Source organism: Catalinimonas alkaloidigena (genome assembly GCF_029504655.1).
GTDB classification, from domain to species: Bacteria; Bacteroidota; Bacteroidia; order Cytophagales; family Cyclobacteriaceae; genus Catalinimonas; species Catalinimonas alkaloidigena.
Window position 1 is genome coordinate 812,401 of sequence record NZ_JAQFIL010000001.1, and the last position, 230,686, is coordinate 1,043,086.

Annotated in this window: 202 protein-coding genes and 4 tRNA genes (1 of these 206 cut by a window edge); 123 read left to right on the forward strand and 83 right to left on the reverse strand. The window is 42.1% G+C overall.

Going from position 1 to position 230,686, the window contains the following annotated elements; all coding sequences use genetic code 11:
* From OKW21_RS03395 to OKW21_RS03430, 8 genes are all read left to right on the forward strand, one after another.
* Positions 1-2,633: the 3' portion of a glycoside hydrolase family 2 TIM barrel-domain containing protein gene (locus OKW21_RS03395; protein ID WP_277477294.1), read on the forward strand. Its footprint begins 199 nt before the window's first position; 2,633 of the gene's 2,832 nt are visible here — the last part of the coding sequence; its start codon lies off the left edge, out of view; the stop codon is at positions 2,631-2,633.
* 41 nt (positions 2,634-2,674) lie between these two features.
* Positions 2,675-3,724, forward strand: a complete 1,050-nt coding sequence (locus OKW21_RS03400) for a hypothetical protein (RefSeq protein ID WP_277477296.1) — start codon at positions 2,675-2,677, stop codon at positions 3,722-3,724.
* 20 nt (positions 3,725-3,744) lie between these two features.
* Positions 3,745-5,631, forward strand: coding sequence for an FAD-dependent oxidoreductase (locus OKW21_RS03405; protein ID WP_277477301.1), 1,887 nt, complete (start codon positions 3,745-3,747; stop codon positions 5,629-5,631).
* Positions 5,632-6,080: 449 nt separating this feature from the next.
* Positions 6,081-8,504 (forward strand): family 78 glycoside hydrolase catalytic domain, encoded by a 2,424-nt coding sequence (locus OKW21_RS03410; RefSeq protein ID WP_277477305.1) that lies wholly within the window; start codon positions 6,081-6,083, stop codon positions 8,502-8,504.
* Positions 8,505-8,638: 134 nt separating this feature from the next.
* Entirely contained in the window at positions 8,639-10,135 is a 1,497-nt protein-coding gene (locus OKW21_RS03415; RefSeq protein WP_338130025.1) for a sulfatase family protein, read from the forward strand.
* Positions 10,136-10,142: 7 nt separating this feature from the next.
* Positions 10,143-10,553: a hypothetical protein gene (locus OKW21_RS03420; RefSeq protein ID WP_277477309.1), complete on the forward strand. Its 411-nt coding sequence runs from the start codon at positions 10,143-10,145 to the stop codon at positions 10,551-10,553.
* 16 nt (positions 10,554-10,569) lie between these two features.
* Positions 10,570-11,754, forward strand: coding sequence for a winged helix-turn-helix domain-containing protein (locus tag OKW21_RS03425; protein WP_277477311.1), 1,185 nt, complete (start codon positions 10,570-10,572; stop codon positions 11,752-11,754).
* A gap of 159 nt (positions 11,755-11,913) precedes the next feature.
* Positions 11,914-12,627 carry a YqjF family protein gene (locus tag OKW21_RS03430; RefSeq protein ID WP_277477313.1) on the forward strand — a complete coding sequence of 238 codons (714 nt, stop codon included), beginning with the start codon at positions 11,914-11,916 and terminating at the stop codon, positions 12,625-12,627.
* A gap of 78 nt (positions 12,628-12,705) precedes the next feature.
* On the opposite strand, the gene OKW21_RS03435 is transcribed toward OKW21_RS03430, so the two are convergent.
* The 10 genes from OKW21_RS03435 to OKW21_RS03480 all read right to left on the reverse strand — a co-directional run bounded on the left by OKW21_RS03435 (position 12,706) and on the right by OKW21_RS03480 (position 27,161).
* Positions 12,706-13,608: a metal ABC transporter permease gene (locus OKW21_RS03435; protein ID WP_277477314.1), complete on the reverse strand. Its 903-nt coding sequence runs from the start codon at positions 13,606-13,608 to the stop codon at positions 12,706-12,708.
* Positions 13,601-14,896: a metal ABC transporter permease gene (locus tag OKW21_RS03440; protein ID WP_277477315.1), complete on the reverse strand. Its 1,296-nt coding sequence runs from the start codon at positions 14,894-14,896 to the stop codon at positions 13,601-13,603. The genes OKW21_RS03435 and OKW21_RS03440 overlap by 8 nt, the downstream gene beginning before the upstream one ends.
* A gap of 3 nt (positions 14,897-14,899) precedes the next feature.
* The gene (locus OKW21_RS03445) at positions 14,900-15,679 is read right to left on the reverse strand and encodes a metal ABC transporter ATP-binding protein (RefSeq protein ID WP_277477316.1); all 780 of its coding nucleotides are present in this window, start codon (positions 15,677-15,679) and stop codon (positions 14,900-14,902) included.
* A gap of 6 nt (positions 15,680-15,685) precedes the next feature.
* Positions 15,686-16,591, reverse strand: coding sequence for a metal ABC transporter solute-binding protein, Zn/Mn family (locus tag OKW21_RS03450; RefSeq protein WP_277477317.1), 906 nt, complete (start codon positions 16,589-16,591; stop codon positions 15,686-15,688).
* Between the two features lie 197 nt (positions 16,592-16,788).
* Positions 16,789-17,295 carry a thioredoxin family protein gene (locus OKW21_RS03455; RefSeq protein WP_277477318.1) on the reverse strand — a complete coding sequence of 169 codons (507 nt, stop codon included), beginning with the start codon at positions 17,293-17,295 and terminating at the stop codon, positions 16,789-16,791.
* A gap of 5 nt (positions 17,296-17,300) precedes the next feature.
* Entirely contained in the window at positions 17,301-19,592 is a 2,292-nt protein-coding gene (locus OKW21_RS03460; RefSeq protein WP_277477319.1) for a TonB-dependent receptor, read from the reverse strand.
* A gap of 378 nt (positions 19,593-19,970) precedes the next feature.
* Complete coding sequence (locus OKW21_RS03465; protein ID WP_277477320.1) at positions 19,971-24,197, reverse strand: hybrid sensor histidine kinase/response regulator transcription factor; 4,227 nt, start codon at positions 24,195-24,197, stop codon at positions 19,971-19,973.
* Between the two features lie 325 nt (positions 24,198-24,522).
* The gene (locus OKW21_RS03470) at positions 24,523-24,843 is read right to left on the reverse strand and encodes an EthD family reductase (protein ID WP_277477321.1); all 321 of its coding nucleotides are present in this window, start codon (positions 24,841-24,843) and stop codon (positions 24,523-24,525) included.
* A 165-nt stretch (positions 24,844-25,008) separates the two neighbouring features.
* A complete protein-coding gene (locus OKW21_RS03475; protein WP_277477322.1) occupies positions 25,009-25,548 on the reverse strand; it encodes a hypothetical protein in 540 nt (179 codons plus the stop codon).
* Between the two features lie 164 nt (positions 25,549-25,712).
* Complete coding sequence (locus tag OKW21_RS03480; protein WP_277477323.1) at positions 25,713-27,161, reverse strand: MltF family protein; 1,449 nt, start codon at positions 27,159-27,161, stop codon at positions 25,713-25,715.
* A 351-nt stretch (positions 27,162-27,512) separates the two neighbouring features.
* Here OKW21_RS03480 and OKW21_RS03485 point away from each other — a divergent pair, with 351 nt between their 5' ends.
* A complete protein-coding gene (locus OKW21_RS03485; RefSeq protein WP_277477325.1) occupies positions 27,513-28,892 on the forward strand; it encodes a hypothetical protein in 1,380 nt (459 codons plus the stop codon).
* A 147-nt stretch (positions 28,893-29,039) separates the two neighbouring features.
* Here OKW21_RS03485 and OKW21_RS03490 read toward each other — a convergent pair whose 3' ends face one another.
* From OKW21_RS03490 to OKW21_RS03505, 4 genes are all read right to left on the reverse strand, one after another.
* Positions 29,040-29,249 (reverse strand): hypothetical protein, encoded by a 210-nt coding sequence (locus OKW21_RS03490; protein ID WP_277477327.1) that lies wholly within the window; start codon positions 29,247-29,249, stop codon positions 29,040-29,042.
* Positions 29,250-29,415: 166 nt separating this feature from the next.
* Positions 29,416-29,808 (reverse strand): PepSY-associated TM helix domain-containing protein, encoded by a 393-nt coding sequence (locus tag OKW21_RS03495; RefSeq protein WP_277477329.1) that lies wholly within the window; start codon positions 29,806-29,808, stop codon positions 29,416-29,418.
* A 97-nt stretch (positions 29,809-29,905) separates the two neighbouring features.
* The gene (locus OKW21_RS03500; protein ID WP_277477331.1) at positions 29,906-31,234 is read right to left on the reverse strand and encodes a hypothetical protein; all 1,329 of its coding nucleotides are present in this window, start codon (positions 31,232-31,234) and stop codon (positions 29,906-29,908) included.
* A gap of 18 nt (positions 31,235-31,252) precedes the next feature.
* Positions 31,253-33,673 (reverse strand): TonB-dependent receptor, encoded by a 2,421-nt coding sequence (locus OKW21_RS03505; protein WP_277477332.1) that lies wholly within the window; start codon positions 33,671-33,673, stop codon positions 31,253-31,255.
* 244 nt (positions 33,674-33,917) lie between these two features.
* On the opposite strand from OKW21_RS03505, the gene OKW21_RS03510 reads away from it, so the two are divergent.
* Positions 33,918-34,940 carry an alpha/beta hydrolase gene (locus OKW21_RS03510; protein WP_277477334.1) on the forward strand — a complete coding sequence of 341 codons (1,023 nt, stop codon included), beginning with the start codon at positions 33,918-33,920 and terminating at the stop codon, positions 34,938-34,940.
* 52 nt (positions 34,941-34,992) lie between these two features.
* Here the strand turns inward: OKW21_RS03510 and OKW21_RS03515 are convergent, their stop codons facing one another.
* The 10 genes from OKW21_RS03515 to OKW21_RS03560 form a co-directional block, all read right to left on the reverse strand.
* A complete protein-coding gene (locus OKW21_RS03515) occupies positions 34,993-35,703 on the reverse strand; it encodes a hypothetical protein (protein WP_277477336.1) in 711 nt (236 codons plus the stop codon).
* 393 nt (positions 35,704-36,096) lie between these two features.
* Positions 36,097-36,834 carry a tetratricopeptide repeat protein gene (locus tag OKW21_RS03520; RefSeq protein ID WP_277477338.1) on the reverse strand — a complete coding sequence of 246 codons (738 nt, stop codon included), beginning with the start codon at positions 36,832-36,834 and terminating at the stop codon, positions 36,097-36,099.
* 10 nt (positions 36,835-36,844) lie between these two features.
* A complete protein-coding gene (locus tag OKW21_RS03525) occupies positions 36,845-37,420 on the reverse strand; it encodes an RNA polymerase sigma factor (protein ID WP_277477340.1) in 576 nt (191 codons plus the stop codon).
* A gap of 83 nt (positions 37,421-37,503) precedes the next feature.
* Entirely contained in the window at positions 37,504-37,893 is a 390-nt protein-coding gene (locus tag OKW21_RS03530; RefSeq protein ID WP_277477342.1) for a hypothetical protein, read from the reverse strand.
* Between the two features lie 212 nt (positions 37,894-38,105).
* Positions 38,106-39,335, reverse strand: a complete 1,230-nt coding sequence (locus OKW21_RS03535) for a hypothetical protein (RefSeq protein ID WP_277477345.1) — start codon at positions 39,333-39,335, stop codon at positions 38,106-38,108.
* Between the two features lie 128 nt (positions 39,336-39,463).
* The gene (locus tag OKW21_RS03540) at positions 39,464-40,000 is read right to left on the reverse strand and encodes a papain-like cysteine protease family protein (RefSeq protein WP_277477347.1); all 537 of its coding nucleotides are present in this window, start codon (positions 39,998-40,000) and stop codon (positions 39,464-39,466) included.
* 39 nt (positions 40,001-40,039) lie between these two features.
* A complete protein-coding gene (locus OKW21_RS03545) occupies positions 40,040-40,249 on the reverse strand; it encodes a hypothetical protein (protein WP_277477348.1) in 210 nt (69 codons plus the stop codon).
* 144 nt (positions 40,250-40,393) lie between these two features.
* Entirely contained in the window at positions 40,394-41,266 is an 873-nt protein-coding gene (locus tag OKW21_RS03550; protein ID WP_277477350.1) for a hypothetical protein, read from the reverse strand.
* 149 nt (positions 41,267-41,415) lie between these two features.
* Positions 41,416-42,603, reverse strand: coding sequence for a hypothetical protein (locus OKW21_RS03555; RefSeq protein WP_277477352.1), 1,188 nt, complete (start codon positions 42,601-42,603; stop codon positions 41,416-41,418).
* Between the two features lie 129 nt (positions 42,604-42,732).
* Positions 42,733-45,999: a CHAT domain-containing protein gene (locus OKW21_RS03560; RefSeq protein WP_277477354.1), complete on the reverse strand. Its 3,267-nt coding sequence runs from the start codon at positions 45,997-45,999 to the stop codon at positions 42,733-42,735.
* A gap of 476 nt (positions 46,000-46,475) precedes the next feature.
* Between OKW21_RS03560 and OKW21_RS03565 the strand changes: the two genes are divergently transcribed.
* Positions 46,476-48,665 carry an acylase gene (locus OKW21_RS03565; RefSeq protein ID WP_277477357.1) on the forward strand — a complete coding sequence of 730 codons (2,190 nt, stop codon included), beginning with the start codon at positions 46,476-46,478 and terminating at the stop codon, positions 48,663-48,665.
* 29 nt (positions 48,666-48,694) lie between these two features.
* Here OKW21_RS03565 and OKW21_RS03570 read toward each other — a convergent pair whose 3' ends face one another.
* The 3 genes from OKW21_RS03570 to OKW21_RS03580 form a co-directional block, all read right to left on the reverse strand.
* The gene (locus OKW21_RS03570; protein WP_277477360.1) at positions 48,695-49,744 is read right to left on the reverse strand and encodes a zinc-binding metallopeptidase family protein; all 1,050 of its coding nucleotides are present in this window, start codon (positions 49,742-49,744) and stop codon (positions 48,695-48,697) included.
* Between the two features lie 159 nt (positions 49,745-49,903).
* The gene (locus OKW21_RS03575) at positions 49,904-51,025 is read right to left on the reverse strand and encodes an ISAs1 family transposase (RefSeq protein WP_277477362.1); all 1,122 of its coding nucleotides are present in this window, start codon (positions 51,023-51,025) and stop codon (positions 49,904-49,906) included.
* Positions 51,026-51,256: 231 nt separating this feature from the next.
* Positions 51,257-52,117: an endonuclease/exonuclease/phosphatase family protein gene (locus tag OKW21_RS03580; protein WP_277477364.1), complete on the reverse strand. Its 861-nt coding sequence runs from the start codon at positions 52,115-52,117 to the stop codon at positions 51,257-51,259.
* A 371-nt stretch (positions 52,118-52,488) separates the two neighbouring features.
* Between OKW21_RS03580 and OKW21_RS03585 the strand changes: the two genes are divergently transcribed.
* From OKW21_RS03585 to OKW21_RS03605, 5 genes are all read left to right on the forward strand, one after another.
* Positions 52,489-53,658, forward strand: coding sequence for an enolase C-terminal domain-like protein (locus OKW21_RS03585; protein ID WP_277477366.1), 1,170 nt, complete (start codon positions 52,489-52,491; stop codon positions 53,656-53,658).
* A 48-nt stretch (positions 53,659-53,706) separates the two neighbouring features.
* Positions 53,707-54,768: an AraD1 family protein gene (gene araD1 / locus OKW21_RS03590; RefSeq protein ID WP_277477368.1), complete on the forward strand. Its 1,062-nt coding sequence runs from the start codon at positions 53,707-53,709 to the stop codon at positions 54,766-54,768.
* Between the two features lie 456 nt (positions 54,769-55,224).
* Positions 55,225-56,433, forward strand: a complete 1,209-nt coding sequence (locus tag OKW21_RS03595; protein WP_277477370.1) for a MotA/TolQ/ExbB proton channel family protein — start codon at positions 55,225-55,227, stop codon at positions 56,431-56,433.
* Positions 56,433-57,146, forward strand: a complete 714-nt coding sequence (locus OKW21_RS03600; protein ID WP_277477372.1) for an OmpA/MotB family protein — start codon at positions 56,433-56,435, stop codon at positions 57,144-57,146. The genes OKW21_RS03595 and OKW21_RS03600 overlap by 1 nt, the downstream gene beginning before the upstream one ends.
* The gene (locus OKW21_RS03605) at positions 57,143-57,976 is read left to right on the forward strand and encodes an HNH endonuclease (protein WP_277477374.1); all 834 of its coding nucleotides are present in this window, start codon (positions 57,143-57,145) and stop codon (positions 57,974-57,976) included. Before OKW21_RS03600 ends, OKW21_RS03605 begins: the two co-directional genes overlap by 4 nt.
* Positions 57,977-58,678: 702 nt before the next feature.
* Here OKW21_RS03605 and OKW21_RS03610 read toward each other — a convergent pair.
* From OKW21_RS03610 to OKW21_RS03620, 3 genes are all read right to left on the reverse strand, one after another.
* Positions 58,679-59,317 (reverse strand): OmpH/Skp family outer membrane protein, encoded by a 639-nt coding sequence (locus OKW21_RS03610; RefSeq protein ID WP_277477376.1) that lies wholly within the window; start codon positions 59,315-59,317, stop codon positions 58,679-58,681.
* Between the two features lie 229 nt (positions 59,318-59,546).
* A complete protein-coding gene (locus OKW21_RS03615; RefSeq protein ID WP_277477379.1) occupies positions 59,547-60,809 on the reverse strand; it encodes a nucleoside permease in 1,263 nt (420 codons plus the stop codon).
* Between the two features lie 179 nt (positions 60,810-60,988).
* A complete protein-coding gene (locus OKW21_RS03620; RefSeq protein ID WP_277477381.1) occupies positions 60,989-62,377 on the reverse strand; it encodes an efflux RND transporter periplasmic adaptor subunit in 1,389 nt (462 codons plus the stop codon).
* A 114-nt stretch (positions 62,378-62,491) separates the two neighbouring features.
* Here OKW21_RS03620 and OKW21_RS03625 point away from each other — a divergent pair, with 114 nt between their 5' ends.
* Positions 62,492-63,184 carry an SIR2 family NAD-dependent protein deacylase gene (locus OKW21_RS03625; protein ID WP_277487603.1) on the forward strand — a complete coding sequence of 231 codons (693 nt, stop codon included), beginning with the start codon at positions 62,492-62,494 and terminating at the stop codon, positions 63,182-63,184.
* Between the two features lie 343 nt (positions 63,185-63,527).
* On the opposite strand, the gene OKW21_RS03630 is transcribed toward OKW21_RS03625, so the two are convergent.
* Positions 63,528-64,523, reverse strand: a complete 996-nt coding sequence (locus tag OKW21_RS03630) for a 3-oxoacyl-ACP synthase III family protein (RefSeq protein ID WP_277477383.1) — start codon at positions 64,521-64,523, stop codon at positions 63,528-63,530.
* Between the two features lie 373 nt (positions 64,524-64,896).
* On the opposite strand from OKW21_RS03630, the gene OKW21_RS03635 reads away from it, so the two are divergent.
* Positions 64,897-65,970 (forward strand): T9SS type A sorting domain-containing protein, encoded by a 1,074-nt coding sequence (locus OKW21_RS03635; protein ID WP_277477386.1) that lies wholly within the window; start codon positions 64,897-64,899, stop codon positions 65,968-65,970.
* Between the two features lie 16 nt (positions 65,971-65,986).
* Here the strand turns inward: OKW21_RS03635 and OKW21_RS03640 are convergent, their stop codons facing one another.
* From OKW21_RS03640 to glpK, 3 genes are read right to left on the reverse strand one after another with little or no spacing between them, the layout of a single operon-like run.
* Complete coding sequence (locus OKW21_RS03640) at positions 65,987-66,727, reverse strand: MIP/aquaporin family protein (protein WP_277477387.1); 741 nt, start codon at positions 66,725-66,727, stop codon at positions 65,987-65,989.
* A 40-nt stretch (positions 66,728-66,767) separates the two neighbouring features.
* The gene (locus tag OKW21_RS03645; RefSeq protein ID WP_277477389.1) at positions 66,768-68,327 is read right to left on the reverse strand and encodes a glycerol-3-phosphate dehydrogenase/oxidase; all 1,560 of its coding nucleotides are present in this window, start codon (positions 68,325-68,327) and stop codon (positions 66,768-66,770) included.
* A gap of 54 nt (positions 68,328-68,381) precedes the next feature.
* The gene (glpK, locus tag OKW21_RS03650) at positions 68,382-69,872 is read right to left on the reverse strand and encodes a glycerol kinase GlpK (RefSeq protein ID WP_277477391.1); all 1,491 of its coding nucleotides are present in this window, start codon (positions 69,870-69,872) and stop codon (positions 68,382-68,384) included.
* A gap of 365 nt (positions 69,873-70,237) precedes the next feature.
* Here glpK and OKW21_RS03655 point away from each other — a divergent pair, with 365 nt between their 5' ends.
* Both OKW21_RS03655 and OKW21_RS03660 read left to right on the forward strand, forming a co-directional pair.
* A complete protein-coding gene (locus tag OKW21_RS03655; RefSeq protein WP_277477393.1) occupies positions 70,238-71,077 on the forward strand; it encodes a universal stress protein in 840 nt (279 codons plus the stop codon).
* A gap of 58 nt (positions 71,078-71,135) precedes the next feature.
* Complete coding sequence (locus tag OKW21_RS03660) at positions 71,136-72,425, forward strand: cation:proton antiporter (RefSeq protein ID WP_277477395.1); 1,290 nt, start codon at positions 71,136-71,138, stop codon at positions 72,423-72,425.
* Positions 72,426-72,428: 3 nt separating this feature from the next.
* On the opposite strand, the gene OKW21_RS03665 is transcribed toward OKW21_RS03660, so the two are convergent.
* Entirely contained in the window at positions 72,429-73,676 is a 1,248-nt protein-coding gene (locus OKW21_RS03665; protein WP_277477397.1) for an ABC transporter permease, read from the reverse strand.
* Positions 73,677-73,833: 157 nt separating this feature from the next.
* Between OKW21_RS03665 and queA the strand changes: the two genes are divergently transcribed.
* Together queA and OKW21_RS03675 are read left to right on the forward strand one after the other, a co-directional pair.
* On the forward strand, positions 73,834-74,880 hold the full coding sequence (gene queA, locus OKW21_RS03670) for a tRNA preQ1(34) S-adenosylmethionine ribosyltransferase-isomerase QueA (protein WP_277477399.1): 1,047 nt from the start codon (positions 73,834-73,836) through the stop codon (positions 74,878-74,880).
* Positions 74,881-74,895: 15 nt separating this feature from the next.
* Positions 74,896-75,573: a 2-C-methyl-D-erythritol 4-phosphate cytidylyltransferase gene (locus OKW21_RS03675; RefSeq protein ID WP_277477402.1), complete on the forward strand. Its 678-nt coding sequence runs from the start codon at positions 74,896-74,898 to the stop codon at positions 75,571-75,573.
* Positions 75,574-75,616: 43 nt separating this feature from the next.
* On the opposite strand, the gene OKW21_RS03680 is transcribed toward OKW21_RS03675, so the two are convergent.
* Together OKW21_RS03680 and OKW21_RS03685 are read right to left on the reverse strand one after the other, a co-directional pair.
* On the reverse strand, positions 75,617-75,838 hold the full coding sequence (locus tag OKW21_RS03680; RefSeq protein ID WP_090257868.1) for a DUF2795 domain-containing protein: 222 nt from the start codon (positions 75,836-75,838) through the stop codon (positions 75,617-75,619).
* 202 nt (positions 75,839-76,040) lie between these two features.
* Entirely contained in the window at positions 76,041-77,438 is a 1,398-nt protein-coding gene (locus tag OKW21_RS03685; RefSeq protein WP_277477412.1) for a DUF349 domain-containing protein, read from the reverse strand.
* Between the two features lie 209 nt (positions 77,439-77,647).
* On the opposite strand from OKW21_RS03685, the gene ettA reads away from it, so the two are divergent.
* Together ettA and OKW21_RS03695 are read left to right on the forward strand one after the other, a co-directional pair.
* The gene (gene ettA / locus OKW21_RS03690; protein ID WP_277477414.1) at positions 77,648-79,327 is read left to right on the forward strand and encodes an energy-dependent translational throttle protein EttA; all 1,680 of its coding nucleotides are present in this window, start codon (positions 77,648-77,650) and stop codon (positions 79,325-79,327) included.
* Between the two features lie 112 nt (positions 79,328-79,439).
* The gene (locus tag OKW21_RS03695; RefSeq protein ID WP_277477416.1) at positions 79,440-80,483 is read left to right on the forward strand and encodes a transglutaminase domain-containing protein; all 1,044 of its coding nucleotides are present in this window, start codon (positions 79,440-79,442) and stop codon (positions 80,481-80,483) included.
* A 9-nt stretch (positions 80,484-80,492) separates the two neighbouring features.
* Here the strand turns inward: OKW21_RS03695 and OKW21_RS03700 are convergent, their stop codons facing one another.
* Positions 80,493-81,701 carry an aspartyl protease family protein gene (locus OKW21_RS03700; RefSeq protein WP_277477418.1) on the reverse strand — a complete coding sequence of 403 codons (1,209 nt, stop codon included), beginning with the start codon at positions 81,699-81,701 and terminating at the stop codon, positions 80,493-80,495.
* Between the two features lie 277 nt (positions 81,702-81,978).
* On the opposite strand from OKW21_RS03700, the gene OKW21_RS03705 reads away from it, so the two are divergent.
* From OKW21_RS03705 to OKW21_RS03715, 3 genes are all read left to right on the forward strand, one after another.
* A complete protein-coding gene (locus OKW21_RS03705) occupies positions 81,979-83,493 on the forward strand; it encodes a serine hydrolase (RefSeq protein ID WP_277477419.1) in 1,515 nt (504 codons plus the stop codon).
* Between the two features lie 7 nt (positions 83,494-83,500).
* Complete coding sequence (locus tag OKW21_RS03710; RefSeq protein ID WP_277477421.1) at positions 83,501-84,976, forward strand: sodium/proline symporter; 1,476 nt, start codon at positions 83,501-83,503, stop codon at positions 84,974-84,976.
* Between the two features lie 229 nt (positions 84,977-85,205).
* Entirely contained in the window at positions 85,206-85,469 is a 264-nt protein-coding gene (locus OKW21_RS03715; protein ID WP_277477423.1) for a hypothetical protein, read from the forward strand.
* Positions 85,470-85,476: 7 nt separating this feature from the next.
* Here OKW21_RS03715 and OKW21_RS03720 read toward each other — a convergent pair whose 3' ends face one another.
* The 3 genes from OKW21_RS03720 to OKW21_RS03730 are packed head-to-tail and all read right to left on the reverse strand — an operon-like array spanning position 85,477 to position 90,707.
* On the reverse strand, positions 85,477-87,399 hold the full coding sequence (locus OKW21_RS03720; RefSeq protein WP_277477425.1) for a RecQ family ATP-dependent DNA helicase: 1,923 nt from the start codon (positions 87,397-87,399) through the stop codon (positions 85,477-85,479).
* 57 nt (positions 87,400-87,456) lie between these two features.
* Positions 87,457-88,317, reverse strand: a complete 861-nt coding sequence (locus OKW21_RS03725) for a DUF4249 family protein (protein ID WP_277477427.1) — start codon at positions 88,315-88,317, stop codon at positions 87,457-87,459.
* A 2-nt stretch (positions 88,318-88,319) separates the two neighbouring features.
* On the reverse strand, positions 88,320-90,707 hold the full coding sequence (locus OKW21_RS03730) for a TonB-dependent receptor (protein WP_277477428.1): 2,388 nt from the start codon (positions 90,705-90,707) through the stop codon (positions 88,320-88,322).
* A 344-nt stretch (positions 90,708-91,051) separates the two neighbouring features.
* Between OKW21_RS03730 and OKW21_RS03735 the strand changes: the two genes are divergently transcribed.
* The 4 genes from OKW21_RS03735 to OKW21_RS03750 all read left to right on the forward strand — a co-directional run bounded on the left by OKW21_RS03735 (position 91,052) and on the right by OKW21_RS03750 (position 96,721).
* On the forward strand, positions 91,052-91,483 hold the full coding sequence (locus OKW21_RS03735) for an FKBP-type peptidyl-prolyl cis-trans isomerase (protein WP_277477430.1): 432 nt from the start codon (positions 91,052-91,054) through the stop codon (positions 91,481-91,483).
* A 152-nt stretch (positions 91,484-91,635) separates the two neighbouring features.
* Positions 91,636-93,816 carry a peptidase domain-containing ABC transporter gene (locus OKW21_RS03740; protein ID WP_277477432.1) on the forward strand — a complete coding sequence of 727 codons (2,181 nt, stop codon included), beginning with the start codon at positions 91,636-91,638 and terminating at the stop codon, positions 93,814-93,816.
* A gap of 10 nt (positions 93,817-93,826) precedes the next feature.
* Positions 93,827-95,230: an HlyD family secretion protein gene (locus OKW21_RS03745; RefSeq protein WP_277477434.1), complete on the forward strand. Its 1,404-nt coding sequence runs from the start codon at positions 93,827-93,829 to the stop codon at positions 95,228-95,230.
* Between the two features lie 6 nt (positions 95,231-95,236).
* Entirely contained in the window at positions 95,237-96,721 is a 1,485-nt protein-coding gene (locus tag OKW21_RS03750; RefSeq protein WP_277477436.1) for a TolC family protein, read from the forward strand.
* Here OKW21_RS03750 and OKW21_RS03755 read toward each other — a convergent pair.
* The 5 genes from OKW21_RS03755 to rsfS form a co-directional block, all read right to left on the reverse strand.
* Positions 96,718-97,158, reverse strand: a complete 441-nt coding sequence (locus OKW21_RS03755) for a T9SS type A sorting domain-containing protein (RefSeq protein ID WP_277477439.1) — start codon at positions 97,156-97,158, stop codon at positions 96,718-96,720. The genes OKW21_RS03750 and OKW21_RS03755 overlap by 4 nt on opposite strands.
* A gap of 66 nt (positions 97,159-97,224) precedes the next feature.
* Positions 97,225-97,956, reverse strand: a complete 732-nt coding sequence (locus OKW21_RS03760) for a hypothetical protein (protein ID WP_277477441.1) — start codon at positions 97,954-97,956, stop codon at positions 97,225-97,227.
* Between the two features lie 55 nt (positions 97,957-98,011).
* The gene (locus tag OKW21_RS03765) at positions 98,012-98,800 is read right to left on the reverse strand and encodes a UDP-2,3-diacylglucosamine diphosphatase (RefSeq protein ID WP_277477443.1); all 789 of its coding nucleotides are present in this window, start codon (positions 98,798-98,800) and stop codon (positions 98,012-98,014) included.
* A 115-nt stretch (positions 98,801-98,915) separates the two neighbouring features.
* Positions 98,916-101,039: an ATP-dependent zinc metalloprotease FtsH gene (ftsH, locus tag OKW21_RS03770; protein WP_277477445.1), complete on the reverse strand. Its 2,124-nt coding sequence runs from the start codon at positions 101,037-101,039 to the stop codon at positions 98,916-98,918.
* Positions 101,040-101,097: 58 nt separating this feature from the next.
* Entirely contained in the window at positions 101,098-101,469 is a 372-nt protein-coding gene (gene rsfS, locus OKW21_RS03775) for a ribosome silencing factor (protein WP_277477447.1), read from the reverse strand.
* Between the two features lie 58 nt (positions 101,470-101,527).
* Here rsfS and OKW21_RS03780 point away from each other — a divergent pair, with 58 nt between their 5' ends.
* Positions 101,528-102,319, forward strand: coding sequence for a biotin--[acetyl-CoA-carboxylase] ligase (locus OKW21_RS03780; RefSeq protein ID WP_277477449.1), 792 nt, complete (start codon positions 101,528-101,530; stop codon positions 102,317-102,319).
* Between the two features lie 102 nt (positions 102,320-102,421).
* Positions 102,422-103,732 carry an adenosylhomocysteinase gene (gene ahcY / locus OKW21_RS03785; protein WP_277477451.1) on the forward strand — a complete coding sequence of 437 codons (1,311 nt, stop codon included), beginning with the start codon at positions 102,422-102,424 and terminating at the stop codon, positions 103,730-103,732.
* 55 nt (positions 103,733-103,787) lie between these two features.
* On the opposite strand, the gene OKW21_RS03790 is transcribed toward ahcY, so the two are convergent.
* From OKW21_RS03790 to OKW21_RS03810, 5 genes are all read right to left on the reverse strand, one after another.
* On the reverse strand, positions 103,788-104,468 hold the full coding sequence (locus OKW21_RS03790) for an O-methyltransferase (protein WP_277477452.1): 681 nt from the start codon (positions 104,466-104,468) through the stop codon (positions 103,788-103,790).
* A gap of 79 nt (positions 104,469-104,547) precedes the next feature.
* Positions 104,548-105,168, reverse strand: coding sequence for a sulfotransferase family protein (locus OKW21_RS03795; protein WP_277477454.1), 621 nt, complete (start codon positions 105,166-105,168; stop codon positions 104,548-104,550).
* A gap of 114 nt (positions 105,169-105,282) precedes the next feature.
* A complete protein-coding gene (locus OKW21_RS03800; protein ID WP_277477456.1) occupies positions 105,283-106,050 on the reverse strand; it encodes a glycosyltransferase family 2 protein in 768 nt (255 codons plus the stop codon).
* A 3-nt stretch (positions 106,051-106,053) separates the two neighbouring features.
* Positions 106,054-107,142 (reverse strand): glycosyltransferase family 4 protein, encoded by a 1,089-nt coding sequence (locus OKW21_RS03805; RefSeq protein ID WP_277477458.1) that lies wholly within the window; start codon positions 107,140-107,142, stop codon positions 106,054-106,056.
* A gap of 49 nt (positions 107,143-107,191) precedes the next feature.
* Positions 107,192-108,943, reverse strand: coding sequence for a PorP/SprF family type IX secretion system membrane protein (locus OKW21_RS03810; protein WP_277477459.1), 1,752 nt, complete (start codon positions 108,941-108,943; stop codon positions 107,192-107,194).
* A 184-nt stretch (positions 108,944-109,127) separates the two neighbouring features.
* Between OKW21_RS03810 and OKW21_RS03815 the strand changes: the two genes are divergently transcribed.
* From OKW21_RS03815 to nadD, 6 genes are all read left to right on the forward strand, one after another.
* On the forward strand, positions 109,128-110,390 hold the full coding sequence (locus OKW21_RS03815; protein WP_277477461.1) for a DUF819 family protein: 1,263 nt from the start codon (positions 109,128-109,130) through the stop codon (positions 110,388-110,390).
* Positions 110,391-110,414: 24 nt separating this feature from the next.
* A complete protein-coding gene (locus OKW21_RS03820; protein WP_277477463.1) occupies positions 110,415-110,672 on the forward strand; it encodes a (2Fe-2S) ferredoxin domain-containing protein in 258 nt (85 codons plus the stop codon).
* 89 nt (positions 110,673-110,761) lie between these two features.
* On the forward strand, positions 110,762-111,793 hold the full coding sequence (gene holA, locus OKW21_RS03825; protein WP_277477465.1) for a DNA polymerase III subunit delta: 1,032 nt from the start codon (positions 110,762-110,764) through the stop codon (positions 111,791-111,793).
* Between the two features lie 77 nt (positions 111,794-111,870).
* The gene (locus OKW21_RS03830) at positions 111,871-115,047 is read left to right on the forward strand and encodes a tetratricopeptide repeat protein (RefSeq protein ID WP_277477467.1); all 3,177 of its coding nucleotides are present in this window, start codon (positions 111,871-111,873) and stop codon (positions 115,045-115,047) included.
* Between the two features lie 75 nt (positions 115,048-115,122).
* Positions 115,123-115,683: a fasciclin domain-containing protein gene (locus OKW21_RS03835; RefSeq protein ID WP_277477470.1), complete on the forward strand. Its 561-nt coding sequence runs from the start codon at positions 115,123-115,125 to the stop codon at positions 115,681-115,683.
* A gap of 36 nt (positions 115,684-115,719) precedes the next feature.
* Positions 115,720-116,304 (forward strand): nicotinate (nicotinamide) nucleotide adenylyltransferase, encoded by a 585-nt coding sequence (gene nadD / locus OKW21_RS03840; protein ID WP_277477473.1) that lies wholly within the window; start codon positions 115,720-115,722, stop codon positions 116,302-116,304.
* Positions 116,305-116,310: 6 nt separating this feature from the next.
* On the opposite strand, the gene frr is transcribed toward nadD, so the two are convergent.
* The 3 genes from frr to OKW21_RS03855 all read right to left on the reverse strand — a co-directional run bounded on the left by frr (position 116,311) and on the right by OKW21_RS03855 (position 118,267).
* On the reverse strand, positions 116,311-116,874 hold the full coding sequence (gene frr / locus OKW21_RS03845; RefSeq protein ID WP_277477475.1) for a ribosome recycling factor: 564 nt from the start codon (positions 116,872-116,874) through the stop codon (positions 116,311-116,313).
* A 76-nt stretch (positions 116,875-116,950) separates the two neighbouring features.
* Positions 116,951-117,655, reverse strand: coding sequence for a UMP kinase (gene pyrH / locus OKW21_RS03850; protein WP_277477477.1), 705 nt, complete (start codon positions 117,653-117,655; stop codon positions 116,951-116,953).
* Positions 117,656-117,763: 108 nt separating this feature from the next.
* On the reverse strand, positions 117,764-118,267 hold the full coding sequence (locus tag OKW21_RS03855; protein WP_277477478.1) for an acyl-CoA carboxylase biotin carboxyl carrier protein subunit: 504 nt from the start codon (positions 118,265-118,267) through the stop codon (positions 117,764-117,766).
* A 65-nt stretch (positions 118,268-118,332) separates the two neighbouring features.
* Between OKW21_RS03855 and OKW21_RS03860 the strand changes: the two genes are divergently transcribed.
* The 51 genes from OKW21_RS03860 (at position 118,333) to OKW21_RS04110 (ending at position 155,270) form a co-directional block, all read left to right on the forward strand.
* Positions 118,333-120,894 carry a M1 family metallopeptidase gene (locus tag OKW21_RS03860; RefSeq protein ID WP_277477480.1) on the forward strand — a complete coding sequence of 854 codons (2,562 nt, stop codon included), beginning with the start codon at positions 118,333-118,335 and terminating at the stop codon, positions 120,892-120,894.
* Between the two features lie 136 nt (positions 120,895-121,030).
* Positions 121,031-121,113 (forward strand) — tRNA-Tyr (locus OKW21_RS03865).
* Positions 121,114-121,174: 61 nt separating this feature from the next.
* A tRNA-Gly gene (locus OKW21_RS03870) sits at positions 121,175-121,247 on the forward strand.
* Positions 121,248-121,276: 29 nt separating this feature from the next.
* Positions 121,277-121,348, forward strand: a tRNA-Thr gene (locus tag OKW21_RS03875).
* A gap of 64 nt (positions 121,349-121,412) precedes the next feature.
* Positions 121,413-122,600, forward strand: a complete 1,188-nt coding sequence (gene tuf / locus OKW21_RS03880; RefSeq protein ID WP_277477482.1) for an elongation factor Tu — start codon at positions 121,413-121,415, stop codon at positions 122,598-122,600.
* Positions 122,601-122,670: 70 nt separating this feature from the next.
* Positions 122,671-122,743: transfer RNA gene (locus tag OKW21_RS03885), tRNA-Trp, on the forward strand.
* A gap of 18 nt (positions 122,744-122,761) precedes the next feature.
* On the forward strand, positions 122,762-122,953 hold the full coding sequence (gene secE / locus OKW21_RS03890; RefSeq protein WP_277477484.1) for a preprotein translocase subunit SecE: 192 nt from the start codon (positions 122,762-122,764) through the stop codon (positions 122,951-122,953).
* Between the two features lie 2 nt (positions 122,954-122,955).
* Positions 122,956-123,531: a transcription termination/antitermination protein NusG gene (gene nusG, locus OKW21_RS03895; RefSeq protein ID WP_277477487.1), complete on the forward strand. Its 576-nt coding sequence runs from the start codon at positions 122,956-122,958 to the stop codon at positions 123,529-123,531.
* Complete coding sequence (gene rplK / locus OKW21_RS03900) at positions 123,524-123,967, forward strand: 50S ribosomal protein L11 (protein WP_277477489.1); 444 nt, start codon at positions 123,524-123,526, stop codon at positions 123,965-123,967. Before nusG ends, rplK begins: the two co-directional genes overlap by 8 nt.
* 12 nt (positions 123,968-123,979) lie before the next feature.
* Complete coding sequence (rplA, locus tag OKW21_RS03905; RefSeq protein ID WP_277477491.1) at positions 123,980-124,678, forward strand: 50S ribosomal protein L1; 699 nt, start codon at positions 123,980-123,982, stop codon at positions 124,676-124,678.
* A gap of 2 nt (positions 124,679-124,680) precedes the next feature.
* A complete protein-coding gene (gene rplJ / locus OKW21_RS03910; protein ID WP_277477493.1) occupies positions 124,681-125,214 on the forward strand; it encodes a 50S ribosomal protein L10 in 534 nt (177 codons plus the stop codon).
* A gap of 46 nt (positions 125,215-125,260) precedes the next feature.
* A complete protein-coding gene (rplL, locus tag OKW21_RS03915; RefSeq protein WP_277477495.1) occupies positions 125,261-125,638 on the forward strand; it encodes a 50S ribosomal protein L7/L12 in 378 nt (125 codons plus the stop codon).
* Between the two features lie 175 nt (positions 125,639-125,813).
* Positions 125,814-129,689, forward strand: a complete 3,876-nt coding sequence (rpoB, locus tag OKW21_RS03920; RefSeq protein WP_277477497.1) for a DNA-directed RNA polymerase subunit beta — start codon at positions 125,814-125,816, stop codon at positions 129,687-129,689.
* A gap of 66 nt (positions 129,690-129,755) precedes the next feature.
* Positions 129,756-134,090 carry a DNA-directed RNA polymerase subunit beta' gene (rpoC, locus tag OKW21_RS03925; RefSeq protein WP_277477499.1) on the forward strand — a complete coding sequence of 1,445 codons (4,335 nt, stop codon included), beginning with the start codon at positions 129,756-129,758 and terminating at the stop codon, positions 134,088-134,090.
* A gap of 3 nt (positions 134,091-134,093) precedes the next feature.
* Positions 134,094-134,429 carry a DUF3467 domain-containing protein gene (locus OKW21_RS03930; protein ID WP_277477501.1) on the forward strand — a complete coding sequence of 112 codons (336 nt, stop codon included), beginning with the start codon at positions 134,094-134,096 and terminating at the stop codon, positions 134,427-134,429.
* Between the two features lie 97 nt (positions 134,430-134,526).
* Entirely contained in the window at positions 134,527-134,901 is a 375-nt protein-coding gene (gene rpsL, locus OKW21_RS03935) for a 30S ribosomal protein S12 (protein ID WP_277477503.1), read from the forward strand.
* A 6-nt stretch (positions 134,902-134,907) separates the two neighbouring features.
* Entirely contained in the window at positions 134,908-135,375 is a 468-nt protein-coding gene (gene rpsG, locus OKW21_RS03940; RefSeq protein WP_277477506.1) for a 30S ribosomal protein S7, read from the forward strand.
* A 3-nt stretch (positions 135,376-135,378) separates the two neighbouring features.
* Positions 135,379-137,517 (forward strand): elongation factor G, encoded by a 2,139-nt coding sequence (gene fusA, locus OKW21_RS03945; protein ID WP_277477508.1) that lies wholly within the window; start codon positions 135,379-135,381, stop codon positions 137,515-137,517.
* Positions 137,518-137,542: 25 nt separating this feature from the next.
* Entirely contained in the window at positions 137,543-137,848 is a 306-nt protein-coding gene (gene rpsJ, locus OKW21_RS03950) for a 30S ribosomal protein S10 (RefSeq protein ID WP_277477511.1), read from the forward strand.
* Between the two features lie 202 nt (positions 137,849-138,050).
* Complete coding sequence (gene rplC, locus OKW21_RS03955) at positions 138,051-138,689, forward strand: 50S ribosomal protein L3 (protein ID WP_277477513.1); 639 nt, start codon at positions 138,051-138,053, stop codon at positions 138,687-138,689.
* A gap of 4 nt (positions 138,690-138,693) precedes the next feature.
* The gene (gene rplD / locus OKW21_RS03960) at positions 138,694-139,335 is read left to right on the forward strand and encodes a 50S ribosomal protein L4 (protein ID WP_277477515.1); all 642 of its coding nucleotides are present in this window, start codon (positions 138,694-138,696) and stop codon (positions 139,333-139,335) included.
* A 3-nt stretch (positions 139,336-139,338) separates the two neighbouring features.
* Complete coding sequence (rplW, locus tag OKW21_RS03965) at positions 139,339-139,626, forward strand: 50S ribosomal protein L23 (RefSeq protein ID WP_277477516.1); 288 nt, start codon at positions 139,339-139,341, stop codon at positions 139,624-139,626.
* Between the two features lie 19 nt (positions 139,627-139,645).
* Positions 139,646-140,470: a 50S ribosomal protein L2 gene (rplB, locus tag OKW21_RS03970; RefSeq protein ID WP_277477518.1), complete on the forward strand. Its 825-nt coding sequence runs from the start codon at positions 139,646-139,648 to the stop codon at positions 140,468-140,470.
* Positions 140,470-140,748: a 30S ribosomal protein S19 gene (gene rpsS, locus OKW21_RS03975; RefSeq protein ID WP_277477521.1), complete on the forward strand. Its 279-nt coding sequence runs from the start codon at positions 140,470-140,472 to the stop codon at positions 140,746-140,748. Before rplB ends, rpsS begins: the two co-directional genes overlap by 1 nt.
* Before the next feature lie 2 nt (positions 140,749-140,750).
* Positions 140,751-141,125 carry a 50S ribosomal protein L22 gene (gene rplV / locus OKW21_RS03980; protein ID WP_277477523.1) on the forward strand — a complete coding sequence of 125 codons (375 nt, stop codon included), beginning with the start codon at positions 140,751-140,753 and terminating at the stop codon, positions 141,123-141,125.
* A 28-nt stretch (positions 141,126-141,153) separates the two neighbouring features.
* Positions 141,154-141,879, forward strand: a complete 726-nt coding sequence (gene rpsC, locus OKW21_RS03985; protein ID WP_277477525.1) for a 30S ribosomal protein S3 — start codon at positions 141,154-141,156, stop codon at positions 141,877-141,879.
* Between the two features lie 37 nt (positions 141,880-141,916).
* Positions 141,917-142,339, forward strand: a complete 423-nt coding sequence (gene rplP / locus OKW21_RS03990) for a 50S ribosomal protein L16 (RefSeq protein ID WP_277477527.1) — start codon at positions 141,917-141,919, stop codon at positions 142,337-142,339.
* Positions 142,340-142,341: 2 nt separating this feature from the next.
* A complete protein-coding gene (gene rpmC / locus OKW21_RS03995; RefSeq protein ID WP_277477530.1) occupies positions 142,342-142,536 on the forward strand; it encodes a 50S ribosomal protein L29 in 195 nt (64 codons plus the stop codon).
* Between the two features lie 7 nt (positions 142,537-142,543).
* Positions 142,544-142,804, forward strand: a complete 261-nt coding sequence (rpsQ, locus tag OKW21_RS04000; RefSeq protein ID WP_277477533.1) for a 30S ribosomal protein S17 — start codon at positions 142,544-142,546, stop codon at positions 142,802-142,804.
* A 3-nt stretch (positions 142,805-142,807) separates the two neighbouring features.
* On the forward strand, positions 142,808-143,176 hold the full coding sequence (gene rplN / locus OKW21_RS04005; RefSeq protein ID WP_277477535.1) for a 50S ribosomal protein L14: 369 nt from the start codon (positions 142,808-142,810) through the stop codon (positions 143,174-143,176).
* Positions 143,177-143,178: 2 nt separating this feature from the next.
* A complete protein-coding gene (rplX, locus tag OKW21_RS04010; protein WP_277477537.1) occupies positions 143,179-143,496 on the forward strand; it encodes a 50S ribosomal protein L24 in 318 nt (105 codons plus the stop codon).
* 2 nt (positions 143,497-143,498) lie between these two features.
* A complete protein-coding gene (rplE, locus tag OKW21_RS04015) occupies positions 143,499-144,077 on the forward strand; it encodes a 50S ribosomal protein L5 (protein ID WP_277477539.1) in 579 nt (192 codons plus the stop codon).
* 6 nt (positions 144,078-144,083) lie between these two features.
* On the forward strand, positions 144,084-144,353 hold the full coding sequence (gene rpsN / locus OKW21_RS04020) for a 30S ribosomal protein S14 (RefSeq protein WP_277477540.1): 270 nt from the start codon (positions 144,084-144,086) through the stop codon (positions 144,351-144,353).
* A 72-nt stretch (positions 144,354-144,425) separates the two neighbouring features.
* Positions 144,426-144,827: a 30S ribosomal protein S8 gene (rpsH, locus tag OKW21_RS04025; RefSeq protein WP_277477542.1), complete on the forward strand. Its 402-nt coding sequence runs from the start codon at positions 144,426-144,428 to the stop codon at positions 144,825-144,827.
* Positions 144,828-144,837: 10 nt separating this feature from the next.
* On the forward strand, positions 144,838-145,389 hold the full coding sequence (gene rplF, locus OKW21_RS04030) for a 50S ribosomal protein L6 (protein WP_277477544.1): 552 nt from the start codon (positions 144,838-144,840) through the stop codon (positions 145,387-145,389).
* An 8-nt stretch (positions 145,390-145,397) separates the two neighbouring features.
* On the forward strand, positions 145,398-145,751 hold the full coding sequence (gene rplR, locus OKW21_RS04035; protein ID WP_277477546.1) for a 50S ribosomal protein L18: 354 nt from the start codon (positions 145,398-145,400) through the stop codon (positions 145,749-145,751).
* 4 nt (positions 145,752-145,755) lie between these two features.
* A complete protein-coding gene (gene rpsE / locus OKW21_RS04040) occupies positions 145,756-146,271 on the forward strand; it encodes a 30S ribosomal protein S5 (protein ID WP_277477547.1) in 516 nt (171 codons plus the stop codon).
* Between the two features lie 4 nt (positions 146,272-146,275).
* Positions 146,276-146,455 (forward strand): 50S ribosomal protein L30, encoded by a 180-nt coding sequence (gene rpmD, locus OKW21_RS04045; RefSeq protein ID WP_277477549.1) that lies wholly within the window; start codon positions 146,276-146,278, stop codon positions 146,453-146,455.
* Positions 146,456-146,460: 5 nt separating this feature from the next.
* A complete protein-coding gene (gene rplO / locus OKW21_RS04050; protein ID WP_277477551.1) occupies positions 146,461-146,907 on the forward strand; it encodes a 50S ribosomal protein L15 in 447 nt (148 codons plus the stop codon).
* A 4-nt stretch (positions 146,908-146,911) separates the two neighbouring features.
* Positions 146,912-148,228: a preprotein translocase subunit SecY gene (gene secY, locus OKW21_RS04055; protein WP_277477553.1), complete on the forward strand. Its 1,317-nt coding sequence runs from the start codon at positions 146,912-146,914 to the stop codon at positions 148,226-148,228.
* A 45-nt stretch (positions 148,229-148,273) separates the two neighbouring features.
* Positions 148,274-148,492 carry a translation initiation factor IF-1 gene (gene infA, locus OKW21_RS04060; RefSeq protein ID WP_277477556.1) on the forward strand — a complete coding sequence of 73 codons (219 nt, stop codon included), beginning with the start codon at positions 148,274-148,276 and terminating at the stop codon, positions 148,490-148,492.
* A 2-nt stretch (positions 148,493-148,494) separates the two neighbouring features.
* Positions 148,495-148,611 carry a type B 50S ribosomal protein L36 gene (gene ykgO, locus OKW21_RS04065; RefSeq protein WP_277477557.1) on the forward strand — a complete coding sequence of 39 codons (117 nt, stop codon included), beginning with the start codon at positions 148,495-148,497 and terminating at the stop codon, positions 148,609-148,611.
* A 2-nt stretch (positions 148,612-148,613) separates the two neighbouring features.
* The gene (gene rpsM, locus OKW21_RS04070; RefSeq protein WP_277477559.1) at positions 148,614-148,991 is read left to right on the forward strand and encodes a 30S ribosomal protein S13; all 378 of its coding nucleotides are present in this window, start codon (positions 148,614-148,616) and stop codon (positions 148,989-148,991) included.
* A 12-nt stretch (positions 148,992-149,003) separates the two neighbouring features.
* Positions 149,004-149,396, forward strand: coding sequence for a 30S ribosomal protein S11 (rpsK, locus tag OKW21_RS04075; protein WP_277477560.1), 393 nt, complete (start codon positions 149,004-149,006; stop codon positions 149,394-149,396).
* Between the two features lie 16 nt (positions 149,397-149,412).
* Positions 149,413-150,018 carry a 30S ribosomal protein S4 gene (gene rpsD / locus OKW21_RS04080; protein WP_277477561.1) on the forward strand — a complete coding sequence of 202 codons (606 nt, stop codon included), beginning with the start codon at positions 149,413-149,415 and terminating at the stop codon, positions 150,016-150,018.
* 50 nt (positions 150,019-150,068) lie between these two features.
* Positions 150,069-151,061 carry a DNA-directed RNA polymerase subunit alpha gene (locus OKW21_RS04085; protein ID WP_277477562.1) on the forward strand — a complete coding sequence of 331 codons (993 nt, stop codon included), beginning with the start codon at positions 150,069-150,071 and terminating at the stop codon, positions 151,059-151,061.
* 44 nt (positions 151,062-151,105) lie between these two features.
* Positions 151,106-151,765 carry a 50S ribosomal protein L17 gene (gene rplQ / locus OKW21_RS04090; RefSeq protein WP_277477563.1) on the forward strand — a complete coding sequence of 220 codons (660 nt, stop codon included), beginning with the start codon at positions 151,106-151,108 and terminating at the stop codon, positions 151,763-151,765.
* Between the two features lie 99 nt (positions 151,766-151,864).
* A complete protein-coding gene (carA, locus tag OKW21_RS04095; RefSeq protein ID WP_277477565.1) occupies positions 151,865-152,965 on the forward strand; it encodes a glutamine-hydrolyzing carbamoyl-phosphate synthase small subunit in 1,101 nt (366 codons plus the stop codon).
* Positions 152,966-153,021: 56 nt separating this feature from the next.
* Positions 153,022-154,296, forward strand: a complete 1,275-nt coding sequence (gene eno, locus OKW21_RS04100) for a phosphopyruvate hydratase (RefSeq protein ID WP_277477567.1) — start codon at positions 153,022-153,024, stop codon at positions 154,294-154,296.
* A gap of 124 nt (positions 154,297-154,420) precedes the next feature.
* Positions 154,421-154,717: an FtsB family cell division protein gene (locus OKW21_RS04105; protein WP_277477570.1), complete on the forward strand. Its 297-nt coding sequence runs from the start codon at positions 154,421-154,423 to the stop codon at positions 154,715-154,717.
* Between the two features lie 13 nt (positions 154,718-154,730).
* Complete coding sequence (locus tag OKW21_RS04110) at positions 154,731-155,270, forward strand: hypothetical protein (protein WP_277477572.1); 540 nt, start codon at positions 154,731-154,733, stop codon at positions 155,268-155,270.
* On the opposite strand, the gene OKW21_RS04115 is transcribed toward OKW21_RS04110, so the two are convergent.
* Positions 155,260-156,339, reverse strand: a complete 1,080-nt coding sequence (locus OKW21_RS04115) for an Ldh family oxidoreductase (RefSeq protein ID WP_277477573.1) — start codon at positions 156,337-156,339, stop codon at positions 155,260-155,262. The two genes, OKW21_RS04110 and OKW21_RS04115, sit on opposite strands and share 11 nt — an antisense overlap.
* Positions 156,340-156,349: 10 nt before the next feature.
* A complete protein-coding gene (locus OKW21_RS04120; protein ID WP_277477575.1) occupies positions 156,350-157,297 on the reverse strand; it encodes a Ppx/GppA phosphatase family protein in 948 nt (315 codons plus the stop codon).
* A gap of 235 nt (positions 157,298-157,532) precedes the next feature.
* Here OKW21_RS04120 and OKW21_RS04125 point away from each other — a divergent pair, with 235 nt between their 5' ends.
* The 3 genes from OKW21_RS04125 (at position 157,533) to OKW21_RS04135 (ending at position 160,703) form a co-directional block, all read left to right on the forward strand.
* Positions 157,533-159,038 (forward strand): acyl-CoA carboxylase subunit beta, encoded by a 1,506-nt coding sequence (locus tag OKW21_RS04125; RefSeq protein ID WP_277487606.1) that lies wholly within the window; start codon positions 157,533-157,535, stop codon positions 159,036-159,038.
* Positions 159,039-159,109: 71 nt separating this feature from the next.
* Positions 159,110-160,141 (forward strand): endonuclease/exonuclease/phosphatase family protein, encoded by a 1,032-nt coding sequence (locus tag OKW21_RS04130; RefSeq protein ID WP_277477577.1) that lies wholly within the window; start codon positions 159,110-159,112, stop codon positions 160,139-160,141.
* 4 nt (positions 160,142-160,145) lie between these two features.
* On the forward strand, positions 160,146-160,703 hold the full coding sequence (locus OKW21_RS04135; protein ID WP_277477579.1) for a rhomboid family intramembrane serine protease: 558 nt from the start codon (positions 160,146-160,148) through the stop codon (positions 160,701-160,703).
* Here the strand turns inward: OKW21_RS04135 and recN are convergent.
* The 7 genes from recN to OKW21_RS04170 all read right to left on the reverse strand — a co-directional run bounded on the left by recN (position 160,700) and on the right by OKW21_RS04170 (position 168,390).
* Entirely contained in the window at positions 160,700-162,349 is a 1,650-nt protein-coding gene (recN, locus tag OKW21_RS04140; RefSeq protein WP_277477581.1) for a DNA repair protein RecN, read from the reverse strand. The genes OKW21_RS04135 and recN overlap by 4 nt on opposite strands.
* Positions 162,350-162,586: 237 nt before the next feature.
* Positions 162,587-163,498 (reverse strand): type IX secretion system protein PorD, encoded by a 912-nt coding sequence (porD, locus tag OKW21_RS04145; protein ID WP_277477583.1) that lies wholly within the window; start codon positions 163,496-163,498, stop codon positions 162,587-162,589.
* Positions 163,491-164,699, reverse strand: a complete 1,209-nt coding sequence (gene coaBC, locus OKW21_RS04150; RefSeq protein ID WP_277477585.1) for a bifunctional phosphopantothenoylcysteine decarboxylase/phosphopantothenate--cysteine ligase CoaBC — start codon at positions 164,697-164,699, stop codon at positions 163,491-163,493. Before coaBC ends, porD begins: the two co-directional genes overlap by 8 nt.
* Positions 164,700-164,708: 9 nt before the next feature.
* Positions 164,709-165,032 (reverse strand): DNA-directed RNA polymerase subunit omega, encoded by a 324-nt coding sequence (locus tag OKW21_RS04155; RefSeq protein ID WP_277477588.1) that lies wholly within the window; start codon positions 165,030-165,032, stop codon positions 164,709-164,711.
* Positions 165,029-165,856, reverse strand: a complete 828-nt coding sequence (locus tag OKW21_RS04160; protein WP_277477590.1) for an outer membrane protein assembly factor BamD — start codon at positions 165,854-165,856, stop codon at positions 165,029-165,031. Before OKW21_RS04160 ends, OKW21_RS04155 begins: the two co-directional genes overlap by 4 nt.
* Positions 165,857-165,983: 127 nt before the next feature.
* On the reverse strand, positions 165,984-166,685 hold the full coding sequence (locus OKW21_RS04165; RefSeq protein WP_277477592.1) for a T9SS type A sorting domain-containing protein: 702 nt from the start codon (positions 166,683-166,685) through the stop codon (positions 165,984-165,986).
* Positions 166,686-166,785: 100 nt separating this feature from the next.
* A complete protein-coding gene (locus OKW21_RS04170; protein ID WP_277477594.1) occupies positions 166,786-168,390 on the reverse strand; it encodes an OstA-like protein in 1,605 nt (534 codons plus the stop codon).
* A 65-nt stretch (positions 168,391-168,455) separates the two neighbouring features.
* On the opposite strand from OKW21_RS04170, the gene tilS reads away from it, so the two are divergent.
* The 8 genes from tilS (at position 168,456) to OKW21_RS04210 (ending at position 175,790) form a co-directional block, all read left to right on the forward strand.
* On the forward strand, positions 168,456-169,808 hold the full coding sequence (tilS, locus tag OKW21_RS04175; protein WP_277477596.1) for a tRNA lysidine(34) synthetase TilS: 1,353 nt from the start codon (positions 168,456-168,458) through the stop codon (positions 169,806-169,808).
* 47 nt (positions 169,809-169,855) lie between these two features.
* Complete coding sequence (locus OKW21_RS04180; protein ID WP_277477598.1) at positions 169,856-170,377, forward strand: Crp/Fnr family transcriptional regulator; 522 nt, start codon at positions 169,856-169,858, stop codon at positions 170,375-170,377.
* Between the two features lie 190 nt (positions 170,378-170,567).
* Positions 170,568-171,497, forward strand: coding sequence for a malate dehydrogenase (gene mdh / locus OKW21_RS04185; protein WP_277477600.1), 930 nt, complete (start codon positions 170,568-170,570; stop codon positions 171,495-171,497).
* Positions 171,498-171,552: 55 nt separating this feature from the next.
* The gene (locus tag OKW21_RS04190) at positions 171,553-172,074 is read left to right on the forward strand and encodes a hypothetical protein (RefSeq protein WP_277477603.1); all 522 of its coding nucleotides are present in this window, start codon (positions 171,553-171,555) and stop codon (positions 172,072-172,074) included.
* Between the two features lie 25 nt (positions 172,075-172,099).
* Positions 172,100-173,206, forward strand: a complete 1,107-nt coding sequence (locus tag OKW21_RS04195) for a cytochrome-c peroxidase (protein ID WP_277477605.1) — start codon at positions 172,100-172,102, stop codon at positions 173,204-173,206.
* The gene (locus tag OKW21_RS04200; RefSeq protein WP_277477607.1) at positions 173,203-173,955 is read left to right on the forward strand and encodes an MbnP family protein; all 753 of its coding nucleotides are present in this window, start codon (positions 173,203-173,205) and stop codon (positions 173,953-173,955) included. The genes OKW21_RS04195 and OKW21_RS04200 overlap by 4 nt, the downstream gene beginning before the upstream one ends.
* Positions 173,956-173,958: 3 nt before the next feature.
* Entirely contained in the window at positions 173,959-174,726 is a 768-nt protein-coding gene (locus tag OKW21_RS04205) for a DUF3050 domain-containing protein (RefSeq protein ID WP_277477610.1), read from the forward strand.
* Between the two features lie 17 nt (positions 174,727-174,743).
* Positions 174,744-175,790, forward strand: coding sequence for a cytochrome-c peroxidase (locus OKW21_RS04210; protein ID WP_277477611.1), 1,047 nt, complete (start codon positions 174,744-174,746; stop codon positions 175,788-175,790).
* Between the two features lie 484 nt (positions 175,791-176,274).
* Here the strand turns inward: OKW21_RS04210 and OKW21_RS04215 are convergent, their stop codons facing one another.
* The 7 genes from OKW21_RS04215 to OKW21_RS04245 form a co-directional block, all read right to left on the reverse strand.
* Positions 176,275-176,877, reverse strand: coding sequence for a hypothetical protein (locus OKW21_RS04215; RefSeq protein ID WP_277477613.1), 603 nt, complete (start codon positions 176,875-176,877; stop codon positions 176,275-176,277).
* A 139-nt stretch (positions 176,878-177,016) separates the two neighbouring features.
* Positions 177,017-178,123: an Ldh family oxidoreductase gene (locus OKW21_RS04220; RefSeq protein WP_277477615.1), complete on the reverse strand. Its 1,107-nt coding sequence runs from the start codon at positions 178,121-178,123 to the stop codon at positions 177,017-177,019.
* Between the two features lie 54 nt (positions 178,124-178,177).
* Positions 178,178-178,963 carry an L-fucose dehydrogenase gene (locus OKW21_RS04225; RefSeq protein ID WP_277477617.1) on the reverse strand — a complete coding sequence of 262 codons (786 nt, stop codon included), beginning with the start codon at positions 178,961-178,963 and terminating at the stop codon, positions 178,178-178,180.
* Positions 178,964-178,991: 28 nt separating this feature from the next.
* Complete coding sequence (locus OKW21_RS04230; RefSeq protein WP_277477619.1) at positions 178,992-179,825, reverse strand: amidohydrolase family protein; 834 nt, start codon at positions 179,823-179,825, stop codon at positions 178,992-178,994.
* 323 nt (positions 179,826-180,148) lie between these two features.
* Positions 180,149-180,481: an L-rhamnose mutarotase gene (locus OKW21_RS04235; RefSeq protein ID WP_277477620.1), complete on the reverse strand. Its 333-nt coding sequence runs from the start codon at positions 180,479-180,481 to the stop codon at positions 180,149-180,151.
* A 106-nt stretch (positions 180,482-180,587) separates the two neighbouring features.
* Positions 180,588-181,439 carry a fumarylacetoacetate hydrolase family protein gene (locus OKW21_RS04240; RefSeq protein ID WP_277477621.1) on the reverse strand — a complete coding sequence of 284 codons (852 nt, stop codon included), beginning with the start codon at positions 181,437-181,439 and terminating at the stop codon, positions 180,588-180,590.
* Positions 181,440-181,480: 41 nt separating this feature from the next.
* A complete protein-coding gene (locus tag OKW21_RS04245; protein ID WP_277477623.1) occupies positions 181,481-182,263 on the reverse strand; it encodes an SDR family NAD(P)-dependent oxidoreductase in 783 nt (260 codons plus the stop codon).
* Positions 182,264-182,558: 295 nt separating this feature from the next.
* On the opposite strand from OKW21_RS04245, the gene OKW21_RS04250 reads away from it, so the two are divergent.
* From OKW21_RS04250 to OKW21_RS04265, 4 genes are all read left to right on the forward strand, one after another.
* Positions 182,559-183,899, forward strand: a complete 1,341-nt coding sequence (locus tag OKW21_RS04250) for an MGH1-like glycoside hydrolase domain-containing protein (protein WP_277477625.1) — start codon at positions 182,559-182,561, stop codon at positions 183,897-183,899.
* A 545-nt stretch (positions 183,900-184,444) separates the two neighbouring features.
* Entirely contained in the window at positions 184,445-184,843 is a 399-nt protein-coding gene (locus OKW21_RS04255) for a hypothetical protein (protein ID WP_277477627.1), read from the forward strand.
* 90 nt (positions 184,844-184,933) lie between these two features.
* A complete protein-coding gene (locus tag OKW21_RS04260) occupies positions 184,934-185,977 on the forward strand; it encodes a methyltransferase (protein ID WP_277477629.1) in 1,044 nt (347 codons plus the stop codon).
* A gap of 16 nt (positions 185,978-185,993) precedes the next feature.
* Complete coding sequence (locus OKW21_RS04265; RefSeq protein ID WP_277477632.1) at positions 185,994-187,130, forward strand: monodechloroaminopyrrolnitrin synthase PrnB family protein; 1,137 nt, start codon at positions 185,994-185,996, stop codon at positions 187,128-187,130.
* A gap of 115 nt (positions 187,131-187,245) precedes the next feature.
* Here the strand turns inward: OKW21_RS04265 and OKW21_RS04270 are convergent, their stop codons facing one another.
* On the reverse strand, positions 187,246-188,655 hold the full coding sequence (locus OKW21_RS04270) for an aldehyde dehydrogenase (RefSeq protein ID WP_277477634.1): 1,410 nt from the start codon (positions 188,653-188,655) through the stop codon (positions 187,246-187,248).
* Positions 188,656-188,817: 162 nt separating this feature from the next.
* On the opposite strand from OKW21_RS04270, the gene OKW21_RS04275 reads away from it, so the two are divergent.
* The 7 genes from OKW21_RS04275 (at position 188,818) to OKW21_RS04305 (ending at position 196,134) form a co-directional block, all read left to right on the forward strand.
* Positions 188,818-189,564 carry a VIT1/CCC1 transporter family protein gene (locus tag OKW21_RS04275; protein ID WP_277477637.1) on the forward strand — a complete coding sequence of 249 codons (747 nt, stop codon included), beginning with the start codon at positions 188,818-188,820 and terminating at the stop codon, positions 189,562-189,564.
* Between the two features lie 207 nt (positions 189,565-189,771).
* Positions 189,772-190,749 (forward strand): NAD(P)-dependent alcohol dehydrogenase, encoded by a 978-nt coding sequence (locus tag OKW21_RS04280; RefSeq protein WP_277477639.1) that lies wholly within the window; start codon positions 189,772-189,774, stop codon positions 190,747-190,749.
* Positions 190,750-190,871: 122 nt separating this feature from the next.
* Entirely contained in the window at positions 190,872-192,431 is a 1,560-nt protein-coding gene (locus OKW21_RS04285; RefSeq protein ID WP_277477641.1) for an FG-GAP repeat domain-containing protein, read from the forward strand.
* Between the two features lie 144 nt (positions 192,432-192,575).
* A complete protein-coding gene (gene betB / locus OKW21_RS04290) occupies positions 192,576-194,027 on the forward strand; it encodes a betaine-aldehyde dehydrogenase (RefSeq protein WP_277477643.1) in 1,452 nt (483 codons plus the stop codon).
* 19 nt (positions 194,028-194,046) lie between these two features.
* Positions 194,047-195,537 carry a GMC family oxidoreductase gene (locus OKW21_RS04295; RefSeq protein ID WP_277477645.1) on the forward strand — a complete coding sequence of 497 codons (1,491 nt, stop codon included), beginning with the start codon at positions 194,047-194,049 and terminating at the stop codon, positions 195,535-195,537.
* Positions 195,538-195,676: 139 nt separating this feature from the next.
* Positions 195,677-195,928 (forward strand): hypothetical protein, encoded by a 252-nt coding sequence (locus OKW21_RS04300; protein ID WP_277477647.1) that lies wholly within the window; start codon positions 195,677-195,679, stop codon positions 195,926-195,928.
* On the forward strand, positions 195,925-196,134 hold the full coding sequence (locus OKW21_RS04305; protein WP_277477649.1) for a hypothetical protein: 210 nt from the start codon (positions 195,925-195,927) through the stop codon (positions 196,132-196,134). Before OKW21_RS04300 ends, OKW21_RS04305 begins: the two co-directional genes overlap by 4 nt.
* A 117-nt stretch (positions 196,135-196,251) precedes the next feature.
* Here OKW21_RS04305 and OKW21_RS04310 read toward each other — a convergent pair whose 3' ends face one another.
* The 3 genes from OKW21_RS04310 to OKW21_RS04320 form a co-directional block, all read right to left on the reverse strand.
* The gene (locus OKW21_RS04310; RefSeq protein WP_277477650.1) at positions 196,252-197,856 is read right to left on the reverse strand and encodes a high affinity choline transporter 1; all 1,605 of its coding nucleotides are present in this window, start codon (positions 197,854-197,856) and stop codon (positions 196,252-196,254) included.
* Positions 197,857-197,991: 135 nt separating this feature from the next.
* A complete protein-coding gene (locus OKW21_RS04315) occupies positions 197,992-199,803 on the reverse strand; it encodes a RagB/SusD family nutrient uptake outer membrane protein (RefSeq protein WP_277477652.1) in 1,812 nt (603 codons plus the stop codon).
* Between the two features lie 6 nt (positions 199,804-199,809).
* Positions 199,810-203,139, reverse strand: a complete 3,330-nt coding sequence (locus OKW21_RS04320; protein WP_277477654.1) for a SusC/RagA family TonB-linked outer membrane protein — start codon at positions 203,137-203,139, stop codon at positions 199,810-199,812.
* A gap of 281 nt (positions 203,140-203,420) precedes the next feature.
* Here OKW21_RS04320 and OKW21_RS04325 point away from each other — a divergent pair, with 281 nt between their 5' ends.
* On the forward strand, positions 203,421-207,479 hold the full coding sequence (locus OKW21_RS04325) for a hybrid sensor histidine kinase/response regulator transcription factor (protein ID WP_277477655.1): 4,059 nt from the start codon (positions 203,421-203,423) through the stop codon (positions 207,477-207,479).
* Between the two features lie 323 nt (positions 207,480-207,802).
* Complete coding sequence (locus OKW21_RS04330; RefSeq protein WP_277477657.1) at positions 207,803-209,050, forward strand: alkaline phosphatase family protein; 1,248 nt, start codon at positions 207,803-207,805, stop codon at positions 209,048-209,050.
* Positions 209,051-209,106: 56 nt separating this feature from the next.
* Here OKW21_RS04330 and OKW21_RS04335 read toward each other — a convergent pair whose 3' ends face one another.
* Positions 209,107-210,651: a GH3 family acyl-acid amido synthetase gene (locus OKW21_RS04335; protein ID WP_277477659.1), complete on the reverse strand. Its 1,545-nt coding sequence runs from the start codon at positions 210,649-210,651 to the stop codon at positions 209,107-209,109.
* Between the two features lie 261 nt (positions 210,652-210,912).
* Here OKW21_RS04335 and OKW21_RS04340 point away from each other — a divergent pair, with 261 nt between their 5' ends.
* From OKW21_RS04340 to OKW21_RS04370, 7 genes are all read left to right on the forward strand, one after another.
* Complete coding sequence (locus OKW21_RS04340) at positions 210,913-211,296, forward strand: HYC_CC_PP family protein (RefSeq protein WP_277477661.1); 384 nt, start codon at positions 210,913-210,915, stop codon at positions 211,294-211,296.
* 88 nt (positions 211,297-211,384) lie between these two features.
* On the forward strand, positions 211,385-215,209 hold the full coding sequence (locus OKW21_RS04345) for an efflux RND transporter permease subunit (RefSeq protein ID WP_277477662.1): 3,825 nt from the start codon (positions 211,385-211,387) through the stop codon (positions 215,207-215,209).
* A gap of 111 nt (positions 215,210-215,320) precedes the next feature.
* Positions 215,321-216,595: a TolC family protein gene (locus tag OKW21_RS04350; protein ID WP_277477664.1), complete on the forward strand. Its 1,275-nt coding sequence runs from the start codon at positions 215,321-215,323 to the stop codon at positions 216,593-216,595.
* Positions 216,596-216,619: 24 nt separating this feature from the next.
* The gene (locus OKW21_RS04355) at positions 216,620-217,138 is read left to right on the forward strand and encodes a TlpA family protein disulfide reductase (protein WP_277477665.1); all 519 of its coding nucleotides are present in this window, start codon (positions 216,620-216,622) and stop codon (positions 217,136-217,138) included.
* Positions 217,135-218,376 (forward strand): sialidase family protein, encoded by a 1,242-nt coding sequence (locus OKW21_RS04360; protein ID WP_277477668.1) that lies wholly within the window; start codon positions 217,135-217,137, stop codon positions 218,374-218,376. Before OKW21_RS04355 ends, OKW21_RS04360 begins: the two co-directional genes overlap by 4 nt.
* On the forward strand, positions 218,373-220,172 hold the full coding sequence (locus OKW21_RS04365; RefSeq protein WP_277477670.1) for an efflux RND transporter periplasmic adaptor subunit: 1,800 nt from the start codon (positions 218,373-218,375) through the stop codon (positions 220,170-220,172). The genes OKW21_RS04360 and OKW21_RS04365 overlap by 4 nt, the downstream gene beginning before the upstream one ends.
* Before the next feature lie 18 nt (positions 220,173-220,190).
* Positions 220,191-220,721 (forward strand): DUF3347 domain-containing protein, encoded by a 531-nt coding sequence (locus tag OKW21_RS04370; RefSeq protein ID WP_277477672.1) that lies wholly within the window; start codon positions 220,191-220,193, stop codon positions 220,719-220,721.
* A gap of 68 nt (positions 220,722-220,789) precedes the next feature.
* Here OKW21_RS04370 and OKW21_RS04375 read toward each other — a convergent pair whose 3' ends face one another.
* The gene (locus OKW21_RS04375; protein WP_277477674.1) at positions 220,790-221,743 is read right to left on the reverse strand and encodes an acyloxyacyl hydrolase; all 954 of its coding nucleotides are present in this window, start codon (positions 221,741-221,743) and stop codon (positions 220,790-220,792) included.
* 295 nt (positions 221,744-222,038) lie between these two features.
* Positions 222,039-222,596 carry a hypothetical protein gene (locus OKW21_RS04380; protein ID WP_277477679.1) on the reverse strand — a complete coding sequence of 186 codons (558 nt, stop codon included), beginning with the start codon at positions 222,594-222,596 and terminating at the stop codon, positions 222,039-222,041.
* Between the two features lie 349 nt (positions 222,597-222,945).
* Here OKW21_RS04380 and msrA point away from each other — a divergent pair, with 349 nt between their 5' ends.
* Entirely contained in the window at positions 222,946-223,485 is a 540-nt protein-coding gene (gene msrA / locus OKW21_RS04385) for a peptide-methionine (S)-S-oxide reductase MsrA (RefSeq protein WP_277487608.1), read from the forward strand.
* Between the two features lie 87 nt (positions 223,486-223,572).
* Positions 223,573-224,400: an IS982 family transposase gene (locus OKW21_RS04390; protein ID WP_277476897.1), complete on the forward strand. Its 828-nt coding sequence runs from the start codon at positions 223,573-223,575 to the stop codon at positions 224,398-224,400.
* 97 nt (positions 224,401-224,497) lie between these two features.
* Here the strand turns inward: OKW21_RS04390 and OKW21_RS04395 are convergent, their stop codons facing one another.
* The 6 genes from OKW21_RS04395 to OKW21_RS04420 form a co-directional block, all read right to left on the reverse strand.
* Complete coding sequence (locus OKW21_RS04395) at positions 224,498-224,824, reverse strand: 2Fe-2S iron-sulfur cluster-binding protein (RefSeq protein ID WP_277477681.1); 327 nt, start codon at positions 224,822-224,824, stop codon at positions 224,498-224,500.
* 31 nt (positions 224,825-224,855) lie between these two features.
* Complete coding sequence (locus tag OKW21_RS04400; RefSeq protein ID WP_277477683.1) at positions 224,856-225,860, reverse strand: NAD(P)/FAD-dependent oxidoreductase; 1,005 nt, start codon at positions 225,858-225,860, stop codon at positions 224,856-224,858.
* A gap of 88 nt (positions 225,861-225,948) precedes the next feature.
* Positions 225,949-226,392, reverse strand: coding sequence for a MarR family winged helix-turn-helix transcriptional regulator (locus tag OKW21_RS04405; RefSeq protein ID WP_277477685.1), 444 nt, complete (start codon positions 226,390-226,392; stop codon positions 225,949-225,951).
* Positions 226,393-226,680: 288 nt separating this feature from the next.
* Positions 226,681-227,751, reverse strand: coding sequence for an endonuclease/exonuclease/phosphatase family protein (locus OKW21_RS04410; RefSeq protein WP_277477688.1), 1,071 nt, complete (start codon positions 227,749-227,751; stop codon positions 226,681-226,683).
* Positions 227,752-227,936: 185 nt separating this feature from the next.
* The gene (locus OKW21_RS04415) at positions 227,937-229,298 is read right to left on the reverse strand and encodes an enolase C-terminal domain-like protein (protein WP_277477690.1); all 1,362 of its coding nucleotides are present in this window, start codon (positions 229,296-229,298) and stop codon (positions 227,937-227,939) included.
* Between the two features lie 471 nt (positions 229,299-229,769).
* The gene (locus tag OKW21_RS04420) at positions 229,770-230,648 is read right to left on the reverse strand and encodes a PIG-L deacetylase family protein (RefSeq protein ID WP_277477692.1); all 879 of its coding nucleotides are present in this window, start codon (positions 230,646-230,648) and stop codon (positions 229,770-229,772) included.
* Positions 230,649-230,686 lie beyond the last annotated feature (38 nt).

Below are 230,686 nucleotides of genomic sequence, written 5' to 3' on the forward strand. Positions count from 1 at the left end.
AGATGGAAGTACCGGGAAACTGGGATGTGAAAAATGAATATGCCGATTATGTAGGGAAGGCCTGGTATACACATGATTTCAATGTGAATGAGAGTTGGGAAAATAAAAATGTGCGTATTTACTTTGAGTCAGTCTACAATGATGCGCAGCTCTGGATCAACGGTAAAAAAGTAGGGGAGCATCATGTAGGCTTTTTACCCTTTTGGTTTGATATCAATAGCTATCTGAAGTTTGGTGAGAGAAACCGAATCACTTTGCAGGTAGATAATACCTTCAAACGGGGAGCCATCTGGAACTGGGGAGGTATCAGACGACCTGTATGGCTGGAAGTCACCGAGCCGGTAAGGCTGGAATACCAGCATATCACAGCCATGCCTGATCTGGAGCAAGGTACTGCGGAGGTGAGTATCAAAGCTAAAATCTCCAATTTAAGCGAGCAAGCACAAACCGTAAACCTGCTGGCAAGTGTGCTGAAAGATGGGCGGCAAATATGGAAGGGAGATGCGCTTACCGTGAGCCTGTCACCGGACAGTGAAGAGGAAGTGAATATGAGCTTTAGCATGACTGAGGAACAACTTCAGCTTTGGCACTTTAACCATCCTGAGTTATACTTCTGCCAGCTCATTTTACAACAGGATAATAAAAGCATTCACCGCCTTACGGATCGCTTTGGCGTGAGAAAGATAGAGGTAAAAGGGGAAACGCTGCTCTTGAATGGAGAAGCGATTCGTAGCGTAGGTTTTAACCTTGTTCCCGAAGACCGCACTACAGGAAACGCACTACCGCTCTGGCGCATCAGGCAGGACGTGGACATGATGAAATCTCTGGGGGCTAATATGGCGCGACTGAGTCACCTGCCTCTACCTAAGGATTTTCTGGATTATCTGGATGAAAAGGGCATCATGACTTTTGAAGAAGTCTCCCTTTGGGGTAAAGATGAAATGGTGGATCCTGAGCATCCCCTGCCCCAATACTGGTTGGATAAGATGGTTGAGGTAAAATATAATCACCCCTCAGTCATCGGGTGGAGTATAGGTAACGAAATTGGTTTCGTTGACAGGAATCCCAAAGTGATGGAATATGTTGAAGGTGCCATCCAGCGTGCCAAAGCCCTTGATCCTACCCGTTTAGCCATCTATGTGTCTCATTCCGCTTCTGCTCAGGAAGATGATCCGGTAAAATACGCAGACATGATTATGTTCAACAGCTATGGAGCTTGGGGAGCAAGGGCAGAGAAAGTAAACCAACTGCATCCTGGCAAACCCATCTTCATGGCAGAGTATGGTCATAACCTGAATGATGAAAATCTGAACGAAGCCCATATTGAGGCTGCTGAAATGCTTGATGAGTTCAGAGGTAAGGAATACATGGCAGGCGTTTCTCTCTGGACTTTCAATGACTACCGTAGCTTCTGGAAAGCCAATGAAAGCTGGACGACCCCGCCATCGCAAAACCGAACCTGGGGCGTGGTAGATGTCTTCCGTCAGAAAAAGCGGCCCCATTATGCTTTCAAAAGAGAGTATGCACCGGTTAAGGATATGACTGTAAAAATGAATGGAAATGAAGTTACTGTGTCTATTATGCCTCGTAATAGATTGGACATACCTGCTTATACTTTAAGAGACTACACACTGGTTTGGAAGCTAGTGCAAAAGTCGGGTGAAGTAGTGGAAGGTGGCATAATCGGTTTACCTGAAATCAAGCCGGATGGTTCTCTCCTGCATAGAGGTTTTTCATGGGAAGAAGGTGATCAGTCTGCCTTTGGCCTGCGGGTAGAACTGCTGGATCCTCAATCTTATTCTGTGCGGGATACGACGATCTATTTTGCTGCTCCTGAAACACCTGAAATCCGCATCGTGCATACGGCTGATGAAGAAGCAAGAGTAGTGTTTACTCCCGTAGAGGGAGCGAGTGGATATAAAATAGTATACGGAAAAGATGGGTTGGATCAGGAAAGCCCGCTCACCATCAATGATTACATGGATATCCAAAATCTGGATAAACTGGCCCGCTACCAATTCGCGGTGGTAGCAGTCAATAATGCCGGTGAAAGTGAAGCTTCTACCGCGGTGCAAGCCCAACTGGACGAAGATGAGTTGCCACCAATTATCCGGGCTACTATTCCTTTTGATGACCACTTTTTTATTGGCTATTCGGTAGACAGGCTGGACTACATGTACGAAATTGAATATGGTACTGAGCCGGGAGAATATAGCCAGCGCATAGGATTACGCAATGTAGGCGTATGTCAGCTGCCTAATTTAGTGCCGGGAGAGACATATTATTACCGCATGCGCAGCCGTAAGCAGTGGGGCTTCGCCAGTGAATGGACGCATGAGGTGGAGGTAAAATTAAAAGGAGGTGAAGAAAAAGAAAGCATAGCGCTCCAAGGTGTACTCAGGGACGCTGATCAAGCTGTACTTGTATTTGAGCCGGAAGATAGAGCCGTTGGATATCTGGTGAGTTATCGGGAAAAAAATAAACGGGATTGGTCAACAAAAGCCTTGAATGCTTCCCAGATAAGACATATCCTTATACCAGAGCTGAAGAAAAATAAAGCCTATACTTTTACATTGGAAGCCTTATTTGAACAGCAGCCCCTTACTCAAGACACTGATGCGTTAGGAAAATGATTAGTACAAAAGACATATTGCCCATTCTAATCTTGCTCTCTTTGCTCCTGTCCTTTTCTGGAAAAGAAACTGTACGCAGAGAGAAAGCTTTTGATGTTTATACACAGGATTCTATCCGTATGGAGGTAGAACTGGTATACAATGCGGACAATCTTCCTGATCATTATTTTAGTCATGTTCGCACTCCGGTCTGTGAAGACGGACTTTGTGATTTGCTGGTCATTGACCTGTACTGGGACCTGCTGGGCAATTTCCGGAAATACGAAACGGTCAGTGGACGTCCGCTAACCAAGTTTGATCATGAAGCCTTTAAGGAAGAAGATCATGAGAAACTACAGAAAATATTAACAGACAGCCGCTCTCTCCTGGGTGAAAATCAATTAGAGGACTTGATTGATGAGGGTACTAAAAAAGTATCGGAAGAAGTGGATGCCGTGACTGGCGCTACCAAAAAATCGGTAGAGAATGCAGTAGTAAGCGGAGCGGTGTATAGCACCTATGTGCTCTGGCATATCGTTCATGGAGAAATCGCGGAGCGCATTCCTAAGCATACCCAAAGTATATGGAACGAAAATATACTTGAGCATTTCCTGACGGCTGACAATTACGATTATCAGTACCATGCGCTGGATCAGCTTTCCCCAGAGCAGTATGAGGAATATATGCCTGAAGTTCTGCGTATGCTTGATGGTGAAAGCATATTTGTTGCGCTCTACACTTTAGCCCATCTGCCTGCGCAGCAACTGAAAAATGAAAAGTGGCAGATAGCGCTTGCCAGGTGTTATCCGGACTTAAGTTATCGTGCTCAGAACAAGCTCCTGGAAAGATTAAGTGAAACGAAACTGAGTGGTGAAAGCATGGAAATACTGGCAGGCGCTATGGACAGCATGAACATTATCCAGCTGGAAGCAGTGTTAGGGATTTTCCTGAAAAACAAAAGTTTGCTGACCAGTGAAAGCATATACAAGCTAACTGCACTGCTGAAGCAGGCTAAGTCTGTCTATGCCGATAAAGTATATCAGACGCTTAAAGCTATGAAGCTGAAAGATAAAAAGATCAGAAAAGCTATTAAGAATTATGAAAACAATTGACGAACGCAATACAACAACCTATGAAAACATTACAATGCACACTATTGCTACTTTTATTTACCGGACTACTCTTCACCCATAAAGCTGTGGCACAGCAGAGTGCCGACAAAGCCACGGTTTTTGTGGAAACAGAATCTTTCAGCGAGAAAGGAGGCTGGAAAGTCGATCAGCAAGCCTTTGATGTCATGGGTTCTTCTTATCTGCTTGCCCACGGCATGGGAAGACCAGTGCAAAACGCCTCTACAGAAGTGGAGTTTCCTGAAAAAGGAAAATACTATATCTGGGTAAGAACCAAAGACTGGGCACCCTATCCAAAAGGTCCTGGTAAGTTTAAAATTTTAATCAATGACCAGCCTTTGGAACAGGTGTTTGGTTCCAGCGGCTCTGAAGGTTGGCAATGGTACCATGGCGGGACTACCGAAATCAAGGATACGCAGGTGAAGCTTGCGCTGGAAGACATGAGCGGTTTTGACGGCAGGTGTGATGCCCTGCTTTTTACCAAAGACAAAAACTTTAGGGCCCCCCAGGAAAATGATGCTTTGCTGGCTTATAGAAAAAAGATGCTGGGCCTTAGCGACAAGCCCAAAGTCGGAGGACATTATGATTTGGTAGTGGTAGGAGGCGGAATGGCGGGCACCTGTGCGGCCATTTCGGGAGCCAGAATGGGATTGAACGTTGCATTGATACAGAACCGTCCCGTACTGGGAGGAAACAATAGCTCCGAAATCAGGGTACACCTAATGGGTGATGTGGATAAAAACTACTACTCCAAGCTGGGCAGAATAGTGCGTGAACTGGATAACGGTGATCCGGGTAATGGCAATCCGGATGGAGACCGCTACGGCGATAAAAGAAAGTTATCGGTCGTAAGTGCAGAAGAAAATATATCGCTCTTTCTCAACACTCACGTAGATCAGGTAGAAACCAAAGACAACAAAATCATAGCTGTTATCGGCAGAAATATTGAAACTAACCAGGAGTACCGTTTCAGCGGAGAACTGTTTTCTGATTGTACCGGCGATGGAACAGTAGGCTTTCTGGCCGGCGCGGATTATAGGGTAGGTAGGGAAAGTCAGGAAGAAACCGGTGAGTCATTAGCCCCCAAAAAATCTGACGACTTTACGCTGGGTACTTCTAACCTCTGGGCATCGGTGGAAACAGATTCCGCTACCACTTTTCCTGAGACTCCCTGGGCTATACAGTTTTCAGACGAATACCACATTGATGAGCATAAAGCCGACTGGCAGTGGGAAACGGGTTTTGGCAATTTCAATACCATCAAAGAAGCAGAAGAGATCAGAGATCATAACCTGAGAGCCATTTATGGTAATTGGTCGTATCTTAAAAATGAGAAAAAAGAAAAATATAAAAACTACGAATTAGCCTGGGTAGCATATATAGGCGGTAAAAGAGAATCCAGAAGGTTGCTGGGGGATCATATCCTCACCCAGATGGACATACAGGAAGGCAAGATGTATCCTGACGCTACCGTTACTGCTACCTGGACCATTGACCTGCATTTTCCGGATGAGGAAAATTCGCAATACTTTCCCGGAGAAGAGTTTTTTGCGGCTACCAAGCATATCAGGGTAAAGCCCTATACCATTCCTTACCGCTGTCTGTATTCACGCAACATTGAAAACCTGTTTATGGCCGGACGTGACATCAGCACAACCCATGTAGCTTTTGGAAGTACCCGCGTGATGCGTACCTGCGGTATGATGGGTGAGGCAGTAGGTTATGCGGCTTATGTAGCCCGAAAACACAATACCAATCCCCGGGGCGTATATCAGCAACATCTGGATGAATTCATAGGAATACTGGAAAGTCCTTCTATGGATCTACAGTCAAAACCTATCAATCAGGAACTAAAAAGAAGAAAAAAAATTAAAGCAGTCACCGCTTAGACTACGTAAAAAATAGCGCTAAACGCATGAAGCATTTTTGTGAGTTATTTTATTGCCTCAGAAATTTAGGTTCAGCTGAAGTTAGTTTCTGATCTATAAAGCAAGTGCTATTGGTCGCATTGGCTTATTTAAAAAATATTCAGTGCTCTTTAGCCTTTTTTTGCAATGAAACTCTGATTCTACCTAAGAATTAATAGATCCGAACAGAGATGACTTGATGCCAACCCCAGCCAATGAGTTAATATCAAATAATAATCTGACTTAGCAGCTGAATTGGTGGGAACTTAAAAATATGATTTGGTATAAAGGTACTGGCTCAACTGCGCCAGTACCTTTTTTATTCTGTCAAAAGTAGAGCGTTTCGTGCAATCCTTCGCATTAAAGTCAGATGCTGATGTAGCACTTACAAAAAAAAGCGTTTATTTGGGTAGTCTATGCGCTATGAGAAAATGAAATATATTCTAATCCTTCTTCTTCTGCCAGGGCTGTTTGCCTGCAATAGCAATGAAAAAGACGTAAATCAGCTTATATTTTACAAAAACCAGCCAGCCAACTGGATTACTGATGGTAGGGAGTTACCAGACAGTGATTCTCTATTTTATCTTAACAATCCAGCACCAGTTTTTAGAAAAGCATTCAGCATAAATAAGCAGATCGAGGCTGCGACACTCTATATCACTGCAGCTGGCTACTATCAGGCTTCGCTCAACGGTGCACGCATAGGCAAAAATGTACTTGACCCTGCCTGGACGGATTTCAGTAAGAGAATCTATTTTTCCGAATACGATGTGACTTCCCTCATTGGTGACGGAGAGAATTGCATGGGCGTATTGCTGGGCAACGGCTTTTACAATCCTCTGCCCATGAGAAAATGGGGGCGAAGGAACCCCCGGGTAGATCTCCATGTGGGTAAGCCTGCTTTCATCGCCAAACTCCTCATCAACTATGCAGACGGATCTTTTGATGAGCTTATTTCGGACACTTCCTGGAAGTACAATTATGGGCCGCTCATCAAAAATAGTGTATACCTGGGCGTAGCTTATGATGCCCGAGAGGAAATTGATGACTGGAACAAACCTGATTTTGATGCCAGTGCCTGGCAGCCTGCCCTGGTTGATGAAGGTCCCGGAGGTAAACTGCAGCCAGCCTTTTTTCCTCCCGTTCAGGTTACGCAAGAAATATCACCTGTAGCTATTTACACTCCTGAGCCTGGGGTATGGATGGTAGATATGGGCGTAAACTTTACCGGAACGTATAAAATAAAACTGGCCGGCGACTACGGGGATACCATTTCCTTCCGTTTTGGTGAGCGTATTTACGAGGATAGTACACTAAATCCCATGACCACTGTCATCGGGCAGATCAAGAAAAAAGGTATCGGAGGACCCGGTGCCCCCGATGTGGCCTGGCAGACCGATAGTTATGTGATCAGTGATGATACCACCAACTGGTTTCAGCCTGACTTCACCTATCATGTGTACCGCTATATGGAGATCAGGGGGCTGAGTGAAAAACCGGACATTTCAGATGTTACTGGCCTGGCGCTGAACTCTACTGTTGCCGGTCAGAATCATTTTTCCAGCTCTTCAGCCTTGCTCAATCAAATTCAGGAAGCCACAGAACGTACCTTTCTTTCTAACCTGGTAAGCGTGCAGTCTGACTGTGCCGCCCGGGAAAAATTCGGTTACGGGGGTGATCTCAACGCCACCAGTGAGTCGTTTATTTACAACTACGACATGCAGTCATTCTACCGCAAAACCATATACGACTGGGTAGACGCGATGAATGACTCTACCTTTGTGGATACAGCCCCTTATGCCGGAGTACAATACTGTGGTATCAGCTGGGAATCAGCATTCCTGACTACCCAGTATTACCTCTACCTCTACTACAATGATACTGATATTGTCAGGGAGCTTTATGCCTTGGATAAGCAATGGATGGATAAAGTCGCCCGGATTCATCCGGATGGTCTGGTGGAAGAGGGCCTCAGCGATCATGAGTCTCTGAAGCCCGTACCGGTGGAACTGACCGGAACCACCCATTACCTGCAGTGCGCCCGTATCATGCAGGAGTTTGCTACCCTCATGGGAGACCAGGAAAGTGAGCAGCAATACCGGCAACTGGCCGGTAAACTGGAAACACTGGTCAGAAAAAAATTCTGGGACCAGCCGGTAACAGGAGACATCAACCGCCAAACTCTGTTTTCTACCCTGCTGTACCATGATATCGTTCCCGAAGAAGAAATTGAGGCAGCCCGGGACTCTTTGCTAAACGCAGTCAATAAGGCGACTTCCGGACACTTTATCACCGGTATCTTCGGGACCAAATATGTGCTGGAGACCCTTTCCGAATACGTCTCCGCTGACAGGGTTTTTGAGATTGTCAACAGCACTGAGTATCCGGGCTGGGGCCATATGATTGATAATGGCGCTACCACCATCTGGGAAACCTGGAAAGAGAGCGACAATGTGTACTCCAATAACCACCCTATGTTTGGCTCAGTAACCGAATGGTACTACCGCTGGCTGGCTGGCATTCGTCCGGATGATGACTACCCGGGTTTTGAGACATTTACGCTGGCCCCCTCTATGCCCGGGGGGCTTGATTCGGTGGACTGCACCTATCATTCTCCTTATGGGGCTATCGTCTCCAGGTGGGAAAAACTGGCAGCCGACACTTACAGATATACCTTCGCTGTGCCTGACGGTAGTTCAGCAAATGTGCAGCTACCCCTTGGGCCAAACCAAAAGATATCGCTCACCAGCAGTCAGGATGAGCTTGATCCCGGTACCATTGAAGGCCTGGAAACTGGAAGCTTTAGATTGCAGGGAGGTGAATATACTTTTACTATATTGCCAGTGAGTGGATAAACCAATAGAAATTAAACACAGAATCTCAATGATCAAAAAGCTATTACACATCACGTTCTCAATCTTTATCTTCGGTGCATGCTCAGAAGCAGAGCAATGCAGAGGCTCCACAGCGCCCTAATATTCTTTTCATCATGTCTGACGACCACGCCTACCAGGCCATCAGTGCCTATTCGGATGAGTTAATCCATACGCCCAACATAGACCGTTTGGCTGATGAAGGCATGCTATTTACCAATGCCTCGGTGACCAATTCCATCTGTGCACCTTCCCGGGCGACTATCCTGACCGGGAAGCATACCCATATCAACGGTAAGATTGACAATGTCATGCCCTTTGATACCACGCAGACTACCTTCCCTCAGCTGTTTCAAAAGGCAGGATATGAAACCGCCATGTACGGCAAGCTGCACTTTGGCAATAACCCCAAAGGGGTAGATGATTTCATGATTTTACCGGGACAGGGCAGCTATATCAACCCTCGCTTTATCACATCCGAAGGAGACACCACCATCACCGGATACGTAACCGATATCATCACTGACCTGACCATTGACTGGCTGGATCAAAAAAGAGACAAAGAAAAACCTTTTCTGATGATGTACCTCCACAAAGCACCCCACCGTGCCTGGTGGCCCAGCCCTGAAAAATTTAAGGAGTTTTCTGCCAAAACATTTCCTGAACCTGAAACGCTGTATGACGACTACCAGAACAGAGGAACAGCAGCCAAAGAAGCTGCAATGACCATCTCGGATGAAATGCTGCTAAGCTACGATAATAAGGTGCTTCCCCGAGCCATTTCAACTGCAGTTGTAAAGGATGATCCACGAAATGTAAAATACTTTGAAGGCAGTGAGTATCCTCGTATCAACGAAGAACAAAGCATGCTGTACCAACCCATCCTGGATTCTATCGCTGATTCCTTTGAGGCTAACTGGCCCAACATGACTGATAAAGAAAAAACGAGCTGGAAATACCAGCGTTACATGCAGGATTATCTGGCCTGTATTTCTTCGGTAGATGATAATGTAGGCCGTGTACTGGACTACCTGGATGAAAGCGGGCTGGCTGAAAATACCCTCGTTGTTTATACTTCTGACCAGGGATTTTATCTGGGCGAGCACGGATGGTTTGACAAAAGGTTTATCTACGACGAGTCTTTCAAAACGCCGCTGTTGATTCGCTGGCCCAACGAAATAGACGCAGGTACAACCACCGATGAGATGGTACAGAACCTGGATTTTGCTCAGACTTTATTAGAAGCGGCTCAGATTGCTGCCCCTGACGACATGCAGGGAGAAAGCCTGATACCCCTGCTGAAGGGTGATACGGACAGCTGGACCCGCGATGCGGTCTATTATCACTATTATGAGTATCCCGGAGCACATATGGTGAAGCGACACTATGGCATCGTAACCAAAGATTATAAACTGGCACACTTCTACCACGATGTTGATGAGTGGGAGCTTTACGACCGAAAAAATGATCCGCAGGAGATGAGGAATGTCTATAATGATCCGGTTTATTCTGAAGTGCTGGCCCGCCTTCATAAGAAGCTCAATGAGCTGAGAACCAAGTACAAGGATTCAGAAGAACTGGACAACAGATACATAGAACTGTATAATAAGTGATCTGGTTTTGCCTGTCTATGACCACTGTAATCCGGATTGCCCTGCTGGTTTGCCTCTGTTTTTTGTGTTTACACTTCATAGTGATTTGGTAAAACACAAGAAGTTAGTAGAGAAAATCAGCACCCTGAAGACCACCATCATCGGTTTCGTCCTCAACTTTTTGGATGTACTGGGCACCGGTGCCATTGCTCCACTGACGGCTTTACTAAAATCTACCCGGCAAACAGAAGGCCGGGTACTTTTTGAATGTCACCAAAATGATTCCTGTCCTCATACAGGCATTGGTTTTTATCCAGCTCGTAGAAGTAGAGTCTATTATATCGGTGAGTATGTTGCTGTCCGCTATCCTGGGAGCAGGAATAGTGTACAGCTTAGCGGTAAAGAAAATTCAGTTATGAAATTGATACATATACTTTAGCGTAAAGAAAAGCCTGATGCTAAATCAACTTCAGCGCGCCACACTACAATGTCAGGGATTAACGACAAGGTATCCGTTTGGAAAGGGTAAGCAGGCAGTGCTCTCTGCCCTGGAGCGTCTTGGCTATATCCAAATTGATACGCTCTCAGTCGTTGAACGCGCCCATCACCATACCCTATGGACAAGGATACCAGGCTACCAGACTGAGTACTTAGCGCAGTTGGTAGAAGAGCGTAAGGCATTTGAATATTGGTTTCACGCCGCTTCTTACTTACCCATGAAGGATTACCGCTACGCCTTACCACAAATGCTTCAGGTCAGACGAGGAGAAGCTCCTTATTATAGAAATGCTGATCCCAAAGTGCTGGATGATGTAATGGATAAAATTCGTATTGATGGTCCACAGAAAGCGAGAGATTTCACATCTTTTTCTAAAAAACCGGGAAGTTGGTGGAACTGGAAGCCTACAAAAATTGCCTTGGAACAACTTTTTATGCAGGGAGATTTAATGGTATGCGGACGTGAGGGTATGGAAAAAATCTATGACCTGACAGAAAGAGTATTACCCAAAACTACCAATACCACTGAGCCCAGTGCCTGGGAGTTTGCCGAATATCTGGTCAACACGTATTTGCGGGCTTATGGAGTTACCACAGTTAAACAAATCACCCATCTGAGAAAGGGTAATGCTCTGCGAAAAAATACGGAACTCGTGCTGCAAAGCATGCTGGAAGAAAAAACAGTGCAAGAGATACATTTGGATGGCATGCCGACTATGTATGCACTCAGCGAGCTACTTGAAAACTCAATCAAAAAGCCGTCTTCCGGCATCAGACTATTATCTCCTTTTGATAATGCATTGATTCACCGTGAGCGTCTGGCGCTGCTTTTTAATTATGATTTTCGTCTTGAGTGTTATGTTCCGAAAGCAAAAAGGCAGTACGGCTATTTTTGTTTGCCCATATTATTTGGCGACGAATTTATAGGGCGTATAGATTGCAAAGCACACCGTAAAGACAATCAATTTGAGCTTATTCATCTGCACATAGAAAAGAAACAGGATGCCATAGCCTTGTGGTTGAAACCATTGATGAAAGCCGTACAGCAGTTCGCGATTTTTAATGGTTGTCCATCCATCAAAATTTCTCAGGTAAGCCCTGCCAAATTATCAGAGATGGTAAAACGCTCTTTTGAAGAATAAATTCCGACAATAGCATAATTGAGCATCAAAAAAACTCCACTGCAGGTTTTGTGCATAACAGCATGCGAAGTATCATTCAGAGGCGCTGTAAATGATAAAAAAAATGTAAATTATCTGTGTCTTTGGTGGTTCAGCTGAAGCATTTAACATGAAATCAAAATGAGCTTTTTGAGCGCAGAGTGGAGAAAACTCGCACTGGCAAATTATATCGTTGATAAAAAACTACTTTCTCAATATGTGCCTGCCGGAACGGAATTAGATTTCTGGGAAGGAAGATGCTATGTCAGTCTGATCGGTTTTATGTTTCAAAACACCAGGCTTTTAGGCATTAAAGTCCCATTTCATGTCAACTTTGAAGAAGTGAATTTGCGTTTTTACGTGAAAAGGCTTGAGCATGGAGAATGGAAAAGAGGTGTGGTTTTTATCAAAGAGATTGTACCCAAATGGGCTTTGGCCTTCGTAGCTAATTCTTTGTATAAGGAGAATTATGAAAGCCTACCCATGAAACATGTATGGGCAACAGAAAGTAATCAACGAATTATTGAATATACATGGAAAAGGCTTACTAAGTGGAATAAATTCCAGGTTCAGGCCAGCATTGCCCATCATGAGATGGAGTCAGGCAGTGAAGCGGAGTTTATCACTGAGCACTATTGGGGATACGCTAAAGTGAACGATCATAAAACGAATGAGTATGAAGTCACACATCCGAGATGGAAAACTTATCAGGTGATTGACTATCAAATAGATGTTGACTTTGAAGCCAACTATGGTCCTGCATTTGGTTTTTTAAAGCATGAAAAGCCGGTATCAGTCATGCTGGCCGAGGGCTCTGAGATTACCGTAGAAAAGAAGAAAGCAGTAAGTATTTGACTTCCCAACAATAGCCGGGCATCATTTTATAAACATCATTCTGTCCAGGTGCTGGCGGGAAGAAAACCTCCAAAATCATCAATGAAAATCCAGGTCTACAACTTGTTTGTCTTTTTTGCTAAATGATTGTTTAGCAGTCAGCAGGCCCCCTTGTGGAGCAAAGAGAAAGGCCAGCATAAATTCCAGTCCGATGCAGGCTGCCATCGCTCCGGCGATAGAACCATCTACCGCCACGGCCAGTAGGTAGCCACCTACCGCCGCCACAATGCCTGCACCTACTGCAATGAATAACATCTTCCTGAGGTTTTCAGTGAGCAGATAAGCAGTGGCTGCCGGGCCTATCAGAAAAGCTACCACTAGTATGGCTCCTACTGATTCAAAAGAAAGTACAGTAGTCAGTGAGACCGCGCTCATGAGCGCATAGTGCCAGAAAGCGGTTGAAATGCCTACGGTGGCCGCCAGCATAGGATCAAAACTGGTGATCAGTAAGCCTTTGTAGCCGATGAGTACAAAAGCCAGCACGATCAACAGATTAGCACCCATCAGCCACACACTGATCGGTCCCAGATTGCTGCCATTATTGCTGATCCACACATCCAGCGGGACATAAGCGATTTCTCCGTATAATACGCATTCCTGATCCAGATCCACTTTGTCAGCAAAAAAAGTGATGAGAATGACACCTATGGCAAAGAGCCAGGTAAAAGAAACGCCAATGGCAGCATCTACCTGAAGCTTGCCATTTTTGTGCAGCACTTCTATCAGTACCGTAGTAAGCACGCCAAACAAGGCCGCACCTATCAGCATGGGCAAAGAAGCACGGGTTTGCGCCACCAGATAAGCCAGCACGATGCCCGGCAATACCGCATGGGAGATGGCATCACCAACCATTGTCATTTTTCTGAGCAGCAGAAAGCAACCCAGCAGGGCGCAGCTTGATGCAACCAGCGCGCCGGTGAGTATGATCCAAAAATCATCCATTTTGATTGGGGTTATAAGTAATCGGCCTGTCGTGGGGGTCTACCAAAGGGTAAGCCAGCTGGCTCTCTAACTCCTGTTCCAGTTCAGGCGTGATGATATGCTCAATAGCTTCTGCATCTTCGTGAACGTGATCGGCAGGCAACTGCATATACTGGGTAAGGTAAAGCTCCCAGAGGCGGTGAATCCTGGTAATCCTTGCACCTGCTTCTATGCCTTTCTCAGTCAGGCCAGCCTGTTGGTTGTATAGCTTAACCAGTTTCCTGCGTTTTAGCTTTTTAAGCCCTTTCAGCAGGTTAGCCTGCTCAAACGCTCTTTTTTGCTGTATCTCATCAAAGCTACGCATCTGTCCGAATCTGCCATCATCTTCGCCTAAGTGGTACAGGCACTTTAAGATATTCTCCCGCAGCATCTTGCGTTCGTTTCTTTGCCTTTGTAAAATGTTGTATAAAACCCCTTTGCGCCGCCCCAGCATGACGGAAACAAAGGTAAATAATGTCAAAACCGTAACAATCCAGGGGCCGGTAGGCATGCGGGGAATTTCGTAAGAGACATATGTGCCCAGCAGTCCGGAAGCTACTGAAAATAGTACCGCCAGTATCACCATGATGCCCAGCTTATTGGTCCAGTAGCGGGCAGCGGCTGCCGGAGTGATCAGAAAGGCCGCCATCAGTACCACACCCACCGCCTGTATGCCGATGGCAATGGCCAGCACGGTAAGCACAGAGAGTAGAAATTCTAACTTCCTGACCGGAAAACCTTTGACCAGTGCAAAGTCACGGTCAAAAGAGATGAGCTTGAAAGTGTTGAATAGAGCGATGACGATAATGAGCAGTATGGCGCTGAAAATTGTAAACACCACTACATCCTGCTGATCCATAGCAGCGGCTTTGCCAAACAAAAACTTATCCAGACCCGATTGGGCAGCGTTGCCACTGCTCTGAATGATGGTCAGCAGCAATATACCGATGCCGTAGAACACGGAAAGCACCAGCCCCAGGGCAGCATCAGTTTTAAGCTTGGAGCGCTCCACGATCAGGTCAATCAGCAATACGCCCAACCAGCCGCTTACAAATGCCCCCACCAGCAGAATCAGGGGGTTTTTGGTCTGAGCGATCATAAAGGCCAGGCAGATACCGGGCAGAATGGCATGGGCGATGGCATCTCCGATCAGGGCTCTTTTCCGCAGAAAGGTAAAGCAGCCCACTACGGAGGCGCTGGTACAGATCAGGCTTACCGCAATGATCACCCAGCGTACATTCGGGTCTTGTAAAGGGCTAAGGAAATCCATCGTCTATTCTTTTTCTCGTACCGGATGTTGGTGCTGCCTGAGAATTTCACCGATCTCACTAAGAATGTTCAGCCGCCCTCCGTAGGTTTCGGTAAGGGTAGTTTCGGTATACACCTCTTTCGTCTTGCCCGCGGCGATCAGTCGGGTATTCATCATGATCAGCCAGTCGTAGTAACGATGGGCAGTCTGTAAGTCATGATGCACTACAATGATGGTTTTACCTTCGTCTCTCATCTCCCTCAGCAGACTGATGATGGTATCTTCGGTAGCAGCATCCACACCGGCCATGGGTTCATCCAGCAGGTACAGGTCGGCTTCTAATGCCAGTGCACGGGCAATAAATACGCGCTGTTGCTGCCCTCCCGAAAGCTGGGAAATCTGTCGATTGACAAACTTCTCCATACCTACCTTCTGAAGGCATTCCAGTGCGATGGCTTTATCTTCTTTAGTAGTTCTCCTGAACAGGTTTTTAGGGTTATAACGCCCCATCAATACGGTGTCCAGCACGCTTACGGGAAAGTCCCAGTCTACCGAATTCCGCTGGGGCACATAGGCTATGCGTCCTCTCACCTTGTCCAATGGCTGACCGAATATTTTGACATACCCGCTGCTGGGTTCAACTAAGCCCATAATCGCTTTGATCATGGTGGTTTTGCCCGAGCCATTGGGACCGATAATGCCCACCATTTGCTTTTCAGGAATTTCGTAATCTACGTTCCACACAGCAGGCTTGTTCTGGTAAGTCACTGTCAGGTTATGTAGTTCCAGTATTGGCTGTGCCATAGGTTGCTATTTTAATGATGCTACAATGGTATTCACATTAGCCCTTACGGTACCTATATAGGTGCCTGCGTCTGTCCCTTTTTCGCCCAGGGCGTCAGAATAAAGTGTGCCGCCTATGCTCACCTCATGTCCTCTTTCTCTGGCTCCCGAAACTACTGATTCCAGTGATTTGCTAGGTACAGAAGATTCTACAAATACCGCTTTGATGCCTCGCTCACTGATAAAGTCTACCAATGCTGAAATATCTTTCAGGCCAAACTCGGAGATGGTGGATATGCCCTGCAAGCCTCTTACTTCTATATCATAAGCCTGGCCAAAATAGTTAAAGGCATCGTGTGCGGTGATGAGCACCCGGCTTTGTTGAGGGATAGATTCAATCTGCGTGCTGGTCCACTGATGTAGCTCAGCCAGTTTTTGGGTATAAGCCTCAGTATTACTTTTGTAATAGGTAGCGTTAGCTGTATCTACTTCTGCAAGTTTCTCTCCCATATAAGCTACTGCTTCGTTCCATAAGGAAACATCAAACCAGATGTGGGGATCATAAACATTCTCTTCCAAGGCTATCAATCTTTGCTGACCAATGCCATCCGCTACGGCAAATACTGGTTTTTGGGTAGATAGTTTTTCCAGCACTTCTCCCATTTTACCTTCCAGATGGATGCCATTGTACAAAATAATATCCGCTTCACGTAATTTGCTGAGATCGCTGCGGGTAGCTTTGTAAAGGTGAGGGTCTACACCCGGACCCATCAGTCCTTCTACTACTGCTGAATCTCCTGCAATATTAGCTGCCGCATCGGCAATCATACCGGTGGTGGCAACTACATATAATTTATGCTGGCTATCTTCTGCTGAAGGGCCGCTACAGCTAATGAAGAAGGCTGCCAGAAATATCCAAAGTAAATGTCTCATACGCCTAGCGCTCCGGTGATTATTGTAGAAAAAATAAAAAATCGGATTTGTATCTACAATTTCATCTCCGGACCACATTAATATTTTAGTTGGTCTTACACTCTTTATTTAGCAAATTTTAATTTAATAATTTGACTTGCCTAAATATAATCCTAAACTACTGCATTATTGTATAAGTTCAAAAGTTTTATACTCTTCTATTCATATTCTGCATAAGCATCTTCTTCTTTTTCGTCAATTAAGATTTTTAAGAGCGCCCTGAGTTGTTTTGCGCTCACAAAGCCCACCCGCTGGTATATGATTTCATAGTCGGCGTTGAGAAAGCAAAGGGTAGGGAAGCTGAGTTTTCCTTCCACATTACCCAATAGCTGGGCCAGTTCGTGCTGCCCTGTGCCATTGCCGGTAGGGCGATACTGAAAAGCCTGCCCCTGCAGCATGATATCCTGCTTGCTCTCCGCATCCAGACTTATAAAGTAGAAGGCACTCTCCAGCCTTGCTCGTACGGTCTCATCCTGAAAAGTGGTATGCTTCATGTTCTGGCAATATCTACACCAGTCGGTATGGATAAATACCAGCACAGGTCTTTCCTCTATCTGTTGCAGGCTATCTAGCTGCTGAAAAGAAAAGGCAGACCCAGCCTGACCATAGCCAAGCTGGGTGCTTCCAAACCAAATCCATAACAAACCAATAAAAACCCGAACCATATTCTTTATTGAATTACATATCTCACTCCTAAAAAACCTCTGATTCCCTGATTGGGCGCATATACATAAGCCGGATCAAATGTTAGCCCATAGGGATTGTTAGGTGTAGGAACCACCTCTCCTCCCTCACCGAAAGTTACTTCCCTGTCAAAAGGATCATCAGGGCGCGCGATGCTGTTAGCCGGAGGCGTGAAGTTCAACAGGTTTTTTACGCCTCCATAAATTTCCCAGGAGCCTCCCGACTGCGCCCAGCTCAGTTGTATGTTCTGCAGGCTCCACCAGGGCGACATCTCATCGCGTGGATCCAGATCACTGAGCAAAGGCAAGCGCATGGGGCCATAAAGGTTTCCGGTATAATCTATACCGAGGTTGAGCTTGTCAATCGTATAAGATACTGCCCAGGTACCTGTCCAGCGTTCGGTCAAAACAGGTCTGCGTTTCTCCAGCTTACCTTCAGCATCTTCTTCGGCAAAGAATACATTCATAAAGCTACCACCTGCCAGCACATTGATGCCGTTGGCAAACTCAGTATCCAGATTAACTGAAATTCCCTGCGTTACCGCGTAAGCATCCAGGTTGCGGTAGATAATCTGGTTAGGATCAGTATCGTAATCCGGCAAAATCTGGTTAGTGAAATAGGTGTGCCATGCCGTAGCATCCAGCCCGATGTATGAGCCCTCTCTGAGATACATCTTTTTGATGTAGTTCAGATTTAGGTTATAACTCTGTTCAGGGTGCAGTGCTTCAGCGATCACCACTTCCCGTGATCCGGTGAGGGCGGCGTGTTCTTCAGTAAACAAATTAACAACCCTAAAGCCGGTACCGGCATTCAGGCGAAGGATGTTATTGTCATCCAGAGTAATTTTATAGGCTAAACGAGGGGTGAATATGCTTCCGTGATTGGAATTATAATCATAACGCATACCTAATAACAATCGCTGTCTGTCGGTGAGTGAGATATCGTCCTGCACAAATAAACCGGGCAGCCAGGTTTCGTCAGCAAGATTTCTATCTTCGCTGGCGGTAGCTGGTGTATTATCATCATAATAGGTATAGCGAAGGGCAGAGCCAAGCAGGAGATCGTGGCTTTTCACATTTTTATCCCAGGTGAGCTGACCAAAAGCAATTTTCTGATCGGCCATGTAGGGAACATCGCCATAGTAGGAGTTTTGGTTATGAGCGTTATAAGAAAAAGTAAAAAGCATTTCTTCTTGTACAGGCAACTGATAGTTACCGATCAGCTCCCAGCGCTTGGTATAAATGCTCTCCCCATATACTTCATCGCCACCTCTGTAGTCCGGAGCCCAGTTCATTTCTCCACCCCATCGGTCTTCGTATAAGTAGCGACCTGCCAGCGAAAAAAGGCGGTTATCTTTGCGTTCAAAATTCCACTTCTGAAAAATAGAAAGTCTGTCCTGCAGCGTGACATCCGTAAAGCCATCATTATTATTGTCAATCGACTTATTGTAATTGAAATAATTGACACCTGTTAATACTGATACCTTATCGCCAAGTTTTAGACGGTGCCCCACGTCAATATTATATTCCTGCCAGCTGGTAGACATGACATCTATCGAAAGCGGAAGAGCGTTCTTAGGATCTTTGGTGATGATATTGATCAGGCCGCCTACTGCCTCGGAACCATAAAGAGAAGAAGCAGGCCCTTTGACAATTTCAATACGGCGAATCATGGAATTAGGGATGCCAAACAGCCCGTACACACTTGCTAAACCACTGACGATGGGCATCCCGTCAATTAGAATCATGGTGTAAGGGCCTTCCAGTCCATTGATATGGATGTCACCGGTATTACACACATTACAGTTGAGCTGAGGACGCACGCCATTAACATTTTGCAGCGCATCATAGATAGTAGGTGTAGGGTTCTTCTTGAAGAAGGTAGGATTATATACTTCTACCGGCACAGCACTTTCCAGCCGGTTCACCTCTTTGAGCGTGCCAGTGATGACCACTTCTTCTAACGCATCTGCAACTTCGCTAAGGTTAAAATTTACTGTGAGCTTTTGCCCTTCTTTCAGGTTTATACTTTTTGTGAGAGCTTCATAGCCAACACTACTTGCGCGTAGTTGGTAAGTTCCTGCTTCCAGGTTTTGAAGCACAAAATAACCTTCCCCATTGGCTGATGCTCCTTGTTTGGTACCGAGGATTTCTACATTGGCAAAAGGGATAGACTGTTCATCAGCGGTAATTTTGCCCGCAATCCTTCCTTCAGCTTGACCATAAACTGCATAAATAGTTGACAAACTAAGGGATATGATCGTAAAGAGTGTTTTCATAAGCTTAAAGTTGGATAAACCAATTCATTATTAATTTCAAAGCTAGATAATTTTAAAGTAATAAAAAATAATAATTAGGTTAATCTAATAAATTTATTAGAATATATACGGAGCAAAAGTTTTTTTGGTTTGACTTCACTTTGATAATGAATAATTACGAGGGGAAATAATGAAAGAAAAAAGCCTTTCAAAAGGTGAATTTGAAAATCTTCATCTGTTGATGAGCAAGGATTAATTTTCTTCCTCACATCATTGATATGTTTGGAATTATACTACGGTACATTTTCTGAAGTGGGCTGTGGGACACAAGCCCACGGCGTCTGAGCCTCGGTTTGTGTCTTCACAAACCGAAAATGTACCGTAGTATAGTTTGGAATACTAAGAAACTACTGCCGCCGCATATTCGGAAGGAGTTTGTCCGTATTGCTTGTGGAAACTCTTGCTGAAGTAAAAAGGATCGTTGAATCCCACAGCATAGGCTACTTCTGCAATGCTGCCTGAGTCCCGGCTTAATAAGTCTGCTGCTCTTTTCAGACGCATCATGCGGATAAAATCTCCTGGTGCCTGGTTGGTCAGGGCTTTGAGCTTGCGGTACAGTTGTACCCTGCTCATGCCCAGCTCCTTACCCATGCTTTCTACACCAAAAGTAAAGTCTGCCATGTGCGCTTCCATGATTGCCAGCAGCCGCTGTAGGAACTGCTCATCGGCTGAGCTTACTTTGACCGAGCTGGGCTGCAGGGTGATCTCCCGGCTGAACTGCTCTCTGAGCTTTCTGCGGCTCTCAATCAGGTTTTTGATCCTGACCAAAAGCTCATCGGCTTTGAAGGGCTTGATGATGTAGTCATCGGCTCCGGTCTCCAACCCTTCTATCTTGTCTCCTCCACTGGCTTTGGCGGTGAGCAGAATCACTGGAATGTGAGCGGTCTTTTCATTGGTTTTGAGCTTCTGACATAGTTCCACCCCATCCATCTTCGGCATCTCTACGGTAGGCATCATCACATCGCTTAAGATCAGGTCGGGGATGTGTTCAATGGCCTGCTGATAAGCGGCCATACCATTCGCTGCTTCCATGACCCGGTAGACAGCCTGCAGGTTCTCCCGGATGAATGCCCGCACATCGGCATTGTCTTCTACGACTAAAATCAGAGGCGCTTCTGAATGGCTTTCGGAGATTGGTGATCCATTCGTTTGGTAGCCGGAAGCGGCTGGGGGTAATACCTGTTCTTTTCCATTACCCTCTTGACCTACTACAATTTCGGCGAATTCAGTCTGCCAGAGGGGAAGTTTTACTGTAAAACAGCTGCCTTTTTCGGCTTCACTGCTGGCTGAGACTTCTCCGCCGTGTAGTTCTACCAGTTCCCTGACCAGCGACAGACCGATGCCACTGCCTTCGCTAGCCTGCTGGCTGTCATCTGCCTGGTAGAAGCGGTGGAAGACATGAGCCAGTTGCTCTTCAGACATACCTACCCCACTGTCCTGTACTTTGAGTTCCAGCAGGCTGAGCTGAGCAGCATCCTGAGGTTTCTGGACAGGAGTAGTGATTGATTTTTCCGCGGCATGCAGGCGGGCAGAGAAAGTAATACTTCCTCCTGCTGGTGTAAACTTGAAAGCATTGGAAAGCAGATTGGTGATGATCTTCTCCAGCTTGTCAGCATCAAAGTACACTACAGGGCGATCATTAGGATACTGAAAATGATAGCTGATCTGCTGTCGCTCGGCCAGGGTGGTAAAAGACAGTCCGATGGACTGGAGGAAAGGTACAATGGCGCCGGCTTTTACTTCTGCCTGCATCCTGCCAGCTTCCAGTTTGGAGAGGTCCAGCAGCTGGTTGATGAGGTGCAGGAGTCGCTGGGCGTTGCGCTGCATCATGCTGAAGAGGGAGTGCTCTTTGGCATAGGCAGGCTCAGTCATCAGTTTGTCAAGTGGTCCCAGAAGAAGAGTGAGGGGGGTACGGAACTCATGGGAAATGTTGGCGAAGAAGCGGCTTTTGAGCTGGTCTACCTCATGCATTTTCTCGGCTTCCATGCGCTGTATATTCAGTTCATGTCTGAGTCTTTCTCTTTTGACGGTGTATTGTCTGAGGCTGTACAGAAGGCTCAAGCCCAAAACAGTATACAAAGCATAGGCCCAGCCGGTCTGCCACCAGGGCGGGAGGATGGTGACCACTATTGTTGCTCCTTCTTCGTTCCAGATCCCATCGTTGTTGGAAGCTTTGACCCGGAAAGTATATTCTCCGGGATCCAGGTCGGTATAGCTGGCAAAGCGGCGGGTATCGCTGTAAACCCAGTCTTTGTCTACACCTTCCAGCATATAGGCATACTGGTTTTTCTCAGGAGCATCATAATTGAGCGCGACGAAGTCAAAAGAGAGGAAATTCTCATCGTATGCTAATTCAATTGATCCGGCAGGGACTTCTCTATCTTCATCCATCATCTGAAAGCCGGTGATGTAAACCGGAGGTACAGTAGTATTATCCTGAATGCTATCCGGATCAAAGATGACAAAGCCATTGATACTGCCAAACATTAGCTTACCATCACTCGCATATACACTCCCTACTCTAAATTCATTGGCAGGTAATCCATCATTTACATCAAAGTTGCGAAATTCTTTTGTTTTTGGGTTAAAGCGACTGATGCCGTTGGTAGTACCCAGCCATAAGTTTCCACCTTCATCACCAATAATACTCACGATATGGTTACTGGGTAGCCCATCTTTCATGGTGAAGTTTGTAAACGTATTGGTTTTAGGGTCTAAACGGTTGAGTCCTCCCTGCTTAGTACCTGCCCATATGATACCCTCCGGATCTTCGTAAAGCGCATGGACAATTTTATAGTTTAAGAATTTTTGCGAGGATGTAAGCTGAACAATATTTGAAATTGAGGCCTGAGTGTTGGGTTCTAAGCGATTGTGTCCTTTCTGATAGACGGTTGCATTGATTGTATCCTCAGTATTGACAGTATAATTTGGAAGGTAAGTTGTAAAAGTATTGGTTTGCTGATCCAAACGAGCAAGCCCTCCCGAAAATCCCATCCATATATCACCATTTTGACTTGCCAATATATCATAAACTGATAGATATAATAAACTATTAGCCATTCTGGAGTCATAGTCGTAATAAGTAAAACTTTTGGTATTCGGATCAAAAGAAGCTATAGGGGAAATAATAGGATATACAAAGCAATTACCTTTTCCAATCCATATTTTACCATTCGGATCTTCAACGATTTGTTCTACAGGTATATCGGTAGGGTAGCGAGTAAACTTACCCGTACTTCTGTCTCTCATATATAGCGCTTCCACTGTTCCTACCCAGAGCCTGTTTTTCTTGTCCAGATGTAATGACCAAACCTGATTAGTTGCTAAACTTCCCGGATCGGTAGGATCTGCCGGATAGTGTATGATGCTATTTGTATTTGAATCAAACTGGTACAGTCCCTCAAAAGAATTAAAATAAAAAAAGGAATCCCCTCCCGTACCCAGCCAAATATTTCCCTCATTATCCTCTACCAAAGAACCAATCGTATTCTTATCAAGTATAACAGATAGAGAAGTGGGTACAATTTGTTGGGTTTGGAATCTTTTGGGATGTGCTGCTACTTTGTTGATGCCATTTACCGTACAAACCCAAAATGTACCTGACCGGGTTTTATACACTGCATTTGTTTGCTTATGGCTGAGACTGCCCGGTTTTTCCGGATTGGCCTCTATGGTTAATACCTGATCAGTTTGTTTGTTAATACGATAAAGCCCTTCAGAACCGCAAACCCATAAATAATCCGGTTCAACTCCATAAATAAAAGGGTGTTGCTTTTTGATCTGGCCGCCAGGGTTGTATCGGGTAAAATAAAAAGGTTTTTTATTGGTATCCATACGAAACAAACCTTCTTCATATGAACCTGCCCAGAGTATACCTTCTTCATCAATATAGACGGAATTACAATTGGGTTGGCGATCTAAGGAAGCATCTAAAACCATGGGAGTGAATTTTCCTGTTTCCTTGTCCAGTTGATAAATTCCGTTTTCACCGCTTGTCCATAGACGTTGAGAGTTATCTTCAGTGATACTTTTGAACCATAGCATTTTGCCAGGGGGAACATAGGGGGTAAACTGACCTGTCGAAGGATCAAACCGGACAATACCTCCTACTGCACTTAACCAGAGAATACCATCCTGGCTTTCATGGATTGACCAGATATAATTCCATTTGTTGATACCTACCGGTTCTATATCAAAGTGCTTCACTTCACCGGTAAATTTATCCACCTGATGAAAACCTCCTCCATAGGTAGTTACCCATAATCTACCTGTTTTATCTTCGTGTATATCTGAGATGTAGCTATGATTTAAAGTATGCTCAGGATCATCGGGGTCCGGTCGGAAAACTGTAAAGTTATAACCATCATATTTATTTAGCCCATCTAATGTGCCAAACCACATGAAACCTTCGCTATCCTGCTCAATACATTTTACAGTGTTTTGTGAGAGGCCCTGCTGATCGGTTAGGTATTCAAAACGAAACTCTTCTTCCTGGGCATAACCTATCGCAACAAAAAAATAGAGGCATGCAAAAAGAGTAGCGGTTGTGAGTAGTATTCGTTTCATAAGCCTGGAGGTTAGATACATATCACACTCAGGGTTAAAATAAAAGCGTGATCGTATTGTAGATATCTCTTTTAGGTTCAGTAGAAGCGAGCTGGAATCTTACTGAAACCATGTATTAGTGGCATTAATGCAAAAACCAGAAGGAAAACTATTCTGTTATTTGTCAAGTAATAGTAGTGAGAAGGTAATGATTTTTTTATAAATATTCATTGGAATGATTATAAATATCACGCTAAAAGCTCAACTACTGGCTAATTTGTAAATACTTTCCCAGGTCAATATCTGTTGACCTGTACACTTTACGGATGCAATAAAACTGAGGAAATTAACCCATGTTATCATACTCATCTACCATTACCGCATAGGTTTTTTCCATGTCCAGAAAAGTGCTGGCATCTTCATTGGCGGCTACCATTTCAGGCGAACTCATCGCCAGCGTCATGGCTTCATCATGATCAAACCACAATTCACCTATCGCATCGGGCGCATTTGGGTTGGCGTTGGGCTTCACATCGTTGAGTATCTCTTTGTTCAAGCCTTTTACTTTACTTACGATAGAGATATGACGGTCGCTCCTTAATTCTGCAATGCAGTCCTCATGGCTAAACCCAGCCTTTCTGAATATGATAAAAACTACTTTGCTCATGACTATTAGGTTTTTTTCTGACAATTAAAGCCTCATTCATATGCATTAAAGTTACGCAACAGCCTTAGAAGAAGCTGGTAAATATGTTACCATCTTTGGTAATTTGGTTACATGGTGTGAAAATCAAAATAAGCTTGAGTGCTTACTTATATCTGGTAATATAGCTTAAGGATTATTTTGGGAGGCTAAAGTAGGGGATTGTATAGGATAGCCTTCATCAAAAATATTGACAAGCTCTCTATCATGACGATAGGCTTCCTGCTCCCAGGGGGCTAGTAAACGATCTTTATTGTGTAGATATGAGTATTGAGTACCTTTCCATATTATGTGATGCCTGTTGACCACTTCCAGTTCTCCTTTCACATACTGTTTGACATGGATCATTTCGTGAGCCAGCGCAAGTTTTTGCCTTTTTTTATTCAAATGAGCATCTATACGTACTTCAATAAGTTGATCGTTAGGATAACCATTATTGGGAAAGGTCTTCTGCACATAAGTAACTGCCTTCATATTCTCCGGCATTTTGTTGTAGAAGCCGATATGAATGAAAACATTTTCGTCAACATCAAGATGCTTTAGGTGCTGAGATACCTGAGCAAGTATGCCCAAAGAATCTTTACTTCCACTGATGTATACAGTAGGTTGAGATAAAGAGATACCTACTCCCAAAACACCTAACAGTAATAACAATACTAGCTTTATCATTGGACAGGAGGTTAAGATTGACTAATGAATTAAAGCTAGCCAATAAGTCAGGAACAGGCTGTAAATATTATTTCAAATGCTGGTAATCTGGTAACTGGTAAAAATGAGATACTCTCTTAGTAGGTATAAGCCGGGAATGGGGCTATAAAACAAAAAGAAAAGGCCTAGACGGCCTCATCTTCATTCAGTTCCGCGATCAGGTCTACGTAGCGGTTGTAGCGACTGGTGATCTCTTTGACATATTTGTAGGGTTCAAGCCCACGACAGTAGCCATATTTGACTACGGCATCTCTATAATACTCTTTTTGTGCTTTGAGCAGTATGCAGTCTTCCACATTATTGTCCCAAACCAGTGAGTCCTTGCCCAGCTTGGCTGCCAGTCTTTGTGCATCTTCTACATGATAGGGGCCCGCATTGTAAGAGGCCAGCATAAACTTCACTTTCTGTGACTCATCGGGGATATGACTCCAGAACTCATTCAGGTGATTCAGATAGGCAATGCCCGCCTGAAGGTTCTGCTCAGGATCATTGAGGTTGGTAACGCCAAAAGATTGAGCGGTACGAGGCATCACCTGCATCAGCCCGCGAGCACCTGCCCAGGACCTGGCTCTGATCTGGAAGCGGGACTCCTGAAAAGCCTGAGAAGCCAGCAGACGCCAGTCCCAGCCCAGACTATCGGCATATTGCTGTAGCAGACTGTCAAACTCAGAGATTTTTCCGGTTCTGGCGAGTGAGGAATATTCGTACTCATGGCGTTCTCTAAACTTACGCTTGTTCTTGAAATAGCGATTGTAGATCACATTAAAGGTAGCTGTCCGCTGAATTTTGTTGAGCCACTGGTTCACCTCTTCCAGCAATTCGGGGGAGGAGGTACGGACTGCCCAGGCGATGTCCTGTTGTTCGGAAACAGGCAGCTGCACATCAACATTTTCGTGTAGTGTCTGGGTAATCTCCGCGATGTTGTTGTCAGCTAGGGTGTAGTCAATCAGCCCTTCAGCAACTTCAGCGATCAGTGCTCCTGTTTCTTTGGTTCCGCTGGCTTTTCTGACCTTAACCTGGCCTTTGATGTTTTCAGAAAGTTCTTTAAGCCTCTCATAATATGAAGAATTCTTCCTGACGTATATTTTCTTGCCTGCCAGTTGAGAAGTGTCTCTCAGCAGCACGGCTTCTATTTCTTCCTTCTCCATGTCTTTCCAACCTTCAGGCATTTGCTGAACCAATCTTTGTTCTACTTGACGTAAAGGCACTGTGAATGCCATTTGCTCCTGACGGCTAGGGGTGATGGTTAAGTTGTGGGCGATGATGTCGCCTTCTCCACTGCGGAGCATATTGGTAAGTTCGTCTATATCTTCTGCTACTTTGATTTCCAGGTCCAGCGCTAAAGACTCCGCAAAGCGCTGCATGAGCTCGTATTCAAAACCCATGGTCTTACCACGGTATAAGAAATAACTGGTGGGGCTATAGGTGGTAAGCGCAATCAGCGTACCTCTTTCTTTGATCTCCGGCAGATCATAAGTGATCTCATCAGCCAGCCGATCATTGCATTGGTTAAGTCCGAGAAAAATGAAAAGTGATGCAAACAGAAAAAGCGCTGATGATTTTCGGGTAATCATGTTTCATGGTTTTATTTATCAATGTTCTATGTATATAAAACAAAAAAAAACGTATTGTTCAAATTTTAGGCTTATGCAAATAAATAATATGATTATACCAATTAAATTTTACTGTTCCGACATAATCGTCTAAAGAGTAGGTGCATCAAAGCTTAATCATATCTACCTATTTTAAGCGATTTGATTGAAGTGGTGGGTTGCTTTCTATGGGTTAGGGGCTATCCACATTCGGTGCCATGAAACTTTGGATATTCGCTTCAGCAGCAAAACGCTTGTTTTTGGTAAATGAAATGGATAATTTTTTCACTGGAAATAATAAAACTGATCAAATTACCCTAGCTTCACATATCAATGAACTCAAACTTTAATTATCCTGGCCGCAGACATTTTGTCAAGCACACTGCCCTAGCCGGAGCGGGCATCGTAGTAGGAGCAGACAGAAGTCTGTTCGCTCAATCACTTTTTGCTGATAAGGTAAAAGTATTGAACCCTAAAGATCAGGTCCCAGTGAGCTTTATCATTGACGATTCTACTACTTTGGTGAATATGGCTTATTATGGCATTCCGCAATTCAAGGAAGTGTTTCCTGATCAATATCGGCAGGATTGGAAGAAGCTGCCCCAGGAGATTCCCGATGATTTTGTAAGGGAGTTCAGAGATTACTGCCAGCAGCATGGGGTAAAAGGCAAATACAGTATTGTGCCATACCCTGCCTGTACGGGCTGGGTAGATCGCTTTATTCCGGGCTGGTCAAAGCAGGAACTTCAGGACAGCCTGAAACTGGTGCGGGAGACCATGCAGCCCGACTGGGACATTCATCCCGAGATGATCAGCCACACCAGAGTAATAGACATCAAAACCGGACGCCCCTTTCCTTATGCTGATGAACAGTATATGGAAAACTGGGGCTGGAGCCAGGATAAGAGTGCCGATGAACTGGGAGAGTATCTTGCCTATGCACTCAATGTGCTGAAAAATGCTGAACTAGATTGCGAAGGTGTGACAACCCCTGGGGGCTTTGCCAGTGAAAACAAGGAAAATCTGGCTCAGGCTACCCTGGCAGCGGTGAGAGAGGTATATGGAAATGTAGATGTGTCGCATTATTTCAGAGATCTCTACACTGAGCCTACCCAAAGCGTAGTGCCACTGGTCAAGTACCCGGCTGACTTGCGTGGCAATGATCCTAAGTGTGTAGTATCAGTAATTGGCTGTACCGGCGACTGGTTTGGTGGCTGGGATGGGCTGACGCCTGGCTCGGTAGATAAATTTATCACGGAAGACTTAAGCCAGGGACGCATGGTAGAAGTCATGGACAGTGGTGAGCCAGCCATTATGGTTTGTCACTGGCCGGGTATATATTACAATGGAGAAAAAACAGGGTTCAACATTTTTAAAGAGGTAGTGAGTCGCCTGGAGCAGAAGTACGGTACCCTAAACTGGATGAAGAACAGTGAAATCGCTCGCTACTGGGCTGCCAAAGAGCTGACTGAGATTAACTATGATGGCAAAAAAGTGAGCCTGTATGCTCCCTTCTCAGCTAATCATTTTACTATACAAATTAGTGCTTCAAAAGCAAGAAAACTACGCCTGCTAAATGAAGGACAGCAACAAACGCTGGAGCAAGTGAAGTCCGGAGAGGCTTTGAAGCAAGGCAGTTACTATCATCAGGGAAATGATTTGATAGTATGTATCAATCTGAAGCGAGGAAATTCTGAGCTGTTGATAGGCTGATATACTTAGCATATTTTAGAATAATAAAAGAAAGCGCCAAGATCACAGGTGCTTTCTTCCTTATCATTTCCGGACTGATAATCCCAGTGGTATCCGTCGGCCCGCTAACATAGGTTACAAATCTACCATGACTGGAAAGTAGAGGGTTTACGCTGGCCTGCTGACCTCCTGAATGGCACCTGCTATATTATTTTCCCATCGGATAGCCACGGAGCTTTCGGTGAATGTCGCACTCTGAGAAGCTGTAAAGTCATTAACACAGCTGCCATAATCAGAGCTACTGGCTGAGAAAGCATGGCTTACCAGGCCTAACAGGAATATCGCCAGGGCAAAAAGAAGTTTGAATGAGTCTTTCATGGCATTGGTGTTTTTATGTTGAAGAATGTATGTTGTCTACATTCCTTCTATAGCGCTCCAATGAGAAAGGTCATCAATGAGAGGGAGTTTTTGTAATGGTGTTTATTCGTCAGGGGTTGATGGGGACGGCTCGTGCCTGCTAACATGTCTTGTGCTTTACATTTTGTTACTGAGCATGGAAAATGACTCTTTTCGCAAATAAAAAGACCATTAATTCCTTGCGAAACCAGCGTTTTCTCTTTCTCTCTGGCTCACTTACCCCTAATACACTTCGGAGAGCTGTACGATACCCGTCAAACGACCCCTGAAGGTCAGTTAGGGCCATAATCAGCAGAAAGATAGCCGTATAAAACCCTAGTGCATTATGCAAGTTGTGATTGAATCTCTTTCGCTTCTCATACCATTTGAGTTTAAGCCCTTGCTTCCATGATTTTGCTTTTTGTGGAAACCAGATCACCAGCCCGCACATAATGAGAAGCGCAAATATCACGGTGCTCCACCTGACAATCGGCCGACCAATCTCGGTATCCAGCATCAGCCATCGGTGAAGCCTGAACATTTACATAAAGAATTTAAATGAAGCAGGCTTTCTGGAGAGCAAAATGAATCGCTTCGCAGAAAGCCTACTGTATTGAATAACAAATAAAAATCACATTTTAGAAAACACCGATGTAGTGGTTTCCTGCTTTGTTTGCCAGGGTAGCTCCTTTAGTAACTTCTCCTGTTTGACTGTTTAAAACATAAATATTTCCATCCTTACCTATGGGAGTCACTGCCATTAACAATTCATCTCCACTCACAAGAAAGCCCTGGTATTGATGAAGGCTAAGGTCGGCATCATCAGGTATTTCTTCTACACGCTCGGCAGTTTGGTTATTCAGGTCAACACGGGCTACATAGCTTTGGTCAGACTCACCATACCGATAAACAATGTAGCCTACACCATTCTTCACATATCTCCAGGTCTGCACATAGACATCGTCAACTCCCAGCGCCTGATCCAGACTGAAAACATAGGAGTTGTCGTACTCATTATCTGCAGTGATCTTAAGTATATGAGAACCATTGGTATCTCTTTGGGTAGCCTGATAGATACTTCCATCTTCAGCCAGGAAGTTGACATTACTACGATATCCGGAGCAGTCACCATTGGCAACCGTAGATGTAATCACCTTCGGATTCTCCAGAGAAGGGTAATCTACTACCACAGACTTAGTGCCGAGTCTTTCCCATTCACTTTCTCTCTCACCTGTAGCAGGGTCGTACTTACGCATCCAGGTACCTATAATCAATTTGTCTTCTGCCTGATTCAACACCGGAGCATCTAAGCGGAAAATAGCATGTCCTTCGCTCTCTTCTTCTTCTGAAAGAGGGATTTCATATTGCTTATAATCGGAGATAAGCACATCCTGCAAGTCTAAAGCAAGTACAGTAGCTGTTCCACGGTAGTATGCAAAGGTTTCTTCGGTCTCAGCATTGTTTGCGGTAATATCCGCTATATTAACCGCAATGCCCGTTTGATCGCCATCATATAGTTTTCCCCATCTGGGGGCAGTTCCGGCATATTGGGCAATACTGACTGTAACATCTTCTTCCACATAATTGGCACCACCCTGAACATCAAACCTGGAAAACTCACCGCCATTTTCTCCGGCATACGCTATGTTGAACAATGTTTCACCATCTTGTGAAACCTGCAAACGCGCGGTACGGTTAGATTTTACCGGTTCTCCTTCGTCATATAAATTGATCGTTGTTTCCGGGTTGATGGCATCTTCGTAACTCACAGCGTAGATCATGGTTCCTCCATTGCCATCTCCAGGATCATCACCCATAAGGGCTCCCGCTACGGTCACCCAACGTGAGTCCTCCACCGGATCTTCTGTATCTACCGGGTCTGAAAGCTCGTCTTCATCACAACTGGTCAATGTAAAAGCAATTGCTATCGCACTGAATAGCCAAAATTTAATAAACAGATTCTTCATGTTAAGCATGATAAAAATTTACAAATTTGTGAGTGTATAGTTTAGTTTCAGATAAAAAGCCCTTCCTGGTTTTTGTACAGCGAAATTGTCATACACCTGACTATCAAAAATATTCCTCACATCGGCACTTACGACAAATTTTTTGTTGGGAAATATGTAATTGAGACCGAAATCATGAATGAATTGGCGAGGGGTTCTGAAATCCTCAATCTCTAACCATGTGGTGTAAAAACGGTCAACAAAACCAAAGTTGTAAGACAGGTTTAAGTTAGCGTGCTTCGCTATCAGGTCTTTGAAGGTGTACTGTACAGCGCTGTTGATGGTAAAGAAAGGTTCATTAGGCAGCTGTTGGTTGAAGTTATCGTAGACATTACCATGGGTATCATATTGCATGTTGAATACCGAGTTAAAGCGGGACATATTCAGCATTACATTCAGACGTTTATCGTACAGGTAGTTTAGCTCCGCTTCAAAACCTAGGGACTTTGTTTTTCCTAAATTTTCAAAGGGATTGGTCTGTACTGCATCATTAATTCTGGGATTGATCCTTTGTACAATTTTATCTCTCGTATCCCGCACGAATCCTGTACCTGAAAATGACAGCTTATGGTCTTCTATCGTATAATTTCCAGCCTGAAACCCGATGTTTACATTATTGCTGATCTCAGGATTTATCCCCAGGTTCTCTACTATATTATCACCAGGGCTTCCGAATATTTCGTTTTCAGAGGGCATTCTGACGGCCTTCTCCGCGGAAGCAAGGATCACCAGATGACGCATGGCGGAATAAGACAAAGCCACGCCATATCCGCTAGTATTTCTATTGCTGCTCACCCTATCTTCTGCACGCACGGATGCTCCATTTTCCTCTAGCAATATAGGGTCCATCCGCTTTATGCTTTGCTGATATAACTTGCCAAACAGATTGGCTTTCAGCCGTGAGTCAAGAGCGTTAAACTCATAGGCCAGAGAGGAAATATTCTTCTGCAAATCACGGGTGCCTATAAACTCTCGTTCTACAGCACTGCGCTTTTCATCCTGCTGAGTCCGGTCTATATTATAAAAGGCATGGCTGAAAATGAGCTTATGATGGTCATTGATAACGTAATTGAGCCCTGACCTGAAGGTAGCAATATTTCTGTCTATATGATTGATTGTGGGTGCGCCCTGCTGCGCTCCCTGGGGTCTTAAGATCGGGTTGCCATCCAGCCCTACACTCTTTTCGCCAAACCAGTTGTAGTTCCATTTGACCGTATCATTAACCACCTGATCTCTATCACTCATGACTCCGTTAAAAGTAAGCTCCAAGCCGGGAATGAACAGATCATTTTTTCGGTAGGTAATACCAGCCACATTGGCCTGAGATTTGGTAAACCTTCCTTTGTAGGGAATAGACATATAAGTGCCATGCTGTATCTCATTATAATCATCAGAACCATTGTAGCTGATGAAGAACTGATCGGCCCACTTCACATTGGTAAAGCCAAGCGCTAGCTGACCACCAATAGATCGGTAGGCATCGTTAAACCTTTTGGCCCGCACATAATCATACCGACCGTTTGGCAATATGTTCCTCACAAATTTGCCCCACACTTCATAATCATTGTCTGAGTAATTATAAAAACCAGACGCTTTTACAGTAAAGCCTGACTGATCATTGCGGTACATCCCGCTAAAGTTGCTTTGGAACGTATTAAAAGAGCCGTAAGAAACCGATGCTGTCAGGTTGTTGGCAACTTCTTTTTTTAAAACCACATTGATAGCCCCCCCTAAAGCATCATCAGCCAGGTGCGCGGGAAGTACGCCTTTGTATACCTCAATGCGCTCTATGAGGGCTGGTGGAATACTGTTCAGGCTGAAAGATCTACCATAAGTAGATACGGGCAGGCCATCTATGAAAATCCGCACGGAGTTTCCTGACATCCCATTGAGGTTGTAGTCTACTGATGAACCTAAGCCTCCATTCTGGCGGACCCTCACTCCGGCAGTCCGGTTAAGCAAATCATTGGTCTGCACTGACTGGAGCGATGCAGCTTTCGTTTCTATCACATTAACAGCAAAGCCTTGGGTTTCAATTTCCTTCTTTTCGGTCATTCCCTCAACAATCACCTCGTTCAGCACGCTGGCATCTGCTCTTTCTAAAACCAAAGCCCCATCTACAGCGTGGCTGTCAACATTTATATTGTAAGCGTTTTTTTTAATTTCAATACTGCTGACTTCCAACTGGTGAGTTCCATAAGGAATATTGGCAATCTCATACCAGCCATTCTCACTTGAGAGGGTATGTTTTTTAATAGAAGTAATGAAAACCGTAGCAAATGTCACGGGCGATCCATCTTCAAAAGTTAGTTTTCCGGAAATCTTTCCTGTCTGCGAAAAGCATAAGCTGGTTGAAAGAAAGCTCACAGTAATAAATGTCAGGACCGATGATCTCCACATATGACACACACTGATTTAGGCAGAAAAACTGCCATTATTCATATTTAGATTAATTATAAATAGGTGTGCAATTTTAGGAATAGTATCTTATTAAAGCAAGTTATTTAGATAAACTCTAAATAAAATTATAAGCTTTTTTCATCCGATTGGAGAGGCTTCCGTTCATTAGGATATGCATTGAGTAAAGCTTAGCGTAAACTCTGGCTCTTTTCGTGAGTTTAGTAATTGTATCTATACTATTACTATGAAAAAAAGAATCTGGATTCCTCTACTCATCATTGTAGTCCTGCTTATAGCTTATCTTGTCGGGCCGATGCCTCCCAACCCTACGTATTCAGAAGCATGGCCGGAATTACCATCCTCTTTAACCAACTTGGAAAAGTATATCAAAATCACTGAAGCCAAGCATGCGGTGCGAGAAGATAACCAGGCCAGAATTATTTGGCATAACAATACACCTCAGCTTAGCGAATATAGCTTTGTCTATCTTCATGGTTTTGCGGGTAGCTATCGTGACGGCTATCCACTTAATGTAAGCGTCGCCGATACTTTTAATGCTAATATTTACCTTTCTCGCTGGGCTGGTCACGGCTTAAAACCATCAGTCGCTTTAAAAAGTTTTTCAGCAGAAGCCGCCTGGGAGTCGGCTAAGGAGGCTCTCGCGATAGGGCAGCGTATTGGACGAAAAGTAATCATTATGAGTACTTCTACCGGAGGCACACTGGCACTGAAGCTGGCTTCCACCTATCCCGATTCAGTATTTGCGCTGATCAATATTTCTCCCAATATTCGGGATGATGCCTTCGGAGCATTTCTGTTGAATTCTCCCTGGGGATATGAAATTGCACATTTAGCAGCCTTGGGAGAGCATCGTAAAGTCAGGCATGAAAAAGAAATTGCTGCGCAATATTGGGACACCATATATCCAGCTGAAGCTTTGCTCAATCTTGAGGTATTAGTGACATCAACTATGCATGCGGAGACGTTCAATAAGATTAATTGTCCGATGATTACCTTATACTACTACAAAAACTTTTTGTTAGAAGATGAACATGTAGAAGTAGACCGGTACCCGGAAGTTTATCAGGCGCTTTCTACTCCCGACTCGCTGCTTAGGCTTATTGCACTCGGGGAGCCGGAAACGCACTTTATAGGCAGTGCCATCAAGTCAAAAAACTGGAGGGGTGCCCAGCAGGAAATCATCTTATTTTGTCGCCGAGTTCTAGGTATGCCTGTTTTGGCAGATTCTGCATCACAAGCTTTATAGAAACTGCCGGAGGCAGTTTCCCTGCTTATCAGGCCACTTGCGTATATTATTGTCAATCCGCGGTCAGCAAGTCATCAGGCAAATTATCCATCAGTTCTATGGCTTCTTCCGCTGACATATAAAACTGCTTGATTCTTTCCTTGTACTCCAGAGGAATATCAGTATGGTTTTGAATGAAATTTTTCTTAATCACCAGGTACTCACCCAGATTACAATGAATAGCTTGTACATCAGCAGTCCTTTCGGCTTCTATCATATACTCGCGTGAAGTGAGATAGGACCAGCCAAACTTCATCAGAGCAAAAGCACTTTTATCCTGATAATCCATGATATGGCCGAGTTCGTGGGCCAGCCAGCCAATAATTATATCTTTGGGCAATTTTTCTATCGGAATAGTATGACCTTCCATCTGAAAGTTGCGAGAAATTTTAATAACGTAATCTCTTTTACTTTTAGATTGAAAAAAACCATACCATTTAGGTTGAGCCTGCATAAAGGATTTATTGATCCTATCTTTGAACACGAAATCTATTTGTGTATTCGCCAGTTCGGGAAAATAGGATAATACTTCCGCAATCTCCTCTCTTATGATAGAAGGTGCTTTTTTGTTTTTTAAAATTTGTTTTTCACTCTCCTCAATTTTTGTCTCTACAAATTGCTTTGTTGCTACATCATGCTTATGATAAACAGTACTCGCATCGTTTTGGCCAAAATTGAAGGTAGAGAAAACTATTAACAGTAAAACTGATAAGTGTTGGAACATGCGTGGAGATATTTCAATTAACAATTCACATCATTACTGAAAAGCCAACAACATAGTCTTATTATGAGTTTATTATATGAAAAAATACCGCAACTTTTTTTTGATAAATGGGATTTTTATTCATCAAAAAGGTAAAAAAATAGCATTATTATGATTTTTTATTAGATCAAAAAATAATCATCGTAATAGAAGTTATTCTTATTTTTCACAGGCTCTATCTTTAAAAATAGTGAAAGATAACTTTTCAGTCATCACGAAAGGGCGTGGCCACGCAGAGTCATCCCGAAGGGATTCCTGCCTGATGGACTTTACCACTTGATAATGCCCCACAGAAAGTCAGTTGTTTGCTGGCTAGGGCAACTGATTGATAAAGCCCACTAGCTCGGATGGTGGCTATTCCAGTTCTTCCAGTATCTCAAGGCTCTGCTTACGGTAGGCGCTGCCTTCCGCGGATAGTTCGTTGAGGATAGCTCTGGCCTCTTCTTCCTGCTCGTTCAACAGATACGCCAGCGCCTGGTACCAATGGGCATCATTAGAAAATACAGAACTTTCGGTTTGCGCCACTTTCTCCAGATAGCCAAGAGCCTGGGCAGGGGCTTCTTCAGCCAGGAAGGAGATTCCCACATAATAGTTGAGTGTATCATTACTGGGGGCAGCTTTCAAGAGAGGCTGCCAGTAGCTTCTGGCTTCTGCATATTCTCCCAGCTTATAAGATACCATGCCTTCAGCAAAATCCGTGCTGTTGGAGTAGCCAAGGGTAGTAGGTAGGCCGGTGGCTGGAGCAAAATAGGAAGCATAGAGCGTAGCCGGTTGAGAAGGTTGCACACTGAAAAACCACCATCCGGCGAGGACAAAGAGTGCCAGAGAGGCTGCCACAGCCCAGGTGAAGTAAGAACGTCTTGATTGCATGGAGACTACAGGCGTCTCCTCCTCAAAGTGCGCTTCATGAATCTGATCCAGCATTTGACGCAATGACTCGGTTTCTATAGAAGAAATGAGTTTTTTGTGAAGTGCTACTTCCTCCCAAAGTGCTTCATCTTTTTCAAGTTCAGTCTCAAAGCTGTCCTTTTCAGAAGCTGAGAGCCTTCCGTGAATGTAATCTTCCATTTTTTCAAAAAGTTTTTCGTCCATGATGCTTATGTCAAGACTGGGTTAGCACTATTTTTTTGAGCCGCTGCATGCAACGGTACTTTTCATTTTTGGCTGAAGCCTCGCCAATAGTCATCACCTCAGCGATTTCCTGTAGGCTTTGCTTCAAAAAGTAGAAGCGTTTCAGTAAGTTCTGGCAACGTTCTCCTAACTGAGCAAACTGCTGCTGGAACTGAGACTGTTCTTCTTTGTCAATCCACTCTACCATCACCTCAGCCTCTTCCGCAGGTTCCATATACACTTCCTGTTTTACTTCGTAACGGGAGCTTGCTTTCTTCATTTTGTCCATCCATCGGAGTTTACAAATCTGTATCAGGTAAGTACTGAGCTTGACCCCTTCACGAAGCTGATAAGTGCCGGAGCGTATGTTGTTCCAAAGTGCGATAACTCCTTCCTGAAAGATGTCTTTGGCATCGTCTTCACTGCCTCTGTACTGAAATATTAACTGGCGCACTGCCGGAAAATTCTGGGTATAGAGGTATTCAAAAGCGCTTTGGTCATTTTTAAGTAATCCCTGATACAGGCTGGAGTCATCATATTCGGAGGCAGGCTTAGATTTCGTCGTCATATTTACAGTGGGTTACTCACCAGTACAGCAGGTTAAGATGAGAAAACAAACTGTAAAATATACATATAAATATTGATTTACGACTAATATGGCGCTCTTTGCGTGCCCATTCCCCGGTAAGAACTACTGTTTTGTACAGTGCCGGTAGGATACCCTCCATTATTGTAATCAGGCTGCGCATTTCCAGGAGCCTGAGTAACCGTTTGATTCTGTGGTGCTTGTCGCATGGGCTGAGCAGGTAAATTACTACGATTCATCTGCCGTTCCGGTGCATATTGTCCATTCTGAGAGGACTGAGGTGCAGCAGGAGCATAGGGTTGCTGAGTAGCATAAGGCGCTTGCTGCGGTGCTGATGAAGTAGAATCGTCCATACCATAGGCAATAACCACACCGACTACAACGATCCACAGGATAACCTTTTTGGATTTAAATCCTGAGAAATAATCTTTAAGCATTTTTTCTGAAGTTTTCATAATCTTAAGTGTTTGAATGATTGTTTCTATCAATGAATAGAGTAGGTGAGGGGAAGGTCATCATGAAAATGAGATTTTTTTTAGTCTGGCTTTCCAGCCCATGAAAGCTTCTATAAAAGCCACTTCAATCGCGTAGAATCAGCAACGCTATGAAAGCAAAAAGCCCGCGGCACAATGTCCACAGGCTTGGGGAAGATGGGTTAAGCGTAAGGTTAATAAGGGTATTCAGGCTCTATCTGCTGCCAGTCACCCTGGAGTGAATTCTGGTCAAAGCTAGGGTCATCAGTACGGTAGTAATCTCCCAGGCCATTGGTGTAATTGTAGTCATACTGTCCATCCATATGCCTCTCCTGTTCAGACCAGGGGTCATTAAAAGTGCTGCGCTCATGGATTTGGTCAATATATGCATCCTGACTGCTGTAGCCATTTGTGCTGTATGAGCCGCTATTACTCATGCTGTTCATATAGCTATTATGCTGGGCATCCCGAATCTGGTTCATTTCACTTATGTTTCTTTGGCTTGCGTCAAAAGCGGCCTGATTGTTAGCCATTCTTTGGCGGTGCGCTGCTGCGGCATTGGCACTGCGCTGCTGGTTGGCTACCGCCATCTGCTGCATTACCTGCTGGTTGATCTGATCCATACGCTGCTCATGTGCAGGATTACTTACTGTATTCTCTCCTATTTTTTTGATGATAGCCTCAGACTGCTCATAATGTTTTGTCGGAGCAAGCATAAGCGCCATAGGCATTAATGTTCCCATTTCACCCATAACAGTGGACTGGGTAAGCTTGGCAATAGCTATTTTACCTTTATATGCCTGTCCGTTTCTCTGCCCGTTTACTGCCACTTCCAGCGCGCTTACCCGCATACCCTGAGCACTCAGTTTCTGGGCCATTTTTCTAAAGTCTTTATTTTGCTCTCCCTCCTGGCTAGGGACTAAGTTAGCTACTGAAGCCTGATTTAATGTATTGTTAAGAATTAGCCCAAGCGCTTCCTGATAGGCTTGTTCAAAGCTTTTACGATTACGTACGCCGTACTCAAAAAGCTGGGCATAAGCCCGGCTCAACTCTCCTCCGGGACCGCTAATATCAAGTTTGAAGTTAATGGGGCGAGCTGTATTAGGGTCAAAAGCGATGTCTTGTTCCACTTTCCAGCCCTCAGGTAAAGTAATAGTGGAAATAGGCATTTGCAAGCCTTTATCATAAATTACGACTTTTCTGTCATCATTGGCAGAGGCAGTAAAACTTGACTGAGGATTGGCTACTTGCTGCTGGGCATTGTCCTGATATTGTCCGCTCTCACTGATGAAGCCTCCATTCTCAATATAACCTGCATCATAGCTGTTATCCTGATCATCAAAAAGAAAGAAAGAGCCGACGAGCAGAATGCCAGCGATGGCGATTATTTTTATAGTGCGAGAAAGTTCTTTAAAGGATTTCATAGTAAAGTAAATTTAGTTTTGTTATTCTGTTTATCTATCTATAGAACCAGTGGTCAGGAGGTCATCAGGCATCATCAAAAAAATTAAATTTTTTTTTACGTGGGGTTTCTGTCCAAGACAGGCCTGACTTAATTATAGCTCATCATGTTGTTGGTCGGTGTGCCCACCACCACTGAGTAATTCCATTTCCAGTCATTGTAAAGTTGCTGTGGTGCCTGAGCATAGGTCTGTCCGTTAGCAGGATCGCTTACTCGTATCAGTCCTTCTGGTGTAAGTCCTTGTAAGATGATGAAATGACCTACATTGGGATTATTACTGGGATTGACCAGGGCGATAAGTTTCCATCCATTGGCTAAAGTAGAGTACAACTGTTCGGGCGATGCCGGGTAACTCACCTCCCAGGCTCTGAACTGATAAGACTGTAGTAGCTGCACTACCTCTTTGACATGAGCAGGGCGATTCTGCGGGCTTCCGGTCAGGCGGCTCACAATTTCTGTTTGTGTCTGATTGACCTGTGCCTGGGCGAGCACACTTTGCACACAGGCAGCCCAGCACCACATTGTGTTTTCCTGTACTCTGATCTGGGCCTGCGCCTCGCTTATGATTAAGACAAATAAGAGAAGAAGCAGGTAGCTGATTTTTTTGAATGACTGGGTACTTTTCATCGTTCTGTAATTTTTTACTTGTCATTAAGTTATGGTGAATCAGTTAGCGTACTCTTTTCTCATTTTCTGAGGTAATAAGGTGTCCGTAGAAACTCTGAACCTGTTGGGATCAACGGTATAGAGCGCAGAGTGCATGCTGCTGCCTCTGTCCTCTAGCTTGTTGTTTACGTCGGGCGTATGATTTGTGAAAGCGAGTACGGCTTTTAACACTGCGATCAGGAAGAGTATGAGTATGTGCTGGCGTTTCATGGCGTGAAAGTTTAAGAAGTTTAGCTTGTCTACTGATATATAGAGGAGTGCTGAGGCTGGTCATCAGATGCTGAGGAATTTTTCATAAAAAAAAGCCACTGTATGAAACTACAGTGGCTTTGGGTGAAAGAGTGAGGCTATGGTTTAGTATGTATTGCTTTGCATATAGTTCCAATCATTATAATCTGTATAATAGCTGGAATCAGGGTGCCAGCCAATTCTCTCAGGTATATATCTATCCATTGCCCTTTGGTAAGCTTTGTATAAGTGAAGACAGTATTCTTCAAAGGCGGGATTAGCCTGATAGCTGAATGCGATTTGCTCCTCTTTTTTCAGAGTTTCAGCCAACTTGTCCTCCGGTGCAGTGACAATACCTAGTGTTATTTGGCGTAGATCGTAATAGCTAGAAGTAGGATAAACAATCCTGACCAGACCCTGATAGGCTTCGCCATCCAGTATCCCTTTGAAAGGGACTTCCAGATATTGATACGTACTGTCAATATCGATATAGGTACGCAGATAACGAGCTTCAGTGGGCTTGCCGGACCTTATCTCTTCCAGATGCATTTCATCCATAAAACCTTTCAAACTCTGCTTGAGGAGCGGCTGTAATTCCTCTTCAAAGTCTTTAAAGTCCGAGGCTTTGCCAAGCTTATAATAACCATTATAGACGTGACTCCTGATTATTTCTCCCTCAGGGCCGTTAAAACTTAGAAAAAAATTGCTAAGACTACCTCCGCTGTAAGGATCAGTGGAAATGTCCTGCTGTACCAGCCAGTTGTGAGGTATCAGGTAAGACCCCCTGATCATTTGCAGGCCACGATCATAGACCGCTACTTTTTTGACTGTGTCGTTGAGTGCCTGGTCTTCTTTCATAAAAGCAATGCTACCAAGTTTGACTGCCTCCGTATCCTGCATATTCATATCTGGCATGATAGGATAGCCGATGAACATTAAACCGAAGCAGATGGCCAATATGACTTCCGCAATGAGTAGAAAATAAGTGAAGGACTTCATAGCATAATTTCGTTTAGGAGTTCTACCCATTTATAGAAACCGAAGCACTAAGGTCATCATACGCGAAAGGTTTTTTACTGAAAATACCCCTAAAAAAAAGCCCGTGGTACAATGTCCACAGGCTTAGGGGAGATAGGTTAAGCGTAAGATTAATAAGGGTATTCAGGTTCTATCTGCTGCCAGTCACCCTGGAGTGAGTTCTGGTCAAAGCTAGGATCATTTGTGCGGTAGTAGTCTCCCAGGCCATTGGTGTAATTGTAGTCATATTGTCCATCCATATGCATCTCCTGACCAGACCAGGGGTCGTTGAAAGTACTACGCTCATGGATTTGGTCAATGAAAGCATCCTGACTGCTGTAGCCATTTGTGTTGTATGAACCACTATTTCTCATGCCATCCATAAAGCTATTATAGCTATCATCTCTTAATTGATTCATTTCACTAATATTTCTTTGGCTTGCATCAAAAGCTGCCTGGTTGTTTGCCATTCTCTGCTGATGGGCAGCACTTGAGTTAGCCATTTGCTGATTGTGGAAGTTGTTGAAGCGTTGCATAACGGTCTGTTGGATTTGTTCTCTGCGCTGCTCGTAAGCAGGGTTCAGGCTATAGCTCTCATCAATCATAGTCTTTACTTTGGTCAGAGATGCCAGCTTACCGGCAGGAGCGATTGAGCCGCTTACTGTCAGAGAACCTGCTTGTGAGCCTACTTTATTGATTTGAACGAAGCCTTCATAACGCTGACCATTGTAGTAGCCGGATACCGGAGCTTTCAGGCACTGAATCTGAGTACCGCTGTTTACGAGTCGCTGATACACTCCGAGTTTCATGAGTGTTTGCTGAGCCTTTGGATCCTGCTCCAGATTGCCCACGCGCAACTGCTCAAGCTGTAAGCCTGAAAGGGCTCTCTGCAGTCCCTGCTCAAAGCTTATGCCTGACATCGCTCCAAATTTGGTAGTACCCAAAGAGCGGATCAACTCTCCCTGAGGGCCGCTTATTTCTACATGATATCTGGCAGATTCATTGGTATTAGGATCTACGGCGATGTCCTGGCTTAGTTTCCAGTCTTCGGGAATGGTATATGTGCCTATAGGCATTTGCAAACCTTTGTCGTACAGTACGATCTTTCCGCCTTCAGAGGAAGGGTTAGAGGTGATTTGGTTGGCGGTAGCCGCAGTGGCTTGTCCGTCGTTTGAATACTGACCAGGCTCATAGACATAGCCGCCATTTTCAGCGTAGCTCTCGTCCTGATCGTCTAACATAAAAAAGCCTCCGGCGAGTATACCGCTGGCGATGATAAGTATTTTGCGGGTGCTGGATAGTTCTTTAAAAGATTTCATAGTGTTGAGGATTTAAATAGTTTGTTTACTTATCTATAGAGCCGGTCATATCAAGGTCATCATGTTTTTCTTAGAAAAGATAAAAAATATTTTACTCAATCTTTATATGTAGAGTAAGCAGTATAAAAACTAGCGCTTAAGCGATGCCTTGCGCTTTTGTAGGTGTCTGATAAAAAAGAGAGCGATTATGATGAAAATGCCCAGGCCCAGTCCTATGCTCCAGCCTGCATATTGGGTGGAGTTCAAATGGATTTCAGTATTGTCACCGGTAAGCACCAGTCCACCCCAGTAGTAAGGAGATTGTAAACTGCCTTCTGCTTTTTCTAAAAAAGAGAGCTTGGCAGCCCTTAGCGCTTCTGCTGCCGTCATATTGTCATGAAGATGCCTGTAAAAACCCTCTGCAATTTGGTTGGACTGCTGATCGTCTATGCTCCACAGACTGTAGATCACAGTAGGACATCCGGCGTAGCGGAAGGCGTGAGCGAGCGATAACACCCCTTCTCCACGGCGGTACTTCCCCAGGCCTGTTTCGCAAGCGGTAAGTACTGCCAGTTGGACATTTAGTGGCTTACTGTACAATTCGTACGCATACAGATAGCCATCCTGCTCTTGCTGAGGTTGTGGGGTGAGTGCCAGAAAACTGTAGAGTGGAGACTCATTCTGAAGGCGGGCGTGGGTACCAAAATGCAATACGCTGGCCTCATTTGCCTGAGTGAGTAAAAGCGTTTCGGTAGCCGACTGCTCAGTGAGGGAAGTGCCCCATCCTTCTTCCTGTAATTGCCTGGCAAATGCCAGGGACCAGGGGGTACGGAGCCAGCTCAAAAAGGTAGAGTCAGCTTGCTGATGCTGCGGCAGTTGATCCAGATAGTTATTTTTGAGGTCCTGAGAGAAGCCCGGTGCTATGCCTAAAACGCCCTTCCCGGCACTACCCCTGACAGTATTTGAGCCTGCTAAGCTATGGCCGTAATACACGCAGTAGTCTCTGAGGAGCCAGGGCCAGGCTGCCATCGGACTTTCTTCTGCTGTTTGATGCGTGAGTAGCGTCTCAAAGTTTAGATAATGCAAAGGCCCGTCAGCCAGAATTTTAACCGGAGCATCAGCAGGAATGTCCAGTGGCTGCCAAAGTTGTTGGTAGAGGAAATATCCTAATGCAGCCTTTTGCTTTGCTTTCCCCTCTTGCCGGTAAAGCTGCTGATACTGCTGCAGAGAATCCTGCCAGCCGGCAGGCATATTGAGCCAGCTGGTTTTCAGTTGCCTGGGCTCTATTTGCACAGTCAGTAGGGCAGAGTCCAGATCAAAATAGGCAAGCGCAGTATACTTTTGTTCAGCTAAACGAGCCTGTATTTCCTTTTTCGTCGGAGGCTGAATGGCATAGCGGGCTTCATAATACTGAGGGTAATCCTGCTTCAGCTGTTGTTGAAGTTCCTGCCAGGATTGAAGGATGGACTGTTGTTGTATAGCGATTTCGGCAGCCTCTTCATTATTCTCACTGTCCTGCTGGCGCAGCAGAGAAAAGCGGAGCTGCTCCTTTAAGACCTGGCTCCGGGCTACCAGGGAATCGGGAACCCCGGCAAAGCTTATCGCCTGTCGATCTTTGAAAGCCAGCTGTATCGTAGCGCCCCGGCTGGCCTGTATGCAGTTGAGCAATAAGTTCTCCCATACCTCCTGATCACCCTGCTCATACGCTAAAGCCCGGTGGGCCAGGACCGCACTCTGCCGGTAAAGGGTCTGTAACTGGTCGGATACCGATTCATACAGAGATGCATCATTGTAGAGGGATTGAAAAGTAGGCAGCCAATGCTGCACCGCAGTAAAAATATTGCTGGCAATATGCAGGTCTTCTTTCTTAATGTTATGGCCCTGCGCCAGAAACAAGCCCAGGTGAAAATTAACCAGGTCCAGCACTTTAGGACTGTACACACGGATTTGTAGGGTATCCAACTGCTTAAAATCAGTAATAGGCGCATTCATGCCGGAAGCGCCTCCCCAGGCCATATGCAGATAATTTCGTAAGCTATCCTGCATCTGAAGCTGCTCGTAAGCGATGGCCAACTGAAGCAGGTTTTCCTGAGCGTGGTGGTGAGTAAGCCCAAATTTCTGATGATAGATGTTGAAGGCTTTTTTCCAGTAGGAGATAGCTTGTGCCTGTTGATCAAGCTCCCAGGCGATGCTGCCTAATTCATAAAGCGCATCTGCCCGTTTAGGATGATCAGCCCCTACTGTCTCTGCCCGTATTTGCTCCGACTGTGCAAAATAGCTTTTAGCCTGCTGCCAGTCCTTTCTTTCCTCTGCGATAAGCCCCAGGTTAAAAAAGCTTTGCGCGATTTCAGCGGTCTCAGTCTTGTATAAGTCTCTTTTTTCTGCCAAAGCCGCCGAAAACATAGAATCTGCTTTTACATATTGTTCCTGCTGATAATAGGCTGCTCCCAGTGCATCCCTGATGTTGGCACGCTGATAATCGGGATAGCTGATGAGGGTATCCGCGATTTCCCAGGCTTGCAGGTAGTACGATTCCGCCGTTTTGCTTTCGTTGAGGTTGAGGTACAAAAGCCCCAGGTTGACATAGTTTTGTGCCAGGGGCAGATATCTTTCTCCTTTTCGGTTGGAAACGATGGCTTTCAGCAAAAAGGTTTTGGCCTGCTGAGGATCACCCATATCCAGTAAATGGGTGCTATAGTTATTGGCGAGTACTGCAATATGGGGATGTTCTTCCGGGAGGTGGTGTTGGAGGATGGTCCAGGCTTCAGCGATGGCTGCCTCTGCCTCCTCCAGCTTTCCCAGGGCCGAGAGAATGATGTAAAGTGTATTGGCGCTGTAACCCAGTTCCTTATCTACCGGGTCCAGCACATTTTTTCTCAACTGATGCGCATGCTTCACCCACTTTTCCGCTTCTCCATAAGCTCCGGCCTGCATAGACATAAAGCCTTTCAGTTCATAGTACTTTGCCAGCTGGAAAGAGTCTGTGGCTGCTCTTCCGAGTTCTGTGTCTATACTTTTGCGGGAGTATTCCATGGCCTGCTCCAGATCCCCTTCGCCCATATAGGTGTAGCCAATCTCATGGTATACCTTGCTCAGCAATGAAGGGTTAAGGGTGAGTGCTGAGGCAGACAAAATACCTTCCAGTATGCTTCTTCCCTCATCATATGCATACTGCTGAATGTAGCACTTTGCCTCCCAGTATTGGTAAAAAACTAAGCTGTCATTTTGTTCTTCAGATTGTTGATATGTAGCCAGTTGATGATAGGCTTCAGCGGCCTCGGCATAGCTTCCCTGCTGGTACAAATTATCGGCATACTCGCGTGAAACGTTTTGTGCAAAACAATGACTGTTGGCCAGTAAGAAAAGGAAGGTCAGCACCCAAAATAGCCTGCTATGGTTTTGATGGCATTGTTTCACATCCTAAGAAACTAAATTGAAGCTATATTCGCAATAGTTTACAGCTGAACGTTCAGGATAAAGGCAGATTATTATTAGCTAAAAAAACTAAAACCTGATTATCAAGTCCGATCCTGAAAAGTGTGCTGGAGTTTAATGAGAAGAAAATAGTAGGGCGGGAATTCAGGGATGTCTATACTTTTTTTCCTGAGCATCATATTTATAAGGCAGTCTTGAGGAAGGTCAGTGACAGGAATGGTACAATCGGCAACGCTTTGCTCAAAAGGTATTGCATCGTGCTTGACTATGCCTAAGAGACCATCTACACAAAGGAAGATCATGGCGAAAGACCTGGCTTTACAAAACTCTTTGCCGAGAATGTCAAATAATAATGCTCAACAGAGAAATAGAAAAAACACATAAATTCCTCAAGCAATCTATTCATTTGTACCTAAACCTGCTTTGAATTATCTTACCGGCTTACTAACTGCCCAACTATGAAAAGCTATTGTTTTCTGCTGCTATTTATTGCTTTTGTAATATCGTGTAAACAAAATCAGGAAGAATCAAGAATAAAAGCCTGGAAGGCTCAGGCTGAGAATATTAGCATCATACGCGATGATTTTGGTGTACCTCATATCTATGGCAAGACGGATGCGGACGCGGTTTTTGGAATGATTTACGCTCAGTGCGAAGATGACTTCAATAGGGTAGAGATGAATTATATTACGGCTATCGGACGACTGGCAGAAGTGGAAGGGGAGGAAGCACTTTTTAATGATCTGCGTGCCCGGCTTTACATGACCGAAGCCGAAGCCAAGGCCTACTACGAAGCTAGTCCTGACTGGCTCAAAAAACTTTGTGATGCCTTTGCGGATGGTGCCAATTACTATCTGCATACCCATCCTGAAGTGCAGCCCAGACTGATCACCCGCTTTGAACCCTGGATGCCTATGTACTTCAGCGAAGGTTCCATCGGAGGAGATATTGAAAGAATCTCTACCAGAAGGCTTCAGGCATTCTATGAAGAAAACCAATCGCTGGCCCTGAATGAATTTGGAGATGGGCTGGTACATCCCGATCCTTTTGAAGAACCCCAGGGTTCCAATGGTTTTGCAATTTCTCCGGAACTCACTAAGTCGGGAAATGCCATGTTGCTGATTAACCCGCATACCTCATTTTTCTTCAGAGGTGAGACGCATATGGTCAGTGAAGAAGGACTGAATGCTTACGGTGCCGTTACCTGGGGGCAGTTTTTTGTCTATCAGGGCTTCAACGAAAAGACTGGCTGGATGCATACTTCTACCCGCACAGACTGTATAGATGAGTTTCTGGAAACTGTAGTGGAAGAAGATGGGCAGCTCATGTATAAGTATGGAGATGAAATGAGGCCGGTAGAAGTATCGGAAGTAAGCCTTTTTTATAAAGATGGAGAAGAGGTAAAAAGCAGGACTTTCCCGATGTACCGCACACACCATGGCCCAATCGTCAGGAAGCAGGACGAGCATTGGGTAGCGACCAGCATCATGTGGAAACCCATAGAGGCGTTTACACAATCCTACACCCGCACCAAAACTACTGGCTATGACTCTTTTCATGAGATGATGGCCATCAGTACCAACTCTTCAAACAATACGGTCTATGCTGATGCTGAAGGAAACATCGCTTACTATCATGGAAATTTTGTGCCTAAAAGAGACACCAGCTTCAACTATGCTCAGCCAGTGGACGGCAGCAACCCGGCTACCGACTGGCAGGAACCTCATCCGCTCAGCGAGCAGCTTACCCTACTGAATCCACAGAATGGCTGGATACAGAACTGTAATTCCACGCCTTTCACCGCCGCAGCAGAGTTCAGCCCCAGGCGGGAAGACTTTCCTGCTTACCTGGCTCCTGATGATGAAAATTTCCGAGGCATACAGGCGGTAAGGGTTTTGACAGGCCAAAAAGATGTTACGCTGGATAAACTCATTAAGGTCGCTTATGATCCTTATCTGACTGCTTTTGAGATGTTGATTCCCGGCCTGCTGGAAGCTTATGATGGGGCAGGGCAGGATATGCCTGAGCTAAGTGCAGCGATTGATACACTCAGAAATTGGGATTATACCGTTTCTGGAAATTCAGTAGCCATGTCATTGGCTGTCTACTATGGGCAGCACTATCTGAAGGCGTCTACCGCACCTGAAGGTTTGAATTATATTGAAAGGGTTGCCTATTACGGAGAAGGGTCTCCTTATAAGGAGCGTTTACAAATCTTTGCTGAAGCCAGGCAAAATCTGGAAGATGACTTTGGGCAGTGGCAAACCGAATGGCGGGAGATCAACCGTTATCAGCGGTTGAACGGTGATATTCAGCAGCCTTTTGACGATGATAAACCCAGTGTAGGTGTACCCATGGCTTCTTCCCGCTGGGGTGCTTTAGCCTCATTTGGCGCACGTACTTATCCGGGCACCAAGCGGATGTACGGAACTTCAGGCAACAGCTTCGTGGCCGTGGTAGAGTTTGGCGATAAAGTAAAAGCCAAGAGCCTGCTGGCGGGAGGGCAAAGTGGCGACCCCAACTCCCCGCACTTTGACGATCAGGTAGATATGTATGTGGATGCTGAGTTCAAAGATGTCGCTTATTACCGCGAAGATGTAGAGGCCAGGGCTGCGAAGACCTATTATCCGGGACAAATAAAGGAATAGCTTCTTCGCCCCGGAAGGTATTCAGACGTTTATTTCTGCGCATGACATACCTGATGTACAAAGCGCAGCTTTTCAATCACAGGAGGCGGTATCACAAAAGGGTACATATCCGCTTGTCCCATGCTTCGATTGATGCTGTTCATCGCAAAAGTGAGTGGCAACCATAAATTGATGATATCGTCAAAGTTTGTCAGTGTGTAGGGATTGATATCCATATTGGCATCCATACTATCATCTTGTTCGGCCGCCTGGGGAGAAACCTGTAAGCCGAAAGCGTAGGCAGTTTCCAGTGTGTCTAAGAGATGGAGGTAATGAGCCCAGGTCTCTGCCCAGTCTTCCCAGGGGTGGGCAGTAGCATATTCGCTGATAAAATTCTCCTTCCAGTTTGAGGGAGGCCCTTGTTGATAATGCCTTTTGAGTGCTTCGCTATAATCCTGGCGCTCATCGCCAAATAAACTGCGAAATGAAGAAAGAAAGTTAGAGTTGGCAATGAGCCTGTCCCAATAGTAATGTCCGACCTCGTGCCTGAAATGTCCGAGCAGGGTACGGTAAGGCTCTCCCATCTCCTCACGCCTTTTGGCACGCTCAGCGTCATCAGCTTCGGCAATGTTGAGTGTGATTAACCCTTGGTCATGTCCGGTAAGCACTGCTTCTTGCCGATCTGCTTTGAAGTCAAAGGCTAAGCCGGTTTCAGACTGTTGGGTTTTGCTTATAAGCGGAAGGTGTAAGCATAACAAAGTGTAGATCAGCCGGTGTTTTGCTAATTCCATCTTTTGCCAAAGCTGCATATGGTTTGCTTCCTGTAAATTAGGTATTGTATGATTCAATTGGCATGCTTCGCAAAAAGGATCTTCTTGCTTAACAGGAATTAACCAGTTGCAAGCCTGATGCTGCGCATTCTCACAGTAACGGTACTGCTCAGACTTTCTGGGCAGGCTAAAGGTATTGCCAGGCTGAGCAGGTAGCGTGTACAGCTCCATGTCCTCTGCCAAAAAACCAAGTGTGCTTCCACAGCTTTCGCAGCGAGTATTTTCAAAATACAACAACTGCCCACATTGCTTACAGGTGAATAATTTCATATGGCTAAAAATTGAAGGCCTATAATGTAAATACTGAATATAAGCGGTAAATATCAGATTAAGTTTGATATTTCCTGTAAATATTTTTAAGTGGGCAAATGCTCATTATAATGATGCTGAGTAAACCTTAATTTTCATGTTAATACAGGTTAAACGCATTTAATTTTTAGTCAAGTTTTTAAGAATGTTTAGCAGATAATTATCATCCCAACCTGCTGTCTTTCTTCTGTTCTTCACGCTTTCCTTATCTTGAACTTGATTGAGCAGTTGCAGAGCTAACTTCCGAGCGGTTGTCATATTCTCAGCAGCATTGCCTGTTTTAGTTCTACTCATATCTTCTCGGAATACAACATCAAGTTTCCAATGCAGATGATTTTCAATGCTCCAATGATTTCTAATGAGTTTATTAAACTCTTTAGCAGTAACCTCTAAACTGCTTAAATAGAAGCGGTTTTCATAGGTAATTTTTCCACCCTTTTCCCGGTTTGCTTCCACCATTATGATTGACTTTAAATGTTTCCATTCTGATAAATCATCTAGTAATGCAAGCTGGGTTTCCACATAACAGACTCTCTTCTCAATGCGGCCACTACCAAAATCTATCCACTCATCAAAGCACATATGCTTTTTTCTTTTACTCATCCAGTCTGTAATCTGCTCATACATATGCTTATGATCTTTCTTGATAGCTATCAAATAGTCTCCTCCTTTCTCTATAATTAAATCGCACGGCGAACCGTCTGCATTCTTGAGCTGGCAACCGGCTGCATCACTGCTCACTAAGGAGCCTTCCAAATCCAAAGACTTCAACAATTCAGGAATAGCGGTCTTTTCATTGCTTTTAGCATCTACTTTTTCCTGACCTAATATCAAGTGGTGTTCGGCTACCCAGGCACTTAATATACAAATGCCGCTCTTCTTAAAGCCTGACTTTGCTGTACCGCAAAGCACCTTACCATCCACGTTGATTTGGACAATACTACTTTTGATAAACCCTAATAACTCCTTAGACCAACGATACAGGCAACCTCCAAAAGCTGATTTGTCCATATATTTGAACACGCGATTAAAAGTGTCATGAGAGGGAATACCATTCGGTAGCTCTAAAAATCCTCTCAAGAATACCTCCTTTCGTTTACCATAGGCTTCTATCTCTTCAAAATCATCTGCTCCACTTACTATCGCACATAAGGCTATGACTAAAATATCTACCAGATTATGCTTCTTGCGCCGATTTATCCTAAAATCAGGAACGCTTCCAAAAACCTTTTGCCAATTCATCTGGCAAAGTTAGCTCTCTCCTCTTTTTTTACATACGTTTAAATGCGTTTAACCTGATGTTAATAGAAGTTTTACCCTTGCTAATCAAGATATGTTAACTGTGTAATGGCGAGAACAAAGGAAATAAAAGGAGCTTGAAAGTATCTAAGCTTTCAAGATTATAGGCAGATGATTCCAAGCCAATAAAAAATATAATTCCTTGAGAGCAATAGGTAATACTTCAGTGGGGAGTTATTTAAATTCTGCCATGACCGGCAGGTGATCGCTTAAAGCAAAAGAGCGCTCATCCAGGAGGTTGGTGCGGAAGTTACCTTCATACATAACTTTACAGCGCAGTAGTCTTTTGCCCAATGCTTCATTTACCCAAATGTAGTCTACCGTTCGGTTAGGAACAGTGCTTTTAATGGTATTCCTTTGTTCCACTCCTTTAGCCATATAACAGTCTTTGAGCCCTGCTTCTTTCCATCGCGCATACTCATTTTGTATTGGCTCATGATTGAGGTCTCCCTGAAAGATAAAGTTGCGTTTATCTTTTGCATCAGCCTTAATCACTTTCAGCACTTCTTTCACCTCCTGCTCACGAATTACATCATCACTGGGATGCAAATGAGCGCTGTAGATCATCAGTTCTTCATCAGCAGTTTTGAGCAGGGCTTTGCCCCAATGCCGGGAAAAAAGATCACCGGGTTCTTTTTTTTCCACCAAGGGGCAGTTTTGGGTGGAGACAATTTCAAATTTAGTCAGCAAGGCTCCCGGAAATCCGCCGGGGAAATAAGTGTAGTCCATGTCTAGTTTTCGGGCCACTTTGCTCACCTCACTTTCAGCAGGCGCTTCCTGAAAAGTAATAATATCCGGGCGATATATGGCCATCTCTAAGGCCATCCTTTCAGGCATTTGAGCATGTACATCTTTTAAAATAAACTGTGTGTCGTCTGTCTTGGGATAGCCCTGAAAGGCATATACATTATAGGTGATGGTGGTAATCTTTTTTTTAGGAAACCATTGCCAGCTTCTGGCTGACAGCGTGCCGGATGCCATAGCTAAATTGGTTAGGGTGAATAATGTGTTTTCAATAAATTTCCGTCTTTTCATGCCTGTATTTTATGCGGGTTTCACCTAAATGTCGAAGACTTAGAAGCTGTTTGAATTAGTTTCTTTACGCTACAAACACGTCTTTTGAGCTACAACTTTGTTGCTTTTTCGGCCCGTAGCTTTGGCTACGCCCTTCAAAAGTGCCTCGTTTCGCCTCAAAACTCATTGTTTTCGCTAGTAAATAAATAACTCAAACAGCTTCTGAAAACAACTAATCGCTTTCACAATTGTCACTCAGCTTATGCGCTTTAAGATAGTAGTATACCTCTTTTGGTCTGGCAATCAAAAAATAATAATTTGTATTTTAGAAACGAGAAGCTTTATCCGGCAGACAGCCTATCGCAAATAATACTAAGCATACAACCTATACGATGAAGATTAAAAAAGTTACCAGCAAAGTATACCAATGGAAAGGGGAAGTTAAAACCTCCGACACCATTTTTGCCACCCCACTGAGCACCTTGCCTTTCCAAAAGGATTCACAGGCGCCTTTCCGCTTTTTCAGCTGGCTGGTGGTGGAAATAGAAACTGACAATGGCCTGACAGGCATCGGCAATGCCGGCCTTTCTCCCGACATCACCAAAAATATTATTGACAGCAGATTAGCCCCGCTTTTGGCCGGAGAGAATCCCTTGAATACCGAATATCTTTATGAGAAAATGTATCGCTCCAGTGTAGCTTATGGGCGAAAAGGAGCCGTGATGGCTGCCCTCAGCGCGGTGGATATCGCCCTCTGGGATATCAAAGGGCTGCATTTGCGCCAGCCGGTGTTTATGCTTCTGGGCGGCAGAACCAAAGCTTCTATTCCTGCCTACTACAGCAGATTATATACTCGTAATTTGGATGAACTGCAAGAAGAAGCGGCCGCCTTTAAAGCCCAGGGGTTTGATGCTATGAAACTTCGCTGCGGTTACCCAATGACCGAAGGTCTGAAGGGCATGAAGAAAAATGTAGAGATGGTAAAAGTAGTAAGAGAAACTGTAGGCGATGAAGTAGATGTGATGCTGGATGCCTACATGGGCTTTGACTTTTATTTTGCCAAGCGCTTTCTCAAAGCTCTTGAGCCTTATAACCTTCGCTGGGTAGAAGAGCTTCTGCTACCCGACGAGATCTCCAACTTCGCGAAGCTTAAGCAGACCACAGATATTCCCATCTCCGGGGGGGAACATGAATTTGGTCGCTATGGCTTTCATGAGTTATTGCAGGCCAATGCTCTGGATATCATACAATTTGATACCAATCGGGTGGGGGGCTTTACCGAAGCGCAAAGAATTTGTCATATGGCGCAGGTCCATGGGGTGGAGATAATCCCTCACGGCGGACAGATGCACAACCTGCATGTGGTAATGAGCTCATTTGCCAGTCCGATGGCTGAATACTTTCCTAAGACCCCGGTTGAAGTAGGTAATGAGCTATTCTGGTATATCTTTGATGGAGAAGCGGAGGCAGAAAACGGTCAACTGCAATTGGATGATCAGAAACCTGGCATGGGTTTGACCCTGAAAATGGAAGGGCTGGAAAATTTTGAAATCATTGAATAAGTTCAGCCTGAAGTGGGGCGGCTTGAAAAGCTCGGCTTAATTTCCGATATGCACGGGAAGAAGTTATACAGTAAAGCAGGAATTTATCAATATATCGCTGACATGATACATTTAGTCCAGTTAATACACCCTAATGAAGGCAGGAGAATAGCCTTGGTAGATGAAGCCCGCCTGATACTCTTAGATAACCATTATTCTGTATATGAGCTGGCACAGGAAGCCTTGAAAGAAGGAAAAAAGCTGGGCGCTTGCATAGATGCTTCGCTCAGCCAAGGTACACTTGATTACGAAAAAGTTTATGAGTGCAAATCAGACTGGCAGCTTTTACCGGCTTTTGACCTGCCCGAGAATCCTGCTGCCTGTATAGTTTCAGGCACTGGACTCACCCATAAGAGCAGCGCCTTGAACCGGCAGAGCATGCATCAGGCAGAGCAGCATGAATTGACAGACAGTATGCAAATGTACCAGTGGGGGGTGGAGGGAGGTAAACCTTCGGAAAATAGCATAGGCATTCAGGCGGAATGGTTTTATAAAGGACAAGCTGATGTGTTGCGAGCACACGGTGAGGCGCTGGAAGTTCCCTCCTTTGGAGAGGACGGTGGTGAAGAACCTGAAGTAGCAGGTATCTATGTCGTTGACTCCCATGGTACCCCCCGTAGACTGGGCTTCTGTACCGCCAATGAGTTCTCCGACCATAAGATGGAGAAAAAGAACTATCTGTACCTGGCTCCCTCCAAGTTGCGTAATTGTGCCATTGGTCCTGAACTGGTATTAGGCCATGACTTTCAGGATATAAGTGGTAAGGTGAGAATTTACAGGGAGGGTAAAAGTATCTGGACTAAAGAAATCCATACTGGAGAAAAATATATGGCGCACAGTCTGGCCAATCTGGAGTATCATCATTTTAAATATCCGGGACACAGAATACCTTTTCAGGCGCATGTCCATTTTTTCGGTGCCGACGCCTTCAGCTTTGGCGAACAGATTCAATTGGAAGATAAAGACCTGATGGAAGTACATTGGGAGGGGATGGGTAGAGCATTGAGGAATACTTTACATATTTCTTCAGAAAAAGAAAAGATGTTTTATATCCGAAAAATGGAAGTATAGCGTAATTATTATATAAGGCGAGTCAATGCTGTAAGTCTTACCCTTATCTGTTCATCTACTCCCCCTGTCATCCCTTCAGAGATCTTTTGTAAGTTTGAAATGGGAAGCTATGGAATAATCTTGCATTATTTTATGAGCAGTAATTTTTGATGCCTATCTGAATGCAGGTACAGCCTTATAGGCTCCTACTGAGATTTATGCCCCTAAACTTTTCTTCAAATAATCAGCAGGTTCCTTCCTGGATGACAAAGGAGGGAGGGAACTTTGTCAATATGAAATTCAACTGACTATTTAATAAAGACAGTAAAATTATTATTATAATGACTAATAATTAAACTTTAGCAACATAAGGAGTTAAAAATTATTATTTTTGTCTACTTTGGTATAAACGGCTTGTTAGTTTTATCCCATTTGGAAACACAACAAGTAATAATCAGACTAACCTAACTACCTATCATGATTACTATTCTCTTTATTGTTTTTACACTTGGTTTACCTTTCATATTCAGAAATAAATTACCTGCGAATACTTTAGCCAATATAGCTGCCTCCATTGGGATACTTGGAACATTCGTAGGAGTAACAATTAGTCTTTTTAATTTTGATGTAAATGATGTAGCGAGAAGTGTACCGCAATTACTTGAAGGTTTAAAGATAGCATTTATCACCTCCATCTCTGGCATGGGAGTTTCCTTATTGATTAAAGTTTTTCCTGACTTTTTTGGGCATGATGTAGATTCTTCTGAAGAAACGCAAAGAAATTTCCAAATGAACGAGATGATGAGGGAACTCAGGTTGATTAATCAGGGTATTTCAGGAGAAAGAGAGGGTTCTTTATTCACCCAATTGAAGCAATTCAGGCACTCTAATGCTCATCGCTTAGAACTGATAGATAATTCATTAAGGGAGTTTGGGGAAAAGATGGTAGCAGATAGTACTCAATCATTGATTGATGCATTAACACAGGTGATGCAGGATTTTAATACTAAGATTAATGAGCAATTGGGAGATAATTTTAAAAAGTTCAATGAAGCATTAGGTATAATGCACCAGTGGCAACAAGAATATGCGAAACAGGTGCAGCAAATGACAGATCAATTTTACCGCTCCCTTGAAACTATTGAGGAGTGTGAAGCAGTGCTACAGAGTATAAGCAAGGAAGCCAGTACCTACCATCAATCAGCGAAAAAACTAGATGTATTGTTGGAGAATCTGAATGTAAACCTGGTAGGATTGAGCGAAATGTCTGAAAATGTGAAAGAAGCTTTTCCAATCATTGATAAGAAAATCAATGAACTGATTACTCGTTTTGCTTCTTCGGTAGAATCCGCGGTAAGGGAAAATAACCGTATGATGCAGTCTCAACGTGAAGCTATAGACTCACAAATCAATACTTTCCAGAAATCTTATGAAGAGATTGGGCAACAACAGCATAAGTTAATCTCTGATCTAAGTGGCAGGATGGATAAATTGATGTTTGAAAACTCAGATCGTATCAAAACTCAAATGACTGCATTGGATGAAGAATTGGGAGAACAATTAAAGAAATCTATTGATTCATTGGGTAAGCAACTTACCTCGCTTTCTATGCAGTTTGTTGAGGATTACACACCTCTTACTACAAAACTCAAAGACCTTGTGCAACTTTCTTCACGCATCTCATAATGTTTTATCCTAGTAAGAATCAGGAAGCTCAGGAAGGAGAAAGTCAGTGGATATCTATCTCCGATCTGATGTCAGTGTTGATGATGATTTTTTTGTTCATCGCTATAAGTTATATGATCAATGTGGTTAAAGAAAGAGAAAGGATAAAAGAGATAGCTGTTGCTTATAATCAGTTACAAGATGAACTCTATCAGGACTTACATAGTGAATTTGAAAATGATCTGGAAAAGTGGAACGCCAGCATTGACAGGCAAACTTTATCCATCAAATTTGAATCACCCGAAGTATTATTTGAGCAGGGTAGTGATGTTTTAAGAAATGAATTCAGAACTATTCTCATGGATTTTTTTCCTCGCTACATTAATATTCTTACCAGTGAAAAATATATAGATGATATAGAAGAAATCAGGATAGAAGGCCATACTTCCAGTGAGTGGGCGACTAATAACTATCCTCAGGAAGCCTATATCGGAAACATGAAACTTTCTCAAGATCGTACCCGAGAAGTATTAGCTTATGTGCTTCTTTTAGATCAGGTCAAGGATAATAGAGCATGGATTAAAGATAAAGTTACGGCCAATGGTCTTTCTTCCAGCAAATTAGTAATAACAGAAGAGGGTGAAGAGGATAAAGATAAATCAAGAAGGGTTGAATTTAGGGTCAGAACCAATGCCGAAAAAAGAATGGTTAAAATATTAACTGGAACAGAATGAAACTCACAGATTTTAGCAAGGACGATGACTTTAATAAGCTGAGGAAAATGATGGGGGCAAGCCTTCGGGACTATTCTTCTAAAGTAACATGGGAGGGAACAACAATCAGTACTGAACTTGATTTACACGGTGAAGTTGAGGTACCCTTTGAGTTACTTACTGTTGAAGATGATAAGACAATTACATTAGCAGGTAGGAGAGTTTTAGTATATATCCGTGACCAACATGCAGAGTATTATCCAAATTACAGATATCATCTTGCAAATTGTAGAACCTTAGTAGATTTTCAAAATAGTGGAAGGTTTAACAAATATGTTGCATCCATTAGAACAGATGGGACTTTTCGTGTTAATGTAATTCACGAAAATGGCGATGTTGAAAAAGATAAAGATGAAAACCTTTATGTATGTAAAAATTGCTTATCAGCACTTAATTACAAAGGTTATAACCAATCGTCTGAGATAAAAAGAAAGGTATTTAAAAATTTTGACCTGGATGAGTTTTTCAAATTGTACAACCGCCAGAATATTTTAAAGCCTACGAAAACTGATGCCACAGCGCCGATCAATGATTACCCTCCTGAGTGGAATTTAATCTCATTAAATTACCGAATTAGGAAAAGCTTTAAGTGTGAGGAATGCAAGCTTGATTTGAGTCATACTCCTAAATACCTTCAAGTTCATCATAAGAATGGATTAAAGAACGAATGTGGTGAGGAAAATCTTGAAGCTCTATGTTTAAGGTGTCATGCTCGTCAGTCTGGGCATGGCCATATGTTTGCCCATCCTGATTACAATTCATTTATAACGCTGTATCCTGAACTGTCTTGAGTTTTAATTCCTGCTGCATGTTTAATACTAAGTAAGGCGAGCTAATTCCATGAGTATTACACTTTAACTACTTTGCTAATCCCCCCCCTGTCATCCCGTCAGGGATCTTTTTTGGTTTGAAATGGGAGGTTTTGAATAAACTCCACATTATTTTATGAGTAGTGACCTTTGATGTCTTATGCTATTGCAAATACAGCCTTATATGCTCCGAATGAGATTTATGATCTTTAAATTTTCTTCAAACAATCAGCAGGTTCCATCCTGGAGGACAAAGTAGAGGGGTTTATTGCACCTCAAAGGATTTTGCTGCTTCTGATTTACCGACTTTCTTATTCCTTCCTACTCATTCACTGAAGTTATGTGCCTTTCCGGCATTCGCAGTAATGATAGACTTTTGTGCTTCCCCTTTATCAGTCCTGGCTGAATATGAATTTATTGGATATGAACAAAGGCTTGTTCAGTGAAAAGAAGAGCAGCGGCAATGCAGGAGAAAATCAGGCCATTAAGGAATTGAGCGCCTGATATGAGGACTTTCCTAAGCTGGCGCGTATCGCTTTCAAGGATAATCCACAGGTATTAGAGTCTTTTGGCATGGTGATGTCCACGCAGCAGAAAAAAAGGTGGAAAGCATTACTTAAGAATAAAATAAAACTGCCACCCTGAAATTACTTCAGGTTGGCAGTTCTTTACTTAAGAGCTAAATTAATTAGCTGCTGTAGTGTCGGCAGGGGTTTCTGCGGTATTCTCAGCAGCATCCAGGCCTTTGTAACGCTTATTCAGACCTTCCACTACGGTTTTGGTAATGTCCAGGCTGTCGTCAGCATATAGTACGCCGCTATTTTTGGTATAAGTCAATACGACCTTAAAATTCTGGTCTGTACCATATTCTTCAAGGTAGTCAGCTACCTTATCATACAGTTCTTCCTGTACTTTGGCTTCGTCCTGCATCAGCTGGTTACTCAGGTTTTGCTGATACTGCATAAGGTTCTGCTGCTTCTTCATCAGGTCTTCTTCCAGCGCACGTGCCTGGTTCATGGTCATAGTACCCGCATTACGCTGAAAAGCGGTGATCTCACCTTGCAAACCTTTCGCGCGGTTTTCGTAGTCGGCCTGTAGCTTCTGGGCTTTTTCTTCTAACTCAGCTCTTTTGTCTTTGAAGAAGTCATAGTTCTCCAATAAAGTATCTGAATTAACATAAGCAATTTTAGGCATGGCACCAGTAGCCGTTGTGCCAGCAGTCTCTTCGGTCTGCGCAGGACTATCACCACTAAAGTGCAGCACATAAAGATAGATGACAGCGACTGCCAAAATACCATTAAGGATTAGGGATAAGTTTTTCACGATAAACTTTTTTGTTAATTACAATTTCTAATGAACAACAAATATAAGTAAAGCAAAACGAATGTTATACATGCTCGCTTATTCAAATATGAATTAACGTTTAAAGTATAGGTTGTCAAGCTTATGCGCTAGAAACCAAAATCATATTGTTAAAATTCCAAAAAAAACTCTTCTTCAGGGAGGAAGAAGAGTCTGATGTTATGAAATCGCTCGGTAGTAAGCAAACTGTTTATACAGCTTTGGTTTCGGCGATCCCTTCGGCAGTGGCATCGTCAGTTGTTTCTCCCGGTTTTTTGATCTCCTTTTTCTCTCTGAAGAAAATAGTGAAGAGTACCAGTACAATCACTGAAAGCACGGCAGGTACCAGCCATATCTTATCCCAGAGATATTCATTGACATCATCGGAAACTATGGTATTTGCTTCTACGATGATGCCCGACAGCCAGGAACCAATGAACATACCTACGCCATAGGTAGCAAATGTAATCAACCCCTGCGCCGCGTTTTTTACCGCCTTGGGAGCTCTTTCATCCACATAAATTTGCCCGGTCACGAAGAAAAAGTCGTAACAGATGCCGTGCAGAATAATACCGCCATAGAGCATCCAGACCAGCTCTGTAGGGTTACCAAACATAAATAAAGCATAGCGTGCCCCCCAGGCTGCCATCCCTACCATCAGCATGATTTTGTAACCAAATCTTTTGAAGAAGAAAGGCATCAGCAAAAGGAACAGAATTTCTGAGCCTTGTCCCATAGTCATCTTCCCAGCGGCATTCTCAACACCTAAGTCATTGAGGAAGAGATTAGCGAAGCTATAATAGAAGGAGAGGGGAATACAGATGAGCAATGAAGCGATGAACAGGACTGAGAAAGAACGATCTTTCATTAACTTTAGCGCGTCCAGCCCTAAAATATCCTTTACACTGGCTTTCTGTCCTTTGCTTTTAGGCGGAGTATGGGGTAAGGTGAAGCAGTACAAGCCCATCACCACAGATGAAGCGGAAGCAAGAAGGATAGGCGTGTTAAGAGCTTCAATATCCAGATAACCTACAATCAACCCTACGATAATCCAGCTGATAGTTCCCACTACTCTTATGGCGGGAAACTGCTCACCAGGATTTTCCATATTCTCAAAAGAAAGAGAATTGGTCAGAGCTATGGTAGGCATAAAGCAAAGTGTGTAAGCAATGATCACCGGATAAAAAAGGCTAAAATCTTCAATTTGGGCTAGCCAGTAAAGTAATGCCGCTCCAATAAGGTGCAATACTGCCAGCACCCTTTCAGTAGGAAAAAAACGGTCGGCAACCATACCGACAAAGAAGGGTGAAATCATAGCAGCTATCGCAAACGCACTGTAGGCCAGTCCAATTTGTGAGCCTTCAAATTTAAGCGTAACGCCCAGGTAAGTACCTAAGGTTACATACCATGCGCCCCAGACAAAAAATTGCAGGAACATCATCCCAGATAGCTGCAAACGAGTTTTTATAGTCATAGCCAGAAAGTTTTATAATTGCCGCACGCTGTTCAAATAGCCCAATGAACGGATTTTTGATTTTAGTTTTCAAATTAGCCGTAAATTGTATGATTCCAAAAAATAGAAAGGCTGAGTCAAAAAAAAAGCTCCATTTAACTGGAGCGGAGAGGTTCATTTTCAAATGCAATATCAATAGACTAGTCACTGCCCGGCCCAAAGTTACGGCCGCTGTTTTCAGCTTTTTTGATCTCACTTCCATCTTTGAGCTGCTGAGAAACCGCAATGTAGGGCCCTGAAACCACCCTGTCTCCTTCGGAGAGCCCTTCCAGTATTTCAATATTCTCATAGTCGCTGATGCCGGTTCTTACAATTACCCGTTCCACAGTATTTTCATCTTTCACCCTGAAGACAACCTCAGCCAGGTTCTCTTCTTCATTAAAAGACGGATTATCCTCAGTTTCGCTACTGGATGTATCTTCCTGGTTTTCCCCTTCCGGCTGCGCTGAAGTATTCTCAGGGCGGGTAGTAACGGCTGCCAAAGGTACGGATAGTGTGTTTTCTTTCTTTTGGGTGATGATATCCACGCTGGCAGTCATCCCCGGACGAAAAGGGTATTTTTTTTCTTCAAGCAGGTCCTGATAAGATTGATTGAGTAACAGGATACGCACTTCAAATTCGGTTACGGCTTCCGCGGTAACTTTTTCATTGGCAGTGCTGGCAATAGAAGTCACTATGCCTTGAAACTCCTTATCCATATATGAATAGGCATCTACGTCTACAACGGCAGTGTCACCCAGATCTACCCTGATGATATCATTTTCATTGACATCTACCCTTACTTCCATACGGTTGAGGTCAGCGATACGTAACATCTCAGTTCCTGCCATCTGTGAGGTTCCTACTACGCGCTCCCCCTGCTCTACATCCAGCTTGGATACGATGCCGCTCACCGGTGCGTAAATATTGGTCAGGGAAAGGTTTTCACGGGCTTCTTCTACCGAAGCCTCAGCGCTTTTGACCGCGAAACGGGCTGCTTCTACAGTTTGTCTGGCAGATTCCAGCTCCTGCCTGGCCACCTGAAAGTTACTTTCAGCGGTTTCAAAATCAGCATCAGAGATTACATTATCATTGTATAGGGATTTATTTCGTTCGTAAGCAGCCTGGGCCTGAGTGAACTGGGCGTTGGCACTGGCAGCTCTGGCTTCGGACTGTGCCAGATTAGCGCGTTGCTGGTTAAGTGTAGCCAGGGTGCGGGATACTACCGACTGAAAGTTATCGGGGCGAATCTTTACCAGCAGGGCACCCATAGCAACAGAGTCACCCTCTTCTATATTGAGCTCAATAATTTCACCGGGTACTTCAGGGGAGATTTTTACTTCTTTTTCAGGTTGAACCGTACCGGAGGCCGTCACCCTTTCTATAATAGTACGGTGCTTCACCTGGGCAAAATTGACGGCGATGACATCATCCCTACCAATCCAGCCCATTTGTTTAGCTGCGAACAGCAGGCCTATAATAACAACGGCTACAACCCCTACGATGAGGACTGGATTTCTTTTTTTCTTTTTCTTTGTTTGTACGGGCATAAGACAAACGCTTGATTGTGTTTGTAAATTAGCATTTCTCACTGTAAATTTTTAAAACCGAGTGCGAAAACTATTGGTTTTTTTAAATGTGTTGACAAACCAAATGAATAAATGATGCAAAAGGTAGTCGTATTATCCGGGTCGGGAATAAGTGCGGAAAGCGGAATTCCAACTTTTCGGGATTCCGGGGGCTTATGGGAAGGTCATGACATCAATGATGTAGCCACGCCGCAGGCCTGGGCAAAGCATCCTGAGCTAGTGCTGGACTTCTACAATCAGAGAAGAAAGGCGGCACAAAAGGCAAAACCTAATGCCGGTCACTTCAGTCTTGTGGAATTAGAGAAATACTTTGATGTGGTGATTATTACCCAGAATGTTGACGCCTTGCATGAAAGAGCAGGCTCATCAAAAGTAATTCATCTACACGGAGAGCTGGATAAAGCGCGTAGTACGCTCGATGAAAATTTGGTCTATGATATCGAAGGTTGGGAAATTAAATGGGGAGAGAAGTGTGAGAGAGGTTCCCAGTTACGCCCTCATATTGTCTGGTTTGGTGAAATGGTACCAATGATGGAAGTGGCTTATAATGAGGTTGTTAAAGCCGATTTTTTTATCGTAGTAGGAACCTCATTGCAAGTATATCCTGCAGCAGGACTACTCTATGATGTTACTCCCGGAACTCCAATCTATATTGTCGACCCGGCGACACCAGAGTACAGAGAACAGCCCTATATTAGCCCGATAAAAGAGTCAGCCAGTACGGGATTGCCAAAATTGGCCGCCCAACTGATAAAAGAGGCACAATAATGGCGGATTAACTAATTAGGTTGTAGACAGATATGAGTATTATATCGTATTTGATAAAAAAAATTATTAATGCTTTAAACGTTATCAGTACAACTGGTGTCATACAACCGAATCAACAACTAAACTCATTCGCATATGAAAACCGGTAACCGATCTCTGCGAAACTTTTTTGTAAAAGAACCTAAGTTTTCAATTCTGATCGTCTTGATTGCGATTATATTATTGATCACCATCTTTCTTACGACAGATTTTAGTGCTGTATCGTCATTCTCTTTTTCGGAAGTTAAGCTTCAGCAACTCAGTTTTTCGCTGAAGACTCAATGTAGCTTGTTCTAAGCTGCTCCTACCAACGCATCAAAACTGACCCCCAGGTAAACCCACTTCCAAAGGCAGCCAGGCAAATGAGGTCATTCTCTTTTATTTTTCCCTGTTCCCAGGCCTCGCTCATGGCAATAGGAATTGAAGCAGCCGTAGTATTTCCGTATTTCATAATATTGTTAAATACCTGATCATCTCTCAGTTTTAACTGTTTTTGTACCATCTGGCTAATCCTCAGGTTTGCCTGATGGGGGATAAGGAGGTCCAGATCCTCAGGCTTATAGCCATTATGGTTGAGTGCTTCCATTACTGCCTGAGGAAAGCGGGTAGAGGCATGCTTAAAAACAAAATTACCATTCATGACAGGAAATATGGTGCCCTCTTCAATCATTTCAGGCTTTACCCTTGGAACAGAACGGCTGCTACCCACATCCAGTACAGCCAATTCTTCGGCATGTTTCCCTTCGGAATGTAGGTGAGAAGACATAATCCCTTTTTCTTCACTTGCCTGGAGTACGGCAGCCCCGGCACCATCACCAAATAAGACAGAGACGCCCCTGCCTCGCGTAGTAAGGTCCAGGCCGCTGCTGTGGATTTCAGAGCCTATAACCAGTACAGTGTCATACATGCCGGTTTTGATAAACTGATCAGCAACAGATATGCCATATACAAAGCCCGTACATTGGGTGCGTACATCCAGGGCTCCTACTTCCTTGATGCCCAGTTCCCGTTGAACCAGCACCCCCGAGCCGGGAAAATCATAATCAGGGCTGAGGGTAGCAAACACGATGAAGTCTACATCATTGGGCTGAAGACCGGCATTCTCCAAAGCCATGCGGGCTGCACGAGTTCCCATATTGGCAGTGGTATCTTTACCCAGTTCAAAGAAACGTCTTTCCTCAATGCCGGACCGTTCTCTGATCCATTCGTCTGAGGTATCCATCATCTTAGCTAGGTCGTCGTTGGTTACAATCTTCTCAGGCAGGTATCTCCCTACTCCTGTAATTCTGGAATTTCTCATGCTTTTAAGGTTGTAGTAAAAGTTTTTTCATTGGACCGTTCATCAGTACTCAACGCTTTCATTGTAATACTAAGTCATCCTGTAAGGACTAGATAAAATATACCGTAAAATTCATTGAATGTTTGAATTAGGCAAGAATAATCAAACCCTAATTTTATTTGTTTGGCAATCTAATGGAATGAATTGCTTACTCCCCTTAACTGTCTGGAAAAACAGGTGATTTTTGTGCTTTCAGAATTGCGGGTAATATTTATTGGTTGATTTTTGTTGTAATTATGACCAGCATAAGGTATGGGCTTATTTAAAGCTAATTGACATAGCCTTGCGTATTATATTTGTCATGCTTCTTATAAACATTATTAAATAAGTTTTTATGCTTTTACTAAAACTTATCTCATGGCAAATATCTGTGAACAGTATACTTTTATATGTATGTTTTCCTTTATTTTCCTTTGCTCAACCCTCTCCGGATAAAACAGCAACTACAGGTGATTGGGATAACGATTTAACATGGATACCTTCAGGAAAACCCGGCGTTGGAGATGTAATTCTCATTCCTGCCGGAGAAACTGTAACTGTTAGAGGAACTGATCATATACTTAATGATGCTGTAATGATCATTGAAGGAGATTTAGTAATGGAATCAGCCTGTCCGGCTTGCGCTGATTATAGTAGTTTAACATTTAACGGTGAAAATTCAGGAGTAATTATCGAGGATGGTGGTCAAGTTATTGATGGAACTGCTTTAGGAGGCGATACACATTTTATAGCAGTTCAGGGTGAAACAGTATGGTCTGGAGATAACTGCTTGTCTAATTGTGGTGATATTGAGGGTGATTATACCTCTACCGGGACAGCCACTTCTATACCCCCTGCCTTATCAAGCCTCTTACCGGTAGAGTTAATCCATTTCTCGGGACATTATCAAAATAGATCTGTGTATTTAGAGTGGACTACTGCTTCTGAAACAAATAACAGCCACTTTGTAATTGAAAGGGCTATAGACGATTTTGAATTCGAGATAATAGGAGAAATGCAGGGGGCAGGAAATTCCTTAAGTGAAATTGAATATATTTTTGAAGATCAACAGGTGTCGTCCGATAAGGAAAGTACATTTTATTACCGTCTCCGACAGGAAGATTATGACGGACAGCACAAGTACTCTAAAAATATTGCTGTTTTTAATGAAATTTCCGGGGTCTTAAATGTGTGGCCTACTTCATTTACTGATCATATTGACATTTCAATAAATAGTATGACCACCGAGTCATTAGAATTAAAGATATATGATGTCAAAGGAAATATACTAGTATTGAATGTTTATGAAATCATAAAGGGAAAAAACATACTTGAAGTCAAGGACTTAGAAGTTTTATCCAAGGGTATATGTTTTTTGAACATGGGTAGTAAAAACCTTCAATACAAACGAAAACTGATTAAGCATTGAAGGTGTAAAACTGAAGCTATTGCAATAAAAGGTAACTCAAACCGGCCAGCACCCCACCGATGGATGGACCTATCACAGGTACCCAGGCATAGCGCCAGTCACTGTCTCTCTTTTTATGTACGGGAAGAAACTGATGCATCAGGCGTGGTCCTAAATCTCTTGCCGGGTTAATAGCATAGCCGGTAGTGCCTCCTAAAGAAAGCCCTATAGAAAAAACCAACAATGCTACGGGTAAAGCACCTAGTGCACCCAGGCCAAATTCAGTGTCACTGGAAAAGTCAGCTGAAGTAAAAGAAGGTGCGGCAATATAAAGCACCGCAAATACCAACACAAAGGTGCCGATGATCTCCGAGATCATATTGTTTAGTGGGCTTCTGAGGGCTGGTATGGTGGAGAAAATGGCCAGTTTCGCATCCTGGTCCTCAGTAACTTCTACATGTTGGCGGTAAAACAGCCAGACCAGGAAAGCTCCGAAGGCGGCACCAGACATTTGAGCGAGGATATAGATGGGTACTTTTGCCCATTCAAATACGCCTGCTGCGGCCAGGCCCAAAGTTACGGCAGGATTAATATGCGCTCCACTATATTCAGTAACGGTGAATACGGCTACAAAAACAGCCATGCCCCAACCAAAAGTAATTACGATCCATCCGGAATTATTGCCTTTTGTCTGGTTGAGGACAACATTGGCTACTACCCCATTTCCTAATAAAATGAGCAGAGCGGTGCCGATAAACTCAGCTGTGAAGTTTGACATAGATTGATGAGTAGTTTAGTGATATGAGGTTGTGTATAACTTATTTTAGTATATATCCTTCAGCTAGTTTGGTATATGCTTCTACTTGTTGATCTTCCCACTGCTTATCCTTTCCTAATTCACGAGCCATCAGTTTAGCGACTTCCGGAGCCATTTCCATGCTTGCCCGGGCATTAAGAAGCAAAGAACGGGTTCTTCTTGAAAGGAAATCTTCCACGGTACGTGCCATTTCATGCTGAGCTGCCCATACGACCTGCGCCTTGACAACAGGGAGATCTTTATGAATTTGCTCTCCTAAGGCTGGTTCTTTGTTGATCAGTTTGCGAATGGCAATAATATCTGAGCCATAAAAAAACAGAGGGTCTTCTTTGTTCACGTTTTTCAGCCACCCGTGAATACGCAAATCCTTGGTCTTGGTCTGTCTTTCTTCTAAGCCTGCGATCAGGGAAGCTTTATCAATGGTATCCTCACCCATCTTACGATAGGTTGTCCATTTCCCTCCCGTAATAGTTACCAGACCGCTTATAGATACGATAAGTGAATGACTGCGTGAAATCTGAGCCGTACTTTTGCCATCGTCGGTGCTTACCAGCGGACGAAGGCCTGCAAATACACTTTGTACATCTTCCCGGGTAGGGTCTTTTGTCAAGTATTTGGCCGCATGCTCAAGAATAAAATCAACTTCTTCTTCCAAGGCTTTAGGTTCCAGTGAAGGGCTTTCTACCGGGGTGTCGGTCGTGCCGACAATGGCCTTGTTGTTCCAGGGTACCACGAAAAGTACCCGCCCATCTTCAGTCTTGGGTACCATAATCGCTGAGTCTCCGGGTAAGAAATCTTTATCCAGTACGATATGCACTCCCTGGCTGGGGCGGACAATATCTTTAGCCTTCGGATTATCCATTTTGATTACACCATCCACAAAAACACCAGTGGCGTTAACCACCACCCTGGATTGTATCTGATACTCTTTTCCGGTTTCCATATCCTCAGCGATTACTCCACTTACCATATCGCTGCTTTTGAGTAAACCTTTTACCTTCATGTAGTTTACCAGAGTACCACCTGCGTCAGCACAGGTCTGAGCCAGGTTAATCGCCAAGCGGGCATCATCAAACTGTCCGTCATAGTAGATTACTCCTCCGCGAAGTCCTTCCGGCTCTACTGTAGGTAGAAGTTCAAGGGTTTCCTCCTTGGTGAGGCTTTTGGAAGGACCCAGGCCAAGCTTACCCGCCAGCACATCGTATACTTTCATGCCTACGGTATAGAATGGACCTCCCCACCAGTCGTAGGTAGGGATGACGAAAGCCTGGTTTCGTACCAGGTGGGGAGCGTTTTTCATCATCAGGCCGCGCTCATGCAGCGCTTCCACAACCAGAGAAACGTCACCCTGCTGGAGATAACGGACGCCTCCGTGAGCCAGTTTGGTGCTGCGGCTGGAAGTGCCCTTGGCAAAGTCTGCCTGTTCCAGAAGTAAAGTGGTATATCCACGGGAGGCAGATTCCAATGCTGTACCGAGTCCGGTAGCACCTCCGCCAATCACGATAACATCCCAAACCGTATCATGCTCGGTTATGGTGTTAATCATAATATCTCTATCCATCTCGTAGGGTTTAGATTAGTGTTAGCAGTTATAAAAGTGTGGGGAGAAAAATGTTTACTCCTCAATCCAGGATTTAGACCTACCAACGGCCTTGTCCCATTGCTTACCTAATTCTTTAGAGTCAAAATTTTTATCCGGCTCAAAAGTACGGTCCATTTGCCATTGATCCTGAATTTCTTCTAAACTATTCCAATAGCCTACTGCGAGTCCTGCCAGATAGGCTGCTCCCAGCGCAGTCGTTTCCATTACTTTAGGTCGGACAACCGGAATTTGCAGTAGATCTGCCTGAAACTGCATCAGCGTATTATTTGCGGTTGCTCCGCCATCTACTCTTAATTCTTTGAATTCAATATCGGCGTCTGCCCGCATGGCCCTGAGTACGTCCATGGCCTGATAAGCAATACTTTCCAGGGCTGCACGAGCGATATGTCCATCGGTAGTACCACGGGTGAGCCCTAAGATTGCTCCCCTGGCATACTGATCCCAGTGGGGAGCCCCCAGCCCGGTAAGTGCAGGGACCAGGTATACACCTCCATTATCTTCTACGGTTTTTGCGAGTGCTTCTATTTCATCGGAAGACTTGATAATGCCTAAGCCATCTCTAAGCCACTGCACAATAGCTCCCGCGATGAATATACTGCCCTCCAGCGCGTAGGTAGTTTTTCCTTCAAGCTGCCAGGCAATCGTAGTGAGAAGTTTATTTTTGGACAGTATGGGTTTGTTGCCAGTATTCAGCACTACAAAGCTACCTGTTCCGTAGGTGTTCTTAATCATACCGGGCTGAGTACACATTTGCCCGAAAAGGGCTGCCTGCTGGTCTCCGGCAATACCTCCGATAGGAATCGGTTCGCCAAATAGCTCAGGGGCTGTTTCACCATATTCCTGGCTGCTGGGCACTACCTGCGGGAGCATGGCCATGGGTACGTCAAATTTTTTGGTAATCGTCGTACTCCACCACAGCTTATGAATATCATACAACAAAGTACGGCTGGCATTGGTCACATCAGTAATATGAAGATGGCCACCTGTAAGTTTCCATATTAGAAAACTATCCACAGTGCCAAAAGCAAGCTCACCCTGTTCTGCTTTTTTTCTGGCATCCTGCACATTGTCTAAAATCCACTTGACCTTGGTTCCACTGAAGTAGGCGTCGGAGATCAGCCCGGTCTTGTTTCGGATGGTTTCTTCAAAGCCTTCCTCTTTGAGCTGGTCACAGTACTTGGAGGTACGTCTGTCTTGCCAGACAATCGCTTTATGAATGGGTTCTCCACTCTTTTTATCCCAGATGATTGTAGTTTCTCGTTGGTTAGTGATACCAATGCCTGCAATCTGTTTTGGCTTAAGATGAGCTTTCTTGATCGCCTGCTTGGCTACCTCAAGCTGCGTTTCCCAGATTTCGTTGGCATCATGTTCTATCCAGCCCGGCTTGGGATAATATTGCTTAAATTCTTTTTGGGCTACGGCAACCATTGAGCCCTGGTGGTCAAAAATGATAGCGCGCGAGCTGGTAGTCCCCTGGTCAAGGGCAAGCATGTATTTTTCCATAGGTTAGTTGTTATAAAAAAACCGAAGTCTCTTTTCAGTAAAGTATTGAATTTGTCGGCTTAGAAACATGGCTTTTTTATGACTCAAAAAATATTTTTACTATTGCTACCCATGATACTAAAAATCTCTTAATTCCATCAGAAAAAGGGTGTTCTTTTTAGTTTATTCATGAGAATAAAGGTGAAACTTAAGCGTTTGAATAAAGTAAAAATAAGTTTGCCGTTTTTTACCAAAATGATCTTTCAAAATCATTAAATCAACTTTGTGGATTAAAAATAATTCTTTCTATTCATCTGGATTAGCAAAGGATTTGGGTATATTTCTTCTATATTGTATCAGATTTTATCGCTTCTTCAGCTTTTAAAATGTTTAAAAAACTCGCTATTGCGTTAGCATTTTCCCCTCGTTATGAAGCTATCCTGCATGAGTCCAGGCGTTTTCAGGAGCTTTTCAATGCATATTTAGTAATTATTCACGTAGGCAATAAGACCGATGACAAAGAACAGCTGCTACAAGAGAAGCTGGACGAAATCGGTTTTGAAAAAGATAAAGTAAAAGTAGTCTGGCAAAAAGGTGAACCTGCCAAGCAAATTCTTAAAGTTTGTCATAAGGAAAAGGTAGATCTGCTGGTAGCAGGAGCCATGAAAAAGGAAAATATATTCCGCTATTACATAGGTTCTGTAGCTCGTACCATACTGAGGAAGGCAGAGTGTTCTGTTCTGGTGCTGATTCACCCTTCACACAAACCGCAGCCATTTCGCAAAATCGTGATCAATGGAGGAGAAAAGCAATCTTTATTTGCCACTCTCTCTAAGGGTGTAGCACTGGGTAAAATGGAACATGCACTTCAGATTCATATTTTGCGAGAGGTACGTATGCTGGGATTGGCAATGGCAGTGGCAGGAGAAGAGGGAAATGAAAATCAATACGGGCTTGCCAAGAGAAAAATCGTTGAAGAAGAAATACAGAACGTCAATAAGTTACTCAAAAAACTGGATACAGGTGAAATCAATGTTCACGTAAAAGTTTTTGCTGGAAAACCAGAATTTGAAATTGCCAAGTTCTCTCGTAAAGTAAAATCTGATCTTCTAATACTGAGCGCCCCCAGGCATAAACTGAATCTGATAGACCGAATTTTTCCTCACGACATGGAATATTTACTGGCTGACCTTCCTTCTAACCTACTTGTAGTTCAGAATCTCTAATTAGCTTGTATTTATTTTTTTCTATTATCTTTAGAAAGGGATCGCTGCATAAAACCTTATGGAAAAACTTAACCATGCTGAAGTAGTCAGTCTGCTCATACAGCTAAGCCTGATGTTAGGAGTTGGAAGGCTTATGGCTGAGTTATTCCGAGTCTTCAAGCAGCCTGCTGTAGTAGGGGAGATTATCGCAGGCATCATTCTGGGACCTACCATTTTGGGGGCTATTTCGCCTGAGGCTTTCCAGTGGCTTTTTCCTTCAAGTGGCCCTACCTCTATCGCACTGGACGGCTTTATACAAATGTCAGTTATATTGCTGCTATTTATCGCCGGTATGGAAGTTGAATTACATATTGTATGGCAGCAGGGAAAGCAGGCTTTACTTACCAGTTTGTTTGCTCTGACCGTACCTTTTATTATTGGCTTTCTGGTCACCTATTATTTTCCTGATTTTTTTAGTTTGAGCAGCGACAGTGAGCAGAGGTTAGTGTTTGCGCTCTTTATAGGTACAACGATGGCCATTACTGCTTTACCCGTAATCGCTCGCATCTTAATGGATTTATCACTTTTTAAATCGGGCATGGGCATGCTGATTATTGCTTCGGCGATGATCAACGATCTCTTGGGCTGGTTAATCTTTACCGTGATCTTAAGTATGATGGGTAATAGCGCTGGTATGGCAGTCTGGCAGACGATTTTGTTAACGATCGGTTTTACACTGGGTATGTTGACATTAGGTAAAGGGTTGATCAACAAAGGTCTGCCCTGGATTAACAAAAAAATGTCCTGGCCGGGAGGCGTTCTTTCCATAGCTATGGCCTTCTGCCTCTTGGCCGCTGCTTTCACAGAGTTTATTGGCATTCATGCAATTTTTGGGGCATTTATCATTGGTGTTGCAGTGGGGGACTCTCAGCACCTTACTGAAAGAGCCAAAGAGATTTTACACCATTTTATTAATAGCATTTTTGCCCCTTTGTTCTTTGTATCCATTGGCTTGCACATCAACTTTGTAAGTAGCTTTAACCTTCCTCTGGTAGTGGTATTGATTGTACTGGCTTTTGTAGGAAAAGTAAGCGGCGCCTATTTCGGCGCAAGAAGTGGTGGGCTGGAACGTCCTCAGGCTTTAGCCGTTGGTTTTGGCATGAATACCCATGGGACCCTGGAAGTGATACTGGGAGCAATTGCGCTGGAAGCAGGCCTGATCAGTGACGAGATATTTGTGGCGATATTAGTGATGGTAATTTTAACTATTGTCACCTCAGCCCCTCTGATGAAATATTGTTTGCAGTGGCAGGAAAGAACGGATGCCATGAGTAAGGCAAGCGCTGAGCGCTCTCCAAATCCTAAATAATATTTAGTTTCGTATGGCTTCTACCGGGTCCATGCGTGAAGCAAGCAGGGCAGGTATCAAACCCGAAATTACTCCTACCAAGCTTGATACAGTAAGGCCTAATATGATGTTTTTAGGTGTCAAAATTAAGACCAGCGAACCAATGGGTATGAAGGTGACCAGGTAAACAAGAAATAAACCTGCCAATCCGCCGAATAGGCTTAAGAATACTGACTCAAATAGAAACTGAAAGAGAATAAAATGGTTTTTTGCTCCCAGCGCTTTTTGTATACCAATGATATTTGTGCGCTCTTTCACTGAAACAAACATAATATTGGCGATACCAAAACCCCCGACAAGAATAGAAAAACTACCGATAATCCATCCGGCGATACCTATCACATCAAAGATATTACTTACCACTTCCGCGAAGGCTTCGGGACGGTTGATCGCAAAGTCATCTTCTTCCAGCGGGCGAAGTCCGCGCCGGCTACGCATCAGGCCAATCACTTCGTTTTCCAGCTCTTTCAGCCCTTCATCTTCCTCATACCCCCGAATCCCGATAGTGGAACCAATTCCAAACCTGCTGCCACTGGCGTACAGTTTCAAAAAGCTATTGTAAGGAATAAGGCAGGTGGCATCCAGGCTGGGTGTTTCAATAAAATTTTCGCCCTGCTCCTCAAATATGCCGATTATTACGAACTTGAGGCCTTGTATTTTTACTTCTTTGCCCAAAGGATTAGAATAAGGAAACAGGGTCTGGGCTATTTCATTGCCAATCAGGGCAACGTTTCTGGCCAGATCCACTTCACGAGGAGAGAAGTAGCGTCCATAAGACAGGGGGGCATCATATACCTGATTGTATTCAAAAGAAACACCAATCAGTTGCACATCATTCATACTGCTGCTTTCGTGCTGAAGCAGCGCATTTCCTCTTTCGGCAAAAATGGTGAGGCTGGAGGCTAGTGTGATATTTTCCTGCAAAAAATCAAATTCAGTAAGGGTAGGCTGAGGTCTTTTGTAGTATTTCCACCAGGGGTAGTTATCTTCAAATATCCAGGGCCATTTTTCTATCCGGATTACCTGATCACCTAAAAAAGACAGACTGTCACGGATACTGCGCTCCAGAGAATCAACAACCGTAAATACTGTAATGATCGCAAAAATACCAACCGTGACTCCCAAAAGGGAAAGTATGGTGCGCAAAACATTGGCTTTTAAGGCTTGCCACGCAAAAACCAGGCTCTCAGCAACTAATTTGATAAAGATCATGTTAACCCTATCTGCCAGCTAATTGGTGAATTTAAATATGAATATGTGACGATTTCAAAACAAATGTGTAACTTTGCGATTTGCTTTACAGGCACATCTGTCTTGGCAGACATATTCCTTAATATAATAGCAAGCTAATTAATTCTGATTACATCTTATGAAATTATCGGCATTTAAGTTTGAACTTCCTTCAGAACTTATTGCACAGTATCCTGCAGAAGTGAGAGACGAAGCACGCATGATGGTAGTTCATCGTGATACGGGTGAAATTGAGCACAAGGTTTTCAAAGACATTGTAGATTACTTTGACGAAGGGGATGTTTTAGTAATCAATGATACTAAAGTTTTTCCTGCCAGATTATATGGCAACAAAGAAAAAACCGGTGCTCAGATTGAAGTTTTTTTGCTAAGAGAGCTTAATCAGGAAATGCATCTATGGGATGTGCTGGTAGACCCTGCTCGTAAAATCAGAGTAGGTAACAAACTCTATTTTGGCGAGGGAGAACTGGTAGCCGAGGTAATTGATAATACCACTTCTCGTGGTAGAACGATCCGTTTCCTCTATGAAGGGGAAAATGAGGAGTTTTACAAGATCATTGATTCCCTGGGGGAGACTCCGCTGCCTAAATACATCAAAAGAAAGGTAGAAGCAGAAGATCGCGAGCGGTTCCAGACCATTTATGCCAAAAATGTGGGTGCGGTTGCTGCCCCTACTGCTGGCCTCCATTTTACCCAGCAAGTGATGAAAAGGATGGAGATCAAAGGCGTGCATATGCCTCCTATCACCTTGCACGTAGGTTTAGGCACATTCCGCTCGGTGGATGTGGAAGACCTTACCAAGCACAAAATGGATTCTGAGAACTTTGAGATTGGTAAGATTACAGAAAAGTTGGTTAATGAGTCTTTGGATCATAAGCGAAGAGTCTGTTCAATCGGAACAACTTCCATGAGAGCATTGGAATCTTCAGTCTCTGCAAATGGTCGCCTGAAAGCTAATAATGGCTGGACAGATAAATTTATCTTCCCTCCTTATGAGTTTAAGATTTGTAATGCGCTGTTGACTAATTTCCATCTTCCCCAGTCTACTTTGTTGATGATGGCTTGTGCATTCGGTGGTTATGAGCTGGTTATGCACGCCTATGAAACAGCTGTGAAAGAAAAATACAAGTTTTTCTCTTACGGTGATGTTATGCTAATCATCTAAAAATTTTTCTTTCCCGTGCAAAAATTTGCTGTAATTGTAGCAGGAGGAAGTGGCAGCAGAATGGGCTTATCTACGCCTAAGCAGTTTATCATGCTTCACGATAAGCCCATTTTGATGCATACAATTGATGCTTTTCACAACTATAATCAGCAAATCAGTATTATTCTCGTCCTTCCCGAACAGGAAAAAAAGAGATGGCAGCAACTCTGTGACAAATTTAACTTTCAAGTGAAGCATCAGGTAGTGAGCGGAGGAAAAAACAGAACTGATTCTGTAAAGAATGGCTTGTACGCAATTGACGCTGAAGAGGGACTTGTAGCCATACATGATGGTGTCAGGCCCTTGGTGTCATCTGAAATAATCAGGAACTCATACGTGGAAGCAGCATTACAAGGGAACGCGATAGCCTCAGTACCACTCAAAGATTCTATCCGGTGGCATAAGGGTGATGAGAATCGGGCTATTGACCGTAGTGAATACTGTCTTATTCAAACGCCTCAAACATTTAGGCTTTCTTTAATCAAAGAAGCCTATTATTCATTAAGCGACGAGATAAAGACTGATGATGCAAGTGTTTTGGAAGCCAGAGGTGCCAAAATAAATCTGATACAGGGGGATTACACCAATATTAAGATAACAACCCAGGAAGATTTAAAAGTGGCAGAGGCACTGTGGAGCTCCCTGCCCTTATAGTATTTATGCAGTTTATCTTCTACTCCTATTAAATACTAATCTGTTAGTATTCATCTTCATTAAAGAAGAAATCTTCTTTAGTGGGGTAGTCAGGCCAAATTTCTTCAATATTTTCGTAAGGCTGACCATCATCCTCAAGTTCCTGCAAGTTTTCTACTACCTCTAAAGGAGCTCCCGAACGGATGGAGAAATCTATAAGTTCATCCTTAGTTGCGGGCCAGGGGGCATCCTCAAGGTAAGAAGCTAATTCTAATGTCCAGTACATGATCCTAATCTTTTTCTTTTCTAACTAATTGATTCAAACAATAAAATGTAATAAAGTAATATTGCAAGTGAAATCTCAAAAATCATTCTTAGGAAAACAAATTCCTTACCATTTCAGAGACTCTGTGTTTTCACAGCGTGAATAATTACGTGATTAATAACATGCAATAAAAAAAAGTTCAAAACAACAAATAACAGGATGATTATTTTTGAGATTTTAAGTCATTTATTAACTCTTCCATCAAAGCTTTCTTTACAGCCACTTTTCTTTGCTGAGATTTGAGCTTGATCTGGACCTCTCTATCCATATTATTGTAACTGCTACTGCTCGAGAACTTGTCTATGTTTTCTTTGTACAGATCAAGTTCTTTTTCGTCTCTTACGATTAGGTTACTTAAAAGATTTATTTTTTGGTTAATTTTTTCCTGAGGGTCAGAATGATTATAATCTGGGTTTTTAGATCGTACCAAGCGGTTAAGAAAACTTTTTTCACTTGCCATATCACAGGCTCGGATAAAGTCAGAAGTAATGCTGCCACCTACATCACGGGGAAGTTTTCCGGTTCTTTTCCATAAAAACCTAAGCCTTTTTACATCTTCCACGACATCTTCGCTGTCTTTTTCAGCAAGTTGGTTGGCTTGAGAAAGCAGCTCTTTTTTACGTTCCAGCATTTCACTTACATTGTATTCAGAGTTCTGCTGGAAGTCAGGTCTTTTGCGAGGAGAATAGCTTCTGCCTTCGGAAGAGCGATACCCACTACTACCCTGGCGAGGTCGAAAACCGCCTCCACTTCCCTGGGAGGAACGATATCCACCACTTCCCCCGGAAGAGTAACGGCTTTGGGGTTTGAAAAATTTACCGCTTAGATATCTAAAGTCTTTAAAGAGCTTGCCATATAGTTTTGGAGGAATCTTACCTATATCGCGCCAATTTGACTGCAATTCTTTTACACGTTCTTTCGCTGCCTGCCGGTCATCTTCACGCATCAACCGTCTCAGCTCATAGATGATATCATAATATTTCTGAATGCGATCGCCAATCATTTTTTTGCGATCTTCGAAAAATTGATTGCGACGTTGGAAGAAATTATCTAAAACTTCCGTAAAGCGCCCTTCTATTTCCTCCTCATGCTCTTTATCAACAGCTCCGGTACGTATCCATTTATTTTTGATTTCTTTGAGCTGATCAGCCGCTTCCTGCCAGTCAGTACTGTTTTCATATACTTCAGCTTCAGCGATTAAAGCTTGTTTGATTTCAAGGTTCTTTACTCTGTTTTGAGAGATGATTTCTCTCAGCATTTCCTCTAGCTCATCAAGTTTTTCGTACAAAACTACGTAATCGCCCAGTGCGTCAAAATTCGCAAGCTGTTCACGCATATGTACCAACTTCATCAGATATGATCCCTTATTATCAGACTCTTCAATAGCCTTGCTAAGGTTATGTACTTTGGTTTCCGCCATGGCAAAGCGGTCTTCAAAGTATTTTATGGTCGATTCTTCACTTTCTCTGACCTCTCCGATTTCTCTTTCGGGATATTCAAGAAAAGCATTACGATAGATTTTACCGTCTTTGATAAAACCGTAGGGATTCTTTGACTCCACTTTTCTAATGTTAGTTTAAGATTGATTATTAGCGGTAAAAGGCGCTTGGTAAATGCATACTTTACCCTTTACGATGATAATTAAATTTTGTGCTACGCGCAAAAATATGTTGAATTTATAATTAATTTGTTATTCTTTATTCATAATAATCTGCAAGATATTTTTTTAGTACATCTTGTATTGTACAACACTATAAAATTCTACCAACAATGAGTAATGAAAAAATAATTTTTTCTATGTCGGGTGTAAGTAAAATTTACCCGCCCCAAAAACAGGTGTTAAAGAACATATATTTATCTTTTTATTACGGAGCCAAGATCGGCGTGCTCGGACTGAATGGTGCGGGTAAATCTACTTTACTTAGAATTATCGCAGGAACTGAAAAGAATTATCAGGGAGAAGTAGTCTTCTCTCCCGGTTACTCAGTAGGTATGCTGGAACAGGAACCCAAGCTTGATCCCGAAAAAACAGTAAAAGAAGTAGTAGAAGAAGGGGTACAAGAGGTAGTGGATTTGCTTAAAGAATTTGAAAAAGTGAATGAGGCTTTCGCTGACCCTGCTGTAATGGAAGATCCTGATGGTATGCAGAAGCTGATTGATAAACAGGCAAAAATACAGGAAGAGCTGGACAGAGTAAATGCCTGGGAGCTGGATAGTAGACTGGAGAGGGCAATGGATGCACTACGTACTCCTCCATCTGAGGCTAAAGTCAGCAAGCTCTCGGGAGGTGAAAAAAGGAGGGTCGCACTATGCCGTCTACTTCTACAGGAGCCCGATGTTTTGTTGCTGGACGAGCCTACCAACCACCTGGATGCTGAATCTGTCCTTTGGCTTGAACAACATCTGCAGCAGTACAGAGGAACAGTAATTGCTGTTACGCACGATCGCTACTTTTTAGATAATGTAGCCGGATGGATACTGGAGTTGGATAGGGGAGAAGGCATTCCCTGGAAGGGCAACTATTCCAGTTGGCTGGAGCAGAAGCAGAAAAGGTTATCTGAGGAAGAAAAATCCGAGTCTAAAAGGCAAAAGACCTTACAACGTGAACTGGAATGGGTGCGCATGACCCCCAAAGGCAGACAGGCAAAAGCTAAGGCACGTCTCAGTGCTTACGATAAGTTATATAATGAAGAAGCGAAAGAGGGAGAATCTAAATTGGAATTATTTATTCCACCGGGACCACGCTTAGGCAGCAAAGTACTGGAAGCAGAACATGTTTCTAAAGCATTCGGAGAAAAGCTGCTGTATGAAGATTTATCCTTTAACCTTCCTCAGGCTGGTATAGTGGGTGTCATCGGCCCTAATGGAGCTGGAAAAACCACGCTGTTTAATTTAATCACCGGTAAGGACAGCCCTGATCAGGGCGAGTTAGACCTGGGACCAACGGTAGAGTTGGCTTATGTAGATCAGGAGCATGATCAGCTGGCTCCCGATAAAAGTGTGTGGGAAACGATTTCAGGTGGCAATGAGCTCATTGAACTGGGAGGAAGACAGGTTAATTCACGCGCTTATGTGAGTAAATTTAATTTTAGTGGTGCCGATCAGGAAAAGAAAGTGGGTAAGCTGTCGGGTGGTGAACGTAACCGGGTACATCTGGCGATGATGCTAAAAAAAGGAGCCAATTTACTCTTACTGGATGAGCCTACCAACGACCTGGATGTTAACACACTGCGTGCCCTGGAAGAAGCATTGGAAAATTTTGCGGGTTGTGCAGTGATTATTTCTCACGACCGCTGGTTTCTGGACAGAGTAGCTACCCATATCTTGGCTTTTGAAGGCGACTCACAGGTATATTGGTTTGAAGGTAACTTCACGGAGTATGAAGAAAACCGTAAGAAAAGACTGGGAGATACCGAACCTAAGCGCATCAAATACAAGAAGATAGCCTAAGGAAATTAATCCGCACCTTACAACGTTAACTTTGCAAACCTGTGTAAGAAAACTATAGGTTGTGGGTTAGAAAATAGCAGCTAATCCATGACCTTTGAAAGAAAAAGGTGATATGAGAAAGTTGACATTATTAAGCTGGCTGCTGTTGTTTTTTCAGTACAGCATGGCAAACCCTCCGTCTGAGTTTAGCAAAATAGATGAACATGCCAGAAATACGCCTGCCAAGTATGCGCGGAATGTAGAAGACCTGGCACAATATTTATCAAAGCCGGCTAAGAATGACTTTCAAAAAGTACGGAGCTTTTTTGTATGGATGGCAGAAAATATCACTTACGATGTTGATTTATTTCGTCGTTACCGTCCGGGAACTTCATTGAATGTTACGGCTGAAGATGTGCTGAAGAAAAAAAAAGCAGTATGTCAGGGCTATGCTGATTTGTTCACTGCCCTCTGTGATGAGGTAGGTATCAGCAGTAGAATGGTGCCTGGCTACAGTAAAGGCTTTGGTAATCGTAACCGTACCGACTTCAGCACTGCTGACCATGCCTGGAATGCGGTGTATCTGGATGGAAAGTGGTACTTACTTGATGCTACCTGGGGAGCTGGTGGACTAAACGATAAAATGCAGTATGTAGCGCACTTCAATGAACAGTATTTCCTTGCTGACCCCAAAGTGTTCATCAAAGATCATATGCCTTTGTATCCTATGTGGCAATTGCTGGACTGTCCGGTAAGTCTCAAAGCTTTCTCCAAAGGAGATGAAGCTGTAGCTCAAGAAATTGCAGCCGGGAAAAACTGCTCAGACTTTAAGCAGCAGATTGCGACAATATATAAGTTAGAGGATGCTGAGCGTACGATTAAATTAGCTGAGGCAGCTTATGTGTTTAATCCGGAAAATCATGTAGTGATGGCCCGAGGCTATATGGACTATGCCCATCACATTATGAGTACAATTAAGAGAGAGCTAAGGTCAAGAGAAGAAATTGAGCATGCCATAAATACTCAGGAAGACGCGTTACAGTATCTCAAGAAAGCTCATGATTTATTGCACAAAGTAAAAGATGGAAGCGCTGATGTAGAAAAGGACTTTGTCAGCAAAAATATCAAAAACAGCGAATCTAACCTCAAGGCTATGAAGGCAGCCCTAAAAGGCTAGATGATAAAATTATAGGGTCTTAGGTTGGAGGTTTAACCTTTTGATTTCGTTGTTTCTCTTAATGACAATTTCAATATTACGAGCCGATTGGTTCAGAAGGCCGTTCACTTCAAAAGAAGAGCGGCCTTCTGTTTTAATATTATCGATCATCACGATCTCATCATCTTCTGCCAAACCAGCCACAGATGCAGGTGAGTTGTCAAAAACATGCTTTACAAATATTCGGTCTTCCTTCTGGTCAGATTTGACTACTAAGCCCGAGTAGGCGTCTTTGAACTCTTCAACGAAAGACTCATTAGGATACCAATACGTGATACCATTTTTGTAGTCAAATGCGATGTTAAATCGCTTAAGCAGTCCATTACCGATGTGTCCCACACCATCTTTGAAAGCTCTTTTACGATACCTTGATCGGTTAAGCCGTATAGGAATATTGGTAAGGCGGTAATTTCCTACATCCAGCCCTTCAAGTCTGCCCGCATAATTTTTGTCAATCAGCCCGGTAAAACTCATGGTATACACCAACTCCGTACGGCCTACCTTAGAAGATAACTTGTATTCATCTACAAAAGGTGAATACACGGTGATGGAAGAACCCGAACCATTATCAATTTGCAAACGACCCTCAAGGGTTTCACCATTGGCAAGGGTAAGCGCAGCCTGGATATAAGGTCTTCCCGATAATAACTCTACTTTATGCGCTGTAAAATTTTTGGGAGGCTGAAAGTCATCAGGGTCATAAAAGTCCAGCGCAAAATCATCGTAATTCACGATAATTACATATTGGTTGAGCAGGTCATGACCAATAATACCGTCTACATTTTTCTCTAGCACCCTGTCCAGATGAGACAATGAGAGATGAGAGATACGTACATCATCGATGGATAGCCCGCCGATGTTGACCTGATTACGTTTAGAGTAATAGATAAGCGATGGTCCCTTGGCAGTCTTTACTGAAGTAAGGCCATCACTTGCAAGTTTTATGCGCTCCGCTTTTTGCTGGCTGATGACGGTAGATGCAGCTCCTGTATCAAAAATGAAGTGAAGTGGATCAGATTCGTTTACCTGAAGTTGAATAAAAATATGCTCAGCATATAACTCGAAAGGGACGGAAGCCAATGTGCCTTTGGCAAGAACGTGTGAGCCAGAAAACAGCCCGCCCAAAAATAATAATAACAGAAAGTATAATCTGGCTTGAGTGATTCTTATTACTGACAAATTACACTGTGGTTTGATTAAAAAAACAAAGTAAACTAACTATAACAATCTTGATACCAGTACGATCAATCAACTTAAAATATACCTATTAAAACTGTGAAATAAAACCCTCTCTCCTACACATGTTCGGTGAAGAGGGTATTTGTCAATACTTTCGGCCGAGAATCTAAATGAATAGATGTGAGAAGCCATTCTTGACAAAGTTTTTAAATGATGGAATTCGTGATTTATTTTTAACTTTATAGTTCTTTAAATCACTAAGCCGCAGGAATGTTTTATGAAAAGCATATTCAATAAATTAATCTTCTTTTTACTCCCTTTGTTGTATCTCTCACTCTGTGCTGAAAGTCAGTCCCTGGATAAACGTGATGCTATTAGTAAAATTTTTAGCAAATATCACGAATTTGAAGGCTTTGAGGGGGCAGTATTGGTGGCTGAAAAAGGCGAAGTAATCTATAAAAATGCTTTTGGCTTAGCAAATCGTGAATGGAACATCCCTAACCAGGTGGATAGCCGGTTTGACATTGCCTCCATCAGTAAGCAATTTACTGCAATGCTGGTCATGCAGTTGTACGAAGAAGGTAAAATTCATCCTGACAGTAGCATTTCTGCATACTATCCTGAATATCGTTCTGATATTGGCGAACAGGTTACAATCCATCATCTGTTGACACATCGCTCCGGTATTCCTAACTATACCAGTATTCCTTACGTCTGGTCAGATTCTTTGGTCAATCGCTATAGTAAAGAGCAGTTGGTTCAGAAATTTTGCAGTGGTGATCTGGAGTTCATGCCGGGCACGAAGTATAGTTATAACAACACTGGTTATTTTCTGTTGAGTGTGATTTTAGAAAAGGTAAGTGGTTTACCTTTTAATCATCTTCTACAGGAAAAAATTCTCATACCTGCAAACATGACCGCTTCCGGTGTAGATGAGCGAGGGCAACTTATTGATAAGCGAGCCTACGGTTATATAAGAGAATTGGAAACTTATGAGAACGCACGTCCTATGCATATGGGTAATCTACAGGGAGCTGGTAATATGTATGCTACGGTGGAAGACCTTTACTTGTGGGACAGAGCTTTATATACACACAAGCTGCTTTCTAAAAAAGGTATCCGGCAAATGATGACACCCTATAGCGATCCGGGTGACTCATGGATTCCTCCTTATCGTAATTCCTATGGCTATGGTATGGGAGTAGCTTCTATTCCTATCGGAAATAATAAAGAGACAAAACTGGTTTTTCATAGTGGACATATTTCCGGATACAGTTCTTTCATTGCCCGCTTTCCGGATGACGAACACCTGGTAGTAATGTTGAGCAACACTGGAAATGTAAGTACTGCCCGCATGAATGAGATCGCTCAGGAAGTAAAAAATGTACTTTACGGTTTGCCTTATGAAGCATCAAAACGTTCACTCCGTACTTCACTGTTAAAGGTAGCCAGAGAGCAGAGTGTCAGAGAAGCCATTCTGAAATATTATGAATTGATTGAGTCATTTCCCTATGAATATAATGATACTGAAGATGACCTTAGGTTAGTGGGGCAGGATTTGCTAGCCTCTGACATGAGGTCAGCAGCAGTAGAATTTTTCAAATTAAACGCTAAAGTTAATCCCGGATGGCGTACTTATAATACACTAGGAGATGTGTATTATTATGAAAAAAAATATGAAGATGCCTCTTATTTCTACAAAAAATCTATACAGGTAAATCCCAAAAAGACGGATAAGGAAATCAATGCTTTCAATGCTTCCCAGAGAGCCCTTTCCAGCCTAAGCCAATAACTTAAGGATGACAGCCAAATACTTCGTATTGTTCATTTATTTTTTAGCGTTGTTCGGTATAGGCGTTTTCGCTGCGGGCAAGGTAAAAAACATAAAAGACTACTACGTAGGTGGGAAGAAGCTTGGGTTTTGGGTAGTAGCATTCTCCACTCGCGCTACCGGAGCATCAGCCTGGGTGCTTTTAGGCCTTACTGGCATGGGGGCTATTTTTGGTATATATGCATACTGGGTAGCACTGGGGACTTTATTGGGAGAGATTATCTCCTGGTTCTTCATGGCAAAACCTTTTAAACGGCTTACGGATAAGTATGATAGCATTACCATACCAGACTATCTGGAAAGCCGCTTTAAAGCTACCACGCACTGGCTAAGAGGGATAGCTGCTACTGCGCTTTCTCTTTTCGTAATGATATACGTGAGCGCCCAGATAGACGCTACCGGTACCGCTTTTGAAACATTTTTGGGCTGGAATTACTTTTTAGGAGCAGTTTTTGGGTTTCTGATTGTAGTAGCATATATGTCTTTTGGAGGCTTCGTAGCAGTAGCCTGGTCAGATGTTTTTCAGGGCACTATCATGCTTATTGGGCTGCTTATCATTCCGGCTTATTTTTTCTTTACAGAAGATATAGCAGAAATAGCTCCGAGTCTCAGGAGCATTGATCCAGCTTTATTGAATATTTGGGGAAGTGAAGGCTTTACTGCTGAAAGCATTAGCAAGATTATTGGCTTTCTGATGATTGGCTTAGGCTATTTGGGTTCCCCGCAGCTATTTGTCAGGTATATGTCAATTAAAGATACTGCTGAAATTGATATTGGCAAGTGGGTATCTGTTACGCTTACGCTATTTATGAATGTATCAGCAGTTACAATTGGCATATTAGGCCGATACTATCTCACTTCTCCCGCTGATGATCCTGTAATGGTTTTAGGAAATGGTGGACAGAGTGTTCTTATCTTATTGGTGGAAGTCTTAATGCCCAATATTATCAGTGGATTGTATATTGCTGCAATATTAGCGGCTATTATGTCAACCATTGATTCACTATTAGTATTGGCCTCCAGCGCAATTTCACGTGATTTCTATCAAAAAATATTTCATCCAGACCTGCAAGATTCACAGCTTTCATTATTTTCCAAGAAAGTTACGCTGGCTTTATCCTTCTTCGCGCTGTTACTAGCCATGGTGGTAGCCTTAATCTCGCCCAACAGAACAATTTTCTGGTTTGTAATTTTTGGGTGGTCGGGCATAGCTGCTACTTTTTGTCCGGTAATGATCCTTTCATTATTCTGGAAATCTTTTAATGAAAAAGGGGCCATTGCTTCTATGATAAGTGGCTTTTTGTGTGTACCACTTTTCAAATTTGCTCTTCCCGCATTGCCTGAATACGGTATTTACTTTCAGAATATGGCTGAGCTCTTTCCTTCTTTCATCACTTCTATCTTCTTAGGAATTGTTGTTAGTAAACTAACAGCCAGTAAGTAATAAACTCATAAAATTTAAATTTCTTTGATTTTATATCAAACAGCCTCTATATGCTTTATTGCATTTTGTTTTTAAATAATTCGTTTTTAGTATGGAAAGTTGAAAAAATAGCATTATTTATTGCGATTATTATAAACTTTTAGATTTTGGTCTTAAAAAAAAGTACCTAAGCTAGATATTTTCATACATATGTGCTATTTTGCATAAAAAAAGTAATATATATAATCATATGGATAATTTGTATTCGTTTCACAGACTATCTCTAGAAGAAAGGACCCAATTCATCCTTGGAAATGGAGTTTTACTATGTAGCCGTTACTTTGCCGGAAGAAAAGTATTTTTATACTTTACCGGTAAGTTTTATGCAGAAATATGGTTTGACACGCGTAAGAGCAAAGTCTCAAATATCATCCCTTTTACTACCACCAAGTGTCTCAAGCCTTATCTGGAACTGATTGATATTAATGATGTATTTAAACCCAAGGTAGACTAAGCCTGAGTTAATCAACTGCTAATCTACCTTGCTCATCATAATACAACTCTCCGTAGTCAAGCATAAGGCGAATTGTTTCCAACAGCTGTTGTTCATTATCAGGTTGTAGGTCAGAGAGCAGCTTTTCAGAAGCGGTTGGGGTGTTGCTAAGGTACTTTCTAACCAAAGTATTCAGCTCTTTATATTGGGCTTGACTTAGCTCCTCACGTGGATGAGAGCGGAGGTTTTTCTTTTCAACGCATATATCACATATACCACAGGCATCGTAACTGATTTCATCAAAGTATTCAAGTAGTAATTGCGTTCTGCAACGATGCTGGTGTTCAGTATAGTGAATCACAGCATTTACTTTATCTTTATAAATTGACTTTTTTTGCTCAATGGCTTTGCTGGTAATCGGTATGTGATTGCTATCATAGCGGGGCGTCATAAAAGTTAACTGCGGTTTGTCTTTCTGTTCCTGATACATTACCACATCCATATCTGCCATAGCATTGAGTTGGCTTCGGATCTCTACGGCAGGAATTTTTAACTGGCGTGCCAGTTCTTTTTCTGAGATACTTACATAATTGGCGTACAACTCTCCACCGTATAGCCTTTGAAGTGCTTTTGTCAGTGGGTCAAATTTGCCATTAGCTACCTGAAACTTATACATCTCAGTGTGGTCTATTAAGATATGAAGTTTGGACGGTGTAAAGTAAGCTTCATTAAGCTGTATGAGTCCATGTTCTTCCAGTCGTTGCAGAGCATAATAGGACGGTGCACTATGCAGCCTGTAAGTTTTAATGAAGTCAGTGAGGTCAAAATCATAGCTGGCCATATTGCTGCTACCGACCGCAATATGATAGTAGTTGGCAAGGCTTTGATACACTTTTTTTATATGAGTCAGATCAGGGTGAGAGTCTTCTATTCTTCGCTCTAATCTTTGAACATCATTCTGATCATACAAAATGATCGCGTAGGCTTTCTTTTCATCTCTGCCAGCACGTCCTGCTTCCTGATAATATGCTTCAAGGTTGTCAGGTAAGTCTACATGTACCACTACTCGCACGTCAGGTTTATCTATTCCCATGCCGAAAGCATTGGTGGCTACAATGACTCTGGTTTTATTTGCTATCCACTCTTCCTGTTTTCTTGCACGCTCATCATTTCTAAGACCAGCATGGTAGAAGTCACTACTAATTTTGTGCCTTTGGAGCCACTGAGCTATGGTCTGGGTACGCTTGCGGCTACGCACATATATGACTGCCGTTCCAGGAACTTTACGTAGTATTTCCAGTAACTTTTGTTCTTTGTTTTCAACCTGCCTTACCGCATATGATAAATTAGCCCTCGCAAAACTCTTTTGAAAAAGTTTAGCATGCTTAAATGAAAGTTTGTTCTGTATATCCTGCTTTACTTCTCGTGTAGCAGTAGCAGTAAGGGCAATTAAATTGATATCAGGGAAAAGCGCTCTAAAATCGGCGATCTCAAGATATGGCGGACGAAAATCGTAGCCCCACTGCGAAATGCAGTGGGCTTCGTCTACGGCAATAAGTCCGATATGCATACGTTTTGCCCGCTCAATAAAGATATCAGTTTTCAGGCGTTCCGGTGATACATATAAAAATTTGATATTGCCATATACACAGTTATCAAGATGCAGATCAATCTCGCGCCTGCTCATCCCGGAATAGATGGCTACCGCCGAAATTTTTCTCCGTCGGAGCTGCTCAACCTGATCTTTCATCAAGGCAATAAGTGGAGAAATGACTATACACACACCTTCCCGCATGAGGGCAGGTACCTGAAAACAAATGCTTTTTCCGCCGCCGGTAGGGAGTAAGGCAAGCGTATCATGCCCTGAGAGCACACTCTCAATGATTTCTTCCTGCATCGGACGGAAGTGATCATAGCCCCAATACTGTTTCAGAATTGCTCTTGCGGACATGGAAAATCAATGTTTTAGTCAGGCAAAAAGTAACTAAATGTGAATTGATTTCAAACCTTAATTTTCTTCCTCTTCCTCAATGGTCGCTCCTCCTCCCAAGGCAGAGGAGACCTGAAAGAACCCTAACGGTGGCTGGTCAGGATTAGTTTTGTTAACAATATTTGTGGTAGGGTTGCTGGGAGGAGAGCTAAACAAGCCCCCGTCGTTGAATAGAAGTTCCAGCAACTCGTTGTAGTATCGGAATATTTTTTTTTCCAGGCTATACATCTCTATACGCACTGAGTCGCCTACTTCAAAAGCATAATTTGCAAGTTGTAAGGTATCTATCTCAGCACGGAGAAACTCATCGCTTTGGATCAGATAGTCTCCTCTTTCATTGTAGAGAGAGTCATCTTCGTAGATTTTAAACCTATAATAGTTAATACCCCTTTCTTTGGGTGTTCTTCCACTAAAGAAAAAATAGTAGCCCTCCTCCAAAAATGCTGTCTCTTCACGGTAGCGATATGAAAAAGAATCTAATTCAGCAACAGGTAAGATGGTACCAGTAGACTCGTATTCATTGCCATTGTAGCTTACCCTTAAGCGATAAGTGTCTTCCAGGGCTAAAGGAATCGTTAAATTTTGGTATACACCTTTCTGGTCTTCTATAGAAAACAAATCATAGGTAATACCATTAGTCAAATCATCAATTTGGACACTGGCATCATTTACTGGCTTAAATACATCCTGATCATAATAGTTACCTGACTGAGAAACAGTAACGCTTACCTCATTCCTTTCGGGGGCGTCAGCCCAATAAGTAAGGTTTCCTTCAATGACCAACTGTGCCTCGTTTACAGGTAACTCATAATCAATGACTTCCTGGCAGGCTCCCAAACTTATCAATAGAATTATAAGGTATGCTAAACGATTTTTCATACTTAAAACTTGAAATTATAAGTAATGGATGGAATAATGCTGAACAGATATGTTTTGATTGCTGCCGGACGCACGCTTTCTACGGCTTCGTCCCCATCCAGATCAAAATTAGGGTCTTCGTTATAGAGATCCTCAAAGGTAATGACAAAGGGGTTTTTTTGAGCATAGGCATTATAGACTGAGAAACTCCAACTGCTGTTCCAGCGTTTTTCCTCTTTTTGTCTGCCCTCCAATACTAAGGATAGGTCTAACCTGTGAAAATCAGGCATACGGTAGGCATTGCGTCCATAAGGATCATAAAATGGCACGGACTGACCATCCAGTGTGTACCTGCCCGAAGGTAACGAAACTGCCAGCCCGGTAGAGTACACCCAGGTTCCTGCCAGTGTAAGCCTTTTGTTGAACTGATGTGATACCACCAGCGAAAGGTCATGGATACGGTCATAGCGAGCATTATATGCTTTTCCGTTATTGATGCCATCTATTTGCCGGCGAGTTCTGGATAAGGTATAACTTAGCCAGCCGGTGGTTTTCCCTACATTCTTTTTTAGTAGAAACTCCGCACCGTAGGCCCAGCCTCTTCCCGCTGAAATTTCTGTTTCAATGTTATTATTAAGTAGAATGTCAGAGCCAGACTTGAAATCAATTACATTTTGCATCCACTTGTAATAAAACTCTATCGAGGCTTCCAGGGTATTGTTCGCAAAATTACGGAAGTAACCGGCGGCCACCTGATCTCCGATCAATGGCTGAACATAAGTATCGGCAGGTATCCAACGGTCAATGGGTAAACCAGCTGTAGCATTGGACGCTACCTGTAAGTACTGGCGCATGCGGTTGTATGAAGCTTTTACCGAACTATTGCTGGTGATGAGGTAGCGAGCTGAAAAACGTGGCTCCAGCCCATGATAAAGCTTGATATTTTTCCCGGTAGAATACGCCTCAGTATCCACAATCGTTTCGTCAGCGTAAGGAAGACCCTCTTCGTACATAAATACTTTACCGGGGCCGATCTGCTGAAAGAGTGAATACCTTAGACCATACTCCATAGAGACACGCTCGCTGATCTGCTGTTGGTTGCCCATATAGAAAGCCTGTTCCAGCGCGAATTTGTCATCAAGGATGAGCGGGGCAAAGTTGGTATCACCGGAAGGCGTTATGCTGGGCGAGCCAAATTTATGAAGCTGTACCTGATAGCCAAAATCAATAGAGTTTTTAGGGTTAGGGAAAAAGTTGAAATCCATTTTGGTACTCATTTCCCGGAGCCTTGACGTCCAGGTAAACTCAACAGCTTCTGTGTCAATTTCAAATCCATAATCAAAATTGCTGTAGACAAAAGTAGTGTTTAAGAAAAGCTGATCAGAAATCAGATAATTCCAACGGGCAGTTGCTGTAGCATTTCCCCAGTTTAGCCCAAATTCATCAGCAATGCCAAAGCGGTCACGCCCAAAATAACCAGATACGAAAAGCTTATGCTTATCATTAAATTGATAATTGGCTTTGGCGTTAAAATCATAGAAATAAAGCGTATTGTTCCGTATGTCTTCATCATTGGAGAGCTTAAGAAAAAGGTCTGCATAGGTTCTTCTACCGGAAAGAATAAATGAAGACTGATCCTTTACGATAGGTCCTTCAACAGTCAGGCGGCTGGAAATGGAACCTATGCCCCCGGACAGGCTGTATTTTTTATTATTCCCCTCTTTCATCTGTATGTCCAGTATGGAGGAGAGACGCCCTCCAAATCGTGCGGGAATTCCCCCTTTGTAGATTTCTAGATTTTTGATGGCATCAGGATTGAATACTGAAAAGAAGCCTAAAAAGTGAGAAGGGTTGAATACTGTTGCTTCGTCAAGCAGTACCAGGTTTTGGTCAGCAGAGCCTCCTCTGACAAATAAACCAGTAGTGCCCTCTCCCGCTGACTGCACACCTGGGAGGAGTTGAACGGTTCGCAAGACGTCTACCTCCCCAAACAGTGCCGGTAAGGATTTTATTTTTTCTATCTGAAGTTCCTCTCTGCTCATTTTTACATCCCGAAAGTTATCTTCCGGACGCGTAGCCGAGATAATTACTTCCTGTAGCTCCATTTCTTCATCACTTAACTCAACGGTAAGGGAGGTATCTGCCTGGAGGGAAAGTGAAAAGCTTTGGGTTTCATAGCCTAAATAGGAGTAATCAATGGTGTGGCTACCCTGCGGCAGGGTAAGTGAATAGAAACCATATACGTTGGTAATAGTGCCGGTAGCTGGTTTTTCACTGACTGAAACAGTAGCCCCTATCAAAGCTTCTCCATTACTGATATCTTTGATATATCCGCTTATGGTATATTGATTTTGTGCATAAAGTTGATGGGAGAATAAGGCTAAGAGGGTTAAACAGAAAAACTGCTTCATGTAATTTGAGTTCAGATGCTAAGGTATATGTCTGCAAAAATATGACTATCCTATCTTACTTTAGGTAACAACGCTATTGCAGGCTAAGGGGTGTGATTTTCATGAAAAAATTTGGAAACTTTCTACACCAAAACCGACTACCCGTGGAGAATTATGAACTTATCTTGCTATTGGGAATGACTGAATTGTAATATATCAATCAATAGTTGTGTCTAAAATTGTATTTAACAAAGTTGCTACCGCTCAATTTCAATGAGGGGCTTAATTTTCGTATATTTGCGAGATATTTTATTCGGGCAAAATGCCTGATTTTAGCATGTAATTTTATATAAATATTATTTTTTATGACTGTTGCTAAGAATGGAAACACAGTAAAAGTACATTATACCGGGAAGCTCAAAGACGGTACCGTTTTTGACTCTTCCCTGCAACGCAATGAACCATTAGAGTTTACTCTGGGCCAGGGAAATATGATTGCTGGTTTTGAGAAAGCCGTTGATGGGATGCAAGTAGGCGATTCTACGGTGGCTGATATTCCAGTGGCTGAAGCTTACGGAGAAGTACGGGATGATATGATTCTGGAAGTTCCTAAAAAGGATGTTCCTGAAAACATTACTCCTGAAGTAGGGCAGCGTCTTGCTGTTCAGCAAAAAGATGGACAATCTATTCCGGTTACAATTTCAAAAGTTTCAGAAGAAAGCATTACGCTGGATGCTAACCATCCTCTTGCAGGCAAAGACCTGGTATTTGAGATCGAGCTTTTAGAGATTAAATAAATAATAATTTATTTTTTAGAATTCTGAGGCCTGTACATTGTGTACAGGCCTCTTTTTTTAAAAAAAAATTGGGAAACATTGAACAAATGCCAAACATAGATGTTTTTCTATCGTATGTGATAGTATTACTATTTTTTTACATAGTTTAACTAATGAACAATCAACAGATCCCGGAAATTCTAAGCAGCTTTGGGAAAATACTGAAGCATGAGCCCTTGCCTCATGCCAGTGGTGACGCTCATCAAAATTTCAGATCCTATAAGCCAGATGAGGTCAATGATTTTATTTATGATCTCACAGAAGCAGGAAATCGCAATCGTCTGGTGTTTATGCCCAACACCATTGGAGTTGATGAACTACAAGGTTTTTTGGATGAGTTAGAATTTCCGGTTCTTTTTTTTATCAGTGAAAATGGTAGCATAAGACCCGTGATGTTCTGGTTGGGAAAAGATGCATTAGAAGCCAAGCTGTTTACTGATGATGGGTACAAAGCATATGAGGAGGCAACTGCTTTGAGGGATGAAGCTTTTTATCAAGATGCCCATGGACAGGTGGTGTTTCTGACAGTTTTTCCTTATCGGAGTATGGTAAGCGAGGATAATGAAACTTCTGATGAGCATCTTAGTCCTCTGAAGCGTTTGCTAAACCTGCTTGGTACCGAGCGGAGAGATATTTGGTATATATATATATATGCGGTAGCAGTAGGAATAATCAGTTTATCATTGCCACTAGGTACACAGGCTATCGTAGGTTTTATTTCCGGTGGCATGTGGTTTAATTCCGTCGTGCTGCTGATAAGCCTGGTAGTAATAGGAGTATTGGTAGCGGGAGGCTTACAAATTATGCAGATTTCTATGGTAGAAGTTCTGCAAAGAAGAATTTTTGCGAAAGCTTCATTTGAGTTTGCCTATCGTATCCCGCGAATCCGAAGCGAGGCCTTGTTTAACTACCATGCCCCCGAGTTAATCAACCGCTTTTTTGATATCATGACAATACAAAAAGGCTTACCTAAACTATTGATTGATCTTTCTACTGCTGTACTTCAGATATTTTTCAGCCTGATTCTCTTGTCTTTTTACCATCCTTTCTTTGTTTTTTTCGGCCTCTTGCTGGTAGCTATCCTTGTCACTATTTTTTACATTACAGGACCCAAAGGACTTAAATCATCCATAGTAGAGTCCAAGTATAAGTACAAAGTTGCTTTTTGGCTGGAAGAATTGGCCCGTACCATTGGCTCATTCAAAATAGCAGGTACTACCCAGTTACCTATGAAAAAGGCAGATTTTAACATCAACAATTACTTAAAATATCGTAAAGAACATTTTAGTGTACTTATCAAGCAGTTTTCTTATGTAGTGATTTTCAAAACCTTCATTACAGGGGGCTTGCTGATACTGGGTACCCTATTGGTAATAGACCGTCAGATTACGCTGGGACAGTTTGTGGCTTCTGAGATTATCATCGTCCTGATTTTGGGAGCTGTAGAAAAAATTATCCTTAATATGGATACCGTTTACGATATGCTTACCGCAGTGGATAAGATAGGACATGTGACTGACTTGCCTCTAGAGAAAAATGAAGGTATTAAGCTCCCTGCAAATTATTTTGAAAACGGAATTAATATCAACATAAAAAACCTGAGTTACACTTATCCGGGAGGTAAAAAAGCAGCGCTGAAGAATATCAATCTTAGCATCAAAGCAGGGGAGAAGCTGTGCATAGCAGGTTATCATAGCGGAGGAAAATCAACGCTGGCAAACATTATTGATGGTATCTATCAGTCGTATGATGGTATTGTAACATTCAACCAGCTCTCATTGAGAGACGTAGACCTGAATACACTAAGAGACCATATAGCTAAAAACGTATCACAGGATGATATTTTTGATGGGACAGTACTGGATAATGTGACAGTGGGTAAACCACGCTCAGATTATAGCACTGCCATCAAAGCAATTGATGAAGTGGGTATAAGTGATGAAGTAAATCAGTGGCCAGATGGCCTGCATACCAATCTGGTAAGCGGAGGAAAAAACATCTCCACCTCTACTGCTCATAAGCTCACTCTGGCACGCTGTGTTGCAAAAAATCCCAAAGTAATCATCCTTAACGACTTTTTTCAATTTTTTGAAGGAGCCGAGAAATTGAAACTTATCAAATACCTTACTAGTTCAGAACATACATGGACTTTACTGCTGGTTTCCAACGACCCGATGATCATGAAGTACTGTGATAGAGTTATCATTATGAAAGACGGAGAGATAGTTTCTGAAGGCCAATATGAGGAATTAAGTGCAGATCATCATTTACAAGAAGTAGTAGTAAACGAATAATCGTATTGATATGAGCAATATGTTTAGCACTGATAAGACAGGTGCTACAAAAGATATCTGGTTGGGTACTAGCATGTCATCCCGGCTGGAGTCTATGAAAGTGCTGGAATCTCCCAGAGCAGGAAGAGTACTGGCCCGTTGGATAGGGGGCATCGGTATATTCTTGTTTTTAGTCCTTTTTCTTCCCTGGCAGCAAAATATCGTTGCTACTGGAGAAGTAACTGCCTTTTCGCCTAAAAACCGTCCTCAGACTATTGAAACTGCAATTCCCGGTCGTATTGACCAATGGTATATCAGAGAAGGGCAGTCCGTGAGCAAAGGTGATACTATCCTGACCATAGCTGAAATAAAAGATAAGTTTTTTGACCCTGAGTTACTTATCCGTTTGCAGGAGCAGATTACTGCTAAAGAAAACAGTATTGATGCTAAAGAGCAGAAGGCTTTAGCACTGGAGCGTCAGGTGAAGGCGCTCAGAGAGGGGCTGGGTTTAAAAATCAGACAGGCCAGGAATAAAGTGAAGCAATCAGAGCTAAAGCTTGCCAGCGATAGCATGGACTTCCAGGCCGAAAAAATAAGCTTTGATATTGCTAAAAATCAGTTTGAGCGTCAGAAAGTCATGTTTGATCAGGGCTTAAAATCGCTCACCGAGTTACAGGAGAAAGAACAGAAATTTCAGCAGTCGCAGGCAAAATTACTTTCCAGTGAAAATAAGTTTCTGGCCAGCAAAAACGAGTTGATCAATGCAGTGATTGAATTAAGCTCCATTGAAGCTGAGTATTTAGAAAAAATCAGTAAAGCTGAATCAGACCTGAGCATGACCCGTGCTGACTTGTATGATGCAAGCGGTAGCCTGGCAAAGCTCAGAAATGAATACGCTAACATGAAGATCAGATCTGATCAGTATCACATTATCGCCCCCCAGGATGGTTTTGTAGTGAAAGCCCTGAAGACCGGAATTGGAGAAACAATCAAGGAAGGAGATGGCGTGGTAACTATCATGCCTAAGGATCCCGATATCGCTGTAGAATTATATGTGAAACCTATGGATGTGCCCTTGCTCTCTGAAGGTAGACATGTACGTGTGGAATTTGACGGATGGCCGGCTTTACAGTTCTCAGGCTGGCCCAGTGTGGCAGTAGGTACATTTGGCGGTAAAATAGAGGTTATTGATTATGTAGAAACAGAACTCAAACAGGGTAAATACAGGGTATTGGTAAAGCCTGATCCCGGAAACGATGGTGACTGGCCTGAGCAATTAAGGGTGGGTTCTGGCGCAAATGGTTTCATTATGCTGGATGAGGTGCCTCTCTGGTATGAGATATGGCGTTTATATAATGGTTTCCCTCCCAGTCTTGAAGAAGAGCCAGATGCCGGAGAAAGTGGAGAAGCCTATCAGGCGAAAGCAAAAAAGTAAACAAAGATGAAGCATAAAAACAGAGGGATATATGCGCTATTCTTATTACTAAGTCTGGGGCTTACTTTCTCGGCCCGGGGGCAGAATGAAGATGTATGGATTGAAGAACAGGCATTTTCAATGGAGGAGTTTTTTACTAACATTATTCAGCATCACCCCGTAGTAAGGCAGGCAAGGTTTCTTTCCGATTTGGCACAACAGGAGCTACGGCTGGCAAGAGGAGCTTTTGACCCCAAGCTCAAATCAAACTTTGATATTAAGGAGTTTGGGGGTACAACATATTATAAAACCTGGGATAGCAAACTTGAGGTACCTATCTGGTTTAATACAGATTTAAATGTTGGCTATGAGCAAAATGAAGGAGAATACCTGAACGAGCAGCTGCAAAATACCAGCGAGGGATTAATCTATGCAGGTGTTTCCCTTCCGGTAGGCAGAAGGCTTTTCATTGATGAAAGGCGAGCTGCTGTACGTCAGGCAAACCTTATGCAGGATATGGCTGAAGCTGAAAAGATTAAAGAAATTAATAAAGTACTACTCAAGGCCGCCAAAGCATATTGGGATTGGTATAACGCTTACCAAAACTATCTTATTTATGAAGAAGTAGAAGAACTGGCAAGGGAAAGGTATAATGCTATTGTGCAGCAGGTGATCAATGGAGATGTTGCTCCTTTTGATTCTTTGAAAGCCTTTATCAACTATCAGCAGCGTGAAGTGCAAAAAGAACAGGCTGAACTTGATTATACTAATGCCGGGGTAATGGTCTCTAATTTTCTCTGGCGTAGTGCACAGAATGACGATATGAAGGCAATCCCTTTGCAGCTCGCCCCTTCAACCTACCCTGTAGTAAGTGATTCTCTTGTCAAAAACCAGTTACTGGATGTACAGATGCTTACTATTTTGAGAGATAGCGCCCGTGTAAACCATCCGGAAATAATAAAGCTAGATACTAAGATCAGTCAGCTTGAAATAGAGCAGCGGTTAAACAGGGAATTTCTAAAACCGGAAGTTAATCTTAAGTATAACTTTTTGACGAAGACTACTGGTGAAGGCAGTGACTCAAGTAATGGCAGTGGAAATGAAAGTTTTTTTCTGAACGACTACAAATTAGGCATGGAGCTTTATTTCCCCCTTTTTCTTCGTAAAGAAAGGGCCAAGCTTGAAAAAACCACTATCAAACTGGAACAGAATTATTATGAAAGGCAGAATCAGGCAAGGACGATAGAAAATGAGATCATCATGGTCTACAATTCACTTTCTAACTTCAGTGAGCTGATGAGGATGCAGCAAAGGATGGTGGATAATTATCAGGCTTTACTCAATGGGGAGCTGATCAAATTTGAAAATGGTGAAAGTTCAGTTTTTTTGATTAACACCCGGGAGACAGAGTTATTAGATGCCCGTATTAAATTGCTAAAACTACAGACACAGTACGAAAAATCTAAGATTGAATTATTATACGCGGCAGGTATCCCTTATTTACAGCTTTAAGAGACTACAATACTTTTGGTCTTGTTAAATTCTTTATTACCTACTTCTACGATAAAAAATTTGGTTTTTAAAGTAGAGAGGTCAAACTCTTTTTTGAATGACCCACGGATTCTAACGTTCTCTTCGTAAAGTAAATTTCCAATAATGTCGTACACTTTAATGGATACCATCGCTTTGGTATCATGAAGCACATTTAAAGAAAACTTACCTTGATCCAAAGAGCTGAGTTCAAAATCAAATTCTTGATTAAGGGGATTTTTGCTGTATTTCAGCTTGGTTTCATTAACCTTGGTAGTATTTTCCTGTATAGAAGTGTCTTGTACTACTACAGGGGTACGAAAAATCGCTACATCCTGAGCTATGGTCCAGGTACTAATCAAGCAGAAAAAAATGCCAGTGAGTAAACAAAATCTAAGATGTGCTGAGTAGTTTGTCATGCTTTCCAAAAGTAAGGAATAATATAAAAAAAAACGACACAAAACAATATTTTGTAATGGATGGTGTTACAGCTCCATCAGATGCACTTTGATTTGTTTATTCGTAATTGTGACAAGTCTTTCCTCCATTAAAATCACAAATTTTATATCATCAGTGCTTCTTAAACTATATTTTTTTTGTTCCATTGTCAAAAGGTTGACAAAAAAGACATCCTTGCCGGAAGCATAGTAAAGTTGATTGTTGCTTATCTGAAAAGGTTGATTGATTTCTATAGGTAGCTTATCAATCAGGTTTCCTAAAAAATCAAATACCAGTATTTCATTTCCCTGATGAAGGTACAGCCTATTGCCATATTCTTTCAAAGACTGAACATCAGCCCTTTCCGGTAAAAAATAGTGTAGATTTACTTTAAGCACTACATTTTCAACAATCGGGTTATACTTAACCACTTGTATATTATTTTCATCAAAAAGCCAGATCATCTGGTCATTGCTCAAAGTAGCTGCACTAAAGTGGCTGAATGGAGCTGTTTTAATGCTGCTGGTCTGCGAAGGGGTAAGAAAACGGTCAAAATACTGAAACTCCTGCCTGTTTTCGTAAAAGGCAAATACCTTCAGCATTTGTGTAGCATCCAGGCTAGTAATTTTACCCAGAGCGGGAGAAGAGTAGGATTGTACTTCCTCCAGTTGTCTGTCATACTTACTTAGTACTCCTGGCTCTGAAGCTATATATAGGTGACCCAGCGCGTCAAAAGAAACAGAAAGCGGAACATTGATAGCAATGCTATCCTGAATCACAAGAGGTTGTGCTTCTAAAGGAACTTGAATTAAAAAAATTATTGCTATGAGTATATTAGCTCTGCTTCGGATAAGTTTCAAGTGAAAATTTACTGCCATCGTGTACGCCATAGGTCTGAAAACTAATCCATTCCCCAATGTTAAAATAACGACTGTTTTCGTTGAGTGGTATTTCTAAAGGAAGATGTCTATGTCCAAACACATAATAATGATGATGAGCGTTGGCTTCTACTTCCAGGCAGTATTGATAAATCCATTCGTATTCTTTGCCCTTGAATGAATCATCAACTTTCATGTTCTTCTTGCGACTTTCTTTCGACCAAAAATGCGCCAGCCCCATACCCCATCTAGGATGAATTGCCGCGAAAAGCGTTTGAAGAAACCTGGCATGAAAAAGTTTTTTTAAAAACTTGAAGAAATGATCTCCCCCTCCCAGGCCATCGCCATGGCCAATGTGTAAAAGCTGGTCATTGATTTTTATACTTACAGGCTCTCTGATGACAGGTACGTCTAGTTCCTCAGGTAAGTAGTCAAACATCCACATATCATGATTGCCGGTAAAAATGATGATCGGAATGCCCCTGTCTCGTAATTCAGCGAGCTTGCCCAGAAACCGGATGAACCCTTTGGGAACCGTATACTTGTACTCAAACCAAAAATCAAATAAGTCTCCTAACAGGATGATAGCTTCAGCATCATGGGATACTATGTCCAGCCAGCTAATGATTTGTCGTTCTCTGGCTCTACTTTCTTTATAGGAGGGAGTCCCCAGATGAAAATCAGATGCAAAATAAACTTTTTTAGTAGCAGATAAAGTAAATTCTAAAGCAGGGTTGACTTGCATAATGCCCGCAAAGGTAATCTGATTGGATTAATGTTGAGTATTTAAAGAAAAAACTTAAGAACAAAAAAAGCTGCACTGAGCAGCTTTTTTATCCTTATGTAAAACCATAACTATCTTATGAGTTTTTATTTTCTTCTTCTACAGAAGTCTTTTCTTCTTCGGAAGGCTCAGGCTTGCCATTCGCTTTAGCCTGCTTATCTGAGGCTTCAGCCTGGCTTTCATCTTCAGACTTTTCGGCTTTTGACTTGGCTGTACTTTTTGCAGTTTCCTGTTCCTTCGCCTCCTCTTCATCTGTATAAGCCTGATAAGTGGTTGGCTTGTTGAATGGTCGCTTACCAATCAGACGGTCCAGATCAGACTGGAACAGTATTTCTTTATCCAGCAGCTCTTTGGCAAGTACTTCCAACTGCTCCTTCTTATCTAAAAGGAGTTGCTTAGTACGCTCATAAGCATCGTTGATAATTTTCCTTACCTCTTCATCAATGGTCTCAGCTGTAGCTTCAGAGTAGGGCTTGTTAAAATTATAATCTCCCTGCTGAGAATCATGGAATGAGATATTCCCGATTTTATCGTTCATACCATAAATAGTCACCATACTGTAAGCCATTTTGGTAATACGCTCCAGGTCATTTTGTGCGCCGGTTGATATCTTACCAAAGATTACATCCTCAGCTGCTCTACCTCCCAATGCCATACACATCTGATCCAGCATCTGCTCGGTAGTGTAAAGGAATTGCTCTTTAGGCAGGTATTGCGCATAACCTAAAGCGGCTACCCCACGAGGCACAATACTTACCTTTACTAAGGGGTCAGCGTGCTCTAAGAACCATCCGGCAATGGCGTGTCCTGCTTCATGATAAGCCACAATGGTTTTTTCCTCAGGAGAAATGATTTTGTTCTTTTTCTCCAGTCCACCGATCACACGATCTATTGCGTCGTGGAAATCCTGGGTTTCAACCATTTTCTTATTTCTTCTGGCGGCAATCAGCGCGGCTTCGTTACAGATATTGGCAATTTCAGCACCGGCAAAGCCGGGAGTTTGTGCTGCCAGTTTCTTAGGGTTAACATCTTTAGAGACCTTGATAGGCTTGAGATGTACCTTGAAGATAGCTTCACGACCCACAATATCCGGCTTGTCAATAGATATCTGACGGTCAAATCTTCCCGGACGCAAGAGGGCAGAATCCAGCACGTCGGGACGGTTGGTAGCTGCCAGTATAATTACTCCGGAGTCAGTAGAGAAGCCGTCCATTTCTGCTAAGAGTGAATTGAGTGTATTCTCTCGCTCATCATTAGAGCCAGGCATGGCTCCTTTGCCACGGGCACGGCCTACCGCGTCAATTTCATCAATGAAAATGATGCAGGGAGCTTTCTCTTTGGCCTGTTTAAATAAGTCGCGTACACGAGCAGCACCCACACCTACGAACATTTCTACGAAGTCTGAGCCTGACAATGAGAAGAAAGGTACTCCTGCCTCACCGGCTACTGCTTTTGCCAGCAGGGTTTTACCCGTACCGGGTGTTCCTACTAAAAGTGCTCCTTTAGGAATTTTACCTCCCAGATTGGTATACTTGGAAGGGTTCTTCAGGAACTCAACAATTTCTCTGATTTCTTCTTTGGCTTCATCCAGCCCCGCGACATTATCAAAAGTGACATTTACGCGGTTTTCAGCATCAAATAAAGCTGCTTTGGATTTACCGATATTAAATATTTGCCCCCCGGGGCCTCCACCCCCTGCCATGCGGCGCATCAGGAACCAGAAACCAAAGAGTATCAGAAACAGGAATCCCCAGTTCAACAAAAAGCTGGTGATATCTGAACGTTCTTCTACCCGATAGTCTATCCTGTCTTCTGCTGGTATATCTTCCTGAGCTTCCTCAAAGTTCTTGTCAAATATATCCGGATTGGGAATCTTAAGCTTATAGTGAGGGCCATTTGAAACTGAGAACGGATTCTGTTCTTCTACTTCATTTTTATATTCACTTTCCTGTAATGCCTCATCAGTAAGGGTTACTTCTACCAAGTTTTGATTTCTTACCAGCACTACATCTTCTACATCACCTTCCTGCAACATCTTATCAAATTGCCGCTGGGTAATTTCTATGGCTGATGAGTTTTTATTAAGATAAGTGATGGCGAATATAAGCAGCACCAGCGAGAGAATGATCCAAATCTGATAATTGGGTCTCTGTGGCGGCTTACTGATTGGTTTTTTCTTCCTTTTGGTGTTATTTGCCATTTATTTCCTCTTCTAATCCAGGTTTAACTAAACAAACGCTAGAACGGTTATTAATAAATTATAAAGTTTTATACTGAGGCTCTGTTTCTACTTCCGTAATTATTGCATCTCCCCAAAGTTCTTCAAGGGCATAAAAATCCCTACGGTCTTTCTTAAAAACATGCGCTACTACATTCACGTAGTCGAGTAAGACCCACTCTTTATTTTCTTTTCCTTCTCTATGCCAGGGATTTTCTTTATTATTTTTGTGAACTTCTTTCTCTACAGCATCAGAAATTGCGTCTATGTGCGTATCAGAGTTTCCGGAACATATGATAAAATAATCAGCAATCGCATTTTTTACCTGACGTAAATCCATGAGCAAGATACCTTCGGCCTTTTTTTCCTGCATCCCCAGTATTACAACTTTACTAAGATCTTCTGAATTCATGAAATATTTATACCTTGTTTTTCCAATAATTGAAATTGAATTACAATATTACTAAAAGTTGCCCATAAATTCTTTCAACACGCAATTCATAGGCCGACAATTCTTACATTATCCTGTCTGTGATTCTACCAACGCAGTGGTGATGCAAAAGTTGGCAACACCCCAGTCTGAACACAGCCTGGAAAACGGAGCGATTGTTATGGCTGATTTCCAGACCGCGGGCCGTGGTCAGCGTGATGCCCGATGGACCGCCTCTCCAGGCCTTAACCTTACATTTACCATCGCTCTGCTTCCCAATTTGCCGGTACAGCAGCAGTTTTACCTCAACATCATTACTACACTGGCCATTTCTGACAGCTTAAAACCGCAATTGGGTGAATCACTCTCCGAGCAGCCCTCCAGGCGGCTCAAAATAAAATGGCCAAATGACCTATATTATGATGACCACAAGCTTTGCGGGATTCTGATTCAGAACAACCTGAAAGTCAATATGATTCAATCCTGTGCCATTGGTATTGGCTTAAATGTAAATCAGCTTCATTTTGATGGTGTTCAGGCCACTTCTCTTAAGACTATTACTAAGTCTTCCTGGGATCGGTACGCAACATTGAAAGAAATTGCCCTTCACTTTGAAGAACGTTATTTCCAGCTCAAAGCTATGGAGTTGACGCAACTAAAAAAAGAATACTTGGCACAACTCTATTGGTATAATACTTTCCACAGCTTTCAGGATAAAGATGGCGTTTTTCAGGGTAGAATTATTGATGTGTTGGAAGGAGGAGAACTTTTGGTAGAAAGGGAGGCAATAGTTAAACAATATCAACTGAAAGAAATTACCTATCTATACTAATCAAAAGACGAAGTTAAGAAGCTTGCACTTCAATTTGATGTTGAAGTATTATATCGTAATTTCGTGTCATAATTTTCAAGAACCTAGTAAAAAAAAATTCAAATGGTTGACGAAAAAGTTCGCTACAAGGTAAAAGATATCTCACTTGCTGACTGGGGGAGAAAGGAAATCCGCCTGGCGGAAGCAGAGATGCCCGGTCTCATGGCTATCCGTGAGGAGTATGGTGCACAAAAACCTTTAAAGGGAGCTAGAATTGCCGGATGTCTGCACATGACTATACAAACGGCGGTTTTAATTGAAACATTGGTTGAACTGGGAGCAGACGTAACCTGGTCTTCTTGTAATATTTTCTCCACACAGGACCATGCTGCTGCTGCTATTGCCGCTGCCGGAATTCCTGTATTTGCCTGGAAAGGTATGAACGAAGAGGAATTCAACTGGTGTATTGAGCAGACGCTCTTCTTTGATGAGGATAAGAAAACGCACCTTAATATGATTCTGGATGATGGGGGAGACCTTACCAATATGGTACTGGATCACTACCCTGAGTTCGTGAAAGATATCAAAGGGCTTTCAGAAGAAACTACTACCGGAGTACATCGCCTGTATGAGCGTATGAGAAAAGGTACACTTCCTCTTCCTGCAATCAATGTAAATGACTCAGTAACCAAGTCCAAGTTTGACAACAAGTATGGTTGTAAAGAGTCTCTGGTAGATGCTATCAGAAGGGCTACTGACGTAATGCTGGCTGGAAAAGTAGCAGTAGTAGCCGGATATGGTGATGTAGGAAAAGGATCTGCACAGTCATTGAGAGGCGCCGGGGTAAGAGTTATTGTTACTGAAATTGATCCGATTTGTGCTTTACAGGCTGCCATGGACGGTTTTGAAGTGAAAAAAATGGATAATGCAGTTCCCCGTGCAGATATAGTTGTGACCGCTACCGGCAACAAAGACATTCTGGTAGACCGTCATTTCAAAGGCATGAAAGACAAGGCGATTGTTTGTAATATCGGACACTTTGATAATGAGATTGATGTGGCCTGGTTAAATAATAATGCCAAAACTAAAACCGAAATTAAGCCTCAGGTAGATCTGTATGAGCTTGAAAATGGAAATGAGATCATTCTATTGGCTGAAGGACGTCTGGTAAACCTGGGCTGTGCTACCGGTCACCCATCTTTTGTGATGTCCAACTCATTCTCTAATCAGGTACTGGCACAAATAGAACTGTGGAAGTATTCTGACAAATATGAAAATGCGGTTTATACGCTTCCCAAGCATCTGGATGAGAAAGTAGCAGCTTTCCACCTGGCTAAGATTGGGGTTGAACTTGAGGAGCTTTCTCAGGATCAGGCTGAATACATAGGTGTAGAGGTGAAAGGACCTTTCAAGCCTGACTATTATAGATATTAATCTGTAAAAATGAATCATCTAAAGGGATGGGCTGGAGACAGTTCATCCCTTTTTTTTATAAATTCAGAATTTTAGCAAATGAGTTTTGCAGTTTTTCCCACTTTTGCTGATGTGAGCTGACATCAAAAAGCTGTGCCATGGGAGTCGCTTTACTACCAATCCACATGCCTCCGGCGCTTCTTCTGAAGTCGGTAAACAAAGCCTGATGCTGCCATGCCGGTAACTCTGCCTGATAATATTTACGGTTAGCATCGTGTAAAATAATAACCCCTTCCTCAGTAACGATATCCATTGCCTTCTTCAGGCAAGCTCGTCTGGCTCTTCCATCAATCAAAATAAAATCAAAGGGAGCAAATTTTATGGGGTAGTCTATGTAATCTTTTAAATCCTCGTAAGAGCCATCTTTTTCAGCATCACTAAAAGGATAATTGTTCCAGGGAACGTGATAGATATTTACCCGATCGGACTGGTTTAAATCAACGATTCGCTTTCGCCATACTTCATCAGTTTCTATGGCTGACCATTTTGCCTGGGGTGGAAGTAATTTTGGAAAATACAGCGTACTGTGCCCGGAACCCCACTCCAAACAATTTTGAGGTTGAAGCGAAGCAAAAATTTCTTCCAAAATCTCCTGCTCACGAAACTTCATGTAGGGGCGTAACTTTTTAAAACGGTATTTTTTTCCCAGTATGTTGTCTTTGGTTTCTTGACAGGATTGGATGAATAGGTTTTTCATAGAAGGATAGGAGTGTAAAAGCTAGCGAAAAGTAAAAGGTCTGAACTTCAAAAGAAATATTGTATGAAAATTTATATATCTATTTACCCAAGCCAAATAAACTTAAAAATCTTCTTTTGTTTACCTTAAAATAATATTCTATTTGATTAGGTTTTCGGTTGGCGTGGGGAAACGGAACATTTGGAACAGGCTTAACTAGAAAATCACAAAGTTTTCCCCAGCTATCGCCCTGATCAATATACATGACCAACAGATCTTCCTTTCTGTCGGCAAAGTGATGTAGCACGTCTTCTTTATGTTTTAAATAACATTCAATGTATTCTTTTTCATGATGGTGTGGCATCTCATAGCCATAGGTGATTTTTCTGATTTTTTTGGTGCCGGCACCTCTGTTGGCATGGTCATAAATGCTCTTGAACCACTTGTTTACATCGGAGCGTAATGTCAGGACAAATTTACTTCCCGGATAGCGCCGGTCCAACTCTTTGTAAAGCAGGGGCCAGGGAAAATCCTCAAAACTGTCATACTGGTCTGCTACCTCAAAAATGGGCTGCAAATTGCCTTTATCGTATTCAAGAACAAGGTCAGCTCTGAAGTTCATATGGCGATAGCCCAGTACCTTTAATGCTCTGCCTAATGATGAAGTGCCCGTTTTACCTAAGCCAATGCCAAAAACTTTATTACTTGTATGATGCGCCATAAAGATGAATACTAAAAAAAAATTTCACTAATCTGAGTAATGCAAAACTAACACTAAGAGTAATGTAGGGGAACCTTCTCAATTCAAGGTGCCGAATGAAACTTAGCTTCTGCATTATTTATCCTTCCTGAACTTTTCTCCCTGCTGTATCCGGTAAAGCTTAACATACCGGAGAAAAACAGTATAAGCCATAAGTTGCGCATAAATAAAGCCCTGCCTACCATCCAGAATAGCCAGTTGTATGATGTACTGTTTAAAAAATCTCCAGGCAGGCTTAAGCCAGAGGTGAAAAAGTGTTACTTTCTTGGTTTTGGGCAGCTTATCATATGCGCCCCAGGTAGAATACTGATCTACTTTGGAAAGAAAGTGATCAAACCCCTTATAAGTATTATGCAAAAGTTTGTACTTGAATATCCCTATGCTCCCCTCAGTGAGTATGCCGGCATGCACATGTTTATCCTGGTATTTTGACTTGTCTCTGAGGAAAAGTCGCACAACATTGTCAGAACGAAGTTCACCATGCTTCATCATACGGCCCATAAACATATTTTTTCTCCAAATACGAAAAGCCGTATGCTGCGTACCTTTTTTTAGTGTTTTCTGAATTTCCTCTGCCAACTCGGGTGTTACTCTTTCATCCGCGTCTAAGAGAAATATCCAGGGATACTTGGCCTGGGGAATCGCCCAATTCTTCTGGGCAGCAGAGTTGACGTACTGATGCTGCAGTACAAAATCAGTATGCTTCCGGGCAATTTCCACCGTGGCATCGGTACTGAAAGAGTCCACCACCATAATCTCATCTGCCCAGCTTACCGACTTGATGGCCTCTTCTATATTATCTTCCTCATTAAAGGTAGGAATGATTGCGGTTACTTTATGCATAGCTTAGTGTTCTTCCAAAATTTGCGTAAATAAATCTACGTGCCTGTCAATGGTTCTTTCAATAGAGAACTTTTCCAGGGCCGTTTCCTTGCCGTATGCTCCCAGCTCCTTTCTTAGGCTTGCTGATTGCATCACTTGCTTAATTAGTGACGCCAATTGCTGAATGTTCTCATTTTCAAACAAATAACCATTTTTTCCTTCTTCAATCAACTCCCGATTGCCCCCCAGATCGGTGGCAATCACCGGAACTTGCAAAGCCATGGCTTCTAATAGAGACTGGGAAAGCCCTTCAATGGTAGAAGGCAGCACTTTAATATCAAAGAGAGGATAATAATTAAGTACCTCATCATTAGAAATGGCGCCAGCGAAATGCACCTCATGAGGAAGGGTATAGCCGGAGATAATTTCCTGAAATTCAGAAGAAGGCTCTATGCCGACAAAGATCACTTTTACCGTTTTGTCTAATAACGCGATGGCTTTAAGGATCTGCTTTTGTTCTTTCAGGCGGGCCACACAGCCAATCACAAAATCACCCTCTTGTATGTCATATTTTTCTTTGAGAGCATTTACCTGCTGTGGATTTACCTTATCGTACTTTTCCCGCGGCGTACCATTGTAGATTACTTCTATATGCTCAGCGCTGATGCCAATTTTTACCAGCGATGCTTTTACCCCCTCACTCACTGCAATGACCTTGTCGGTTCCTTTTTCATAGAACCAACTCTGCCCCAGAATGCCCATGCTTAGTGCCAGCTGCCTGCGGGTGTGTACCAGCTTAACCGGAAGTTTATAATACCAGCGGGCTAAAATGGTAGTGTAGCGGTCTTTGCTGGATTGCCCATCAATGATATCTATTTTGTAATCCCGAACCATCTGCGCAATATGTTGGATGTTTCTGCGATCCAGCTTATGCCGGATTTGCATGGGGATGTGTACTACCTTAGAGCCTTTCAGTAGCGTTTTCATAAGCGAATCAGCAGGACAGGCCACGTATACCTTATGTCCTCTTTCACTGAGCCCCTTTGCCAGGTAAGTGGTAGAATAGGTAGAACCCGCCATGCCGGCGTATTGTGAAGTGATCAGAATATTCATAAGCTGCACTAAGGTGCCGCAATATTAAAAAAAGCTGATCAAAACACCATCAAGGTGCTACGGTGAGTATCCAGGATTGCTGAAAAGAAGCGTTTTGTTTAAGCCTTTCCAACTCCTTGATAACCTGATCTTTATCAGAGGACTGGTAGACATGCACGTAAAAGTATTTTTTCTCGCTATGGTAGCCAATTTCAGGGAAGAAACCTTGTTGAGTCAACTGACCCACCATCTTTTCTGCATTATCCTGGGTGGAGAATGTCCCGGCGATGATGTAAAAACCACCTTTCATGGCCAGAGAGTGAGCATCTTCTGCAGCTTGAGCTTCTTCAAAAGGAGAATTATTCCACGCTATTTCCTGCTTTTCCTCGACCTCTTCTTGCTCCTGAGTTTGGGCAGGAGTAGACAAAGCAGGCTTTGACTCAATAGCTTCAGGCCTGGCAGTATTTTTAGCGGGAGCTGAAGTATTCGTATGCTTGCCCAATTGAATTACGCCTTTATTTTCTGAAGTATTTTCAAAAGAATCAAATCGCAGGTCTTCGTAATTACTTTCTTGCTGCGGCTTCTCCCGGGCAGGAGTACTTGCTTCATCTGCTACCGAAGGAGTAAGTTCTTTTTGTTCAGTTTCATTAGCTCTTGAATGCTCTTCAATAATAATATGATCATTGTGGTCTGCATTTTCTGACACCTCAGGCGTATCATTAACAGAAGGTTCGTTTTCAATGATGGTAATGCCGGAAGTCGGATTAACTTTCTTTCTGTCAGGTACTTCTTCTTTTTTCTTCTTTTTCCGCTTGCGCTGTGATTTCTCCTGACTTTTGGCATGTTTCTCCAAGAGGGCTTCGTCTGGAATATCATCAATGGTATTTTGAGTAGAAAGTCGGGGCTTCCTTTTAAGTACTTCTTTCTTCTTGCCGATTACCAACCCTAACTGTAATTCATGTGTCCCCGCTCCATAGGCTGATATTTTACTTCCGCCAGTGCTGTAGGCATAGCTGAATTTTAGGTTTTTTACTTTAAAGCCAGCAGTTCCGCTGAACCCACTTTGCTGTTGGTAGCCGCCACCCGCCCAGAAAGAGTCATTAAAGTAGAATATACCTAATGCTTCTAGCTGGCTGGATTCCAGGCTAGAATAATGATATAATACTGTAGGCTCAAAGGCTGTAGTACCCTCCTCATTAAAGTTGAAGCGATAATGTGTACTGAAGATCATGCGGCTGAACTGATCAAAATTTATATCGCTGAAGCCATCAATCAACATGGGAGGGGGAGTGAAAAGATGGGGTAAAGCTACACTCAGGTTGAATCCGCGGTTATGATATTTGAAGCCAAAACGACCATCCAGAAAAGTTTGGTTCGCCAGGGCTGCCTGCAATACGAGATCATCTCCGATGTCCATGCCGACCAGGTCATAAGTATGCATGCCTATACCTGCTGAGAAAGCTGTTTTGATGTAGTGCTCATGTTCGGAGGAAAGAGGAATCATATAAGCCAGTGAGAACTTCACCGCATTGTGCTTTAAGGCTCCGATGCGGTCATCCACGATATCAGCACCGATGAAAATGGGATTGGCATTGCCTAAGGGGGAATGAAAGCTGAGTTGGGAACTGACGGGTGCTCCCTCTACCCCATACCACTGCTGACGGTGAGTAAGGTAAAAAACAGTATGCTTGTCATAACCGGCGTAAGCAGGATTGTAAAGATAGGGATTGTTATAGTAGTGAGCAAAATAAGGCATGCGCTGAGCCTCTGAGGTACAGATACTGATGAGTAGAAATAAAAATATGATGACAGTCTTTCTCATTGGGGCTTCATCTCTGCATACTTTCTCAGAAACAAAACTAGCAAAGATCAACAAGCTAAAATTTTGACTTAAGCCATGAACTTACCAATGAATTATTCTGCCCTGAATTGAAGAAAAACAAAATCCAGGCATTTTTTCGTTACTCATTCCGAAAAGCTTAGTTTTGAGCAATCAAAAACCGCTTATGGAACAAGTAGTAGAAGAAACTCCTTTTTTCACGAATGATGCAGTTGTTCTGGGGATTCTCTTTATAATTCTGGCATTGGTATTTCGTACATCGGCCAGTAGAAATCCTTTCTGGCAAAAGTTTTACACTTATGTCCCCTCAGTGTTGCTATGTTATTTTATTCCCGCTATTCTTAATTCTTTAAATATCATTTCGGGAGAAGATTCCAGCCTGTATTTTGTGTCCTCCCGTTATTTACTGCCCGCCAGTTTGATACTGTTTACCCTGGGCATTGACCTCAAGGCGATTTCCAGACTAGGTTTTAAGGCTGTGATCATGTTTTTTGCCGGTACGCTGGGCATTATCATTGGGGGGCCCCTGGCGATGATTATTGTCTCCACATTTTCTCCTGAAACCCTCGGAGGTGCTGGGCCTGATGCTGTTTGGCGTGGCCTGGCTACCATCGCGGGAAGTTGGATAGGGGGGGGAGCCAACCAGACCGCCATGCTGGAAGTGTTTGGCGCGAGCACGGATCTTTTTTCAGCGGTGCTGGCAGTAGATATTATTGTGGCCAACCTGTGGCTGGCGGTATTACTTTACGGGAGTGGGAGAGCGGACAAAATTGATAATTACTTCAAAGCTGATGCTTCCGCTATTCATTATGTAAAAAAACAGATAGAAGAATATGCAGCCAGCATCGCCAAAATCCCTACCACTGCCGATACCATGACGATTCTGGCGATTGCTTTCGGAATTACAGGCTTTTCGCACTTTGCTTCCGACCTTATCGCGCCATTTCTGGAAGCTAACTACCCTGCATTAAATAAATTCAGCCTGACTTCAGGCTTTTTCTGGATAGTGGTAATTGCCACTACCGCAGGTTTAATTCTCTCCTTTACCAAAGCCCGTAAACTGGAAGGAGCAGGTTCCTCGCGCTTTGCCACGATTTTTCTTTATGTGTTGATCGCCAGTATCGGGATGCAAATGGATATTACAACGGTGGTGAGCAACCCTGGTTTATTCATGGTAGGAGGGATATGGATACTGGTACATATCAGCTTTTTGCTAATCGTCGCTAAATTAATCAAAGCCCCTTTCTTTTTTGTTGCTGTCGGTAGTCAGGCTAATGTAGGAGGAGCAGCCTCTGCTCCGGTGGTAGCTTCTGCTTTTAGTCCTTCTTTAGCACCGGTAGGTGTGTTGTTGGCCGTACTTGGCTATTTCGTAGGAACGTATGGTGCCTGGCTTTGCGGCATTTTAATGCAATTAGTTGCCGGTTCTTGATGTTAGGATGAAAAGTATAAAGAAATGAGCAAAGAAAAAGAGATACATCAGCAGTTTATTTTTGTGTGCAATGGAAAAGACTGCAAGAAAAATGGCTGCAAGGATATTCAAAAAGCAATCAAAAGCGAGCTGAAAAGAACTAAGAAGCAGAAAACTGTCAAACTGATTGGTACCAAATGTACTGGTAAATGCAAAAAGGCACCGGTAATCATTGCCAAAGAACAATGGATGACAGCCATGGATGTGCCTAAAGCCCTGGAAGTAGTAAAATCAATGTTGTAGTCAGCTTCGGTCAGCTAGCCAAGCTATTTGTAAAATTGTAGCTACACTCAAGTTTTGATACTGAATATATTTGTTAAAGCTTAACAGCAATGCCCCATACGCCTGAATCTGTACTTAAATCATTACGTGAAAAGCAGTATGCTCCTCTTTATTTTCTGCAAGGTGAGGAACCTTACCATATTGACCTGATTGCCGACTACATTGAGGAAAATGTATTGGAAGAAAGTGAGCGAGGCTTTAATCAGATTATCATGTACGGCAAGGATGTGGACGTAAGTACCGTCCTTAATAATGCGAAGCGATACCCTATGATGTCGGAGCGGCAAGTGGTGATCGTACGTGAAGCTCAGGAGGTGCAGGATCTAAACGCCAAGGGTGGACAGCAGCAGATGGAGGCTTATGTAAAGAACCCTATGCCCTCTACTATTCTGGTTTTTTGTTATAAGTACAAAACCATTGATGGCAGAAAACCCCTGAGCAAATTGCTGGACAAATTCGGGGTGCTGGTAGAGTCTAAAAAGATGTACGACAACCAGTTACCGGACTGGATTGCACAATACATAAAGCAGAAAGGTTTTCAGATAGATGATAAGGCTGTACAAATGCTGGCCGACTACATCGGTAACAACCTGAAACGTCTGACTAACGAGATTGAAAAAGTGCTGATCAACTTCAGGCAGGGAGATGAGGAGGGTGAAATTACTCCGGCTGTTATCCAAAAGTATATTGGTATCAGCAAGGAGTATAATGTATTTGAACTCCAGAAAGCTTTGGCCGTACGTGATGTATTGAAGGCCAATCGTATTATTCAATATTTTGAAGCCAATCAAAAAGCTAATCCCATCATACCGGTAATAGCACTCCTGTTTACATTTTTTAGTAAGTTGTTATTGGTACATCAGTCTTCCGACAAGTCGGAAAGGGCGTTGGCAGGCGTGTTGAAAATTAATCCTTTTTTTGCTAAGGAATATAAAATAGCTGCTGTAAACTACCCTTTACCTAAAGTAATCGCTAACATTCATCACCTGCGCATGGCCGACCAGCATGCCAAAGGCATAGATAATAGTGCTGGAAATGATGCTCAGATTATGAAAGAACTGGTATTTCGTTTGATGCATTAAAATCCGGACTAAAGAATTTTTGAGGTGTAAAACCGTTTAAGAAATATATTTATTATAGTATTCATATGCTCGTACAAGTGAAAAAGTTATCATTTCTATTTTTTGTTCTGCTGTTTACTTTTTCTGCTCAATTGCAGGCCCAGCAGTACCTTGCCGAAGTAGAGCCTATCTCTTCTTATCAAAAAGGATTGGACCTTTTGGATAAACAAAAGTACAGTGCTGCCCGTGAAGCATTTGAAGAGTACCTTGAAGCAGACCAAAACAGTGAACGGGCTGTGGAGGCCGAATACTACATCGCTTATGCTGCCCTAAGGCTCTACAATGCTGATGGCGAAGCCAAACTGGCAGAGTTTGTCAAAGCCCATAGTAGTCATCCTAAAGCCATAAGAGCCAATTACGAGTTGGGTAATTTTTATTTCAAAGACGAAAATTACGATAAGGCGATCGCTTATTTTGAAAAAACAGATACGCAAAATCTCACCGCGGAAGAGAGAAATACACGAAACTTCAAGCTTGCTTATGCTTATTTTACGCAGCAAAACTTTTATGAAGCCAAACCTTATTTTGATCAGGTAAAAGCTTCAAGCAGTCCCTTTACCAGTGCAGCCAGTTACTATTCGGGCTATATCGCTTATCAGCAGAGCGACTTTGAGAAAGCTTTACGGGATCTGAGAAGAGCTGAGCAGGAAGAGTCATATGCTCAGGTGGTGCCCTACCTGATTGCAAATATTTATTATAAGCAGGGTGATTATGCCCAGCTTCAACGTTATGCTCAAGGCATTCTGGACGATGCAGGAACAAGCAGAAACCAGATTAAGAACCTGCCTGATATTATGCTGCTGGCAGGAGAGGCTTACTTTATGCAGGGTGATTATGCCAAGGCAGAGCCTTTTTTGAGTGAATTCGCTACACTACGCCGTCCGGAAGCTCCCATGATGTACCGTCTGGCGTTTGCTCAGTACAAAACCGGAAAAGAGCAGCCCGCCATTGATAATTTTAAGCAAATCGCTTCTCGTAAAGACAGTATCGGTCAGTTCTCCTCATACTACCTCGGCTTGTTGTATGTAAAGCAGGGTAACGAAACTTTTGCGTCTACTGCTTTTGAAAATGCCGCTGGCATGAGTTTTAGTCCTCAGATTAAAGAGGAAGCGATGTTTAAGCTAGCGAAAGTACAAGTAGCGCTGAATGAACATGGCAGGGCGGTTCAAACTTTGCAGAATTTCAAGCAGGTTTACCCGAATAGTGAGCATACCATAGAAGTAAATGACCTGCTAAGCGAAGCATACCTCAACACACAAAATTATGCGCAGGCCATTGAGTTTATTGAAAGCCTGCCTAACAAGACTTTGCAAGTCCGAAAGGCATATCAAAAAGTGAGCTTTTATGCCGGCACCCAGGCTTTTAATCAAGCCGCGTATTATGAATCTGTACAGCTGTTTGATAAATCTCTGCAATACCCTATTGACCGTGAGTTAGTAGCAGGGGCAAACTTCTGGAAAGGTGAAGCCTATTCGGTGGGTAAAAAATATGAAGAAGCAATCAATGCTTATGCTGCTGTATTTAGAGCCTTGGGTGATGAAAGACGCCTGGAAGGGGTGAGCGAGATGTATTTTCTTAAATCCCGCTATGGCATAGGCTATGCCTACTATAATACGAAGGAGTATGGCAAAGCAAAAGAGCATTTTGAGCGATATGTACAAATTATAGAGCAGAAATCTAATGGCAATCCTAATAGAAAGCTGAACTATGAGGATGCGCTCATCAGGTTAGCAGATACATATTATGTGACGAAAAGCTATGGTCAGGCCATCAATACTTATGATAAAGCGATTCGTCAGAATAACCCTGACATTAGTTATGCTTATTACCAGAAAGGCGTAATTCAGGGTATTCAAGGTAAAATGAATGAGGCCCGTGCCAGCCTGGATGTGGTGGTTGACCGCTATCGTGACTCTCGCTACCGGGATGATGCGATTTTTCAGCAAGCGCAGCTTTATCTGGAAGAAGGTAACTATCAGCAGGCGATCAGTGGTTTTAGCAGATTATTGGAGTCCAACAGTCAAAGCAATCTGTTGCCTTATGCCTATTTGCGGAGGGCTTTGGCCTATACCAACTTGCAGAAGTATGATCAGGCTTCGGCTGATTACAAACAGATTATCAAAAACTACACTAACCACACCACAGCTAATTCTGCACTTTTGGGATTGCAGGAAGTACAGTCGTTGGGTGGGGCTAGCGAAGACTTTTCCGAATATCTGGCGATTTACAAAGAAGCAAACCCTGAAGATAAAGAGTTGGGCAATATTGAATTTGAGTCGGCCAAAAATCTGTACTTCACCCAAAAGTATCAGCAGGCTGTTTCCAGTTTGCAGGCCTTTATCAATAACTATCCCGATAATGCTAATGTGGGAGAAGCAAAGTATTATATCGCTGAGTCCTACTACCGCTCCGACCAGATTGATAAAGCTTTAGAAGTTTATTATGACATTGCTGAAGAGGGTAGCTCTTCTCGTCTGAACCGCTCAGTGCAGCGAATTGCAGAACTGGAAGAAGGCCGAGAAAACTACAGAGATGCTATCCAGTATTATGGACAACTCGCAGCCATGGCACAGAATAAACGGGAGCAGTTTAACGCCTGGTCAGGCATGATGACTTCTTACTATGCATTAGGTCAGGAAAATGAAAGCTTACTTGATTCAGTTAACCACTATGCCGAGCTGATTTTGGAGAAGGGAAATGTGTCCGCAGCGGCTGAAAATATGGCTATGCTCTATCAGGGTAAAGTAGCTTATGAAAAGAAAAATTATGAGAAAGCCATTGACAGCTTCCTGAAAACGCTCAATACTGCCAAAGATGAGTATGGTGCTGAGGCACAATACTTAATGGCTTTGATTCAATATGATCAGGAAAATTATGCTGAGTCTATTGAGACACTTTATGACCTTAACAAGAATTTTTCATTATATGAGAACTGGCTGGGACTATCATTTCTGCTGATTGCTGAAAACTACATTGCGCTGGAAGAAAACTTTCAGGCAAAAGCCACCCTCAACTCTCTTATTGAAAACTCTCCCTTGCCAGTTATCAGAGAGCAAGCAGAGCAAAAGCTTCAGGCACTGGATAAGATGGAAGCAGAAAAAGAGGCTGAAGAACGGAAGCAGGACAGCCTGCAAATTGAGGAAGAAAACCAGATTATTATTGAAGAAAATGCTGTAGATACACTAAAAAGTGAAGAAAACAGGCCTAAGCAGTAGTTTTCTTAACAAATGTGATTGTTGATAGGTTGAAAAAGCAGAGAGCTATTTTTTAATCCGAATAATCATATTGATATGAAAATTTTTGCACATATTTTATTAAGCCTACTCATTATTGGTACTGTTTCTTGTGTCAAGAGCAAGGAAGAACCTGAAGAGAAAAGTGATATAGAGTTTGAGTCAGATGTAATGGTAGGCAAAGAGGACAACGAGTTGAGAATAGGAGATGGTAACATCTATCAAACTGTTGGAGATAATCAGGCTTTGGCTATACTTCATAATGCCTTGAGAGCCACCGGCTTGGATTCACTGCTGTCTCAGGAAGGACCATATACGCTTTTTGCTCCTTCTGACCTTGCACTTGATCAGCTAAGTCCAAATCATGATGATGCTGTTCCAGGTTCTGTTGAGCGTGAGGAATTGAGAAAAATTTTAATGCACCATGTAGTGAAAGGTAGTTATAGCGATACCGAAATTGCCAATATGAAAGAACTGAAGCCCCTGTATGGCAATCCTTTGAAAGTAATTAAAGTAGATGGCACACTCACTTTAGATAGTGCCGCCCTGGTATTCAGCGACCGTGAAGCTGACAACGGCTATGTACATATAGTTGACGAAGTTCTTTTCCCTGAGTAAATTTGCTTCTGATCTTTTGAAATTTAATTGCTTCAGGTGAAAGTAGGGCTTTTTTTTGGGTCTTTTAACCCGATCCATATTGGACATCTTATCATTGCGAATACCATAAGAGGCTATGCTGACTTAGATCAGGTGTGGTTTGTAGTATCACCTCAAAATCCATTCAAGAGTGCGAAGTCTCTGTTATCTGATGTAGACCGCCTGCGAATGGTAGAGTTGGCTATTGAGGATAACTTTGAGCTAAGGGTTTCCAATGTGGAGTTCAGCATGCCCAAACCAAGTTATACTGTAGATACCTTGGCTTATCTGAAAGACCGTTACCCCCAGCATCATTTCAGTCTGGTACTCGGCAGCGATAATCTGAAGCATTTTCACAAATGGAAAAATTATCAGGAAATCCTTAATCACTACGGAATGATAGTCTATCCCAGGCCAAACACCGACGAAAAAAAAGTAAAGGAGCAAATAAAAAACCATCCTAATATCAGGATGGTTAATGCTCCTTTGATTGATATATCAGCTACCTTTATCAGAGATAGTATCAAAAATGATGTGCCTATAAGGTATCTGGTACATGACAGAGTGGTAGAATATATAAACGCAAAAAAATTCTACCTTTAAAGATGATCAGACGGTCATAATTTCTTTGTCCTTTTCTTCAAAAAGACTGTCAATCTTGTTACTGTATTTATCAGTAAGCTCCTGAACATTATCTTCTCCTTCTTTGACATCGTCTTCGGAAGTACCATCTTTTAATAGTTTCTTGATGGAATCATTCGCATCTTTCCTGATATTACGCACACTCACCTTGCCATTTTCCGCTTCGTTTTTTGCCTGTTTTACCAGATTTTTCCTTCTCTCTTCTGTAAGTGGGGGAATGTTAAGCCGAACTACCTCTCCATCATTTTGAGGATTAAGTCCCAGATCAGAGTTGATAATAGCACGTTCGATTTCGTTAACCATCTTTTTTTCCCAGGGCTTTATCATTACCGTACGTGCATCGGGTGTAGTGATAGATGCTACCTGATTGATGGGGGTATTATTTCCATAATATTCAACCATAAGACCATCCAGCATGTTGGGTTGTGCTTTTCCTGCCCTGATCTTTTTAAACTCTCCTATGACGTGCTCTACGGCTTTTTTCATGTTTTCTTCAGCCTCGTCAAGGTACATTTGAATTTCTTCAGTCATTGTTTAAAAATTAAATCAACAATAGTGGGTATTAAATATTGTAAATTAAATCAACCTTAAAAAAGGTAGTAAGCCTTTAATTGATCAAAGTGCCTACTTCCTGACCGCTGAGTAAGTTATACAAGTTACCTGGCTTATTCATATCAAATACGATGATAGGCAAATTGTTTTCCTGACAAAGGGTAAAGGCCGTCATATCCATAACATTCAGTCCTTTTTGGTAAACTTCTGTAAAGGTAATGTTGGAAAAACGTTTGGCGTTAGGGTCTTTCTCAGGGTCAGCGGTGTACACTCCATCTACTCGGGTACCTTTGAGCACCACGTCTGCTTCTATCTCAATAGCCCGGAGACTTGCAGTAGAGTCAGTAGTAAAATAAGGGTTACCAATACCTGCGCCGAAGATGACAACTCTTCCTTTTTCCAAATGGCGGACTGCTCTCCTGCGGATGAACGGCTCACAAACCTGTTCAATCTTGATCCCTGACATCAGGCGTGTATACAAACCGATCTTTTCCAAAGCACTCTGCAAAGCCATGGCGTTGATGACAGTAGCCAGCATACCCATATAATCTCCCTGTACACGGTCCATACCGGACTTCTCAGCCTGTACACCTCTGAATATGTTGCCCCCTCCGATCACGATAGCAATTTCTACACCTGCATCTTTTACCCTTTTGATTTCCTGGGCATATTGCTGAAGCCGGTCAGAGTCTATACCGTACTGCTGGCTTCCCATGAGCGCTTCACCGCTCAGCTTTAAAAGGATTCTTTTATATTTCATTCAATTGGGTTTTGAGAGACAAATATAGAAATACCAAAAATAAGTTGACAGACAAAACGAACTCGATTTTCAAAAAAGACAGTTATAGCTTTTTTAAGACAAAAAAACTCATTCCAATACTACCATTAATTGATTTTTCTCTACACTTTTTCCTGCTTCCACATGGATTTTAGCCACCTTACCATCTCCGGGGGATTTGAGTACATTTTCCATCTTCATGGCTTCCAATGTTAGCAATGGAGAACCTTTTTTTACTTCGTCGCCTTCATTTACATGAAACTGTAGTACAAGTCCGGGCATAGGCGCAAGTATTTCTTTATCAGCAAGTTCGTCAGCAGCCTGCATCCCCATGGCTTCAATCAACTGATCAAAACGGTCTTGTAATTTTACCGGTATTTGCCTGCCGTTGATTTTTAGTAAAAAATCTTTCCGGGAGTAATCGGATTTTACGACTTCAATCTTGTATGAGCGATGTTCATGTAAGAGGTGAAAAGTATGCTCAGTAAGAGAGGAAAGCTTGTGGGAAAAATCCTGATTGTTGATTAGTGTTTGTTCCGATTTTAGTTCAACTTCGTACTTTTGTTGCTCGTGGATGTTTGCCTTTAGCAGCATTATGTTTGTGTCAGGTTTAGATTACGCGTTTAAGTTAACATTTCATTCTTATTAATCCATACTTCATGCAGTTTCTTCGTGCTTGTTTGATTTGCTTATTGTTATTTAACCTAGCTTGTAGATCTACCCAATTAGAGGCCAGGAAAGATGATGTGAATGTTCAGGATTCGCTCCGACAGGACTCGCTTCAAAGCAATACCATTACGCCCCCTATAGACGAAATCAAAGAAGAAACAATTCCTTATCGTGCTTCTCACACCCGTGAGTTTGATCTCTTACATACCAGGCTGGAGGTAGAACCAAATATATTGGCACATACGCTGGAAGGTATCGCCACGCTGCAACTCAAGCCTTATTTTTATCCTAAAGATAGGTTGATGTTAGATGCTAAAGGCTTTGATATTCAAAAACTTGTGTTGTGGAAAGATGATCAGGAGAAGACACTTGAGTACGATTACGATGGCTATCAACTGAATATACAACTGGATCGTGAATATAGTCGTCAGGAAGAATTTTTTGTCAAAATATTCTATACCGCAAGGCCGGATGAAATAGAGTTGAAGGGAAGTGCTGCTATTACGCAGGACAAAGGACTGTATTTTATCGGTACTGATTCTACCCAGCTAGGACCTAAACCTACGCAGGTGTGGACACAAGGAGAAACTCAGGCAAATTCATGCTGGTTTCCTACTATTGATGCCCCTAATGAGCGTACCACTCAGGAGATGTTCATTACTGTCGATAGTGCTTTCAAGACTCTTTCCAACGGGCTATTGGTCTCTTCTCAATTCAATGACGATAATACTCGTACTGATTACTGGAAAATGGACCAGCCACATGCCCCATACCTCTTCATGATGGCGATAGGAGATTATGCGATTGTAGAAGACCAGTGGCAGGACAAAGAATTAAGTTATTATGTAGAGCCTGCCTTTGAACCTTATGCCAGAGATATATTCGGTCGTACACCTGAAATGATGAAGTATTTTTCTAACCTACTGGGGGTAGAGTATGTCTGGCCTAAGTACAGTCAGGTGGTTGTGCGTGATTTTGTTTCCGGAGCTATGGAAAATACAACGGCTTCAGTGTTTATGGAAAGCCTACAGGTGGATGACAGAGAACTTATTGACTATCACTGGGACGACATAATCGCTCATGAGCTTTTCCATCATTGGTTCGGTGACCTGGTAACCTGTGAGTCCTGGGCAAATTTACCTTTGAATGAGTCTTTCGCTACATATTCGGAATATCTGTGGAGCAACTACAAGTACGGTAAAAATGAAGGAGAATATACCCTTTGGGAGCAAGGTCAAAATTATTTTGCTGAAGCTGAAGAAAAACAGGTGGATCTCATTCGCTACCGTTATGAGGATCAGGAAGATATGTTTGATCGTCATTCGTATGACAAGGGCAGTAGGATTCTGCACATGCTCAGAACGTATTTGGGCGACGAAGCATTTTTCACAGCTTTACACAATTACCTGAATGAGCACGCTTATACTTCGGTAGAAATACATGATTTAAGGTTGGCTTTTGAAGAAGTAAGTGGTCAGGATCTGAACTGGTTTTTCAATCAGTGGTTTCTTGCTTCAGGTCACCCACAACTAGAGGTTAAACATCTGTACGATAGTGGAAAGCTACGGCTAAACATTCAACAGGTACAGAATACTGAAATCACACCTGTATTTACCATTCCTCTTCAGATGGAAGTTTGGGTCAACGATAAGCCTCAACAGTTTTCACTTTTAGTTGATGAAGAAGAGAAAAGCTGGAGTTTTGAGCTCAGTCAAAATCCTGATCTGATGATTTTTGACCCCGGGGCAGACCTACTTATGGAAATCAATCACGATAAAACCCCTCAGGAGTGGACATATCAGTATCAGCATGCCTCCAACCCCATTAAAAGAATGGAAGCACTGGAAGCTTTAGCGCAGGATAGTGTAGGAAGTGAGGTCGCTCAGGTATATAAAAAAGCACTCAATGACGAATTTTGGATGATCAGGCAGATGGCACTGAATACATTGGAATTGTTTCCTCAGTTTTTGAGCTCAGAGGATGTTAATAAGGTGCTCCAAATGGCCGGACAGGATGATAAATCGTTGGTGCGAGCAGATGCTATCTCGGTACTTGCTGCCTTAGATGCTGATAAATACAGGGCGGTTTATTTACAGGGAATGAATGACAGTTCTTATGCGGTAGTCGGTTCTTCTATTGCCGCTTATACCTTAAGTGGTGCAAATGACAAAGGAGAAGTATTTGCGCCTTATGAAGAGTATTCAAACTTCAATGTAGTCATAGCGTTGGCTGATTATTATGTGGAAAATCAAATTCAGGACAAATATTCCTGGTTTTCGGATAAGTTTACACAAATAAATGATGAAGCTTTATATTACTTACTTAACTATTTTGCCAGATTTTTAATAAATTTGCCTCCGGAAGACCAGCAAGGTGGTATTGATTTACTTGCAGAATATGCTGAAAAGCATCCAAAATATTACATTCGGCTAAATGCCTATCGTTCTCTTAGTTTTTTTGACGATCGAGAAGAAGTACAGAGGCTTAGACAAAATATCAAAGAAGAGGAAAAAGACCAGCGCTTACGTTCTATATACGAAAGTATCCCATAAACAGGGAATTTTTTTTGTTTCTTTTAAAGCATAAGTTTGAATAAATCAAAAAAGCGTTTACTTTTGCACTTCCATTAGAAACAGAGGGGTTTTAAATCCGTGAAAAAATCTGTTTTTAATCGTTTTTTCACATCATGGGGAGATACCAAAGCGGCCAACTGGGGCAGACTGTAAATCTGTTGTCTTACGACTTCGTAGGTTCGAATCCTGCTCTCCCCACTTGTTTTTAATAGTTATTTTGAATTTTTCTTTCAAAGTAACTGTTTGGTTTGAACTTTAAGCGGGAGTAGCTCAGTTGGTAGAGCGACAGCCTTCCAAGCTGTAGGTCGCGGGTTCGACCCCCGTCTCCCGCTCTCTCTTGTAATGCTTGAGCATTGCTTAAGCCGATGTAGCTCAGGGGTAGAGCGCTTCCTTGGTAAGGACGAGGTCACGGGTTCAAATCCCGTCATTGGCTCAAAAGCTGTGGGTTCATTACCTTAATGACTTAAATTTATTTGAAACTGTAACTTATTTAGAAAATGGCTAAAGCAACCTTTGACCGTTCTAAACCACACTTGAACATTGGTACAATTGGTCACGTCGATCACGGTAAAACAACATTAACTGCAGCGATCACAAAAGTGCTTGCTGATAAGGGTTTGGCTGACCTCCGTGATTTCGCTACGATTGATAATGCTCCTGAAGAAAAAGAAAGAGGTATTACAATCAACACTGCTCACGTAGAGTATCAGACAGAAAATCGTCACTATGCTCACGTTGACTGCCCAGGTCACGCTGACTATGTTAAGAACATGGTTACTGGTGCTGCGCAGATGGACGGTGCTATTTTGGTGGTAGCTGCTACTGACGGCCCTATGCCTCAGACCAGAGAGCATATTCTTTTGGCTCGTCAGGTAGGTGTGCCTGCTATCGTAGTTTTCATGAACAAGGTTGACTTGGTTGATGACCCTGAGCTACTTGAGTTAGTAGAAATGGAAATCAGAGAGTTGCTTTCGTTCTATGAATTCCCTGGTGATGATATTCCTGTAATTCAGGGTTCTGCATTAGGAGCTTTGAATGGTGAAGAAAAATGGGTTGAGAAAATTATGGAGTTGATGAGTGCTGTTGATGAGCACATTCCTCTTCCTGAGCGTCTTATTGACAAAGATTTCTTGATGCCTGTTGAAGATGTATTTTCTATCACTGGCCGTGGTACTGTAGCTACCGGTAGAATAGAGCGTGGAGTTATCAATTCTGGTGATCCTGTTGAGATTATGGGAATGGGTGCTGAAAACCTTAAGTCTACAATTACTGGTGTTGAGATGTTCCGTAAAATTCTTGACCGTGGAGAGGCTGGAGATAATGTAGGTCTTTTGTTAAGAGGTATTGAAAAATCTCAGATCAGAAGAGGTATGGTTATCGCTAAACCCGGTACAGTTACTCCTCACCATAAGTTTAAAGCTGAGGTTTATGTATTGTCAAAAGAAGAAGGTGGACGTCATACTCCTTTCTTCAAGAAATACCGTCCTCAGTTCTACTTTAGAACCACTGACGTTACCGGAGAGATATCTCTTCCTGAAAACGTAGAGATGGTGATGCCTGGAGATAACGTTTCTATTTCTGTTGAGTTAATCAGCCCTATTGCAATGGACAAAGGGTTAAGGTTTGCGATACGCGAAGGAGGTAGAACTGTTGGTGCAGGTCAGGTTACTGACATCATAGAGTAATTCTATAACAATATTCAGTAAAGGCTTGGCTTCCAGGGAGTACTCTGTAAAGTCAAGTCTTTACACTTATACGGGTGTAGCTCAGCTGGTAGAGCAACGGTCTCCAAAACCGTAGGTCGTGAGTTCGAATCTTACCGCCCGTGCTATAAATTGCTAAAGAGATGAATAATTTAGTTGAGTTTGTCAAAGCTTCCTATGATGAGATGAAGAATAAGGTGACATGGCCGAATTATTCGTCATTGCAAAGAAGCTCTGTCTTAGTGTTGATCGCTTCCTTGATATTCGCCTTATTGATAGGTTTAATTGATCTGGGCTTTGAGAACACGATGACTTGGTTTTATAACGCGTTTTAAATATGGGTGACTTCAAGTGGTATGTGGTTAGGGCTATTAGTGGAAAGGAAAGGAAGGTAAAGGAGTACCTGGAGAAGGAAATTGCCATTAACAATCTGGGGGAATATATTCCTCAGGTGCTAATTCCATCTGAAAAAGTGATGGAGATGAGAAATGGTAAGAAAAGAGTGAGAGAGAGAAACTTTTTTCCTGGATACATCATGATTTCTGCAGATCTGCAGAAAGCAAATGTGTATGATACCATCACCAATATCCCAAATGTGATCGGTTTTTTGGGCTCTAATGAAAAAGGAGCAGACAAAACGCCTATCCCGCTGCGCCCCAGTGAAGTTAACAGAATACTCGGCAAAGTTGAAGATACGGATGAGGATGAAGTAAAACTGGAGACACCGTATATGGTAGGCGAAGAAGTGAAGGTAATGGATGGTCCTTTCAGTGGGTTTATCGGTAACATAGAGGAAGTGTTTGAAGAGCGGAAAAAGCTGAAAGTGATGGTCAAAATCTTTGGTAGAAATACGCCTGTGGAACTTAATTACATGCAAGTAGAGAAATTAGATAATAGTAGCAACAATGGCTAAGGAAATAGTTGGATTTTTAAAGTTACAAATAAGGGGTGGGCAAGCTAACCCTTCACCTCCGGTAGGTCCGGCGCTTGGTAGTAAAGGCTTGAATATCATGGAGTTCTGCAAGCAATTTAACGGTAGAACTCAAGACAAACAGGGACAGGTATTACCAGTGGTAGTGACCATATTCTCTGACAAGTCTTTTGACTTCGTGATCAAAACGCCTCCGGCGGCAGTTATGCTTCTGGAAGCTGCTAAGCAGAAAAAAGGATCTTCCGAGCCCAACCGTAGTAAAGTGGGTTCAGTAAGTTGGGATCAGGTCAAGGAAATAGCTGAAACCAAAATGCCTGACCTTAACGCATTCAAAGTTGAGTCAGCCATGAAAATGGTTGCGGGTACCGCGAAGAGTATGGGTATCACAGTAAAAGGTAAAGCTCCCTGGGATAATTAATAAAACTGACAAATGGCTAAGTTATCTAAAAAGAAAGCAGATATTTTAAAGAAATATGATTTCACCAAGTCATATTCTCTGGAAGAAGCATCTTCAATGGTAAAAGATATTACCACTACAAGTTTTGATGCCTCTGTAGATTTGGATGTTAATCTGGGAGTTGATCCTCGTAAAGCGGACCAAATGGTTAGAGGTGTTGTAGCTTTACCTCATGGAACGGGTAAAGAAGTGAAAGTATTGGTCCTTTGTACACCAGACAAAGAAGAGGAAGCTAAAGAAGCAGGTGCAGACTATGTGGGGCTGGACGATTATATCCAGAAGATTGAGGGTGGATGGACAGATGTAGATGTAATCATCACCATGCCTACGGTAATGGCTAAAGTAGGTCGTCTGGGTAGAGTGCTAGGACCTCGCGGACTAATGCCCAATCCTAAAGCGGGTACAGTTACCATGGATATTGGTAAAGCAGTACAGGAAGTAAAGGGTGGTAAGATTGATTTCAAAGTAGATAAATTCGGTATCATTCATACCAGCGTAGGAAAGGCTTCTTTTGACGCTCAGAGAATTGCTGAAAATGCTAATGAAGTTATTCAGACATTAAGCAGACTTAAGCCTGCTTCCACCAAAGGAACATACATAAAAGGAATTTACTTGTCTAGTACGATGAGTAAAGGAATCCAAATTGATAAAAACAGTATAGCTGGATTATAATCATGACTAGAGAAGAAAAAGGTGTCCTGATAGAAGAATTAGCTGAAAAGTTAAAAAACACAAGCCATTTTTACATTGCTGATACCGGAGGCCTAACTGTTGCTGAGGTAAATAACTTTCGTGAAATGTGCTATAAAAGAGGTGTTGAGTACAGAATTGTAAAAAACACCCTGATCAAAAAGGCGCTGGAGAAACTAGATACAGATTACGCTCCTTTTGACGAAGCGTTAAAAGGTACTTCAGGGATTATGTTTTCTCCTGAAGTTAGTAATGCTCCGGCCAAAATAATTAAAGAATATAAAAAGAAAGATAAAGAGCTTACAAAGCCTGCTTTCAAAGCCGCTTCTATAGATAGCGATTTATTTATAGGAGCTGAGCATTTGGATATGTTAAGCTCATTGAAGTCCAAAGAGGAACTTATTGGTGAGATTATCACTTTATTACAATCTCCTGCAACCAATGTTATCTCTGCGCTTCAGAGTGGAAAGCATAAACTGGCGGGGATTGTAAAAACATTGTCCGAAAGAGAAGGATAGTATATTAATTTAGTAATAAACAAATCAATTTAAATAGCGTTTTAAAATGGCAGACTTGAAAGATTTCGCAGAACAGCTGGTTAACCTTACAGTTAAGGAAGTTAACGAACTTGCTACCATCCTAAAAGAGGAATATGGCATTGAGCCAGCTGCAGCCGCTGCTCCTGTTGCTGTTGCAGGTGGAGGTGGTGATGCTGCTGCCGAGGAAGAAAAGACTTCATTTGACGTAGTGCTGAAGTCACCTGGCGGTTCTAAACTAGCAGTTGTGAAACTTGTTAAAGAATTAACTGGTTTAGGTCTTAAAGAAGCAAAAGAACTTGTAGACAGTGCACCTAAAGAAATTAAAGAAGGTGTAAGTAAGGACGAAGCTGAAGGACTAAAAAAGCAGCTTGAAGAAGCTGGTGCAGAAGTAGAACTCAAGTAATCATTGAAATATTACTAGATTGCTTTGCAATTAGGCCTGGCCATTCAGTCAGGTCTTTTCCTGTTTGTATATACTTTTAAGTCTAAAGGTTCCTTGCACTTTTCAGGGTAGCACCTGCAAGTTTTGAAAACTACCTTTTTTATTCCAAATAAAACCTTAAAAAAACTAGAAGGCTTTGGCTAATTTATATAAACCCACTGAGCGCGTCAATTTTGCTTCCATAAAAACTGTACTTGACTATCCCGATTTTCTGGATGTTCAAGTAAAGTCATTTAAGGATTTTCTGCAAATTGAGACGCCCGCTGAAAGAAGAAGTAATGAGGGGCTGTTCAAAGTTTTCTCTGAGAACTTCCCGATTTCAGATTCTCGCGAAAACTTTGTTTTGGAATTCATTGATTATGTCATTGACCCTCCTAAATATTCTGTTGATGAGAGTATTGATAGAGGTTTGACCTTCTCTGTTCCATTGAAAGCAAAGCTTCGTCTTTCTTGTAATGATGAAGATAATGAAGATTTTGAAACCATAGAGCAGGAAGTTTTCCTAGGAAATATTCCCTACATGACCGAAAAAGGCTCTTTCATTATCAATGGTGCTGAAAGAGTGATCGTATCACAACTACACAGGTCTCCCGGGGTATTTTTTGCTCAGAGTAAACATACGAATGGTACAAAACTTTACTCCGCCAGAATTATTCCTTTCAAAGGGTCCTGGATAGAGTTTGCAACTGATGTAAACGGAGTAATGTATGCTTACATCGATAGAAAGAAAAAGTTTCCGGTTACTACCCTTCTGCGTGCCATAGGCTATGGTAGTGACAAGGATATCTTAGACTTGTTCGGACTATCTGAAGAAGTAAAAGCTGAAGAAAAAAGTCTCAAGCAATATGTCGGAAGAAAGCTAGCCGCGCGGGTACTTAGAACATGGACAGAAGACTTTGTTGACGAAGATACAGGGGAAGTGGTGTCTATTGACAGGAATGAGGTGCTGCTAGAAAGAGATTCGGTATTGTCCGAGGAAGATATAGATACTATTCTAGAGTCAGGTACTGATTCCATCATTCTTCACCGTGAAGATGTGAATATTACTGACTATTCTATCATTTACAATACCCTTCAGAAAGACAATTCTAACTCTGAGAAAGAAGCTGTTGAGCAGATTTACCGTCAGCTTAGAAATACTGAAGCTCCTGATGAACAGACTGCACGCGATATTATTCAGAGCTTGTTTTTCAGTGATAAACGTTATGACCTTGGTGAAGTAGGGCGTTACAGAATCAACAAAAAGCTGAATCTGGAAATAGATTCAGATGTGCGCGTGCTGACCACTGAAGACATCATCAAGATTGTGAAATATCTTATTGGTCTCATCAATTCTCGTGCGGTAGTGGATGATATTGACCACTTAAGCAACAGAAGGGTAAGAACAGTAGGAGAGCAGCTTTACAGTCAGTTTGGTGTAGGTCTTGCTCGTATGGCGCGTACCATTAAAGAAAGAATGAATGTGCGTGACAATGAGGATTTCAAGCCAGTGGACTTGATCAACGCCCGTACCTTGTCTTCGGTAATCAACTCATTTTTCGGAACCAACCAGCTTTCTCAGTTTATGGATCAAACCAATCCATTGGCTGAAGTAACCCATAAGCGTCGTATGTCGGCATTAGGGCCTGGTGGTTTATCCAGAGAAAGAGCCGGTTTTGAGGTAAGGGACGTTCATTATACTCACTACGGTAGATTGTGTACAATTGAAACTCCTGAAGGACCAAACATTGGTCTGATTTCTTCACTTTGCGTACACGCTAAAGTGAACCATATGGGATTCATAGAAACTCCTTATCGGAAAGTAGAAGAAGGTAAGGTAGACATGAGTGGTAATGTGCTTTATCTGACGGCTGAAGAAGAGGATACGCATAATATCGCTCAGGCAAACGCTCCGCTAGAAACAAATGGTAAATTCATAAACGAAACTGTAAAGGCTCGTTATGAAGGCGACTTTCCAGTAGTAGAACCAGGCAATGTTTCATATATGGACGTTGCTCCTAACCAGATTGTATCGGTTGCGGCTTCTATGATTCCATTTTTGGAGCATGATGATGCCAACCGTGCATTGATGGGGTCCAACATGCAGCGTCAGGCAGTACCATTGTTGAAGCCTGAAGCGCCTATCGTAGGGACAGGGCTTGAAGCAAGAGTAGCATTAGATTCTCGTTCACTAATATTAGCAGAAGAGAATGGTGAGGTTGAATATGTTGACGGACAAAAGATTGTAATGCGTTATGACCTTACTGATGAACAAAGGTTGATCAGCTTTGACGGGGATCTTAAAACGTATAATCTGACCAAGTTCCGTAGAACAAATCAGGACACCTGCGTCAATCTTAAGCCCATTGTATTGAAAGGTGAGAGAGTGAAAAAAGGGCAGCCTCTTTGTGAAGGTTATGCAACTGAAAATGGTGAACTTGCCCTAGGAAGAAATATGATGGTAGCCTTTATGCCTTGGCAAGGGTATAACTTTGAGGATGCTATCGTAATTTCTGAAAAAGTAGTAAGAGACGACATCTTTACTTCTCTTCACATTGAAGAGTTTGAACTGGAAGTGAGAGATACCAAAAGAGGTGAAGAAGAACTGACTTCTGAAATCCCCAACGTGAGCGAAGAGGCAGTAAAGAACCTTGATGAGAATGGTATCATCCGTGTAGGCGCAGATGTGAAAGAAGGTGATATCCTGATTGGAAAAATTACTCCTAAAGGTGAAACTGACCCTACTCCTGAAGAAAAGCTTTTAAGAGCTATATTCGGCGATAAGGCTGGTGATGTTAAAGACGCTTCTCTGAAAGCCTCTCCTTCACTTCGCGGAGTAGTTATTGATACCAAACTTTTCTCTCGCCCTAAAAAAGATAAAGAACTTCGGGCCAAGGCGAAAAAAGAAGTAGAGAACCTTAAGGTAAAATATAAGAAAGACCTGCTAGGCATAAGAGCTACCATGATTAATAAATTGGTAGGTCTTCTGGAAGGTAAATCTTCTCAGGGTGTGAAACATAAATTTGGAGATGAAATTATATCCAAAGGGATGAAGTTCTCCAGAGCGAATATCGAGAATAATCTGTTCCCTGAAAAGAATATCTACAGAGACGAAAGCAACTATAACGTACCTGAAGAAGCGAATCTGATTTCGGATTTAATCATTGAAAACTGGACTGAGGATGATCATATAAATCATCTAGTTTTTGAGATGGTTAAAAATTACAACCAGACTCGTAATGAGCTTACTGCTCATTTCAAGCGTGAACGCTTTACTTTAGAAGTCGGTGATGAACTTCCGGCAGGAATTGTTCAGCTAGCTAAAGTATACGTTGCTAAAAAGCGTAAGCTGAAAGTAGGAGATAAAATGGCGGGTCGTCACGGAAACAAAGGTGTTGTAGCCAAAATCGTACGTGAAGAAGATATGCCATTTATGGCCGACGGTACTCCGGTTGACATTGTACTTAACCCATTAGGTGTGCCCTCTCGTATGAACCTGGGTCAGATCTATGAGACTGTATTAGGTTGGGCTGGATTGAAGCTGGGTAGAAAGTACAGTACACCAATCTTTGACGGAGCCACACTAGATGATGTGGCCAAAGAACTCAAAGATGCAGGGCTTCCTGATTTTGGTCGTGCGGAACTATACGATGGCTTATCTGGCGAAAAATTTGACCAGAAAGTAACTGTCGGTGTTATCTACATGTTGAAATTAGGACACTTGGTGGATGATAAAATGCATGCGCGTTCTATCGGCCCCTACTCTCTCATCACCCAGCAGCCACTCGGTGGTAAAGCTCAGTTTGGTGGACAGCGTTTTGGAGAGATGGAAGTATGGGCATTAGAAGCTTTCGGAGCTTCACACGTTCTCCAAGAAATCCTTACTGTCAAGTCTGATGATGTGGTGGGTAGAGCTAAGGCTTATGAAGCCATTGTGAAAGGTGAAAACCTACCTAAGCCTAACATTCCTGAGTCATTTAATGTACTTGTACATGAGCTCAGAGGTTTGGCACTTGAAATTACACTTGACTAAAATATTGAATGCCCCATGCCATAAAAAGCATGGGCTTTCTTCCATTCATGAAATAAACATTCACCTATGGCATTCAAGAAAAATAGAAAAATCTCTAATGATTTCTCCAATGTGACTATCAGTTTGGCTTCTCCTGAGTCAATACTGGAAAGCTCTCATGGTGAGGTAACACAACCAGAAACCATTAATTACAGGACTTATAAGCCTGAAATGGGAGGTTTGTTTTGTGAGCGTATCTTCGGTCCTGTAAAAGACTGGGAATGCCACTGCGGGAAATATAAGAGAATTAGATATAAAGGTATTATATGTGATAGATGTGGTGTAGAGGTTACTGAGAAAAAAGTGCGCCGTGAAAGAATGGGGCATATTGAGCTAGTAGTACCTGTAGCACACATCTGGTATTTTAGATCACTTCCTAATAAAATAGGTTATCTGCTTGGCCTTCCTACCAAGAAGCTTGATCAGATCATCTATTACGAAAGATATGCGGTAATCCAGCCTGGTATCAAAGCAGAAGATGGGATCAGCTACTTGGATTTCTTGACTGAAGATGAATATCTGGATATCATCGATAAATTACCTGCTGACAACCAGAAGCTGGACGATACTGATCCTAATAAATTTATTGCTAAGATGGGTGCAGATGCATTAGAAATGCTATTGGCCCGTCTGGAACTGGATGAATTATCATATAGCTTAAGACATCAGGCACAAACGGATACTTCGCAGCAGCGTAAAGCAGAAGCATTGAAGCGCCTGAAAGTAGTGGAATCTTTCCGCGATGCTAAAACCAGAATTGAGAACCGCCCCGAGTGGATGGTAATCAAAATGGTGCCTGTGATTCCTCCCGAATTGCGTCCTTTGGTACCATTGGATGGTGGAAGATTCGCTACCTCTGATTTGAACGACCTCTATCGTAGGGTAATCATCAGAAACAACCGTCTGAAGCGTCTAATAGATATTAAAGCACCTGAAGTAATTCTTAGAAACGAGAAACGTATGCTTCAGGAAGCAGTAGATTCATTATTTGATAATTCACGCAAAGTGAATGCAGTGCGCTCTGATGGAAACCGTGCACTGAAATCTTTGAGCGATATGCTTAAAGGTAAGCAGGGGCGCTTCCGTCAAAACCTACTGGGTAAGCGTGTTGACTATTCCGGTCGTTCTGTTATTGTGGTGGGTCCTGAGCTAAAAATGCATGAGTGCGGTCTGCCTAAAGATATGGCAGCGGAGCTATTCAAACCGTTTATTATCCGCAAATTGATCGAGCGTGGCATAGTAAAAACTGTTAAGTCTGCCAAGAAAATTGTAGACCGCAAAGACCCGGTTGTTTGGGATATTCTGGAAAATGTACTGAAAGGACATCCGGTTATGCTTAACCGTGCTCCTACACTTCACCGTCTGGGTATACAGGCATTCCAGCCTAAGCTGATAGAAGGAAAAGCTATTCAGCTTCACCCCTTAGTATGTACAGCTTTTAACGCTGACTTTGACGGTGACCAAATGGCGGTACACGTGCCTCTGGGACATGAAGCGATATTAGAGGCTTCCATGCTGATGCTTTCTTCTCATAATATTATGAACCCTGCCAATGGTGCACCTATTACAGTACCTTCTCAGGACATGGTATTAGGTCTTTATTATGTAACGAAAGGAAGAAAGAGCACCAAAGAATTAGCAGTAGAAGGAGAAGGGATGACTTTCTACTCTCCTGAGGAAGTTATCATTGCGATCAACGAGAAGCGTATCTCCAAACATGCTCACATCAAAGTAAAGACAAAGGTCAGAGACCTTGAGACAGGTGAGTTCAGTGAACAGTTAGTTGATACAGTAGCAGGACGAGTGATTTTTAATCAGTTGATTCCTGAGGAGGTTGGATATGTGAATGAGTTGTTAACTAAGAAAAAACTTCAGCAGATTATTGCAACGGTATTCAAAATTGCTGGGGTTTCAAGAGCTGCTAAGTTCTTAGATGACATAAAAGAGCTTGGTTTTCAATCTGCTTACAAAGGTGGCTTATCATTCGGTTTGGATGATATTGTGGTTCCCGAACAAAAAGATAACCTCGTTGAACAGGCTAAGAATGAAGTAGATGCTGTGAAAAATAACTACTTCATGGGATTGATCACTGACAACGAGCGATATAATCAGGTCATTGACATCTGGACGAGAGTAAACTCTCAGATTACAGGTGCACTCATGAAACAGATGGAAGAAGACCGTCAGGGATTTAACTCCATCTATATGATGATGCACTCTGGAGCAAGAGGCTCTCGTGAGCAGATCAGGCAGTTGGGTGGAATGAGAGGATTGATGGCAAAGCCCCAGAAAAACCTACAAGGTTCAGTAGGAGAGATTATTGAAAACCCAATTCTTTCCAACTTTAAAGAAGGACTGGACGTAATAGAGTACTTTATCTCAACCCACGGTGCGCGTAAAGGTCTGGCGGATACAGCATTGAAAACTGCAGATGCCGGTTACTTGACTCGCCGACTAGTGGATGTAGCTCAGGATGTGGTAATTCGCGATTTTGACTGTGGAACGGTAAGAGGTTTGAGAGTTGCCGCACTGAAAGACAATGAAGAAATTGTTGAGCCGCTGTCTGAGAGGATTCTTGGTCGTGTATCAGTAAACGATGAGTTTGACCCTGTTTCCAATGAGGTACTGGTAAAATCCGGTGAGGAAATTACTGAAGAAATTGCCCAACGCATTGATAATAGCGGTATAGATGAAATGGAGATTCGTTCTCCGCTGACTTGTGAGACGCGTCATGGTATCTGTTCTAAGTGCTACGGTAGAAACCTGGCATCAGGACAAATGGTACAGATTGGAGAAGCTGTAGGAGTGATTGCTGCTCAGTCTATTGGTGAACCAGGTACGCAGCTTACGTTAAGAACATTCCACGTGGGTGGTACAGCTTCAAACATTGCAGTAGATGCGATGATTAAGTCTAAATTTGACGGTATTGTAGAATACGAGGAGATCAAGTATTTAAAAACCACGGATGAGGAAGGTGAAGAGAAGACTGTAGTGATGGGTAGATCTGGAGAAGTTAAGATTGTTGATGAAAAGAGTGGTAAAGTTTTCTCCAGTAACAACGTCCCTTATGGATCTTTCCTTAAGGTAAAAGACGGTGAGAAAGTGAAGAAAGGACAGGAGCTTTGCAACTGGGATCCATACAATGCTGTAATACTTTCAGAGTATGAGGGTACGGTAGATTTTGAGTCCATCGAGCAGGGGATTACTTACAAAGAGGAGTTTGACGAACATACCGGACACCGAGAAAAAGTAATCACTGAGACTAAGGATAAAACTAAAAACCCGGCTATCCTAATCAATCCTACCAAGAAGTCAGAACTGGATGAGCCTAAGGCTTATAACATACCAGTAGGGGCACACTTGGCAGTAGACAAAGGAGACTCTGTAAGAGCAGGTCAAGTATTGGTGAAGATCCCTCGTATGATGAGTAAATCAAGGGATATTACTGGTGGTTTGCCTAGAGTAACTGAACTTTTTGAAGCGCGTAATCCTTCTAATCCTGCTGTGGTTAGTGCTATCAATGGTGCAGTCACTTACGGCGGAGTAAAAAGAGGTAATCGTGAGATATTTATTGAGTCCAAAGATGGTGTCAAGAAAAGGTATTTAGTACCGCTTTCTAAGCACATATTGGTACAAGATAATGACTATGTGAAAGCTGGTATGGCACTTTCTGATGGTGCAATCACACCTGCTGACATATTATCTATCAAAGGTCCCACTGCAGTTCAGGAGTATCTGGTAGATGAAATTCAGGAAGTATATCGCTTACAGGGAGTAAAAATCAACGATAAGCACATTGAGGTAATTGTAAGCCAGATGATGCAGAAAGTTGAGATTGAAGATGAGGGGGATACTAGTTTCTTAAGAAGACAGGTGGTAGATAAATTTAGCTTCAGAGAAGAAAATGATTCTATCCTTGACAAGAAAGTCGTATTAGATGTAGGGGACTCTACAAAGCTGAAGCCAGGTATGATCGTTACTCAACGTCAGCTGAGAGATGAAAACTCATCCTTGAAGCGTCAGGATAAAAAGACGGTTCAGGTGAGAGATGCTGAGCCTGCTTTGGCAAAACCTACACTTCAGGGTATCACGCAGTCATCTTTAGGTACGGAGAGCTTCTTGTCAGCGGCTTCATTTCAGGAAACTACCAAAGTACTAAGTGAAGCTTCAATTCGTGGTAAGCGCGATGAACTAAAAGGGTTAAAGGAAAATATTATTGTTGGACATCCTATCCCTGCAGGTACTGGAACCCGTGCATACAACAAGATTATTGTTCACTCCAAAGAGGAATATGAGCAGTTGAAGACTTCTCGTGAAGGAAGGAAAGAGGAGAATGTAAGCACAATGGAAACAAATAGTTAATCCATGGCTGAAGATCACAAAGAAGAAAAAAGTACAAACAAACGTAACCAGATTAGTATTGAACTTTCAGAAGAAATGGCTGAAGGGGAGTATGCTAATCTGGCTACTATAGCTCACTCTAACAGTGAATTTGTAATAGACTTTATCAGGCTGATGCCTGGAACGCCCAAGGCAAAAGTAAAGTCGAGAATCATTGTTACACCAGAGCATGCTAAAAGGCTACTGTTGGCCCTCAAAGATAATATTGATAAATTTGAGGAAGCCTTTGGGCCTATTAAGCAAAACAATGATACACCGAAGTTCCCAATAAATTTTGGAGGTACAATCGGAGAAGCTTAATAAGCATAAAATCACAGTATTCAATTTGTTTTACATTAACATTATCCGTAGCTTTGCACCTTAATTTGCAAAAGCAGTACGTAAACGTAAGAAATTAATGCCGACTATACAGCAATTAGTAAGGAAAGGAAGGAAAAAATTAACTTCCAAATCAAAGTCTCCTGCGCTGGATGCCTGTCCTCAAAGACGTGGTGTGTGTACTCGTGTGTATACAACTACTCCTAAGAAACCTAACTCGGCCATGCGTAAAGTAGCCAGGGTAAGGCTTACCAATGGAAGAGAAGTTAATGCTTATATTCCGGGAGAGGGTCACAACCTTCAGGAGCACTCTATTGTTCTTATTCGTGGCGGAAGAGTAAAAGACTTACCTGGTGTGAGGTATCACATCATTAGAGGAGCATTGGATACCGCTGGAGTAAATGGTAGACTGCAGGCAAGATCTAAGTATGGAGCAAAAAGACCGAAAAAATAATCCGCTATGAGGAAGACGAAACCTAAGAAACGGTATGTATTACCCGATCCTAAATTTAAAGATACACAGGTAACCCGCTTTGTAAACTACATGATGGTAGATGGAAAAAAAAGCGTGGCATATACTATTTTCTATGATGCAATAAAAATTGTAGAAGAGCGAACTAATGAGAACGGTTTAGAGGTTTGGAAGAAAGCATTAGGTAACATTACGCCATCTGTTGAGGTCAAAAGTAGAAGGGTAGGAGGAGCAACTTTTCAGGTTCCTTTAGAAGTTCGCCCTTCAAGAAAAGTTTCTTTGGGGATTAAATGGATGATTCGTTACGCAAGATTGCGTGGAGAAAAAACTATGGCTCAAAGATTAGCTGGCGAAATAGTGGCGGCTTCAAAAGGAGAAGGTGCAGCTGTGAAGAAAAAAGATGATACTCACAGAATGGCGGAAGCAAATAAAGCGTTCTCACACTTTAAGTTTTAAGAAATGGCAAAGAGAGACTTACGATTTTTACGTAATATAGGCATCATGGCGCACATTGATGCCGGAAAAACTACGACTACTGAGCGCATCTTATTTTACACTGGTTTGACTCATAAAATTGGTGAAGTTCATGAAGGTGCAGCTACCATGGACTGGATGGAGCAGGAGCAGGAGCGAGGTATCACGATTACTTCGGCTGCTACCACAACTTTCTGGAAATATCCAATGGAGCAAGGTGAGCCAGTAGATGATACTAAAGATTATAGAGTAAATATTATTGACACTCCCGGTCACGTTGACTTTACTGTAGAAGTGGAGCGTTCATTGCGTGTATTAGATGGAGCAATTGCACTTTTCTGTGCAGTATCAGGTGTTGAACCTCAGTCCGAAACAGTGTGGCGCCAGGCCGATAAATATAAAGTCCCCAGAATCTGTTTTGTGAACAAAATGGATCGTGCAGGTGCGGATTTCTTTAATGTAATCAAAGAAATTCAGGATAAACTTAAAGCTAAGCCTGTGCCTTTGCAGATTCCTATCGGCGCTGAAGATACATTCAAAGGGGTGGTGGATTTGATTGTTAATAAGGCCATTATTTGGGATGAGGAGAACTTCGGAATGACATATAAATATATGGATATTCCTGAAGAATTGAAGGAGACTGCAAATGAATGGCGTCAGAATTTGATTGAGTCAGTAGCTGAATATGATGATACATTGCTTGAAAAATTCTTTGAGGATCCTGATTCAATTTCTGTAGAGGAAATGATGGAAGCAATCCGTAAGGCGGTGATAGACATGTCATTCTCACCGGTTCTCTGTGGCTCTGCTTTCAAAAATAAAGGAGTTCAGGCGCTGTTAGACGCGGTTTGTGAATATTTGCCTTCTCCATTGGACATGCCTCCAGTGATAGGACATGATCCAGATAATGAAGAGAAGAAAATGACACGTAAGCCTGATCCGGATGAGCCATTTTCTGCATTAGCATTTAAAATCGCTACCGACCCTTATGTTGGACGCTTGGCATTCTTCCGTGTTTATTCAGGTAAACTGGAAGCAGGATCTTATATCCATAACATGAGAACCGATAAGAAGGAGCGTATTTCTCGTCTCCTCCAAATGCATGCCAACAAGCAGAATCAAATTCAAGCGGTGGAAGCAGGTGATATTGCTGCTGGTGTAGGTTTTAAAGATATCAAGACAGGTGATACACTTACAGACGAAAAGCATAAAATTGTGCTTGAGTCTATGAGTTTTCCTGAGCCAGTAATTGGATATGCTATTGAGCCGAGATCTCAGGAAGATGTAGATAAATTGGGAATGGCTGTTGCAAAATTAGTTGAAGAAGATCCTACATTACAGGTTAATACTGATCATGAAACAGGTCAGACTATCCTAAGAGGAATGGGAGAGCTGCATCTTGATATTATTATTGACCGTTTGAAGCGAGAGTTTAAGGTTGAGATCAACCAAGGAGCTCCCCAGGTGGCATATAAAGAAGCTATCACTGCGACAGTGGATCATAAAGAAGTTTACAAGAAGCAGTCAGGTGGTAAAGGTAAATTCGCTGATATTGTATTTGAAATCGGACCGAAAGAAGATGAAAAACCTGGTCTTGAGTTTCAAAATGCAATTGTAGGTGGTAAAATTCCTAAAGAATTTATTCCTTCTGTACAGAAAGGTTTTGAGGCTGCGATGTCTAATGGACCTTTGGCTGGTTATCCAATTGAAGCAATGAGAGTGAAGCTTTATGATGGTTCATTCCACGATGTTGACTCAGATGCTATTTCGTTTGAAATGGCTGCAAGGTTGGGATACAAAGCCGCAGCTAAAAAGGCTAAGCCAGTATTGCTTGAACCTATTATGGCAGTAGAAGTTGTATGTCCTGAAGAGTACACCGGTCCTGTTACAGGTGACCTCAATAAAAGAAGAGGTTTGATGAAAGGTATGGATTCAAAAGGTGGTGGACAGATATTAAAAGCAGATGTACCTTTGTCAGAACTATTTGGATATATCACTGACTTAAGAACAATATCATCTGGAAGAGCAGTAGCCAGTCTTACTTTCTCTCACTATGATCCTGTTCCTACAAACATCGCAGAGACGATCATAGCGAAAGCAAACGGTGAAGCAGTAAAAAGTTAGAAACAATTCTGAGTATATAAATATCATGAATCAGAAAATTCGCATTAAACTTAAGTCATACGATCATAACTTAGTGGATAAATCCTCTGAGAAGATAGTACGTGCAGTAAAGACAACAGGTGCTGTGGTAAGTGGTCCTATTCCGTTGCCTACCCGTAAAGAAATATTTACTGTGTTGCGTTCACCGCACGTCAACAAAAAAGCTCGTGAACAGTTTCAGCTTTGCACTTACAAAAGGTTGGTAGATATTTATTCTAGCAGCACTAAAACTGTAGATGCTTTAATGAAACTTGAACTTCCGAGTGGAGTTGATGTAGAGATCAAGGTATAATTGAATATATATATTTATTGAAAGAGCCAATTCTCCCGTAGAATTGGTTCTTTTTTATGTTCATAGTAGATACGCTTAGTAAAAAAATCAAAATTTACATCAAATAAGCAGGTGTAATAATTTGATAAGGAAGAAATAATTATCTAAATTTGCAGTCTTTTACGGAAAAAACGCCTGAAAATAGAAAGTTAATAATTAGAAAATGTCAGGAATAATTGGAAAAAAAATCGGTATGACTAGCGTCTACGGTGCCGATGGACGAAGCGTCGCATGCACGTTGATAGAAGCTGGTCCCTGCGTGATTACGCATGTCAAGAACGAAGATACTGATGGCTATACAGCCGTCCAGTTAGCTTATGGCGAGAGAAAAGATAAAAACACGCCAAGAGCGCTTAAGGGCCACTTTGATAGAGCCAAAACTACTCCAAAGAAGAAAGTAGTGGAATTCAGAGACTTCAGGGTAGAATTCGAAGATGATGATGGTGTAAAACTTGGGAAAGAAATTCTTGTTGGTGAAGTATTTAAAGAAGGGGAGTTTCTGGATGCAATAGGTACATCAAAAGGTAAAGGTTTTCAGGGAGTTGTGAAAAGACATGGTTTTGGTGGTGTCGGCCAGGCAACGCATGGACAGCACAATCGTGGAAGGGCTCCTGGATCTATAGGTGCATGTTCTTTCCCCTCACGCGTATTCAAAGGGATGCGTATGGCTGGTAGAACCGGTGGAAGAAGGGTTAAAATGATTAACCTCAGAGTACTAAAAATAGTACCTGAAAAGAATTTGATTTTAGTAAGTGGTTCCGTGCCTGGTTCAAAAAACTCTTACATCGTATTAGAGAAGTAATATCATGAAAGTTAATATAAAAAATATAAAGGGAGAAGATACTGGTAAGTCAGTAGAGCTTTTAGATGATATCTACGCTGTTGAGCCTAGTGACCATGCTATATATCTTGATGTAAAACAATATCTAGCAAATCAGCGTCAAGGGACTCACAAATCTAAGGAAAGAGCTGAAATTGCGGGTTCTACCAAAAAAATTAAAAGGCAAAAGGGTACAGGTACTGCTCGTGCTGGTAGCATGAAGTCACCCATTTTCAGAGGTGGCGGTAGGGTGTTTGGTCCTCGTCCACGTGACTATGGTTTCAAGTTGAACAAAAAGTTAAAGAAACTTGCCCGTAAATCTGCTTTGACTTATAAAGCAAAAGATGAAAAGGTAACTATAGTTGAGAGCTTTGACATAGATACTCCTAAAACTAAGTCATTCCTTAATATACTGTCTTCACTTGCAGTTCAGCAAGAAAAGTCATTGTTGGTGGTAGACAATGTAAAGACTAATGTGTATCTCTCTTCTCGTAATATCGCAAATACTAAAGTGGTGACAGTTGAAAAGCTTAACACTTATGAGATCATGAGTGCTAGCCACTTAATAATCAGCGAAGGAGCAGTGGAGAAAATAGAATCCATGTTTAACTCAAAAGTTACCGCATAATTTATGGATATATTAAAAAAGCCTTTGGTAACAGAAAAAATTTCTGAATTGAACGAAAGTGGTAAGTATGGGTTCATAGTAGACCGGCGGGCCAATAAAGTTCAAATTCGTGAAGCTGTTGAAAAAATGTACGGTGTTACGGTTGAGAAAGTTCGTACCATGAATTACATGGGCAAAGAGAAGAGCCGCTATACTAAAACTAGAGTAATTAGTGGAAGAAAACCTTCTTTCAAAAAAGCTATTGTTCAGGTAGCGGAAGGTGAGATTATAGATTTTTATAGTGGAATATAATTAAGAATATTAGAGTGCTATGGCAATAAAGAAATTAAGGCCGACAACTCCAGGACAGAGACATAGATTAGTTCCCAGTTTTTCTGACGTAAGTAAAAAGGAACCAGAAAAGTCTCTGCTTGTTACTTTAAAGAAATCAGGCGGTAGAAACAACAAGGGACGCATGACAATGCGATACCTTGGAGGTGGACATAAGCGTAAAATACGTGTAGTTGATTTCAAGAGGAGTAAAACAGATGTCCCTGCAACAGTAAAAGCAATTGAGTATGATCCTAATCGTTCAGCTCGTTTAGCTTTGCTTTATTATGCAGATGGAACCAAAACATATATTATAGCTCCGGTAGGGATTGAGGTTGGGCAGCAGGTAATTGCGGGAAAAGAGGTGGCTCCAGAAGTAGGCAATGCTCTCCCTCTTGCATCAATTCCCTTGGGTACCATTGTCCATAATATTGAGATTACTCCCGGCAAAGGAGGTCAGCTTGCAAGAAGTGCAGGTTCGTATGCACAGCTATTAGCCCGTGAAGGTAAGTATGCAACTTTAAAACTTCCTTCTGGCGAAATGAGAATGGTTTTGAGTGCATGTTTAGCTACTGTTGGTTCAGTGTCTAATGTAGATCACATGAACGAAACGCTTGGAAAAGCAGGAAGAAAAAGGTGGAAAGGTAGAAGACCAAGAGTAAGGGGTGTAGTAATGAACCCTGTAGATCACCCCATGGGAGGTGGTGAAGGTAGAGCATCAGGTGGTCATCCTCGCTCAAGAAACGGACTCAAAGCTAAAGGCCAAAAAACCAGAACGCCTAAGAAGTATTCTAATCGTTTAATCATCAGTAGAAAGAAAAAATAATGGCACGTTCTCTAAAAAAAGGACCATATATAGATTTCCGATTGGAGAAGAAGGTTGATACAATGAATCAATCCAATAAAAAGTCAGTGATCAAAACTTGGTCACGTCGTTCCATGGTTTCTCCAGACTTTGTCGGACACACGTTTGCTGTTCATAACGGAAATAAATTCATTCCGGTGTATGTAACTGAAAATATGGTAGGGCATAAACTTGGAGAGTTTGCTCCTACTAGGAATTTCCGAGGTCATATCTCTAAAAAAGATAAAGGAAAAAGATAATCATGGAAGCAATAGCTAAGTTAAATAATGTGCCTACACCACCTCGTAAGATGAGGCTTGTGGCTGATATGATTCGCGGACGTAAAGTCAGCGAAGCACTGAATATTTTGAAATTTGAAGCTAAGCAAGGCGCTCCTAAAATGGAGAAGTTACTGTTATCTGCAGTAGCTAATTGGCAGGAAAAGAATGAGGATGCGAGGTTAGAGGATGCAGACCTATTTGTGAAAGAGGTGAAAGTAGATGGCGGGAGAATACTGAAGAGGTTAAGACCTGCTCCTCAAGGACGTGCACACCGTATTCGCAAGCGCTCCAATCACATTACTTTGGTGGTAGATAGCCATAATGAAGTAGCGGAAACATCTGAAGACAAAGAATAAAAGCAAAGGAACTAATAAAGTAGCTTAAATGGGACAGAAAATAAATCCTATAGGTTTTAGACTAGGAATTGTAAAAGGATGGGATTCTAACTGGTATGGCGGTAAAGATTTCTCTAACAAACTGGTTGAAGACCACGAAATAAGAAAATACATAGATGCTCGTCTGCCCAGAGGAGGTATATCTAAAGTAGTAATTGAGCGTACTATAAAACGTATTACGCTTACCATTCATACTGCTCGTCCTGGAGTAGTTATCGGTAAAGGAGGTTCAGAAGTTGATCGTCTGAAAGAGGAGTTGAAAAAACTTACCGGTAAGGATGTACAGATTAACATCTATGAAATTAAGCGTCCTGAATTAGATGCTAAACTCATTAGTGCTTCTATTGCTCAACAGTTAGCAGCTCGTATTTCATACCGCCGTGCCATGAAACAGGCTTTAGCTTCAGCACTACGTGTGGGTGCGCAAGGAATTAAAATTAAAGTTTCTGGTAGATTAGGTGGGGCTGAAATGGCTCGTACTGAACAATATAAGGAAGGAAGAATTCCTTTGCATACGCTTAGAGCAGATATTGATTATGCACTTACTGAAGCTCAGACTGTTTATGGTAAGATAGGTGTAAAAGTTTGGGTGTTTAAAGGTGAGGTTTATGGCAAAAGAGATCTTTCTCCCAATGTTGGCGGTCAGCAGCAGGAAAGCAGAGGTAACAGTGGAGGAGGACGCGGTGAGAGAAGAAGCAGAAGGAGAAAAAAGTAAGATCACCATCAATCACTGAAATTTAACATTCTGAAACATGTTACAACCGAAAAGAACTAAATATAGAAAAAAGCAAAAAGGAAGAGTCAAAGGTATTGCTCAAAGAGGACATACCATTGCTTTCGGAAACTTTGCCCTAAAAACACTTGAGCCGGGTTGGATCAACAGCCGACAAATTGAGGCTGCTCGTATTGCTATGACTCGCTTTATGAAAAGAGAAGGTCAGGTGTGGATTCGCATTTTTCCTGATAAACCAGTCACCAAGAAACCTGCAGAGGTTCGTATGGGTAAAGGTAAAGGTGCTCCTGAATATTGGGTAGCCACGGTGAAGCCAGGTCGTATCCTTTTTGAGGTTACAGGTGTTACTACAGCAGTAGCTCAAGAGGCGCTTAGATTAGCTGCTCAAAAATTACCTGTGAAGACAAAATTTAGTGTACGTAGAGATTACGCCGGACAATAGATATGAAAAATTCAGAAATTAAATCTCTTAGTAAAGAGGAACTTCTTGAAAAATTAGAGGCAGAGAGGGAAACTCTCTTGAAGCTGAAATTTGCGCATGGTATTTCTCCTATTGAAAATCCCATGAAAATCAGAGCATCACGCAAGCTCGTTGCCCGTTTAAAAACTGAACTAAAAGCTAAAGAGTTAGCTAAATAAGTGCTTTATGAGTACCGAAAGAAATTTAAGAAAAGAAAGAATTGGTTTGGTTGTCAGTAATAAGATGGATAAGTCCGTTACAGTTGCTGTACAAAGAAAACTTAAGCATCCTATCTATGGTAAATTCATAGGTAAGACAACCAGGTTTATGGCTCATGATGAAAAAAATGAGTGTGGTATCGGTGATACTGTTAGAATAATGGAGACGAGACCGCTTAGCAAAAATAAGCGCTGGCGTTTATTAGAAATTTTAGAAAGAGCTAAATAAACAATGATACAGCAAGAATCCAGACTGAATGTAGCGGATAACAGCGGTGCAAAGGAAGTACTTTGCATTCGTGTTTTAGGTGGTACAGGTAAAAGATATGCCTCCGTCGGAGATAAGATTATCGTTACCGTTAAGTCCGCTCTTTCTTCAAGCAATTTGAAGAAAGGAACTGTTTCAAGAGCAGTGATCGTAAGAGCTAAAAAAGAAGTTCGCAGAAAAGATGGCTCTTACATTCGTTTTGAAGAAAATGCGGCAGTGTTACTTACTGCAAATGATGAACCTCGTGGCACACGTATATTTGGACCTGTGGCACGTGAACTGCGCGAAAAGCAGTTTATGAAAATTGTTTCACTCGCACCAGAAGTATTATAATTATGAAAAAGCTACATATCAAGAAGGAAGACACAGTCAAGATAATTGCTGGAAACCACAAAGGCCGAACTGCTAAGGTACTGGAAGTCCTTCCTGAGAAAAATAAAGCTATCGTAGAAGGAATTAATATGGTGATGAAACATGTTAAGCCTTCTGCACAGAATCCTGAAGGAGGAAGAAGTGAACAGGAAGCGCCGATTCATGTAAGTAAACTGATGGTAATTGACCCTTCAACTGGTGAACCTTCTCGCATGGGTAGAAAAAAGAATGATAAGGGCAAGCTCCAAAGGTATTCAAAAAAAACCGGTGAATTTATTTAGAAATGGCAACTACTACAGAGACATATATACCAAGGCTGAAAACTAAATATCTTGAAGAGATTGTTCCAGCTTTGAATGAAAAGTTTGGTTATAAATCCATAATGCAAGTCCCTCGTATTGAGAAAGTTTGTATCAATAAAGGAATTGGCGCTGCAGTAGCAGATAAGAAGCTTGTAGATGTTGGTGTGGAAGAATTATCATCCATTTCCGGACAGAAAGCAGTTCCTACTTATGCAAAGAAGTCAGTATCTAACTTCAAACTTCGTGAGGGAATGCCGATTGGTGCCAAAGTTACCTTAAGAGGTAATAAAATGTATGAATTTTTGGATCGTCTATTAAATGTTGCTCTTCCTCGAGTAAGAGATTTTAGAGGAGTAAATGATAAAGGGTTTGACGGAAGAGGAAACTATACATTAGGCGTAAAAGAGCAAATCATTTTCCCTGAAATTAGCATCGATAAAGTAAATCGTATTTCTGGAATGGATATTACATTTGTTACGAATGCTAATACCGACGAAGAATGTTATGAATTGCTAAAGACAATGGGAATGCCATTTGCCAATAGCTCAAATAATCGATAAATAACTATGGCTAGAAAATCAGTAATAGCAAGAGAAAGAAAGAGAAAAAGGTTAGTCGAGAAATATGCCCAGAAAAGGGCTGAACTTAAAGCCAATGGGGATTATGAAGCATTAGACAAATTGCCTAAAAATGCTTCTCCCGTGCGTTTGCATAATCGCTGCAAGCTAACTGGCAGACCTAAAGGTTATATGAGAAAGTTTGGTATTTCTAGGGTTACTTTCAGAGAAATGGCATCTAATGGAAAAATACCAGGTGTGACCAAAGCAAGCTGGTAAAAGTTTTAGTTTATTAAAAAAAGTTTTACCTTTGCACTTCGTTTTTTCAAGAGCATGTAATATTTAGCTATAATGATAACCGATCCCATATCAGATTATTTGACAAGAGTCAGGAATGCCATCAAGGCAAGACACAGAATCGTGGAAATACCGGCTTCCAACATTAAAAAGGAAATTACCAAGGTGCTTCACGATAAGGGATATATTCAAAACTATAAGTTTGAAGATGGTACCGGCCATCAGGGAGTAATTAAGATTGCACTTAAGTACAATCCTAAAAATAAAAACTCAGCCATTGTGCATCTGGAAAGAATCAGTAAGCCTGGTTTGAGAAAATATACCAGTGCAGAAAATTTGCCACGCGTGCTTAATGGGCTAGGCTTAGCTATCTTATCTACTTCAAGAGGAGTAATTACAGATAAGGAAGCAAGAGAGCTAAATGTGGGTGGTGAGGTTCTATGTTACGTCTATTAAATTATAGAATATGTCACGTATAGGAAAATTAGCCATAGAGATACCGCAAGGAGTCACCGTCACAAATAATAAAAATGTGATCACGGTTAAAGGGCCCAAAGGTGAATTGACTCAAGTGGTAGATAAGGATATAGAAGTTAAAATTGAGGATAACCAAATCCGTTTACACAGGCCTACTGAGCAAAAAAGACATAAAGCTTTACATGGCCTGTACCGAGCACTTATCTATAATATGATAGAAGGTGTTGATAAAGGATATCAGAAGCAATTAGAACTAGTGGGAGTTGGATACAGAGCTACTGTACAACAAAATGTCCTCGAGTTAAACTTAGGTTACTCACATAATATTTTTATGGGTTTACCTGAGGGCATAAATGCATCTGCTGAAACTGCTAAAGGTAAAAATCCTACGATCACTTTAGAGAGTTATGATAAGCAGTTGATCGGACAGGTAGCTGCAAAGATAAAATCCCTGAGACCTGTAGAACCCTATAAAGGTAAAGGTGTAAGGTTTGTAGGAGAAAGAATCAGACGTAAGGCTGGTAAGACGGCAAGTAAATAATTATACCAATGGCTGTTAGTAATAAAAAGCTTCAAAGAAGACTTAAGATAAGAAAAAGTATCCGCAGAAAGCTGAGCGGAACTACTGAACGTCCTCGTTTGTCAGTATATAAGAGTAATAAAGCTATTTATGCCCAGATTATCAATGATGAACTTGGTAATACCTTAGCCTATGCAACCTCACTAGAAATGGAAGCCAATAATGCTAATTTAGATATTGCCAAAGAGGTTGGTAAAAAAATAGCTGAAAAAGCAGTTGCTAATGGAATTTCTCAGGTTGTATTTGATAGAGGAGGCTATATTTATCATGGAAAAGTGAAAGCTTTAGCTGAAGGTGCTAGAGAAGGAGGATTAAAATTTTAATTAAATGGCACAAAACGTAAGATCAGTAAAAGCTAGTGAAATTGACCTCAAAGAACGCGTAGTTGCAATTAAGAGAGTTGCAAAAGTTGTTAAAGGAGGTAGAAGGTTTAGTTTCGCAGCAATAGTAGTAGTTGGAAATGGAGATGGAGTTGTAGGTTATGGATTAGGTAAAGCCAATGAAGTGACAGATGCAATTACCAAAGGAGTTGATGATGCGAAGAAAAATCTTCTAAAGGTACCTATACTTAAAGGAACTATTCCTCATGAAACTCTAGGGAAGTTTGGCGGAGGTTTTGTCCTTATTAAACCAGCATCTCCTGGTACAGGAGTTATAGCAGGTGGTGCTATGCGTGCCGTATTGGAAAGTGCCGGAGTGCATGATGTTTTGGCTAAGTCAAAAGGATCTTCGAATCCGCATAATGTGGTAAAAGCAACTTTTGACGCATTATCTAATATGCGTGATCCTTATGCGGTTGCTGAACAAAGAGGTGTTACTTTAGAAAAAGTTTTTAACGGTTAATACCATGGCAAAAATCAAAATTACTCAGGTTAAAAGCTCTATAAAGCGACCTAAAAAACAAAAGGCCACTATTCAGGCTTTAGGCTTAGGAAAAATTAATAAAACTGTTGAATTGGAGAACACACCTCAAATCAGCGGAATGGTATCTAAGGTATCTCATTTGGTTAACGTTACAGAAGCTTAATATAAATGAATTTACATACAATTAAACCAGCTCAAGGGTCTGTAAAGACGAAAAAAAGATTGGGAAGAGGTGCCGGTTCAGGCTTTGGAGGTACTGCTTCCAGAGGACATAAAGGTGCTAAGTCGAGATCAGGTTACAAGACAAAAGCAGGTTTTGAAGGTGGTCAAATGCCACTTCAAAGAAGAGTGCCTAAATTTGGTTTTAGAAACCCAAATAGAACTTCTTACAGCGCTATCAACATAGATCAGCTTCAGCGCTTATCCGAAAAGTCTGGTGAGACTTCTTTTACTTTAGAGAGCCTGCATAAGCATGGACTTGTGGGAAAAAACGATAAAGTAAAAGTTTTAGGAAACGGTGAGCTTTCAGCTAAGATAGAGGTTGAAGCACATGCTTTTTCTGCTTCGGCTGAAAAAGCGATAGAGGCAGTTGGAGGATCAGTTAAAAAACTATAGAGCCATGAAGAAATTTATTACCACCATAAGGAATATATTTTCAATTGAAGAGCTCAGGACCAGAATACTTAATACTTTAGGCTTTTTAATCATTTTCAGATTAGGGTCTTTCGTTGTATTACCTGGGGTAGACCCTTCACGATTAGAGGGAGATGCTGGTGGTATATTTGGCTTATTAGATACTTTTTTAGGAGGAGCATTTAGTAATGCTTCTATTTTTGGGCTGGGAATCATGCCCTACATTTCTGCTTCTATCGTAATTCAGCTACTTACAGTAGCAGTACCTTATTTTCAGAGATTACAGAAAGAGGGTGATTCCGGCAGAAAGAAAATTACGCAAATTACCAGAGTGTTGACCATCTTCATTACTTTTGGTCAGGGCATTGGTTACCTGTCTTATGCGGTACCTGCTGAGGCGATATTAATAGATAGATTTTTCTTTACTGTTTCCGCACTTATTATTCTAACCTCAGGTACTATCTTTTGTATGTGGTTAGGAGAAAAAATCACTGATAAAGGGATTGGAAACGGTATCTCAATGCTGATTATGATTGGTATTATTTCTCGTTTTCCAGGAGCGATAGTAGCAGAATTCCTATCTAAAGGCATGAATGGAGCACTCCTATTTGTTATTGAGATCGTTGCATTGTTCTTTGTTGTAATGGCGGCAGTTATGCTAACCCAGGCGGTAAGGCGTATACCTGTACAGTATGCCAAGCAAGTGGTAGGGAATAAAGTTTATGGTGGGCAACGTCAATATATCCCACTAAAAGTAAATGCTTCAGGGGTAATGCCTATCATATTTGCGCAATCATTGATGTTTCTTCCTGGACTGATTGCTAGCATCTGGGCAGACAGTAATGATCTGGCGCAGTCCATTGGTAGTACCTTTGCTGATTTTACATCATGGCAGTACAATTTAGTATTTGGGGTGTTAATAATTCTTTTTACATTTTTCTATACCGCAATTACGATTAATTCAAAGCAGATTGCGGATGATATGAAACGTAATGGGGGCTTTGTCCCCGGGGTGAAACCTGGTCAGCCTACGGCAGAATTCATTGACTCAGTACTATCAAGGATTACATTACCAGGATCTTTGTTTTTAGCAATAATAGCTATTATGCCAGCTATTGCGAGTGTTGCAGGAATAACCACAGAGTTTTCATATTTCTACGGTGGAACCTCATTACTCATTATGGTAGGAGTAATACTGGATACACTTCAGCAAATTGAGAGCTATCTGTTAATGCGTCATTACGAAGGTATGATGAAGTCTGGTAGGATTAAAGGTAGGTCTGAAAACGCTGCTGTTGCTTGATATTAAATTTTTTTATACCTAAAAGGAACCTGAATTTAAATATATATGGCTAAACAAGCATCAATAGAACAAGATGGTACTATAACGGAAGCATTGTCTAATGCAATGTTTAGAGTTGAGCTTGAAAATGGCCACCAGGTAATTGCCCATATATCTGGTAAGATGAGAATGAACTATATCAAAATATTACCTGGTGACAGAGTAAAGCTTGAAATGTCACCTTATGATTTAACTAAAGGACGAATAGTATACAGATATAAGTAACTATGAAAGTAAAAGCATCTATTAAAAAGCGCAGTTCCGACTGCAAAATTGTCAGAAGGAAGGGCAAGTTATACGTTATTAATAAGAAGAACCCTAGATTTAAGCAAAGACAAGGTTAATTATGGCTAGAATTGCAGGCGTAGATATCCCCGATAATAAAAGAGGAGAAATAGGTCTTACCTATATCTTTGGCATTGGTAAGAGCTCTGCTCAAAACATTCTTACTCAAGCAGGTATTGACTGGAGTAAGAAAGTTGGAGAGTGGGATGACGAAGAGTCCAATGCCATTCGTAGCATTATCGCTAACGAATTCAAAGTGGAAGGTGTACTTAAATCTGAGGTACAAATGAGTATAAAGCGACTGATGGATATTGGTTGTTACCGTGGCTTAAGACATCGTAAAGGTCTTCCTGTTAGAGGACAAAAGACAAAGAATAACGCACGTACACGCAAAGGTAAGCGTAAGACAGTTGCAAATAAAAAGAAAGCTACTAAGTAGAGTTAAATAGTTATGGCTCAGAAAAGAAAAGATAAAGCAAAAAAGAGAGTGGTTGCGGTTGAGGCCGTAGGGCAAGCTCATATTAAAGCTTCATTTAATAATATCATTATCTCTATTACCAACATGTCAGGACAAGTAGTGTCATGGGCATCGGCAGGTAAGATGGGTTTCAAAGGTTCTAAGAAAAATACGCCTTACGCAGCTCAAACTGCTGCAGCTAACTGCGCTCAAACTGCTTACGATCTGGGAATGCGTAAGGTTGAAGTATTCATCAAAGGACCTGGCGCCGGACGTGAATCAGCAATCAGAACCCTACAGAATACAGGCTTGGAAGTTACTATGATTAAAGATGTAACTCCCCTACCGCATAACGGTTGCCGCCCACCTAAAAGAAGAAGAGTATAAAATACGATACACGATTATGGCAAGATATAGAGGCCCTAAGTCTAAAGTAGCAAGAAAATTTAATGATCCTATATTCGGCCCAAGCAAAGCGCTGCAGAAGAAGGGATACCCTCCCGGGCAGCATGGCCGAGGAAGACGTCGTAAGCAGTCAGAATATGCAATTCAGCTTATGGCTAAACAAAAAGCTAAGTATACCTATGGTGTATTAGAAAGACAGTTTGCAAATCTTTTTGAAAAAGCAAACAGTAGCCAGGGTATTACTGGTGAAATCCTTTTGCAATTACTTGAATCTAGGCTTGATAATGTTGTGTTTAGACTAGGCATTGCGCCTACCAGAAGAGGTGCCAGACAACTGGTAAGTCATAAGCATATCACTGTCAATGGGGAAGTGGTTAATGTACCTTCATTTCAGGTAAAGCCAGGTGATTTAGTAGGTGTAAGAGAAAAATCAAAATCTTTGGAAGCTATCACCAACAGTTTAGCCACACATAGTGCAAACCGTTTTAGCTGGTTAGAATGGGATAAATCTCAAATGGCAGGAAGATTTAATAATGTTCCTCAAAGAGATGAAATACCAGAGAACTTACAAGAGCAGTTGATTGTTGAACTTTACTCTAAGTAAGTTTATACGTTTTTTCGTCTCAATTTTTAAACGAAGTATACCTAACAAATATGTCAATACTAGCATTTCAAATGCCTGAAAAGGTGGTAATGGAAAAGGCAGACAACTTTCATGGTCTGTTCACTTTCAAGCCATTAGAAAGAGGTTATGGGGTTACTGTTGGTAATGCACTAAGAAGAATTTTGTTGTCATCACTGGAAGGCTATGCAATCACAGGTGTTAAAATGCCTGGAGTAATGCATGAGTTTTCTACAGTAGAAGGAATAGTTGAAGATGTCTCTGAAATTATTTTGAGTCTGAAAAAAGTGCGCTTTAAGAAAGTCACTGATGACTTCGTAGATAACAAAATTGTGATTCCTATAAAAAATCAGTCCAGTTTTACCGGTGCTGATATTCAAGAGCATGTAACTTCATTTGAAGTTCTTAATCCTGATCATGTGATCTGTCATATGGATGAATCACTGGATGTGGAAATTGAGCTCTATGTTGAGAAAGGTAGAGGATATGTGCCTTCTGAAGAAAATAAGCAGAATGATCAGAGTTATGGAGTGATAGCAATAGATTCCATCTTTACTCCAATCAAAAATGTGAAGTTTAGTGTAGAAAATACCAGGGTTGAACAACGTACTGACTATGAACAGCTTATTCTGGATATAGAGACTGATGGTTCAATTCACCCTGAAGATGCCCTAAAAGGAGCCGCAAATATTCTGATCAAACATTTTATGTTATTCTCTGATCAGAACATGATTTTGGAAACACCTCAACAGGGTGAGCCAGATACTGTAGATGAGGAAATGCTTCATATGAGAAAGCTTTTGAAGACACCTCTCAATGATTTAGACCTTTCAGTAAGAGCATACAACTGTTTAAAAGCAGCTGATGTGAAAACTCTAGGAGATCTAGCACAGCTTGAGATTTCTGACATGATGAAGTTTCGTAACTTTGGTAAAAAATCATTGGCAGAATTAGAGCAGCTCATAGCAGATAAGAATTTGACATTCGGAATGGATGTGAGTAAATATAAACTAGAAGAAGATTAATCTCGTAGCAGAAGCAGTTAGCTGAAGTAAATAGCAAGGAAGTAATGAGACACGCAAAAAAATTTAACCATTTAGGACGTACCGCACCCCATCGTAAAGCGATGTTGGCAAATATGGCTTCGTCTTTGATTCTTCATAAACGGATCACCACTACTGTGGCTAAAGCGAAGGCGTTAAGGAAATATGTAGAGCCTTTGATAACCAGGTCTAAGGCAGATACCACCCATTCCAGAAGGGTTGTATTCTCATATTTACAAGATAAAACTTCAGCCCAAGTACTTTTTAATGAAGTAGCTGAAAGAGTAGCTGAAAGGCCCGGTGGATATACTCGTATCATAAAGCTAGGTAACCGTCTTGGAGACAATGCGGATATGTGTTTGATTGAGTTGGTTGACTTCAATGAGACATACATGCAGGAGGATACTACTAAGAAGAAAAGCACTAGGAGAAGTCGTAGATCTGGTAAGAAAAGTTCTTCTAAAAGTGAAGCTAAGTCGTCAACTGCAGAAGCAACAGAGGTAGAAGATAAGAAAGAGTCTCAACCTACTACTGCTGGAGATACAGTAACTGATGAAGCTGAAACCACTGAAGTAGAAGAAAAAAAAGAAGCTTCAACAACAGATGAAAAAGTTGAAGGTAAAGCAGATGATCAATCTAAAGAAGCAGACGATTCCAGTGATTCTGAAGATAAAGAGAACAAATAGCATCATATTATCCTTTATAGAGGGGTTAAGCTGTTTTAGTCAACAGCTTAATCCCTTTTTTTTTATTAGTTTATTATTAAAATTGCTCAAAACTACCCTATGAAGCCCGACAAAAAAGCAACAGCTGTCTTACTCCTTGAAGATGGCACATATTTTCATGGTAATGCAATAGGAAAAATTGGGACTAAAGGTGGAGAAATTTGTTTTAACACTGGTATGTCCGGTTACCAAGAAATTTACACCGATCCTTCATATTATGGTCAGATAATCGTCAATACAACCTCTCATATTGGTAATTATGGAGTCTTGGATTCTGAACAGGAGTCTAATACGCCGAAAATTAGCGCTTTGGTTGTAAATGATTTTTCTAATGTTTATAGCCGTGAAAAAGCTGATCATGATCTTCAGCATTTTTTAGAAAATGCTGGAATTGTCGGTATTACGAATATAGATACAAGAAAGCTTGTCAGACATATCAGGTCTAAGGGAGCTATGAATGCAGTAATTTCCTCAGAACTTACTGATCTCAAAGAGTTGAAGAAAATATTAGATGAGGTTCCTTCAATGGCTGGGCTGGAACTTTCCTCCCAAGTATGTACTAAGGACGAGTATTATTATGGACATGAGAGTGCTCCAAAAAAAGTGGCAGTAATTGATTTGGGGATTAAGACAAGCATCTTGAAAAACCTTACCGAGCGTGGTTGTTATTGCAAAATTTTCCCCGCCAAAACAAGCTATGAAAAGATTAAAGCATGGGGGGCTGATGGGTATTTCGTGTCCAACGGACCAGGGGATCCCGGAGCTATGGAATACGCTGTAGACACCGTAAAGAAGATTTTAGAAGAAGATCGCCCCTTGTTTGGCATTTGTCTAGGTCACCAGATCTTAGCAAGAGCAAATAATATTTCTACCTACAAAATGCATCACGGTCATCGTGGATTAAATCATCCGGTAAAAAATTTAGAGACTGGTAAAAGTGAAATTACTTCTCAGAACCATGGTTTCTCAGTAAACTTGGAAGAGGCTGAGAAGATGAAAAATCTCAAGGTGACACACATCAATTTAAATGATAATACTGTGGCAGGCATTAAAATGCTGGACAAAAAAGCATTTTCAGTACAATACCACCCTGAATCGTCACCTGGTCCTCATGATTCACGTTATCTTTTTGATCAATTCGTGAAGCTGATGAATACTTAATCCATAACATTCTTTAAATTTGCCCCTAATCTAAAAGCGCACTTAATTTTTATCTTATGAGTATTATTAAGAAAATTCACGCCCGTCAAATCCTTGATTCCAGAGGTAATCCAACAGTTGAAGTTGATGTCATTACAGAAAATAATGTTTTGGGAAGAGCCGCTGTGCCTTCAGGAGCTTCTACCGGTCAACATGAGGCAGTAGAGCTGAGGGATAATGACAAAAGTCTTTTCATGGGAAAAGGAGTAACTAAAGCGGTTGATAATGTAAATAGTGCAATTGCCCAGAAATTATTAGGAGTATCTATATTTGAGCAAACGCTCATAGACCATACCATGCTCGATATTGATGGTACTGCCAACAAGTCTAAGCTTGGTGCAAACGCGATACTTGGAGTCTCATTGGCAGTTGCTAAAGCTGCTGCACTTGAGCTGGGCCAACCATTATATAAGTATATCGGAGGTGTAAATGCTAACACGCTTCCTGTACCTATGATGAATATTCTGAATGGAGGAAGCCATGCGGATAATGCGATAGATTTTCAGGAGTTCATGATCATGCCCGTAAAGGCTGAAAGCTTTTCTGAGGCCCTTCGTATGGGTACTGAGGTTTTTCATCACCTGAAAAATGTACTGAAAAGTAAAAATCTTTCTACAAATGTAGGAGATGAAGGTGGTTTTGCTCCTAATATTACTTCAAATAAAGAAGCAATTGAAGTCGTACTTCAGGCTATTGAAAAAGCTGGCTACAAGCCAGGTGAAGAAATTTTTATTGCTCTTGATGCTGCCTCTACTGAGTTTTATGACAGCGAAAAGGGCGTTTATAAGTTTGAGTCTTCAGGAGAAGAGCTGAATTCCTCCGATATGGCGAATTACTGGAAGGAATGGGTAGATCAATACCCTATTATTTCAATTGAAGACGGAATGAGTGAAGATGATTGGGCTGGTTGGAAGACTCATACCGACTTACTGAAAGATAAATGCCAACTGGTAGGTGATGATCTTTTTGTTACTAACGTTAAACGTCTACAGGATGGAATTGATCAAGGTGTTGGTAATTCTATTTTAATCAAAGTGAATCAGATTGGTTCTCTTACCGAGACAATTGATACAGTGAATCTTGCTAAAAGAAATGGTTACAAAAGTGTAATCTCACACCGTTCAGGAGAAACTGAAGATAATTTCATCGCAGATTTAGCTGTGGCACTAAATGCTGGTCAGATCAAGACAGGCTCAGCCTCTCGTTCTGATAGAATGGCTAAGTATAATCAACTATTGAGAATTCAGGAGCAATTGGGGCAAGTAGCCTACTTTCCTGGAAAATTGTTGTAACAGATTATCAGAATTAGTACAAAATTGATTAGTTTAATGCAACCCAATTTTGGGTTGCATTTTCTTTTTATAGTGAATGCAATCAATTTAATTTGCTATACGTTTACTTACTAAACAGATATGCATGCGCTTCCTCAATAAAATTCCAAAATTTATTAAGAGTTTTTACTTCCTTTTCACTTTGGGGTTTGTGATATGGATGCTTTTTCTGGATACCAATGATATAGGTTCACAGATAATGCTGACCAGGAAGCTTAATGCACTAGAAAAAGAGAAAGAATTTTATCAGGAAAAAATTGACCAGGTGGAGAAAGACCGTAAAGAATTGCTGAGTAACGATGAACTGCTTGAGAAGTTTGCCCGTGAAAAGTACCTGATGAAAAAGCCTGATGAAGATGTATATGTCATTATTAAGCAATAAACAACATTTACATATGAAGCAAATGATTGCCGCTATAGTCCTTATTTTTAGTAGTCATATTTTATTTGCACAAGAAGAAACAACAAGAGAAGAAAGAAGCAGCAGCGATTTTTGGGAAAGAATTTCAGTAGGCGGTAATTTTGGTTTACAGTTTGGATCAGTGACCTATATTGATCTTTCTCCTATGATAGGCTATCGCTTCACTGATCAGTTTACTGCTGGCCCAGGCTTTACTTATCGTTACTTAAAATATAGAGGGTACGAGGCAAGCAGTATTTATGGAGGAAGCTTTTTTGCCCGTCACCTTATCGGAAAACAGTTCTTTGCTCAGGTACAGTATGAAAGCCTGAGTACCGAATATCTTACTGTCGTAAACCAGGAACCCTATTTCAAACGAGACTGGGTGTCAGGATTTTTTGTAGGTGGAGGTTTGTACCAACCTTTGGGAAGAAGAGGAGCTGTATTACTCTCTGCGATGTATAACCTAATGTATGATAACATCAAGTCTCCTTACAATAGCCCCTGGGTGCTAAATGTGGGTTTTACTTTATAAAAGGGATAGAAAATTTTTCTGCTAATCCTCTTAAATCTTTTACAACAGGTTCAAGAATAGGTATTCCCTCTTTACTTCTGATACTTTCCATTTCTCTTTCAGGGTCACCTGGTATCTGTACTTTTTCCTGATGATCAACCGTATCGGCAGAACGAAAACGTTGAATCCACTGATCCATGTGTTTCTTAAATTCATCTGCAGGACGAAAAGCATCTACCCGCATTGCACCCAAAAAATGTCCAATTCCTTCACCTACAGGATCTTTGACTAAGGGTAGAAAGCTAACAAAAGGAGGTACCCAGGGACCGTAATTTGCTCCCGAAAAAATTGCTGAAAATATATCTACGATGGAACCCAGGCAATATCCTTTGTGACTACCATGGACTCTGTCACTGCCCAATGGAAGCAATGCACCACCTTCAGAAAGCTCGCCGGGATTCTCAGAAGGCTGACCTTGGGCATTTTGGACCCATCCGAGAGGTGCTTTTTCCTGTTTTCTTTGCAAAATTTCTAATTTGCCATTCGCTACAGTGGTTGTCGCAAAATCAGCGACAAAAGGCGGCTGTTGATTAGCAGGGATGGCAACTGCGATAGGATTAGTGCCTAGTAAGCGTTCGGTTGCAAAGGTAGGAGCTACCAGGGGGCTGGCGTTGGTCATGGCAAGTCCAATCATATCTTTTTCTAAGCCCATCATAGCGTGGTAGCCAGCTATACCGAAGTGGTTTGAGTTTCTTACACTAACCCAACCGGTACCAGCAGAGGATGCTTTTTCCATAGCCACTTTCATGGCAAAAGGAGCTACAACCAGCCCTAAACCTTCATCTCCATCAATTACAGCAGTACTTGGAGTTTCATGTACGATCTGTATAGCAGGCTTAACATTAATTCTTTTCTTCTCCCATAACCTCACATAGCCAGTAAGCCGTGCTACTCCATGAGAGTCCACTCCCCGGAGATCTGCTTTGAGTAGAACTTCTGCTGCCAGCTCAGCATCATTATTGGGACAGCCTATTTTCCTAAATACATTATAAGTAAAATTGTAGAGGTCAGTGTGTTTGAAGTGCTGCATGTAACTACTGTTACTGATTTGCTATGAGTTGATTAGAAACACATCGTAATAAGCCTTCTTTAAGTGCAAAGGCTGAAACTCTGATATTTCGTATCTGATATTTATCCAAAACATAGTGGATTAACCATGAGGCTACCACAATCATATCAGCTCTTAGTTCAATCATTCCTGGGATGGTCATCCTCTCAGCATGATTTTTTTCATTGAGAGCCTGATGAGTTTTTAAATAGTGCTCGTAAGTAAGTGGTAACTCAGATGCATCGGGCTTAACATTGATATCTTGATCAATGACATAAATATCGCTTAATGTATCGAAAGTACCTGATGCACCGATTAATGTTTTTGGTTGAAATTTTTTGACGGCTTTAGTTAAACTAAGTAGCTTATTATCAAAATATTGTAAAAGTTGTTCTACATTCTCTCTGGAGATAGGGTCCGTAATATCAAATAATTCCAAAAGACGTTGCGCACCAATTTCATAGCTCTGCTTCCAGAGCACAAACTGATCGTTGCAAATAATAAATTCCACGCTTCCTCCGCCAATGTCCATGATAAGAGCATTTTCAGCCTCAAGAGCCATGGCCTCTCTTACACCATAGTAAATATAATCAGCCTCAAGCTCACCAGGAATAATATCTATGGATATACTCGTTTCATCATAAATCCGCTTTGCTAAAGATGCTCCATTTTTAGCATTACGAAAAGCACTTGTGGCGGTAGCTACTACATGATCTATCTTGAACTTATCAATCATGTCTTTAAAGTGCTGAACGGTTGAAAGAGCTCTTAACTGAGCTTCTTCATTAATCATTCCCTGATTAATTCCTCCACGACCAATCATCACAGCTTTACGCTCACGATGTATTATGTGAAAGCGTTGATAACTGTCAATGCTTACAATAAGCAAATGAAAGGTGTTGGTACCTAAATCAATTACGGCAATTTTTTGCTTCTCCATATCTGAAAGCTATCCCACAATGAATAGCATATATGCATTTGTTTAATGTAAATGCACTGCGAAAATAAATGGTTTCTTATATATAACTATATTTAACACAAATAAATTAATATTTACTATGAAAGAAAGGCAAAATAACGCTTCGCATGAAGATGCTCGGCATGATAATGCTCAGCAAGGATATGTAGCAATTACTAAAGCTGAAAAACTACAACAACTTGAAGAAAAAAATAAGATGGCATTGCTGGGGGGGGGAGAGAAACGAATCAAAGCCCAACATGATAAAGGGAAGCTAACGGCTAGAGAAAGGGTAACCCTTTTGCTGGATGAAGGTTCGTTTGAAGAAACAGGTAAGTTTGTTGAGCATCGCAGTACTTCATTCGGACTGGAAAAACAAAAGTATTTAGGTGATGGCGTAGTTACGGGTTATGGTACATTGGATGGACGTTTGGTCTATGTTTACTCTCAGGACTTTACAGTCTTTGGAGGATCTTTATCAGAAGCTCATGCTGAAAAAATTGTAAAAATCATGGATCTGGCTATGAAAAACGGAGCACCTATCATTGGCTTGAATGACTCAGGAGGTGCCAGAATTCAGGAAGGCGTGGTCTCATTAGGTGGATACGCCGATATATTTTACCGAAATACTTTAGCTTCAGGCGTTATTCCACAGATTTCAGCGGTAATGGGGCCTTGTGCCGGTGGTGCAGTCTATTCTCCTGCTATAACCGATTTTATCTTTATGGTTGAAAAAACCTCCTATATGTTTGTTACAGGTCCTCACGTAGTAAAGACCGTCACTCAGGAAGATGTAACAGCTGAAGAGTTAGGGGGAGCGATTACCCATAGTACAAAAAGTGGAGTGACACATTTTGCGTGTAAAAATGAATTACAGTGTATAAAAGACATTCGTCACTTGGTAAGCTATCTACCCCAGAACTGTGAAGAGGATGCCCCACACCTTGAATACCAGCCTAAAGAAGACGAAAGTAGGGCAGCTTTGGATGATATCGTACCAGAAAACCCTAATCAGCCCTATGATATGCGTGATGTGGTCAGTGGCATAGTGGATGAGGGTAGCTTTATGGAAGTTCATAAGAATTTTGCTGAAAACATAGTAGTTGGTTTTGCCAGGCTAGGGGGGAGGAGTATAGGAATAGTAGGCAATCAACCAGCTACTTTGGCGGGTGTATTGGATATCAATGCCAGTGTAAAAGGAGCTCGTTTTGTTCGTTTCTGTGATAGTTTTAATATCCCTTTACTGGTTTTAGAAGATGTACCAGGCTTTTTACCCGGAACAGACCAGGAGTGGAATGCGATTATTACCAATGGTGCAAAGTTACTTTATGCTTTCAGTGAGGCTACGGTTCCTCGCGTGACAGTAATTACGCGTAAAGCTTATGGAGGGGCTTATGATGTGATGAATTCTAAACATATTGGCGCTGATATGAATTATGCCTGGCCTAGTGCAGAAATTGCAGTAATGGGGGCCAAAGGAGCGTCTGAGATTATTTTCAGGAAGGAAATCAAAGAGGCTGATGATCCGGAGGCTAAACTTCAGGAAAAAATAGATGAATATACCACCACTTTTGCTAATCCTTATATGGCGGCTAAAAGAGGATATATTGATGAAGTAATCTATCCTCATCAAACAAGAGCTAAGCTGATGAGGGCTTTCAAAATGCTGGAAAATAAAGTGGATAAGTTACCAAAGAAGAAACATGGCAATATTCCTCTTTAGGTAATGTAAGGCAGAAGTTTGTTGTGTATTAGGATCTAGCCAGACTTATCTTGTAGCTAAATTGGTTGCAGATGAAGCAGATTGTTTTTGGGTTAGTATTTTTATCAGTAATTAGGGTTGGGTATTCACAGGAGAATTTTGACCAGCCTTCTGACGAAGTACAAATTATTTTCTGGAATGTAGAGAATCTTTTTGATACGCAGGATGACAGCCTGAAAAACGACGACGAATTTTTGCCTTATGGCATCAGAGGATGGAATAGAGAACGTTATCAAAAAAAATTATTCCACATATATAAAACCTTACTTGCTGCCGGTCAATGGAAGTTCCCGGGGCTTATTGCACTCGCTGAAATTGAAAATGTAAGTGTGTTGAGAGATCTGCTTGAACAAACTCCATTGCAAAGAGCTGGTTATGACATCATTCATCAGGAATCAGAAGACAGGAGAGGAATTGATTTGGCAATATTATACAGGCCGGCGCTTATCCAGCCTTTAGATACAAACTTTATCCGACTTACATTTCCTGATGATACGTATCGGAAAACAAGAGATATAATCTATCTGAAAGCCAAGCTTCAGGAAAGCTTGGAATTTCATCTTTTTGTCAATCACTGGCCATCTCGTTACGGCGGCGGTAAATCATCAGAGTCACGCAGAATCTATGCTGCTTCGGTAGTGAGAGAAAGAGTGGAAAGAATCATAGATCAGGAAGCTAATGCGTCAGTGATAGTCACCGGAGACTTCAATGACTCTCCTGATGATCCAAGTTTACAACTGTTAGCGGGCAAAGATTCCAGCCTGGTGATCATCTCTAACAAGCATTTTGACGGGACGCATAAGCATCAAGGTTTGTGGAGTCATTTTGATCAAATGTGGGTTAGCAAGCCGCTGTTGATGAGTGACAGATTTTATGTGAAGAGTCAAACAGCAAAGGTTTTTCATCCTGATTGGTTACTTGAAAAAGATAAGACCTATGGTGGTGTTAAACCCAATAGAACTTATGCTGGTTACCAATATCATGGAGGATTTAGTGATCATCTGCCGCTTATGCTTACATTAAAGACTATGGCTGAAACATCAGCAGAAAAAGAACAAAAATAATAATATGCAAAGTATCAGCAGAAGTATTATTGTACCGGCAAGATTAATTATGGTCATGTGGGCGGTATTGCTCTTTGAGTATACCTATCGGATTGATTTAGCGCTTTTTGGTATCATGCCCCGTACAATAAGAGGGATGGTGGGTATAGTAACTTCCCCTTTACTTCATGGCAGTGTCAGACATTTAGCTTCTAACACTATTCCATTGCTTTTCCTGGGAACAATGTTATATATGTTCTATACCAAAATTGCTACCCGGGTTTTTCTGCAGTGTTATTTTCTGACAGGAGTATTGGTTTGGGTTTTTGCCCGCCCTGCTTTTCATATAGGAGCCAGTGGACTTATATATGGTCTGGCTTCATTTCTTATCTTTTTCGGAATATTCAGGCAGGACTTTAAATCCCTGCTGATCTCACTGCTTATAATGTTCATTTATGGTGGGTTATTTTATGGTGTACTTCCTACGCTGGCAGGTGTATCCTGGGAGTCGCATCTATTGGGAGGAGTAGTAGGGTTTTACAATGCAGTAAGTACCAGCAAAACCAGAAGTGTGAGCTATTAAGTAAGCAACTCTTTGGCGTTTTCAAAGGCAATATTGGAAGGATTATTACCCCCAATCATTTTTGCGATTTCCTGCACTCGCTCTTCTTGTGTGAGCTTCTTTATTTTACTAACCGCCTTACTTGAACTGTTGTCTTTATACACGAAATAATGCGCATTACCTTTGGCAGCTACCTGCGGTAAATGACTGATGGCTATCACCTGATGATTTTTGGCCATTTCCTTCATCATGTTTACCATTTTGATGGCAATTTCTCCAGACACACCCGTATCAATCTCATCAAAAATAATAGTAGGCAAAGAGATTTTATCTGCCAATATATATTTGATGCAGAACATTAGCCGGGAAAACTCTCCTCCTGAAGCTACTCCTTTAATTTCCTGTGGAGCAATTCCCTTGTTTGCACTAAAAAGTATATTAATTTCATCCACGCCACTGTCACTTGGAGGCACCTGAATTCGTGCTACTTTCAGATGAGCATCGGGAATGCCCAGGTTTTTTAGCAGTTTGGCAATTGTTTCGGCAAAGTCATGGAATACCTTTTGTCTGGAGTTACTTAGATTCTCGGCATGTACCATCATTTCATTGTAAGCGGCATCCTTAACCGACTTGAGTCTTTGCAGTTCCTGGTCAAGATTGAGAACTTTATCCAATTTATGTTCAAGCTCATACTGGATTTCCAATAACTCTTCTACAGTATCTACCTGATGCTTCTGCTGCAATTGATAAATGAAGTTGACTCTTTCACGTACTGTTTCTACTTTATCAATATCAAAGTCTACTTCAAGCGCTTCACCTTCAGCTTCGCTATTAATGTCTCTTAACTCTATAAGGCAGCTTTCCAGTCTTTGATAGAGTAGCTCATACTTATGTGAAAAAGAAGAAATCTTAGCAAGTGACTGTTTGGCCTGCACCAGCATGTCCTCAACACTATGGGTATCATTTGCCAAAAGTGTGTTAAGAAGGTTGAGCTGTTCTTTAATATTACCCGCATTTTCCATTACCCGAAGTTCATCCTCAAGTTTGTCCTGCTCTCCGGCCTGAAGCTTGGCTTTATGAAGCTCTTTCAGCAAAAACTCATGATAATCAGCCTCTCTTTTCATTTCGGTAGCCTGCTGTTTCAGCTGTTCATATTCACTTTGCGCTCTACGGTGGTGGTAATAGCTTTGCTGATAGATTTTTAGCAGATTTTCATTGTCTGCAAAGGCATCAATAATTTCTAATTGGTAGATATTGTTAGCTAGTAGGAGGCTGTCATGCTGGCTATGGATATCAACCATAAATTTGCCAACGCCTTTCATCGTTTCCAGTCTTACTGGGGTATCATTGATAAATGCACGTGATTTTCCGCTGGGGGTGATTTCTCTGCGTAATATACAAACCGGGTCATAGTCCAGCTCTTCTTGATCAAAAATTGACTCAAGCTGGTATTTGTTTACTGTAAATGTGCCTTCAATTACGCATTTAGAATCCTCATTATAAAGAGTTTTCTTGTCAGCACGGTTGCCAAGCAGTAAACCTATTGCTCCGAGCATTATAGATTTTCCCGCTCCCGTTTCTCCAGTAATGATATTCAGAGATTCAGAAGGCTCCATTTCCAGGGCCTCCAGCAATGCGTAATTTTTAATTACTAAGTTTTTGAGCATACAATACTGAAAAGTAAAGCAGTCAGTTTATGTCTAAAATACAATAAATTAATCAGACTAGTCTTTAAACAGTCATAAGCATGTATTTTGTTTACCCGATTGGGAATTAAGTAATGCGTTAAAACCGCTCAAAAAATAAGTAAAGACTTAGCCACTATTTTATACTTGAACTAAGTACACAAAGCTACAACATGGGATGAGGAATAACAATAGTCGCAAAAATACTTATCAAAAGTATTAATTGTTAATGATAACACTATAGTCATCTGTCATGGTAGGATTAATCTCTACTAATGCGTTATAAGCATTTCTGCGGATCTGGGTATCACCTTTAGAAAAGGTGCTAATAATCTCATCATTTTTAGCATCAAAAAAAGATATCAACAAAATAGATTGGGGAAATACTTTACTTACCTTTTGTATTTCTTCCAGTGCTGAAAGCATATTTTTACGGCTTTCAGCTTCATCCTCCATAAAAGTGTCTAACCCTTTGCGATGATAATTATATATGCCTCTTCGGACGGCTGTCATTTGTGGGTTAATAAAGTTTTCTGCCAGCCAGTAACGGTTGCGCCTGCGGTTGCTCCCAAACTGGTCCCACCCTGCACCACCTAGTTGCTGTGCGTTACTGACAATCAGTTGGGCTCTTTCAAAAAATGTCTGTCCCCCTAATTCGCTAAAAGAATCATAGTCCAGTCCCAAAATGATGTTCGCATAATAAGCGAGCAGACTGGTAATATTACTGGTATAAGAATTAAGATTAAACTCTAAAGGTTGTGATTCTACATACTGAAACTGCCAGTCACGGTCTGCAAAATTGAGCATCAGTGACTCATAGTTAGTTCCGTATACAGGACGTGAAGACTGTACCTGTACAGTTGCCTGGAAATTACCTACAGAGGGCATTTGCTCTATGTTGATCACGAAATTGCAGTTGACTCTTTCTTCGGGAGCAAAAGCATCATCTGTCCATTTTCGGTTGTTCAAAAATTGCTGAAAAGCATTTTCCATGTCTGTAAATACTCTCGTCTCAGTAGTCTGTACATTCTGAAAGTTTACGACAACATTTGCGTTAAGCTCCTGAGCAGCTAATGGCAAACGAGAAATGAAGAGGAGTGAGAATAATATAGAAAATACACTTTTAAGCATGGTAATTATCTTTTATAAGCTGAATGATATCCCGGGCAACTTCCTGTTTTGACTTTAACGAAAACACTTTTACGTCATCTTTTTCAGCGAAAAAAACTTTTATCTTGTTAGTATCATACCCAAAGCCTGCACCTTTATCATTTAGTGAGTTCAGCACGATCATATCAAAGTTTTTGCCTTTTATCTTTTTGTAAGCATTGGCTTCCTCATCATTTGTTTCCAGTGCAAAACCGACCGTAAACTGATTCTTTTTTTTCTTGATACTTAAGGTTTTCGCGATATCAGGCGTTTTATGAAGTTCTAGACGCAGTGTATTGCTATTTTTCTTTATTTTTTGCTTTTGTATGTCTACGGGCGCATAATCAGATACTGCAGCCGCAAAAATCGCTATATCACATGTATCAAAATAAACTTGAGCCGCGTCCAACATTTCCTGAGCCGATTTTACAGGTGCTAGTGTGATTAATTTGTTTGTTACCTTAAGATTTGTGGGGCCACTGACAAGATATACTTCAGCACCATTATTCGCTAACTCAGTAGCCAGTGCATACCCCATCTTACCCGAAGAAGCATTACTGATATAACGTACTGGATCAATAGCTTCTTGTGTGGGGCCAGCTGTTAGTAGTACTTTTTTGCCTTTGAGAGGTAAATCATTAGCAAAGAAAGTCTTTACTGTCTGCAAAATATTTTCGGGCTCTGCCATCCGTCCCTGTCCACTCAAACCACTGGCAAGTTCACCGGATTCTGCTTCTATAATCAGATTACCATAGTCTCTCAATTTTTGCAAATTAGCTTGCGTAGAGGGATGTGAATACATATCCAAATCCATAGCCGGAGCAAGCATTACTTTACATCGGGCAGACAAATAAACTGCCGTGAGTAAATCATTACAAAGTCCCTGAGAAAATTTAGCGAGCGTGTGGGCACTGGCAGGTGCGATTAACATTAGGTCGGCCCACAGCCCTAATTCTATATGGTTATTCCAGCTACCCTCTTGAGGATTAGAGAAAAAAGTAGAAAGCACTGGATTTTTGGAAAGCGTGGAAAGTGTAAGGGGGGTGATAAAATCTTTAGCCGCATCAGTCATAACCACTCTGACCGCTGCCCCTTCTTTCGTAAGTAGACGAACGAGAAAAGCGGCCTTATATGCCGCTATACTCCCGCAAATTCCTAATATTATTTTTTTGCCTTGCAGCAAAATAATGAATTATTGTTCGTCTTCTTCAATACGTCTGAACCCTATTTCTCCATCCAAAAACTCCTCAATCGCCATAGAGGTAGGTTTAGGCATTCTTTCATAAAATTTGGAGATCTCAATCTGCTCTCTGTTTTCAAAGACCTCTTCAAGGTTATCTACTGTTGAGGCAAATTCAGCAAGCTTGCCGTTTAATTCCTCCTTCATAGCTACAGAAATTTGACGAGCTCTCTTAGAGATAATAGCTACAGATTCGTAAATATTGCCAGTTGGCTCGGCAATTTTATCCATGTCACGTGTTACAATGGAGGCGGAAATGTTAGTTTTTTTATTCATTGCTTTATAGATGCTTTACTGTCACTAGTGTCTTTTTGAATTTTACTTATACAAGTTTCGTAAATGTCTTCTGCTTCTTCTACAAACTTGCTTTCAGGATACTTGTCTATAAAATATTGATAGTATTCAATAGTTGTATAATATCTTTCTTTCTGCTTTACTAAAATACTTTGTTCTGCCAGTTTAAACTGTGCTGCCACTTTCCAGTAACTAATTTCTTCATTCAGATGAGAATCAGGATAGTCTTTCTGAAAATTATTGAAAGCGATTATTGCTGCTTTATAATTTTCAAGCCTAAAATATAGTGTTGCATTTTCGTAAGCTTTTACTTCCAACTTGGCCTGTAACTCATCAAGAATCTGCTCAGCTTTGTCGGTGTATTCGCTGTAAGGGTACTTGTTGATGAAAAGCTGCATGGCCTCAATAGCCTCAAAAGTACTTGTTTGGTCTAAATTAGGAACAGGAGACTGAAGATAAAGAGAGTAGGCATGCATATAAAGTGCCTCGGTTGCAAATTGGCTTCGCGTATAAGTATCGAAGAAGTTTTTGAAGTAATGCGCACTTAAAATATATTTTCTTTCATAATAGTGAGCATATGCATAGTAGAATTGAGCTTCTTCGGCAGTTTTTGTCCCCTTTATAATAGGTAATACTTCTTCTAACAAAACAATGGCCCTATAATAGTCCTTGTCCTGATAGTACTCTAGCGCGGCATCGTATTTTACCTGCCAGTCTGAGCTTTTTTGAATTTTCCTAAAGTCACTGCACGAAGTAGTGAACAATATGAAAAGACCTAAAACTGTGAAGTATATATTTTTTTGCAATGCTTATGTATTTATGTATTTATGTGCTGCAAAGTTAATCGTATCTTAATGAAAATACAATGTATGTCGCAGAAACAAAGTTCCTAAGATTATGTCAATCAGATAAATAAACGTAAACAGAAGGGGCTTATTTCCTTACAACCATCTTTTTGGTAGCTACATTCTTACCGTTGAGTTGCAAAGTGTAGAAATAAATTCCATTTGAAAGTTGCTCGGTAGGAATTTTAATACTGTTTTCAGAATAAGGAAGCTCTTGTTCAATTACCTGATTGCCCAGTAAATTGAGAATCACAATCTTGGCTGACTGACCAAAATCTAATGAATAGTCAATAGTTGCAGAATTAGCGATAGGGTTTGGATAAGCATTGCTTACTTTCAAGTCAGGACGCTGATACAAAATTCCACTAGGAAAATCTCCTTGTACGTGAAATCGGAAGGAACGCTCGATAGCATTAGTAGGATTGTCGGTATCAAAGAAAAGAAAACGGATGTTACCTTGTACCTCATCAAAAATAGCACTGAGGTTAAATGAAATACCATCGTAGGTTTCACCAGGCTCCAAGGTTTTAATTTCTAGCAAACCATTTTTATCAAGGCAATTGTCACCGGAACAAATGGAAGCCAATAATTCTTCGTTTTCCTGATCAGTGTCCAGTATTTTAATAGCCAATCTTAAAGGCTGGTCGGAGTCATTTCGAATACTGAGGGGGGATTTATGAAATTCACCAGTCTGCATGTAATATTCTTCCTGTGAGTTTAGCAGCGTAAACCCCTGAGGATAAGCACTTAAGCTACAGAAGAATAAAAAAACTGGTAGAAGAAATCTCATAAAACGGTGATCAAAAGTATTTATTTCATAAAATTAACTCAATTTTTTTCTATAAATCAACTAATTTTTAGCATTTTCTTACATGTAGTTCAAAAAGAAATTATTCTCCCGGAGGAGAATTTTGCATACCTTTTTGCCCTCCTTCCGATATTGATTTTTCAATATCCTCCTCGTCTTTGTTACGTTTTAAAGCAGTTCTCTCGATAACCTGTATTTTGGTTGGCCGTTCTTCAATTCTCCACTGGAAACCCTGAAGTTGTTTGTCATCTTTGCTTAATTCGTGTAGAGGGATGAGCTTGCCATTGGGTTGAGTATAAAAAGAAATGTTATCAAGAGCTCCTTCAGCAAACCTCAATACCATATCACTGCATAAGATATAGTTCATGCCAACCATAATAGAATCTTGCTCAAGTACAAAATAAATGCTTTCTCCATTGCCATTGACATCAATGTTTTTTATCTGTCCCTGATCAAAATCTACTACCATTTTACGGCCTTTCACCTGATTAAAGTTGTTAATAGTATCTTTAGAAATCACAAAAGAATTTTGTATTACATTCATTTTTTCTATCTGTCCATTCACAATCTCGAGGTTGATAGAATCAGCTACGATCTGGCTTTCATCATTCCACAAAATGGGATCACGGTAGAGATAAAGGATAGAATCGGTGATATGGTAGGCAAGAGAATCTGATAAAGCCTGTAAATCACTTCTGTAAATTCTTACATCGTGATAAGCCAGTATTCTTTCCTTGGCTGGAATAGAATCCTCTACACTCACCAGAGTGTCTGCTGATAGAAAAAGAGTATCCAAACCCATAGGTCTCCTCATCACTGCCTGACCATATACTTTGGTTATCCCGATATTTCTACGGTAGATTGCGCTATCCCCGGTGATTATTACATCATTGTCTTTAGAGACCATTTCTACATTAGAAGTAGCCCGGTAGAGTTTTTGTACATCATCCAGAAAGAGCCGATCCGCACTAATAACGTACTTTTCAGTTTCTACAGTTCCTAAGCCAAATATAGACTGCTTTTCAGTGGTAAGGTACTCGCTACCTGCTTGAGCCGTCAACTCAGTGCCATCATTAGAGGTGATGAGTGTAGGGCCTAAAGTGTATGCGACTTTCGTTTCAGTATTGTATTGAAGTGTATCAGACTCAAGTTTATAGTCCGGATTCGTCAGTACAACACTATCTTTGAAAGAGGCCATATTGGATACAGTATGATAGGAACCTTCTATACTTGTCAGTACATTGGTGGAGTCTACCAGTCTGCCTCCCTCATAATAATATGCCAAATTAGCAGGCAGGTCATAATCCAGATAGTCAGAGTACAACGTCATACTTGGAGTGGTATAAATTACATTGCCACGCATTTGGGCTACCCTTACATTTCCATCATAAATTAGTCTGTCTCCCACTACCTTAATGGTGTCGCCCTCTTCAACGCGGACGCGTTCCCCAAATACTTCAGTTAAATTTTTCTGATTGTATAAAATCACTGAATCACCAAAAATACGGGTATTACCCTGCCTGAGAATTACATTGCCAATGAGCTTACGAAACTGTTCATCGGTCTCTGGGTTTTTTCCTCCCTGAAAAACTTCAGCATTTTCAATTTGTATGTTTTTTTGTCCAAAGGCTGAGAAAGTACAAACAAAAAAGAACAGGAGAGGTAAGTAGAAATATGCTATCTTCATTATTTAATGATGCTTACATTTTAAGTCAAAAGACCCTAACTCTCTTTGACGAATAATCTTAAAGTATGGTTAACAAATTCGGGGCATTTATTAACGAAACAAACTTATTTACTAAAAATACTCCTATACTGCTAGCCGTCAGCGGTGGAGTAGACTCGGCTGTGATGGCTGACTTATTTGCTGAGGCTAATTTCAGTTTTGCAATGGCACATTGCAACTTTCATCTAAGAGCAGAGGAATCCGATGGCGATGAGACTTTTGTGCGCCAGCTTGCAAGTCAGTATGGAGTTGAGTGTTACATCCAAGATTTTGATACGATTGACTATGCTGAGCGTGAGAAAATGTCTATAGAAATGGCTGCCAGAAAGCTTCGTTATGCTTGGTTTAAGTCTCTGCTATCGCAGCATAATTATACTTATGTTGCGACCGCTCATCACAAAAATGATGTGTTAGAAACTGTACTTTTTAATTTGAGTAGGGGCACCGGTATTGCCGGTTTGCATGGCATTAAGCCCAAAAAGGGTAATGTGATACGTCCATTGCTGTTTGCTGACAGAAAACAGATTGAGAATTACGCTCGGGAAAAACAACTACTATGGAGAGAAGACCGCTCTAACCAGGATGAAAAACATAGAAGAAATCTGATCAGGCGTAAGGTGATTCCTGTATTAGAAGAAGTTAATCCTAATTTACTACAGACGATGGAGATAAGCCTTGAGAGGATTTCAGAAACAGAAGATGTATTCAGGGCAGTTGTCAAAGACCTGAGATCGGTCAGTGTTCGTAGTGATGGTAAAGATGTTTATTTGAATATCAAAATTTTAAAAAATCAGCCGGGTTTAAAAGTAATTCTACATGAATTAATCAAAGAATATGGTTTTCAGTATCATCAAAGCAGAGAAATCGCGGAAGCTATTAAGAAGCGAGAGCATAACTCTCAAGTAGGAAAAGTTTTTGACTCGTCCACGCATCGCTTGAATATTGATCGTAAAGAATTAGTGATTAGTTCTACTACCGACTATATAGCAAGTTTATACGAAATAGATGGAAAAGAACATACTTTACAGACTGATGAGTTTACATTAAACTTTAGCGTACTGGACGCCCACAAGTATAAAATAGTCCCCCTGGCTAATATCGCCGCTTTGGATCATGAGAAACTGCAGTTCCCATTAAAGTTACGTACCTGGAAAAAGGGTGATCACTTTTTCCCATTGGGAATGAACCGCAAAAAAAAACTCAGCGATTTTATGATAGACCTCAAAATTCCGCTAAACTTGAAAAAAAGAGTCATGGTATTGACCTCTGGTAACGATATCGTATGGGTAGTAGGCCAAAGAATTGACCATCGTTACAGAGTGACAGAAAACACCAAGCAGGTTTTTGAGATCAAACAAGAGGTTAAACCCCTGCCATGAAAATTTTGATATAAACGCCAGAAAAGCAGGATTACCTATCTGAACCTATGAAAAACCCGTTTCAACGCTCATATTCTGCTGAGGAGACCAGTATTTTTAATTTTTTGTCAGGCATCAAAATCTTTGAAGCACTCTCGGATGATGAGAAAGCATTTTTTTTACCCTATCTCTACCTCAGAAAATACAAGCAGGATGAAGTTGTTTTTTTTAGAAAAGATCCCAGTCATGCCCTTTATGTGATTAAGAGAGGTAAAGTCTCAATTTCATTTGATGTAGGTGAAGAATTAGAAGTACTGAATCAAATTGGAACAGGGCATTCATTTGGAAACAACGCCTGTATAGAAAATACCAATCGCTTTTATAATGCTATTGTTACCTCTCCTGATGCTGATCTTTATGTAATTCCTCATGTAAATATCATGGATATTTTCTCAAGTCAGCCAAAGATTAAAGCAAAAATGTTAGCTTCGCTAACTGAGATGTACGATGAGTATACCAAGCAGCTATTTGCTTCGTATCGTTCTTCCAAAGGGTTTTTTAGCCTGGACCTGCTCTATACTACTTTTTGAGTAGGGTGACCCTCAATGAATAAACTAGCGCAATGCAATTGGCGCAATGCAATTGGCGCAATGCAATTGGCGCAATGCAATTGGCGCAATGCAATTGGCGCAATAATTACTATCTTCTTTGCGCTACTTTATTAAATTTGTGTCTTATAGACGATAATTTTTTCACCAAACTATAAAATACGTATATACTATGAAAGTAACTGTAGTAGGAGCTGGAAACGTGGGAGCAACCTGTGCCGATGTATTGGCCTATCGTGAGGTAGCCAATGAAGTTGTATTGGTAGATATAAAAGAAGGGCTAGCCGAAGGAAAAGCCCTGGATATCTGGGAAAAGTCTCCGATCAACCTTTATGATACACGTACCATTGGTTCCACCAATGATTACTCTAAAACTGCCGGATCGGATGTGGTAGTAATCACTTCCGGGCTTCCCCGCAAGCCTGGTATGTCGCGCGACGACCTGATTGAAACTAACGCTGGTATTGTAAAAACGGTAACCGAAAATGTTGTAAAGCATTCGCCGGAGGCTATCATTATCATCGTGTCTAACCCGCTGGATGTGATGACCTACCAGGCACACCTGACCTCAAAAGCATCTCGTAATAAAGTAATGGGTATGGCGGGAATTCTGGATACCGCTCGTTATCGTTCGTTCCTGGCGGAGGCAATTAATGTTTCTCCCAAAGATATACAGGCTGTACTGATGGGTGGTCATGGCGATACTATGGTTCCTCTGCCCCGTTACACTACTGTGGGAGGTATTCCGGTAACCGAACTTATTGAAAAGGAGAAGCTTGACGCTATTGTAGACCGTACCAAGTCCGGAGGTGGAGAGTTGGTGAAGCTGATGGGCACATCAGCCTGGTATGCTCCGGGTTCAGCAGCGGCTCAAATGGTTGAAGCTATCGTAAAAGATCAGCGTCGTGTATTCCCAGTATGTGTGAAACTTGAGGGAGAATATGGTATAAGTGACTGCTACCTGGGAGCGCCGGTAATTCTTGGTAAAAATGGAATTGAAAAGATTATTGAGCTTGAGCTTACCGATGATGAAATGCAACTGCTCAAAACTTCTGAAGGACATGTAAGAGAAGTAATGCAGGTATTGGATAAGATGTCCTAAATTAGTAAAACACTATATCTTTTGGAAAAAGGCTTTATCACTAAAGCCTTTTTTTTTGCGTAAACATGAATACCCATTTGAGAGAAAGAAATCTAAAACCAAACTAAATGTCATCATGAAAAATTGCCTCACTTTCTTTATGCTTGTTGTTGTTTTCGCCTGTGAACCTTCAGCTAAAAATGATCAAGAGTCTACCAAACTAAGTCCTGAAGAAACCGCCCAAGACTCCCTGTTCAATGAAATGATGGCGATCCACGATGAAGTGATGCCTGAGATGGATCATATTTTCCGCTTACAAAAGAAATTAAAAACACTTATTGATAGTTTACAAAATGAAGAAGCAACCGACCCAGGTATGCTTGACTCACTTACAAACTATAATGATGATCTGCAAGATGCAGATGAAGCCATGATGCACTGGATGCGTTCTAATGACTTTGAGTTTGAAGGTATGGAGCATGAAGAAATTATGACTGAACTGGCATCAGAAAAAGAGAATATCATCGTTGTTAGAGAGAAAATGCTAAACAGTATTCGTAAAGCTGAAGACATTTTACAACAAATTGAAACCCCTTAGCTATTTGCTTTATTACAACTATTTCTTGACTGCCCTGCTTGTGTTGTTACTCGCCTGTAGTAATGAAAATGAGCCAGAGAAAGAAGTTGTATATGATCCTACCCCATATCAACCAAATTTACCTTGGTACTTTCCCGATCAAATAAGTTTACCTGCAGATAACCTGTTGACTGAAGAAGGTGTAGCGCTGGGCCGTATGCTTTTTTATGAGAAACAGTTATCAGCAGACCAAAGTATATCCTGTGCCTCCTGTCATCAACAGGAGAAAGCTTTTACCGATGGCTTGCAGTTTCCACAGGGAATTGATGGGGGGCAGGTAAATAAAAATACTATGTCACTCCATAACTTATTATGGGTAAGCCGTCTGAATTGGGATGGCAGGTCAGTCAGCTTGGAAGAACAGGCAATTGGTCCGTTGACCAATCCCTTGGAGATGGGCCTAACCGATGTAGATGAAGCCGTCTTACGTTTGCAAGCTACCGAAATTTATCCGCCCAAATTTTTTGAAGCTTTTGGTACGGACAGCATTACTGCGGAATACCTACTTAAAGCACTGGCTCAGTTTGAGCGAACACTCATCAGCAATCAATCTAAACTGGATCGCTACTGGCGCAATGAGTACGAGCCCACAGCGCTGGAACTCAAAGGAATGACTCTTTTTTTTACCCATCCTGAGGCCTCTCAGGGTATTCGGGGAGGAAACTGTGGAGACTGCCACCTTGGTCCTTTTACCGGAGGTTCTGCTGATGCATTTAATGGCTTTCATAATAATGGATTAGATCAGGATAGTGAACTGGAAGAAGGACTTGCCGGACATACCGGAAATGCATTTGACCAAGGCAAATTCCGTGCTCCTTCCTTACGAAATATTGCTTTGACTGCCCCCTACATGCACGATGGCCGGTTCAGTACGCTTGAAGAAGTATTAGTGCATTACGATGAGCACATCCAGATGAGTAGTACACTTGACCCATTGATACAGGAAGCTAGTAATGAGCCCATCAATGAAGGAGAGCCCATAAAATTACATCTTTTACCGGAGGAAAAAGACGCGATCCTTGCCTTTCTACATATGTTGACTGATAGTACATTTATTGAAGATGAACGTTTTTCAAATCCATTCGCCCAATGAGAATACTATCTAATGCATTGAGTTTATTGATAGTGGTTTTCGCTGTCTCCTGTAAAGATGCAGAGAAGCCTGAAGGAAGGGCTTCATTAAAGTTAAATTTTAGCCATTATGTTGACGGAGAAGCTTTGCAGTTTAATACAGCTCGGTATACCAATGCCCTAGGAGAGGTTTTCAGTCTCTCAAAGGTTAGGTATTATATTAGCAATATCAAATTAAGGAATAAGCTGAAGGGGGAGGTATACTTAATGCCGGAAAGCTACCATTTGGTAGGTACTGAAGATGGTGATGTGTTTGAAATTCTCATTGAAGATGTACCAATAGGTGACTACAACCAAATGGAGTTTGCCATTGGTGTAGATAACAGTACCAGTACTTCTACTGATAAAGTTGGTGCCCTAGATCCTAGTAATGATATGGCATGGAACTGGAATACTGGTTATAAGTTTCTATTAGTAGAAGGTACATATTATGCTGCTAATGATCAGCACAAAGCCTTAGTGTATCATGTAGGGGGTGATCCAAGTTACCGTAAACTAACGTATACACTTGGGGAGGATGGTATACCTGAACTCAGTATCATTGCCGCTAGTGAAGTACAAGTGAATGTTTGGTTAGATATCGCTGAACTTTTCAGGGGACCAAATACTCTTAGCTTTGAAGAGTATCCGGTGGTGAAATTTGATCCTTTTGCAGTAAATATCGCTGACAATTATGCTTCAGACATGTTTATCATAAAAAGTATTGAATAGTTTATGAATGTACATATCACAAGAATAGAAAACGGACTATCACCATTAAAACAGCAGTTAGTAAGTCACCCGCTTTATCAGAAAATCAAGACTCCTCAGCATCTGCATACTTTTATGGAGCAGCATGTATTTGCAGTCTGGGACTTCATGTCTCTGCTTAAATTTTTACAGAGAGAACTGACCTGCATTCAGCATCCTTGGCTTCCCGCTCAGCATACTTCGGCCGCGAGAATGATTAACGAAATCGTGTTGGGTGAAGAAACAGATGTAGATCGCCATGGAAGACCTGCCAGTCATTATCAATTGTACCTGCAAGCAATGGATCAGGCAGGGGCTGATTATTCTTCGATTAAGCGACTGGAGATACTGCTTCGTCAGGGGACACCGCTCATTCGTGCCATTTCCTCACTACAACTTCCTAAGCAAGTTAAAACTTTTATGGATTTTACTTTCCAAACTATTGACAGGGGGGTAGTACACGAAGTAGCCGCAGTATTTACCTGGGGTAGGGAAGACCTGATTCCCGATATGTTTACCTCACTCGTGAAAGATATACAGAAAAACCATCATACAAATCTGGGTGACTTTGTGTACTATCTTGAGCGTCATATTGAACTGGATGCAGATGAGCATGGCCCTATGGCAATGCAGATGATGGAAGCTCTATGCGGTGATGATCAGCTAAAGTGGAATCAATGCTATAAAGTGGCCCAGAAAGCACTAAAAGCAAGAATTAACTTGTGGGATGGTATAACAAAGGCCATTCATTGATTAAACGATGACAGCTTATGAAAGCAGGTGGTATGGTGACTGTTTGTTGGTTTTTGTGCTTTCTGTCTGCCTGTTCTACTCAGCAGGAAGGCCCCAGGCCTTACAACTTTAATACCCCGGATAACCTTCAGAAACCAATGCCTGTGCCTGTGCATAACCCTACCACAGAAGAAGGAGTTGCCTTGGGAAAGAAGCTTTTTTTTGATCCTAAACTTTCTGACAATAATCAGATTTCCTGTGCAAGCTGCCATATTCCTTCACTGTCTTTTTCTGATGGCAAGGCATTGAGTAGCGAAGGTATAAGTGGAAAGAAACTGGATAGACATGTACCCCAATTGATAAATGTCGCCTGGAGCGAAGGTCTTTTCTGGGATGGCGGTGTGAGAAACCTTGAGTCTGTGGTTTTCGGGCCAATCACTCATCCTGACGAAATGGGAAAAAATCTCGGACAATTGGTCCGTGAGCTTCAGAAGGATGCTGCCTACCCAGCGTTGTTCAGCAGTGCTTTTGGGGCAGACTCAGTTCAGTCAGCTTTGATTGCCCGTGCATTAGCACAATATATGCGCACCTTGATCAGTGCCGATAGCCGGTATGATCATTTTGTAAGAGAAGAGCCAGGTGGACAACTTTCCCGGCTGGAAAGGGAGGGGATGGAACTGGTCAAAGAGAAATGCGCTGCGTGCCATAGTTTTGATGCAGGTAAAAATGATTTTTTTACTGATTTTTCCTACCATAACATTGGGCTGGATACATCTTTTTCAGATAAGGATGAACGGGTATTGATGGGTAGATTCCGAATTACATTTGACTCTACGCAAATAGGCGCTTACAAAACTCCAAGCTTACGAAACCTTGCTTTTACTGCACCATATATGCATGATGGACGTTTCCAAACGTTAGAAGAGGTGCTGGACCATTACAGTGAAAATGTTCAAGCTACGCCCTATCTTGACCCTCTCCTTAAAGAGAATACTGATACCCCCGGTATTTTATTGAGGGAACATGAAAAAAAAGCAATTCTCGCTTTCCTCAAAACTTTGGGCAGTCCAACATTTTCTCACTAAATAATTTGTTTACTCAATTAGTGACAAAATCATATCCAAGCTAAGTCCTGCAATTTGCACTGACTCTTATAAATAACTTAGAAAGCCTGTCAAAATGTTTAAGATTCACCATATAAGCTTAATCAAAAAAATATATTCTCAAGGGTGAATGTTGTTTAACTAATAATTAATTTGACTCAGTTGATAAATATTGAGAATTTGAAAATTTCTTAAAATAATTTATCTGATTCAAGTAAATTTTCATATATTAGTAGTAAGAATTGTAAACATTTATTAATTATACAATTCCTGATCGCACTTTTTCGCTCTATTACAACAATCTATTACACTTAATTAAAGCTTCTGTCTTATTTTTTTAGGACTTGAAGCTTTTTTTTGTGTAATGCTGCTTAAAACACACAAGCTATTGAGAAAGACGAAAAAGGCAGTACAATTATTGGGTTTTTGCTAATAAGGCATGTTAGATTCAAAATAGGGTAAGATCTTAAGCTTCTACTTCAATTAACTCTAAAAGCAATCCGGTCTGTGCCAAAAATTTACTAACGCTCTCACTTTGTGTTTCAGGTCTAACCTCATTATTGATAGCGTCAGCTAATTGTTGTAAACTTTGCATTTCTACCTGCAGGCGTCCTGTATCACTAATAGCAATGGATTGCATCGCTCCTGAAATCATCCCCACAGTATTTTTAATAGCATGTATCGTATTGGATGTATCAGAAGTAGATAAACTTTTTGACTGACGATCTAACTGCTTTATCACTGAGGGGTTAAGCTGGATTATGTTTTCTTCTGATAAGTCCTGTAAGGCTGCTGTCAAGTAAATTACGGCATTAGCAATATATTCTTCGGTATTGACAGTTCCATCATCAGGAGTGTGATCACTAATATAAGTGAGGTAATTGTCTACGGCTGAGTCAGATGAATTGTGGGATTGTGATTTATATTGCTCAGTATCATCTTTACCTTGTGTTGAATGTTGCTCTTCACTATCATCAAGCAGTAACAATTGCACTACAACAAAACCTATGATGAGTGCAATGATGAACAGGAAGTACCACCTGGAGTGTCTTTTTTTCTTCTTTTGCATAATAATATAAAAAGCTGTAGCAAAAAATTATGTTTAAAAAATAGCAAAAGTAAGACGCTAAAAATTATTTAAAAAAGTCCATGCTTACCTTCTTGCTTTTCTACGAGAAGAGCAAGAAGAAGGTACATATATGCTGAATTTATTTAGCTTCATTGAGATCAAAAGGGACGGCGGTCACTTTAGAAATTAAAAGAAGCTCATCGACTACCGGTTTAATTAAAGGGATGCCACTAACGCTTCTGATAGCCTCAGCTGCTCGTTCGGGGTCACCCGGGATGAGAGGGCCAGGTGTTCCAGGGACAGCTTTGGTTTTCCTGAAAGTACGAATCCAATCATCCATCTGCCGTTTAAATTCGTCAGTTTCAATAAAGCCATCTATCTGCATCGCACCAAAAAAGTGGCCGATTCCTTTGCCCACACTTCTTTCCGGCATGGTCTGCTGGATGGTAAAAGGAGGAGTAAATGGCCCCCAGTTAGCACCGCTCAAGACTGCCGAAAGTATATCTACCATTGAACTCAAAGCATAGCCTTTATGCGCTCCAAGCGTACCATTTGTGCCGAGGGGAAGTAAAGCCCCTCCCTCTATCAACGCATCAGCTATTTGCGTATCATTCCCTTTGCTATCGATACCCCAACCTGTAGGGATAGGTTTTTGCTCACGTTTGGCGATTTCTACTTTGCCGAAAGCAGCTACGCTGGTAGCCATGTCAATTACGATGGGAGGTTCTTCAAGGGCGGGAAAAGCAATGGCAATAGGGTTAGTTCCCAGCATACGCTCCATTCCCCAAAGGGGGGTGACGATTTTGGTAGTATTTGTCAAAGCCCAGCCAATCATATCGCGTTTGAGCGCTTGTAATGGATAGTATCCTGCAATACCAAAATGATTGGTATGACAGACGCCCACCCAGCCGGAACCGACCTGTTCTGCTTTTTCCATAGCAATCTCGTTTGCTTTGGGACCAACCACAAGGCCTAAACCGTTGTCTCCGTCAACAGTAGCAGTACTTGGCTTCTGCCTAATAATTTTAATGTTTGGCTTGGGGTTGATTCTTCCTGCTTTGAGTAAGCCAACGTAAGTTTGTAAACGTGCGACACCATGAGATTCAATACCACGAAGATCACTCATTGCCAAAATATCAGATGCCAGTTCTGCGTCCTGTTCTGAAACTCCATAATATCTGAAAACTTCTCTGGTAAAATTTTTCAGATAAGCAGAAGAGAAGGTGAAGCTTTCTATATTGGCCATAGGAACGGTATTTTATGTCTTTACTTTTCCTCTTACAAAAAGTGTATCAGAACATCAGGAACCAATGGCTCTGTCCAGGTGTGTATAGCCGCCATCCGGGAAGAGGTACTGACCGGTCGTATGCGCTGATTTATCTGAAGCTGTAAAGAGTACTGTGTAAGCAATCTCTTCAGGAGTAGTCATGCGCTGCCCTAATGGAATACGGCTGGTAATTTCTTTGAGCTTTTCTTCCGGATGATCATAAGTATCCAGCCAACCCCGGTACATGGGGGTCATTACTTCGGCGGGCAATACGGCATTTACGCGAATGCCATAGGGGAGAAGCTCTACCGCCCACTCCCGGGTCAAACCCAGTTGTCCGGCTTTGCTGGCAATATAGGCAGAAGAATTACCCTGACCCGTGATAGCGGTTTTAGAACTAATATTGATAATGTTTCCCTTACTTTTAATCAGGTAGGGTAAGGCATAGTGGGCAAGTGTATAGTAATGAAAAATATTACTCTGAATAGATTCCATAAACTGTTCCGGAGAACCATTCTCCAGCCCTACACTATCATTATAACCGGCATTATTCACCAATACATCAATCTTTCCAAATTTTTCTACAGCTTCCTCAATCACTTTACGACAGGCTTCTTTTTGACTGAGGTCAGCTTGAACAAACAGACAGGAGTGGCCTTTTTCCAGAAGTTCGTTTTCCAGTGCTTCTCCCTTCTCCCGGCTTCGGTTTACAATGATGGGAATAGCCTCTTCCTCTACAGCTTCACGAACAATGGCTTCTCCAATACCACTGCCACCGCCAGTTACAATAATCACTTTGTCAGTTAGGTTGAGATTCATAGTGGAGCAAATTTTCAGGTGTTGTGATTTATATTGAAAGTTGATAAAAATCAATAGCGTTTCCGCCTAATATCCTTGCTTGTTCATCCTGAGAAAGCTGACTGATATAGTTTTCTACAACAGCCATTACCTCCTCATATTCAGCAGCCAGACGACATACCGGCCAGTCTGAGCCTATCATTAATTTGTTAGTGCCAAAGGCTTCAAAAACAACATCAAGATAGATCTTGAAGTCATCAGGTTTCCAGTTTTTCCAGTCAGCCTCAGTGACCATACCTGAGAGTTTGCAGTAGACATTCGGATATTCGGCCAGTGAGCGTATATTTTCTTTCCAGGGAGACAATTCCGCAGTGGCTATTCTGGGCTTAGCAATATGGTCTACGACCAATCTACTTTCGGGGAAATAAGAAACATACTGAAGCGTGACAGCTAGGTGCTTTTCAAAAATCAGGATATCGTATGTGAGGTCAAATTCTTTTAGCATCTTAACTCCACGCATGAAATCTGGTCTGAGCAGAAAATAATCGTCCTCCTCATCATGAACAATATGTCTCATTCCGCAAAGCTTGGGAAACTGGGCATAGTGGGTCAAACGATTCTTTACATTGTAGTCGCACAAATCTACCCAGCCCACTACTCCTTTGATGTAATTATATTGCTCAGCCTGAGCTAGTAAAAAGTCTGTCTCTTCTTCACTCTGACTTGCCTGCACTGCCACACAACCATCAAAACCTGTTTTATCCATTTCCCTCTTTAAGTCTGGAGGTAAATAGTCGCGTTTAAGTACCTGCATGGCATCATTAATCCACCCGAGCTTTAGTGGGTCATATTTCCAAAAATGTTGATGTGCATCAATTTTCATGATCTATAGTATGAGTAAAAGACCGAAGCGTTGCATTATTAATATTTCTTTTTTGAATTATTTTGTAACTTTTTTCTGAAGTTTTTCTGATATCAACTTCAGCAAGTAATTCCCAACAGACTATGGACACATCTGCTTGTTCTTTTACAATGCAATGTTTACTGAATAATCAATTACCTATCAGGACACGCACTACAAGCGGCTTTGAGATTAGCGGCTACCATGGTTGCAGATCGTAACAATTGTTTAGTTCTATGCTTTAACTCTTTTCTAAATAACACTTGCTACCCATCAGCAATTCTACTCTTTTCAAATTCAGTTAATCAAAATTCAAAAATTTTCTTCATCTGTACCCATTTTTCTCCCGGACCGGCTTCCGGTAATGGCTCCTGAAAAGTACCCATCAGATCCTCCCACTCCTGGCAACGCTCATCTAATTTAAGGTATTTAGGGAAGCCAACCTCTGGCTCAAAGCTATCTTCAGTTTGCATAAACATAAATAACCTTCTACCCAGGCGATAGATTTTCATGTCAAGCACACCTACCTTTTTGAGTGAGGGAATTACTTCCGGCCAGGGCTGTGCATGATAATGCTCATACTGCTTAATAGCTTCCTCTTCATCTCTCAGATTAACTGACATGGCAAAGTCTTTCATAAGTAAGGGTTCTGCATTTAGGGTGCGATGGTGTTATGGTTTTTAGTATTGAAGATCACCAATTTATTAGCAACCATAACCCCTTCGCACCAAAAAAACTATCAAACTATTCGTATGCTTTGGCCACCTGCCTGGAAGAACCTAAGCCTTCAATGCCTAATTCTATCACATCCCCGGCATGGATAAACTGGGGAGGGTTGAAGCCTAAACCGACTCCGGCAGGTGTACCGGTAGAGATTATGTCTCCCGGCATTAGGGTCATAAACTGGCTAAGATAACTTACCAGATGAGGAATTTTAAAGATCAGGTCAGAAGTATTGCCATCCTGCTTGGTCTCTCCATTTACTGTTAACCATAAACGCAAGTTATTGATATCAGCAATTTCCTCTTTGGTAACCACATAGGGGCCTAAGGGGGCAAATGTGTCACAACTTTTGCCTTTAACCCACTGTCCGGAACGTTCTAGCTGAAACGCTCTTTCACTATAATCATTATGTAATACGTAGCCGGCCACATGGTCCATTGCCTCGGTTTCCGCTACGTAGCTTGCCTTTTTACCTATTACAACGCCTAACTCTACTTCCCAGTCTGTTTTTTCGCTTCCTTTAGGAATGATTAGGTCATCGTTTGGCCCGACTATGGATGAAGTAGCTTTAAAGAAAATAATAGGCTCAACAGGCAACTCCATTTTGCTTTCAGCGGCATGATCTTTATAGTTCAGACCGATACATACTATTTTTCCCGGTTTTTTGATAGGAGGAGCCAGCCTTTCCTGATCACTTAGCTGTGGACAATTACTGATATTATCATTCAGCCATTTGTCCAGTCTATTGAGCCCGTCATTGGCCAAAAATTCTTCAGTAAAATCTTCTCCAAATCCAGAGACATCCAGCTTCTGTTCATTGTGTAATACACCCGGTTTTTCTGATCCGGGATTTCCAAAACGAAATAGTTTCATGGGTTAGCTTAAATTATTGGTTAGGTATTTTGATTAATTGATTAACTATTGAGCGTAATGAACCCTCCATCAATCGGATAATTGCTTCCAGTGATGAATCCGGCTTCGTCTGAACAAAGAAACAATGCCAGATTAGCGATTTCTTCAGGTTTACCCATCCTTCCGATGGGCTGGGTTTTGGATAGCTTTTCAAACATTTCGCTTTCCTTGCCCGGATAGTTTTTCTTTAAGAATCCATCTACGAAAGGAGTATGGACTCTTCCGGGGGCAATACTGTTACAACGGATATTATCCGCTACATAATCCTTGGCTACTGACAATGTCATGGTAAGTACTGCGCCCTTGCTCATAGAGTAAGCAAAACGGTCAGCAATACCCAATACAGACGCTACGGAGGCTAGATTAAGTATCACTCCTCCACCCTGGGCTTTCATATATGGGATACAGGCGTATAAGCAGTTATATACCCCTTTGATATTGATGCTGTAAATTCTATCCAGGTCTTCTTCGCTTGTTTTCTCCACATTACCCACATGGGCTACACCTGCATTATTGACGAGTATGTCTATTTTTTCGTTTTCATCAGCTATGTGCTGTATTACCTGCCTTACTTCTGTCTGAGAGGCAACATTGCAGAATCTGTAGAGAGCCTCTCCTCCATTTGAAGTAATTTGCTCCACTACTTTTGTTGCTGAACTTTCATCAACATCTAAAATATAAACTTTTGCACTGTGCCGTGAAAAAACTTCTGCTATGCTTTTACCGATACCACTTCCCGCGCCGGTGATTACTGCTACTTTTTGAGAAAGGCTAAATGCTTGCATGAGAAAAATAATTATTCAAATCCAAAAAAGGCATATATGTTGTGCTTGTTCACCAAATCTACAAATAAACAGCAGATTTGCATGACCCTCACATAATATCACTCAGGGCTCGGCAGGGAAAATTTACAATAGTGATAAATTAGGAATACTTTTCTGCGGAATAATTATCAATAAGATATTTAATGTTTAACTTTATTTTTGAAATAATAAAATTTAAACCATCTGCTTACATATATGTATTTATAGTAGAGCAGATTGATCATCTAAAAGCTATTTTTAGAAATAACAGATGAATATGAATACAATAGTAGAAGTGGATTCAAAAACTCTTATTGATGAAGCTAAAAATGTATTATTGAATAACAGAATAGGAAAGTTTACCAAACCAGCACCAGCATTGTATCCTCATCAATGGAATTGGGACGCAGGTTTTATTGCTATTGGCTACGCGCATTTTGATATGGATCAGGCCGAGTCGGAATTAAGGCACTTATTCAGTGGACAATGGGCTAATGGCATGCTTCCGCATATTATTTTTAATCCTGAAGGTGATGGGCATTATTTTCCTGGGATTAACTTTTGGGAAACCTGGAGGTCATTTGATGCTCCAAAAATAGCTGAGACTTCAGGAATCTCCAATCCCGCCGTCCATGGTTTTGTACTTCAACGGATGTATCAGGTCGCAAAAGATAAAGATAGGGCACTTAACTTTATCAGGGAAATGTTCCCGAAGATCAAAGCCATGCACGCTTACTTCTACAATGAACGCGATCCTCAAAATGAAGGTCTTGTATACATTCGCCACCCTTGGGAGTCTGGAAATGATAACTCACCCACCTGGGATATTCCTCTTGAAACCATAGACTTTTCTAAGGTCAAAGTGCCTCCTTTCACCAGAAAAGACTTAAACTCAGGTCATGCAGAGCACCGTCCTACTAATCTTGACTATGATCGTTATATCTATTTGATAGATGTATTTAGAAAAGGTGATTATCGGGAAGATAAAATCTTTGAGTTAACACCTTTTGCTGTACAGGATCCTCTTTTTAATACTATTTTGATCAGGTCCAATCAGGCAATGATAGAATTAGGTGCTCTGATTGGTGAAGATATCCAGGTATTTAAAACGTGGAATGAAAAGTCCATCTCAGCTATGAACAATAAGCTGTGGAATGAAAGCACAGGCATGTATGATGCCTATGATCTGATTAACGGGCAAAAGATAGAAATGGAAGCCTCTTCCGGGCTTATGCCTCTCTATGCAAATATACCTTCTGATCTGCAGGCCAAGAAAATGGTGGATACCTTGATAGGGCCTAAGTTTCTTAGTAATGAAAGTTTGCCCTACTATCTTTGTTCTTCATTTACACCACTTAGTGATAAGTTTGATCCTAAAAAATATTGGAGAGGCCCCGTTTGGATCAATATGAACTGGATGCTTTACCACGGATTACACAGTTATGGATATGCGCAGGAAGCGGCAATGGTTAAATCAGACTCTATTGATCTGATCAACTACTATGGCTTCTATGAATACTTTGACCCAAAAAAAGATGTAATCAACAACAGACAGGGGTATGGAAGTCATCAGTTCTCATGGTCAGCAGCGCTTTGCCTGGACTGGCTTAATGAATAGCCTAATGCGGATGCAAAAGCTTATGTCATATTTCAGCTTTTAGAATTTTTCTAGAAGCTTTCTTAACGCCTGTCCCTTTTAAAAACTCATGTAATCATGAATACTTAGGTATTAAGATTTATTTTTAGCTGCCTGAAACATACCTAACTTCTATAGATAAAAAATAAATTCGCAGCATTTTATATTGATTTTTGAGTATATGCACTCAAATGATGTCAAAATCTAAATTTTTTTATGCCAAATGAATGTGAAAGTAGTTAGAAATATTTCAGGACTTTTTACTTAATGTATATGAGCGCTTTTTACATTTATTACAGTATATTCTGCTATTATATTAAATATTACATCTAGTTGTAAGCCTGTCTTTTAGTTCAAAGTAAAATTTTAGTTGTATGCATTGATTCTGAGCGTTTACTGAAAATAATGGCAAGATATATTGCCAAAAATATTTCATCTCAAAAATGACCGCTTTTTCGAGCTTTTTTCTGCATACCTCATTCGTAATTTGGTCCCCAAAATATCAAACATCTAATTCATCAAAATTTATGATTACTACAAGTAAAGCACTTTACACTGATAAGTGTGCGGAAATTACTAATGAGGAGAATATCATCATCGCTAAATGGAGTGGGTTTTTGAATCTGGAAAGCACCAAAAAAGGTTGCGATGCAATGGTTGAATATGTGAGAAAAAACAAAATCACTAAGCATCTGAGTGACCAAAGTACGCTGAAAGTTCTTTCTAAAGAAGTTCAGGGGTATCTGGTAGGTGAAGCTTTTCCTGCCCTCGATAGAGCAGGCTTAAGAAAATTAGCTGTATTGGTATCCGAAGATGTGTTTGCTAAAGCTACAGTAGACAATGTGAATAGCGCAACTATGATGGGAAATATTGAAGTGAAAACGTTTAACTCACGTAGAGAATGCGTTGATTGGTTAAATGAATAATTAGTCACTTATGAAAACCGGAGAGTTTCACTTTCCGGTTTTTTTTAATGTTTGTCACAAAGCTATTTTTTTTAGATAATACTTTAAACTATGTCAGTTACAATCCCTGTTCAAGTAGATCCTTTTAAAATTATTCAGGTAGGATTAAGTTTTTGGTCATCCAAAACCCTACTCTCTGCTACCAAGCTGGGTTTATTCACTTTATTAGGTGAAAAACCTTTAAACGCCGAGCATATTAAATTGAAGCTAGGCTTAAACAAAGAAGGTTTGTATGTACGTGACTTTCTTGATGCTCTGTATTCCTTAGGCTTTTTGGAAAGAATAGGCAGTGGTGAATCCGCTGTGTATCAAAATACTCCTGATACTGCTATGTTTCTTGATAAAAATCAGCCCAGCTACCTTGGAGGCTTTCTGGAAATGGCAAATGATCGCGAGTACAGATTTTGGGGAGATCTTGAAGAGGGCTTGAAAACAGGCCAACCCCAGAATGAGGCTAAGTATACTGGTAAGGAATCCTTTGAGGCTATATATGAAAAACCAGAAGCTTTAGCCCAGTTTACTGAGGCTATGTCAGGTATACAAAAGCTAAGCTTTATGGCTTTTGCAGAACGGTTTGATTTTTCTGCTTACAACACTCTGGTAGATGCCGGTGGTTCTGCCGGGCTTCTCTCCGCACTGGTTGCTCAACAGCATGCTCATATGCACTGTACCACTTTTGACCTTCCACAGTTAGAGCCTTTCGCTAAAGCTACCGCTGAAAAACATGGGGTCTCAGATCGGGTAAGTGTACGTAATGGTGATTTTTTCAATGAGCCTTTTCCCAAAGCAGATATAGTTACCATGGGTAACATATTACACAGTTTTGACCTTGAGAAAAAGAAAATGCTTATCACTAAAGCCTACGAGGCTTTACCCGAAGGAGGTTGTCTTGTAGCAATAGAAATGGTTCTGGATAATGAGCGCAAAGAAAATACTTTTGGCTTATTGATGTCTCTCAATATGCTGATAGAATCTGACAGTGGCTTTAACTATACTCAGAAACAATATGAGGAATGGACAAAGAATATAGGTTTTAGTGCTGTAGAATTTATTTCTTTAGGTGGCCCTGTAAGCGCTGCAATTGCTTATAAATAACCGATAAAATTGGACTATGACTTTTAAAACAGTTGCATATGAGGCTCAGTGTATTCCTGCCTTAGAAGAGCAAAAGAAAGAAGACCAATATATTTGTTGCCTTGACCCACTTCAATCGGATGAGCGACTGAAAGCTGTACCTGCTCTGAATAAGGGAAAGGATACTATAGCGTTAGTCCTGATGCTGGTAGACATGCTACCCTCAATAAAGGAGGCAGCAGACATGGATTTTTATGAGGCATGTGCAGCAATGCGTGATATTGGTATTATGCTCGGCTCGTTAAAGCGACATGGGGTAGAGCCAGTTCATGTGATCCCTGAGCTGGAAGAAAAACTCAATATTTTAGCTGATATCACAGATCTTCCTCCTCGTGATACTTTGATCCACTATGTAAGATGGAATCCGGAAGGAAAGCGTCAGCGTACCTACACTGGTACTGAAGATGAAATACAATTAATTAAAAGTGTAAAAGTGGCCATACTGCCCTTGCATGAGGCTATACGTGCATTAAATGAGTTATACAACATACCTTTAAGTTCTCCCGAATTTGTTCCAGTGTGTGAAAGAGTAATCACCCACTTTGATGGGATGGTACAAGGTATGGTGAATGCCAAGAGGAATGTAAGCCCCCGGTATTTCGCGGAAGAACTAAGGTTTTATTTTGATCCCATTGAACTAAACGAACAAGAATATTTGGGACCCGGTGCAGTGGAGATGCCGGTATTCGTTTTTGATCACATACTGTGGAACTGTGATCTAGGTGAAGCTTTTTATAATGAATTTAAGCAAGCATATCTGCCTTACAATCAGGCAGTGATGCGAGAGTTGTATGATGCCTATAAGCATCTGCCCAGCCTGGTGAATAAGTGTATTCAGGAACTTAGGCAGGCAAATGATTATTCAGTGGTCCGACTTGACAGTGCAAAGCATCTCATTAAGCTGTTTAACTTGCTGAAAAGCTTCAGAGCCCCACACAAAAAGATGGCAGATGAGGCTTACGAGCATGCTGCTAAAGATGCTTATCGGGAGAAAGGTAGTGGCGGTTATGAACCTGGAGTGCTGCATCTCATCCTCAAACTAAACCTGGAAGCGCTTGAAAGGCTAAAAAGCAGTATTCAAGACTATAAAAATAAACAAGCATATCAATATTAATTGTAGCAAAGCCTCTCTTTTAATGGGAGGCTTTCGCATTTTCTCTCAACAAAAAATAAGTTATATATATAGCCCTTTGAAGGAGAGGAGTTACATCTTAATAACTTATTGCTTACTACATAAATAGCTTGGCAAGCTTTTTCTTATGCTTGGTGTAAGGTGCGTACCGAACAGGTAGATCAATCCAGGTTCCCCGCCTCATAATACTTTTTTTATGGGTAAAAGTATCAAAACTATGTTTTCCATGATAGGCATCATATCCGCTACTGCCAATGCCTCCGAAAGGCAAGTTAGGGTTACTTAAATGAACTATTGTATCATTTACTGCTCCCCCTCCGAATTGAACTTTCTTCCTGATCAGTTTTTCATTTTTTTTGTCTGAGGTAAAATGGTAAAGCGATAGCGGATGAGAGTTAATAGAGATCGTCTCTATTACCTCTTGATAATTTGAAAATGTCAATACGGGTAGAATTGGCCCAAAAATTTCTTCCTGCATGATCGGGCTTTCCATATCTACATTATCTATTAGAGTAGGCCCAATAAATAATTTCTCACGATCAGTCTTTCCGCCATACATGATATTACCCTGATCCAGATAAGCAATGAGTGTATCAAATCGCTTTTGATTTAATATACGTCCATAATTCTGGTGGTCAGGATGCAGTTCACCATAAAACTGTTCTATTGCGTTATGAAAGTGAGTAATAAACTCCTCTTTGATACTCTTTTCCAGGAGCAGATAGTCAGGGCTAACGCAGGTTTGCCCCGCATTGAATGCTTTTCCCCAGGCTATTCTTCGTGCAGCGACTTTGAGTTTGGCCGTATGGTCAACAATGGCAGGGCTTTTACCTCCTAATTCTAATGTTACTGGTGTGAGTTTTTCAGCGGCCTGCTTAGCAATAATTTTTCCAACAGGAACACTTCCGGTAAAGAAAATATGATCAAAGCGATGGTTTTCCATAAGCTGGGGTACTATTTTAGCTCCGTCACCCTGTATTACACTGATATATTTCCTGTCAAAAGTATGGCTAATCATATCCTCGATGACTTTTGAAGTGTGCGGAGTAAGCTCTGAGGGCTTCAGTACTACTGTATTTCCTGCGGCAATGGCACCAATCAGCGGTGCTATTAATAGCTGGAACGGATAGTTCCAGGGACCAATGATGAGACTGACACCTAAAGGCTCTTTATACACTTTACTTTTTGAGGGAAAATGTATGAGAGAGGTTGGTACACTTTCCGGCTTCATCCACTTTTTCAAATGTTTCAATGTATGATTGACCTCAGCGTGAAGAAGTGCCACTTCGCTGGTGTATGCTTCAAAGTCAGGTTTATGCAGGTCAGCTTTTAGCGCCTGACCGATATCATACTCATAACCTACAATGGCGGCTTTTAGCTTTTTGAGCTGCTCTTTTCTAAAAGTGTATGGTAGCGTATTTCCAGACTTAAAAAAAGTTTTTTTGTCATCAAAATAGGCATTTGCAGTCGTATCTTTTGATTCTTTAGAAAGTGTTGTTGTACTCATCACTACAGTATTTAATTTCTATAATTCAGCTCGAAAACTCTGAGGAAGTTGTATACAACTACAAGCTTGTCATTTATCACGATATTTATTTGAATCAGTTTCAAATTATAAATGCCCCCTTAGATTTAGATTGACTATGGCTATATTCGTCAAAAAAGGAAAATGATAGGTCAGAAGAAGCCAAAGTCAGAAGATAAGTTGCACGGAGCTAACTCTTCTTTAGGAAAATTGCAGGATTACCTTGGTGAGTTTGTATACGGGGGGATAGATGGAAGCGTCACCACATTTGCAGTAGTGGCCGGAGCAGCAGGAGCGGATTTAGGAGCAGCCGTAGTATTGATCCTGGGTTTTGCCAATTTGATCGCTGATGGCTTTTCCATGTCAGTAGGGGCGTATCTCTCTACCAAAACTCAAGCTGACAATTACGAAAAACATAAAAATATAGAGTACTGGGAGGTAGAACATATGCCCGACAGAGAAGTAGAAGAAGTGAGAGAGATTTACGAAGCGAAAGGATTTGAAGGTGAATTACTTGAACAGGTAGTGGCCAAGATCACCGAAGACAAAGACCGCTGGGTAGATATCATGATGAAAGAAGAACTGGAAATGACTCCCGAGACCAAATCTCCCTGGACGATAGGACTGGTGACTTTTCTGTCATTCATTGTGGTGGGTTTAGTCCCTCTGCTTGTTTATGTTTACAACTATTTGCAGGGTGTAGATATACAACACACTTTTATGATTGCCAGTATTTTGACATCCTTTGCTTTCATCGGGATTGGATGGCTAAAAAGTTATGTCAACCAGACTCCTCGTTTTCGCAGCATAGTGGAAACACTTTTACTAGGAGCTTCAGCCGCAGTTTTGGCCTACTGGGTGGGTAATGTTTTGGAAAAAATAGTGAATTGAGATCAGATGGAAAGAGGTAGCAAAAATAGGCTAATTGTACTGATAGATCAAACGTAGCGCATAGAGTTGTAATCTTAGGAAGAGGGTTGCTACCCGCTAACCCTCTTGTTAACTGCGCTAATACGCTTATATTGCATATAGCTAGGTGCCTGATTGTAAAGCCAAGATAGTTTGTTTTGCCAACGCCTCTACTTTATTGAACAACAAATGAAAGCCATCCTGTTTGAGCAATACGGACCTCCGGAGAAAGTTCTCTCTTTAAGGGAAGTAGAAAAACCATCTCCTAAACACAACGAAGTCCTGATAAAAATTAAGGCTACTGCGGTCAATGATTATGACTGGAGCCTTGTGAGGGGTCAACCTTATCTGTACAGACTCATGTTTGGTTTTCTTAAACCCAAACATCCTATTTCAGGAATGGAACTTTCGGGTATTGTGGCAGAGATTGGTGCTGATGTCCATAATCATAAGGTTGGCGAGGCAGTATTTGGTGACATATCGGAATACGGTTTCGGGACTTTTGCCGAATATATATGTATCAATAAAAATGCGGTAATTAAGCAACCTGAAACAATAAGCTTTGAAGAAGCAGCGGCCCTTCCGCATGCATCCACCCTTGCTTTACAAGCCCTGAGAGATATTGGTAAAATTGAGCAAGGTCAAAAAGTCCTGATCAATGGCGGTGGGGGAGGTGTGGGAACCATAGGCCTACAATTGGCCAAGCTTTACCACTGCCATGTGACTGGGGTTGATGCTCAGGAGAAAATAGAAATGATGAAATCCATTGGTTTTGATACCACCATAGATTATAAGCAGATAAATTTTACTAAAGCAGGGGAAAAGTATGATTTGATTCTGGATTGTAAAACCAACAAATCCGCTTTTTCTTATTTGAGCGCATTAAAGGTAAATGGCAGGTATGTTACCATAGGAGGTAAGGTAGGTAGCTTGATTAAAGTTTTGTTGTGGAGTAAGCTAATAAATCTGTTCTCAACGAAAAAACTTCAAGTTCTTAGTTTAAAACCCAATAAAGATCTGGACTACATCTGTGAGCTGTTCAGGGAAGGTAAAATTAAGTGCGAAATTGATGGCCCGTACGCCCTAGCGGAGACTCCTGGATTAATTCAGTATTTCGGTGAAGGTAAACATAAAGGTAAAGTTGTGATAAAAACAGATTCACCATGACATCAAAAGAAGGTGTTTTACCATTTATTTCCCTGCCCTTACTAGCTAAGGTAATCAGCCTAAAACTATGATTTGCAAAGCCTGACTTTTTGGCTAGTTTTATGAACCAAAATCAAGTGAACATGCGGAAGATGTTGTGGTCGGCGTTGCTGTTGTTCGGCATCGCCTGCCATAATCAGCAGACCGAAGAAAAAAAAGAGAGCAACCTTCCCGGGAGTGCTCTTGCCTTGCAGCACTGTAGTAGTTGTCATGCTTATGTAGCTCCTGATCAACTGCCCAAAGAGGTGTGGGAAAAGAATGTGCTTCCTGCTATGGGCTTCCGCATGGGTATTTTTGAAGGTTCCCACCCACCTGACAGCCTGTTTGAAAATGGCAAAGCACGGCAGCTGGTAGAAGACGCAAATATTTACCCTGAGGAACCTGTACTTTCAAAAGTAGATTGGGAAAAGATCGTAGATTACTACATTGAAAATGCTCCTGATTCTCTTTCTGCATCTCCCAAAGAAAAGCCAATGCAAATAGGCTTGCCGCATTTTGCATATAAGCCTTCTCAATTCTCAGTAAGACCGCCGCTTTGTACAATGGTCAAGATTATTCCCGAACGATCGCAGATTGCTTTTTCTGACGGTAAAGATAATGTAAGCCGCCTGGTGATGCTGAATCAACAGATGGAGAAGCAGTATGAAGTATTCATGCCCAGTACGCCGGTTGATTATCAAATCCTGAACGATACCGCATATCTTACGACTATAGGAAAGAAAGCATTTCCCACTGACCATGCTCAGGGTACAGTAGAGAAAATCTTCAGTGTAAGTCAGGAAGAAAAGCCCGACCGGTCAACAATGCTTCTGGAAAAGCTGCAACGCCCGGTGCATGTCAGTTACAGCGACCTGAACCTGGATGGCAGAACAGATATCCTGGTTTGTGATTTTGGAAACTTAGTAGGTAAACTAGCCTGGTATGAAAATATGGGGGGTAGTGAATATAATATTCGTTACCTGAAACACGATCCAGGGGCAACACTTACTGTCGTGAAGGATATTGATGAAGATGGCAGACCAGATATTATCGCGCTGATGGCTCAGGCGAGGGAAGGAATCTTTTTGTTCAAAAACAGTCCGGGTGGATTTTTAAAAGCACAACCGCTGCTTACTTTTTCTCCCCTCAATGGCTCCACTTACTTTGAGTTAGTGGATTTCAATCAGGACAGACATCTGGATATTCTCTACACCTGCGGTGACAATGCGGACACTTCGCCTGTTCTCAAAAATTATCACGGTATTTATATCTATCTTAATGATGGGAACTTTCAATTCAAGCAAGAGTGGTTTTATCCTCTCAATGGTGCTTATAAAGCGCTGGCCAGGGATTTTGATCAGGATGGTGACCTGGATATTGCCGCCATTTCTTTCTTCCCCGATTATGCCCATTCTCCGGAGGAGAGCTTTGTCTATTTGCAAAATGGCGGGGAAATGAATTTTACTGCCTTTTCCTTTCCCGAATCTACTGCTGGCCGCTGGATGGTAATGGATGCCAACGATATAGATCAGGACGGAGATATTGATCTGGCATTAGGCGCCTTTGTAAGCTTTTTTCCTGAAGGAGATACTACCGGATTGTACCAGAGATGGATAGAAGAGAGTCCTTCAGTAGTTTTATTGGAGAATACAATAGGTAATTGATAAGTGCCGCATATAAAGTAAAGTGCCGAGGGGCCTTCACCATTTGTTTTTTTGATGATGAGGGTTGATAGTTAATAAGATGATTCAACTCGCTAATCCGGTCATTCATGCCCCTTTCCCTTAATTTTTTCGTAGTTTTGGACTATGAAAAACATTCCACTATATATAGATAACCAGCACTATCAGGGATCAGGAAAAAGCTTTAACAATTATAATCCCGCCACCGGAGAAATCATTCACGAGGTAAGTGGTACATCTCCGGATGACTTTGAAAAAGCCATAGCTTCAGCCAAACGAGGTTTCAAAGTGTGGTCTGCCATGTCGCCTACCGAAAGAGGACGTATCTTGCACAGAGCTTCTCAGATCCTGAGAGAGCGTAATGACGAGTTGGCACATTTAGAAATGCTGGATGCAGGAAAACCTATTCGCGAAGCCCTGGAAGTTGATGTGATTTCGGGAGCCGACTGCCTGGAATATTATGCCGGAATCGCTGCCAGCCTACATGGGGACCATATTCAGTTGGGAGGCGATTTTGCCTATACCCGCAGAGAGCCTTTAGGCATCTGTGCCGGCATTGGTGCCTGGAATTATCCCATTCAGATCGCTTGCTGGAAAGCGGCTCCAGCACTGGCCTGTGGTAATGTGATGATCTTCAAGCCTGCTGAGCTCACACCACTTACCGCATTTAAGCTTGGAGAGATATTTACCGAAGCAGGTCTGCCCGATGGTGTCTTTAATGTGATACAGGGAGATGCCATTGTCGGCCAGATGATGACCGGGCATCCTGACATTGCCAAAGTATCCATTACCGGAGAGGTAGGCACCGGAAAAGCAGTAATGGCTGCGTCCGCCACCACCTTAAAAAAAGTGACACTGGAGCTAGGAGGTAAGTCACCCATCATCGTTTTTGATGATGCTGATCTGGACGAAGCAGTTTTTGGAGCGATGCTGGGTAACTTTTATACACAAGGAGAGATCTGTAGTAATGGCACAAGAGTGTATGTACATGAATCAGTGAAAGATGCGTTTATGGATAGATTAATCCGGCAAACCCAGGCGCTCAAAGTAGGCGATCCCGCAGACCCTGAGACACGGGTAGGAGCGTTGATAAGCAAAAACCATTTTGAAAAAGTAATGCAATACATCTCCCTGGGTACGGAGCAGGGAGCCGAGCTGGCATGCGGAGGTCAGCAGGTAGAAGTGAAAGGTTGCGAAGGGGGGTACTTCGTGGAACCTACTATTTTTGTTGCGCCTGAAGACAATTTACGCATCGTAGAAGAAGAAATCTTTGGTCCGGTAATGACGGTGCTCACATTTAGCGAAGAGGAAGAAGTACTGCAAAGGGCTAATAACACTCCCTTTGGACTAGCTGCCGGCGTATTTACGAAAGACCTAAGAAAAGCGCACCGTATGGTAGCTGGCCTGGAAGCCGGTATGTGCTGGATCAATACATTTAATATCAATCCGGTAGAAATTCCGTTCGGAGGTTACAAACAATCTGGTATCGGGCGGGAGAACGGCCTGGCAGCAATAGAACATTACACACAATTAAAAACAGTTTATGTGGCCATGGATAAAATGGTCAACCCATTCTGAAAATCTACACACAAAACCAATGAAATACGATTACATCATCGTCGGAGGAGGAACTGCCGGTGTAGTTACGGCATACCGTCTTGCCGAAAAAAGAGCAGGAAAAGTATTACTGATTGAAGCAGGTATCTCGGATGAAAAGCGAGAGGATGTATTGCAACTGAAACAGTGGTCCAGCCTGCTGGAAGGGGATCTGGACTATGATTTCACAATTGCTCCACAAAAATACGGCAACAGTAATATGCGTCATAGCCGTGCTAAGGTAATGGGCGGTTGCAGTTCGCATAACTCAGCCATCGCCTTTCAGGCCCCTGACTATGACTTTGAAGAGTGGACGAGGCTAGGTGTAGAAAACTGGGCACCGGAAGTGGTCCGCCCTTTCTACGATAAAGTTTTGGAAAAAGTGAATCTGGAGCAGTCAGGTTCTGACAATGCCTGTGGCATAGCCATGATTAAAGCTAGTGAACAGTATGGTATTCCTGCACAGGATTTTGAGCAGGGAAACTATCATCACAGTGCCGGTTGGTTTTCGCTGAACAAAAAAGGAGGGTTAAGACATTCCAGTTCTGTGGCATATCTGCATCCCTATGATCAGATTCCCGAAGACCTGACCATCATCACGGAAACCTTCGCCACTAAACTTCTCATTGATGAGCATAATAAGGTTACAGGCGTAGAAACCAACAAAGGTATATTTGAAGCAGAGAAAGAAGTCATTCTTTCCGGAGGGGCTTTTCATACTCCTCATCTACTCATGCTTTCCGGTATAGGTCCTGCGGACCATCTGAAAGAAATTGGTGTTCCTGTGGTACAAAGCCTCCCCGGGGTAGGAGAACATTTAGTAGATCATCCGGAGGGCGTAATAATGTGGGAATCTGCCCAGCCGGTGCCTGAAGCTACTGCTCAGAAATATGAAATTGGTATTTTCTGCAAAACACAAAAGGAGTTACCCATTGCTGATATGATGTTTCATTTCGGTACAGAGGCATTTGATATGCATACGGCTCCGGCAGGCTATCCCACAGCTGATCAGGCTTTTTCACTGACTCCTAATGTGATGCATGCTAAGAGCGAAGGCACAGTCAGGCTGCGTTCAGCCAACCCACAGGATGCTCCGCTGATTGACCCTAAGTACTTCACCGATCCTGAAGGCTATGATATTCAGGTGATGATGGAGGGAATCAAAATTGCCCGCAAAATCGCTGAACAGCCCGCATTGAAACCCTGGATTAAACGCGAACTCGCTCCCGGTCCTGAAGTACAGACCGATGAGGAGATCAGGGCGTATATATACAAAACGCATAATACGGTCTATCATCCCGCAGGCACCTGTAAGATGGGCGCTGAAGAGGATGAAAAGGCGGTGACAAATTCCAGCCTGAAGGTGAAAGGCATTCAGAATCTGCGGATTGCTGATGCTTCCGTCTTTCCGGCCATCACCAGCATCAATCCCTGTATCACCTGCATGATGATAGGCGAACGTTGCGCTGATTTTATCCTTCAGGAAAAGTAATTAAAAATAATTGCCTACCCCAGCTTATGGAGCACTTGGGGGAAGCACAAACATCATGTTTTCATCTTACAACTTCAGTACGAGTAATTTATGATATATCTTCTCCGTTTGAAAAACGTTATCTTTAGAAAAAAAACTTATGACAACTATCGCAGAAATTAAGTCTACACTCCACCAGTATATTGTAGAAACTGATGATATTGAGGTGTTGAATCAGTTGCGGATTTATTTTGAGAATTTAACCCAACAACAAGCTAAAACAGTGGCCTATACAGCAGATGGGAAAGCGCTTTCACGAGAAGCTTATCGTAAAGATCTGGATGAGGCTATTGAGCAGGCTGATCGGGGAGAAGTTATAAGTCAAAAGGATATTGAGCAGGCAAAACCATGAGTAAGAGAGAAGTAGTCTGGACACGTAAAGCGCAATTTGCTTTAGATTGCCACTACGCTTATTTACATGACATATCACCACAACAGGCATGGAAAGTGCGGCAGGAAATTATACGTTCTGCCAAAAGTTTATCAACACAAGCAGAAATCTATCAGCTAGATGAATATTATCCAGAGAACCTAGGTAATATCAGGCGATTTTTCTGATGGAGTTATCGGATAGTATATCAGGTTAGAGAACACCAAGTAGTTATTTTAAATATATATCACACCAGCCAAGCCCCTGAAGAATAATATTCTTTTTTAGAATGCTAATCTTCATTCTTATCCCAGCTTATGGAGCGCTTGGGGTGGGCACTGCTTTTGACTGAGGCGAGAAACCAACAAAATCGTAATAAGCCCGCTGACCATCGCTAATGTTCGGAAAGGAAAAAGTACTGTGCCATCTTCCAATGCCATAGGGTAGGGGATAATGCCCTCCAAGCCTAAAGTAGGTTCACCACCTCCAAAACGTAGGACTACTGAGACTATAAGTCCTGCTATGGCTCCGTAGCGATTGGCTTTCTTATCAAAAAGAGCGCAGACAAGCTGAGGAAACAAAATACAGTAGACAAAATCGCTGCACAGAAACCAGAGTGCATAAACACTCTTTACCTGCAAAGCAATCAGCGTAGCTGACACTCCAATGATCCAGATCACTTTTTTGATAACTCTTGATAAAGTCTGGGAGTCAACTTTAGGTCTGAGCAGGGTACGATAAAGGTTCCAGGAAGCCATAGAAGAAGCCGAAAGGATAGAAGAGTCTACCGATGACATGACGGCGGCGGCAATCGCTCCCAGCCCAATTGTAGCGACTATAGGATTGGTCAGATACCGGACGACATAAGGTAAGGTAAGGGCTGCTTCATCCGGCGGTGCCACACCAAATGCATTCCAATCTGCCACATTACCGATCACGCCAATCATAATAGCTGGAATAGCAGCTAACAGGCAAACAAAACCTGCGATGATAGAAAGCCGCATGGCTACCTGCTCATTCTTAGAAGCAAGCACCCTTTGAAAATATACCTGCCAGGGTATTCCCCCAAAGATCAGGAGCAGCGCTGAGTCCCACCAGTTCCAGTAATAGTCTCCCCAGGCATCATTTTTCCATCCATCCAGTGGAGGGAGCACATTGGCTAAAATACCTTTATTTTCTTTGTATGTATTCCACGCATAATCCCAACCCCCGACTTTATCCAAGGCAAAAGGAATGACTAATGTAAGACCAACCAGCAGCAATATCATCTGTATGACATCGGTAAAGGCTACAGCCCAAAGACCACCCAGGGCCGTATAGGCAATTGCGATTGCTGCGGAAACAATGATGGAAGGGACAAAATCCATCCCTAATACGGTACCAAAGGTTGTACCCAGGGCAGTAAGAATTGCTGAAGTCCAGAAAAGCTCACCTGAGATAGCAGGTAAAGAAAGTACTGCGGCTACTTTTTTACCGAAACGCTGTTCTAATGGGTCTACCATTGTTTTGAATTCGTAGCGGCGCATTTTTCGGGCAAAAAACAGCCCCCCTATGATGAGGCTCATGGCATATCCCCAGGGCGCCTGTACCCAGGCTATTCCTGAAGAACTTGTATATTCAGCTGTGCCGTTGATATATCCTCCGCCTACCCAGGTAGCACTCATGGTGAATACAGCCACACCCAATGGTATAGACCTTCCTGCAAGCATCACACTGTTTTCGTTTTCCTCTCCCTTCATGGAAGCAGCGTAAGTTCCTATGTAAAAAATGACAGCATAGAAAAACATCATGGCAATGAAGCCCGGCCAATATACCGCTCTACCCATCCAGTGCATGACAGCACCCACCAGGAGTAGGATAATCATGATGGCAAGGGAAGGGAGTAGTTTTTTGAATAGTGTAGATGACATCTTATATAATGGACGATGGTTTGATTTGATGAAAGCCCTAAGTGGTTTGGGCTTGTAAGCTAATATGAATCTGGCAGTGCAAAAAAGTAAAGGCCCAAAATTAGGCCTTCACAATTTTCCAGACTTAAAAAAATCTTATTCCCAGCCAAAAATCTGTTCCAGATTCGGGTTGAGTACCACATCAGACTGTGGAATAGGACGATAGTAATACTTAGGCGCAACAAAGGTTCCCCGGTCAGCCATGGTCTGAATAGTGCCGGAAGTACCATTTTCCAGAAAGACACCTACATCCTCACCGAATGCTCCGGCGCGGTAGTAGACGAGTTGCTCACCCAGTTCATTCACCTCTTTGTTTTCAGGAATAGATTCAGAAGCATCTATCAGGAAGATATCTTCAACATCGTCGCCGGTGAGATCATATTTACCCAGAGAAGGAAAGTAAATGCCTTCGGGCTCATTATCTAATAACTCACCCGCGCCCCAGCGCATCAGGTCATCAAAACGAAAGCCTTCCAGCGCCAGCTCAATTCTACGCTCTCTACGGATTTCCAGTAAAACGTCTTTTTGCGTAGAGGTGATGTTGGGATAACGGGCTGCCTGCATATCATCAATCATAGGATTGATGCTGAGGTCTGGCATCCCTGCTCTTGCCCTCAGTTGGTTCACTGTCATATCCAGGTCAGCCTGGGTAAGCTCTCCCAGCTCAGCTTTGGCTTCGGCATAAATCAACATAGGCTCAGCCAGACGAAGCACCGGATAATCGGCACTGTTCTGTACAGTAATATCTGTATCATTGATAAAGCCTTTGATCTGATGGTAGCCGGTAAAGCTTTTTGCCAACTCCTGCACATACACTCCGGCACCCTGTGCATAAGTTGAGGTGTTTACCAATTCCCAACCCGGATAAGCATAGGTCTGAGAAAGACGAGGGTCACGATCCTGAAATTCCTCTACGAATAAATTAGTCTCATATCCCGGCTGATCGGTATAGTATGAGCCATCAGTCATCAGGTAGGCCTGTAATAAATCTTTGGTTGGGCACACTTCGTAGTTACCAAATATATAGGCCCACCAACCACTATTTAGTGTTTCATTTTCAAATGCACGTACCAGAATTACCTCAGGGTTTCCTCCCAGGCTAGTGTTGTTGAAGAGGCGACTGTAATCAGTCGTTGGGTCGCCGGTATTGTATAGTGCAAAACCTCCATTTTCAATGATGTCTTGAGCAACATCTCTGGCGACTGTGATAAACTCATCTGCCGTAGTTTGCAAGTTGAGTTCCGGATGATACTTTCGGTAGGTGCCTTCATACAGGGCAAAGCGTGCCAGGTAAGTTTTTATGACCCAACTGTTGACTTCACCTTCTACAGATTCGGTATCTACGTTTTCGGCAGCAAAGCTAAAGTCATCCATAATGTTCTGGACTACCTCTTCACGTGAATCCCTACCTTTGAGCAGCAACTCTTCATCATTGGAAGCAATCACCTGATCGTACCAGGGCACATCTGAGTAGCGCTTTATTTTTTCAACATAAAAGCGAGCACGAAAAAATCTGCCAAGGCCTTCGTAGTGATTCAGCCTGCTTTCCGGTAAATCAGCATTTCTGAAGTTTTCCAGAAAAAAATTGATATCCCTTAAGCCTGCCCAATTCCAACCACCAGTGATCGTTGTTGACGATGGATCGCCAATCATCATGTTCTTAATTTCGGTAACACCGGTTGTTACCGCGTTATCCGTAGAACGATCTTCAATCAGTTGACCATGGGCAGGAAAATTATACAGTCCGTAAACGTACAGGTCCAGGTCTTCTTCCGTATTGAAAAAGTTTTCTTTACCGATAGATGTTTCTGGCACCCTGTCCAGAAAATCATCATTACAGGCTACTATCAGTAGTGATAAACTGATTGTGAGTAGTGATTTATATATTAAATTCATCTTTGTTCTCATGATTATTTAAAAGTTAACATTCACACCGACAGCAAACCTTCTCTGTACAGGATATGCATATCCACTTCCTACTTGTCTTGAATTTCCGGTTGCCGGATTGTAGTTATTATTATCATTGATGGCTTCCGGGTCATAATAATCCTTAAGCTCTGACCACTCAAACACATTTTCGCCACTTACAAAGACTCTCAGACGCTCAATTCCCACACGATCCAGCATTGCCTGCGGCAGGGTATATCCAACTGTCAGGTTTTTGAGCCTCAGGTATGATCCATTGAGTAAGTAGCGTGTTTGAGGTATGGCCAGTCCCTGGGCCTGGTCAATACGCTCTCCCAGATTACGGTCTGCCAGCCAGGCCTGTAATACGGGGTAGTAAGCATCAAGATTCTGATCGGCAAGTCCTGCCTCAATGTAAGACTGAGAATGTCTGGAACGATCCACGTCACTGTCAGCAGTGGCACGATAGAAATCGTTAAGGTGGGCGTACCCTCCGGCATAAGGCTGCTGGTAGAATCCCCAGTACAGGTAATCTCTTGGGTAGTAGTCACGTTTTGCAACGCCCTGAAAGAAGGTGCGCAGGTCAAAACCTTTCCATGACATATTCAGGTCCAGACCGAAACGGTAGCGAGGTGAAATATTTCCAATAACACTTAGGTCTTTAGGATCATCTACGGTAGTTCCTTTTTCAATGACACCATTACCGTCCTGATCAATGTACCTGGGCCATCCTGGAACAATTGAAAGTGCTCCCCAGGGAACAACAGCCGTTTGATCTAACTGCTGTATTTCATCTTCTGACGCAAACAAACCATCGCTTTCCAAACCCCAGATTTCTCCCAGGTCCATACCCTCATAGTATTGGGTCAGGTTGCGGTTGGGATTGTCAAAGCTGGTAATGGTAGCGCGGCTGTCAGACAAAACAAATTTGGTATTGAAGCTCAGCGGGCTGCCTCCTACGTTGAAGTCATTTCGGTAATTCAATGCCAACTCCCATCCATTGTTACGTAAATCGGCAGCATTTTCTGCCGGCTCACTTGCTCCTAACACATCGGGCAGGTCTCTTCCCAGCGTCAGCATACCGAGCGTATTTCTTTCGTAGATATCAAAGTTAGCGGTAAGCCTGTCACCGAAGAATCCAAGGTCAACACCAAAGTTAACTGTGTTTACCTGCTCCCAGGTGTAGTTAGGCGATACCAGGCCGGGGGAAGAAATTTCCTGGGGGCGATTGCCGCCGATCAGATAATCAGACTGGTAAGCAGCCATCGTAGGGATATAACCATAATAATTGTAGTCAGAAACCGCCTGATTACCTAATGAACCATAAGAGGCCCTGAGTTTAAAGGTACTTACCACATTGGTCAGCGGATCAAAGAACTGTTCCTGGTCTACCCGCCATGCGGCAGATGCGGAAGGGAAGAAGCCGAATCGCTTATCTTCCGGGAAACGAGAACTTCCGTCATAACGGCCGTTGAATTCTACAATGTAGCGATCAAGCAAGATATAGTTCAAGCGGTAGAAGGCTCCACGGATGGCCCAGTCACCGATGACCTCATTTACATTGGCATCCCCGGTAGCCAGTGCTACGGTGGGCAGAGAGGAGGAAATCACATTGTTACGTTCAGCACTGAAAAACTCAGAACGGTAATATTCCTGATTATATCCGACAATAGCGGTAAAGTCATGGACACCAAATTCTTTATTGAGTGTACCATAGACGTTAAAAACATTATAGTCTTCAAATCCCGCACTGCGATGAGCAAAATTCTGACCTTCTTCACGGACGTCATCGGGCCCAAATCCAATATTATACTTGTTTGTGTGGTAATTGAAGTTGGTGCTCCCTCGGCGATAGGTATAGTCTGCATTTACTTTCAACAGGTCATCCCAAAAAGAAAGTTGGGCGGTAAAACGAGACTGTAGACTGTTGTACCTTTCGCTGGTTGATCCTCCGTCAGACATGCGGGCCGCTAGTCTACCGGTAGCATTATTTCCCCAGCTTCCGTCCGGGTTTACATGCCAGTCAGTAGGCCATAGGTTATAAATCTCCCAGAAAGAAGAACCTCCTGCACCCTGTTGCAGGGTATTGGAAAGCAGGCTTGAATTGACAATTGCTGAAGGCTGTTTACGCGTGGTATTGGTAAGGAAAGTATTGTTTCCTAAGGTGAACCAATCTGTAACATCATAGTCTACCTTACTTCTGAAGCTATAGCGGTCAAAATAATCGTCGGCAACTTTGATGATACCATTCTGACGGTTGTAATTACCCGAAATAAAATAGCGGGCTTTCTCAGACATTCCGTCAACGGATACCGAGTGGTTTTGAGAAAAGCTGCTTTCCGACATAAAGTAGTTGCTCCAGTCACGGTTACCCATATATTCCCACTGCTCGCTGTTGGTTAAGTCTTGTCTTACCGGAGCTATGGATGGGTCTTCTGAACGCTGCTTGGCGTAAAGGTAAGTTTGGTCAGTATAGTTGTTATAATCCCAGGGAGTATTATCAGTAGCCGTTTCTGCCAATCTGAGGTAGATATAGGGGTCTGTAATTTTATCAGGCACTATCGTAGGCCTGTCCCAGGAGAAATTGTTGGAATAGCTTACGCTTACCCCTTCCTGATCTCCCATTTTGGTAGTAATCAGAATTACCCCGAAAGCGGCTCTTGCACCATAGATGGCGGCTGCGGAAGCATCCTTGATTACTGATATATTCTGAATATCCTGAGGAGAAATTCGGTTAAGTTCTACTGCATCTGAAGGTACACCATCAATCAGGATGAGGGGGTTCCCTCCGTTGATAGAGGTTAATCCACGAATGTTAATATTTGCTGCGGCACCGGGCTCCCCTGAAAGGAAGTCTACGTTCAGGTTAGGGATGATACCCTGTAGCCCCTGTGATATATTAGAGATAGGACGGTTCTCAATCACCTCTGCATCTATCTGATCTACCGCTCCGGAAAGGTTTACTTTCTTTTGAGTTCCGTAACCTACCACTACAACTTCATCCAGTTGAGCAGCGTCTTCTGACAATTGTACATTAATCTCAGACTGGTTATTTACCGCTACTTCTTTAGTTTCATAACCTACAAAGCTGAAGATGAGCACATCGTCTCCATTAGCCTGCAAATTGAAGTTTCCTTCTACATTGGTGATTGTACCTTGACCGGATCCTTTGATTAAGACATTCACCCCTGGCAGGGGATTATCTTGCTCATCCAGCACCTTACCGCTAACGGTTTGAGACTGGCTGTAAGCGAAAGCCGGAAGCAGGCACAGCAAGGCAGAATAAACCACAGTGTACGTAAGCCTCTTAAGCTTTTGTGATGGGTCGAATTGTTTCATTGCGATTTTTTTTGGTTGAATTGAAATCAATTCCAAAAGTAAGGGACATTTTTTCTACCCTGCATAAGGGATATTCAGAAAGCCTGTAGATATCGTTAACTCAAGGCTACAAATCATCATGAATCAGTAACAAATCTTCACATGCTATATGTAACTAATTGTTTTACAGTAATTTAAGTAGTATTTTATTTCCTGGTTAAGTCCCTACAGATACGCTTAACCTTTGCGTAATACGGTCAACATGTATTAATCCATATTTAATAGTATCTTTGTCCCTGCATATGATCAGGTTATCGTCAGCATTATTCGTTATATTTTTTTTTAACTGCCTATTTAATACTACACTAACTGCCCAGAAATTATCTTTTGAAGCATTTACTGCTGAAGATGGGCTTTCTAAAAACTACATAGGCAGCATCACACAGGACAACTATGGCTTTGTGTGGATTGCCAGCAGCCACGGGCTCAACCGTTACGATGGCTATAGCTTCCGAAGCTATTACCATTATCCCTTGGACAGTAGCAGTCTGTCTCACAGTTCAATTAATACAGTATTTACCGACAGCAATGGACAGCTCTGGGTAGGTACCGCCCTTGGACTAAACCTTTACGATCCCACATTGGATAAGTTTGAAAGAATACAAGAGCTGGCAGATAGGCAGATATTTACCATCTATGAAGATACACAGGGCGTACTTTGGGTGGGCACAGACCAAGGTGTTTTTGTGTATCAAAAAAAATCATTTCAGTTTTTAGCATCCACTCAAGATTTTCATATCAGGAAGATGATTAAGCTAAAAGGAGAAAAGCTTCTTCTGGCTACTGATGCAGGACTGTTTACCGCCTCGGCGAATGAGTCTGATATTCATCAGGTGGCCGCGTTGGAAGGAGTACATTATATTTCTGATTTGCTGATTTTTCAGGAAAAGCTCTGGGTTTCCACCCGTGAAGAAGGGATCTATACGCTTGATACTGAAAATTTATCAATCTATACACATCTTGCCCATGCACCCGAAGATCCGCGAAGTCTAAATGCCAATGATGTGCTTTGTATGCTCAGTACTTCTGATGAGAATCTTTGGGTAGGCACCGACTTGGGAGGACTGCATCTTTTGGATTCTACCGGCACTGGCTTTATCCATTATACGAGTGATAGCAGAGCGGAAAACAGCCTGAGTAGTAACAATATTCTCACCCTCTTTGAAGACAAAGACGAGAATCTATGGATAGGAACTAACTATGGAGGGCTGAACTTCTCGGCTAAAGATGAATTTTTCCATTATTACAAAAGTAACCCCTATCATTATCGCAGCAGTTCTGTGCATGCCATTCTTCAGGATAGTAAAGAGCGGTTATGGGTGGGCAGTGGGGGTAACGGACTGACTGTGATGTCTCAGGATGGTAAACTTCTGGCCACCTACAGCAGAGAGGCTGAAAAGAAGAAGTATCGACTGGAAGGAAACACCATTCAAACTCTGGCTGAAGATCATCAGGGCCGTATCTGGGTGGGGATGTATGAACGCGGAATAAACGTCATTGAGCCGGGTAGAGGTGTGATCAAAACTTTCAGAGCAAGAGCGGATGGAGGTTTACAGCATGATGATGTTCGTAACATTTTGATAGATGAGCAAGCTCGCATCTGGATTGCTACCAAGGGAGGAGGCTTGCATACCTATAGTCCTGATCATAAGGATATTGTACCTGTCAACTTGCTGGGGAGCGATACGCAACAAACCGAAATGCTTATCTGGTTATATGAAGGTGATGATGGCAATTTGTGGCTTGGTAATTATGAAGGAAAGGCTTATTTCATCACTCCTGATCGTACTTCTAAGGAGTATCAACTCCAACCAGCACCCTGGAGTGCTTTACCTTCTTTCGTTACTGCCCTGCAGGAAGATCAGCACGGTAATTACTGGATTGGTACCTGGAATGACGGAGTTTATTATTGGGATACACAGCAAAGTCACCTCAAGCACTACGAACAGCACAAAGGCTTAAAAGATACTAAAATACGTGCTGTTTTAGGTAGTGAGGCCGCTGACCTTTGGATAAGTACCAGCAGTGGTTTAGCAAAATACCATGCTGAGAGCGATACTTTCAAATGGTTTGATAACAGTTCCTCACTTCGGTATACAGACTTCCTGTTTGGCGCATCTTTTCAGTCTGCGGATGGTACTTTTTTCTTTGGCGGTGGACAGGGGCTCTATGCGTTTCAATCTGAAAAAAAATATGAAAAAACTCAAACCCACGCTGTCTTCCTGAATGGCTTAAAAATAATGGGCAAACAGGTGGAAGCGGGTACTACTTTGCTGCCTCAGCATATTGCATTTGCAGATTCTATAAACCTTTCACATGAGCATTCAGTGTTCACCATTGACTTTGTCGCCTCACAGTATCCAAGAGCAGGGCAGCAGCAATATGTGGTAAAACTTGAAGGTTTTGAGGATGAATGGCGTAATATAGGTAGCGAAACTTCGGCGACTTTTACCAATATTAAACCAGGAAAATATCTCTTTCGGGTAAGAATACTGGGTGAAAATACCGCTACTGAAAAGCAGGAAGCTTCTATAAAAATCATCGTTCATCCCCCTTTCTGGCAGACACCCGCAGCTTTTTTTCTTTATTGCCTGGCGCTGCTTTTTATCATTTATCTGGCCAGAAGGTTCACCATCGCCCGCATTCAGCTTAAAAACGATCTGATACAGGAGAGAAAAGAAAGAGAAAGAGAGGAAGAAACCCACCAGATGAAACTCAACTTTTTTACCGGTCTATCTCACGAATTTCGTACACCGCTGATGCTGATCATTAACCCTTTGGAAAAATTGTTGAAAGATAAAAAAAGTGATGCTTTGAGAGTGGGTAGAAAAGAAGCGGTGATGATGGAAAGAAACGCCAAGCGCTTACTTAGGTTGATCAATCAGTTACTTACTTTCCGTAAACTGGAAACTTCGCATGATGAACTTCACCTGGCAGCATATGAGGTAGAACCTTTTATCAAGCATGTATTCCAATATTTTGATGATCTGGCAGATAGGGAGCACATTGCCTTTCGTTATGTTATCAAAGCTGGGCTTCCTCAAATCTACTTTGATCTTGAGAAGATGGAAACTGTGCTTTATAACTTATTATCCAATGCTTTTAAATTTACCCCTGCTGATGGTAGTATTAGTGTTTCTGTAGATACAGGCTATGCCGGCGCTGCTGAAGAAGAAGCGCTGTTTATTAAAGTTGAAGATAATGGAATCGGTATTCCTCAACACCTGCAGCAGTATATATTTGACCGGTACTATCAGGTGGATGAGCACCATATGAATGGAAATAGCGGTACGGGTATTGGCCTGGCGCTAGTGAAAAAAATCGTTGAAATGCATGGTGGAGCTGTGAGCGTACAAAGCCAGGAAGGTCGTGGAAGCTGTTTCACGGTTAGCTTACCACTTAAAAAGCAGCCGGAGAACACCATTGATCCTCAGCCTGAGGTGATGGTGGACAATAATATGCCATTGCTGCCTGTAGAGGCTATTTTTCACGCAGATGGAGAGCTGGACTCTTTAGAAGATAATCATAAACAATCCTCCCTGTTATTGGTAGATGATAACGATGAAATAAGGTCCTATTTAAAATCTGCTTTCTATCCTGTTTTTTCCATATTAGAAGCACGCAACGGCCAGGAGGCGCTACATTTATTATCTGAGCACAAGCCTTCACTAATAATCTCTGATGTGATGATGCCCGAAATGGACGGAATTTCATTCTGTAAAAAAGTAAAATCCAATCCTGATACTCATCATATTCCTCTGATCCTGCTCACTGCCCGCAGTGGTGAGGAGAGTATGCTGCAGGCGCTTCGCGCCGGAGCAGATGATTATCTGGAGAAACCGATTCAACTGGAAGCGCTTCAGTTAAAAGTAAAAAATACGCTCGCATACAGAGAAGAGGTAAAAAAAGAATTAAGTAGAGACCTGATACCTGATCCTCAGACAGAAACACATCAGTCGTCTGATCAGGAGTTTCTAGAAGCCGCTATGCAGGTAGTTGAGCAGAATATAGAAAATGCTGAATTTAGTGTGGAGGGTTTTGCTGCTACTATGGGGGTGAGCAAAACTCACCTCTATAAAAAGCTCAAAGGTCTTACCGGCTTATCTGCCAATGAGTTTACCCGTAGTGTACGCTTAAAGAAAGCTACTTCACTACTGAAACAGGAACGCTGGAGTGTGTCAGAAGTAGCTTATATGGTAGGCTTTAATAACCCTAACTACTTCTCTAAATGTTTTATCCGTGAATATGGCATCGCACCATCAAAGTTTGAGTCCCCCCAGCATAAGTTGGAAGATGAGTAATTGTATGATTTTAGCTTTGATTCATATGAATAATTAAAGCTAAAATGATTTATACTATTTTTTTGAAGATTCATTTCCTTTCTCCTTTCATTAATCTCATAATATGCCGAGGATTGAAATGGACAAATGTTATGATCAGGGAAAAGGAAAGAAAAAAAAAATCAGAAAAGAAAACACTGCGTAAAGCGTTTATTCTTGAAGTCTTTTTTTATCTGATGATTGTCATATTTTTTGTGCTTTCCTTTTACTTCCTTCTGTGAAGTAAAGGTTAGTCAATCACACCTGTAAATTTATTTTCAAACTTAATTAGCTAAGTAAAACCAATGTGGACTAAAATCATATGCTTGTTTTTATGTGTCTTTGCAGTCAATAGCCTGAATGCACAATCTCCCGAAAAGAAAGCACTCTTTATCATTGTGGATGGCATTTCTGCCGATGTCATAGAAAAGATCAACACCCCTCATCTGGATGATATTGCAAGTGCAGGTGGTTATACTCACGCCTATGTGGGAGGTGAAAAGGATGCTTATTCCGAAACACCTACTATCTCTGCAGTAGGTTATAACAGCCTGCTGACTGGCACCTGGGTCAATAAACATAATGTATGGGGCAATAGCATTAAAAAACCTAATTATCAGTATTGGACGTTATTTCGCTTTCTGAAAGAACAATACCCTGAAAAAGAAACGGCTATCTTCTCCACTTGGCTGGATAACCGGACTAAACTGGTGGGCGAAGGATTGGAGGCAACAGGAAACCTACAGTTAGATTATGCCTTTGATGGTTTTGAACATGATACCGTACAGTTTCCTCACGGAAATGACAGAAAATATATACACCTGATTGATGAACATGTTACTGATGAGGCGGCCAGCTATGTCAAAGTAGAAGGGCCTGATCTGTCATGGGTATACCTGGAATACACTGATGATATGGGCCATCAGTTTGGCGACAGTCCGCAAATGTACGATGCGGTGGAAGTAGCCGATGATCAGATCGGAAGAATCTGGAATGCTATTCAGTACAGGGAAGAGAACTACGATGAAGACTGGCTGATTGTCATCACTACTGACCATGGTCGGGATGCGGAAAGTGGTAAGCATCATGGTGGGCAGTCAGACAGGGAGCGCTCTACCTGGATCACTACAAACGCTAAAAATCTGAATGCCTATTTTAAAAATGGTGTGCCGGGTGTAGTATCTATTTTCCCCACCATTGCCCGCCATATGAATCTGGAAATTCCAAGAGCGCAGGCGATGGAAATTGATGGCGTACCTTTGACAGGAGAAGTTTCATTGGCTAATCCAACTGCAAAATTGGAGAATGAGCAAATTGAGCTGGGATGGGAGGCTATGGAGAAAAAAGGGAATGTGAAAGTCTGGCTCAGCACAACCAACCATTTTAAGGAGGGGCGTGAAGATGAATATACATTGATAGGAGAAGTGCCCCTGAGTAAGGAAAAATATAGCTTTGATGCAGGCAACAAGCCTTCTTCTTTTTATAAGATAGTACTAGAAGGCCCCCATAACTTTGTGAATAAGTGGGTAGTTCTGGAAGAAGAAGAGTTGTAAAAGAATATTTTGCTTGATGAGTAGAACGACTCAACAGAGTCGTTCTACATAAAAGCTTACTGTTTAGAGGCAACAAACGACTCCCACGACGCTAGCTGATGTCCTTTGAGTACGCGGGGAAACTTATGCTGGCCTCCTACTTTGCCCTCCATTTTCATCCAGTTGAGAAATACATCGTGGTGTAGAATGGTGGTTTTGACTTCTTTAAGTGCTGCACTACGTTCCGTGCGGTAATCATCATTGAGATATTTCAAATACTCATCTAGTTTTTGCCTCACATATTCTTCACTCACTTCTTTGTCGATGGCCAGGTACCAATGATGGGCAAAAAGATTATTATGCTTGACACCTGCTACCGTGTATTCATTAATTTCTGCATTCAATTCTTCAGAAAGCATCTGGATAGCATGGTTCATATTATCTACCGATAAATGCTCCCCGCATAAGCTCAGAAAGTGCTTGGTACGTCCGGTAATTACAATTTGGGTGTTCTGTACATCGGTAAACTTAATGACGTCGCCAATAAGGTAGCGCCAGGCTCCCGCACAGCTGCTGAGCAATAGGGCATATTCTTTACCTTCTTCCACCTGATGGATCATCAGCGTTTCCGGATGAGCTACCAGTTCGCCATCAGCCCTAAAATTACGCTCGTTGAAAGGGATAAACTCAAAGAAAATTCCGCTGTTGAGCATCATTTCCATAGAGCTGACATTAGGCTTGCTTTGAAAAGCGATAAACCCCTCGGAAGCCAGGTAAGTCTCAATGTAAGTGAGAGGTCGAGCAGTCAGGCGTTCAAAGCTTTTCAGATAAGGTGTCAGCGATACGCCGCCGTGGATGAAGATGCTCAGGTTGGGCCAGATGTCATGGATGGTATTCAGGCCGTAATGATCTATGATTTTTTCCAGCAGCATCTGCAGCCAGGCCGGTACACCTACAATGACTCCGATATCCCATTTGTAAGCATTCAGCATAATCTCATCCAGCTTCTTGGCCCAGTCTTTCTCCTTAGAAATTTTATGGCCAGGCTTATAAAAGCTGTAAAACCAGTAAGGCATCCGCTTACAGGTAATGCCGCTCAGGTCACCTTCATAACTATATTTATTTCTGTTCAGAGCAGTACTCCCTCCCAGCATGAGTATCCCTTTTTGAAACAAGCTTTCCGGCAAATCATACTGATTGAGCGAAAGAATCTGCCGAACACTCACCTTATTGATGGCCTTAAGCATATCTTTTGTAATAGGAATGTATTTGGAAGCAGCTTCCGAGGTCCCTGAACTGAGCGCAAAGTATTTGACACGTTCCGGCCAGCTGATGTCCTTTTGTCCCTCACGGCTCAGGTGCCACCAGTCAGCGTGCATTTTGTTATAGTCATGGATGGGCACGGCTTGCTTATAGGCAGAATAAAAAGCGTCAGGGGCTAAGGAGTGAAACTGGTCAAGCAATTGTTCAAAATGATAACATTGACCGAATTGGGTATGACGAGCGGTAAACAAAAGATATCGGAGCTGCTCTTTTTGCAGGCTAAAGGGGTGCTTGTAATGATGCTCAACAGCTTGTCTCAATTGAAGCCCTTTCTTCACCAGTTTTCCTAAAATGGGCATGGGTCTTAAGTTGTATGTAGTATCTATTTACACAATTTTAAGGCCGATTTAAATAGTTATTTGTTATTAATTCATTAACAATTTTATATTTAAGTGAGGTTTAGTCTGAAGATTAGCCTAATATACATTTAATAGAGACATGATTTTTGATAATCTCAAATAATAAGATAAATTCACTGTGATCTCTTTTTCTTTTTTATAAAGCTAAAATTTTGAAACCTAAAAAGTCACGATAGCGTTAGCGAAGTACCAAAACAGTCCATGATCAGGAAACTTATCCATATCATCTTAAGTATGATTTTGCTTCTCTCCACTACCGGGGTAGCCATCAGCAAGCATTACTGCGGGGGCGAGCTATCGGCTGTGGAAGTGGGGCATGAGAAAATGAGTTGCTGTGATGAGCCAGATGATATGCCGGAAGACTGCTGTCATGATGAGCAACTCACCTTTTTAGTTGAGCAAGACTTTCAGCTTTCCGCTTTTCAGTTTGACTGTTTTGCGCTGGCCGTGACTGCCCTCTTACCTTACCTGGATTTGTCTGCCCTCTTTGATGAGCAAAAGGCAAATGTAACTGAATTCAAACTTTATCTTTCTCCTCTCATTGCGCAGGATATTCCAGTGTTGCTGCAATCCTTTCTGATTTAGGCCATGTCCGAATCCATTTTACTACAGTATGAGCCTGCATAGGTGTCATCCCTTTGTCGTTTTTGGAATTATTGATCGGAAATGAAAGATGTTAAATCAACTGATTAAGTTTTTTCTGTACAACCGTCTGGTGACGGTACTCATATTGCTTTTTCTGCTGGGCTGGGGAATCGTAACTTCTCCCTTTGATCTGGGATTTGGTTTTCTGCCTCAGGACCCCGTAGCGGTAGATGCTATTCCGGATATTGGCGAAAATCAGCAGATTGTCTTTACCGAATGGAAAGGGCGTTCTCCGCAGGATGTGGAAGATCAGATCACCTATCCACTTACTACTGCCATGCTGGGTATGCCCGGTGTAAAGACCATTCGCAGTTCCTCAGCCTTTGGCTTTTCAAGCATCTACATCATTTTTGATGAAGATATTGAGTTTTACTGGAGTCGCTCCCGCATACTGGAGAAGCTCAATGCTTTACCTACGGGTACGCTGCCTGATGGTGTACAACCTTCATTGGGGCCGGATGCTACTGCGCTGGGACAGATTTACTGGTATACGCTGGAAGGAAGAGATGAGCAGGGAAATGTGACTGGCGGCTGGGATCTGCAGGAGCTTCGTTCAGCGCAGGATTATCTGGTACGATATGCACTGGCTTCAGCCGAAGGTGTATCTGAAGTGGCTTCTGTTGGTGGATTTATAAAAGAGTATCAGGTAGAAATTGATCCTGATGCGCTTAAAGTGCACGGAGCAACGCTGGCGCAGGTGGCTGAAAGTGTGCGTAATAGCAACCTGGATGTAGGCGCAAGAACTTTGGAGATCAATAATGCGGAGTATTTTGTAAGAGGCTTAGGCTATATTGAAAAGCTGGAAGACCTGGAGAATGCGGTGGTAAAGGTAGAAAACAATACCCCGATACGGATCAAAGATGTGGCCCGGGTACAGTACGGACCGGCAAGCCGCCGTGGAGTGCTGGACAAAGCGGGGGCAGAAGCAGTGGGAGGCGTAGTAGTGGCTCGCTATGGTTCTAATCCTCTGGAAGTGATCAACAACATAAAAGAAAAGATTAAGGAAATAGAAGGCGGTTTGCCCACCAAAACTTTGGATGATGGCACAGTCTCTCATATAGAAATCGTTCCTTTCTACGATCGTACCCAACTCATACAGGAGACTTTAGGGACCCTGGAAGAAGCACTGTCGCTGGAAATCTTAATTACTGTCATTGTCATCATTGTGATGGTGGTCAACCTGCGGGCTTCACTGCTGATTTCCGCTTTGCTGCCGCTGGCGGTACTCATGTGTTTTATTGCCATGCGTTACACCGGGGTAGTGGCTAACATCGTTTCCCTTTCCGGTATTGCCATTGCCATTGGTACAGTGGTAGATGTGGGAATTATCCTGTCTGAAAATATCCTCAAGCATATTGAGGCCAATCGCAATACTGGTAAGTCCTATCTGGATATTGTCTATGAAGGTACAATAGAAGTAGCCTCCGCCATCGTGACGGCAGTAGCTACCACCATCATCAGCTTTATTCCGGTATTCAGCCTGCAGGCAGCCGAAGGTAAGTTGTTCACCCCCCTGGCTTTTACCAAAACGTATGTGCTGGCGGCATCGGTATTTATCACGCTCATCATCATGCCTACCTTCGCGTACTGGTTCTTTTCTATCAGAATTCAAAAGAAAAAGCTCAGTATGAGCATCAACCTGCTGATTACAGTAATAGGTTTGGTGGCCTTAGTTTTCGGCTTAGTGTGGGCAGGCGTATTTCTAATATTGATAGGGGCAGTAAATTTCCTTGCCGCCTGGGATCATCCTAAATTCCTGTGGGCCTCTACCTATCGGCTGTGGATCAATATTGGCATCACGCTGGCGCTGATTACCTTCTGGCTTACTGTGGAATGGTTACCTTTGGGAGCTGGTGTTAGTCTGTTACTCAATTTTATCTTCGTTATTTTAGGGATTGCGCTTATTCTGGGAAGCTTCCTTTTGTTTTATCATTACTATACCCCTATTCTGCGCTGGTGTCTCAGGCACAAAGCAGTATTTCTTGTTATTCCAGCGACACTGGTGCTGTGGGGAGCAGTGATATGGCAGGGGGTAGATGGCGTGTTTGGTGCCATTACCCGCGGACTGGAAAAGGTAAATGTAAACATGCGTGGGACTGAATTTTACAGTGATCTACAGCATGCTTTCCCTGGAATAGGAGAGGAATTTATGCCCGCCCTGGACGAAGGTGCTTTTCTGCTAATGCCTACCTCCATGCCCCATGCCGGAATTGAAGAAAATAAAGCCACCCTGCAGAAACTGGATATGCTGGCCACCGCTATTCCCGAAGTGCAGTCGGTGGTGGGAAAACTAGGAAGGATAGAGTCACCTTTAGATCCTGCGCCTATCTCCATGTATGAGAATATCATCAATTATAAAAGCGAATATCTGACTAACGAAAACGGTCGGCGTATACGCTTCCGTACCGATGAGGATGGAAATTACCTGATGCAAAAGGAAGACACATTAGTCGCCATTTCCGCAGAAGAAGCCCCTTATATAGATACTGAACTGTTGATTCCCGATGAAGATGGGAAGTATTTCAGGCAGTGGCGAGATGCGATACAGTCTCCTGACGATATCTGGGGTGAGATTGTCAAAGCTACCCGCTTACCCGGCGTGACTTCAGCACCCAAACTACAGCCGATAGAGACCAGACTGGTAATGCTACAAACCGGTATGCGTGCGCCTATGGGTATCAAAGTGAAAGGGCCTGACTTAAAAACCATTGAAGCTTTTGGTTTGGAACTGGAAGGCTATCTCAGAGAAATACCGGCAGTTAAAGAAGAAGCGGTCTTTGCCGAAAGAATTGTAGGTAAGCCCTACATGGAAATCCGGATTGAGCGGGAAAAGATTGCTCGCTACGGACTGAGTATTCAGGATGTGCAGAATTACATAGAAGTGGCGATAGGGGGGATTCGCTTGAGTACCAGCGTAGAGGGCAGGGAACGCTATCCTATACGGGTGCGCTACCCCCGAGAGTTGCGGGATGATCCTGAGAAGATCATGCAAATCCTGATACCTACCCCTTCCGGCAGCCAGATACCTTTGGGTGAATTGAGCAGCATTGATTATGTGCAAGGGCCACAAATGATCAAAAGTGAAGATACTTTTCTGGTGTCTTATGTGCTTTTTGACAAACGTACTGGCTATTCTGAAGTGGAGACAGTAGAAGCGGCTCAAGCCTATTTACAGCAGAAAATAGACAGCGGTGAACTGGAAGTACCCGCCGGAGTCAGCTACCGCTTTTCTGGTAGCTACGAAAACCAGATCAGGGCAGCGCAAAGGTTAAGCATCGTCATACCTGTTTGTCTTCTGGTAATTTTCCTGATTCTTTACTTTCAGTTTCGTTCGGTAACTACTACGCTGATGGTATTCAGTGGGATCGCGGTGGCATTCGCCGGAGGATTTATCCTGATCTGGCTATATGGCAATGAGTGGTTTTTCAACTTTTCTCTCCTGGGAACCGACATGCGCGATCTGTTTCAGGTCAAGACAATCTACCTCAGCGTGGCCGTCTGGGTAGGTTTCATTGCGCTCTTTGGCATCGCTACTGACGATGGTGTACTGATCGCTACTTATCTGGATCAATCCTTTGACAGAAACCGAACTAAAACAATTCCTGAAATCAGAGCTGCGGTAGTGGAAGCCGGTCAAAAGAGAGTACGTCCTGCGCTGATGACCTCTGCTACGACATTGCTGGCCTTGCTACCGGTACTTACCTCCTCAGGCCGTGGTTCTGATATCATGATTCCTATGGCCATTCCCATCTTCGGAGGGATGTGTGTTGCGCTGATCACGCTTTTTGTTGTACCTACCTTGTATTGTTGGAGGGAAGAGAAGAAAATTCAAGGATCAAAGTTGAAAGTTTAAAAATTGAAATAAGAAAATGAATAAGGATTATACAAAGATGCTGGCGTTACACCAGAGACTTCAGGCCAAACTTAATAACTTCATTACAGCTATCTCTAAAAGCGCAAAGAAATGAACGCTCTCAACACATTATTTTTCCCTTTACTTCTACTTATTTCACTTACAATGACGATAGAAGTTAAAGCGCAGTCCTTATCAGAGTATATGAAAGTTGGTGCTGAAAACAACCCCAGCTTAAAAGCAAAATATCAGGAGTATCTGTCCGCATTAGAGAAAATTCCGCAGGTAGGCGCATTACCTGATCCCAGACTGAGTTTTGGCTATTTTATCAATCCTGTGCAAACCCGGGCAGGAGATCAGGTAGCACGTATCTCTTTGGAGCAAATGCTGCCTTGGTTTGGAACATTGAAGGCGCGCAAAGATGCAAGCTCGCAAGAAGCCAAAGTGCGCTTTGAAGAATTCATGAGGCTGCGTAATGAGCTCTATTTTGATGTGAAGAAGTCCTACTTCCAGCTTCACAATATCCAACAGGATATCAGGCTTAGTAAGGAGAATATTGAAATTCTTAAATCATACGAACAGATAGCTACCCAGAAATATGAAAATGATCTCAGTACGATGGTAGATATCTTAACAATACAAATGCAAATCAGAAATGAACAGAATAAACTGTTTACACTGGAAGAAAATCTTACTGCTCAGTATGCTCAGCTAAACGCACTGCTCAACAGAGCTCCTGATGCGGTTGTGGAAACCCCTGAAGGTTTGCCTTTATCTTTTGATTTGATGAACATAGATAGCTTAAGGGCTCAGGTGCTGGAAAACCATCCTTCTTTGAGTATCCTTAGAGAAGAAAGTGAGTTGCTGGCCCTGGAAGCACGCCTTGCGGATCTAAGCAGCAAGCCGGAAATTGGCATAGGCCTGGACTACGGGTTCATGAGAGCGCGAACAGACATGGAAGTACCTGATAACGGAATGGATATGATCATGCCTATGGTAAGCCTGTCAATCCCTGTGTTTAATAAAGGAAAGTATACTGCCTCCCTTCAGGAGGTGAAGTTCAGGCAGGAAAATAATGTGTTGGCTACTGAATCTCAGCGGAATGAGCTGATCGCTACTTTGGAAGCAACGCTCAGCGATTATCAGATTGCTCAAAATAAAGTTAAGCTTTATGAAGCGCAGATTGAAAGCACTCAGCAGGCAATCAGCATACTGAATAGTGCGTATGAAACTAACAGTGAGAACTTTGAAGATGTACTGGAATTCCAGATTCAACTACTGGAGTACAGAATCATGCTGAATGAGGCGTTGACAGCAGCAAGGATTGCACTTGCCAGGCTGGAGGCACTCACCGCAGTAGAACTAATAATGAATAATGATCAATGAAAAAAAAATAAAAATATATACAAGATGAGAAATACATTATATCCAGGCTTCGTAGCCTTAATGCTGCTCATGGTGGCATGCAACTCTTCCCGCCAGGAGGAAGGTGGTGAGACTTCCGAGCAGGGCAATGCACCGCAAGAGGAGCAGAGTGGCCCCCTGAGTAAAGTAGTACTGAAAGACCTGGAAGGCAATGCCATCAACCTAAATGATTATGCTGAGAAAACCATCGTGCTCAATTTCTGGGCAACCTGGTGCAAGCCATGCATCATAGAGATGCCTTCTATGGAAGAGGCCAGAGCTACTTTAGGAGATGAATTTGTGTTTTTACTAGCCTCCGACGAAAGCATAGAAAAGATCAGCAAGTTCGCTGAGCGTCAAAATCTTGAGCTGCCTTTTGTACAGTTACAAACCGGGGTACAGAACCTTCAGATTACTGCGCTGCCGACTACCTGGATCATTAAAGACGGAGAAGTGGTGAGTGAAATTATTGGGGCAAGAGAATGGAATACCGAAGCGCATATTGAAGAACTCAAAAATTTATGAAAATATATGTGTTCATATTGCTGAATCTGAGTTTTCTGGCCTGTCAGCCACCATTAAGTTCTGAAACAGAAGAGACACAATGGAAGTTGAAGTCAGTAGAGACAACAGCTTCTTCACAGAGTGGTGAACCAAATTTGTTTGTCGCCGAAAACGGAGAAGTATATCTCTCCTGGATTGAAGCACTCCCCAATGAAGAGCATGCCTTAAAATTTTCCAGTTGGGAAGACACACAGTGGTCTGTACCCCAGACCATCGCTCAGGATAGTGGGTGGTTCGTCAATTGGGCAGACTTTCCTTCCATGGCGGTGCATCAAGACTTTATGGCTGCTCATTGGCTGACAAAAAGTGATGAAGGAACTTTTGATTATGATGTGCACGTAGCCCTTTCTAAAGATCAGGGACAAAGCTGGTCTGAGCCCTTTGTGCTCCATCAGGATGGTATTTTCGCCGAACATGGTTTTGTGAGCATGTTACCGTATGGTGACGAAATATTTGCCGTTTGGCTGGACGGACGTTTCACCAAAAGCCATGCGCATGAAACTCATGAAGAGGGGGGAGTAGGAGCAATGACTTTGTATTCCACTACCTTTGATCAGTATGCTAATGTAGGCGAAGAGGTGGAACTGGATCACCGCATTTGCGACTGCTGTCAGACCGATGCAGTGATCACTGATCAGGGAGCAGTAGTTGTATATCGCGATCGTACGGAAGATGAGATTCGGGATATTTATATTACCCGTGAGCAGAATGGAATATGGAGCGAACCGCAAGCTGTTCACGCTGACAAATGGCAGATCAATGCCTGTCCTGTAAATGGCCCTGCTATCGAGGCACAAGGGCAAACAATAGCGGTGGTCTGGTTTACAGGTGCTGATAACACCCCCAAAGTTCAACTGGCTTTTTCTGATGACCATGGCGCTACTTTTGGGAAGCCGGTACGGCTGGATCACGGAAATCCTTTAGGGCGTGTAGATGTTATTATGTTGAATGATACCAGTGCGATGGTTAGCTGGCTGGAGGCTCATGAAGAAGGAGCAGAGATACGTTCGGCAATTATTGACAAAAAGTTAAATGTGATAGCTGATAAAAGCATTGCTAACACCGCCTCCTCCCGTTCCAGCGGTTTTCCGATTATGGAAAAAGCAGGAGAACAGGTATTCTTTGCCTGGACGCGTATTAAAGGACAAAGCTCAAAGATTATGACCGCAATGTTAGATATGAATAAAATATTGCCATGACACTCAAATCCAAAACCATACTTAGATATTTGCTGATGCTTGGCTTGGGCATGCTTCTTGGCTGGATGTTTTTTGTCCCGCCTCATGTGGAGACTGCCGAACATGAGCATGAATTTGTGCCGACTGAGACGGCGGAAGGTACCATATGGACCTGTTCCATGCATCCTCAGGTGCGTCAGAATGAAGCCGGTCAATGTCCTATTTGCGGGATGGATCTGATCCGGCTGGAATCATCTTCTGATGAGGAGGAGAGCTCTAATCCTTATCAGCTTACCATGAGCGCTGATGCCGTAAAACTGGCCAATGTGCAGACTACCAAAATCGGTACTACCGGCACATATGCAGAAGATTCCAAAGAATTATTGCTTAATGGAAAAATAGAGCTGGACGAGACACGTATCAAAGCTCAGACCGCCCATTTTTCCGGCAGGGTTGAGAAAATGTATATCACTTATGAAGGAGAAAAAGTGTCGCATGGGCAGATCATTGCCCTGATTTATTCCCCTCAGCTAGTTAGTGCCCAACAGGAATTACTGGAAGCTAAAAAGTTTCAGGAAAGTAACCCTAGCTTATTTGCAGCAGCCAAACGCAAGCTAAAAAACTGGAAGTTGTCAGACGCGCAGGTTGAGCAGGTGATAGAAAATGAAAAAATCATCTCTTACTGGCCTTTGCGGGCCCATGCATCCGGAGTTGTCACTAGCATTGATGTAGAAACGGGTGAGCACGTGATGGAAGGTTCAGTAATCTATGAAGCGGCTGACCTGACACAACTTTGGGCCGTTTTTGATGCCTATGAAAGCAATCTCAACTGGATCAAAGCTGGCGGGAGCATCAGCTTTAGTGTGGCTGCCTATCCTGACAGAGAGTTTACCAGCGAAATTACCTTTGTTGACCCGTTTATTGACCCGCAAAGCCGAGTGGCTAAAGTGAGAACGGAGGTGCGGAACGCTGATGGGTTGCTGAAGCCTGCTATGTTCGTAAGAGGTCGCCTGAGTAATCATCAGCAAAACAGCTTGGTGTCCGATCAAAAAGATGAACTTCTGGTGCCCAAATCAGCGGTGATGTGGACCGGTAAACGTTCGGTAGTGTATGTGAAGGTACCTCAAACCAATGTGCCAACCTATGAGATGCGGGAAGTCACTTTGGGCGCAAGTCTGGGAGATACTTATCTGGTAGAAGAGGGACTTTCTTCGGGAGAAGAAGTGGTGACCAATGGAACATTTACGGTAGATGCTGCCGCCCAACTCAATAACAAATCCAGCATGATGAACCGCAATATTCAGGTAAAGTCAAAAGAAACATCCCCCAGGGAGATGAATATGAAAACTCCTGATTTTGTGATGGTTACACCCAAAGCTTTTCGTGAGCAACTACAGAATGTGTTAGCAGACTATCTGGCCTTAAAAGATGCGCTGGTGATCTCTGAAAAAGAGCAGGCACAGCAAAAAGCTGAAGCTTTGCAGGCCTCTCTCCAAAAAGTAGATATGCAGCTTTTACCCCACGAACCTCATATGTACTGGATGGAAAGGCTGGAAGAGATTAAAGCCTCGGCTGAGGAGATCATTGGTACAGGAAATATTGATACCCAGCGAAAAAACTTTAAAAGTCTTTCTTCAGCTGTTATCCAAGCGGCTAGGGCATTCGGAACGGCAGAAAAATTGTATGTGCAATATTGCCCCATGGCCGATGATGACGAAGGGGCCAACTGGCTGAGCCAGTCAGAAGAAATCCGCAATCCGTATTATGGTGACATGATGCTGAACTGCGGAAATGTAGAAAATATTTTAAATCCATAAATCAACCATATTCAAATCATGAAGTCAATCATCCTAAATTTTAAATTTTTTGCTTTCGGACTGATTATTTTTAGCATAAGTGCCTGCTCTGGTCCTCAGGAAAGCGGAACTGATACGACAGCAGAGCAAGCTACTGATGAAGTAGGAGGAGTAAAAAAAGTAGGGAGTGTGGTAGATGGTTATCTCAAACTCAAAGATGCATTGGTTGCATCCGACGCAGAAGAAGCAAAAGAATATGCTGTAGCGACGCTGGGAGTGGTAGATGCCATAGCCATGCCAGAAGTGCAGCAGTCTGTTAAAGAGATAGCCGCCACTACAGATATTGAGGAACAGCGGAAGGTATTTGAGCATTTCACTATCCATCTATATAGAGACCTGAAAGCATCAGATGCTAATAAGCAAATACTATATAAACAATACTGTCCCATGGCTTTTGACAACCAGGGAGCTTATTGGTTAAGTGCCCAGGAAGAAATCCGTAATCCTTACTTTGGAGATCGTATGCTGAAATGCGGAAGGGTAGAAGAAGAGTTACCGGTTAATAACTGATCAGTTTGTGAACGTTATCAATTAACCTCTCACTGGTACTGAGAGGTTTTTTTATATTTTTAAGATACCTAAAGCTTGAACATGAGGCCCCACTCCACATGTTCTGCCTTGCCCAGGTAGACTTTTAATCCGCCGCTTACAGCAAGCCTGGGATTGACATAGATGCGCAAGCTATACCTTTGAAAGAACTCTCTGTACAAATCTTTATAAGGACGATAGATATAGTACCCCACTTGAGTCACAAATGATATTTTATTGATCATCAGTTCATGTCCACCAGTGATCGCAAGACTTTTATGATCAATATGCTCCTCAGGTTTTTTCCGGGAAATCCTTTTTTTTATTGCAATATCGTGATAAGCATCCACTCCAAAGTTTAAAGTGCTGATATGAGAAACGGGTTTGTTGATATGGACTCCCAGGTTGTATGAAGGGAAAATGGAACTCCCTATGCCCAACTCTTTAAGGCTGAAGCTAGGCAAAATGGTGAAGTAAATCTCTTTCTCCTGAAGGGGTACTTTTTCCCACTGCCGGTGTGTTGCCTTTACATAAGGCTTTAACTTATGGTTGATAAAGAAGCCTCCCTGAAGCAGATTCGCACCGGAATTAGGTTTTTTATAACCACCGTTGGAGTAGTGCTCAAAATGAACTAGCAGACCCGTTGAAAAAACATTGCTGATGCTTAGCTGGTATTTCAGGCTTGCATTGAGAGAGAAAGAAAAGTGAGAACCTAAAGCTACATTTCGGTCATTATTTTTACTGTGGTATGGATTGGTATGATAAGCTACTCCTATCCCAAAGTCAGCCAAAAGATTGGAAACTCTGCCCCTGTGCATATACAATTGCATAAATGGCATCAGGCAAAGCGACTTGCCAAGCGTGGGGTTGAGGTAATCCTGATAACTAAAACTAATTCCTATATCAGGATAAGCATACAGTTGCTGCCAGTATTTATTTCCATTTGTGTGTATTAAATAACTGGCCCTGAAACCCTGAGGGTGGCTTTTTACAAGATGCCCCATTTGCTCCTTATGTTTTATAAGCATCCCCTGATAAAGTGAGAGTTCTAGAGAAGTAGCAGAGGGTAAAGGTGAGTGATATTCATTTGCAGAAAACTGGGACTTGGCAGGAGGGATCAAACTAAGTAGTAAAACCAATATATTAAGAATGTGAAACTGATGTAACCTCATAACTCCTGAAAGCCTAGATTATTGATTCAACTGCTATCGCCATTTACTTGTATGTTTAAGATAAAATTTTTGGGCATAATTACAATCTTTATCAATCACGTTTAGCCTGTATGTTTTGTAGCACGTATCATATTTCTTTTCCAACTTTGAATAGTATACTCAGATTGATATCTCCATTAAGATAAGGCTGCATCATGGTTTTTAAGCCTAATAGCATACCATTTCGAAGCCTGAATTCATTTTCTATAATGGCATTAATCCCTAAACTCAACCTTTCTTTCTCACTCTCCAGGCTAGTGTCGTCATATAAATATAGTAATGAAGCCCCTGTGCCGAATTTCAGATTGTAGATTTTATCATTACCTAAAGGAGATATAAATAGGTTAGCATCCAGGTGCGTGAGGAAGACCGGTTCAAATTCCTTTTTCCTGTAAACTACACTGTTAGGATCACTTGTAGGTTGAGGAATTTTTCTGGAATAAAAATCACCGTATCCTAAGCCTAGGAGAAAAGAATGGCTAAGCAGCCTGTTCCACTTGTGGGTAATCTCTCCTTCTATTATAACGATCAGTTTATCCCCAGTGCCTAAATTAGATGCTCCTAAGCCTAGTAAAAGATCAGTATTGGATTGAGCAACACTAACCATCGGTAAAAAACTGATGAGTATTAATATTATTTTGCGCATATACTTTTACAAAAGCTGTATCAAGAATTCTGCCACGTGAAATACACACAAGTGTTTATTTAAAAATTAAAGTATATACACTCAATAATTGTTCTGCCAAAACATTTAGTAAGCATCCTAATGTCAAATTGCTGACAATTTTATTAAGAATAGTGCTTCATATTCATGCAGTAAAACTACTTCTCTCAGGAAGTCGTACATTGTAAAGAGCAAAACCTCATTTGTGATGATCAAAACTATTTTATACGGAATATCAGTTTTAATTGGCCTGAGCGCCTGTATGCAGTCAGAAAGCAGTGCCTCGGCTAACAATGCCTCAATTTCAGTGTTAGAAACAAAAAACAATGATATGGATATAGCAACTTTTGGGAATGGATGCTTTTGGTGCACAGAAGCGATCTTTCAAAACTTGAATGGTGTAGAAAAAGTAGTATCCGGATACTCCGGCGGGCATGTGGATAACCCGACTTATAAACAGGTATGTTCAGGAACGACCGGTCATGCCGAGGTAATTCAGATCACCTATGACCCTGCTATCATCAGCTACGATGAACTCCTAGAAGTATTCTGGAAAACGCATGATCCTACAACACCTAATCGTCAGGGCAATGACATTGGACCGCAGTATCGCTCGGCGGTTTTTTATCATAACGAAGAACAAAGAGAAAAAGCAGAAAAATATAAGCAAGAACTAAATGAAGCCGGTGCTTATGACAATCCTATTGTCACTGAAATTACCGCTTTTGAAAAGTTTTATCCGGCTGAGGATTATCACCAAAACTATTTTAACCAGAATGGTAGTCAGCCATACTGCTCTTTTGTGATTCGTCCCAAGGTAGAGAAGTTTGAAAAAGTATTTAAAGACAAACTTAAGAAAGTAAATAATTAACTCAAGTTGCGAATTAAAAGGTTAAATGAAGCATAGTCTGCCAAAAGATTGTTAAAGTGAAGTTACCACACTTTACCTAACAATTACATGACAGACTATACTATTGCAATATATTGTTTTATGGACGATTATTTAAAAATCAGCCAACCCCACATAGACATTCGTCGCAAAGTAAGTGATGCGGAGATATTAACTACTGCCCTGCTCTCAGCCCAGTACTTTTATGGCAACCAGCACACTACTTGTCAATACATGCAGCAACATCATGGGATGGCCAAAATAGACAAGTCTAACTTTAATCGCCATCTGCATCGCCTATCAAATACTTTAATCAGGATCTTTTTAGCATTGGGGGAGAGTCTCAAGCAACTCAACACTGCAAGTCGCTACTTAATAGATTCGTTCCCAGTAGCTGTTTGTAAAAACATTCGTATTGGGAGGTGCAAGCTACTAAAACATGAATCTTATCGGGGATACAATGCCTCCAAACGACAGTATTTCTATGGTTTTAAGGTACAGGTAGTTACCACCGCCGATGGTATACCAGTGGATTATTTGATCACGGCTGGTTCTATTCACGACAATACAGCTTTACAAGCTATGTCCCTATACTTACCTCAAGGTAGTGAACTTTATGCTGACAGTGCTTATACGCATTATGAGTTGGAAGACCTTTATGAAGAATGCGATCAGGTGCGCCTATTGGTAGAGCGAAAATCTAACTCAAAAAGGCAGGATAACGCAGCTATGCGTTTTTTAAAAAAGCATTACAGAAAGCGTATTGAAACCTGCTTCAGCCAAGTTACTGCTCGCTTTCCCGGAAAAATCCATGCAGTTACCCCACAGGGGTTCTTGCTCAAGGTCGTTCTGTTCCTATTTGCTTTTACTTTTAACAAAACATTATCCACAACTTAAATTAATTAATTATTGTTGAGCAAAAAAACGAAAGCCACTGTCTGTATAGGCAGTGGCTTTTTTATTGATGTTACATAATATGAAAATATCATTGTGTTTATCCGGTTACTTCTTCAGCCATCAGACGGATGCGTATTCCGTCCATTTCTTCAGTGATAGGCATCTGACAGGCCAGACGGCTGCTGTTGCTGACTACAGGCAGTGTATCCAGCATATCCATTTCCGCATCATTGGCTTCCTCATTGTAAGTATTGTCCAACACCTCAACATGGCATGAGGCACAGAGTGCCATACCTCCGCAGGTAGCGGCTACCGGATAGTCTGAGGCTTTCAGAATTTCCATCAGGCTAAGAGACATGTCAGTAGGGGCTTCAATGGTATTGATATTTCCATCAGCTTCTTCAATGTGAATTTTGATATCCATATTGTAATTATTAGTTAAGCTTTTTAAGTGTTTAAAAGCTTTGAATTCCATTAACAGTTGTATACTTCAGACTGGCTTTTTTGCCTCCACTTACCACACGATAGGCACTCTGTGCCATCAGCGCAGCCTCATGGAAACCGCTCAAAATCAGCTTCAGCTTACCGGGATATTGGTTGATGTCACCAATTGCATAAACACCGGGCACATTAGTAGAATAATCTTCTACATTAACATTAATGGCATTACGGTCCAGGTTAAGGTTCCAGCTGGCAATAGGGCCAAGTTTAGGACTCAGTCCAAAAAGGGGAACAAAGTAGTCACTGGCTACCAATTCTGCTTTTCCTGCTTTATCAGTAATCAGACACTCTTTTAACACGCCATTACCATGTAGTGCTGTAACCTGGCTGTTGAGCTTCAGGTTTAACTTACCTTCTTCTGCCAGCTTGAATATTTTTTCTGCAGAATCAGGCGCACCTCTAAAACTGCTGCCCCGGTGTACCAGCGTAAGCTCTTCCACCATATCAGCTAGATAGATGGTCCAGTCTAGCGCGGAGTCGCCTCCACCGGCAACCACCACTTTTTTGTTAGTATATTTTTCGGGGTGGCGTACCATATAATCTATGCCTTTACCCTCATAATTTTCCAGCTTTTCTAAGGCAGGCTTTCGCGGCTCAAAGCAACCTAAGCCACCTGCTATTACTACAGCTTTAGCGTGGCATTGTGTACCTTCATTGGTTTCCAGGATAAAAGATTCATCTTCCTGTCTTTCAATTTTTTCTACTCTTTCACCTAGTGTATATGTCGGATTAAAGGGTTCTATCTGTTTTGACAGATTATCTACCAGTTCCTGTGCCAACACCACCGGGTAACCAGGAATATCATAGATCGGTTTTTTGGGATAGATTTCAGATAACTGCCCCCCAATCTGAGGTAACACATCCATCACATGACATCGCATTTTGAGCAATCCAGCTTCAAAAACGGCAAATAAACCAACAGGTCCGGCTCCAATAATGCAAAGGTCTGTGTGTATCATATTTTTCTATTTTTTTGAATAAACGAAGTAAACAATAAAATAGTTGTTATACTAATTATTTGTGTACGACTTAATTGCACAAAAATTTTTAGGGCTTCAGGTTATCGTAGATGGTGTTCAGAATTCTGACAAACTGCTTGAAGTCATCTTCGCTGAGGTGTTGCCAGGCGTGCATACGGATCTTTCTTACCTCAGGAAGCATATTATTGACCGTCTCCATACCTGATGATGTCAGACATACATTGATTTTTCTTCTGTCAGTTTCGTCATACTGTCTCAAAATGAGATCCTTCTGACTCAATAAATCAAGGATTCTGGTCACAGTAGGAGTGTCCTTATGAATCAGCTGCGCAAGCGTTACCTGGTTAAGGGTTGTATGTTCAGCCAGAATTTTCAGAACGGCCCATTGGTCAACAGTAACTTCAAAGCCTAATGCTCTGAATTGCTGCTTGGCATATTGCTTAATTTTTTTATTCGTTTTTTCTAATAGAAACGAGTAGTTACTGTATATATCTTCTTCAGGTATAGCCATAACGGCTAAAATAGACTTTTGTGCTGATTAATTAAAATATGGGGAATTGTTGAGGAAATTATTCCCCATCATACGGGGAATATGTTAGACATTAATAGGATACATATGTTGAACTTGTTCCAATGTCGTACTTGGCATGGTATTGTTATAAGTATAAGTGTATTCGATTACTTTTTAAGCTAAGATTGATATAGATTTTTTAAACTTTACGTGGGGTTACATAAGCGTGAGGGCTGTACTACAGCCCTTTTGCTTTTTGTACCTGTTATAAAGAACTGCGTTCCCTCATTATTGTTTTTCCAATCCCTTTTTAATTTTCTTTTCTACCGTGTCTTCTTCTTTTGCGTTAGTGGGTTCAAGCGGTTCCTGCTCTTCGGTTTCAGTGGGTTGATAGCTCAGTGAAAAATACACCGGAAAGTGATCCGAACCTATATGGGGAAGTACTTCCAGCGCATTAAGCTGAAAAGTTTCGGTATGAAAAACATGATCCAGAGACCAGCGCATCATAGGCATCTCCGCACTAAAAGTATTGTAAAAACCCCTTCCGATCCGCGGGTCTAGCATCTGGCTTGACTTGAGAAACAAACGGGTAGTGTAGGACCATGCTACGTCGTTTAGGTCACCCATCAAGATCGCAGGTTCTTGACTCTTTTTGACCAGCTGACCGGCGAGTAAGAGCTCAGCATCTCTTTTGGTACTGCTTTCGCTCTCCGGAGGAACCGGAGGTTTAGGATGTAAACAATAAAGTTTCACATTTTGACCGGAACGTAACTTAACATAGGCATGAATAGAAGGAATGCTGTCTTCCATCATATACTTAACTTCTGCATCTTCAAGCTGCAGTTGAGAATATAAAATCATTCCATAGGTATTGTCTAGAGGTTTACTGACAATGTGAGGATATTTGTATTTTAAAGTATCCATTTTTTCTGCCCACCATTCATCGGTTTCTAATAACAGAACCAGGTCAGGGTTTTTCTGCTCAATGAGTAGCAAGAGTTTTTCATACTCATGGTTTTTCATATACACATTAGAAGTGATGGCGCTAATATTCGTAAGTGTATCCTGACCCTGTGCATAATCAGTTTGTGTTCTGGAAAAGATAGTGTAGGGATAAATACGAAAGCTCTGGTAGAAAAATGAAGCTCCCAGGAGTATGACCATGACCACATTAAGACCTTTGCGGAAACGAAAGAAAATAAGCCAGAGTGCAATCAGTAAAATGATGATCACACTGATCTGGATTCTGGGAAACACAAATATCTGAACCCACCAGATATCCATGGGAAGCAATGGTAAGAGCGTCCCTATGATAAAAAATATACTAAAGAAAACCAGAATCGCTTTGAAGGTTCTCATAGATAAAAAATACTACTGTGCAGTTAAAAAAGTAATGGTATATCTGAGTAATAAATGCCAAAAGGCTGTAATTGTTTATTTTTTCTCTGTTAGTCGTAAAAAATAAGTAGTAAAACTTTGCCTGTAAATAAAAAATGGGTGAACTCCCTGCATAGGAAATTCACCCTGGACATCATTGGTTTTCATCAGGGCCGAACAGGGGTGCCGTCAGGTTTTCTAAGCTGCGTCCAGTTATAGTCATTCTTCTCAGGAAGCGGGTATTTCAGTGCCAGTTCCTCGTTTATCTCTACGCCCAGACCGGGGGCTTCGTTGACATGCATATAGCCATTTTTCATTTCCGGACTACCGGGAAAAATTTCCCTGAGCAAATCTGAAAAATTTACTGACTCCTGTATGCCGAAGTTCCATACGGCCAGGTCAATATGGGCATTGGCAGCGTGGCCTACCGGGGATACATCTCCCGGCCCATGCCAGGCGGTTTTGACGTTAAACCATTCTCCTAATCTGGCGACTTTCATGGCAGGAGAGATACCGCCGATCTGGGAAATATGAATGCGTATGTAGTCAATCAGGCGGTCTTTGATGAGGTCTACCCATTCATGCTGGTTATTGAAAAGTTCACCCATGGCTATGGGTACGGTGGTATGATTGCGCAATACTTCAAAGTAGCCATTATTTTCTGGTGAGAAAGGATCTTCAATAAAGAAAGGTCGGTATTCTTCCAGCTTTTCTATCATGCTGATTGCCTCCATGGGCTGTACCCTTTCATGGATATCGTGGAGTAACTCAACCGCTTCACCACAACTTTTACGTACCTCGGCAAACATGTCTACCACACTCTTGGTATAGGCCAGGGTATTCATCACATTGTCATCGGGAGTTCCGAAACCTGCCGCTTTGAAGTCCGGTTGCTGGCTCCTGGCAGCACCTTCGCCATAGCCCCCCAGTAGCTGGGCAGCCCCATAGCCACCCATCTGTATCCTCACGTGGCGAAAGCCCTGGTCAATGTAAGATTGAACACTTTCGGCTACCTCCTGCGGGCTGCTGCCGCTGGCATGGGCATAGCAGTCTACCGCAAAGCGTAATTTACCACCTAATAACTGATAGACCGGCATACCGGCTCTTTTGCCCTTGATATCCCAGAGGGCCTGATCCAGACCGCTGAGGGCATTGTTCAGTACCGGCCCGTTGCGCCAGTAAGAGCTCACATAGGCAGTCTGCCAGATATCTTCAATATTGTCTACGTCTTTGCCTACGCAAAAATCGTTCAGGTAATCGTCAATGGCGGAGACCACCGCATGGGCACGCTGGCGAAAGGTAGCGCAGCCTATACCGTAGAGTCCCGGTTCGGAGGTTTCTACCTTGACCACAATCAGTTCAATGTTATGAGGACAGGTGGGTATGGCTTTGACTTTGGTGATCTTTACCGGAGGCATGCCATTTTTATAGTTTGAGTTTGATTGTGCCTGGGCAGAAGGCATACCGGCTCCCATCAGGCCTGCAGATAGTCCCATGCCCATATTCTTGAGCAGATTTCTTCGGTTCATGTAATGTTAGGTTATTGTTAGAAAACGTTTCCCTGTAAGTTAAAGAAAAATGGGGAAATGTTGGGGGGAGGTAAGACATCACTTCTATTCCATGAAAAGAGTAAATGCATTAATCAGCCGCTATTAAAGGACTTGTTGAAAGCAAGGCTTACCTATTTTCCATCAATATCACTCATAGCCAGCCCCTGGCAAATCAGCGTAAACAGGCTTGATAAAAAGAAAATAAATATTACTCTAACGCTGTGCGTATACCAGGAGTTGGCTGAAAGCTTTTGTAGTCAGTGGTCCATCAACTTACCCATAGGTTGCTGTAGTATGTTTTTAGAAAAGCTTGTTTTCTTAATATATATTTATTTGAAAAGCTTAACAAAACACCCAGCAGGATCAGATAGGTAAGCGCATAGCTTTTGCCCGATAGACTCTAATGCATAAATGTTATGCTGGCGATGCTGCGCAGAAAAGCAAGGAATTTTACTTCCCCAGCATAGGAAAAAGCTGCCTGATCATAGCTTCGTTGGGTTGGGTGCCGTATTCACAGACCTCAAAAGCTTCAGCATGTTTTACCTTCTCTGCTCTTTCCTGCCCATACCAACGTACCAATGCTTTCCGCATGCTGGGCGTAATTCTGGTAGTACGAGATGCCTTTAGCCACGCCTTACGCTGTGCCGGATCATCAGGCACTTCCTGACGGCCATAAATCCAGGGCAGCCACTCATAAAATTGTGACTTATGGGCATCCAATGCGTTGATCTTCTGGTCAAACACATCATCTATCGCCACAACGATGTCCGGCTGAAAGGGGTAAGGTTTGTCAAAGCCATCCTGTAAGTACATAAAGACCGGGTTTTTCTCCAAAGGAGGTGTATCGGGGCAGATATTAGGTACTGTGACCATAAAGGCAGCGTCTTGCACTAGTACGCCAGTATAGCGGTGGTCAGGGTGATAGTCATTGGTCCGATGAGAGATCACCAGGTCGGCATCCCATTTTCTGATTTCGCGAATGATCTGCTTACGTACATCCAGGCTGGGCACCAGTTCTCCATCATGGTTATCCAGTACCACATAAGCATCAATATCCATACGTTTGGCCGATTCGCGGGCTTCCTGCATCCGACGGATAGCCAAAGCTCCCCCCCCCTCGTTCTGGTGGCCGGCGTCCCCATTGGTAACGGCAACAAACTTCACTTCATGGCCCATTTTGGCCCATAATATGGCAGTGCCTCCCGCTTTGATATCCGCATCGTCGGGATGGCCTCCGATCACTACCACTCTTAGGATTTCGGATTGGGCTTGTACGAATAAGGTTGTCGAGATAAGAAGTAATAAGGCTATTGAAATATTTTTGAGCATAGGTAATTTATATTAATGTGATAAAGATAATATTTAAT

What these genes read in the sequence shown, in the direction of transcription:
- OKW21_RS04415 (WP_277477690.1), bottom strand. Translation starts at nt 229,298, where the DNA reads ATGAACCGAAGAAATCTGCTCAAGAATATGGGCATGGGACTATCTGCA.
- OKW21_RS03475 (WP_277477322.1), bottom strand. Translation starts at nt 25,548, where the DNA reads ATGATAAAGCTAGTATTGTTATTACTGTTAGGTGTTTTGGGAGTAGGT.
- OKW21_RS03445 (WP_277477316.1), bottom strand. Translation starts at nt 15,679, where the DNA reads ATGGCACAGCCAATACTGGAACTACATAACCTGACAGTGACTTACCAG.
- rplE (WP_277477539.1), top strand. Translation starts at nt 143,499, where the DNA reads ATGGCAACTACTACAGAGACATATATACCAAGGCTGAAAACTAAATAT.
- OKW21_RS03585 (WP_277477366.1), top strand. Translation starts at nt 52,489, where the DNA reads ATGAAGATTAAAAAAGTTACCAGCAAAGTATACCAATGGAAAGGGGAA.
- OKW21_RS04245 (WP_277477623.1), bottom strand. Translation starts at nt 182,263, where the DNA reads ATGCAAGCATTTAGCCTTTCTCAAAAAGTAGCAGTAATCACCGGCGCG.
- OKW21_RS04260 (WP_277477629.1), top strand. Translation starts at nt 184,934, where the DNA reads ATGTCAGTTACAATCCCTGTTCAAGTAGATCCTTTTAAAATTATTCAG.
- nusG (WP_277477487.1), top strand. Translation starts at nt 122,956, where the DNA reads ATGGGTGACTTCAAGTGGTATGTGGTTAGGGCTATTAGTGGAAAGGAA.
- OKW21_RS04155 (WP_277477588.1), bottom strand. Translation starts at nt 165,032, where the DNA reads ATGAATAAAAAAACTAACATTTCCGCCTCCATTGTAACACGTGACATG.
- fusA (WP_277477508.1), top strand. Translation starts at nt 135,379, where the DNA reads ATGGCAAAGAGAGACTTACGATTTTTACGTAATATAGGCATCATGGCG.
- OKW21_RS03555 (WP_277477352.1), bottom strand. Translation starts at nt 42,603, where the DNA reads ATGAAATCTTTTAAAGAACTATCCAGCACCCGCAAAATACTTATCATC.
- OKW21_RS04380 (WP_277477679.1), bottom strand. Translation starts at nt 222,596, where the DNA reads ATGCGCAAAATAATATTAATACTCATCAGTTTTTTACCGATGGTTAGT.
- OKW21_RS03540 (WP_277477347.1), bottom strand. Translation starts at nt 40,000, where the DNA reads ATGAAAAGTACCCAGTCATTCAAAAAAATCAGCTACCTGCTTCTTCTC.
- OKW21_RS04360 (WP_277477668.1), top strand. Translation starts at nt 217,135, where the DNA reads ATGAAAATATATGTGTTCATATTGCTGAATCTGAGTTTTCTGGCCTGT.
- OKW21_RS03860 (WP_277477480.1), top strand. Translation starts at nt 118,333, where the DNA reads ATGCAGTTTCTTCGTGCTTGTTTGATTTGCTTATTGTTATTTAACCTA.
- OKW21_RS04210 (WP_277477611.1), top strand. Translation starts at nt 174,744, where the DNA reads ATGAAAGCAGGTGGTATGGTGACTGTTTGTTGGTTTTTGTGCTTTCTG.
- glpK (WP_277477391.1), bottom strand. Translation starts at nt 69,872, where the DNA reads ATGGAAAAATACATGCTTGCCCTTGACCAGGGGACTACCAGCTCGCGC.
- rpsK (WP_277477560.1), top strand. Translation starts at nt 149,004, where the DNA reads ATGGCTCAGAAAAGAAAAGATAAAGCAAAAAAGAGAGTGGTTGCGGTT.
- msrA (WP_277487608.1), top strand. Translation starts at nt 222,946, where the DNA reads ATGGATATAGCAACTTTTGGGAATGGATGCTTTTGGTGCACAGAAGCG.
- rpsJ (WP_277477511.1), top strand. Translation starts at nt 137,543, where the DNA reads ATGAATCAGAAAATTCGCATTAAACTTAAGTCATACGATCATAACTTA.
- OKW21_RS03715 (WP_277477423.1), top strand. Translation starts at nt 85,206, where the DNA reads ATGGATAATTTGTATTCGTTTCACAGACTATCTCTAGAAGAAAGGACC.
- OKW21_RS03485 (WP_277477325.1), top strand. Translation starts at nt 27,513, where the DNA reads ATGAACTCAAACTTTAATTATCCTGGCCGCAGACATTTTGTCAAGCAC.
- rplW (WP_277477516.1), top strand. Translation starts at nt 139,339, where the DNA reads ATGGATATATTAAAAAAGCCTTTGGTAACAGAAAAAATTTCTGAATTG.
- ahcY (WP_277477451.1), top strand. Translation starts at nt 102,422, where the DNA reads ATGGTTGACGAAAAAGTTCGCTACAAGGTAAAAGATATCTCACTTGCT.
- OKW21_RS03535 (WP_277477345.1), bottom strand. Translation starts at nt 39,335, where the DNA reads ATGAAATCCTTTAAAGAACTTTCTCGCACTATAAAAATAATCGCCATC.
- OKW21_RS03745 (WP_277477434.1), top strand. Translation starts at nt 93,827, where the DNA reads ATGAGCAATATGTTTAGCACTGATAAGACAGGTGCTACAAAAGATATC.
- ettA (WP_277477414.1), top strand. Translation starts at nt 77,648, where the DNA reads ATGAGTAATGAAAAAATAATTTTTTCTATGTCGGGTGTAAGTAAAATT.
- OKW21_RS04205 (WP_277477610.1), top strand. Translation starts at nt 173,959, where the DNA reads ATGAATGTACATATCACAAGAATAGAAAACGGACTATCACCATTAAAA.
- rplV (WP_277477523.1), top strand. Translation starts at nt 140,751, where the DNA reads ATGGAAGCAATAGCTAAGTTAAATAATGTGCCTACACCACCTCGTAAG.
- OKW21_RS03550 (WP_277477350.1), bottom strand. Translation starts at nt 41,266, where the DNA reads ATGAAGTCCTTCACTTATTTTCTACTCATTGCGGAAGTCATATTGGCC.
- OKW21_RS03495 (WP_277477329.1), bottom strand. Translation starts at nt 29,808, where the DNA reads ATGTTCAGGCTTCACCGATGGCTGATGCTGGATACCGAGATTGGTCGG.
- carA (WP_277477565.1), top strand. Translation starts at nt 151,865, where the DNA reads ATGAAGCCCGACAAAAAAGCAACAGCTGTCTTACTCCTTGAAGATGGC.
- OKW21_RS03710 (WP_277477421.1), top strand. Translation starts at nt 83,501, where the DNA reads ATGACAGCCAAATACTTCGTATTGTTCATTTATTTTTTAGCGTTGTTC.
- OKW21_RS04305 (WP_277477649.1), top strand. Translation starts at nt 195,925, where the DNA reads ATGAGTAAGAGAGAAGTAGTCTGGACACGTAAAGCGCAATTTGCTTTA.
- rpsQ (WP_277477533.1), top strand. Translation starts at nt 142,544, where the DNA reads ATGAGTACCGAAAGAAATTTAAGAAAAGAAAGAATTGGTTTGGTTGTC.
- OKW21_RS04405 (WP_277477685.1), bottom strand. Translation starts at nt 226,392, where the DNA reads ATGGCTATACCTGAAGAAGATATATACAGTAACTACTCGTTTCTATTA.
- OKW21_RS04110 (WP_277477572.1), top strand. Translation starts at nt 154,731, where the DNA reads ATGAAGCAAATGATTGCCGCTATAGTCCTTATTTTTAGTAGTCATATT.
- OKW21_RS04310 (WP_277477650.1), bottom strand. Translation starts at nt 197,856, where the DNA reads ATGTCATCTACACTATTCAAAAAACTACTCCCTTCCCTTGCCATCATG.
- OKW21_RS04180 (WP_277477598.1), top strand. Translation starts at nt 169,856, where the DNA reads ATGAAAAACCCGTTTCAACGCTCATATTCTGCTGAGGAGACCAGTATT.
- infA (WP_277477556.1), top strand. Translation starts at nt 148,274, where the DNA reads ATGGCTAAACAAGCATCAATAGAACAAGATGGTACTATAACGGAAGCA.
- OKW21_RS03930 (WP_277477501.1), top strand. Translation starts at nt 134,094, where the DNA reads ATGGCTGAAGATCACAAAGAAGAAAAAAGTACAAACAAACGTAACCAG.
- OKW21_RS04395 (WP_277477681.1), bottom strand. Translation starts at nt 224,824, where the DNA reads ATGGATATCAAAATTCACATTGAAGAAGCTGATGGAAATATCAATACC.
- OKW21_RS03655 (WP_277477393.1), top strand. Translation starts at nt 70,238, where the DNA reads ATGTTTAAAAAACTCGCTATTGCGTTAGCATTTTCCCCTCGTTATGAA.
- OKW21_RS04085 (WP_277477562.1), top strand. Translation starts at nt 150,069, where the DNA reads ATGTCAATACTAGCATTTCAAATGCCTGAAAAGGTGGTAATGGAAAAG.
- OKW21_RS04340 (WP_277477661.1), top strand. Translation starts at nt 210,913, where the DNA reads ATGATCAGGAAACTTATCCATATCATCTTAAGTATGATTTTGCTTCTC.
- OKW21_RS03790 (WP_277477452.1), bottom strand. Translation starts at nt 104,468, where the DNA reads ATGAAAAACCTATTCATCCAATCCTGTCAAGAAACCAAAGACAACATA.
- OKW21_RS03510 (WP_277477334.1), top strand. Translation starts at nt 33,918, where the DNA reads ATGAAAAAAAGAATCTGGATTCCTCTACTCATCATTGTAGTCCTGCTT.
- OKW21_RS03435 (WP_277477314.1), bottom strand. Translation starts at nt 13,608, where the DNA reads ATGGATGATTTTTGGATCATACTCACCGGCGCGCTGGTTGCATCAAGC.
- OKW21_RS04355 (WP_277477665.1), top strand. Translation starts at nt 216,620, where the DNA reads ATGAGAAATACATTATATCCAGGCTTCGTAGCCTTAATGCTGCTCATG.
- OKW21_RS04390 (WP_277476897.1), top strand. Translation starts at nt 223,573, where the DNA reads ATGACAGACTATACTATTGCAATATATTGTTTTATGGACGATTATTTA.
- OKW21_RS03755 (WP_277477439.1), bottom strand. Translation starts at nt 97,158, where the DNA reads ATGACAAACTACTCAGCACATCTTAGATTTTGTTTACTCACTGGCATT.
- OKW21_RS03565 (WP_277477357.1), top strand. Translation starts at nt 46,476, where the DNA reads ATGAAAAGCTATTGTTTTCTGCTGCTATTTATTGCTTTTGTAATATCG.
- porD (WP_277477583.1), bottom strand. Translation starts at nt 163,498, where the DNA reads ATGCTTAAAAGTGTATTTTCTATATTATTCTCACTCCTCTTCATTTCT.
- secE (WP_277477484.1), top strand. Translation starts at nt 122,762, where the DNA reads ATGAATAATTTAGTTGAGTTTGTCAAAGCTTCCTATGATGAGATGAAG.
- rplC (WP_277477513.1), top strand. Translation starts at nt 138,051, where the DNA reads ATGTCAGGAATAATTGGAAAAAAAATCGGTATGACTAGCGTCTACGGT.
- OKW21_RS04350 (WP_277477664.1), top strand. Translation starts at nt 215,321, where the DNA reads ATGAACGCTCTCAACACATTATTTTTCCCTTTACTTCTACTTATTTCA.
- rpsN (WP_277477540.1), top strand. Translation starts at nt 144,084, where the DNA reads ATGGCTAGAAAATCAGTAATAGCAAGAGAAAGAAAGAGAAAAAGGTTA.
- rplR (WP_277477546.1), top strand. Translation starts at nt 145,398, where the DNA reads ATGGCTGTTAGTAATAAAAAGCTTCAAAGAAGACTTAAGATAAGAAAA.
- OKW21_RS03815 (WP_277477461.1), top strand. Translation starts at nt 109,128, where the DNA reads ATGGAACAAGTAGTAGAAGAAACTCCTTTTTTCACGAATGATGCAGTT.
- OKW21_RS04400 (WP_277477683.1), bottom strand. Translation starts at nt 225,860, where the DNA reads ATGATACACACAGACCTTTGCATTATTGGAGCCGGACCTGTTGGTTTA.
- OKW21_RS04275 (WP_277477637.1), top strand. Translation starts at nt 188,818, where the DNA reads ATGATAGGTCAGAAGAAGCCAAAGTCAGAAGATAAGTTGCACGGAGCT.
- OKW21_RS03470 (WP_277477321.1), bottom strand. Translation starts at nt 24,843, where the DNA reads ATGAGCAAAGTAGTTTTTATCATATTCAGAAAGGCTGGGTTTAGCCAT.
- OKW21_RS04215 (WP_277477613.1), bottom strand. Translation starts at nt 176,877, where the DNA reads ATGCAAAAGAAGAAAAAAAGACACTCCAGGTGGTACTTCCTGTTCATC.
- OKW21_RS03455 (WP_277477318.1), bottom strand. Translation starts at nt 17,295, where the DNA reads ATGGTTCGGGTTTTTATTGGTTTGTTATGGATTTGGTTTGGAAGCACC.
- OKW21_RS04320 (WP_277477654.1), bottom strand. Translation starts at nt 203,139, where the DNA reads ATGAAACAATTCGACCCATCACAAAAGCTTAAGAGGCTTACGTACACT.
- OKW21_RS03600 (WP_277477372.1), top strand. Translation starts at nt 56,433, where the DNA reads ATGTTTTATCCTAGTAAGAATCAGGAAGCTCAGGAAGGAGAAAGTCAG.
- tilS (WP_277477596.1), top strand. Translation starts at nt 168,456, where the DNA reads ATGGTTAACAAATTCGGGGCATTTATTAACGAAACAAACTTATTTACT.
- OKW21_RS03520 (WP_277477338.1), bottom strand. Translation starts at nt 36,834, where the DNA reads ATGGACGAAAAACTTTTTGAAAAAATGGAAGATTACATTCACGGAAGG.
- OKW21_RS03640 (WP_277477387.1), bottom strand. Translation starts at nt 66,727, where the DNA reads ATGTCAAACTTCACAGCTGAGTTTATCGGCACCGCTCTGCTCATTTTA.
- tuf (WP_277477482.1), top strand. Translation starts at nt 121,413, where the DNA reads ATGGCTAAAGCAACCTTTGACCGTTCTAAACCACACTTGAACATTGGT.
- ftsH (WP_277477445.1), bottom strand. Translation starts at nt 101,039, where the DNA reads ATGGCAAATAACACCAAAAGGAAGAAAAAACCAATCAGTAAGCCGCCA.
- OKW21_RS04235 (WP_277477620.1), bottom strand. Translation starts at nt 180,481, where the DNA reads ATGAAAGACTTTGCCATGTCAGTTAATCTGAGAGATGAAGAGGAAGCT.
- OKW21_RS03450 (WP_277477317.1), bottom strand. Translation starts at nt 16,591, where the DNA reads ATGAGACATTTACTTTGGATATTTCTGGCAGCCTTCTTCATTAGCTGT.
- OKW21_RS03615 (WP_277477379.1), bottom strand. Translation starts at nt 60,809, where the DNA reads ATGACTATAAAAACTCGTTTGCAGCTATCTGGGATGATGTTCCTGCAA.
- OKW21_RS03410 (WP_277477305.1), top strand. Translation starts at nt 6,081, where the DNA reads ATGAAATATATTCTAATCCTTCTTCTTCTGCCAGGGCTGTTTGCCTGC.
- rplD (WP_277477515.1), top strand. Translation starts at nt 138,694, where the DNA reads ATGAAAGTTAATATAAAAAATATAAAGGGAGAAGATACTGGTAAGTCA.
- OKW21_RS03795 (WP_277477454.1), bottom strand. Translation starts at nt 105,168, where the DNA reads ATGGCGCATCATACAAGTAATAAAGTTTTTGGCATTGGCTTAGGTAAA.
- rpsL (WP_277477503.1), top strand. Translation starts at nt 134,527, where the DNA reads ATGCCGACTATACAGCAATTAGTAAGGAAAGGAAGGAAAAAATTAACT.
- rplP (WP_277477527.1), top strand. Translation starts at nt 141,917, where the DNA reads ATGTTACAACCGAAAAGAACTAAATATAGAAAAAAGCAAAAAGGAAGA.
- OKW21_RS04420 (WP_277477692.1), bottom strand. Translation starts at nt 230,648, where the DNA reads ATGCTCAAAAATATTTCAATAGCCTTATTACTTCTTATCTCGACAACC.
- queA (WP_277477399.1), top strand. Translation starts at nt 73,834, where the DNA reads ATGAAATTATCGGCATTTAAGTTTGAACTTCCTTCAGAACTTATTGCA.
- betB (WP_277477643.1), top strand. Translation starts at nt 192,576, where the DNA reads ATGAAAAACATTCCACTATATATAGATAACCAGCACTATCAGGGATCA.
- OKW21_RS03595 (WP_277477370.1), top strand. Translation starts at nt 55,225, where the DNA reads ATGATTACTATTCTCTTTATTGTTTTTACACTTGGTTTACCTTTCATA.
- rpsG (WP_277477506.1), top strand. Translation starts at nt 134,908, where the DNA reads ATGAGGAAGACGAAACCTAAGAAACGGTATGTATTACCCGATCCTAAA.
- OKW21_RS04165 (WP_277477592.1), bottom strand. Translation starts at nt 166,685, where the DNA reads ATGAGATTTCTTCTACCAGTTTTTTTATTCTTCTGTAGCTTAAGTGCT.
- eno (WP_277477567.1), top strand. Translation starts at nt 153,022, where the DNA reads ATGAGTATTATTAAGAAAATTCACGCCCGTCAAATCCTTGATTCCAGA.
- OKW21_RS04120 (WP_277477575.1), bottom strand. Translation starts at nt 157,297, where the DNA reads ATGGAGAAGCAAAAAATTGCCGTAATTGATTTAGGTACCAACACCTTT.
- OKW21_RS03525 (WP_277477340.1), bottom strand. Translation starts at nt 37,420, where the DNA reads ATGACGACGAAATCTAAGCCTGCCTCCGAATATGATGACTCCAGCCTG.
- rplJ (WP_277477493.1), top strand. Translation starts at nt 124,681, where the DNA reads ATGACTAGAGAAGAAAAAGGTGTCCTGATAGAAGAATTAGCTGAAAAG.
- OKW21_RS04265 (WP_277477632.1), top strand. Translation starts at nt 185,994, where the DNA reads ATGACTTTTAAAACAGTTGCATATGAGGCTCAGTGTATTCCTGCCTTA.
- OKW21_RS03580 (WP_277477364.1), bottom strand. Translation starts at nt 52,117, where the DNA reads ATGAAAAGACGGAAATTTATTGAAAACACATTATTCACCCTAACCAAT.
- OKW21_RS04325 (WP_277477655.1), top strand. Translation starts at nt 203,421, where the DNA reads ATGATCAGGTTATCGTCAGCATTATTCGTTATATTTTTTTTTAACTGC.
- rplB (WP_277477518.1), top strand. Translation starts at nt 139,646, where the DNA reads ATGGCAATAAAGAAATTAAGGCCGACAACTCCAGGACAGAGACATAGA.
- mdh (WP_277477600.1), top strand. Translation starts at nt 170,568, where the DNA reads ATGAAAGTAACTGTAGTAGGAGCTGGAAACGTGGGAGCAACCTGTGCC.
- rpsH (WP_277477542.1), top strand. Translation starts at nt 144,426, where the DNA reads ATGATAACCGATCCCATATCAGATTATTTGACAAGAGTCAGGAATGCC.
- OKW21_RS04330 (WP_277477657.1), top strand. Translation starts at nt 207,803, where the DNA reads ATGTGGACTAAAATCATATGCTTGTTTTTATGTGTCTTTGCAGTCAAT.
- OKW21_RS03835 (WP_277477470.1), top strand. Translation starts at nt 115,123, where the DNA reads ATGAAAATTTTTGCACATATTTTATTAAGCCTACTCATTATTGGTACT.
- ykgO (WP_277477557.1), top strand. Translation starts at nt 148,495, where the DNA reads ATGAAAGTAAAAGCATCTATTAAAAAGCGCAGTTCCGACTGCAAAATT.
- rpmD (WP_277477549.1), top strand. Translation starts at nt 146,276, where the DNA reads ATGGCAAAAATCAAAATTACTCAGGTTAAAAGCTCTATAAAGCGACCT.
- rpsE (WP_277477547.1), top strand. Translation starts at nt 145,756, where the DNA reads ATGGCACAAAACGTAAGATCAGTAAAAGCTAGTGAAATTGACCTCAAA.
- OKW21_RS03740 (WP_277477432.1), top strand. Translation starts at nt 91,636, where the DNA reads ATGAACAATCAACAGATCCCGGAAATTCTAAGCAGCTTTGGGAAAATA.
- OKW21_RS03505 (WP_277477332.1), bottom strand. Translation starts at nt 33,673, where the DNA reads ATGTGGAGATCATCGGTCCTGACATTTATTACTGTGAGCTTTCTTTCA.
- OKW21_RS03415 (WP_338130025.1), top strand. Translation starts at nt 8,639, where the DNA reads ATGTCTGACGACCACGCCTACCAGGCCATCAGTGCCTATTCGGATGAG.
- OKW21_RS03765 (WP_277477443.1), bottom strand. Translation starts at nt 98,800, where the DNA reads ATGCAAGTCAACCCTGCTTTAGAATTTACTTTATCTGCTACTAAAAAA.
- OKW21_RS03480 (WP_277477323.1), bottom strand. Translation starts at nt 27,161, where the DNA reads ATGATTACCCGAAAATCATCAGCGCTTTTTCTGTTTGCATCACTTTTC.
- rplO (WP_277477551.1), top strand. Translation starts at nt 146,461, where the DNA reads ATGAATTTACATACAATTAAACCAGCTCAAGGGTCTGTAAAGACGAAA.
- secY (WP_277477553.1), top strand. Translation starts at nt 146,912, where the DNA reads ATGAAGAAATTTATTACCACCATAAGGAATATATTTTCAATTGAAGAG.
- rsfS (WP_277477447.1), bottom strand. Translation starts at nt 101,469, where the DNA reads ATGAATTCAGAAGATCTTAGTAAAGTTGTAATACTGGGGATGCAGGAA.
- OKW21_RS03545 (WP_277477348.1), bottom strand. Translation starts at nt 40,249, where the DNA reads ATGAAACGCCAGCACATACTCATACTCTTCCTGATCGCAGTGTTAAAA.
- OKW21_RS03465 (WP_277477320.1), bottom strand. Translation starts at nt 24,197, where the DNA reads ATGAAACGAATACTACTCACAACCGCTACTCTTTTTGCATGCCTCTAT.
- OKW21_RS04250 (WP_277477625.1), top strand. Translation starts at nt 182,559, where the DNA reads ATGAATACAATAGTAGAAGTGGATTCAAAAACTCTTATTGATGAAGCT.
- rpsS (WP_277477521.1), top strand. Translation starts at nt 140,470, where the DNA reads ATGGCACGTTCTCTAAAAAAAGGACCATATATAGATTTCCGATTGGAG.
- OKW21_RS04125 (WP_277487606.1), top strand. Translation starts at nt 157,533, where the DNA reads ATGGCATTGCTGGGGGGGGGAGAGAAACGAATCAAAGCCCAACATGAT.
- rplQ (WP_277477563.1), top strand. Translation starts at nt 151,106, where the DNA reads ATGAGACACGCAAAAAAATTTAACCATTTAGGACGTACCGCACCCCAT.
- OKW21_RS03490 (WP_277477327.1), bottom strand. Translation starts at nt 29,249, where the DNA reads ATGAAAGACTCATTCAAACTTCTTTTTGCCCTGGCGATATTCCTGTTA.
- rpsD (WP_277477561.1), top strand. Translation starts at nt 149,413, where the DNA reads ATGGCAAGATATAGAGGCCCTAAGTCTAAAGTAGCAAGAAAATTTAAT.
- OKW21_RS03810 (WP_277477459.1), bottom strand. Translation starts at nt 108,943, where the DNA reads ATGAGAAAGACTGTCATCATATTTTTATTTCTACTCATCAGTATCTGT.
- rpsM (WP_277477559.1), top strand. Translation starts at nt 148,614, where the DNA reads ATGGCTAGAATTGCAGGCGTAGATATCCCCGATAATAAAAGAGGAGAA.
- OKW21_RS04300 (WP_277477647.1), top strand. Translation starts at nt 195,677, where the DNA reads ATGACAACTATCGCAGAAATTAAGTCTACACTCCACCAGTATATTGTA.
- OKW21_RS04115 (WP_277477573.1), bottom strand. Translation starts at nt 156,339, where the DNA reads ATGCAGCACTTCAAACACACTGACCTCTACAATTTTACTTATAATGTA.
- rplX (WP_277477537.1), top strand. Translation starts at nt 143,179, where the DNA reads ATGAAAAAGCTACATATCAAGAAGGAAGACACAGTCAAGATAATTGCT.
- OKW21_RS03620 (WP_277477381.1), bottom strand. Translation starts at nt 62,377, where the DNA reads ATGCCCGTACAAACAAAGAAAAAGAAAAAAAGAAATCCAGTCCTCATC.
- OKW21_RS03820 (WP_277477463.1), top strand. Translation starts at nt 110,415, where the DNA reads ATGAGCAAAGAAAAAGAGATACATCAGCAGTTTATTTTTGTGTGCAAT.
- holA (WP_277477465.1), top strand. Translation starts at nt 110,762, where the DNA reads ATGCCCCATACGCCTGAATCTGTACTTAAATCATTACGTGAAAAGCAG.
- rplA (WP_277477491.1), top strand. Translation starts at nt 123,980, where the DNA reads ATGGCTAAGTTATCTAAAAAGAAAGCAGATATTTTAAAGAAATATGAT.
- OKW21_RS04105 (WP_277477570.1), top strand. Translation starts at nt 154,421, where the DNA reads ATGCGCTTCCTCAATAAAATTCCAAAATTTATTAAGAGTTTTTACTTC.
- OKW21_RS03730 (WP_277477428.1), bottom strand. Translation starts at nt 90,707, where the DNA reads ATGAAGCAGTTTTTCTGTTTAACCCTCTTAGCCTTATTCTCCCATCAA.
- rplN (WP_277477535.1), top strand. Translation starts at nt 142,808, where the DNA reads ATGATACAGCAAGAATCCAGACTGAATGTAGCGGATAACAGCGGTGCA.
- OKW21_RS03705 (WP_277477419.1), top strand. Translation starts at nt 81,979, where the DNA reads ATGAAAAGCATATTCAATAAATTAATCTTCTTTTTACTCCCTTTGTTG.
- rplK (WP_277477489.1), top strand. Translation starts at nt 123,524, where the DNA reads ATGGCTAAGGAAATAGTTGGATTTTTAAAGTTACAAATAAGGGGTGGG.
- OKW21_RS03570 (WP_277477360.1), bottom strand. Translation starts at nt 49,744, where the DNA reads ATGAAATTATTCACCTGTAAGCAATGTGGGCAGTTGTTGTATTTTGAA.
- OKW21_RS03500 (WP_277477331.1), bottom strand. Translation starts at nt 31,234, where the DNA reads ATGAAGAATCTGTTTATTAAATTTTGGCTATTCAGTGCGATAGCAATT.
- pyrH (WP_277477477.1), bottom strand. Translation starts at nt 117,655, where the DNA reads ATGAAATATAAAAGAATCCTTTTAAAGCTGAGCGGTGAAGCGCTCATG.
- OKW21_RS04230 (WP_277477619.1), bottom strand. Translation starts at nt 179,825, where the DNA reads ATGAAAATTGATGCACATCAACATTTTTGGAAATATGACCCACTAAAG.
- OKW21_RS03515 (WP_277477336.1), bottom strand. Translation starts at nt 35,703, where the DNA reads ATGTTCCAACACTTATCAGTTTTACTGTTAATAGTTTTCTCTACCTTC.
- OKW21_RS04410 (WP_277477688.1), bottom strand. Translation starts at nt 227,751, where the DNA reads ATGAGAACCTTCAAAGCGATTCTGGTTTTCTTTAGTATATTTTTTATC.
- OKW21_RS04255 (WP_277477627.1), top strand. Translation starts at nt 184,445, where the DNA reads ATGATTACTACAAGTAAAGCACTTTACACTGATAAGTGTGCGGAAATT.
- OKW21_RS04270 (WP_277477634.1), bottom strand. Translation starts at nt 188,655, where the DNA reads ATGAGTACAACAACACTTTCTAAAGAATCAAAAGATACGACTGCAAAT.
- OKW21_RS04200 (WP_277477607.1), top strand. Translation starts at nt 173,203, where the DNA reads ATGAGAATACTATCTAATGCATTGAGTTTATTGATAGTGGTTTTCGCT.
- OKW21_RS03855 (WP_277477478.1), bottom strand. Translation starts at nt 118,267, where the DNA reads ATGCTGCTAAAGGCAAACATCCACGAGCAACAAAAGTACGAAGTTGAA.
- OKW21_RS04130 (WP_277477577.1), top strand. Translation starts at nt 159,110, where the DNA reads ATGAAGCAGATTGTTTTTGGGTTAGTATTTTTATCAGTAATTAGGGTT.
- OKW21_RS04375 (WP_277477674.1), bottom strand. Translation starts at nt 221,743, where the DNA reads ATGGGGCATCTTGTAAAAAGCCACCCTCAGGGTTTCAGGGCCAGTTAT.
- recN (WP_277477581.1), bottom strand. Translation starts at nt 162,349, where the DNA reads ATGCTCAAAAACTTAGTAATTAAAAATTACGCATTGCTGGAGGCCCTG.
- OKW21_RS04135 (WP_277477579.1), top strand. Translation starts at nt 160,146, where the DNA reads ATGCAAAGTATCAGCAGAAGTATTATTGTACCGGCAAGATTAATTATG.
- OKW21_RS03645 (WP_277477389.1), bottom strand. Translation starts at nt 68,327, where the DNA reads ATGGATAGAGATATTATGATTAACACCATAACCGAGCATGATACGGTT.
- OKW21_RS04315 (WP_277477652.1), bottom strand. Translation starts at nt 199,803, where the DNA reads ATGAGAACAAAGATGAATTTAATATATAAATCACTACTCACAATCAGT.
- OKW21_RS04170 (WP_277477594.1), bottom strand. Translation starts at nt 168,390, where the DNA reads ATGAAGATAGCATATTTCTACTTACCTCTCCTGTTCTTTTTTGTTTGT.
- rpmC (WP_277477530.1), top strand. Translation starts at nt 142,342, where the DNA reads ATGAAAAATTCAGAAATTAAATCTCTTAGTAAAGAGGAACTTCTTGAA.
- OKW21_RS03575 (WP_277477362.1), bottom strand. Translation starts at nt 51,025, where the DNA reads ATGAATTGGCAAAAGGTTTTTGGAAGCGTTCCTGATTTTAGGATAAAT.
- frr (WP_277477475.1), bottom strand. Translation starts at nt 116,874, where the DNA reads ATGACTGAAGAAATTCAAATGTACCTTGACGAGGCTGAAGAAAACATG.
- OKW21_RS04220 (WP_277477615.1), bottom strand. Translation starts at nt 178,123, where the DNA reads ATGGCCAATATAGAAAGCTTCACCTTCTCTTCTGCTTATCTGAAAAAT.
- OKW21_RS03750 (WP_277477436.1), top strand. Translation starts at nt 95,237, where the DNA reads ATGAAGCATAAAAACAGAGGGATATATGCGCTATTCTTATTACTAAGT.
- OKW21_RS03425 (WP_277477311.1), top strand. Translation starts at nt 10,570, where the DNA reads ATGCTAAATCAACTTCAGCGCGCCACACTACAATGTCAGGGATTAACG.
- OKW21_RS03720 (WP_277477425.1), bottom strand. Translation starts at nt 87,399, where the DNA reads ATGTCCGCAAGAGCAATTCTGAAACAGTATTGGGGCTATGATCACTTC.
- OKW21_RS04335 (WP_277477659.1), bottom strand. Translation starts at nt 210,651, where the DNA reads ATGCCCATTTTAGGAAAACTGGTGAAGAAAGGGCTTCAATTGAGACAA.
- OKW21_RS03625 (WP_277487603.1), top strand. Translation starts at nt 62,492, where the DNA reads ATGCAAAAGGTAGTCGTATTATCCGGGTCGGGAATAAGTGCGGAAAGC.
- araD1 (WP_277477368.1), top strand. Translation starts at nt 53,707, where the DNA reads ATGCACGGGAAGAAGTTATACAGTAAAGCAGGAATTTATCAATATATC.
- OKW21_RS03800 (WP_277477456.1), bottom strand. Translation starts at nt 106,050, where the DNA reads ATGCATAAAGTAACCGCAATCATTCCTACCTTTAATGAGGAAGATAAT.
- rplF (WP_277477544.1), top strand. Translation starts at nt 144,838, where the DNA reads ATGTCACGTATAGGAAAATTAGCCATAGAGATACCGCAAGGAGTCACC.
- OKW21_RS03405 (WP_277477301.1), top strand. Translation starts at nt 3,745, where the DNA reads ATGAAAACATTACAATGCACACTATTGCTACTTTTATTTACCGGACTA.
- OKW21_RS04365 (WP_277477670.1), top strand. Translation starts at nt 218,373, where the DNA reads ATGACACTCAAATCCAAAACCATACTTAGATATTTGCTGATGCTTGGC.
- OKW21_RS04225 (WP_277477617.1), bottom strand. Translation starts at nt 178,963, where the DNA reads ATGAATCTCAACCTAACTGACAAAGTGATTATTGTAACTGGCGGTGGC.
- OKW21_RS04370 (WP_277477672.1), top strand. Translation starts at nt 220,191, where the DNA reads ATGAAGTCAATCATCCTAAATTTTAAATTTTTTGCTTTCGGACTGATT.
- OKW21_RS03695 (WP_277477416.1), top strand. Translation starts at nt 79,440, where the DNA reads ATGAGAAAGTTGACATTATTAAGCTGGCTGCTGTTGTTTTTTCAGTAC.
- rpoC (WP_277477499.1), top strand. Translation starts at nt 129,756, where the DNA reads ATGGCATTCAAGAAAAATAGAAAAATCTCTAATGATTTCTCCAATGTG.
- rplL (WP_277477495.1), top strand. Translation starts at nt 125,261, where the DNA reads ATGGCAGACTTGAAAGATTTCGCAGAACAGCTGGTTAACCTTACAGTT.
- OKW21_RS03660 (WP_277477395.1), top strand. Translation starts at nt 71,136, where the DNA reads ATGGAAAAACTTAACCATGCTGAAGTAGTCAGTCTGCTCATACAGCTA.
- OKW21_RS03680 (WP_090257868.1), bottom strand. Translation starts at nt 75,838, where the DNA reads ATGTACTGGACATTAGAATTAGCTTCTTACCTTGAGGATGCCCCCTGG.
- OKW21_RS03430 (WP_277477313.1), top strand. Translation starts at nt 11,914, where the DNA reads ATGAGCTTTTTGAGCGCAGAGTGGAGAAAACTCGCACTGGCAAATTAT.
- OKW21_RS04285 (WP_277477641.1), top strand. Translation starts at nt 190,872, where the DNA reads ATGCGGAAGATGTTGTGGTCGGCGTTGCTGTTGTTCGGCATCGCCTGC.
- OKW21_RS04295 (WP_277477645.1), top strand. Translation starts at nt 194,047, where the DNA reads ATGAAATACGATTACATCATCGTCGGAGGAGGAACTGCCGGTGTAGTT.
- OKW21_RS03440 (WP_277477315.1), bottom strand. Translation starts at nt 14,896, where the DNA reads ATGGATTTCCTTAGCCCTTTACAAGACCCGAATGTACGCTGGGTGATC.
- rpsC (WP_277477525.1), top strand. Translation starts at nt 141,154, where the DNA reads ATGGGACAGAAAATAAATCCTATAGGTTTTAGACTAGGAATTGTAAAA.
- OKW21_RS04240 (WP_277477621.1), bottom strand. Translation starts at nt 181,439, where the DNA reads ATGAAACTATTTCGTTTTGGAAATCCCGGATCAGAAAAACCGGGTGTA.
- OKW21_RS03725 (WP_277477427.1), bottom strand. Translation starts at nt 88,317, where the DNA reads ATGAAAAATCGTTTAGCATACCTTATAATTCTATTGATAAGTTTGGGA.
- OKW21_RS03735 (WP_277477430.1), top strand. Translation starts at nt 91,052, where the DNA reads ATGACTGTTGCTAAGAATGGAAACACAGTAAAAGTACATTATACCGGG.
- OKW21_RS04280 (WP_277477639.1), top strand. Translation starts at nt 189,772, where the DNA reads ATGAAAGCCATCCTGTTTGAGCAATACGGACCTCCGGAGAAAGTTCTC.
- OKW21_RS03530 (WP_277477342.1), bottom strand. Translation starts at nt 37,893, where the DNA reads ATGAAAACTTCAGAAAAAATGCTTAAAGATTATTTCTCAGGATTTAAA.
- OKW21_RS03665 (WP_277477397.1), bottom strand. Translation starts at nt 73,676, where the DNA reads ATGATCTTTATCAAATTAGTTGCTGAGAGCCTGGTTTTTGCGTGGCAA.
- OKW21_RS03630 (WP_277477383.1), bottom strand. Translation starts at nt 64,523, where the DNA reads ATGAGAAATTCCAGAATTACAGGAGTAGGGAGATACCTGCCTGAGAAG.
- OKW21_RS03460 (WP_277477319.1), bottom strand. Translation starts at nt 19,592, where the DNA reads ATGAAAACACTCTTTACGATCATATCCCTTAGTTTGTCAACTATTTAT.
- OKW21_RS03605 (WP_277477374.1), top strand. Translation starts at nt 57,143, where the DNA reads ATGAAACTCACAGATTTTAGCAAGGACGATGACTTTAATAAGCTGAGG.
- OKW21_RS04345 (WP_277477662.1), top strand. Translation starts at nt 211,385, where the DNA reads ATGTTAAATCAACTGATTAAGTTTTTTCTGTACAACCGTCTGGTGACG.
- OKW21_RS03805 (WP_277477458.1), bottom strand. Translation starts at nt 107,142, where the DNA reads ATGAATATTCTGATCACTTCACAATACGCCGGCATGGCGGGTTCTACC.
- OKW21_RS03635 (WP_277477386.1), top strand. Translation starts at nt 64,897, where the DNA reads ATGCTTTTACTAAAACTTATCTCATGGCAAATATCTGTGAACAGTATA.